This is a genomic window from Vibrio nomapromontoriensis (assembly GCF_050337205.1).
Classification (GTDB): Bacteria; Pseudomonadota; Gammaproteobacteria; order Enterobacterales; family Vibrionaceae; genus Vibrio; species Vibrio nomapromontoriensis.
In genome coordinates this window covers 1-230,686 of sequence record NZ_JAKJSS010000010.1, presented here as the reverse complement: position 1 = coordinate 230,686, position 230,686 = coordinate 1, and the positions used below count along the sequence as shown (strand labels likewise).

Annotated in this window: 189 protein-coding genes, 4 pseudogenes and 1 riboswitch; of the genes and pseudogenes, 102 read left to right on the top strand and 91 right to left on the bottom strand. The window is 44.3% G+C overall.

From position 1 onward, the window contains the following. Positions 1–105: 105 nt before the first annotated feature. Complete coding sequence (locus tag L4D05_RS14055) at positions 106–1,248, top strand: iron-containing alcohol dehydrogenase (RefSeq protein ID WP_428752232.1); 1,143 nt, start codon at positions 106–108, stop codon at positions 1,246–1,248. A gap of 156 nt (positions 1,249–1,404) precedes the next feature. Here the strand turns inward: L4D05_RS14055 and L4D05_RS14050 are convergent, their stop codons facing one another. The 11 genes from L4D05_RS14050 to L4D05_RS14000 all read right to left on the bottom strand — a co-directional run bounded on the left by L4D05_RS14050 (position 1,405) and on the right by L4D05_RS14000 (position 13,609). Beyond that, positions 1,405–2,406, bottom strand: a complete 1,002-nt coding sequence (locus L4D05_RS14050) for a substrate-binding domain-containing protein (RefSeq protein ID WP_428752231.1) — start codon at positions 2,404–2,406, stop codon at positions 1,405–1,407. Positions 2,407–2,424: 18 nt separating this feature from the next. Beyond that, positions 2,425–3,345 carry a ribokinase gene (rbsK, locus tag L4D05_RS14045; RefSeq protein WP_428794388.1) on the bottom strand — a complete coding sequence of 307 codons (921 nt, stop codon included), beginning with the start codon at positions 3,343–3,345 and terminating at the stop codon, positions 2,425–2,427. Between the two features lie 189 nt (positions 3,346–3,534). Beyond that, positions 3,535–4,413, bottom strand: a complete 879-nt coding sequence (gene rbsB, locus L4D05_RS14040; RefSeq protein WP_428752229.1) for a ribose ABC transporter substrate-binding protein RbsB — start codon at positions 4,411–4,413, stop codon at positions 3,535–3,537. A gap of 160 nt (positions 4,414–4,573) precedes the next feature. Then, complete coding sequence (rbsC, locus tag L4D05_RS14035) at positions 4,574–5,554, bottom strand: ribose ABC transporter permease (protein ID WP_428752228.1); 981 nt, start codon at positions 5,552–5,554, stop codon at positions 4,574–4,576. Beyond that, a complete protein-coding gene (gene rbsA / locus L4D05_RS14030) occupies positions 5,551–7,056 on the bottom strand; it encodes a ribose ABC transporter ATP-binding protein RbsA (protein WP_428752227.1) in 1,506 nt (501 codons plus the stop codon). The genes rbsC and rbsA overlap by 4 nt, the downstream gene beginning before the upstream one ends. A 32-nt stretch (positions 7,057–7,088) precedes the next feature. After that, positions 7,089–7,508 (bottom strand): D-ribose pyranase, encoded by a 420-nt coding sequence (rbsD, locus tag L4D05_RS14025; RefSeq protein ID WP_428752226.1) that lies wholly within the window; start codon positions 7,506–7,508, stop codon positions 7,089–7,091. Positions 7,509–7,741: 233 nt separating this feature from the next. Continuing rightward, positions 7,742–9,319, bottom strand: coding sequence for a putative bifunctional diguanylate cyclase/phosphodiesterase (locus L4D05_RS14020; RefSeq protein WP_428752225.1), 1,578 nt, complete (start codon positions 9,317–9,319; stop codon positions 7,742–7,744). A 260-nt stretch (positions 9,320–9,579) separates the two neighbouring features. Beyond that, positions 9,580–10,143, bottom strand: coding sequence for a sugar O-acetyltransferase (locus L4D05_RS14015; protein WP_428794387.1), 564 nt, complete (start codon positions 10,141–10,143; stop codon positions 9,580–9,582). Positions 10,144–10,378: 235 nt separating this feature from the next. Beyond that, entirely contained in the window at positions 10,379–11,059 is a 681-nt protein-coding gene (locus L4D05_RS14010; protein WP_428794386.1) for a type 1 glutamine amidotransferase domain-containing protein, read from the bottom strand. A gap of 110 nt (positions 11,060–11,169) precedes the next feature. Continuing rightward, entirely contained in the window at positions 11,170–12,396 is a 1,227-nt protein-coding gene (gene gltS / locus L4D05_RS14005; protein ID WP_428752222.1) for a sodium/glutamate symporter, read from the bottom strand. A 217-nt stretch (positions 12,397–12,613) separates the two neighbouring features. Beyond that, on the bottom strand, positions 12,614–13,609 hold the full coding sequence (locus L4D05_RS14000; protein WP_428794385.1) for a CobW family GTP-binding protein: 996 nt from the start codon (positions 13,607–13,609) through the stop codon (positions 12,614–12,616). 508 nt (positions 13,610–14,117) lie between these two features. On the opposite strand from L4D05_RS14000, the gene clcA reads away from it, so the two are divergent. The 3 genes from clcA (at position 14,118) to cqsA (ending at position 17,992) form a co-directional block, all read left to right on the top strand. Next, positions 14,118–15,518, top strand: a complete 1,401-nt coding sequence (gene clcA, locus L4D05_RS13995; RefSeq protein WP_428752220.1) for a H(+)/Cl(-) exchange transporter ClcA — start codon at positions 14,118–14,120, stop codon at positions 15,516–15,518. Between the two features lie 111 nt (positions 15,519–15,629). Then, on the top strand, positions 15,630–16,598 hold the full coding sequence (locus L4D05_RS13990) for a TDT family transporter (RefSeq protein WP_428794467.1): 969 nt from the start codon (positions 15,630–15,632) through the stop codon (positions 16,596–16,598). A gap of 212 nt (positions 16,599–16,810) precedes the next feature. Continuing rightward, on the top strand, positions 16,811–17,992 hold the full coding sequence (gene cqsA / locus L4D05_RS13985; protein ID WP_428794384.1) for an alpha-hydroxyketone-type quorum-sensing autoinducer synthase: 1,182 nt from the start codon (positions 16,811–16,813) through the stop codon (positions 17,990–17,992). 217 nt (positions 17,993–18,209) lie between these two features. Here the strand turns inward: cqsA and L4D05_RS13980 are convergent, their stop codons facing one another. Both L4D05_RS13980 and folE read right to left on the bottom strand, forming a co-directional pair. Continuing rightward, complete coding sequence (locus L4D05_RS13980; RefSeq protein WP_428794383.1) at positions 18,210–20,258, bottom strand: hybrid sensor histidine kinase/response regulator; 2,049 nt, start codon at positions 20,256–20,258, stop codon at positions 18,210–18,212. A 203-nt stretch (positions 20,259–20,461) separates the two neighbouring features. After that, complete coding sequence (folE, locus tag L4D05_RS13975) at positions 20,462–21,115, bottom strand: GTP cyclohydrolase I FolE (RefSeq protein ID WP_250616004.1); 654 nt, start codon at positions 21,113–21,115, stop codon at positions 20,462–20,464. A gap of 174 nt (positions 21,116–21,289) precedes the next feature. Between folE and moeA the strand changes: the two genes are divergently transcribed. From moeA to L4D05_RS13950, 5 genes are all read left to right on the top strand, one after another. Then, the gene (gene moeA, locus L4D05_RS13970) at positions 21,290–22,525 is read left to right on the top strand and encodes a molybdopterin molybdotransferase MoeA (RefSeq protein WP_428794382.1); all 1,236 of its coding nucleotides are present in this window, start codon (positions 21,290–21,292) and stop codon (positions 22,523–22,525) included. A gap of 10 nt (positions 22,526–22,535) precedes the next feature. Continuing rightward, a complete protein-coding gene (gene moeB / locus L4D05_RS13965; RefSeq protein ID WP_428794381.1) occupies positions 22,536–23,285 on the top strand; it encodes a molybdopterin-synthase adenylyltransferase MoeB in 750 nt (249 codons plus the stop codon). 167 nt (positions 23,286–23,452) lie between these two features. Then, the gene (locus L4D05_RS13960) at positions 23,453–23,761 is read left to right on the top strand and encodes a hypothetical protein (RefSeq protein ID WP_428752214.1); all 309 of its coding nucleotides are present in this window, start codon (positions 23,453–23,455) and stop codon (positions 23,759–23,761) included. 12 nt (positions 23,762–23,773) lie between these two features. Further along, the gene (locus L4D05_RS13955; protein WP_428752213.1) at positions 23,774–24,607 is read left to right on the top strand and encodes a sulfurtransferase; all 834 of its coding nucleotides are present in this window, start codon (positions 23,774–23,776) and stop codon (positions 24,605–24,607) included. 191 nt (positions 24,608–24,798) lie between these two features. Then, positions 24,799–25,689, top strand: coding sequence for a LysR family transcriptional regulator (locus tag L4D05_RS13950; protein WP_428794380.1), 891 nt, complete (start codon positions 24,799–24,801; stop codon positions 25,687–25,689). An 81-nt stretch (positions 25,690–25,770) separates the two neighbouring features. On the opposite strand, the gene L4D05_RS13945 is transcribed toward L4D05_RS13950, so the two are convergent. Then, positions 25,771–26,766, bottom strand: a complete 996-nt coding sequence (locus L4D05_RS13945; RefSeq protein WP_428752211.1) for a sugar-binding transcriptional regulator — start codon at positions 26,764–26,766, stop codon at positions 25,771–25,773. 420 nt (positions 26,767–27,186) lie between these two features. Between L4D05_RS13945 and tal the strand changes: the two genes are divergently transcribed. The 4 genes from tal to L4D05_RS13925 all read left to right on the top strand — a co-directional run bounded on the left by tal (position 27,187) and on the right by L4D05_RS13925 (position 32,073). Then, positions 27,187–28,137, top strand: a complete 951-nt coding sequence (gene tal / locus L4D05_RS13940) for a transaldolase (RefSeq protein ID WP_428752210.1) — start codon at positions 27,187–27,189, stop codon at positions 28,135–28,137. 67 nt (positions 28,138–28,204) lie between these two features. Continuing rightward, the gene (gene tkt, locus L4D05_RS13935) at positions 28,205–30,196 is read left to right on the top strand and encodes a transketolase (protein ID WP_428752209.1); all 1,992 of its coding nucleotides are present in this window, start codon (positions 28,205–28,207) and stop codon (positions 30,194–30,196) included. Positions 30,197–30,539: 343 nt separating this feature from the next. After that, the gene (locus L4D05_RS13930; protein ID WP_428752208.1) at positions 30,540–31,007 is read left to right on the top strand and encodes a putative pterin-binding protein; all 468 of its coding nucleotides are present in this window, start codon (positions 30,540–30,542) and stop codon (positions 31,005–31,007) included. A gap of 4 nt (positions 31,008–31,011) precedes the next feature. Continuing rightward, positions 31,012–32,073, top strand: a complete 1,062-nt coding sequence (locus L4D05_RS13925; RefSeq protein ID WP_428752207.1) for a diguanylate cyclase domain-containing protein — start codon at positions 31,012–31,014, stop codon at positions 32,071–32,073. Between the two features lie 22 nt (positions 32,074–32,095). Here L4D05_RS13925 and L4D05_RS13920 read toward each other — a convergent pair whose 3' ends face one another. The 6 genes from L4D05_RS13920 to L4D05_RS13895 form a co-directional block, all read right to left on the bottom strand. Next, complete coding sequence (locus L4D05_RS13920; RefSeq protein WP_428794379.1) at positions 32,096–34,384, bottom strand: EAL domain-containing protein; 2,289 nt, start codon at positions 34,382–34,384, stop codon at positions 32,096–32,098. 140 nt (positions 34,385–34,524) lie between these two features. Then, entirely contained in the window at positions 34,525–35,595 is a 1,071-nt protein-coding gene (locus tag L4D05_RS13915; RefSeq protein ID WP_428794378.1) for a polyamine ABC transporter substrate-binding protein, read from the bottom strand. Between the two features lie 72 nt (positions 35,596–35,667). Continuing rightward, positions 35,668–36,426, bottom strand: a complete 759-nt coding sequence (locus L4D05_RS13910) for a hypothetical protein (protein ID WP_428794377.1) — start codon at positions 36,424–36,426, stop codon at positions 35,668–35,670. A gap of 90 nt (positions 36,427–36,516) precedes the next feature. Then, a complete protein-coding gene (locus L4D05_RS13905; RefSeq protein ID WP_428752203.1) occupies positions 36,517–37,131 on the bottom strand; it encodes a LysE family translocator in 615 nt (204 codons plus the stop codon). A gap of 145 nt (positions 37,132–37,276) precedes the next feature. Further along, positions 37,277–38,677, bottom strand: a complete 1,401-nt coding sequence (locus L4D05_RS13900; protein ID WP_428794376.1) for a sensor domain-containing diguanylate cyclase — start codon at positions 38,675–38,677, stop codon at positions 37,277–37,279. 258 nt (positions 38,678–38,935) lie between these two features. Then, positions 38,936–39,631, bottom strand: coding sequence for an aspartate/glutamate racemase family protein (locus tag L4D05_RS13895; RefSeq protein WP_428794375.1), 696 nt, complete (start codon positions 39,629–39,631; stop codon positions 38,936–38,938). Positions 39,632–39,966: 335 nt separating this feature from the next. On the opposite strand from L4D05_RS13895, the gene L4D05_RS13890 reads away from it, so the two are divergent. Next, the gene (locus L4D05_RS13890; RefSeq protein WP_428794374.1) at positions 39,967–41,838 is read left to right on the top strand and encodes a methyl-accepting chemotaxis protein; all 1,872 of its coding nucleotides are present in this window, start codon (positions 39,967–39,969) and stop codon (positions 41,836–41,838) included. A 175-nt stretch (positions 41,839–42,013) separates the two neighbouring features. On the opposite strand, the gene L4D05_RS13885 is transcribed toward L4D05_RS13890, so the two are convergent. Together L4D05_RS13885 and narQ are read right to left on the bottom strand one after the other, a co-directional pair. Further along, positions 42,014–42,646 carry a response regulator gene (locus L4D05_RS13885; protein ID WP_428752199.1) on the bottom strand — a complete coding sequence of 211 codons (633 nt, stop codon included), beginning with the start codon at positions 42,644–42,646 and terminating at the stop codon, positions 42,014–42,016. Then, a complete protein-coding gene (narQ, locus tag L4D05_RS13880; RefSeq protein ID WP_428752198.1) occupies positions 42,639–44,357 on the bottom strand; it encodes a nitrate/nitrite two-component system sensor histidine kinase NarQ in 1,719 nt (572 codons plus the stop codon). The genes L4D05_RS13885 and narQ overlap by 8 nt, the downstream gene beginning before the upstream one ends. Positions 44,358–44,613: 256 nt before the next feature. On the opposite strand from narQ, the gene napF reads away from it, so the two are divergent. From napF to L4D05_RS13850, 6 genes are all read left to right on the top strand, one after another. Beyond that, complete coding sequence (gene napF, locus L4D05_RS13875; RefSeq protein ID WP_428752197.1) at positions 44,614–45,093, top strand: ferredoxin-type protein NapF; 480 nt, start codon at positions 44,614–44,616, stop codon at positions 45,091–45,093. 21 nt (positions 45,094–45,114) lie between these two features. Next, complete coding sequence (locus L4D05_RS13870) at positions 45,115–45,423, top strand: chaperone NapD (RefSeq protein WP_265677133.1); 309 nt, start codon at positions 45,115–45,117, stop codon at positions 45,421–45,423. Continuing rightward, positions 45,420–47,909, top strand: coding sequence for a periplasmic nitrate reductase subunit alpha (gene napA / locus L4D05_RS13865; protein WP_428752196.1), 2,490 nt, complete (start codon positions 45,420–45,422; stop codon positions 47,907–47,909). Before L4D05_RS13870 ends, napA begins: the two co-directional genes overlap by 4 nt. 83 nt (positions 47,910–47,992) lie before the next feature. Beyond that, entirely contained in the window at positions 47,993–48,454 is a 462-nt protein-coding gene (locus L4D05_RS13860) for a nitrate reductase cytochrome c-type subunit (protein WP_428752195.1), read from the top strand. A gap of 25 nt (positions 48,455–48,479) precedes the next feature. Next, complete coding sequence (locus L4D05_RS13855) at positions 48,480–49,058, top strand: NapC/NirT family cytochrome c (protein ID WP_428752194.1); 579 nt, start codon at positions 48,480–48,482, stop codon at positions 49,056–49,058. A gap of 10 nt (positions 49,059–49,068) precedes the next feature. Then, positions 49,069–49,203: a TIGR02808 family protein gene (locus tag L4D05_RS13850; RefSeq protein ID WP_428794373.1), complete on the top strand. Its 135-nt coding sequence runs from the start codon at positions 49,069–49,071 to the stop codon at positions 49,201–49,203. Between the two features lie 207 nt (positions 49,204–49,410). On the opposite strand, the gene L4D05_RS13845 is transcribed toward L4D05_RS13850, so the two are convergent. Further along, complete coding sequence (locus tag L4D05_RS13845) at positions 49,411–50,082, bottom strand: SH3 domain-containing protein (RefSeq protein WP_428794372.1); 672 nt, start codon at positions 50,080–50,082, stop codon at positions 49,411–49,413. Positions 50,083–50,636: 554 nt separating this feature from the next. Between L4D05_RS13845 and L4D05_RS13840 the strand changes: the two genes are divergently transcribed. Further along, a complete protein-coding gene (locus L4D05_RS13840) occupies positions 50,637–52,823 on the top strand; it encodes an EAL domain-containing protein (protein WP_428752191.1) in 2,187 nt (728 codons plus the stop codon). Between the two features lie 115 nt (positions 52,824–52,938). Beyond that, positions 52,939–53,802, top strand: a complete 864-nt coding sequence (locus tag L4D05_RS13835; RefSeq protein WP_428794371.1) for a zinc ABC transporter substrate-binding protein — start codon at positions 52,939–52,941, stop codon at positions 53,800–53,802. A gap of 91 nt (positions 53,803–53,893) precedes the next feature. On the opposite strand, the gene L4D05_RS13830 is transcribed toward L4D05_RS13835, so the two are convergent. Both L4D05_RS13830 and L4D05_RS13825 read right to left on the bottom strand, forming a co-directional pair. After that, positions 53,894–54,868, bottom strand: a complete 975-nt coding sequence (locus tag L4D05_RS13830; protein WP_428794466.1) for a GGGtGRT protein — start codon at positions 54,866–54,868, stop codon at positions 53,894–53,896. A 15-nt stretch (positions 54,869–54,883) separates the two neighbouring features. Beyond that, a complete protein-coding gene (locus tag L4D05_RS13825; RefSeq protein WP_428794370.1) occupies positions 54,884–55,576 on the bottom strand; it encodes an iron-sulfur cluster assembly scaffold protein in 693 nt (230 codons plus the stop codon). A 103-nt stretch (positions 55,577–55,679) separates the two neighbouring features. Further along, positions 55,680–55,743: riboswitch (Fluoride riboswitch) on the bottom strand. Positions 55,744–56,056: 313 nt separating this feature from the next. Here L4D05_RS13825 and L4D05_RS13820 point away from each other — a divergent pair. Next, on the top strand, positions 56,057–57,775 hold the full coding sequence (locus L4D05_RS13820) for an ArnT family glycosyltransferase (RefSeq protein ID WP_428794369.1): 1,719 nt from the start codon (positions 56,057–56,059) through the stop codon (positions 57,773–57,775). 449 nt (positions 57,776–58,224) lie between these two features. Next, complete coding sequence (locus tag L4D05_RS13815; protein WP_265677144.1) at positions 58,225–58,404, top strand: hypothetical protein; 180 nt, start codon at positions 58,225–58,227, stop codon at positions 58,402–58,404. Positions 58,405–58,620: 216 nt separating this feature from the next. Here the strand turns inward: L4D05_RS13815 and L4D05_RS13810 are convergent, their stop codons facing one another. Beyond that, complete coding sequence (locus tag L4D05_RS13810) at positions 58,621–58,863, bottom strand: hypothetical protein (protein WP_428752187.1); 243 nt, start codon at positions 58,861–58,863, stop codon at positions 58,621–58,623. A gap of 111 nt (positions 58,864–58,974) precedes the next feature. Further along, positions 58,975–59,943: a LysR family transcriptional regulator gene (locus L4D05_RS13805; protein ID WP_428752186.1), complete on the bottom strand. Its 969-nt coding sequence runs from the start codon at positions 59,941–59,943 to the stop codon at positions 58,975–58,977. 100 nt (positions 59,944–60,043) lie between these two features. Here L4D05_RS13805 and L4D05_RS13800 point away from each other — a divergent pair, with 100 nt between their 5' ends. Then, a complete protein-coding gene (locus L4D05_RS13800) occupies positions 60,044–61,390 on the top strand; it encodes an MATE family efflux transporter (protein ID WP_428794465.1) in 1,347 nt (448 codons plus the stop codon). 71 nt (positions 61,391–61,461) lie between these two features. Here the strand turns inward: L4D05_RS13800 and L4D05_RS13795 are convergent, their stop codons facing one another. Then, positions 61,462–62,142: a lipid-binding SYLF domain-containing protein gene (locus tag L4D05_RS13795; RefSeq protein WP_428794368.1), complete on the bottom strand. Its 681-nt coding sequence runs from the start codon at positions 62,140–62,142 to the stop codon at positions 61,462–61,464. A 165-nt stretch (positions 62,143–62,307) separates the two neighbouring features. Here L4D05_RS13795 and mtgA point away from each other — a divergent pair, with 165 nt between their 5' ends. Then, positions 62,308–62,973 (top strand): monofunctional biosynthetic peptidoglycan transglycosylase, encoded by a 666-nt coding sequence (gene mtgA, locus L4D05_RS13790; RefSeq protein ID WP_428794367.1) that lies wholly within the window; start codon positions 62,308–62,310, stop codon positions 62,971–62,973. A 10-nt stretch (positions 62,974–62,983) separates the two neighbouring features. On the opposite strand, the gene L4D05_RS13785 is transcribed toward mtgA, so the two are convergent. Beyond that, entirely contained in the window at positions 62,984–64,201 is a 1,218-nt protein-coding gene (locus L4D05_RS13785) for a multidrug effflux MFS transporter (protein WP_428752183.1), read from the bottom strand. A gap of 87 nt (positions 64,202–64,288) precedes the next feature. Here L4D05_RS13785 and L4D05_RS13780 point away from each other — a divergent pair, with 87 nt between their 5' ends. From L4D05_RS13780 to L4D05_RS13770, 3 genes are all read left to right on the top strand, one after another. Further along, positions 64,289–65,191: a LysR family transcriptional regulator gene (locus L4D05_RS13780; RefSeq protein WP_428752182.1), complete on the top strand. Its 903-nt coding sequence runs from the start codon at positions 64,289–64,291 to the stop codon at positions 65,189–65,191. Between the two features lie 177 nt (positions 65,192–65,368). Next, complete coding sequence (locus L4D05_RS13775; protein WP_428752181.1) at positions 65,369–65,716, top strand: hypothetical protein; 348 nt, start codon at positions 65,369–65,371, stop codon at positions 65,714–65,716. Between the two features lie 264 nt (positions 65,717–65,980). Continuing rightward, complete coding sequence (locus L4D05_RS13770) at positions 65,981–66,865, top strand: SDR family oxidoreductase (RefSeq protein ID WP_428794366.1); 885 nt, start codon at positions 65,981–65,983, stop codon at positions 66,863–66,865. A 116-nt stretch (positions 66,866–66,981) separates the two neighbouring features. Here L4D05_RS13770 and L4D05_RS13765 read toward each other — a convergent pair whose 3' ends face one another. After that, on the bottom strand, positions 66,982–68,028 hold the full coding sequence (locus tag L4D05_RS13765) for an FAD-binding oxidoreductase (protein WP_428794365.1): 1,047 nt from the start codon (positions 68,026–68,028) through the stop codon (positions 66,982–66,984). 90 nt (positions 68,029–68,118) lie between these two features. After that, positions 68,119–69,780 carry a hydroxylamine reductase gene (gene hcp / locus L4D05_RS13760; RefSeq protein ID WP_428752178.1) on the bottom strand — a complete coding sequence of 554 codons (1,662 nt, stop codon included), beginning with the start codon at positions 69,778–69,780 and terminating at the stop codon, positions 68,119–68,121. Between the two features lie 301 nt (positions 69,781–70,081). Here hcp and L4D05_RS13755 point away from each other — a divergent pair, with 301 nt between their 5' ends. From L4D05_RS13755 to L4D05_RS13740, 4 genes are all read left to right on the top strand, one after another. Beyond that, positions 70,082–70,804, top strand: a complete 723-nt coding sequence (locus L4D05_RS13755; protein WP_428752177.1) for an amino acid ABC transporter ATP-binding protein — start codon at positions 70,082–70,084, stop codon at positions 70,802–70,804. Continuing rightward, the gene (locus L4D05_RS13750; protein ID WP_428794364.1) at positions 70,804–71,628 is read left to right on the top strand and encodes an amino acid ABC transporter permease; all 825 of its coding nucleotides are present in this window, start codon (positions 70,804–70,806) and stop codon (positions 71,626–71,628) included. Before L4D05_RS13755 ends, L4D05_RS13750 begins: the two co-directional genes overlap by 1 nt. A 75-nt stretch (positions 71,629–71,703) precedes the next feature. Continuing rightward, positions 71,704–72,480: a transporter substrate-binding domain-containing protein gene (locus L4D05_RS13745; RefSeq protein WP_428752265.1), complete on the top strand. Its 777-nt coding sequence runs from the start codon at positions 71,704–71,706 to the stop codon at positions 72,478–72,480. A 3-nt stretch (positions 72,481–72,483) separates the two neighbouring features. After that, positions 72,484–73,392 carry an amino acid ABC transporter permease gene (locus L4D05_RS13740; protein ID WP_428794363.1) on the top strand — a complete coding sequence of 303 codons (909 nt, stop codon included), beginning with the start codon at positions 72,484–72,486 and terminating at the stop codon, positions 73,390–73,392. Between the two features lie 144 nt (positions 73,393–73,536). Here L4D05_RS13740 and L4D05_RS13735 read toward each other — a convergent pair whose 3' ends face one another. Continuing rightward, the gene (locus L4D05_RS13735; protein WP_428794362.1) at positions 73,537–74,784 is read right to left on the bottom strand and encodes a C45 family peptidase; all 1,248 of its coding nucleotides are present in this window, start codon (positions 74,782–74,784) and stop codon (positions 73,537–73,539) included. Between the two features lie 111 nt (positions 74,785–74,895). On the opposite strand from L4D05_RS13735, the gene L4D05_RS13730 reads away from it, so the two are divergent. Then, positions 74,896–75,813, top strand: a complete 918-nt coding sequence (locus L4D05_RS13730) for a LysR family transcriptional regulator (RefSeq protein ID WP_428794361.1) — start codon at positions 74,896–74,898, stop codon at positions 75,811–75,813. Positions 75,814–75,903: 90 nt separating this feature from the next. On the opposite strand, the gene cyoE is transcribed toward L4D05_RS13730, so the two are convergent. From cyoE to L4D05_RS13710, 4 genes are all read right to left on the bottom strand, one after another. Then, positions 75,904–76,857, bottom strand: coding sequence for a heme o synthase (gene cyoE / locus L4D05_RS13725; protein ID WP_428794360.1), 954 nt, complete (start codon positions 76,855–76,857; stop codon positions 75,904–75,906). Continuing rightward, entirely contained in the window at positions 76,854–78,056 is a 1,203-nt protein-coding gene (locus L4D05_RS13720; RefSeq protein WP_428794359.1) for a COX15/CtaA family protein, read from the bottom strand. The genes cyoE and L4D05_RS13720 overlap by 4 nt, the downstream gene beginning before the upstream one ends. Positions 78,057–78,146: 90 nt before the next feature. Continuing rightward, positions 78,147–78,767 carry a hypothetical protein gene (locus L4D05_RS13715; RefSeq protein ID WP_428794358.1) on the bottom strand — a complete coding sequence of 207 codons (621 nt, stop codon included), beginning with the start codon at positions 78,765–78,767 and terminating at the stop codon, positions 78,147–78,149. Continuing rightward, positions 78,764–79,552, bottom strand: a complete 789-nt coding sequence (locus L4D05_RS13710) for an SURF1 family protein (RefSeq protein ID WP_428752171.1) — start codon at positions 79,550–79,552, stop codon at positions 78,764–78,766. Before L4D05_RS13710 ends, L4D05_RS13715 begins: the two co-directional genes overlap by 4 nt. A 13-nt stretch (positions 79,553–79,565) precedes the next feature. Between L4D05_RS13710 and L4D05_RS13705 the strand changes: the two genes are divergently transcribed. Continuing rightward, the gene (locus tag L4D05_RS13705) at positions 79,566–79,790 is read left to right on the top strand and encodes a DUF2909 family protein (RefSeq protein ID WP_265677489.1); all 225 of its coding nucleotides are present in this window, start codon (positions 79,566–79,568) and stop codon (positions 79,788–79,790) included. A gap of 40 nt (positions 79,791–79,830) precedes the next feature. On the opposite strand, the gene L4D05_RS13700 is transcribed toward L4D05_RS13705, so the two are convergent. The 6 genes from L4D05_RS13700 to uvrB form a co-directional block, all read right to left on the bottom strand. After that, on the bottom strand, positions 79,831–80,712 hold the full coding sequence (locus tag L4D05_RS13700) for a cytochrome c oxidase subunit 3 (protein ID WP_428794357.1): 882 nt from the start codon (positions 80,710–80,712) through the stop codon (positions 79,831–79,833). Next, positions 80,705–81,382, bottom strand: coding sequence for a cytochrome c oxidase assembly protein (locus L4D05_RS13695; RefSeq protein ID WP_428794356.1), 678 nt, complete (start codon positions 81,380–81,382; stop codon positions 80,705–80,707). The genes L4D05_RS13700 and L4D05_RS13695 overlap by 8 nt, the downstream gene beginning before the upstream one ends. Positions 81,383–81,396: 14 nt before the next feature. Next, on the bottom strand, positions 81,397–83,064 hold the full coding sequence (ctaD, locus tag L4D05_RS13690) for a cytochrome c oxidase subunit I (protein WP_428752167.1): 1,668 nt from the start codon (positions 83,062–83,064) through the stop codon (positions 81,397–81,399). Then, positions 83,064–84,236 carry a cytochrome c oxidase subunit II gene (gene coxB / locus L4D05_RS13685; RefSeq protein ID WP_428752166.1) on the bottom strand — a complete coding sequence of 391 codons (1,173 nt, stop codon included), beginning with the start codon at positions 84,234–84,236 and terminating at the stop codon, positions 83,064–83,066. The genes ctaD and coxB overlap by 1 nt, the downstream gene beginning before the upstream one ends. Before the next feature lie 619 nt (positions 84,237–84,855). Continuing rightward, positions 84,856–85,449, bottom strand: coding sequence for a GNAT family N-acetyltransferase (locus L4D05_RS13680; RefSeq protein ID WP_428752165.1), 594 nt, complete (start codon positions 85,447–85,449; stop codon positions 84,856–84,858). A gap of 228 nt (positions 85,450–85,677) precedes the next feature. After that, entirely contained in the window at positions 85,678–87,648 is a 1,971-nt protein-coding gene (gene uvrB / locus L4D05_RS13675; RefSeq protein ID WP_428794355.1) for an excinuclease ABC subunit UvrB, read from the bottom strand. A gap of 158 nt (positions 87,649–87,806) precedes the next feature. Here uvrB and L4D05_RS13670 point away from each other — a divergent pair, with 158 nt between their 5' ends. The 3 genes from L4D05_RS13670 to L4D05_RS13660 all read left to right on the top strand — a co-directional run bounded on the left by L4D05_RS13670 (position 87,807) and on the right by L4D05_RS13660 (position 89,917). Next, on the top strand, positions 87,807–88,343 hold the full coding sequence (locus tag L4D05_RS13670) for a YqhA family protein (protein WP_428794354.1): 537 nt from the start codon (positions 87,807–87,809) through the stop codon (positions 88,341–88,343). An 8-nt stretch (positions 88,344–88,351) separates the two neighbouring features. Further along, positions 88,352–88,936, top strand: coding sequence for a GNAT family N-acetyltransferase (locus L4D05_RS13665; protein WP_265677473.1), 585 nt, complete (start codon positions 88,352–88,354; stop codon positions 88,934–88,936). 99 nt (positions 88,937–89,035) lie between these two features. Continuing rightward, positions 89,036–89,917: a DMT family transporter gene (locus L4D05_RS13660; RefSeq protein WP_428794353.1), complete on the top strand. Its 882-nt coding sequence runs from the start codon at positions 89,036–89,038 to the stop codon at positions 89,915–89,917. 43 nt (positions 89,918–89,960) lie between these two features. Here the strand turns inward: L4D05_RS13660 and L4D05_RS13655 are convergent, their stop codons facing one another. Together L4D05_RS13655 and L4D05_RS13650 are read right to left on the bottom strand one after the other, a co-directional pair. Next, entirely contained in the window at positions 89,961–90,227 is a 267-nt protein-coding gene (locus L4D05_RS13655) for a DUF5062 family protein (RefSeq protein ID WP_265677470.1), read from the bottom strand. A gap of 143 nt (positions 90,228–90,370) precedes the next feature. Continuing rightward, positions 90,371–90,985, bottom strand: coding sequence for a fumarylacetoacetate hydrolase family protein (locus L4D05_RS13650; RefSeq protein WP_428794464.1), 615 nt, complete (start codon positions 90,983–90,985; stop codon positions 90,371–90,373). A 310-nt stretch (positions 90,986–91,295) separates the two neighbouring features. Here L4D05_RS13650 and hutC point away from each other — a divergent pair, with 310 nt between their 5' ends. From hutC to L4D05_RS13620, 6 genes are all read left to right on the top strand, one after another. After that, the gene (gene hutC, locus L4D05_RS13645; protein ID WP_428794352.1) at positions 91,296–92,006 is read left to right on the top strand and encodes a histidine utilization transcriptional repressor HutC; all 711 of its coding nucleotides are present in this window, start codon (positions 91,296–91,298) and stop codon (positions 92,004–92,006) included. A 303-nt stretch (positions 92,007–92,309) separates the two neighbouring features. Continuing rightward, positions 92,310–93,530: an imidazolonepropionase gene (hutI, locus tag L4D05_RS13640; RefSeq protein WP_428794351.1), complete on the top strand. Its 1,221-nt coding sequence runs from the start codon at positions 92,310–92,312 to the stop codon at positions 93,528–93,530. Beyond that, positions 93,520–94,563 (top strand): formimidoylglutamase, encoded by a 1,044-nt coding sequence (hutG, locus tag L4D05_RS13635; RefSeq protein WP_428794350.1) that lies wholly within the window; start codon positions 93,520–93,522, stop codon positions 94,561–94,563. Before hutI ends, hutG begins: the two co-directional genes overlap by 11 nt. 158 nt (positions 94,564–94,721) lie before the next feature. Beyond that, positions 94,722–96,416, top strand: a complete 1,695-nt coding sequence (gene hutU, locus L4D05_RS13630) for a urocanate hydratase (RefSeq protein ID WP_428794349.1) — start codon at positions 94,722–94,724, stop codon at positions 96,414–96,416. 10 nt (positions 96,417–96,426) lie between these two features. Further along, entirely contained in the window at positions 96,427–97,959 is a 1,533-nt protein-coding gene (gene hutH / locus L4D05_RS13625; protein ID WP_428794348.1) for a histidine ammonia-lyase, read from the top strand. 222 nt (positions 97,960–98,181) lie between these two features. Beyond that, positions 98,182–98,817 (top strand): HAD-IA family hydrolase, encoded by a 636-nt coding sequence (locus L4D05_RS13620; RefSeq protein ID WP_265677459.1) that lies wholly within the window; start codon positions 98,182–98,184, stop codon positions 98,815–98,817. 30 nt (positions 98,818–98,847) lie between these two features. Here L4D05_RS13620 and L4D05_RS13615 read toward each other — a convergent pair whose 3' ends face one another. Both L4D05_RS13615 and L4D05_RS13610 read right to left on the bottom strand, forming a co-directional pair. Further along, positions 98,848–99,594: a sulfite exporter TauE/SafE family protein gene (locus L4D05_RS13615; protein ID WP_265677457.1), complete on the bottom strand. Its 747-nt coding sequence runs from the start codon at positions 99,592–99,594 to the stop codon at positions 98,848–98,850. A gap of 54 nt (positions 99,595–99,648) precedes the next feature. After that, complete coding sequence (locus tag L4D05_RS13610) at positions 99,649–100,539, bottom strand: TIM barrel protein (protein ID WP_428794347.1); 891 nt, start codon at positions 100,537–100,539, stop codon at positions 99,649–99,651. A gap of 224 nt (positions 100,540–100,763) precedes the next feature. Here L4D05_RS13610 and L4D05_RS13605 point away from each other — a divergent pair, with 224 nt between their 5' ends. From L4D05_RS13605 to L4D05_RS13595, 3 genes are all read left to right on the top strand, one after another. Continuing rightward, positions 100,764–101,975 carry an acetyl-CoA C-acetyltransferase gene (locus L4D05_RS13605; protein ID WP_428794346.1) on the top strand — a complete coding sequence of 404 codons (1,212 nt, stop codon included), beginning with the start codon at positions 100,764–100,766 and terminating at the stop codon, positions 101,973–101,975. A gap of 117 nt (positions 101,976–102,092) precedes the next feature. Next, the gene (locus L4D05_RS13600; RefSeq protein ID WP_265677454.1) at positions 102,093–102,749 is read left to right on the top strand and encodes a CoA transferase subunit A; all 657 of its coding nucleotides are present in this window, start codon (positions 102,093–102,095) and stop codon (positions 102,747–102,749) included. Beyond that, positions 102,749–103,477, top strand: coding sequence for a 3-oxoacid CoA-transferase subunit B (locus tag L4D05_RS13595; RefSeq protein WP_428794345.1), 729 nt, complete (start codon positions 102,749–102,751; stop codon positions 103,475–103,477). Before L4D05_RS13600 ends, L4D05_RS13595 begins: the two co-directional genes overlap by 1 nt. Positions 103,478–103,601: 124 nt before the next feature. Here the strand turns inward: L4D05_RS13595 and L4D05_RS13590 are convergent, their stop codons facing one another. Together L4D05_RS13590 and L4D05_RS13585 are read right to left on the bottom strand one after the other, a co-directional pair. Then, complete coding sequence (locus L4D05_RS13590; protein WP_428794344.1) at positions 103,602–106,775, bottom strand: HD domain-containing phosphohydrolase; 3,174 nt, start codon at positions 106,773–106,775, stop codon at positions 103,602–103,604. 236 nt (positions 106,776–107,011) lie between these two features. Further along, positions 107,012–108,013: a metal-dependent hydrolase gene (locus L4D05_RS13585; RefSeq protein WP_428794343.1), complete on the bottom strand. Its 1,002-nt coding sequence runs from the start codon at positions 108,011–108,013 to the stop codon at positions 107,012–107,014. Positions 108,014–108,736: 723 nt separating this feature from the next. Here L4D05_RS13585 and L4D05_RS13580 point away from each other — a divergent pair. From L4D05_RS13580 to L4D05_RS13555, 6 genes are all read left to right on the top strand, one after another. Continuing rightward, positions 108,737–109,450, top strand: coding sequence for a sugar isomerase domain-containing protein (locus tag L4D05_RS13580; protein WP_428794342.1), 714 nt, complete (start codon positions 108,737–108,739; stop codon positions 109,448–109,450). Between the two features lie 152 nt (positions 109,451–109,602). Then, positions 109,603–110,310, top strand: a complete 708-nt coding sequence (locus L4D05_RS13575; RefSeq protein ID WP_428794341.1) for a GntR family transcriptional regulator — start codon at positions 109,603–109,605, stop codon at positions 110,308–110,310. 352 nt (positions 110,311–110,662) lie between these two features. Continuing rightward, complete coding sequence (locus L4D05_RS13570; protein WP_428794340.1) at positions 110,663–111,679, top strand: nucleoside hydrolase; 1,017 nt, start codon at positions 110,663–110,665, stop codon at positions 111,677–111,679. A 38-nt stretch (positions 111,680–111,717) separates the two neighbouring features. Beyond that, positions 111,718–113,067, top strand: coding sequence for a hypothetical protein (locus L4D05_RS13565; protein WP_428794339.1), 1,350 nt, complete (start codon positions 111,718–111,720; stop codon positions 113,065–113,067). 3 nt (positions 113,068–113,070) lie between these two features. Beyond that, positions 113,071–114,522, top strand: coding sequence for a hypothetical protein (locus tag L4D05_RS13560; RefSeq protein WP_428752145.1), 1,452 nt, complete (start codon positions 113,071–113,073; stop codon positions 114,520–114,522). Further along, positions 114,506–115,750 carry a cysteine dioxygenase gene (locus L4D05_RS13555; RefSeq protein WP_428752144.1) on the top strand — a complete coding sequence of 415 codons (1,245 nt, stop codon included), beginning with the start codon at positions 114,506–114,508 and terminating at the stop codon, positions 115,748–115,750. Before L4D05_RS13560 ends, L4D05_RS13555 begins: the two co-directional genes overlap by 17 nt. A gap of 164 nt (positions 115,751–115,914) precedes the next feature. On the opposite strand, the gene L4D05_RS13550 is transcribed toward L4D05_RS13555, so the two are convergent. Next, complete coding sequence (locus L4D05_RS13550; protein WP_428752143.1) at positions 115,915–116,541, bottom strand: LysE family translocator; 627 nt, start codon at positions 116,539–116,541, stop codon at positions 115,915–115,917. Positions 116,542–116,762: 221 nt separating this feature from the next. Then, the gene (locus L4D05_RS13545) at positions 116,763–117,161 is read right to left on the bottom strand and encodes a VOC family protein (protein ID WP_428752142.1); all 399 of its coding nucleotides are present in this window, start codon (positions 117,159–117,161) and stop codon (positions 116,763–116,765) included. A gap of 510 nt (positions 117,162–117,671) precedes the next feature. Here L4D05_RS13545 and L4D05_RS13540 point away from each other — a divergent pair. Beyond that, positions 117,672–117,820: pseudogene (locus tag L4D05_RS13540) on the top strand (IS110 family transposase); the annotation flags it as partial. 21 nt (positions 117,821–117,841) lie between these two features. Here L4D05_RS13540 and L4D05_RS13535 read toward each other — a convergent pair. The 4 genes and pseudogenes from L4D05_RS13535 to L4D05_RS13520 form a co-directional block, all read right to left on the bottom strand. Then, positions 117,842–117,985, bottom strand: a complete 144-nt coding sequence (locus tag L4D05_RS13535; RefSeq protein ID WP_428794463.1) for a DUF1294 domain-containing protein — start codon at positions 117,983–117,985, stop codon at positions 117,842–117,844. Beyond that, positions 117,980–118,216, bottom strand: a pseudogene (locus L4D05_RS13530) (sodium-dependent transporter); the annotation flags it as partial. The gene L4D05_RS13535 and the pseudogene L4D05_RS13530, both read right to left, overlap by 6 nt. A gap of 340 nt (positions 118,217–118,556) precedes the next feature. Then, positions 118,557–120,077 (bottom strand): CoA-acylating methylmalonate-semialdehyde dehydrogenase, encoded by a 1,521-nt coding sequence (locus tag L4D05_RS13525; RefSeq protein WP_428794338.1) that lies wholly within the window; start codon positions 120,075–120,077, stop codon positions 118,557–118,559. 11 nt (positions 120,078–120,088) lie between these two features. Continuing rightward, positions 120,089–122,065, bottom strand: a complete 1,977-nt coding sequence (locus L4D05_RS13520) for a bifunctional 5-dehydro-2-deoxygluconokinase/5-dehydro-2-deoxyphosphogluconate aldolase (protein ID WP_428794337.1) — start codon at positions 122,063–122,065, stop codon at positions 120,089–120,091. A gap of 683 nt (positions 122,066–122,748) precedes the next feature. Here L4D05_RS13520 and L4D05_RS13515 point away from each other — a divergent pair. The 4 genes from L4D05_RS13515 (at position 122,749) to L4D05_RS13500 (ending at position 127,642) form a co-directional block, all read left to right on the top strand. Beyond that, positions 122,749–123,762, top strand: coding sequence for a sugar ABC transporter substrate-binding protein (locus L4D05_RS13515; RefSeq protein ID WP_428794336.1), 1,014 nt, complete (start codon positions 122,749–122,751; stop codon positions 123,760–123,762). Positions 123,763–123,847: 85 nt separating this feature from the next. After that, positions 123,848–125,341, top strand: coding sequence for a sugar ABC transporter ATP-binding protein (locus L4D05_RS13510; RefSeq protein WP_265676812.1), 1,494 nt, complete (start codon positions 123,848–123,850; stop codon positions 125,339–125,341). A 52-nt stretch (positions 125,342–125,393) separates the two neighbouring features. After that, positions 125,394–126,410, top strand: a complete 1,017-nt coding sequence (locus L4D05_RS13505) for an ABC transporter permease (RefSeq protein WP_265676813.1) — start codon at positions 125,394–125,396, stop codon at positions 126,408–126,410. A gap of 377 nt (positions 126,411–126,787) precedes the next feature. After that, complete coding sequence (locus L4D05_RS13500; protein WP_428794335.1) at positions 126,788–127,642, top strand: MurR/RpiR family transcriptional regulator; 855 nt, start codon at positions 126,788–126,790, stop codon at positions 127,640–127,642. Between the two features lie 3 nt (positions 127,643–127,645). Here the strand turns inward: L4D05_RS13500 and iolG are convergent, their stop codons facing one another. After that, positions 127,646–128,632, bottom strand: coding sequence for an inositol 2-dehydrogenase (gene iolG, locus L4D05_RS13495; RefSeq protein WP_265676815.1), 987 nt, complete (start codon positions 128,630–128,632; stop codon positions 127,646–127,648). A 393-nt stretch (positions 128,633–129,025) separates the two neighbouring features. Here iolG and L4D05_RS13490 point away from each other — a divergent pair, with 393 nt between their 5' ends. Next, positions 129,026–129,853 (top strand): sugar phosphate isomerase/epimerase family protein, encoded by an 828-nt coding sequence (locus L4D05_RS13490; RefSeq protein ID WP_428794334.1) that lies wholly within the window; start codon positions 129,026–129,028, stop codon positions 129,851–129,853. A 105-nt stretch (positions 129,854–129,958) separates the two neighbouring features. Here the strand turns inward: L4D05_RS13490 and L4D05_RS13485 are convergent, their stop codons facing one another. The 7 genes from L4D05_RS13485 to iolE all read right to left on the bottom strand — a co-directional run bounded on the left by L4D05_RS13485 (position 129,959) and on the right by iolE (position 137,905). After that, positions 129,959–130,804: a MurR/RpiR family transcriptional regulator gene (locus L4D05_RS13485; protein WP_265676817.1), complete on the bottom strand. Its 846-nt coding sequence runs from the start codon at positions 130,802–130,804 to the stop codon at positions 129,959–129,961. 76 nt (positions 130,805–130,880) lie between these two features. Then, the gene (locus L4D05_RS13480) at positions 130,881–131,708 is read right to left on the bottom strand and encodes a class II fructose-bisphosphate aldolase (protein ID WP_265676818.1); all 828 of its coding nucleotides are present in this window, start codon (positions 131,706–131,708) and stop codon (positions 130,881–130,883) included. A gap of 10 nt (positions 131,709–131,718) precedes the next feature. Continuing rightward, positions 131,719–132,591 carry a 5-deoxy-glucuronate isomerase gene (locus L4D05_RS13475; protein ID WP_265676819.1) on the bottom strand — a complete coding sequence of 291 codons (873 nt, stop codon included), beginning with the start codon at positions 132,589–132,591 and terminating at the stop codon, positions 131,719–131,721. A 180-nt stretch (positions 132,592–132,771) separates the two neighbouring features. Then, entirely contained in the window at positions 132,772–133,758 is a 987-nt protein-coding gene (gene iolC, locus L4D05_RS13470) for a 5-dehydro-2-deoxygluconokinase (protein ID WP_265676820.1), read from the bottom strand. A 12-nt stretch (positions 133,759–133,770) separates the two neighbouring features. Next, a complete protein-coding gene (locus L4D05_RS13465; RefSeq protein WP_265676821.1) occupies positions 133,771–134,946 on the bottom strand; it encodes a Gfo/Idh/MocA family protein in 1,176 nt (391 codons plus the stop codon). Positions 134,947–135,024: 78 nt separating this feature from the next. Continuing rightward, positions 135,025–136,896, bottom strand: coding sequence for a 3D-(3,5/4)-trihydroxycyclohexane-1,2-dione acylhydrolase (decyclizing) (gene iolD / locus L4D05_RS13460; RefSeq protein ID WP_428794333.1), 1,872 nt, complete (start codon positions 136,894–136,896; stop codon positions 135,025–135,027). 115 nt (positions 136,897–137,011) lie between these two features. After that, on the bottom strand, positions 137,012–137,905 hold the full coding sequence (gene iolE, locus L4D05_RS13455) for a myo-inosose-2 dehydratase (protein ID WP_265676823.1): 894 nt from the start codon (positions 137,903–137,905) through the stop codon (positions 137,012–137,014). Between the two features lie 563 nt (positions 137,906–138,468). Between iolE and L4D05_RS13450 the strand changes: the two genes are divergently transcribed. From L4D05_RS13450 to L4D05_RS13405, 10 genes are all read left to right on the top strand, one after another. Further along, complete coding sequence (locus L4D05_RS13450; RefSeq protein WP_265676824.1) at positions 138,469–139,911, top strand: sugar porter family MFS transporter; 1,443 nt, start codon at positions 138,469–138,471, stop codon at positions 139,909–139,911. Between the two features lie 78 nt (positions 139,912–139,989). Then, complete coding sequence (locus L4D05_RS13445) at positions 139,990–140,871, top strand: LysR family transcriptional regulator (RefSeq protein ID WP_428794332.1); 882 nt, start codon at positions 139,990–139,992, stop codon at positions 140,869–140,871. A 229-nt stretch (positions 140,872–141,100) separates the two neighbouring features. After that, positions 141,101–142,300: a tryptophan synthase subunit beta gene (gene trpB / locus L4D05_RS13440; RefSeq protein WP_428794462.1), complete on the top strand. Its 1,200-nt coding sequence runs from the start codon at positions 141,101–141,103 to the stop codon at positions 142,298–142,300. 338 nt (positions 142,301–142,638) lie between these two features. Next, positions 142,639–144,090, top strand: a complete 1,452-nt coding sequence (gene gbpA, locus L4D05_RS13435) for an N-acetylglucosamine-binding protein GbpA (protein WP_428794331.1) — start codon at positions 142,639–142,641, stop codon at positions 144,088–144,090. A 451-nt stretch (positions 144,091–144,541) separates the two neighbouring features. Further along, a complete protein-coding gene (gene codB, locus L4D05_RS13430; protein WP_265676828.1) occupies positions 144,542–145,789 on the top strand; it encodes a cytosine permease in 1,248 nt (415 codons plus the stop codon). Positions 145,790–145,805: 16 nt separating this feature from the next. Beyond that, positions 145,806–147,083, top strand: coding sequence for a cytosine deaminase (locus L4D05_RS13425; RefSeq protein WP_265676829.1), 1,278 nt, complete (start codon positions 145,806–145,808; stop codon positions 147,081–147,083). A gap of 309 nt (positions 147,084–147,392) precedes the next feature. Beyond that, positions 147,393–147,605: a transcription antiterminator/RNA stability regulator CspE gene (gene cspE / locus L4D05_RS13420; RefSeq protein ID WP_265676830.1), complete on the top strand. Its 213-nt coding sequence runs from the start codon at positions 147,393–147,395 to the stop codon at positions 147,603–147,605. 444 nt (positions 147,606–148,049) lie between these two features. Further along, the gene (gene speA / locus L4D05_RS13415; protein ID WP_428794330.1) at positions 148,050–149,960 is read left to right on the top strand and encodes an arginine decarboxylase; all 1,911 of its coding nucleotides are present in this window, start codon (positions 148,050–148,052) and stop codon (positions 149,958–149,960) included. Then, the gene (gene speB / locus L4D05_RS13410; RefSeq protein WP_428794329.1) at positions 149,961–150,893 is read left to right on the top strand and encodes an agmatinase; all 933 of its coding nucleotides are present in this window, start codon (positions 149,961–149,963) and stop codon (positions 150,891–150,893) included. Positions 150,894–151,259: 366 nt separating this feature from the next. Further along, positions 151,260–152,297: an SGNH/GDSL hydrolase family protein gene (locus L4D05_RS13405; RefSeq protein WP_428794328.1), complete on the top strand. Its 1,038-nt coding sequence runs from the start codon at positions 151,260–151,262 to the stop codon at positions 152,295–152,297. A 337-nt stretch (positions 152,298–152,634) separates the two neighbouring features. Here L4D05_RS13405 and L4D05_RS13400 read toward each other — a convergent pair whose 3' ends face one another. After that, a complete protein-coding gene (locus L4D05_RS13400) occupies positions 152,635–155,220 on the bottom strand; it encodes a glycoside hydrolase family 3 protein (RefSeq protein WP_428794327.1) in 2,586 nt (861 codons plus the stop codon). Positions 155,221–155,575: 355 nt separating this feature from the next. Beyond that, positions 155,576–156,583, bottom strand: coding sequence for a LacI family DNA-binding transcriptional regulator (locus L4D05_RS13395; RefSeq protein ID WP_428752134.1), 1,008 nt, complete (start codon positions 156,581–156,583; stop codon positions 155,576–155,578). Between the two features lie 296 nt (positions 156,584–156,879). On the opposite strand from L4D05_RS13395, the gene L4D05_RS13390 reads away from it, so the two are divergent. Then, positions 156,880–157,056: a hypothetical protein gene (locus L4D05_RS13390; RefSeq protein WP_250616083.1), complete on the top strand. Its 177-nt coding sequence runs from the start codon at positions 156,880–156,882 to the stop codon at positions 157,054–157,056. Positions 157,057–157,196: 140 nt separating this feature from the next. On the opposite strand, the gene cra is transcribed toward L4D05_RS13390, so the two are convergent. Next, the gene (cra, locus tag L4D05_RS13385) at positions 157,197–158,234 is read right to left on the bottom strand and encodes a catabolite repressor/activator (RefSeq protein WP_428794461.1); all 1,038 of its coding nucleotides are present in this window, start codon (positions 158,232–158,234) and stop codon (positions 157,197–157,199) included. 244 nt (positions 158,235–158,478) lie between these two features. Between cra and fruB the strand changes: the two genes are divergently transcribed. The 4 genes and pseudogenes from fruB to fruA form a co-directional block, all read left to right on the top strand. Next, a complete protein-coding gene (gene fruB / locus L4D05_RS13380; protein ID WP_428794326.1) occupies positions 158,479–159,612 on the top strand; it encodes a fused PTS fructose transporter subunit IIA/HPr protein in 1,134 nt (377 codons plus the stop codon). A 33-nt stretch (positions 159,613–159,645) separates the two neighbouring features. Next, complete coding sequence (gene pfkB / locus L4D05_RS13375) at positions 159,646–160,587, top strand: 1-phosphofructokinase (protein WP_428794460.1); 942 nt, start codon at positions 159,646–159,648, stop codon at positions 160,585–160,587. Positions 160,588–160,644: 57 nt separating this feature from the next. Then, positions 160,645–160,939, top strand: a pseudogene (locus L4D05_RS13370) (PTS fructose transporter subunit IIB); the annotation flags it as partial. Further along, a pseudogene (gene fruA / locus L4D05_RS13365) lies at positions 160,915–162,396 on the top strand (PTS fructose transporter subunit IIBC); the annotation flags it as partial. The pseudogenes L4D05_RS13370 and fruA, both read left to right, overlap by 25 nt. A gap of 113 nt (positions 162,397–162,509) precedes the next feature. Here the strand turns inward: fruA and L4D05_RS13360 are convergent. From L4D05_RS13360 to L4D05_RS13340, 5 genes are all read right to left on the bottom strand, one after another. Beyond that, positions 162,510–166,985 carry a beta strand repeat-containing protein gene (locus L4D05_RS13360; protein WP_428794325.1) on the bottom strand — a complete coding sequence of 1,492 codons (4,476 nt, stop codon included), beginning with the start codon at positions 166,983–166,985 and terminating at the stop codon, positions 162,510–162,512. A 239-nt stretch (positions 166,986–167,224) separates the two neighbouring features. Beyond that, complete coding sequence (locus L4D05_RS13355) at positions 167,225–168,295, bottom strand: S1 family peptidase (protein ID WP_428794324.1); 1,071 nt, start codon at positions 168,293–168,295, stop codon at positions 167,225–167,227. Between the two features lie 303 nt (positions 168,296–168,598). Next, positions 168,599–169,597, bottom strand: coding sequence for a S1 family peptidase (locus L4D05_RS13350; protein ID WP_428794323.1), 999 nt, complete (start codon positions 169,595–169,597; stop codon positions 168,599–168,601). A gap of 257 nt (positions 169,598–169,854) precedes the next feature. After that, complete coding sequence (gene gcvT / locus L4D05_RS13345) at positions 169,855–170,988, bottom strand: glycine cleavage system aminomethyltransferase GcvT (protein ID WP_428794322.1); 1,134 nt, start codon at positions 170,986–170,988, stop codon at positions 169,855–169,857. Positions 170,989–171,361: 373 nt separating this feature from the next. Continuing rightward, positions 171,362–171,985, bottom strand: coding sequence for a helix-turn-helix domain-containing protein (locus L4D05_RS13340; RefSeq protein WP_265676842.1), 624 nt, complete (start codon positions 171,983–171,985; stop codon positions 171,362–171,364). Between the two features lie 431 nt (positions 171,986–172,416). On the opposite strand from L4D05_RS13340, the gene L4D05_RS13335 reads away from it, so the two are divergent. The 5 genes from L4D05_RS13335 (at position 172,417) to L4D05_RS13315 (ending at position 179,150) form a co-directional block, all read left to right on the top strand. Then, the gene (locus L4D05_RS13335; RefSeq protein ID WP_428794321.1) at positions 172,417–173,724 is read left to right on the top strand and encodes a serine hydroxymethyltransferase; all 1,308 of its coding nucleotides are present in this window, start codon (positions 172,417–172,419) and stop codon (positions 173,722–173,724) included. Positions 173,725–173,759: 35 nt separating this feature from the next. Further along, positions 173,760–174,140, top strand: a complete 381-nt coding sequence (gene gcvH, locus L4D05_RS13330; RefSeq protein ID WP_428794320.1) for a glycine cleavage system protein GcvH — start codon at positions 173,760–173,762, stop codon at positions 174,138–174,140. An 86-nt stretch (positions 174,141–174,226) separates the two neighbouring features. Then, positions 174,227–177,091, top strand: coding sequence for an aminomethyl-transferring glycine dehydrogenase (gene gcvP / locus L4D05_RS13325; protein WP_428794319.1), 2,865 nt, complete (start codon positions 174,227–174,229; stop codon positions 177,089–177,091). A 422-nt stretch (positions 177,092–177,513) separates the two neighbouring features. Beyond that, positions 177,514–178,431: a LysR family transcriptional regulator gene (locus tag L4D05_RS13320; protein ID WP_428794318.1), complete on the top strand. Its 918-nt coding sequence runs from the start codon at positions 177,514–177,516 to the stop codon at positions 178,429–178,431. Between the two features lie 104 nt (positions 178,432–178,535). Further along, positions 178,536–179,150, top strand: a complete 615-nt coding sequence (locus L4D05_RS13315; RefSeq protein ID WP_428752126.1) for a LysE family translocator — start codon at positions 178,536–178,538, stop codon at positions 179,148–179,150. A 187-nt stretch (positions 179,151–179,337) separates the two neighbouring features. Here the strand turns inward: L4D05_RS13315 and L4D05_RS13310 are convergent, their stop codons facing one another. The 3 genes from L4D05_RS13310 to L4D05_RS13300 all read right to left on the bottom strand — a co-directional run bounded on the left by L4D05_RS13310 (position 179,338) and on the right by L4D05_RS13300 (position 182,399). After that, positions 179,338–179,646 (bottom strand): hypothetical protein, encoded by a 309-nt coding sequence (locus L4D05_RS13310; RefSeq protein WP_428794317.1) that lies wholly within the window; start codon positions 179,644–179,646, stop codon positions 179,338–179,340. Positions 179,647–180,689: 1,043 nt separating this feature from the next. Further along, entirely contained in the window at positions 180,690–180,956 is a 267-nt protein-coding gene (locus L4D05_RS13305; RefSeq protein WP_428794316.1) for a hypothetical protein, read from the bottom strand. 282 nt (positions 180,957–181,238) lie between these two features. Continuing rightward, positions 181,239–182,399, bottom strand: a complete 1,161-nt coding sequence (locus tag L4D05_RS13300; protein ID WP_428752123.1) for a porin — start codon at positions 182,397–182,399, stop codon at positions 181,239–181,241. A gap of 783 nt (positions 182,400–183,182) precedes the next feature. Between L4D05_RS13300 and emrD the strand changes: the two genes are divergently transcribed. Next, a complete protein-coding gene (emrD, locus tag L4D05_RS13295; protein WP_428752122.1) occupies positions 183,183–184,391 on the top strand; it encodes a multidrug efflux MFS transporter EmrD in 1,209 nt (402 codons plus the stop codon). Positions 184,392–184,484: 93 nt separating this feature from the next. Here the strand turns inward: emrD and L4D05_RS13290 are convergent, their stop codons facing one another. Next, positions 184,485–185,009 (bottom strand): cysteine dioxygenase, encoded by a 525-nt coding sequence (locus L4D05_RS13290; protein ID WP_428794459.1) that lies wholly within the window; start codon positions 185,007–185,009, stop codon positions 184,485–184,487. A gap of 341 nt (positions 185,010–185,350) precedes the next feature. Here L4D05_RS13290 and L4D05_RS13285 point away from each other — a divergent pair, with 341 nt between their 5' ends. Then, positions 185,351–187,258, top strand: a complete 1,908-nt coding sequence (locus tag L4D05_RS13285; RefSeq protein ID WP_428794315.1) for a bifunctional diguanylate cyclase/phosphodiesterase — start codon at positions 185,351–185,353, stop codon at positions 187,256–187,258. Positions 187,259–187,292: 34 nt separating this feature from the next. On the opposite strand, the gene L4D05_RS13280 is transcribed toward L4D05_RS13285, so the two are convergent. Together L4D05_RS13280 and L4D05_RS13275 are read right to left on the bottom strand one after the other, a co-directional pair. Then, positions 187,293–188,837, bottom strand: a complete 1,545-nt coding sequence (locus L4D05_RS13280; RefSeq protein WP_428794314.1) for a glutamate synthase-related protein — start codon at positions 188,835–188,837, stop codon at positions 187,293–187,295. Positions 188,838–189,145: 308 nt separating this feature from the next. Beyond that, positions 189,146–191,125: an alkyl/aryl-sulfatase gene (locus tag L4D05_RS13275; protein ID WP_428794313.1), complete on the bottom strand. Its 1,980-nt coding sequence runs from the start codon at positions 191,123–191,125 to the stop codon at positions 189,146–189,148. A gap of 186 nt (positions 191,126–191,311) precedes the next feature. On the opposite strand from L4D05_RS13275, the gene L4D05_RS13270 reads away from it, so the two are divergent. Then, positions 191,312–192,232 carry a LysR family transcriptional regulator gene (locus tag L4D05_RS13270; RefSeq protein ID WP_428754865.1) on the top strand — a complete coding sequence of 307 codons (921 nt, stop codon included), beginning with the start codon at positions 191,312–191,314 and terminating at the stop codon, positions 192,230–192,232. 62 nt (positions 192,233–192,294) lie between these two features. On the opposite strand, the gene L4D05_RS13265 is transcribed toward L4D05_RS13270, so the two are convergent. The 4 genes from L4D05_RS13265 to L4D05_RS13250 all read right to left on the bottom strand — a co-directional run bounded on the left by L4D05_RS13265 (position 192,295) and on the right by L4D05_RS13250 (position 198,357). Continuing rightward, entirely contained in the window at positions 192,295–192,627 is a 333-nt protein-coding gene (locus L4D05_RS13265) for a zinc ribbon domain-containing protein YjdM (protein ID WP_428754866.1), read from the bottom strand. A gap of 330 nt (positions 192,628–192,957) precedes the next feature. Then, entirely contained in the window at positions 192,958–194,700 is a 1,743-nt protein-coding gene (locus L4D05_RS13260) for an aspartate:alanine exchanger family transporter (RefSeq protein WP_428754867.1), read from the bottom strand. A gap of 110 nt (positions 194,701–194,810) precedes the next feature. Next, the gene (gad, locus tag L4D05_RS13255) at positions 194,811–196,205 is read right to left on the bottom strand and encodes a glutamate decarboxylase (protein ID WP_428754868.1); all 1,395 of its coding nucleotides are present in this window, start codon (positions 196,203–196,205) and stop codon (positions 194,811–194,813) included. 481 nt (positions 196,206–196,686) lie between these two features. Continuing rightward, the gene (locus tag L4D05_RS13250) at positions 196,687–198,357 is read right to left on the bottom strand and encodes an ABC-F family ATP-binding cassette domain-containing protein (protein WP_428794312.1); all 1,671 of its coding nucleotides are present in this window, start codon (positions 198,355–198,357) and stop codon (positions 196,687–196,689) included. A gap of 588 nt (positions 198,358–198,945) precedes the next feature. Here L4D05_RS13250 and L4D05_RS13245 point away from each other — a divergent pair. Further along, positions 198,946–199,365, top strand: a complete 420-nt coding sequence (locus L4D05_RS13245; RefSeq protein ID WP_428754870.1) for a universal stress protein — start codon at positions 198,946–198,948, stop codon at positions 199,363–199,365. A 115-nt stretch (positions 199,366–199,480) separates the two neighbouring features. Here the strand turns inward: L4D05_RS13245 and L4D05_RS13240 are convergent, their stop codons facing one another. Further along, positions 199,481–200,365, bottom strand: a complete 885-nt coding sequence (locus tag L4D05_RS13240) for a LysR family transcriptional regulator (protein WP_428794311.1) — start codon at positions 200,363–200,365, stop codon at positions 199,481–199,483. Positions 200,366–200,496: 131 nt separating this feature from the next. On the opposite strand from L4D05_RS13240, the gene L4D05_RS13235 reads away from it, so the two are divergent. Beyond that, positions 200,497–201,456, top strand: coding sequence for a nitrilase family protein (locus tag L4D05_RS13235; protein ID WP_428794310.1), 960 nt, complete (start codon positions 200,497–200,499; stop codon positions 201,454–201,456). A gap of 128 nt (positions 201,457–201,584) precedes the next feature. Here L4D05_RS13235 and L4D05_RS13230 read toward each other — a convergent pair whose 3' ends face one another. Further along, positions 201,585–202,157: a hypothetical protein gene (locus L4D05_RS13230; protein WP_428794309.1), complete on the bottom strand. Its 573-nt coding sequence runs from the start codon at positions 202,155–202,157 to the stop codon at positions 201,585–201,587. Positions 202,158–202,804: 647 nt separating this feature from the next. Between L4D05_RS13230 and L4D05_RS13225 the strand changes: the two genes are divergently transcribed. From L4D05_RS13225 to L4D05_RS13215, 3 genes are all read left to right on the top strand, one after another. Continuing rightward, complete coding sequence (locus tag L4D05_RS13225; protein WP_265674082.1) at positions 202,805–204,235, top strand: sodium-dependent transporter; 1,431 nt, start codon at positions 202,805–202,807, stop codon at positions 204,233–204,235. A gap of 150 nt (positions 204,236–204,385) precedes the next feature. Beyond that, positions 204,386–205,015, top strand: a complete 630-nt coding sequence (locus tag L4D05_RS13220) for a 3'-5' exonuclease (protein ID WP_428794308.1) — start codon at positions 204,386–204,388, stop codon at positions 205,013–205,015. A gap of 92 nt (positions 205,016–205,107) precedes the next feature. Then, positions 205,108–206,010, top strand: a complete 903-nt coding sequence (locus L4D05_RS13215) for a DMT family transporter (RefSeq protein ID WP_428754875.1) — start codon at positions 205,108–205,110, stop codon at positions 206,008–206,010. Positions 206,011–206,108: 98 nt separating this feature from the next. Here L4D05_RS13215 and L4D05_RS13210 read toward each other — a convergent pair whose 3' ends face one another. Further along, complete coding sequence (locus L4D05_RS13210) at positions 206,109–206,537, bottom strand: VOC family protein (protein ID WP_428754876.1); 429 nt, start codon at positions 206,535–206,537, stop codon at positions 206,109–206,111. Positions 206,538–206,777: 240 nt separating this feature from the next. On the opposite strand from L4D05_RS13210, the gene L4D05_RS13205 reads away from it, so the two are divergent. After that, the gene (locus tag L4D05_RS13205) at positions 206,778–207,158 is read left to right on the top strand and encodes an MmcQ/YjbR family DNA-binding protein (RefSeq protein WP_428794307.1); all 381 of its coding nucleotides are present in this window, start codon (positions 206,778–206,780) and stop codon (positions 207,156–207,158) included. 85 nt (positions 207,159–207,243) lie between these two features. On the opposite strand, the gene L4D05_RS13200 is transcribed toward L4D05_RS13205, so the two are convergent. Both L4D05_RS13200 and L4D05_RS13195 read right to left on the bottom strand, forming a co-directional pair. Continuing rightward, positions 207,244–207,831: an alpha-ketoglutarate-dependent dioxygenase AlkB family protein gene (locus L4D05_RS13200; RefSeq protein ID WP_428794306.1), complete on the bottom strand. Its 588-nt coding sequence runs from the start codon at positions 207,829–207,831 to the stop codon at positions 207,244–207,246. Positions 207,832–207,850: 19 nt separating this feature from the next. Then, positions 207,851–208,861, bottom strand: a complete 1,011-nt coding sequence (locus tag L4D05_RS13195; RefSeq protein WP_428794305.1) for a LacI family DNA-binding transcriptional regulator — start codon at positions 208,859–208,861, stop codon at positions 207,851–207,853. Between the two features lie 242 nt (positions 208,862–209,103). Here L4D05_RS13195 and L4D05_RS13190 point away from each other — a divergent pair, with 242 nt between their 5' ends. The 7 genes from L4D05_RS13190 (at position 209,104) to L4D05_RS13160 (ending at position 215,275) form a co-directional block, all read left to right on the top strand. Then, positions 209,104–210,864, top strand: a complete 1,761-nt coding sequence (locus L4D05_RS13190) for a class I mannose-6-phosphate isomerase (protein ID WP_428794304.1) — start codon at positions 209,104–209,106, stop codon at positions 210,862–210,864. 2 nt (positions 210,865–210,866) lie between these two features. Beyond that, positions 210,867–211,295 carry a PTS sugar transporter subunit IIA gene (locus tag L4D05_RS13185; protein WP_265674091.1) on the top strand — a complete coding sequence of 143 codons (429 nt, stop codon included), beginning with the start codon at positions 210,867–210,869 and terminating at the stop codon, positions 211,293–211,295. An 11-nt stretch (positions 211,296–211,306) separates the two neighbouring features. Next, positions 211,307–211,801: a PTS sugar transporter subunit IIB gene (locus L4D05_RS13180; protein WP_265674092.1), complete on the top strand. Its 495-nt coding sequence runs from the start codon at positions 211,307–211,309 to the stop codon at positions 211,799–211,801. An 81-nt stretch (positions 211,802–211,882) separates the two neighbouring features. Then, a complete protein-coding gene (locus L4D05_RS13175) occupies positions 211,883–212,683 on the top strand; it encodes a PTS mannose/fructose/sorbose/N-acetylgalactosamine transporter subunit IIC (RefSeq protein ID WP_265674093.1) in 801 nt (266 codons plus the stop codon). Further along, the gene (locus L4D05_RS13170) at positions 212,683–213,531 is read left to right on the top strand and encodes a PTS system mannose/fructose/sorbose family transporter subunit IID (protein WP_265674094.1); all 849 of its coding nucleotides are present in this window, start codon (positions 212,683–212,685) and stop codon (positions 213,529–213,531) included. The genes L4D05_RS13175 and L4D05_RS13170 overlap by 1 nt, the downstream gene beginning before the upstream one ends. Before the next feature lie 51 nt (positions 213,532–213,582). After that, positions 213,583–214,710, top strand: a complete 1,128-nt coding sequence (locus tag L4D05_RS13165; RefSeq protein WP_428794303.1) for an AGE family epimerase/isomerase — start codon at positions 213,583–213,585, stop codon at positions 214,708–214,710. Position 214,711: 1 nt separating this feature from the next. Beyond that, a complete protein-coding gene (locus L4D05_RS13160; RefSeq protein ID WP_428794302.1) occupies positions 214,712–215,275 on the top strand; it encodes a glucose-6-phosphate isomerase family protein in 564 nt (187 codons plus the stop codon). Positions 215,276–215,462: 187 nt separating this feature from the next. On the opposite strand, the gene L4D05_RS13155 is transcribed toward L4D05_RS13160, so the two are convergent. Next, entirely contained in the window at positions 215,463–216,251 is a 789-nt protein-coding gene (locus tag L4D05_RS13155) for an AraC family transcriptional regulator (RefSeq protein ID WP_428754884.1), read from the bottom strand. Between the two features lie 99 nt (positions 216,252–216,350). On the opposite strand from L4D05_RS13155, the gene L4D05_RS13150 reads away from it, so the two are divergent. From L4D05_RS13150 to L4D05_RS24085, 5 genes are all read left to right on the top strand, one after another. Next, on the top strand, positions 216,351–217,259 hold the full coding sequence (locus L4D05_RS13150; protein WP_428794301.1) for a DMT family transporter: 909 nt from the start codon (positions 216,351–216,353) through the stop codon (positions 217,257–217,259). 264 nt (positions 217,260–217,523) lie between these two features. Beyond that, positions 217,524–218,009 carry an acyl-CoA thioesterase gene (locus L4D05_RS13145; protein WP_265674099.1) on the top strand — a complete coding sequence of 162 codons (486 nt, stop codon included), beginning with the start codon at positions 217,524–217,526 and terminating at the stop codon, positions 218,007–218,009. Positions 218,010–218,285: 276 nt separating this feature from the next. Beyond that, on the top strand, positions 218,286–220,064 hold the full coding sequence (locus tag L4D05_RS13140; protein ID WP_428794300.1) for an alpha-amylase family protein: 1,779 nt from the start codon (positions 218,286–218,288) through the stop codon (positions 220,062–220,064). 209 nt (positions 220,065–220,273) lie between these two features. Next, positions 220,274–221,449 (top strand): maltose/maltodextrin ABC transporter substrate-binding protein MalE, encoded by a 1,176-nt coding sequence (gene malE, locus L4D05_RS13135; protein ID WP_428794299.1) that lies wholly within the window; start codon positions 220,274–220,276, stop codon positions 221,447–221,449. A gap of 427 nt (positions 221,450–221,876) precedes the next feature. Continuing rightward, positions 221,877–222,068 carry a hypothetical protein gene (locus L4D05_RS24085; protein WP_489686386.1) on the top strand — a complete coding sequence of 64 codons (192 nt, stop codon included), beginning with the start codon at positions 221,877–221,879 and terminating at the stop codon, positions 222,066–222,068. Positions 222,069–222,246: 178 nt separating this feature from the next. Here L4D05_RS24085 and L4D05_RS13130 read toward each other — a convergent pair whose 3' ends face one another. Beyond that, entirely contained in the window at positions 222,247–223,890 is a 1,644-nt protein-coding gene (locus L4D05_RS13130; RefSeq protein WP_428794298.1) for a glycoside hydrolase family 13 protein, read from the bottom strand. A gap of 132 nt (positions 223,891–224,022) precedes the next feature. Here L4D05_RS13130 and L4D05_RS13125 point away from each other — a divergent pair, with 132 nt between their 5' ends. Together L4D05_RS13125 and L4D05_RS13120 are read left to right on the top strand one after the other, a co-directional pair. Then, the gene (locus tag L4D05_RS13125; RefSeq protein ID WP_428794297.1) at positions 224,023–224,937 is read left to right on the top strand and encodes a LysR family transcriptional regulator; all 915 of its coding nucleotides are present in this window, start codon (positions 224,023–224,025) and stop codon (positions 224,935–224,937) included. An 88-nt stretch (positions 224,938–225,025) separates the two neighbouring features. After that, positions 225,026–225,289: a hypothetical protein gene (locus tag L4D05_RS13120; RefSeq protein ID WP_428754890.1), complete on the top strand. Its 264-nt coding sequence runs from the start codon at positions 225,026–225,028 to the stop codon at positions 225,287–225,289. On the opposite strand, the gene L4D05_RS13115 is transcribed toward L4D05_RS13120, so the two are convergent. The 4 genes from L4D05_RS13115 to malE (L4D05_RS13100) form a co-directional block, all read right to left on the bottom strand. Beyond that, entirely contained in the window at positions 225,267–226,190 is a 924-nt protein-coding gene (locus L4D05_RS13115; RefSeq protein ID WP_428754891.1) for a cation efflux transmembrane domain-containing protein, read from the bottom strand. The genes L4D05_RS13120 and L4D05_RS13115 overlap by 23 nt on opposite strands. Positions 226,191–226,631: 441 nt before the next feature. Continuing rightward, positions 226,632–227,522, bottom strand: coding sequence for a maltose ABC transporter permease MalG (gene malG, locus L4D05_RS13110; protein ID WP_265674107.1), 891 nt, complete (start codon positions 227,520–227,522; stop codon positions 226,632–226,634). Between the two features lie 11 nt (positions 227,523–227,533). Then, on the bottom strand, positions 227,534–229,105 hold the full coding sequence (gene malF / locus L4D05_RS13105; RefSeq protein ID WP_428794296.1) for a maltose ABC transporter permease MalF: 1,572 nt from the start codon (positions 229,103–229,105) through the stop codon (positions 227,534–227,536). Positions 229,106–229,205: 100 nt separating this feature from the next. Then, complete coding sequence (malE, locus tag L4D05_RS13100) at positions 229,206–230,387, bottom strand: maltose/maltodextrin ABC transporter substrate-binding protein MalE (RefSeq protein WP_428754893.1); 1,182 nt, start codon at positions 230,385–230,387, stop codon at positions 229,206–229,208. Positions 230,388–230,686 lie beyond the last annotated feature (299 nt).

Here is a 230,686-nt window from a genome sequence, read left to right as displayed (position 1 = left end):
ATGCATTAGCTGCGCTACGCATCAGCTTTCTGTGGGCATCAGCTTTCTCTAGGCATCAGACGTCGGTGTCTCGCATAGTACTTTGAGTCAAAAGAGGCAGTTTTCATGAAGTTTAGTTACGTTAATACCACGGTCATTCATTTTGGTGTTGGTCAAATCAGTACGCTTGCTAGCAATGTACCAGTCGATGCCAATGTGCTGGTTGTCTATGGCGGGGGATCCATCAAAAAGAATGGTGTTTATGATCAGGTGGTGGCTGCACTTAGCGATCATCAGTGGATCGAGTTTTCAGGTATTGAAGCTAATCCGACCAAAGAAACCTTAGACAAAGCGATTGCGATAGCTAAATCTGAATCGATTGACTTCATCCTCGCGGTTGGAGGTGGCTCTGTCATTGATGGTGCGAAGTACATTGCTGCAGCGGCACTGCATGATGGCGATAGCTGGGATTTAGTCACCCGTAAATACACCGTAGAGAGTGCGATCCCACTTGGCGCAATTTTAACGCTACCAGCAACAGGATCGGAATCCAATATGGGCGCGGTAGTAACGAAGAAATCCACCAATGAAAAGTTGGGATTCATGTCTCCAGCAGTGCGACCTGCATTTGCTGTTCTAGATCCGAGCGCAATGATAACTTTACCAGAAAAGCAACTTGTGAATGGTCTTGTTGACGCATGGGTTCACGTTTGCGAGCAGTACATCACCTACCCGACTGGCAACATGGTTCAAGATGGCTACGCTGAAGCCTTGTTAAAAAATCTCTTAACACTAGGGCATCAATTTGGACAACAAGACGACGCTTGGCGTGAAAACCTAATGTGGACAGCCAATCAATCACTCAACGGCCTTATTGGCGCAGGTATGCCTCAAGACTGGGCGACTCATATGATTGGACATGAATTAACAGCCTTGTGGCATGTTGACCATGCTCGTTCCCTTGCGATTGTTCAGCCCTCTTTGCTTCGTGCTCAAATTGAAGCGAAACGAGCGAAGCTAGAACAAATGGGACGAAATGTCTTTGGGTTAGCTGATAGCCCATCATTGGCAGAAGAGACCATCACGGCCATTGAGAGCTTCTACCAAGGATTAAACATCGATCTCGTCCTGTCGGAAGTACCGGGAGACAAACGCGACGCGATCGAGCAGATTATTGCTAAGCTGAAACAAAATGGTTACCTCGAAATGGGTGAAAATAACGGTATCACTCTTGATGTCACGCGTACCATCTTAGCAAACGCATTATAGTCTAAAGCGATGCCTATATTTGAGTGTTGATGTTTCAGCTTTAGGTACTAAAAAGGCGTTAAACAAAAGCTTGATAAGAGCCCAGTTTAGCGCCTTTTAATGACTATATCCGTCAGTTAAGCCGTGATGAAATAAAGCTATGACCTCTTCACCACGCTAACGTGATTTTACACTTTCACGCTCTACCAATGTTGGCTCTAGTTGAATGAGATCAGGCTGCTCAACGCGCTTCTCTATTTTATCGAGTAGCGTTTCAACCGCCGCTTTCCCCAAACGATATTTAGGTTGGTGGATCGTTGTTAACGACGGTGTCATAAATTTAGCAATGTGAATGTCATCGTAACCGATAATGGACAGTTCTTCAGGAATTTGGATATTCCGTCGGTCTGCGACATTAATAACACCCATCGCCATCATATCATTACAAACAAATAATGCCGTAGGTAAACGACCGCGCTCTACGAGTGTATTAAGCGCCTGCGCACCGCCTTCACACTCAAAGTCTGCTTCCACAACCCAGTCAGGGTTAAGCTCTAGGTGAGCTTCCTCAAGGGCTTTTTTGTAACCATCAAAACGCATTTGTGCTTGCTGTCTATTTAACGGCCCTGTGATACAACCTATCTCTTGATGACCAGATTCAATTAGGTGCTTGGTGGCAAGGTAACCACCAAAAAATGAATTATCTTGAATTTTATCACTTTCAAAATGAATGGGGCCCCAATCCATCACTACCACAGGAATCGTCGGATATTGCTGAAAAATATCGATTTTCTCCCCTTCTACGGTGGAACACATCAATATTAGGCCATCGACGCGTTTTTGCATCAGCGTATCAATGGATGCTCGCATTCGCTCGCTATCACCTTCAGTGTTGCAGAGGATCAAATTATAATTTTCTTGATAGCAACTACGCTCGACTCCTTTAACGACTTCACCAAAAAAAGGGTTTGTCGACGTGGTTACCAACATGCCAATCGTTCTTGTTCGATTCATTTTCAGACTTCGAGCAAGCGCAGATGGCGCATAGTTTAGTTCTTTTGCCACCTTGTTAACGCGTTCTGATATCTCTTCGCTAACAAATCGCGTTTTATTGATGACATGACTGACCGTTGAGGTTGAAACACCAGCATGCCTTGCAATATCCTTCATCGAAGCCATTTAGCCTACATCTCCGTTCTAGCTTTGCTGCGAAATAAACTCGTTCACTTCATCTAAGGTTGGAATCGACGTTTGCGCACCGAATCGTGTCACAGAAATCGCGGCTGCCGCATGGGCAAAAACAATTGCCTCTTCGATGGCCTCTCCGCGTAATAAGGCTGTGACAAGCGCACCGTTAAAGGTGTCACCCGCAGCGGTGGTATCCGTTGCTTCGACCCTAAAACCAGGGATACGGATGCCGCGTCCATTTTGGCTCAACCAAACCCCTTGTGAACCCAGCGTAATCATAACAATTTCAATGCCTTTATGATGCAATAAACTTGCTGCTCGTTGAGCTGATTCATCATCGGTAACCGTCACGCCCGTTAACACTTCGGCTTCGGTTTCGTTGGGTGTTATCACATCAATACACGATAGTATGCTATCGGGCAACTCACGTGCTGGTGCAGGATTTAGGATGACATTCGTTTTCGACTGCTTAGCAAGTGCGACCGCATACTCAATACCTTCTAACGGGGTTTCCAGTTGCGTCAGTAAGTAACTGGCACCATCGATCAACGTACGATGTTTTTCCACCTGTGTCTTAAGCAGTTTGGCGTTTGCTTCTGCAGAAATACAAATGCTGTTCTCACCGCTATCAGACACTTGAATCATCGCAATACCGGTTGGCGTTTCAGATTCCACCGATACCCCTTCAACGTTAATACCATCAACTTGAAAAGCATCGCGAATATTCACACCAAACGCGTCATCACCAACACACGCAATAAACCCAATATCCGCTCCTAGCCTTGCAGCAGCGACAGCTTGATTCGCCCCTTTTCCGCCAGGAATAACCTGGTAGCGGTGACCGTGTAACGTTTCACCAGGTCTTGGGAAAGAAGGCACCTGTAAAACGTGGTCCGCATTGACACTACCCAAAACAATGAGCTCATTCATATAGTGTTCCTTGTAACTAGGAATAAGAAAACTTTGGATTAACCAATTAGTCCAAAATACTCTCTATCAAAAATGCATTGCGTTATGGCTGCCCGCCTGACTAACGAAGAGAACAAATACCGCTTCTAATAAAGAACTGACTTCAATAGACGCCCTCATTGCAGGCGTCTATTGACCAATCAGTGCACGTTACTCGTTAATGATCTTAAGAGGAACCGGAATATACGCTTCTACCGTTTCACCTTTTAAGACTTTAACCGCAGTTTCCACACCCAGCGCACCAATCATATCTGGTTGCTGTGCAACGGTTGCCGCTAACTTGCCACGTTTTACCGCCGCAATTCCATCGTCAGTACCATCAAACCCAACGATCATAACGTCTTTTCCAGCAGCTTGTACTGCACGTAATGCACCCAGTGCCATTTCATCGTTTTGAGCAAATACCGCTTGAACATCTGGGTTTGCCGCGAGCAAGTTCTCCATAACGTTTAGACCTTTAGTACGGTCAAAGTCGGCTGGTTGGCTTGCCAATAGCTCCATATCAGAACCTTTGACTGCGTTCATGAAACCTTCTCCACGCTCACGCGCTGCAGACGTACCGGCAATACCTTCAAGCTGAATGACTTTTGCTTTTTCGCCCACTTTTTCCATAATGAAATGACCCGCCATTTCACCACCAACAACGTTATCAGATGCTATATGGCTTGCCACATCACCACGGCTTGCGCCACGATCGAGTGTCAGTACTGGGATATTTGAACGGTTAGCCATACGGATGGCATTCGATACCGCATCAGAATCTGTTGGATTGATTAGGATCGCTTTCACACCACGAACCGTTAAGTCTTCCACATTGGAAAGCTCTTTGCTTGGATCATTTTGTGAATCTAAAACGATAAGGTTATAGCCAAGTTCTTTGGCTTTTGCTTCCGCACCGTCTTTCATTGTTACGAAGAAAGGGTTATTCAGTGTCGAAACAACGATCGCCATTGTATCTTGTGCTGTTGCGGTCGCAGACATAGAAGCTGATAGTACAGCTGCTGAGATAAGCGTTGCCAATTTTTTCATGGTCTATTCCTTTATATATTGTATGTAGGGGGTGTTACTAATAAATGTAAAATGGTTCTAATAGTTCTGGGTACCTCATGACAAAGTACCATGTACCGTTGTGCTTGCCTTTTATAAGGAGCGAAACCAGCTTTCATCTCGCTCCTATATAATCGGTGTTCTACTTGTTTTTGTTATCAACCAAGACAGCCAGCAGAATAACAACCGCTTTTGCAATCATTTGGTAGTAAGACGAAACATCAAGTAAGTTCAGTGCGTTATTCAGGAAGCCAATAATCAACGCACCAATTAGTGTGCCCATAATTCGACCGCGCCCACCCATCAAGCTAGTTCCGCCTAATACCACCGCTGCGATGGCATCAAGTTCATAGCCCATTCCAGCAGTAGGTTGCGCTGACGAGAGACGTGAGGTGACAATAATGCCAGCCAATGCCGCCAACAATCCACAAATCGCATACACGCCGATTTTTACTTTATCGACATTAATACCAGACAAACGAGTTGCGGATTCATTGCCACCAAGTGCGTAGACATAACGGCCGAAGCGCGTGTGGTTTAACAAATACCAAACCGAAGCAAACACCAGCACCATTAACCAGACTGGTACTGGAATGCCCAAAGCATAACCCGTTCCAAACCAAGCAAAGGCATCTGCTGTCTCCGTAAAGCCTGTAGAAATTGGACGTCCGTCGGTGTACACCATGGTAACGCCACGTAATAACGTCATGGTTACCAAGGTTGCAATGAACGCTTGCACTTTACCTTTCGCTATAATAATCCCGCTAATCGCACCCAAAGCAGCGCCAGCAACGAGAGCGGTTGGCACAGCGATCATCACCGGGACTTCCAACCCAATTAAGCTTGCGGCAAACGCACCACACAGCGCCAATACTGATCCGACACTTAAGTCGATACCCGCCGTCAAAATCACCAACGTCATACCAACCGCAATAATGGCATTAACCGATGTTTGACGAAGAATGTTAAGAATATTGTCGACCGTGAAAAAATTGGGATTTAGAAAAGACACCACAACAATAAGAAAAATCAACGCAATCAGTGATTTTTGCTCAATTAGCCATTCCTTATTGAACAGCGTCGTTTTCTTTTCTGTTGCTACACTCATTGTTTTGTTGCTCATGCTGCTTCCTCGTTAACCTTTTTACCCACCGCGCACGCCAATAGTTTTTCTTGGTCGGCTTCATCTGCCATAAATTCGCCACTTACGCGGCCTTCATGCATGACCATTATTCGATCGCTCATCCCAAGAACTTCTGGCATTTCTGACGACACTAAAATGATGCTCATGCCATCTGCCTTAAACTTATTGATCAGCTGATAAATCTCTTTTTTCGCACCAACATCAACACCTCGAGTCGGCTCATCAAGGATTAGCACTTTAGGCTTAGTCATTAACCCTTTGGCAATCGCCACTTTTTGCTGATTACCTCCAGATAAGTTACCAATGATCTGATTTCTAGAAGGCGTTTTGATATTGAATAACTTAATGAAATCTTCCACAGCGATAACCTCATCACCATGTTGAAGCTGTAAGCCGTTCGACAATGTCTCTAACGTACAGAGCGACATATTCTCTTTAACTGATAAACCCAGCACTAAGCCGTCGCCTTTTCTGTCTTCAGAAATATAAGCGATACCGTTGGCTAAGCCTTCCTGAGGGCTATTGGGATTAATCGTTTTTCCATAAAGCGACACCTCACCGGATTCTCTTTTCAATGCACCGTAGACGATTTTCATTAATTCCGTTCGCCCAGCGCCCATTAAACCTGACACGCCTAAAATTTCGCCTTGATCAACATGGAAGCTCACATCACTGACACCAAGTCCAGAAACACCTTTGACTTCTAGGCTACGTTTACCGTGAACAGCATGAATACGTGGATATTGCTCATCCAGCTTACGGCCTACCATCATTTCAATTAAGGCGTCTTCATTCGTCTCTGCAACCACCGTTTGACCGATGAATTTGCCATCCCTTAACACGGTAATGTCATCACAAATTTCAAAAATCTCTTTCAATCGATGAGAAATATAAACAATGCCGCACCCTTGCTGACGCAATTCATTAATCACATTAAACAGTGACGCCGTTTCGGTATCCGTTAATGCATCCGTCGGCTCATCCATGATAATAACCTTCGACTTAAATGACAGTGCTTTAGCAATTTCGACCATCTGCTGCTCACCAAGGCTGAGCGCACCAAGCAATGTTTTTGAGCTATGTTTTACATTTAGACGTGATAGCAATGCGTCAGCGTCCGAATACATTTCATTCCATAGAATGCGACCAAACGCGTTGGTTTTTTCACGTCCAAGGTAAATGTTCTCAGCAATCGTGAGTTCCGGAATTAAATTTAACTCCTGATGAATAATGCTGATGCCAGCTTGTTGAGAATCTCTCGGACCTGCAAATGAAACTTCTTGGTCTTGATAACGTAATTCACCGGCATCTTTGGCATAAATTCCTGTCAGTACCTTCATCAGCGTCGATTTACCGGCACCATTCTCGCCAAGAAGTGCCATGACTTTACCTGGATACACGTTTAGGCTCGCCTTATCTAAGGCTTTAACACCCGGAAAGGCTTTTTCTATCTCACTAAGTTGTAGTATGGGTTGCAACATAGGGCTGTCCTGCTCGCACATAATTTTTTGGTCTAAAACACAACACCAGATTGAAATATCACGTTCGCGTAAGGTGTACATTCACCGGTTCGCACAATCGCCTTTGAATCTTGCGTTCTTACTTTGAATTCTTCATGAGAGACATACGTGACTGAAATCGTTTTTTGGGTTGCTTTTGCTTCACTGTCTATCAGATCCATCAATGCATCGTGAGCTTCTGGAGAGACACGTTTAAACTCTTCCGCCAGCAGCACACCTTCGATTTGAGCTTCAGCTAAGTAAACTTTGACCGTTTGCAGAAATGATGGCACTCCTAGTGTTAGTGCGAGATCAATTCGCTGTGTTTCTTCAGGGATAGGCAAACCCGCATCGCAAATAGTAACTTCATCGGTATGCCCGAGAGTGGCAACTAAATATGAAAGCTCAGAATTGATTAGTGCACTTTTTTTCATTTTTGTACCTGCTCGGTTCTTTAGATCGTTGATGAACGACTACAGTAGAATCATCACCATCGATACGTTTCGATGGCTGTAATCCTAGCGCGATTATCCAAAATTTCGAGTGAGCACTAGAGTAAATGTGATCACGATCACCACATCGAAACGTATCGATGCATTAAACGTGAATGGTTTCAAATTGTGAATATTAGGTGACTAGAGAGGTAACCAGAAACGGAATTGCGCCGTTAAGCGCTGTATTGCATAAGGGTGGAAATGTAATCACCAGAAGCAAAATGACAGCCAATCGCTTTCAACGATCGTAGCTGTTCTTCACTTTCGACGCCTTCCGCTATTGTGTCGATATTGAGCAAATTTGCGAGACCAACAATGGCCTTGGCCACTTGTTCAACTGATTCATCTTCGGCAATTTCTGTTGTGAGGAGTGCACTAATTTTAATTTTTTGAATCGGCAAATCACGAAGTTCTGAGATTGAGATATGACCCATACCAAAGTCCGCTACCGTGATTTGGCAACCATATTCTACAAGCTGATACAATTCGTCGACACTGCGCTTCTTGGATAAGGACTCTTCAAACACTTCCAAAATTAAACAATCAGCGGGTAACTGATAACGCTTAAGTATTTGAACAATTTCTTCAACAAATGATCCATGCCCAAAGTTTCGCGATGAAATTTTAACCGCCACCTTTCGTAACGCTCCAACAGACGCATATTTGCACGCTTGTTCAATGGTAAACAAATTGAGCTTTCGAATAAGTTGGCTCTCTTCCGCAATGGGAATAAATTCAAAACGATTGACTTCACCAAACACTTTGTCGTGCCACGCCAACCGGCTCTTAAAACTGACAACCTCATGGTTAGAAAGATCAATGACCGGCATAAAGCTCACTTCTAAACGATGCTGCTCTATCGCGTCAGACAGCCTTTGCGCCAACGCCTTCTTTCTTCCCCACTGCTCTCCCATTTCTTCGGTGTAACATAACCAATTAGCCTGACACTGCTTAGCTCGATACATTGCAAGATCAGCCTGCTTAAGCAGCAAGCTTGATTCTATGGTTCTTGACGACTTGGTCGTAATACCTATGGCTGCGGAGCCACGTTCATACTTATTACCAATTTCAATATAAGCAATAGAGTCAATAAGTCGCTGTGCATGCCTAGCGGCATCATCACAGTTGCACTCGGGGAGTAGCACAACAAACTCGTCACCTCCGAGTCTAGCCACGATACCCTGCTCGCCAATTACTGACTTGAAGCGCCTAGCAACCACCTGTAAGAACGAATCACCATAATCATGGCCTTTACTGTCGTTAATTGATTTAAATTCATTAAGATCAATTAGCAATAGCGAGTAAGCTTCTGATGAGTAAAGATTCGAACTTAGGAAACGCTGTAAGTGTTCAAAGAAAGAGGTGCGATTAGGTAAACGTGTTAGAGTGTCAAAGTAAGCCAGATCGCTTAATTTATCTGTGGTATCTTTTTCTAAGGTTATATCACGCTTAACCGCAATATAATACGTTTTACCTTCGTATGTAAAAGGGCTAATTTGGGCTTTTTCTATAAATAGATCGCCGTTCTTTTTGCGATTGATAAGCTCACCGTACCACGAATTTCCGCAGCCCAGTGCAGACCACATTTCGCGATAAGTCTCTGGGTTTGTTTTTCCCGATTTTAACAAGCTTGGGTTTCGGTTCGCGACTTCCTCAGCAGAATATCCGGTTAGCTGATAAAACTGGTCATTGGCATACTTGATGCTTGCGCTAGCATCAGTAATCACAATTGCCGCGGCGCAACTTTGCATTGCGTTCGCTATCAAGCCGAACGACAATTCAAGCGCTGAATTTGACGATATATGATCCACTAATGATAAGCCCAATAATAACAATCGCCCTATCATAAATATTTATGGAATTGACATCAAATAAAACGTCAAGAATTCGTTGATAAAACAACAATTTTTTGACGCTTTGTTTATCCTTATCAATTAACCGCAACACAATGACGCAATTAATCCAGTTATCATTAACGATCACTAATAAAATGCTATAAGTGACATTTGCGTTAGTCGTTATTAATCGCTTTGATCACTTTACACGGGTTCCCTACCGCTAGCACATTGCTTGGGATATCTTTCGTCACAACGCTGCCGGCACCAATAACCGTGTTATCTCCAATATTAACGCCAGGGCAAATGATTGCCCCACCACCAATCCATACATTATTACCAATTTTAATTGGCAATCCAAACTCAACCCCCTCATCCACACGTGCCTTTGCCTCCAGCGGATGCCCCGCTGTATATATTTGCACGTTTGGGGCCAAAAGAACGTTGTCGCCTATCTCAACGAGATTAACATCAAGGATTACGCAATTAAAATTCGCGTAAAAATTTTTCCCCACTTGAATATTACTGCCATAATCACACCTAAAGGGAGGCTCGAGATACAACCCTCCCCCATTTTGCTCTATCAATGTTTCTTTTGCTTCATTCCATTGTGGTGAATCAGGAATGCTGGCATTCAATTGTTTAAGAATCTCTCTGCATCTTATTCTTGCTTGATACAGCTCAGGATCCCAGGCGAGGTAAGGCTCTCCCGCAAGCATTTTTTGTTTTTCTGTTTTCATTATTTACCCAACACGTTAGACATCCACTTATGCAGAAATCCATTGCTAACAACAATCATTGGGAGGTTCTCCCCTCGGGCAGTTTGCCCAACATAATAGCGCTCGACTTGGTTTTGTCCCCAATATTTTATGTGCTATTGACTAACAAAGGAATATTGATTTGTTATGGGATATGTCAATGACTCAAAGACGCTCTATTTACTTAGAGCTGGCCTAAGCTATATTGAGAGGCATATTATTGATTAAGTGCGTTCACAAGTGCATCAATCGCAGATCGTACGCTAGCGGTATTCTGTCCGGTTATCAGCCAGCCATCGACCACCACATGCGGTTGACCATTATCGGCTTGAGTAAATATCGAGCCACATCGTACCAATTCATCTTCGACTGAAAACGGAATAGCATTCCCTCGGTTACCTGCTAGTTCTTCACTATTAGTGCAGCCTGTCACTTTTTTTCCAGTTAAAATCGGTGAGTCATCTTCTCTAGTTACATGAATTAACGTGCCTGACGCATGACCAAATGCACAAATATATTTGTCACTGCTATAAAAATTATCAAGCAGGGTGACCGAATCCGGATCACAGGTAAGATCCCACAACGCGCCATAGCCACCACACACGATGACGGCATCATAGTCCATTGGATTAACATGACTTATTCGCTTTGATGACGCCAACAACCCTAGTAAAGCGTCACGAGAAGCCGCTAGCTGACGATCCGTACCATCAATGTTATACAAAGGATCGATAGGTGGCATTCCTCCTTTAATGGAACAAGTCGTCACGTGAATGCCTTGGGCTTCAAGTACAGCGTGACAAATGGCAAACTGCACTAAATCGACACCTGTCGCTTCCTTAGTAAACCCTAAACGCGCATGAGAAGTGACCATCAACAGTACTTTATAAGACGACATTCTTTTCATTCCTTAATCCACATGACTTAATCCTAGTGAATCGGCACCGTTTTTCAAAAAAAAGAGAAGCCTGATGGCTTCTCAATATAATGAAAATATTATTCTTATCGCTACGCAAGCCAGCCCATAAAATAAGGAATGATTAGGGCGTTAGCTAAATCAATAAAGAATGCGCATACCAAAGGTACAACGATAAAGGCTTGATGAGAGTTCCCATATTTCTGTGCTACTGCTGACATATTCGCCATTGCTGTAGGGGTTGAACCAAGCGATATCCCGCCAAAACCCGAACAGATAACTGCAGCGTCGTAATTTTTACCCATTGCAGGAAAAATAATGAGTAGGTTAACTAAAATAGCAACAACAAATTGCGCACCTAATATCGCAAAAATAGGCCCAGCAAGATCAACCAGCGTCCAAAGCTGCATACTCATAAGCGACATCGCCAAAAACGCACCTAGAGAAATATCGGCTATCAGTGCAATGGAAGGTTTGTTGGCTGGCCATCTCGTCCCCGTAATTCGTGGGTAATTATGCGGAACCAGATTCGATAAAATAATACCAGCGAATAAACAAGTCACAAACAGTGGTAGCTGCAGCCCTAAATGTTCGACACCTTCATTTAGAAAAACACCAACAATAATACAAGTATGAATTGCAAGCATGGCATCAAGAAAGTCATAAGAGGTGATTTTTGTCTCTGAGGCAGAGTCTGCGACACCAACATCCATCGCTTCTTCTTGAGAAGGTTTAAGATCATAGCGCTTGATGAGGAACTTGGCGATTGGCCCGCCCATGATACTAGCTAAAATCAGACCAAATGTTGCACTGGCAATACCAATTTCCATTGCTGTATCGAGACCAAACTGTTCTTGTATTTTTGGCGCCCACGCTATCGCAGTTCCGTGACCACCAATCAAGGATACCGTCCCGCTTAGCAGTCCCGCAATAGGCTCAAGCCCAAAGGCTGTTGCAACAGTAATACCGGTTATATTCTGAATCAACATATAGCCAATGGTAATAATCAACAAGATAATGAGGGGCTTCCCGCCTTTCATTAAATCACCAAGGCTCGCATTAATACCAATAGTGGTAAAAAAGTAAACGAGTAAGACATCACGCGCCATTAAATCAAAGCTAACCTCAATGGACGTTACCATATGTAAAAGTGCAAAAAGTACCGAGAAAACAATACCGCCAGAAACGGGCTCTGGAATGCTAAATTCCTTTAAAAATCCGACGACTTGATTGAGCCGTCGACCAACAAAAAGGACAATAATCCCCATTGTGACTGCCATAAATGAGTCAATGTGAACCGCACCATTTTCAATAATCATCAATCTTACTTCCTGTTAGAAACATGTTACCGAATAGCATGCCTGTATTTTTTGTTCTATCCAACTCTTTTTATTCAATTTTTCCTCAGAATCTTCAGCGCAGAATACAAAAACGCCATGATACTTTTTAGAGTGTACATGGCGACTATACTGATAGTTTCGAATGATAGTTGAACCTCAGTCACTTATATTCCAAGCGACCTATAAGTTGAACGATTTAGGCTTTCAAACCACATAGAACCAATAAGATGGCCTCCAAATCAGTCCACGGGAGTAATTGACTGTCAATCACTTCAATTCTTGACTCATAGCCTTGTAATGAAATTTCGTTTACCGATACCACCTGATTCGACACATTAAAGGCATAGCAGCCCTTATTGGTATTCACTACGGCTTTCACGCGCTCAGCCGTTAAATCGCTGAGCATAGAAAACAATTGGTCAAAATCAAATAAGTGTTCCGCCCCGACTATCCAACCACAACTAAAATACCCTTGGCCTTTGTTTTCTCGGCGAATATATGACTGTTCTGGAGGCAACTCAAACACTGGCTCCATATCACTATGGTCATGCAATTGCTGCTCTCGCTCACTCTGAGTTGTCAAAGGTAAGGCTTCTCTTCGCTCAATATCAAGCAGCTCAATAGGTAAGTTACCTTGTTTAATCAATTGATGATAAATCACTGCAGGCTCTTGCACGCTCACCCAGTCATTAAAAGCATCAATATCTTCTGAGTGACATTCATCAACTTTATTGCCAATCACCACATCCGCGGCAGCGAGTTGATCATTAAAATTATTATTAGATAGGTACTTTGTATCAGATAAATTTCTTGGATCCACTAAGGTAATGGTCGCGCGTAAATCTACGTAATTTTGATACTGTTCCGATGTTAAAGTTTTTATCACTTGCTTGGGGTGACCAAGCCCTGTCGGTTCAATAATTAGACGATCTGGTTTTTGACGCAGCAACGCGTTAATTCCTACCGACATTGGAACACCAGCAGTACAGCACATGCAGCCACCCGGTACCTCTTTAATCATTGCCCCGCCATCGGCAAGCATCGCCCCATCAATACCCACTTCACCAAACTCATTCACCAGTACTGCCCAATGCTCATTGGCTGGTTTGTTTTGAAGTAAATTGAGAATCGTGGTTGTTTTTCCTACACCGAGAAAGCCGGTGATAATATTGGTAGGAACTTGACGTGACATACAAAATCCAATGAATTGAAATAATGCATTTAGTATAAACGGTTTTCTGCGCTATCACAGAGTGCGCTATTTGAAAATCTACTTCAAATGGTCAACAAAACACCAATTATATGTATACGTTAAAAAAGCGTGGATGATAAACGACAAAAGGCGCACTTTGCGTGCGCCTCGACCCTCGTTACTCAATCGTGAGTTTGCGAATCTCTAAGTCATACGAGATGCTGAGATCATTTACGAGGCAGTAGTATGTGTAACATTTCACATCCAAATTGTACGTAGGGGCTTCAAATCCTCCGTGCTTGTCGAATACATACCCTACGCTTTAACTATGGACCATAATCCTCTAATTACAAGTTTGCCACACGTTTATTTATGTCTAACTGGTCACAATTTCTAAGCGCACTAATATTGCAATACTACTTTGCAAACTTGTCACTGTTTGTCTATTTCAGAACTCGTATAATTTCGGTTCTAAATCCCCCGTCAAATAGAAAAGGCCCACACTTTTATGACCAAGAGAGAAAAATTTAAGCAGTCACTGCTCGTCAGAGTACCTAGAGAAACCATTAATCAGTTTCTGTCTAGGGATAAGACGCCGGTTTCTGTGCTTTTTCTTTCCTGTATTGTGGGTATATTAGCTGGATTTGTTGGCACATTGTTTGAGCTTGGTGTTCATTTCGTCACTGACACCCGTACTGAATGGTTAAAGGACGAAATCGGCTCAGTACTCCCTCTGTGGGCTTCTGCATTTATCATCAGCGCATTATTGGCATTCATCGGCTATTTCCTTGTCCACAAATTCGCACCAGAAGCCGCTGGTTCTGGCATTCCAGAAATCGAAGGCGCAATGGATAACATGCGACCAGTACGTTGGTGGAGAGTGCTGCCCGTTAAATTTTTTGGCGGCCTAGGTGCACTCGGCTCAGGCATGGTTTTAGGGCGGGAAGGACCGACAGTACAGATGGGCGGCAATATTGGTCGTATGGTCACCGACATATTTCGAGTAAAAGATGATGATAGCCGGCATACTCTACTCGCATCGGGTGCGGCAGGTGGCTTAGCTGCGGCCTTCAATGCGCCACTCGCGGGCATTATGTTTGTCGTTGAAGAAATGCGCCCTCACTTTCGTTACTCTTTAATATCAATTAAAGCGGTACTGATTTCTGCCGTTGCCGCCACTATTGTCTTTCGTTCTATCAATGGACAGGGCGCGGTAATCAGCATGCCGCAGTATGACTCACCAAGTATGCAAGTATTATGGTTGTTCCTAGTACTCGGTGCACTATTTGGGATTTTTGGTGTTGCCTTCAATCGACTCGTCACCCTATTTCAAGATTTGTTTGTTAAGCTGCATAAAAATGATCTAAAGCGTTTCCTATTAACAGGTTCTGTCATTGGCGGTATTTTTGGGCTTTTACTGCTCTACGTGCCTGAGTTAACAGGTGGTGGGATTGGCTTAATACCTGAAATCACCAATGGGGATTTTGGTGCAGGATTTCTGTTTATTCTCTTTATTGGCCGTGTATTTACCACGCTTATTTGCTTTGGTTCTGGCGCTCCGGGGGGCATTTTTGCTCCTATGCTTGCCTTAGGCACCTCCTTTGGTTATGCCTTTGGATTAATGGCACAACTTCTCTTTCCTGATCTACCTATTGAGCCCGGTGTTTTCGCTATTGCAGGAATGGGGGCGTTGTTCTCTGCCACGGTACGTGCCCCTATCACTGGTATTCTTTTGGTCATTGAAATGACCAATAACTATTACCTTATTCTTCCACTAATTATTACCGCTTTGGGAGCAACAATCATTGCTCAAATGCTTGGTGGTCAGCCAATTTATAGTCAGCTTCTTCACCGCACATTAAAGAATACTAAATTGAAACAAGAGGATCTGCCAAGTCGAGAAAACTAGGGCGCAATTTCAAATGAATTGAGATACAATCAGACGGCTAGACTTCTAGTGCTTAACTATCGGCGCTGGCAGTATTCACTTAAATAATCATAGGGAACTGATTAGGTGACGATGTATATAGCTGCTCTAAAACGACTGACTCAGTTTCACAATGTTCCAACCTCACAGGCCTCATTAGCCCTTGGTATTATAGGGCTTGGACATGCTTGGGCGTTGTACTTGCCAAATATAGGTAAACAAATACAACCGATTCTGGCGAGTATTGGTGCCCTGCTGCTGCTCCCGGTTTTATTAAAATACCTTTTAAATAAGCATATTTTTTCAGCGGATATAAAAAACTCAATTACTGGTAGCTTAATGGCTCCAATGAGTATGGCGTTACTTATTCTTTGTGATTATTTAGCATTAATATTGCCACTTATTGCATATCCTTTGTGGTTTGCAGCTTTAACCCTTCACCTCTCACTTGCCGTTTTATTTTTCTTCTACCAATTACGTAATTTTAAAATTGCAAATATTCTCCCAAGTTGGTTTCTATATCCAGTTGGCTTAATTAGTAGCTCACTCGCAGGCACTCAGTTTGGACATACTGTATATTCTGAGACCATTGCGAGTGTCTGTATTGGCATTTACTTTTTTATGCTACCGCTAGTTCTATATCGCCTAGTTTTTGAAGGCATGCTAAAGAAACGAGCAAGACCAACCATTGCAATTATGGCAGCGCCAATTAACCTCACATTAGCTGCCTATCTAGTAAACTTTGATGAGCCTGATCCGATCCTGACTGGAGCGCTTGCTGGCATCGCTATCACCATGACTCTAATGATATATTTATGTTACTTCCGACTTCTTAAACTCAAGTTTCAACCCTCCATCGCTGCGATTACTTTCCCCTCCGTTATTAGCTCGATCGCCATGCATAGACTCACTGCCTTTTTCGAGGTTGAGTACCCTCAATGGCACTGGCTTCATAAGTTTGGGTTTCTTGAACTCACCATCGCTACGTTTGCAGTTATTTGGGTGAGTGTTGGGTTTGTTACTATGTATTGGCCTGAGTTAAAATACTCGAACAAAAAATGATGCTTTTATCAGTAACAAGGCTTAAACGATAAGCCTCACTTTGCCTAGACCCCCAACAGGTATAAGCAAAATCAATATATTAATATAAGTTATAGTTCATTCTGCAGGTATCACCAAAGAATAAGTTTTTGGGTAGTGACAGTCATTCTATTATCGGCAATAAATAAGTGCATCGGCCGACATATAATTTCAATTACTCAGAGAATACTGTTATGCATTTAACTCAGATTAAAAAGGCTCTCCCTGACTTTATTACCCAAAAACATGATTTTTTCATAAAAGATCGTATTCATTCTAATGCCGATAAAAAACCGATTATCTGTGGGATGCAACCAAAGGCGGGTGATGTCGTCATGCAGACCAACGATTACCTGAGTCTCAATAGCAACGAAACCATTAAAAATGCACATATTCGTGCCATTCAAGAAAACGACGAAAGCCTGTTGATGTCGGGTGTTTTCTTGCTAGGCAGCGATAAGAAGCCGGCTTTTGAAACCAAACTCGCACAACTTACTGGATTTGAAAGTTGCTTGGTAGCACAATCAGGTTGGACAGCAAATGTGAATTTGCTGCAAGCGATTTGCAATAAAGACACCAATGTTTATATAGATTTTTTTGCCCACGCATCCCTTTGGGAGGGGGCGAGAATAGCAGGCGCAAAACTTCATCCATTTATGCATAACAATACTCGACACCTAGCAAGGCAAATTAAGCGTAATGGACCTGGCATCATCTTAGTCGATTCGATTTACAGTACCATTGGGACTATTGCGCCACTGGTTGACCTTGTTTCCATTTCTTATGAACATGAATGTGCTCTGGTCGTTGATGAATCGCATTCTCTTGGAACCCATGGTCCAAAAGGCGCAGGCCTAGTGGCTGAGCTTGGCCTCACCGCCCATGTCGATTTTATTACTGCTAGCTTGGCTAAAACGTTTTCTTACCGTGCAGGCGCAATACTTGCCAATCAGAAAACCGCGTACTGTATTCCTATGGTGGCCTACCCTGCTATTTTCAGTTCAGCTATGCTTCCTTATGAAATGAAGCGCTTGGAAACTACTCTTGATGTCATTGTAAAATCAGATGAGCGACGTGCGACGTTGCAGAGCAGCGCAGAATACTTAAATCGAGCATTGCGAAACATTGGTTTTGACATTCGTAGCGAATCTCAAATATTTGGTCTCGATACTGGTGATGCGCAGAACACACTTAAGATTCGTAACTTCTTTGAGAGTAACGGAATTTTCGGTTCAATATTCTGCCCACCAGCGACGCCTAACGGTAAGCATATATTGAGATTCTCGATTAATGCAGAGCACACTATAGATGAGTTAGACCGTGTTATTAATGTGTGTCAGCAAGCGTGGGACAACCCTGAATTCACCTTTGACTAACGGTCGCTTCATGACTTTAAAGTAAGCGCTATCCCACGTAAAGATACGATTGATAGCGACAAGTAATGAAAGATAAAGTAAGACTTGTAACCAACGGCCGGTGGTAAGCGAACGCCTAATCCGGCCTTCGAAACTCGCAGCGCCGTTAGTCAACGGTAGACTAACGGCGCAGTGAGTTTACAAATAGAATGCTGAAGCATCGATGATGAATGAATAACTAGATCCAAGACGCGACTTTATCAATTAACTCATCTTTTGGCGTAGGTTTAACAATATAATCGTTCATACCAAAGTCGTTGATTTTGATAACGGTTTCTTCGCTTTTATCTCCGGTGTAGCCCACGATCGGAATAGATGCATACTCTTCATTAGACTCTCTAATCATCCGCGTCGTCGTCAAGCCATCGAGTACTGGCATCTCAATATCCATCAATATTAGATCCACCGATTCTTGCTTTAACGTATCTAAAGCGACTTGGCCATTTTCAGCCTGCAAAACATGCAGCCCTTGCTTTTCTAGCATAATCGATGTGATAGAGCGAAGAGAGTGATTATCATCAACGATCATGACCGTTCTCTGAGTTGAGATCTCATTATACGACTGTACGTGATCAATCTGTTTTAGCTGATCAAACATCAGGTAGTCTAACGAGTCCGCCGTCTTATCAAAAAACTGTTGCCATTCGAACAACTCTATCGCGACATAACGTTGAAAATATAAATTACGGGTATCGGTAGGATCATGTAGAAATGCGATCCTTGCTTCAGTAAAAGACAATTTACCTTCTAATCGAGACATAAACGCCCAGCCTTGGCGATCAAGTCGGCCATCGATTACGATAAGGTTATACTCAAATTGATGCTCTTCGTACTCTGAAGCTTCTTCCATCGATACCGTTTTGAGTGTCAATTCAGTTTGGCTACTCACTTCACTCAGTTTTTCCTGAATCAAAGAATGCGCTTGGCCAATATAAAGTAGGGATTTTGATTTCATTAGCTCGCGCTTAATATGAGTGATTTTATTGGAGGTATAATACGGGAATTGAAGTTCAAACTCAGTCCATTTTCCTTGGGTAGAACGACACTTAATTTTCCCTCCAAACGATGTCATCACTTTTTTGCAAAATGATAACCCTAATCCAAATGTGCCATTTTTCCCTGTCGTATAAAAATCTTCAAAAATATTCTTAATCAATTCAGGTTCAATACCTAAGCCTGTATCTTTGAAAAACAAACTGTAGCCATCGCTAGTTTTCTTTGAACGTATAGAAATACTGAACTTACCGGTTCCACGGTGGCGAAACGCATTCTTTAACAAATTATAAACCACGTACTTTAATAGTGTGTCACTACCTAGATACTCAAAATCTTCATCGATCTCTAAATGAATCGCTCTACGCTCTGATTCATTTTTATAAGCGTAACTTTTCACCGCGTTTTCCAACACCACTTTCGCACGATGTTTGCAAAACGTCGACGTCGATACTCTGTTTTTATCGATCGATGTCAGCAGCAAATCAATGGTTTCATTACCCGCCCAAATAACCTTCATTGAATCATCAATAATGTCATTCATTGTCTGTATTTCTTGTGCATTAAGATGATAAGAGTGTCGATAAGAAGAATTGCTGTTGGGTACCACCGAACGCATCACCTCAAACGAGGATAGCAACGCACTCAATGGATTTCTCATTTCATGGGCAATACCAGCACCAAACGACTTAGCGATCGACACCTTAGCTTCATGTTCAGTTTGATTTCGAAAGTAAAACAGATTTCCGAAAATATAGGTGAAGCCAAAAATAGGGATGTAGCTAGCTTTATGTGCTAATTCAATAGCGCCATTAGAAGCAAAGTACGCCGTACCAGTCGCGAGTAACAGTGATATCACAACTTGTATAAACATCACACGTGTATCGTGAACCAGCAAAATATGAATAAAAATAGACGACATGAAGGATAGCACCCACACATCTGACCAATTATTCATCAACATCATATAAAAGAAGAAAAAGGGCAAACAAAGCCCGATGGCGAATAAGTAGTAATGGGGAAGGTATTTCTTAAAGTACCTAGGAAACGAATGACGAAACGCTAGTAACAGTGCAGACGCACTACAAAAAAGTCTTAGCCACACGTTCTCATACGGTTGAGGGAATAGAAACTCCCATACCCAGTAATACAGCGGGTAGCCTAACCCGCCCATTATTACCACTAAAAATAGGTTTGGCTCTGCATAATTGTAGATCTTTTGAAGTCTGCTCATCCACTCGTCCAGCGAGACTGAGGTTAGCGCAAGTGGTGAAAAAAACATCGCACCCATTGCTTAGAGAAATATGCCAACTCTGTCTTATAATTTCCTTCGATTATCAATAGTATGGCTGAAAACGGATACGAAATACAACAACGCCTTCAGATCTAGAAGGCGTTGTTGTAAAAATAGTCATTGGCTAGTGAATAAACATCACATTATCGCAGTCCATGTAAGAATTCATGACGCGTTGCAGGGATAGATTTGAAGATTCCGCCTAATGCCGTTGTGGTGGTTTCACTGGTTGCATCCATGACCCCTCGGGATTTAACGCAATAGTGCACTGCATCGATAGTTACGGCGACATCATCCGTTTCAAGTAGCGTTTGCAACGCCACTAAAATTTGTTGCGTCATTCGTTCCTGTACTTGAGGTCGTTGAGCAAAGAACCTTACAATACGATTGATTTTAGACAACCCGATAATTTTACCGCGTGGAATATACGCCACTGCGGCCTTACCATCTATGGTAACGAGATGATGCTCACAGGTACTCGTGACCGTAATATCTTTCACACGTACCATTTCACTGACATTCATTTTATTTTCAATGACGGTGATCTTAGGAAAACGCTCGTAGTCTAAGCCTGAAAAAATTTCATCTACGTACATTTTCGCGATACGTTGTGGCGTTTCCATTAAGCTATCATCAGCTAAATCGAGTTGCAGTAACGTAAGGATTTCCCGCATATGATGTTCAATGCGTTCTTTTTTTTCTTCTCGACTGACGGTGTTTGGCAACATTGGTGTCTCTAACCCGCGCTTCGAGAGAGCTTCCTTGACCAATTGTGCTGATTCGCTTAACTCTGACATTTGTATACCTCTTACTAGTCCCGCAAGGGACGACAGGATACTCGGAATCCATTTGAATTACACCCCCATTTTATCGTTAGTTTTGTCGTACAGCCCTGCTTTACTTAGGGGCTACAGGATAAAAATATGATAAAGTTAGCCTGATATTAGCAATGAATTAGGAAGACATATTTTATGGGTTGCTGCGACGCTCCGGGCTTAATGCCAATAGAAGAAGCATTATCAAAAATGCTCACACCAATCAAACCAATTACAGACATCATTGAACGCTCGCTTCCTGAAGCATTAGGGTTTGTCCTAGCCGAAGATCTACGCTCCCCAATGAATGTGCCACCATTTGACAACTCTGCAATGGACGGATACGCCGTTCGTATTGCCGATTTAGAACAAAGTACCACATTGCCGCTTGCTGGTAAGTCTTTTGCGGGCCAACCATTTGAAGGTGTATGGCCTGAGAAAAGCTGCATTCGAATTATGACTGGGGCAAAAATCCCTACCGGTTGCGATGCCGTGATCATGCAAGAAAATACGCAGGTTAACGGTAATGCCATTACTTTCAACCAAGACAACATCAAGCATAATATGAACATTCGTCCAACCGGCGATGACGTAGAGCAAGGTAATGTTGTACTGGCACAAGGCGCTCGCCTCACAGCTCGCGATATTCCAATGATTGCGACACTGGGTTTTAGCCACATCAAGGTATTCAGAAAACCAAAAGTGGCATTTTTCTCTACGGGTGATGAACTCAGACCGTTAGGTAGTAAGCTGCAAGATGGTCAGATATATGATAGCAATCGCTACGGTATCAAACCTCTCATTGATAACTTTGGCTGCGAAGCCATTGATCTTGGTATTATCCCAGATTGCCAAGAAACACTGCGTCACACCTTTATTAGCGCCCAACAAGAGGCTGACGTTGTCATTACCTCTGGCGGAGTTAGCGTTGGTGAAGCAGATTACACCAAAGACATCCTTGAAGAGTTAGGGCAAATCGGCTTTTGGAAGCTCGCTATCAAACCAGGCAAACCTTTTGCGTTTGGTGAGCTTGACCACGCGTGGTTCTGTGGACTCCCTGGCAACCCTGTTTCTGCAGTCTTAACCATGTATGTCTTAGTGCAGCCACTCATTGCAAAACTGGCTGGCCATACACAATGGAAAGCTCCCGAGTCCATCCCTGCAACCACTAAAACCGCGTTCAAAAAGGGGCCCGGTCGAACAGACTACCAACGTGGCATTTACTCCATTGTAGATGGCAAGTTTGAAGTAGAGTCAACAGGTAACCAAAGCTCCGGCGCGTTCCGTTCAATGAGTTTGGCAAACTGCTTTGTTGTTCTTGAGCAAGACCGAGGAAATGTGTCGGTTGGAGAGACAGTGCAAATCCAACTTCTCAATTCAACACTTTATTGAGGTGGACGTTGTGGATATTCTCTCCGACAAGGAAATGCTTCGCTACAACCGTCAAATCATCTTGAAGAACTTTGATTTTGAAGGGCAAGAGGCACTTAAACAGTCATCAATATTGATGATTGGTGCAGGCGGTTTAGGCTGCGCTGCCAGTCAATATTTGATTGCGGCTGGAGTTGGTCAATTAACTATCGTTGATGACGATCACGTTGAACTCTCTAATTTACAGCGTCAAATACTCCATACTGATGGGGATATCGGTACGGCAAAGGTCGAGTCAGCGAAGGCATCGCTACAAGCGCTAAACCCAAATGCTAAGATTATTGCTATTCAAGAACGTCTCGATGACTCCGCATTATCTGAATTAATACAACAGCATTCGCTTGTTCTGGATGCCACTGATAACGTTGATACTCGAAATCAACTCAATCGGCTTTGCTTTGAATCGAAAACACCTCTGGTTTGTGGTGCCGCAATTCGGATGGAAGGACAAATATCGGTATTTACCTATGACGATGAGCAGCTCCCTTGCTATCAGTGTTTAAGTGCGCTGTTTGGAGAAACGTCATTATCGTGTGTAGAGGCCGGTGTCATGTCACCCGTTGTTGGCATTATCGGTGCAATGCAAGCCTTAGAAGCGATTAAAGTCATTGCGAACTATGGTCAAGTTAAAAAAGGCAAACTATTGTTATTTGATGCATTGACCCTGACTTGGCGCGAACTGGGCTTACCTAAATCCCCAACCTGCCCTACTTGTCGCTAACGCTTTAAATGGATGAAAGCCTTCGGTTTAGCAAACTATTATCCGTATTGCTAAACCGACTTCAATGCTTAGGAGTTTAATGCTTTAAAACGTTAGGGTTTCGTGACGCTAAGGTTTAATGATGTTAAGACTTAGCGTTATTGTCTCAGACGCTTAAGGAGTACACTGTGAAATCATTGAAAGCCGCAATTATCCTACTCGGCGCAGGTCTTGGCCTGCTGGTCGCCCTTCTCTGGTTTCCTTTAACGCATTCGGTCGACACAATACAAGGTCAAGTAATCAGCCAAACTCTGACACAGTCTTTAGATGGCAACCGCTACTATTTAACCATTGAATTACCCGATAAATCGACGGTAAGAGTCAACACAGATCCTGCACGTCGTTGCCAAATCGGCACACTTGCTACGTTGGATCAGCTACAAAGCCCACTCTCTTCGACAAGCACCTATCAACTGGTTTCTTGTCAGCAGCAATAGAAGGAAAATGCTATGACATCGCCACTTGTCACACCCTCATGGTTATATGAAAAATTGGGTGAAGATGACTCACTAGTCATTTTAGATGCCAGTATTGAGTTTCAAATTCCAATGGAGCCAACAAAGGACACCAGTGGAGTAATTCCGCAATCTCAGCGCTTTGACTATGACAACGTCTTTTGTGACTCCAATAGTCCCCTGCCACATATGATGCCGTCAGAGTTAGTATTTAATCAACTAGCCTCACAACTTGGTATCACCCCAACATCGACGATAGTGGTGTATGACAACTCAGGTACATTCGCCTCCCCTCGCGCTTGGTGGATGCTAAAAGCACTAGGGTTAGAGCATGTCTATGTATTATCTGGCGGGCTCCCTGCATGGAAGGCACATCAGTATCCCGTTGATACAGCATTTGTTACCCCCCAACCGAGTACGCTTGAACAGACCATTGACCCAGAGCGCTTTCTTAACGCGGAGCAAGTATTAGCCATTGCCAACAAGCGATCGCGAACTATTATTGATGCTCGCGCACATGCCCGGTTTAACGGCGAAGTAAAAGAGCCTAGAGAAGGCTTGCGCAGTGGACACATCCCTTCCTCTGTTTGTCTGCCATTTTTGGAGCTCATGCGAAATGGTACATTAAAGCCCGTTAATGAACTTGAACCATTATTTTCTTCAATCAATGACGATAAACACACACCACTCGTGTTTAGTTGTGGCTCTGGTGTCACCGCTTGTATTTTGGCGCTTGGTGCTTCCATGTGCGGGTATCATAACCTTGCCGTTTATGATGGTTCTTGGACTGAGTGGGGACAGAGACACGACCTGCCAATCGAGTGCTAATCACTATTTGGCTTATTAATTAAGATCCCGTCCGATTAATTTAAATCACTATTATTTGCAGAGCTTCACTCAACATAAATCAGTGGTTGCGATAATGCAGCCACTGACTCATGAGATGAGATTCGAGTGTTTATAAAGCACTATTTTATCGTATACTGATTACATGATAACGTTTTGTTATGGAGAGATTCATGGTAAACGCGACTTGGCTACATACTTTTAGAACCCTCGTCGAAGTGGGTCACTTTACTCAAACGGCAGAAAAGTTATTCATGACTCAGCCAGGAGTCAGCCAGCACATTAAAAAATTAGAGCGAGATTTAGGCTCTGAGCTTATTCGCCGTGAAGGTAAAACATTCGAACTGACTGAGCAGGGGCATATCGTCTATCAATACGCGGTGAACCTTGCCAAGCATGAAGATTTGCTAAAAGAACAGCTCAGTTTCGATAACCCACATCAAGGTGCTTTTCACATTGCAGCACCCGGTGCTATTGCTACCGCTATCTACCCTGAGCTTATTAAGCTGCAAACCGAATACCGAGGACTATCTACGCACCTAGAGGCAGGCCCCAACAGAAAAATCATTCAAGATGTCCTTTCAGGAAGCGCTGATATAGGCATTGTTACCTACATGCCTAACCAGTCTGAACTCACATGTGAATCCATTGGGCATTTAGAAATCAGCCTCGTGATGCCCAAAAATCATCCTCCAAGCCCGAGTATTTTGAGTGATATTGAATCATTGGGTGTCGTGGCTCACCCAGATGCGCAACACTACTTTGAGAAGTTTTTTGAACACAGTGGTGACAAAGCGCTGCAAGATTTGGACTGGTCAAAATTGACTAAAGTGACTTATATCAACCAGTTGAGTCAAATTCTTCAACCGGTTGCTATGGGAGTTGGGTTAACCGTGCTACCTAAAATTGCCATCAATCACTCAGCGTATCAAAATCAAGTAAGCGTGACTCCTACCCCGAACGTCATCAGCGAGCCTCTTTATCTCATCAAAAAGAAACGAAGAGAACTACCAGCCCGTTATCAAACGCTATTAAGCATACTCAAAGGTTGGGACTTTTCTTGAACCGCTGATTGACAGTAAGTTTGCTGGACAACCCATTTAGAGAACCATACCTATCACTGACTCCGTGCTAGCCAGCACTCATCAAGTTGAAGGGGTTTGACTACTTTCTATATTTCTCATCTGTTCATCGAGGTTCAAGACCGTCAGTGCGTTACTTACGCTTGTTGCGATAACGTCAATAACGCCAGTTCTGAGTGCTCCAAGCAACGCCATAGGTTTACTATTTTCCGATGCAATAGCAATCACTTCAGAAATCATTCGGTACTCTTCCAAACCTAAACCGATAACGCGATCGCTCATAACGGTATTCGCAGCTTGACCATGGATATCAAAAAAATCATAACCTGCAAAATCACCGACAACGCCTTGGTGAAGCCGTGACTGAACCACTTCATCAGCCGTAAACCACCCTAAATCAACCATATAACTATTTTCGCTCATATCACCGACACCAACGAGTGCCATGTCGGCCTTACGCGCTAAATCCAGTGTTTGCTTGATAGTTGCATTTTGCATAAAGGCGAGCTTTTGCTCTTTATTCTCAGCATACGCGGGCGCATAGAGAGTTTCCGATGAGCCGCCATAGATCTTCGCTAACTGTCGGCATATATGGTCGGCATTAAAAAGACCACCTCTCGGGTGAATACCACCAATGCCACACACAAACTTACAGGCGCGCGGGCTGATCACTCCAGTATGATGAGCTACCGCAGATACATTACGACCCTGCCCAACCGTGACCACCATGCCCGTCTTCAATGTTTGCGCAAGATAGTTTGATACTAAACCCGCCACTTGATTACGTTGGGACTGCCCATCGGGCTGGTCTAAAGCAATCAACGCCCGCTTTACGCCAAAGCGCTCCATCAATCTCTGCTCTATTTTGGCACTGTATACTGGGTGATATTTTACTGTTATGTCGACAATCCCTTCATCTCTCGCTTGCTTGAGCAGTCGGCCAATTTTTGCACGAGAAACACCAAATTTTTTCGAGATTTCCTCTTGAGTCGCACCATCTTGATAATACGCGACTGCGATTTCAGTGAGTACGTCTGCACTTGTTTCTGAATTATCCATACACTTAACTCTATTTTCGAGCCTGCTTGACCACAAACAGGCATACATTAGTTCACACACTGAACATATGTATGAGCATACGACATTCGTGACATTTGCTCAATCACATTACAATATCTCAGCCTATTTTGTGAGCTAGTCGAGGATAACCACGCCTTTACTGGTGCTAACCAATCTACAAAAGTGCGCTACCGTTATCAAAAACCGAAAGTAATCGGATGAATGAGCAATTTACCAGGTATATTTTATTGACTTTCAGCCTACATGAGTTAAATATGAATCAACATTTACTCACGAGCCAAACACATGCTCACGCATGAATGCTCGCTGATTAGGATTCTGTGCAGTAGCCAACACAAGCGCTACTGATGTCGACCTTTTATTATGAGACGGCCTTGCCTCAACTATAGGAACGTACCGATGAGCAATAAATTAGCGCAACTACGCAAACTGACGACTGTCGTCGCCGATACTGGCGACATTGAAGCCATTCGTAAATACCAACCAGAAGATGCAACGACTAACCCTTCTCTCATTTTGAAAGCAGCACAAATCGCTGAGTACGCGCCTCTTATCGATCAAGCTATCGAGTATGCGAAAGGTCAGAGCCAAGACAAAAACCAACAGCTTCTAGATGCGGGCGATATGCTTGCCGTTAGCATTGGTAAAGAGATCCTGAGTACTATCCCTGGTCGTATCTCTACAGAAGTTGATGCTCGTCTTTCTTACGATACAGAAGGCAGCATTACTAAAGCTCGTAAGCTTATCAAGATGTATAACGATGCCGGTATTACCAATGACCGTATCCTAATTAAACTTGCATCAACGTGGGAAGGTATTCGCGCAGCTGAAGTACTAGAAAAAGAAGGCATCAACTGTAACCTAACGCTTCTTTTCTCATTCGCACAAGCTCGTGCATGTGCGGAAGCAGGCGTCTTCTTAATCTCGCCATTTGTTGGTCGTATTATGGACTGGTACAAAGCGAAAGAAGGTCGTGACTTCGACGCACAAGAAGATCCAGGCGTTGTATCAGTAACCTCTATCTACAACTACTATAAAGAGTATGGTTACAACACTGTTGTCATGGGTGCGAGCTTCCGTAATATCGGAGAAATCCTTGAGCTAGCTGGCTGTGATCGTCTAACCATTAGCCCTAACCTGCTGCAAGAACTAGAAGAAGCAGAAGGCGAAGTCGTAGAAAAACTGATCGATTCAAAAGGCGAAGCAGCACGTCCTGCGCCTATGACTCACGCTGAATTCCTTTGGGATCATAACCAAGACCCAATGGCGATTGAAAAACTAGCAGAAGGCATTCGCAACTTCGCTATCGACCAAGGTAAGCTTGAAGAAATGCTTGCAGCAAAACTATAACCCAATTCAAAAAGGCACTGATAACAGGTGCCTTTTTTATTACCCTTTATAAATTTTGGAAGACACCATGAATCGTAAACAACTCGCTAATGCTATTCGTGCTTTAAGCATGGACGGTGTACAACAAGCAAATTCTGGCCACCCAGGCGCCCCTATGGGTATGGCTGACATCGCTGAAGTGCTGTGGCGCTCGCACTTAAACCACAACCCATCTAACCCAGAGTGGGCTGACCGCGACCGCTTCATCTTATCTAACGGTCACGGCTCGATGTTAATTTACTCGCTGCTTCACCTGGCAGGTTACGAGCTTTCAATTGAAGACCTTAAGAACTTCCGCCAGTTACACTCTAAAACACCAGGCCACCCTGAGTACGGCTACGCACCAGGCATCGAGACAACAACTGGTCCTTTAGGACAAGGCATCACAAATGCTGTTGGTATGGCGATGGCTGAAAAAGCACTCGCGGCACAGTTTAACAAAGAAGGCCACGACATCGTAGATCACTTCACGTATGCCTTTATGGGTGATGGCTGTCTGATGGAAGGTATCTCTCACGAAGCTTGTTCTCTAGCGGGTACACTAGGTCTTGGTAAGTTGGTCGCTTTCTGGGATGACAACGGTATCTCAATTGATGGTGAAGTAGAAGGCTGGTTCTCTGACGATACACCAAAGCGTTTTGAAGCATACGGCTGGCACGTAATCCCAGCAGTAGATGGCCACAACGCTGATGCTATCAATGCGGCTATCATCGCTGCTAAAGCCGATCCTCGCCCTACTCTAATCTGCACTAAAACAGTGATTGGCTTTGGTTCTCCAAACAAATCTGGCACGCACGACTGTCACGGTGCACCACTAGGCGCTGACGAAATTGCAGCAACACGTAAAGCATTAGGTTGGGAGCATGGTCCTTTTGAAATTCCGTCGGAAATTTACTCAGAGTGGGATGCGAAAGAAGCAGGCGCAGCTAAGGAAGCAGCGTGGAATGAGAAATTTGCAGCTTATGAAGCAGCATACCCAGAGCTGGCAGCTGAATTCAAACGCCGCGTAAACGGCGAGCTTCCTGCACAATGGGAAGAAAAAGCATCGGCAATCATTGCCGATCTACAAGCTAATCCAGCAAACATCGCATCGCGTAAAGCGTCTCAAAATGCTTTAGAAGCATTTGGTCAAATGCTTCCTGAATTCATGGGCGGCTCTGCTGACCTTGCGCCTTCTAACCTAACCATGTGGTCTGGCTCTAAGTCGCTAACGGCAGAAGACTTCTCTGGTAACTACATCCACTACGGTGTGCGCGAATTCGGCATGACGGCTATCATGAACGGTATCGCTCTGCACGGTGGTTTCGTTCCTTACGGTGCGACATTCCTAATGTTCATGGAATACGCGCGTAACGCAATGCGCATGGCTGCTTTGATGAAGGTTCAAAACATCCAAGTTTACACGCATGACTCTATCGGTCTTGGAGAAGATGGGCCGACTCACCAACCAGTTGAGCAAATTGCTTCTCTACGTCTCACGCCAAACATGAGTACATGGCGCCCATGTGACCAAGTTGAATCGGCAGTCGCTTGGAAACTGGCTATTGAGCGTAAAGATGGTCCAACATCACTTATCTTCTCTCGTCAGAACCTAGCACAGCAAGAACGTGACGCTGAGCAAGTCGCAAACATCGCTAAGGGTGGTTACATCCTAAAAGATTGTGCTGGTAAGCCAGAATTAATTCTAATTGCTACTGGCTCTGAAGTTGAGCTAGCGGTTGAAGCGGCTGCGCAACTTACAGCGGAAGGTAAAGCGGTACGTGTGGTTTCAATGCCAGCAACTGACGCGTTTGATAAGCAAGATGCGCAGTACCGTGAATCTGTACTTCCATCTGACGTGACAGCTCGTATTGCAGTTGAAGCCGGTATCGCTGACTTCTGGTACAAATATGTTGGCTTTGGTGGCAAGATCATCGGTATGACAACATTTGGTGAGTCTGCACCCGCAGGTGAGCTATTCAAGATGTTTGGCTTTACCACAGAGAACGTTGTTGATACAGCGCGTGAGCTATTAAAGTAAGCGACGCTTTCTCCAAAATACATTAGCAATGTGATGTAACTTAAGCACAAAAAAATGTCGTTCTAATCTATTAAGTGCCATAGCGGGTTCCCGTTATGGCACTTCGTCTTTCCAATGACCGCACTCTATTCGCGACCTTTGGGTGACCGCTCCAACTGCCTATCCCTTTCTTCCTACCTATCCCTTTCACCCAATAACTCGCCCTAACGAACCGCAGCAATTAACACGAGTTGCATAATGATAACTGTCTCAAAAGTGAAACAGGATCGTGCTTGATACTCTTCATGTACTTCCTAGACTATCAATAAGGACACAAAATCGTTAAAGCGGAAGGAATCCGATTATGAGAACGTTGATCATGAAGACGCTGGGAATTGCTATAACCGTGTTTTTCAGCCAGTGGGTCTACTCAAGCCAGTTAACTATTATTGACACTAATAATGTTAAGTATGTCATTTCCGATAGTCAGCTTCTTGATATGCCACAAACTACCATCACCACAACGCTACCTTGGCTTGAAGAAGAAGCGACCTTTCGTGGCGTAACACTGCAAACCCTTTTCGAACAATCCAACCTTACCCTCCCTCAAAACCTGACCTTTATCGCTCTGAACAACTATCAAATCGATATACCTAAATCAGACATTGAAACTTATTCTCCAATTATCGCCATTCACAAAGATGACGCGCCCATGTCTATTCGCGATAAGGGACCATTTTGGGTAATATTTCCAATCGCCTCAAAGCCAGAGTTAGACACTACCGATTATCACGCTAAAATGATTTGGCAGCTCAAAAATATTCAAATGTAGCTCTATGATAAAATACCTAATCGAAACAATTCCTCTCAATATTATAAAACTATTTCTGGCGCTTTTAACAACCATAGCGTTGGCCGTCAATGTGATGACGATTGACAAAGTAAACACTATAAACGATAGCTTTTCTGAGCGTAAGAACGAAGCCACGTGGTTCGTTTTTCAATTAGTCAAAGAGTACTCTCAATTCGTAACTGAAATCCGGATTTCACCCATTGACCCCAAAAATTTGTGGCTGCATTTTGATTTAACATGGAGTCGATTTGATATAATCCTCAACAGCCGTGAGTCTTCAAACTTCATTAAAGACGCTAACTATTATTATTTCTTTTCAGAGCAGTTTGAGAAATTTAAAGAGTTAGAAAAATCTCTCCAACTCTATCAAGAAGGTAAAATCAAACAAGATGCCATTAAACATCGAGTTATCCTTAACTACAATGAAGTTATCACCTTTATTAACGCCAACTTTCGGCTACAAAGCCCATTGTATAAGAAAAATAGTCACGAGTTAGAGCGACTTTTATTTTTACAAAAGATAACTACTATTATCCTTGTTTCTTTATTTACCATTATCATACTTATCTTTTGGCTTGAATCTTTGATTAGAACATCCATTCACCGAAGAGACCCACTGACTCGGTTTATGAATCGCTCTGCGCTCACTTATGACCTTAAACTGCCATTCTCACAGCCTTATTACAGTATACTGTCTGTTCGGGTTTTAAACCTCGAAGAAGTCAATCATAAATATGGTATTGATTACGGCGATATTTTAATAAAATCTGCAGCTGAGAAAGTATCATCTTTAATCGATAGCCGCTTTAATTTGTATCGTTATAGCGGTTCAACTTTAATCGTACTAAGCAAATTCAGTCAAGCCTCTCAAACCGATAACACACTAAGAGCAATGCGAGAAAGTTTGGGCGAACCCATCCTTTTGGGTGATTTAGAGCTTATAATGGATATTTCTTTGATTCACGAAAAAAAAGTACACCGTTCTATGCTACTTGAACGCCTAACACTACTTTCCCGCAGAAAGGCTGCCGCACAGAACCTCTAATAACGCTGACTCACCCACCTAGTCACTCATTAATAGGCTTATTTTTGCTGCTAATCAATGATATTTCATTGATCTGTTTACGGTAGTATTCAGCGTCATAATTACTATAAAGAACACAGAATTCATCAAACGTTAGCGGCTTGCTAAACGCGTATCCTTGTAAAGTGTCACATCCAATATTGCTAAGGTAGTGGCTTTGATAGCTGTCTTCAACCCCTTCTCCAACGACACTTGCTCCACAAGTATGCGCCAAAGCGATAATGGACGTTAACATTTTTTCATTGCCATTATCTGATCCGATTAAATCCACAAAGCTCTTATCTATTTTTAATTCATCTACAGGGTAGTGTAACAGTTGATTAATAGAGGTAAAACCGGTACCGAAATCGTCAAGAGATACCTTAAACCCGAGTTCTCGTAATTTTTCCACCATACCTATGGTATCTTGAGTACTTTTCACATAACTCGTTTCCGTTATTTCTATGACCACTTTCCTTGGTGATACTTTATATTTTTCACTCACTTTAATAAGCAAATCAATAAATGCCAAATTATACAGTTCTAAGGCCGACACATTCACAGAAATACTCTGCTGATAATTACACTTCTGTCGCATGGCGTCATAAGCAGCGAAAGCATTTTCAATAACCCAATCATCAATAGCGGATATAATATTCGCCTGCTCAGCAATTTGAACAAACTCATCAGGACCAGTATGAAATTCACTTAGGCGTGGACATCTAATCAGCACTTCCATACCTTTAATAGCTAAGGATTTAGCGTCAATCAATGGCATAAACTTAAGCTGAAACTCGCCACTTTGGCTACACAGCAATAGTTTTCTTTCAATTTCATCACGACGTTCTAGTTGTCGGGCAAGGTGCCTATCAAAAATCACTAGTGCTTGACGTGTGCGAATTTGCTTTGCTTTATTAAATGCTTCTTCAAGGCCTTTTTGCCAAAGGTAAGTGTGCTCTGTCAATGACAGTGGGAATATCGCGATGGCCACATCCAAGTTGAAACTATAGCCATCCACCATGACACATTTGTTAAACTTTGCATCAAAACTTTCAAAAAAGTGTTCTACTTCACCCGTATGATAAATATCTATTACAGCCACGAAGCAATTCCCACCGTAGCGACTAATTGCATAATCACTGCACCCTACTCCAATACTAGTTTGGTAGGTTTGAATGAACTTTCTTAAATAGTCAGCGACCTTTACCAGGACATTGTCGCCAATTCTTGAACCATACAGATCATTTATCTTGCGAAAATCTTTAATATCCCAACCTATAATAAACGCATTGTCGTTTGAGTAACACTCAATCCTTTTATCAATATGTGATATAAATGTTCGACGGTTAGCTAAACGCGTTAAATAATCAAATTCAGCTTCAAACTTCACCTTACTTAGCGTATCAATATATGCGTTTTTTAAGACCGATATTTCATCATTTCCTTTCGAACGTTTGAAATAACGCAACTCCTGACCGCCGGCCTTAATATCATCAATGAGATGTGCAATAGGCTTTAGAATTCTTGTCCGCATAATCGTGATGATAACAAATAACAAGATGGCTTCAATCGCCACAATATACCCAAATACCTCTAACGCAATTATCTGTTTTTCACTATCATAATGGCTTTCCAAGATATGCAACGTTACCTTCATCTTCGTGCCTTCAAGGCATAATTCCGTTCTACCAGTGGTACTATCTGTAACGACCGTCGTTCTTACCTCACTTTTTAGGTCAAATTGTTCATCACCTCGAACTGAAAAATCAATACTCACATACGGCATCGGTTCTATTTCATTCAGCAAGGTCGTAAGGTGAATTAAAGGCGCGTCGGTAATTAAGAGAGTGCGCTCTTTTTGCACCTGAGCACGAGGGTCCTCTGGAAATAATTTGCTATCATAGGCACCAATGTATGAAAACCGAACTTGGCCACTCTCTGACTTATAAATTAACCCATCGCTCAGAAAAGGCTCGCCTAGCGATATTTTTACATAAGTATCAAATACACGCTGATAAATTTCATCGGGGAGCGCTGGAAAGTAGAATGGACCTCGCTTGATTGAAGTTGCGACAACTGAAAATAACTCATCAACAACAAATACCTGCGCCCCACCAAGCTCTTTTATCCTGCGCTTATCTACCAATTGACTTAAATACTTTTCGAGAAAACTACGTCTAGCGATATCACTAGTCTCTTGAGTTAAGCGAAGGAACTGTATCGTGCCCGCAATCTCATGAGCCAGTGCTGAAATACCATGTTGTTCATAATTTGTCGCGTCAAATGCACTCACAACTTTGTCACGCCACTTGATCACTTCGAGCGCTTTATATCCCTCTATTCGTTGATAGTAAATCGCAATCCCTGCCAATATCACCAAAAACGTTAGGATCGGAACCAACCATAAATGCAGCCGTTTGAGTAACGTCATGCCTACCTCAAATCTTCAACAATTCTTTGTCTAGTTAGTAATCCTAAGTCGGTAACTCGCCTATAGAGATAACTTTTTTCCAAAACGACTTGAGGAGGGTTCAATGACGGGTCGTTTAAGTAATCTTGACCGACAAATTCTAAAGCGAAGCGATGAGGAGTGGAAAACCAAGAATCTTCAGCGTTCAAAGCCGCTACTTGAGGTTCTGAAAGGAAGCGAATTGCAGTCACTAGCTCTGGAGAAATTGTCGTTCCCTGCGGAATAGCTAAACATTCTAACCAAATGGTTGTGCCCTCTTTTGGCAACACGTAAGCCCATAGTCCCTCCTGACCTTCTACCTCTTCATTGAGTACAAACTCATCGCCTGAAAACCCAAATGCAATATCGATATCATTTATTTTTTCCGGTGAATCAAGGAAATTAAGAATGTAGTCCGGTGTATATAAGGAAGGACGCTGTTCTTTCAGCAACTTATAAGCGCTTTCTAAATCTTGGCTGCTGCTGGAAAAAGGGTCTTTATTTTGGGACAGTAGCGCTGAAGCAACAGCGTCTACCGGATGGTAATACATAGCAACACGGTTCTTTAACGCAGCAGTAGGGACTAACAACTCCGACCAAGAGTTCACTGGAACATCAAAAGCCGATTTTCTATAAAGAATACCACTTGTGCCCCATGCATAAGGGACACCATAATCTCCACAGGCATCATTCCACTTACTATCAAAATATGAAGCAAGTTCAGTTTTGAGTTGAGGTGGTACTCTCGCTACAACCCCCTGTTCAGCGAGAAGGTGTAGCCTGACACTTTCTATCACCACAAGGTCAAACGCATGGCGACGCTCACTCAACATCACTTCGTCTCTGATGCCTTCGTCCGAGAAATACGTTTCTTCGATATAAACACCATGCTCTGTATTCAATTGATTTTTAACCGACTCTGCTAAAAACGCCTCCCAATTGTATAAAGAAATACTGTTATTTATTTCCGATGCAAAAGTTACAAAACACAGCCCACATAAGAATACACCTTGTAGCAGTCTAGTGGCCGTGTTTTTTATAATAAGTCCATTCATATTGTCTGACCTAAGCCTGTCCATTACTCATAGACTAGAACAACCAAATACCGAATTCGACTTAGTACTATCTTAATTTTGAGAAAGAGAGCCTTTAATGTCTCCACTTTTATTTGAAGTATCTGACGATTCTAGAGCTAAGCTACCGGTAATCATATCTATGGTAATACGATACTGATTATTAACATCGCCATAATGTTTAAATTGAAACTGATAAGAATGAACAGAATATAATAGAGGGACATCTATTACTTGTAGGAGGTCATAGCCATCTTGAACATAAATTTCTTGTATCTCGGCTAGTTGAAACGCCGCTTTTTCTTCTAACTGACGATCATATTTAGGTTGCAAAGATGGATTCTGAGGGTATGTCACCCCATCAAAGCTCATAATACGTAGTGAACCGTCACTCCACACATAAAAATCCTTCCAACCCTTTGAACGTCGCTCAGATATCAACACCGGCTCTTTCACCACGGTCATACGATTAAGTAGTTCACCTTTATCGTTAAAAAGGTAGGCTGTACAGCCTCCTGAGCCACAAAAATAAGGACTTTGCATTAACACCATGATTTCATCACGATCATCATGGTTAAGGTCTGCTACGCCGACTTTAAATTGATGACCCTTACCTGAAGTATCTAACTTTTCTGGCAATAAAATTTTTTGATTGACTAGAATATCGACATTATCAAGCCCAAACTTTTCCGGAAGGGGTTCTCGCATCATTTGAGGTTGGCAACCGACTAAAAATACGGCGGAGGCAATACTTACTGAAAATGCTAGTCTGGTTCGTAGTAGCCTGTTGGCAGGTAATTTGACTAATGACAATCGGTTCACCGTCTTCCAAAAGATTCTTTAGGTTAAGTGTATGAACAGATTGTCAATATCACAAGCTAAGAAGGGAGCTCCCAGAGCCGGTTACAGCGTAAATAAAACGCGAATAGCCAAAAGAATAAGAACCACTCCAGAAACCTGATCGATAATACGAGCTTTGGATTTCAAAAAATTCAGTAGGAAAGTCGAAGAAAGCATTATTGTAATGAACGTATACCAAAGCCCGTCAACAAGTAGCGGCGTCACTATAATAATGGCTTTATCGGACAGCTCACTTCCTACGGCGACAAACTGACTAAACAACGCGGTAAAAAAGAGTGCAATTTTAGGACTGAAAAGGGAAATAAATAACCCCTCTTTGGCAGAAGTCACCGCAGAGACTGGCTGCCCAGACTCCAATCGTTCAACAATTCCCCCTTTAGATCGCACCGCGTTATAGCCTAGCCAGGCTAAATATAACGCCCCAATCAATGAAAGAGACTTAAATATCATTGGAAATTGCTGTAACAGTACCGTTAAACCAAGTACGGTGACCAGAGCGTAAATTCCGATACCACAAGCATGCGCCCAAGCGGTAGCAAAACCGTTAATGCGGCCACCAGACAAGCTGTGTTTAGCGACAATAGCCAAGCTCGGCCCAGGCGACATGGCACCAAGCAAACAAATAGTAAAAAGTGAGAACCAAGTAGTTAATGTCATTTGTGCTCCTTAATGTCAGAGCAACTCTACACCAAGTTACCTTAAGTGAGAACACATTAACTTTCGATGAATCAATATAGTATCGCTAATCATCGATGCTTATTATCTATTATCTGATACTTGGCTATGTCAAACCATCTAAACACTAAGATACGGCAGTATAGCAATCTCTAGATGAAGGGATTAGGTCTGAAACTGCCTGGTTTTTACCCCGTTCTTTTGCTTGGTACATCAACTTATCCGCATCAGCCAATGTCATGCAGTCACTCGCCCGTCCATATACGGCACAACCAACACTAATAGTAATAGGCATAAAATCAATATCAGGGATCTCTATTTGCCGCACAAGCTGACAAATGAGGTTAGCCTGCTGCGCAGATTGCTCAAAATTTCGTTGTTGATAAGCAATGGCAAACTCTTCCCCACCTATTCGACCAAACACTTGTCCCTCAGCGACTGCGGGGTGAATGGCATTCGCCACTGCACGTATGACCACGTCCCCTTTAATATGCCCATATTCATCGTTCACCAATTTAAAGTTATCAATATCGATAATTATCACAGTGAGAGTAGACTGGTTTTTTCTGTACGCATCTAAGCACTGAAAGAATCGACGGCGATTTATCAATCCGGTTAACGCATCAGTCTCCGATAGTAATTTTAGGTCTTTATTAATCGCGGCGAGTTCGCCCGTTTTTTTCCGTACATTGTAGCGAAGTAATACCGCGTATCCCCCTAGACACAGGGAGAACAGAACTAATGCACTAGGTATTAAGTACTCCGGATAGACAGTTTTGATATGCATCCATCGACTGAATATACGCTGCTTTTCATCTGAATCAATGTTATGAAATTGTTCAGAAACCTGAGTCAGTAAGTCGGCGTTAGAAGGTGCGGAAGCGGCGTAGAGCATTCCACTGTATAAGTGCTTTACCGCGATAAAATCTTGGGTCCTTCCTTCACTGTATAGGTAATAATTGGCAACCTGTAAGTCAGCACTGAAAGCCAAAATATCGCCTCTGAGTGCGGCGTCAATCATCTCTTCGTTATTTATAAATGCTTTTAATGTCAAATTAGCGAAATGCTTTCGTAAATACGACTCTTCATAGCCACCACTAACGACCCCCACATGATGACTATGCGAACCAAGTAGAAACTCATCGATATCAAAACGCAATAACTGCTGGTGAAAATAGATCTGGTTGTCTATCTGCAACAAGTTAACACCAAACTCTAAGTACTGTTCACGCTCTTTTGAGCGTAGCAATCCAGCATGAATATCAACTTGTTTATCTCGAACTAAATCAATGGAGGGTTGCCAGTCGACCAATTTAAAAACAACATCAACGTTATTGGCTTGGCCATAACTTTTCCACAAATCGATAAGTATGCCAGCTGGCTCGTCATTATCGTCAAGATAAGAGTAGGGTTTCCAAGCTTTAGAATTGGAAATCGTCAATGTTTTGTGGGCGGCTTGAACATTTAACGTGCAACAAATCAGAGCAATCATCAAACAACGACGCAACACCGATTGAAGTGAATTCACAGTATTTCTCCAGCACTCATCACAGTAATTATAATTAGTCCCCTAGGTATAGACACTTTTTATGTGATGTGCTGCCAAAAAATCCAGCAAATACGACACGAATCGCATAATTAACTAATTAGTCATTAAGTATTGATTATCCCATCGGACCGTGCTCATAAGATGCCCAACGAAGACGGTCCAATTTAACAAAGCCCCCTATAACTCGCTGAAAATTAGATGCTCCCCTATTCGGTATTGATAACGACAAGCCTCTCGTTATGACTTGTTTAAGGCAAATCGAACGGCAGCCTGTGAATGAATCTTAGTTGTATCATACAACGGGATAGTCGTTACATTTTCATTAATTAGCATCGCTATTTCAGTACAGCCGAGAATAATCGCCTCTGCGCCCATCTCCCTAAGGTCAGCGATAACTTCTAAGTAGTCCTGACGCGAGCTAACTTGAATATCCCCCTGTACCAACTCTCGATAAATGATGTCATGGACTAACTTTCTTTGAACACCATTAGGAACGATGACTTTTATTCCATTAGCCTCAAGCCGTTCTTTATAGAAGCTTTGCTCCATAGTAAAGGCAGTGCCGAGTAGCCCTACAACACGACGATCATCTTTGTTTAGTTCGGCGGCTGTTGCATCGGCAATATGGATAAGCGGAATCGAAACACTACTCGCAACGTCGTCGGCGACCTTGTGCATGGTATTGGTACAAATTAATAAACAATCCGCCCCCGCTGACTCCACAGCATTCGCTGCTTGACTCAAAATAGTCGCGGCTTGCTGCCAATCACCACTGTGTTGTAACGCCGCAATTTCTGCAAAATCGACACTAAACATAGCAATTTTTGCAGAGTGGAACCCCCCTAGCTCAGCTTTAACACCTTCATTGATCGCCTTATAGTAATTGGTCGTTGATTCCCAACTCATACCACCGAGTAACCCTATCGTTTTCATGTATTAGCATCCCTCTTAAACCATCGTCTTAACTTAACTTATGCAATCCACCGCGACTCTTCAAGTTAGCCATGTTATTACTGCGAGTTAATGACGTCCTCAACGTAATTGATAGATTTCATCGCCATACTTTATCTATGTATTCAGAGAAGTGCGCTGACCAGTAAAAAAGTACGCGAATATATTAAAGTTCCTTAAATCCGCACCGATAATATATATTGATATACAAAACAATGTACTTAATAGCAAGTACACATTCAGTACAATAATAATAAGAAAACCACGACAGTTGTCGCTAACTCGTTGAAAATACCAAGTTAAATCTAAGGTAATGTATGAAATTTAGTCACAAAATAGTCTCTGCGTCAGCAGCCTTGCTGCTTGTCACTGTATCAACGCTCGGCATCACGCAATTGATGACGGTTCGAAGTGAATTACAAACTCATATCGACTCTAGCATCCACGAGCTCATATCCGGGGTAAAAAGCACCATTTCATATGATCTGAATGCCAAACGCGATTTAGCTAGCGCAGTGACCGAATCTATCGAGATCGCACCTAACGATCGTAACTACGTTACAAAGGTCATCACTACGCCAACGCTTAGAAACACCTTCCAAGCTGTTGGTATTGGTTATGACGATACTGGTACCTTAGTGAGTAATGATGGTTGGGTTCCTGATGCAAGCTACGATGCTCGTACGCGCCCATGGTATAGCGAGTCTAAGATGGCCCGTGACACTATCATTACTGACCCTTACGTCGACTCATCGACCAAAAACGTCATTATTTCTCTCGGTTCACCTCTCAATGACACTGATGGTCAATTTATCGGAAGTGTGGTGTTTGATGTTACATTGACCACACTGGCAGACATGGTTAACCAAACCGACCTCTTTGGTGCGGGCTATTTGTTTGTTGTGACAGACAAAGGCATGACGATTGCGCATCCAGATAGCAGCTTAAATGGCGAGCCTATCGGATCTTTCCTTCCTAATGTTGCACTTAAGGAAGGCGCTCAGCAGCTCAGCTTTGATGGAAAAGAGTATCAAGTTAACTTAGTTCTGGTACCTGAAGAAAATTGGTATGTTGGCGCAATCATTGATAAAGGCATCGCTTTTTCTGCGATTAGTGAACTGCGTAACCAATCTATCTTCTTCATAATTTCAGGCCTTATAGTAAGCGTCATTGTACTAACGCTGCTCATTCGTGTGTTAATGAAACCACTAAACGAACTCAATTCAGCCATCCAAGATGTTGCCAATGGTGACGGCGATCTAACCCACCGCCTTGATACAAATACCGATGAAGAATTTGCAGAGCTAGCGCGCGGTTTCAATACATTTACAGAAAACCTACAGCAACAAATTATTCAATCAAAAGTAATTTCCTCAAAAATCATGCAGTTAACTCAACAAACGACTGAAGGTTCTAAACAATCAGCCCACGCGATGACAACGCAACTGCAAGAGCTAGAACAGCTCGCGACGGCAATGAATGAAATGGCTAGTACATCGGCTGAAGTTGCAAATAATGCCCAAGGTGCGGCCAGTGCCGCTCAAGAAGCAGACAATGCAACTCAAGAAGGCTCCGCCGTCGTCATGGACACGACAGATGCAATCACAACACTTTCTGCAAGTATTGATGATGCCGTTCATGAAGTAGAAGGCTTAGAAACCGCCACTGACAACATTGAAACCATCTTAAAGGTCATTAACGATATTGCAGACCAAACGAATTTATTAGCTCTTAATGCGGCTATCGAAGCGGCGCGAGCTGGTGAGTCTGGTCGGGGATTTGCCGTTGTTGCTGACGAAGTTCGCACGCTGGCACAGCGCACTCAGCAATCGACGACAGAAATCCGCAGTATGATTGAGCAACTACAATCTGGTGCTCACCTTGTTTCCAATGCGATGACGCAAAGTAAAGGCAGCGCAGTTCAAGCGGTAGAACGTGCACAGCAAGCCAACGATGCACTTGAAAAAATCCGCCAGTCTATTGCACAAATATCTGATATGAACATGCAAATTGCGGCTGCCGCCGAAGAGCAAAGCCTAGTTGCAGAGGAAATCAACTCTAATACCATAAAAATTAAAGACTTAAGTGAACAAGTATCTAATTCAGCAAAAGGGGCGAACGAAGCAATGAAAGAGCAAACGTCGAATGTTCACCAACAAGAGCAGTTACTAGGAAGCTTCAAGGTTTAAGGTTTAAGGTTTAAGGTTTAAGGTTTAAGGTTTAAGGTTTAAGGTCATATACTAAAAGTGCCTTAATTAACTTATTAAAAAGGGTCAGCACTAAGTGCTGACCCTTTTTACTGACATTTGGTTTTAGAAACGAGAGAGCAAATGATATTTATACCAAAATCATACAAACCCAAAGCTACTTAAGCTCACCATAACGTTCTAGATACAAAATAGTCGCAGCCGTTCTTGACGGTACTTGTAACTTCCTCAACAAGCTTTTCATGTGGACCTTCACTGTCGATTCAGAGATAAACAAACGGTCAGCAATCTGCTTATTTCTAAACCCTTTCGCGACTTCTTGAAGAATTTGCGTTTCACGCTCGGTAAGCGAAGAAAAGACATCTTCAGCGCTACCACGTTCTTCAAGGTATTTTTCAATCACGCTACTGAATGCTTTTTCACCATCAGACAAACCGTTCAATCTATCAATAATCTCATCCGGTTCAGTATCTTTAAGCAAATAACCGTCTGCGCCTGCCTTAACGAGTGATTCAATGTCTGCGGGACTGTCTGAAACCGTTAAAATGACGATATATCCTTGAAAGTCATCTTCGCGTAAGGCTTTTAGTGTATCTAAGCCCGACATACCTTTCATATTCAAATCGAGCAAGATCAGGTCTGGATCATGCTCTTTGGCCATAGCAACAGCGTCTGCGCCATTGCTTGCTTCTGCAATAACATCAAACTCATCTTCAAAACTCAATAGCTGCCCGATACCACGTCTCATTAACGGGTGGTCATCGACTAATAGGACCTTACATTCACTCACTCTGTGGCTCCTTACTTCTTTGAAACATTAGCACCACTTCACATCCGACATTTAGCTCTGCATTCACCTTCAACTGCGCATTTAAACGCGCAGCGCGCTCTTGCATAATACTCATACCATAGTGATTTAGCTTTTCAGTATTTTGGTCGAACCCTACACCATCGTCTGTAATTTTAACAGTAACAAACCCATTATCCTCTTCGATACACGAAACCGTAATGGTAGTAGCGTAGGCATGTTTAATTGCATTAAGTACTGCTTCACGAATTAATTGCAGTAGATGCACTTGTTCGTTTGCTCCTAGTTCTAGCGACGATAATTGATTGTCGAGATTGATCTCCGCCTCAGTCCGCTCATCTAGTTGATGCAACATTTCAGAAATCGCCTCGCCAAACGTCCCTTCTTTAATTGACAATCGAAAGGTTGTGAGCAGCTCTCTAAGCTGCGTGTAGGCGCTATCTAAACCGGCTCGAATATCATTCAATACCACTAGGGAACGGCTTCGTTGAAGATCTGTCATTTCTTTCGACAATGAACGATTTAACAACGTTACCTGTATTTTCAAGTAAGACAGTGATTGTGCCAACGAATCATGTAATTCACGGGCAATAGTGGCACGCTCTTCCATTAAAATAATATGCTCACTTTGTCTCTGCGCTTTATTGTAGTAGACCGCTCGCGCGAGAATCAGCACAAAGTTATCAATCAAATTTTCATCTGGACACGGTAAACCCGGCTGATAACGAAGCGTCCCCAGTGTCTGTCCGTCGAGGTACAGCACTTTCGTGTGAATGGGTTGCCCGTTAAACGTGCCCTCCGTTGCAATCCATGGGCGACCTTCAACTTCATCGACTTTTAGTTCAACAGCGATTACCCCTTCAACACTGTAAATGTAAGTGAGTATGGCACGAAAATTTTCATGTGAAATTCTCGTCGCGGCTAATTCTTGTGAAGACTTATACAGAACTTGAAGTGACTGATGAGCATGTTGCAACTTATGCGTTTTTTCATTCACCGCAAACTCTAAACCTCGATACAGCTTCCCAAGGTCTTCAGCCATATTCTGAAACGCCCGTGACAAGATACCCAACTCATTATCGGAACGAATATCAACCGACACATCAAACGACCGATTTTGGATTTGTTCACTGGCCAAAATAAGCTGACCAAGTGGCCGTACAACCTGTTTTCTCACGAACAATACGACATAAACAGCGACAATCAAGATACCACCTAAACCAAAACCACCCGCCCAAGCCAAACGAATAAGTTTATTTTCAGAGTGCTCCTGTAAATTAAGGACAAAATGGTCGATTCGATCGACAAAATCAGCGACTAAAAGTAAGTACTCTGACCGATTGTCTCCATCGAGCACTTTTCTTAAGTCATGCCAACGATAAATCAGCTGATAGTATTCATGAGTAATATTTTCAGGCACATCCCATGCTTGTAGCGCAAGCATGGATGGCGAGTACAAAGACGCTTCAAATTGTTTAACATGGAGATAGTAAAGCGAGGAGTCCGATTGAATATCATGGGCAAGTCGATAACTTTGCATTCTCATCGAACCTGATACGTTCACGGCTTCTGCATCATTTAAACTTGACGCCAACGTGAGAATAGCAAAGTTCACTGTCACCACCGATAACAGCAAAATACAAATCATGGCTTTTGCTATTGTTCCAGTCAATGATTTGTTCGGTTTCTTCATATTTTGTTCATCTCATCTATAACTTTCTAAATGCGTCATATTTATCAGAATTTTAAGATCACACTATGTCTACCAAAGGCGCGTAATTTATTGATCCAAAACAATGATAGCCTATAATTACCTCCTAAGGGGTATTTATACAAATGTATCAAAACTTACAATTTATATGTTTATTAATTAAAGATTGTTAACAGATCATATCACTCCTAACTAGAGTATAAAAAGGTATGGAAAACAGTCTTTAGCGGTGGTGTGAATGGTTGATATTTCGAAGCGTCGTTTTTTTACTCGAAAAAAAATAGATAGCAAACAAATACGGTTACCTTGGGTTAAAGAGCTCCTTACTTTTACGGATTTATGCACTCGATGCGGACATTGCGTCGATGCATGCGAAACCAAAATCATCCAACATGGTGACGGCGGTTACCCTAGTATCAACTTCACAATTGACGAATGCACATTCTGTTATAAGTGTGCAGAAATTTGTCCAGAGCCTATATTTAATACCAAAGACAGCCAACCTTGGGACGCTAAAGCGAGCATCAATGACTCATGCTTAGCACATAAAAATGTCGAATGCCGAAGCTGCGGGGATGCCTGTGAAACAATGGCAATCCAGTTCAAGCTAAGATTAGGTGGCGTGGCTTTACCAAAAATCGAGTTGGGTGAATGTAATGGTTGTGGCGCATGCGTGTCTATCTGCCCTTCTTCATCAATCTCTGTGAGCAATTTATAAAAACAATGAGAAGAACTGTTTATGTCACTAAATGAAGTGCACATTTCAAGTTTAGTAGTTCACTGTCGGGCGGAATGCCTAACAGAAATCAAAGCGCAAATCGAAGCATTCGATAACGCTGAGATTTATGGTGAAAGTGAAGACGGCAAAATTATTGTCGTTTTAGAAACCGAAAACCAAGGTTACGTCACTGACACGATTGATGCTATCAACAACTTACCGAATGTCCTTAATACCGCTTTAGTCTATCACCAAATAGAGACTGGGTTGGAAGAGGATTCAAACGATAACACTGGAAGTAACCATTCCCAACTTGAGGGTGAAGTATGAAAATGACAAGACGAGCGTTCGTGAAAGCGAACGCAGCGGCATCAGCTGCCGCAGTGGCCGGTATAACGCTACCAGCTTCTGCGACGAATCTGATTGCTAGTTCAGATCAAACAAAAATCACATGGGATAAGGCGCCTTGTCGCTTTTGTGGTACTGGCTGTTCAGTATTAGTCGGAACACAAAATGGTAAAGTCGTCGCGACTCAAGGTGACCCTGAAGCACCAGTGAACAAAGGTCTAAACTGCATCAAAGGCTACTTCCTCTCAAAAATCATGTACGGTAACGACCGTTTACAGCAGCCTTTGCTGCGTATGACTGATGGCAAATACGACAAAGAAGGTGAGTTCACCCCTATTTCTTGGGACCAAGCATTCGATATTATGGCTGAGAAATGGAAAGCCTCATTGAAAGCGAAAGGCCCTACCAGTATCGGCATGTTTGGCTCTGGCCAATGGACGGTAATGGAAGGTTACGCCGCGGCGAAGATGATGAAGGCGGGTTTCCGTTCAAACAACATTGACCCGAACGCGCGTCACTGTATGGCGTCAGCGGTTGTAGGTTTCATGCGCGCATTTGGTATCGATGAACCAATGGGCTGTTACGACGACTTCGAAAATGCGGATGCGTTCGTACTTTGGGGCTCTAACATGGCAGAAATGCACCCAGTACTTTGGACTCGCATTACAGACCGTCGATTAAGCCACCCACACGTAAAAGTGAACGTCCTTTCTACTTATTATCATCGTTCATTTGAGCTTGCTGATGAAGGTTATATCTTTGAACCACAATCTGACCTAGCGATCGCAAACTTCATTGCAAACTACATCATTCAAAATGACGCAGTGAACTGGGACTTCGTTAACAAGCACACAAACTTCAAACAAGCTGACACAGATATCGGTTACGGCCTTCGAGATGATAATCCACTTCAAAAAGAAGCGGCGAATCCAAACTCAGGTAAGATGAGCTCTATTAACTTTGAACAGTACAAAGCCTCTGTTGCCCCTTATACTGTTGAAAAAGCGTCTGAAATTTCAGGTGTCTCAGAAGAAAAACTGATTCAGCTTGCGAAGCAATACGCAGATCCAAACATTAAAGTGATGTCACTATGGACAATGGGCATGAACCAACACACCCGTGGTGTTTGGATGAATGGTCTGGTTTATAACATCCACTTATTAACAGGTAAAATTGCGACTCCTGGTAACAGCCCATTCTCTCTAACGGGTCAACCGTCTGCGTGTGGTACTGCACGTGAAGTAGGTACGTTTGCTCACCGTCTACCAGCAGATATGGTCGTTGCTAACCCTAAACACCGTGCCATTGCCGAAAAAGAATGGAAATTACCAGAAGGTACAATTCCACCAAAACCAGGTTTCCACGCTGTACTACAAGACCGTATGCTTAACGACGGTGTACTAAACTGCTATTGGGTACAATGTAACAACAACATGCAAGCGGGCCCTAACATCAACGAAGAGCGTTTACCTGGTTATCGTAATCCAGAAAACTTCATCGTCGTTTCTGACCCATACCCAACCGCAACGGCACAAGCCGGTGACCTTATCCTTCCAACTGCAATGTGGATTGAAAAAGAAGGGGCATACGGCAATGCAGAACGTCGTACTCAAGCTTGGTATCAACAAGTTGGAACTGTCGGCGAAGCGAAATCTGACCTATGGCAAGTTATGGAGTTCTCTAAGCGCTTCATGATGGAAGATGTTTGGCCTGAAGAACTACTTGCAAAAGCACCAGAGTACCGTGGTAAAACCATGTACGACATGTTGTTTGCAAATGGTCAGGTAGATAAATTCCCTATCGAAGAATCTCGCGAACTGAACGATGATGCTCACCACTTTGGTTACTATGTTCAAAAAGGCTTATTTGAAGAATACGCTGCGTTTGGTCGTGGTCATGGTCACGATTTAGCCCCATATGATACCTATCACCAAGTTCGCGGCTTACGCTGGCCTGTTGTTGACGGTAAAGAAACGTTATGGCGTTACAAAGAAGGTTCTGACCCATACGCTAAGAAAGGCTCTGGCTGGGACTTCTACGGTAAGCCAGATGGAAAAGCTTGGATTATCTCTGCGCCATATGAAGCGCCACCAGAAGTACCAAACGAAGAGTTTGACCTTTGGTTATGTACTGGCCGTGTTCTTGAGCACTGGCATACAGGTACAATGACACGCCGTGTTCCTGAGCTGTATAAAGCTGTCCCGGATGCTGTATGTTACATCCACCCAGAAGATGCCAAGTCACGTGGTCTACGTCGTGGTGATGAAGTTGTGATGTCTAACAAACGTGGAGAAGTACGAGTTCGTGTCGAAACACGTGGTCGTAACCGCCCGCCTCAAGGATTGGTATTTGTACCATTCTTCGATGCACGAATCTTGATTAACAAATTGATCTTAGATGCTACCGACCCTCTGTCCAAACAGACAGACTTCAAGAAGTGTCCAGTGAAAATTACTAAAGTTGCGTAATTGGAATCAAGAACATGTTGTGAAGCTGTCCAACTTTGCTTGGACAGCCTTCGAAGAATTAGCCATTTGGCGGAGAATATAAAATGAAAAAACTGTTAGTCGCTGTTCTTTCTGTTGGTGCATTGCTTACTGGCCTAGCACAAGCAGAGCTGAATAATCCTGGTGGCATCGGTGGTGTTGAATCACTACGCGGTGTGTCTGAATTGGAAGACACTCGTCCTGCAGACAATTTCAAAAAGTACCCACGAGATCAAGTGATCGAAAGTGATTATGTATACCAACCACCATTGGTACCACATCAAATCCGTGGATATGAAGTGTCACTTAACGCAAATAAATGTTTAGCCTGTCATAGCTGGAAAAATGCGAAAGAAATGGGGGCAACTAAAATCAGTGTGACTCACTACATGAACCGTGAAGACGCTGTGCTTGCCGATGTTTCTCCTCGTCGTTATTTCTGTTTACAGTGCCACGTTCCTCAGGCAGATGCTAAGCCACTAATTGGTAACGATTTTGAACGCGTTGATTCACTGCGTGATAAATAGCCATAGACGTTAAGAGAGGCTATATATGAAACTTTTAAAAGCATTTTGGATGCGTTTAAAGTCCCCAAGTAAAGCCGCGGCAGGCATCATACTCTTTATGGGTTTTGCCGGCGGTCTATTATTCTGGGGGGCTTTCAACACAGGAATGGAAGCAACCAATACCGAAGAGTTCTGCTCTGGTTGTCACGCGCCTATCGTCGCTGAGATCCAAGAAACCATTCACTACTCTAACCGCTCTGGTGTCCGTGCAATCTGTTCAGACTGTCACGTTCCTCATGAATGGACAGACAAGATTGTACGTAAAGTTCAAGCATCAAAAGAGCTATTTGCTCATTTTGTTACTAAGACGATTGATACACCAGAAAAATTCCAAGCACGTCGAGCACACCTCGCTGAGCGGGAATGGGCTCGCTTTAAAAACAACGATTCTCTGGAGTGTCGTAACTGTCACGAGTTTGAATTTATGGATTTCTCAGAACAAGGCCCTCGTAGTGTTAAGCAGCACTCTACCGCTTTAGCATCTGGTGAAAAAACCTGTGTAGATTGTCACAAAGGCATCGCGCACAAACTACCAGACATGCATGGCGTTGAAGGTTGGCAATAAGGAGCACTAAATGAGTACATTAGAGTCGTTTATTTGGCACGCACTTGGCTATGCCGCCATGCCAGTTATTATACTTTCAGGCTTTGCTGTGGTTGCCGCGATATCACTTTGGTGCTTATCATTAGGCAAAGATAAAGAGTTATAATGCTGTCGTGTTATTAACTAAAAAAGCAGACGCCTAGCGTCTGCTTTTTTGTTTAGTTTGATACGAGGGAAGCGATATGTAGAATCTTAGTCGAGTCCTGTCCACTTCTTTACTTAAGAACAAGCGATAGTATCACCTGTATAGCTCTAACTTTTTATAATGGCAACAATATAAACTCTGGCCATACGAACAAACAGCTTCGTTGTACTAAAAAACAACACCCGTTGTCGTATTGAGATAGACTTTATTCATTACCTCAATTCCACCACAATAAGTAAAATAAACATTGTCAGGATGATTAACCGATTTAATCCACCCTCCCACCTGCTCAAAATCAAATAGACGACACTGTTTACTCTCTACCAATGCCGTGGATGCTTCAATAAATCGATCTTTATACTGATTGTAGTCATCACTATTAGATAAATAACCAGACAGAACTTCATGCCACCTCTCCCCCATTAAGGCTACTGGCTGTGTTGACAACCCCGCAATGCTTACCCATTGAGACACTTCTTCTTCACCTTCATCCAGTTGATAAATAGGGGCAATACGAATCCATTTCTCGGTATGGTCCATGACTTGTAGTTTTTCACCATAGTATGCCGTCCCATCCACTAGCGCATCTTTACTAGGCTGAACTCTAATAGGGGTGGAAGCTTCCGAAACGAAGTAATATTTAGGTAACTCAACCGTAAGTTCTTGGGTAGGCTCCTCTACCGCTGGAGTGTTCACTGCCATGGTAGGGGTTATCGACTTCTTTACCACAGCACTCTCCGCCGCTTCCTCATCGTCAGCTGCAAAGCCAAACCAATAAACAGAACCTGCAACACCGATAACAATGATGCCACCCAAAACGGCCCATAACTTTTTATTCACATTAGTCTCGCAAAAATACTATTAACGCATTGCTATATTACCGCTGAAATTAGGCGAAAGTTAATACGCAGATTAGAACTAAGGTCACAATCTCAACATGCCATTTTATAAGTTACTGCAATATTACCTTGAAAACCAATCGGAACAAATGATACAAACACACATAACTCTCATTGAGGCCCTGAGAGTCATGTTTTGCCCATGACATACTATCGTTTGATGCGTAACGCATTAAATTGCTTAACAATTGTATTTCTTTAGTTAGCCTTCAGTAAGGTTGCTTAAACCGCTACTTGTCCATTACTATGTGCTACACAACAATACTTATTTTCTCGCTACTGCGACAAAATCAACTAGTCTAACTTAGAGTTACATCTACAAGGAATATCGGTGCCGAATATCAATAACTGCACATCATTGTCACGCAAAGACGCGATAATTAAGTGGAGTAACCACTGTGAAGCGGCTCATTGGCCACCGTTGAACGATGTAATTGACAAGCTTATAAATATCCAATGTCACCCATTCACCGCGTTATTAGGCAAAGTGAATTAATGAGACTCAAATTTAGGCTTCAGGGCCAATATACATTCGTCACTTTTATGCTTGCTGTTACTTTGATACTGGTGAGTGGCTCTATCCATTTTTGGTTATCTGCGAAGCAATCAGAGCACCTTCGTAGTGAGCTGACCGCTCGTTATGAACTGGCGACTAAAAATCATTTAGCTCAAAATGCACAACAAGTTGCCGTCTACCTGTCCCGTGTTCTGGCTACCCCACTGCAGCAATCCAATATGGCGCTCGTAGAGCAACTGATCGCACCATTACAATCATTGCCTGATAATCAGACAATCTTACTTCTAAATAAAGAAGCTCAGTCTTTAACATCTGATAAAACGACACAAGTGACGCGGGATATGCCGGCACAAAACAAGGCGTCCGCTTTAGAAATGAAGCGGCTCAAACTGCATATTGAAAACGTTTTTTCTCAACACAAAGCAATCACAGAGTTCGACCAAGATACCTTTACTCGCCTTCAACCTATCATCGTCGACGGAAAAGTTATTGCTGCGCTTTACATCAACATGACAACAAATAGCATTCAAAGTCATGTTAATGCTGCAGATGCGGTCGTCACCACGATCAGTGACCAAGTAAATCAAGAACTCACTGTTATCCTATTAGCAGTGTCTGCCGTTATGCTAATTTTTTCTGCGGTTGCTGCCTCTATTATCTCCAAGCGCTGGAGTGACCCTATTACCAGCTTAACTCAACACACCAATGCCATTGGAAGAGGAGACTTTGGCTCGACAGAAAATATCGCTACTATTGAGCGCAACGACGAAATTGGAGAGCTGAGCACTGCAATTCGCGCGATGGCGGCAAAGCTAGAACAAAGAACACAGAAAATCACTCACCTTGCCTATCATGACGCGTTGACCGACTTACCCAACCGCACGAGGTTTATCCAGCATCTGCAAAATACCATTAAGTCTTACCCCGCAACTTCGTTTTCGGTACTTTTTTTAGATCTCGATGAATTTAAAGTCGTTAACGATAATTACGGACACGATAGTGGTGACTTCCTACTAATCCGGCTAGCAGAAAAACTCACCCTTTGCGCGAAAGAGCTGACCAATAACCATCCTCTGACTATGATTTCACGTATTGGGGGCGATGAGTTTTTAATGCTCATTCCACACCTAAAATCGATACAAGATGTAGATTCGGTCGTGAGAAAGATTTTTGTCGCGGTACGCTCTCCCATTCTCATGGAAAACGAAGAATTAGTCGTTGGCGGCAGTATTGGGGTGGCACGCTACCCTTATAATGGAAAATCAGCAGATGAACTGATAAAGCACGCCGACATTGCGATGTATCGTGCCAAGTCTGATGGTAAAAACACCCACAAACTGTTTACGCCAAAAATGTTCAAATCTGTTGTGCATAGAGCGAATATGGAGCGAGAACTGCGTCGTTCACTCGCGGACCTAAAACAATTCGAACTGTGGTTCCAGCCGCTTGTTTGCCTAAAAACTGGAAAAACCGTTGGTGCGGAGTCTCTTGTTCGCTGGAATCACCCAACAATCGGGCTCATTTCGCCATTAGACTTCATCTCCATTGCAGAAGAAACGGCAATGATTCTTCCGCTAGGCCAGTGGTTAATTGAAAACTTGTGTTTTCAAATCCAACAATGGATGCCCTATTTCGATAGCAACTTTCACGCATCGATTAATATTTCATCAAAGCAGCTATATAGACAGAACCTGGTCGAGATGTTCGCCTTCTATATGGAGAAGTATCAGGTTCCACCGCGTACCATTCGTATGGAAATAACAGAAAGTCTCTTATTGCAAGATGAAGACGAAGCAGAAAAGTCCCTCAAAGCCATTCGAGAAAGTGGTATAGAAGTGTGGCTAGATGACTTCGGTACGGGCTACTCTTCGTTAAGCTACTTACGTCGTTTTACCGTTGATGGTATTAAAATCGACCAATCTTTCATCAAAGAGATTACCACCGACGTTAAAGACCAGCAGTTAGTTCAAGCGATGATCGCCATGGCAAAGAACTTAGATTTATTAGTCGTAGCTGAGGGTATAGAAACACGTGAGCAAGCAAGAAAACTTGCCCAATTTGGCTGTCAAATCGGGCAAGGATATTACTATGACCGTCCAATCCCAGTCGATCAGTTCGTCAATCGATTAATCGACGAAAACGAATCCAACGTCATTAAGCTTTAACCTGTTTCGAGAACGCTTTCTAGCAAATTCGCCATGCTCGCGAATTTGCTACTAAACAGATGCCAGTTATAACGCTCTCACCACTCTTTCAACTTAAACGACAATGAAATACACCATGCTTTTGGCTCTATTTAGCCTATTCCTTTCCGCTAAATCTAATGCCGTCGAAATATTAAGCTCCATCAGACCATTCCAAATGATTGCACTTGAACTCACTCTGGATCAAGACAACGTCTCATCGCTACTTATTACCAATGCCTCCCCCCATGACTATGCACTCAAACCGTCTGATATTAAACGTATCCAAAGTGCCGATTTGGTTATCTGGTTTGGCCAAGATCTGGAAACCTTTTTAGCAAAGCCCATTTCACAAACAAAATCACACCTCGCACTGTCAGAAATCGCGGGGATCGCTTTGAATAAACAACAAGGTAAATGCGGCTGTGGACATCATCATGGCAGCTACGACCCACATGTTTGGCTAGGTCCTGATCAAGCAAGCGCTATTGCGACTGCCATTAGTAAGCACCTTATCAGTCTCAACCCTCAATTCACGGTTCAATACCAAGAAAAGTTAACCATCTTCCTGGACAACTTGCACCGCGCAACACAACAGATAGAGCATAAGTTAAACCACACACGGAACATCGGTTACTACGTGTTCCATGATGCCTATGCGTATTTTGAGACCTACTTTGACTTAAATAACCTAGGGCACTTCACTATCCACCCAGAACGAAAAACCGGTGCTAAAAAACTTATTGAGATCAGAACTGCATTGAATACTCACAACGTCAAATGTGTCTTCTCTGAGCCACAGTTCACACCAAGCATCATCCATAAAGTGGTACAAGGCACTAACGTCAAGATAGGTCAACTCGACCCTCTAGGCACTCACATCGATATTGGGCCTGGTAGTTACTTCCAATTTTTACACTCCATTGCCGATAGTCTAAATGACTGCTTGCTCAGTCACTAGCTTACTGCGCTATGCATCACAATCGGTAGCCCTACATTATCTGCGCTCAGAGCTCTGAGCGCATGATCTGGTTTAACTACCGCTAACAGCATTAACGATTGAGCCGCATATCGACTTCAACAGCGAGAGCAACCGATGCCCCCACCATTGGGTTGTTCCCCATACCAATGAAACCCATCATTGCAACATGTGCAGGTACTGATGAACTCCCTGCAAATTGTGCGTCTGCGTGCATTCGTCCCATGGTATCAGTCATACCGTAACTTGCAGGCCCAGCTGCGACATTGTCAGGGTGTAGTGTACGCCCCGTACCGCCGCCGGACGCAACTGAAAAATACGGTTGTCCTTGATTCAACCTTTCCGATTTATATATTCCCGCAACCGGGTGTTGAAATCGCGTTGGGTTGGTTGAGTTGCCGGTAATACTGACGTCTACACCTGCAGCATGCATGATAGCAACACCTTCACGCACATCGTCAGCCCCATAACACAAGATCTCTCCTCGCTCACCTTTTGAAAATCGCTTACGGCTCACTTCTGTTAGCTCACCGGAGGTGTAATTGAATTGAGTTCGTACGTAAGTAAATCCATTAATTCGGGCAATCAAGTACGCTGCATCTTTGCCTAGTCCATTAAGAATCACTCGTAATGGCGTTTGGCGAGACTTGTTTGCATTCAGTGCTATTTTGATGGCACCTTCCGCCGCCGCAAAGGACTCATGTCCAGCAAGAAAAGCAAAACATTGAGTGTCGTCACTCAGTAAACGAGCGGCTAATGCACCATGGCCTAATCCGACCAACCTTTGCTCCGCCACACTGCCTGCTTTACAAAAAGCTTGTAAGCCTTCGCCAATTATCTTCGCCGCGCTAGCGGCATTATCTGCCTGCCTATGAATGGCTAGCGCGGTGCCAAGCGCATAAGCATCACTGGCATCGTCAAAGGCTATTGGCTGTGTGTCTAATACCAATCTTTTGGGGTCAATCTGTTTTTCAAGGCAATACTGGTAAGCCTCTTCAATCGAGGTCAGATTCATTTCACTTAGTAACATTTGTTTGGTCGCGGTCATCATCGTGTCCTCAATTTAGTTTTGACGTGGGTTAACTATTGTCGTTGCTTCATCAAAGCGGCCATACGTCCCCTTGGCAGCGTTCATCGCTTGATCAGCACAGGAGCCGTTATTAACCTCGGCCATCATCTTTCCTAAATTAAGATATTCATAACCGATGATTTCACCATTTTCGTCTAGTGCAAGGGCCGTCACATAGCCTTCCGCCACTTCCATATATCGTGGGCCTTTGAGCAATGTTGAGTAGCTGGTACCGACTTGGCTGCGTTGCGTTTTACCTAAATCTTCTAACGCCGCGCCAATTTCTAGTCCATCCAAGGAAAACGCTGATTGCGTACGCCCATAAGCAAACTGTAAAAATATTTCCCTCATTGCGACGTTAATAGCGTCACAAACAAGGTCGGTATTCATCGCTTCAAGGAGAGTTTTACCGGTAAGAATTTCTGACGCCATTGCTGCGGAGTGTGTCATGCCAGAACAGCCTATTGTTTCAATAAGCACTTCTTGAATGATGCCTTTTTTCACGTTAAGGGTAAGCTTTGCCGCGCCTTGCTGTGGAGCACAGGACCCTACACCATGGCTAAGCCCAGAGATCGCGATAACATCTTTCGGATTTACCCAACGGCCTTCAACAGGAATCGGTGCTGACGCGTGAAGATCGCCCCTTTGGATCGGGCACATTGATTGGATTTCTTGAGCATATTGCATAGTGTTTTCCTTAATCAAGGAAAACAGGCGGTTAGGGAAAATGAAACGCCACTACAGTTCACAACCTAAAGCTAGATTGTCTAAACAGAACCACCTGTTTTCAAAAACTGTAGGAGTCATCAGCCGAACGGCGGTTAAGTAGGTGGAACCCCATCACCTGTGACAAATAGTAGATCGAAATCACACTTCTATGCAATACGCCTCTCAATAACCATTTCTCATATCAATAATCGCCTTAATACTCATTAAAGAATAAGTATCATGGTATCTTTCGTTACAAATTGCAGACATTAATAACATCAATGGTAAGATATAGTGATGTCAAGATATCGTCAGGAAGCGTTTTTTATTGCCATATTTCAGTAAGTAAGCGTTGCCGGGTTACCTATTGCTATTTAGAATCACCCCCCCTTTTAATTAAATTTGTTAACTGTTTAAAGTAGTCGCATTCTCACAAGACTACTTTGAAGGAGAAGAAAAGTGTCAATAACACCTTCGAGTCAGCAGACCAATGCCACCCATTGGAAAGTATGTTTGTTGCTTGCCATTGTCGCGGTCGTATTCAGTGGGCTATTTGACCACGACGTATGGACGCCCGATGAGCCGCGCGTGGCAGCGATCATTCACAGCATGTACTTAACCGGAGATTACATTATTCCACAGTTTGCTGGCATCGCTTTTGTTGAAAAACCCCCTGTGTTCTTCGTCATGTCAACGCTGCTTATGCAACTTACTGGGCTTGATGCCATCATGGCAGGTCGACTTGCACTCGCGCTTCTCTGTTTAGGCTCACTCGCGGCAACATATCGTATTGCATTTCTTTTCAAAGGTGAAAATTTTGCTTGGACGGCGCTTGCAGTCTTGGGTACGTTAGAAGGGTTTATTCTCAACTTTCACTGGCTACGCGTTGACGCTGCGCTTATGTTTACCACTATTGCTGCGGTATGGGCATTTTCTGAAGCTTACCTACGTCAAAAGCTTGGCTATTTAATTGTGGCCGGTGCGTTCACTGGCTTAGCGTTCTTAAGTAAAGGACCTGTCGCCATCGTATTGTGTATTGGCTTAGCTTGGGTTCCATTAGTCTTTAGAGCACTCTCGTTACGTAAACAGTTTCCTGATGAAGCGGCCTCCATGGGCCGATTCGTTGTTATGCATATTGTCGGTATTTCCGTCATGTGTCTTGTTGCCGCTAGTTGGATCTATCCGTTTTATAAAACAGCGTCACCGGAACTGTGGAAAGCCTGGTTTTGGGATAATCAAGTCGGTCGTTTAACCGGAAAAGCAACAGATACACTTGGCCATAATCACTCAGGGAAACCTTTCTATTATGTTAAAGGAGTAATGGAATACGGCGCACCATGGACACCGCTGCTTATTTTATGGCTTGGGCATTTCTTCTATAAGCTTCGTCAACCTAAACAGCTTAACTGGATTGATGGATTTTTAATCTTCTGGTTCACCTTAGCGATCTTCGTATTGTCTTACTCGGTGACAAAACGCTCTATGTATTTGGCACCTTTAATGCCTCTGTTCGCCCTTATGATTGCGGACGCACTGCAAACATTTGCTGGAAAATGGTTAGATTGGTATCGTCGTGGGTGGTTGGCACTGATGTCATTCGTGCTAATTGCATTTGCTGTTGTTCCACTATGGGCGGGCTTGCTTCCAGCACATAAAATTCCACCTGCGCTGATGGCGTGGCTAACCTCTTGGCACTGGGTAGCGTTAATCCCGCTGGCTGCAATCGCGCTAATGATTGTCGTTGAACGCAAACCATGGCCTCAATGGAGTAAATTTGCCATCATCACTGCGCTGTTCTTTTCAAGCGCCTTTACTTATCTATTCCCAGCTATAGATATCGCTAAAGATATGAAGCCAGACTTACAAACATTTGTGAATCAAATACCTGAAGAGAAAAGAGAGCGTACTGCTAGTCTGCGTTTCTCGGAAACAATGACATCTATCTTCTTCCTCTATCATGATTGGGCTGTACCTGAAGTAAGTCTAGCCCGAGCTCAAGATATCCTTGATGGCGTCGATCCAGATTATGATTACGTTCTTCTAGACCGTAGTAATTCAGTGACTGAAATTCGCGAATTTACCGGGCTACGAGGTGATACTCAATTCACGGTTCTTGCGAAGGGTACCCCAAGAAGTGATAAAGTCAAAGACGCTGTTTTTTGGCTATCTCCTGACTAATTCGTCACTTAATTGCGAGACACCTTAAACTTCAAATAAACGAGCGGTGACGCTCGTTTATTTTTCATACAAGGCCCACCCTTACTTAATATGAAACATATATTTGCGCTAAGGATCACACTATTAGGGGTTGAATAACTTATTATGCAACTTCGCAATTTGTAACGTTAAATTCCATTCGACACAGAAAAACATAAGTGATTGTTTTAAAGGGTAAAAATAACAACCGCTTACTCAACAATCCAAGTGAGTAATGCTCTCAGCCTATCTATATCATCTTTCCATTTGATTCGAAATTCGCAAACGACTACCATGCTCGGCGGTAAATTGGCTTACCCATAAAAACTATAACGATAAAATTCGTTGGTGTTTGAGTAGCATGCTATTTAATAAAGCAACGCTCATGTTTCCGACATTAATACAGACAACATCAAAGGCGGACTACTTACATGTTTGAAGAGAAAACGTTCCAATTGATGCAAAGTACGCTCATTGGAAAAGTTAAAAATATCGATATGATCCCTTGCTGTAGCAAAGAATCACTTATTGAAGCGCTAAATAGTGCCTCCTCTATCAATGATCTCATCGGCATTAACAAAGCGATTCTCAGGTTAATCAGCAAAGCTTAAATATCGATTCATTAAGCCGTGTCACGTCGAACTTACTGTCGCATAGTTCTAAGTACTACGGGGTTCTATGTATTACGTGGTTGTAAGAGTTACGCAGATTTTTCCACGAAAGAGATAAGTAAAGAAAAGGCGTTAACGATGATCATCGTTAACGCCTTCTTATATTCCGGTACTTCTATTTAATGGGTAACGGATCTTTCGACCTAAGCATGGTAATTATGAATCTTGGCTCCGACGCTGACTTTTAAATTTTCGCCCTAGATAGACGACACCAATCAACAACGCAATGTAGTAAAACCCTTCACTGACGTATTGCGCTAGTTCATCCTTACTTGGCAAGGTAACGTCATGCAAACTAAGCCCACTCAGTAATGACATCACCTGCTCAGACTTACCTGAATCAAATACCATCCAGACTGTAATAGCAATACACGCTAATAAAAACATCCCACTTCTCATGTACTTGAACCTATATTGCTTGGGTCTATGCTGTTAACCATATAATCAACAATTCCCTATCATCCCAAAATCTACTTGCAACCTACCAAGTCCGGTCAAAAAATTCAGTGATTAATCGCTAGTTTTTGGCAATAGCGAAGCAGGTAACCCCCAATTATGCCGTTGAGATAGACGAGCAAGCTGGTCTAATTCATGTTGTGTTTCCTGCTTGAGCCATTCTACTAACTCATCAACGATAGGTGAATCGGTACGTTTGTGACAGTAATAGCGCCATGCACTATAGTGAACGGGGGCTTCTTGGGGGCAAAAAAGATACTCTCGCTCAAGCTCCGGCAAAGCTAGCAACAGATCTGTCACGGCAACACCTTGACCAGATAAACAAGCGCTTAGCGTTAAATCAAGAGTATAAAACGTCGAATTTCTCACCGGTTCCTCATCGGTATGACCAATCTTCTTTAACCATACTCGCCAATCATGGTGATCGAGTGTTGGATGAAGTCTGGGTAACGATAATAAGGTATTCATATCCCCATGATTATTCATTAATGGCTTAGTACAAACTGGCGCCATGTATTCCTCGCGTAGAAATAGTATTTCTGGGTCATCTTCAAATTGCTTTCCATAACGAGTGGTAAAGACAAACAGATCATAATCTCCCGCTCTTAACCCCTCTTCTTCATCAATCACAGGAATAACTACAATTTCATTGTTCGGATAACGTTCACTGAGCTGTTGTATCTTGGGCAGTAGAGCACGAGTTGCAAAACTTAGCGCTGCTCGAATGACTATTTTTTGATTCGGCAGCATACGCCAAGAGTCCAATAATGACTGCAACGCTAAATAATTGCGACCAAGCACTTCATACAGTTCCTTGCCTTTCAGTGTTAACTGTATGCTGCGATGACCTCTTACAATTAAAGATGCGTTTAACTCATCCTCAAGCTGTTTGACCTGACGACTCACGGCGCTTTGAGTAACATGAAGCTCATTGGCTGCTAGCGTAAAGCTCATATGCCTTGCAACAACCTCAAATACTTTAAGGCTATTGTGCGAATAGGGAATACTTGAATATGGGTTCATATTTGTTCACATGATTATAAGTCATGCCAGAGTGACACAAATGTTGCTTGAACACCATCAGCACCAATATAAAATAGCCAAATCATTACCCGAGGCTATCATGAAGAAAATCCTGTCCCTTGCGACCCCACTTATTATTTCTCAACTTATATCCATGGCGCTAGTTCTCACCGATGTCTGGATGATGGCTAAACTTAGCGTAGCTGACCTCGCCGGTGGTGGATTAGGGGCGTCCGTTTACACCTTTGTTTTCTTAGTTGCTGGTAGTACGGTAGGGTGCGTCGCCAATTTGATCGCCATTGCCTACGGTCAAGCCGTGGCTAGACCTGAATTTGGACACAAACAAATTAGGCTAGCCATCAAGGGAGCCGTGATACTGTCCGTTGTCCTTAGTGTATTGTTAACACTACTCTTTGCTTTTGCGCCTCAATTCTTGGTTCTTGCCAAACAACCGGAAAGCACTATTGGTATTGCCATGGCGTATTTAGATACTCTCAAATGGGCAATGCTTCCTACCCTTTTACTATTAATTTTACGTGGACTCACCAGTAACTTTGGTGATGCGAAATCGGTAATGGTTATGTCTCTCGTTACGGTTCTGCTAAACGTACCACTTAGCTATTGGCTAGCATTTAGCTTCGGTATGGGAATCGCGGGCCTAGGGATTGGTACGGTTCTAGCCGCGTCTATCGTACTCATTGGTTATGGCATCTGGGTATTTAAACGTCCCGTCTATTATAAATATGCTCCTTGGTTACATCTTGAAGAGTATACCTGGAAACTAGTGCTGCCACTGATTTCAATGGGCTTGCCTATCGCTATTGCAGCAGCTCTTGAAATGGGGCTAATTTACGGAGGGACACTGATGTCAGGCATGATTGGAGTGGCCGCGTTAGCGCTCCATCAAATCCTGTTACAGTGTCTCAGTTTTACTTGGAATATTAACTTTGGGTTCTCACAAGCGGCGGCTATTTTAGTCGGTAAAGATTTCGGTAACGACAATTTAACGGGTATCAAAGCCACCGCGAAACGCAGCTTTACCCTCGTTACCATTCTCAGTGCCGTGTTGGCTGTTGTGTTTCTCGTTTGGCCTGATGCCATTGCAAACTTGTTCCAACTCGATGAGCAAGGTGATTCTCACCTAACACAAATGTTGTCATCGCTAATTTGGGTTGTGGCATTATGTTTCGTGGTAGACGCATGGCAACTGCTTGCTATGAATCTACTGCGCGGGATGAAGATTGTGATTGTTCCGACCATCATGAGTGGAATTGGATACTGGGTGTTTGGTCTTCCTTCAGCTTGGTATCTTATGCAACATTACCAAATGGCGGGAATTTGGGGCGGTATTTTAATTGGGCTTGCCGTAACTGGTATCATGCTTCTTATACATTTAGTCGCAAAACTAAAAACCAATATGCCTCTACAGCAGGCAACTAACCATTAGATTTTTCCAGTGATTTTTTATTTGCTAAATTGCCTCCAGGTTTCAACTTGGAGGCATTTTTTAATTCAGTGTCATTGGTTGTCGTAATTGTCATTGGGCGCAAAGGTAAATCCTTGCCCACCAATGGCAGCTTCATACATCAGACCACCTTTCGTCATAGTAAACACTGACATTCCATTAATGTAAGCCGCTTTACTTTGCTTATCACCAGCTTGTGCTCCAGCTCCCGTTGAGCCTGCTTGAGCACTGGCACCTAAAGTAATCGCGACGGCAGAAGCTTGCGCACCAAACTCAAAGCTGCCACTCGTAAACGCATAATAATCCGCTTTTGTTTCAAAAAATATGATCTCACTATACGCCTGCGCACCAAGCTGTAGACCGAAACTCAACTGAGCTAAGGTCGTTTCCCCAACGTGTACACCTTGACGAAATACCTGCCCCTCACCGTAAGAACCACCTAGCCCAAACCCGCCTTTTCCCACAGTCGGGAAAACAGCATATCCGTAGGCATTCTCGAAAAATGAGTGAGTAGCCGGAGCCTCTTTAAAGCGATTCATCGTCGCTTCAATCTTACTGCTCGGCGAATCTGAAACCATGTCATGACTTTCTGCTGGTGCCACTGCGCTTTCTTCAAGCGGCGATGTGTCAGTGACATCCCTTACGGGTGCTGACTCGGAGCTTTGTGCCAACACCAGCGGTGTCACTGTCAAACAAACAAGTAGCGTCGCCTGTCGCCCAAAGTTAACTAACATATTGTTCCTTAATAAATCTATTACTGATGATATAGACGGGTACGCCTCTGGATAGTTCAAATAAATACAAAAAAGCACAACAAATATGACAATTCAAGCTAGCCGTCGTTATAGGTTAGACTTACAATACCCTAAATACGATTGCTGAGTAACATTCTGAATTTTATGATAAAGAAGCTCTTAATCAATATAATACTCATTCTAGTCGGTGTACCAATCTTACTTGTTACGTCGCTGAAATTTATTAACCCCCCTGTATGGGGCTGGCAAATTAGCCGCACCTTTTTCCCGCCAGAAAGCTACCCAGACACTGTACTCCATAGCTGGGTGCCCATTGAAGGTATATCACCAGATATGGCATTAGCGGTCATCGCCTCAGAAGACCAGCAATTTACAAACCATTATGGTATCGATGTAAGCTCAACAATAAATGCCTTAACTGAAAATAACGGCTCTTCCATCCGCGGCGCTAGCACAATCACGCAGCAAACCGCAAAGAATGTCCTTCTTTTCCCTAGCCAAACATACGTTAGAAAAGCGTACGAGCTCTATATTGCCCTACTCATGGAGCTAATTTTAGGAAAACAGCGAATTATGGAGGTTTACCTCAATGTTATTGAATTCGGTCCTGGTATTTATGGTGTAGAAGCCGCTAGTCAATTCTATTTTGGCCGTTCAGCAAGCGAGTTATCGCAAGTGCAATGCGCACAACTCGCAGTTGTCCTACCCAACCCCTATCGCATTAGACCCATGCCGGCGACAACTTATGTTCAGCAACGAACCAACTGGGTGGTACAGCAGATGAACAACCTTGGATCTATCCCATTATAAAAATCGATGTCTATGCATTGCTATCTTCAATGACGGGCTGCGAAGAATATCGCCTAACTTGACTGAACAACAATACCAACGCCATCATTATTGATGAAGCGATGTAAAAGCTGCCTAAGCTCTTAGAGCCTATGATCCAATGCTCAACAAGATAAGCCCCCAACACACCAGCAATGACCATTTGAATAGAACCAGATAACGCCGACACAGCACCAGCCTGCGATTTATGCGGGCCCAATAGTAAACTAATTGAAATTGGAAATGACAAACCCTGCGCCACCGTGAGTAAGGTAAAGGCAAAAATCAGATTCGCCACCGACATCGGCGTCATCAATAACCACAAGCCAGCCAGCGCCATAATGCTTATCGAAAGCAGTAGCAACCATGCATTGGAGAAATAACGGTTGAGTATATTTAGCGACACGCTCCCCATCAATAAACCTGCCGATGGGATGATCATAATTGTGCCGTACTCAGCAACCGTCAAACCAAGTTCATCCTGCATTAAGAATGGAAAAATACTTAATGACACGACCGCCCCTAAGTAGCTGATCCAATTGTAGCTTGCGCTGCCTATCACTTGAGGGTTAACAATAAGCTTAGAATAGGTCTTCAAAATCCCCCTCACTTCAAAGCGCTTAGGGCTATACGGCAAGGTTTCTGGCAAAATAAGCCAACCAAGAAGGTAAATCGCCACCAGATAGACAAGAACACAAATAAAAACAGCATGCCAGCCTAATTGAAACGCCACCCAACCACCAAATACTGGTGCAATAATAGGCATAATTGAGGCCGTCATGGAGATATACGACAACGCTTTTGTCAGTTGCTTTCCATCATAACTATCTCGCAGCACACTGCGCCCCAGCACCGATGCACTTCCCGCACCAAGTCCTTGTAATAACCGGCCCGATTCCAACGCGATTAAGTGGTCAGCGAAAACAATACACAGTAGCGTTCCGAGTAGGTAAATCCCCTGCCCTAGCAAAAAGACCGGCCGCCGGCCAATCGAATCCGATAAAGGCCCATAAAACAACTGCGATAGACCAAAACCGACTAAAAACAGCGTGACTAACATTTGCGCATCAGCCTGCGTAAGTGATAACGACTCACTAATCAAAGGTAATGATGGTAAATAAATACTCACGCCGACCTGCCCAGTGGCAATGATCATCATCGCCAAAAGCATAGGAGTTTTATTAAATGATTTTGAGTTTTCTTTATTCATACACATATTCTATATTGCGTATTAGTTTATGATAATAGAGTATGATGGAAATAGATTATGTCTTAACAGGAAACAATAGGCGCACGTATGGATTGGATTCAAAGTATCAATAGCTATATCAAAGTCGTTGAGGAAGGCAGTTTCAATGGTGCCGCCAGACGCATGAACACCACCAACTCTGCGATTAGCAAGCGTATCCATTGGTTAGAAGAGATCATCGGAGTACAACTGCTTAAACGAACCACTCGCTCCGTGACACAAACTGAAGCTGGCGCACTGTTCTACCAACGAGCAAAGGATTCAATGGATCGATTTCAGTCTATTATCGACGAGACTCGCTCTGTCAACCAAACACCAGCAGGATTGTTAAAGATTGGCGCTACCATCGCGGTAGGGTCGAAGTTTCTTGTTCAGTACTTTAATGATTTCCTCACCCAATACCCTGAAATTCGTATTCAACTCACCACAACAGCACCTGGACAATTACCCGACTCTAATCTGGATGTATTCATTAGTCGTGAAATTGAGCAAATGAACTCTTTGAGCATGAAACAAACCAAACTATTTGAACAAAAAATAGGATTTTACGCCGCCCCTTCATACATAGAGAAGCATGGGGAACCAACATCTATCGAAGAGCTAAAGCAACACAATATTCTGATATGGGGAGAACGCCCACAAAGAGAGTACAAAATAAATAAGAATCAGAGATTGATGTTATCTGGCAACTTTGCCACTACTAATCCAGAAGCCCTCTTTTTCGCCGCTAAAAGTGGTATGGGCGTATTAATAAGTAACGATATTATGATCAAAGAGGATATTAAATCCGGAGCACTTACGCGAATTTTGCCCAAGATACAGGCTGAGGATTCCACCGTCTACGCCTATTACCCCGCACTGGATTATGAACATACCAGAACCAAGCTATTTCTTGATTACATCAAATCCCGACTGGCACAGTCGAATGAAAGCGAGCAAAGCGTGTCGTAAAGTCACAACAGGTCGTTCGCTTAAACATTATCGTTGGACCCTCGATAGGCCTAAGCGAAGCGCGATTTATCAATCAAATACAATGATATTTCCTCATACATTTTCTATACAATTCCACGCAATTACTGGCAAGACGATATGCAATAATCAGTAATCTGGTTCATTTGGAGTTTCGTCTTGATCGTTTTCTTTTTTTTCTGTTTGCTCAGCTACTTGTTGCTGGTTGGTTATGCAGGGCTCAAAGCACATCAAAATCAGCAACTCAAGCTAACAGATACCTTGCTTCCTGTTTGGGTCATTGCATGTTGGTCATCGCTCGCGACTCTGGGCTTTGGACAGCAAAGTCTAGCTAACCTCATTGAGCTTCCCCTGCTGCTCTTCATTGCCAGTCTGCTCTATAATGGTCATGTCTATCTCGTGCTTTCTAACCCAAACCAAGCATTCACAACACGGGTTGCTATGTATGCGTTAACTCTGCTCATCACTATCGCGACTCGCTTATTTTTTCCACTTATCACTGAATAATGCCACAGCACCACAACGAGCCGTGGTATCAATCACTGCCGATCGTGCCCTCATATAGCGACCTAGCCCTATAGCGGTATACCTATTACCAATCAGGCTACGCTTAGATAAAACATACTTGGTCGCGCTTAGTTCATCATTTCACGTTATCATCATCAGAATACCGTATAATCACGGAACAACCGTGCGGCAATAGTGACACAGCATAGTTAATAGTTAATCGGTAATAGTTAACCACTCGACTCCCAGAAAGGACCTGATTTAATGGCAACGACGAACGTACTGATTGCAGGTGCTACTGGCTACCTAGGTCAATATATTATTAGCGAAGTAGCAGCCCGTGGTATGAACTTAAAAGCGCTAGCTCGTAATCCAAGTAAGCTCCATGAACAACCGCTTCTGCCAGAACAAATTATCCAAGCAGAAGTCACTAAGCCAGAAACGTTACGCGGTGTCTGTGCCAATACCGACGTGGTTATTTCGACGGTTGGGATTACTCGCCAAACGGATAAATTGTCATATGAAGATGTCGACTACCAAGCCAATCTCAACTTGCTGCGTGAAGCAAAAGCGACTGGCGTCAAAAAATTCATTTATGTGTCGGTATTTCGAGGTGAGCAGCTACAAGAGGTAGCAATTTGCCGCGCAAAAGAAAAGTTTGTGGCGGAACTCAGATCATCAGGTCTCGAGTACTGCATTATCCGCCCCACTGGTTTTTTCGCCGACCTAAGTGAAATATTTCATATGGCACAAAAAAACAAAGCCTATTTATTTGGTAACGGTGAGTTTCGTAGTAACCCAATACATGGCGCCGATTTAGCCGCCATTTGTGTCGACGCTATCACAACCAATGTGGATGAAATTGCTGTTGGAGGACCCGAGGTTTTAAGCCACAAAGAGATGGTTGATATTGCTTTTGATGTGCTAGGCAAGCGCGCTCGGATTCGCTACATTCCTGAATGGATTCGAAAAAGTGCACTATGGTCTGCTCGTCACCTCACCCCCAAATACGCCAGTGGACCCCTCGAATTTTTTATGACGGTGATGGCAATGAATATGATTGCTCCAACCTACGGTACACGTACATTGCGCGCCCACTTTCAGAACTTGCATAACCCACACAACACTGAGTCTGATACTCACCGTTAAGGTTATCAGTGATAACCTCATTCCAATAAACAAAGGTGGCTGTATTCGCCACCTTTATTTTTACTAAGTACCAATTCAAGTGAAATACCTAGTAACGTGAAGTACGAAGGTCGATATCAATTTAGCGCAATTTCAACATCTGACTGTATTTGGCTAGAACACGCCAGTACAAAACCATTTTCTACGTCTTCTGCCGTTAATGTTTCCGTACTTGAAGACTGCACTTGCCCTACTTTCACCTTACATTTGCAAGAACCACAAATACCGCTACGACAGGCCGCGATAACGGGTACACCGCCTTTTTCTAATGCATCCAGCAATAAACTACCCGGCTTCGCGTCCAGCTCTACACCAAAGCTAGGAACCGTCACCTTAACGACAGCTTGATCTTGAGTAGTACCAGCGACGATGGAGGCAACAACAGGCTCTGATTCTGCTGGGGTAAAGCTCTCTTGATGGAATTGTGACATGTCAAAATCAGCATGTTCTAAAACAGACTTAACCACTTCCATAAACCCGGTAGGGCCACATAAATAAATGGTACGGTCACGAAAATCAGCCACGAGTTTTTGTAACCACTCTAAGCTAATTAAACCTTGTGGATAATCGGTGCCACGGTTGTCTTCTAACAACATATTAAGGTTAAAGTGATCAACCTGAAGATTCAGCTCATTAATTTTATTGAAGTAAATAGCATCTTGTTTACTTTTTGCTAAGTGTAAAAACTCAATATCAACAGGAACCTCATTGGCTAACCAATCATCTACCATGGACATCACTGGCGTAATACCACAACCAGCACTGATCATAAGCACCTTGGCTTGTGGTGCGCAGTCCACATTGTTGAACTGCCCTACAGGTGTCATTGCCTCAACCGATTGACCCACTTCCAGCTGCTCGACGACATGGTTTGAAACAAGGCCGTTGGGCACTCGTTTAACCGTAAAACGTAATCGACTGTCACCTGGCTTCGAGCTAATAGAATACGCGCGAAAATGTTTATTGCCTTCTATATCGAAGCCTAGTGATGAAAACTGACCGGGCTTAAACTGAAACGTTACCTCGTGACTATTTGGCGACAACTCAAATGTGACTGAATCTGGCGTTTCAAACCATTTTTTCGTGCACGTAAGCTCCACTGCCCCTGACTGAGACCATGCCATATTACTCTCCTAACCATCAGCAATGGTGCCCGAAGACACCATTACAATTTTACTTTACAACGTTGTGATTGAGTTTCATTCGCTGCTTAATTACGCCGCTAAAATGGTTTTAAGATCTTCTTCAGCCGTTGTAATACCACGCATATCAAACTTGTCTTGCATGATCTTCAGCAGATTATCCGTTAGGAACGCAGGAGCCGTTGGACCCGTGTAAATACCCTTAACGCCTAGCGCAAAAAGTGTCAGCAAAATAACAATCGCTTTTTGCTCAAACCAAGATAACACCAGTGTTAATGGCAATTCATTGATTCCACAATCAAACTCATCAGCAAGTGCTAACGCCAGTTGAATTGCCGAGTACGCATCATTACATTGGCCCACATCTAACAAACGGGGAATACCGTTAATGCTACCAAACTCATTCTTATTGAAACGGAATTTACCGCAAGCCAACGTCAAGATAACGCTGTCTTCCGGAGCTTGGGCCGTGAAGTCGGTATAGTAACTACGTTCAGACTTATCACCATCACAACCGCCAACTAAGAAGAAGTGCTTGATCGCGCCCGCTTTTACTTGCTCAACCACGGCAGGTGCCGCCTGCATCAGCGCATTACGTCCAAATCCAACCGTAATCATGTGTTCAATTTCGTTGTGCTTAAAGCCCTCTAATGCGAGTGCACAATCAATCACTTGACTGAAATCGTCACCTTCAAGGTGAGCCACACCCGGCCAGCCAACAATACTACGAGTGAATAGGCGATCGGCGTATTGCCCTACATCTGGGCTCAATAGACAATTAGATGTCATCACGATAGCGCCAGGGAAATTAGCAAACTCTTTTTGCTGGTTCTGCCAAGCACTACCGTAGTTACCAGCTAAATGAGGGTATTTTTTCAACTCAGGATAAGCATGGGCAGGTAGCATTTCACCGTTGGTGTATACATTAATACCCGTACCCTCTGTTTGCTGAAGGATTTTTTCTAAATCATGCAAATCATGCCCAGAGACCAAGATACATTTACCTTGGATGGTCTTAACATTGACTTGGCTTGGCTCTGGGTGGCCAAATGTATCGGTTTCACCTTTATCCAGCATTTCCATGATTTTGTAGTTCATCAAGCCAATTTGCATAGAGGTATTGAGCAACGCCTCTAGCTCCGTAGGATCTGTACCCAACCAAGACATGATCTGGTGGTATTCCGCATAGACGGTTTCATCGGTTTGCGACAACACGCGAGCGTGCTCTAGATAGGCTGCCGCACCTTTCAAGCCATAAAGACACAACAAACGAAGCCCAATAACATCTTCATGCAAGCTATCGTGACCACGGTTTACCGCGGCTGTGGGTGCAAACGCCAACAGCGCCTCTTTTGAAGTTGGTAGATCGAACAACGCCGCTGAAGACAAAGTATCAAGCTGAACGTCTTGTAGGATCGCAGCGGCAGTCACCTGCTCTTGCAATCGTTGTTTATAAGTTGCAGCTAGGTTCGCGAGTTCAATAATACGCTCAGGGTCGAAGTTTACATTGGTCAATGTAGAGAAGAATGCACGCGGAGCCCATTGATCAATTTCCTGATCAACAATGCCAAATTTTCGGCCTTGATCGGCCCAGAAAGAAACACCTTGTAGCGTATAGACCAACACGTCTTGTAAATCGGAAACATCCGACGTTTTTCCACACATGCCTTGAGAGTATGAACAGCCCTTAGAAACAGGGGTTTGGATAGTTTGTTCGCATTGAATACAGAACATATTAAGAACTCCAGTATTTTAAATTCCTTGCTTTGATGCATTGCCAAAGCCATTTATTCACTCTTGGGCTAATTGCACTAACCGTGCCAAAAATTAAAAATGACATAACCCACTAATAAAAAAGGGATTTAACAATAAAACCACACTTTCACTGTGTCATTTAGACCACACAAAGAACAACAACAAAAGACCCGATAGAGTTAAAATGACATATTGGTTCAATTATCAATAAGCGTTAAGTGATTGTGAGCCGTTACCGTTGTTGGTAAGGTATGAGAAAATATAAAGAAAATAGGCTCTAGTGAACGCAGTAGTATTTGACAATGTCGATAAATGGTTTGGTGAATTTCAAGCGCTCAACGCAATCAACCTAAACATTAATCAAGGCGAAATCGTCGTAATTTGCGGCCCATCTGGTTCTGGAAAATCAACGCTGATTCGTTGTGTTAACGGACTTGAGCAACACAATAGTGGTGCTATCACGGTACTTGGTCATCCAAATGACTCTAAAAGTATTGCCCCTGGCCAAGTTGGAATGGTATTCCAGCATTTCAATCTATTTCCGCACCTAACCGTTCTTGAAAACCTCACGTTAGCGCCGATACGAACACTCAAACTGTCAAAAGCCACCGCCAATAAGCGTGGGCTAGAGATGCTCGCTCGTGTCAAAATTGCTGAACAAGCCCATAAATATCCCTCTCAGCTGTCTGGCGGACAACAGCAACGCGTCGCAATAGCTCGCTCGCTGTGCATGAAACCAACCATATTGCTCTTTGATGAACCCACTTCAGCACTTGACCCAGAAATGATCAGTGAAGTACTGAACGTGATGATTGAACTTGCAGAAGAAGGAATGACCATGCTTTGTGTCACCCATGAGATGGGGTTTGCTAAGCGCGTTGCTGACAAGGTGGTGTTTATGGATGAAGGTCGTATTATCGAGTCAGCTTCACCTAACACGATCTTTGACGCCCCTGCTCACCCTCGTACCAAAGCATTTTTAGATAAGATCCTTAACCATTGATGACCTCGAAAGCCGCATCATCCAGTTCAACTCTGGTAAACATCATTAAACCCGTCGCATCAGCAATACTGCAAATAGCGATAATTATCTATGCCTTGGTTTGGCTGCTAGATAGCGGCGCACAAAACATGGGATATCGTTGGCAATGGGAACGAGTTCCTGACTACCTCACCTTTTATGAAGATGGAGCATGGTGGCCTGCGGAGCTACTTGAGGGCTTGTTAGTCACTATACAAATTAGTGCCGTGGCGCTTATTTTCACTCTCATCTTTGGTTTGGTTACTGCGCTACTTAAACGTTCAGGCTCAATTGTAGGACGAAGCATTGCTCACTGCTACGTAGAGACCATTCGAAATACACCGCTACTCGTACAAATTTACCTACTTTACTTCGTCTTTGGCCCAATCATAGGACTCGACCGTTTCTCTACCGCTGTACTGGCACTCGCACTATTTCAAGGCGCGTACACAGCAGAGATACTCCGAGCGGGATTAATGAGTATCCCCAAAGGACAAAGTGAAGCGTGTCGAAGCATCGGACTTTCACCATTTTTTACCTATTACGATGTGATATTACCTCAAGTCGTGCGCCGGACTCTGCCACCGCTAACCAATGAAGTCGTTTCACTAATTAAGAACTCTTCTATTGTCAGTGTTATGGCGATTTTTGACCTCACTACCGAAGGGCGAAATATCGTCGCTGAAACGGCAATGCCTTTTGAAATATGGTTTACCGTTGCGGCAATTTATCTCGTATTAACGCTCTCGCTATCAGCAATTTCAGCTTGGCTAGAGCATAGATTAAACACCGAAAAACACACCTAACCTCATTTGTACTCAAGGAGCCACACGATGAAAAGGACATTAACGACAATAACCAAGGCCGCGGCTATCCTGCTGATGGGACTAAGCGCATCCATAAGCGCTTATGCCAGCGATACACCGAACCTTGATAAAATTAATGAGCGAGGTACATTGCGCGTTGGTATGTCTACCTTCGTTCCATGGGCAATGCGTGATAAGCAAGGTGATCTCGTCGGTTTTGAAATTGATGTAGCAAAACGATTAGCAGCAGACTCCGGCTGGAAAGTGGAATTTGTTCCCACCGCATGGGACGGTATCATTCCAGCACTATTATCACAAAAGTTTGATGTCATCATTGGTGGGCTCTCCATTACACCTGAACGCTCTAAAAGCGTGCTTTTTACACAACCTTACTCACACTCTGGTGTTCAAATTGCAGCAAGCAAAAAGCTTGCAGCTGACTTCTCAACTGTTGAAGACTTTAACTCACGACGCATTAAAATAGCCGCTCGTCGAGGCGCTTATACTGTACAGGTTGCGCGCGAAACCTTCCCTAAAGCCAAAGTTCTTCAATTCGATGACGACGCTCAAGCGTTCCAAGAAGTGCTTAATGGCAACGCTCATGCGGTTATTGCCTCTAGCCCAAAACCAGAACATGAAGCAGTAAAAAACTCAAACGCGCTATTTATCCCATTTGACGACCGTCTATCAAAAGGCAACGAAGCCTTTGCCGTACGTTTAGGTGAAGACGACAAAACAGCTTTCTTCAATGAATGGATACAAGCTCGCACTGACGATGGGTGGCTAAAAGAGCGCTACGAGTACTGGTTCTCAACCCTTGATTGGCAAAATCAGGTAGCAAGCGGACAATAGCTCATGACCAAACCCAACGCGTTTACCACCAAGCCTGACCAACCTCGTTTTTTCCGTTGGCGCCCTAACACGCTCGACATTGCGCTATTAACTTTATTAGCGATGGTGGCAGTATGGCTTGGCTATCGTTCTTCTATTGGTATTCACTACCAATGGCGCTGGCACGATGCATTCGCGTTGGTTTTCACTCCAAGGGCTGATGGCAGCTTACCCTATTTTGTTCAAGGTATTATTTCAACACTGCGATTAAGTCTATGGGGAATGTTACTGGCACTATCACTGGGTACACTACTCGGACTCGCCAAACACTCAGCCATTAAGGCGATCGCGATCCCTGCGAACTTATTCATCCAATTGGTCAGAAACATACCGCCACTGGTATTCATCTTTATTTTTTACTTTTTTGTATCTAACCAACTGATTCCATTACTCGGGCTAACCGAAGTTCTAAGAGAACATTCAGGATCAATTAATGGTGTTCAGTCTTTTCTGTTTGGTCCTAGTAGGTTATGGGAAAACTTACTGTCTGGGGTTGTTTGCATTGGGTTGCTGTCATCAGCGTATGTGGCCGAAATTGTTCGCTCTGGATTGGCGGCAATACCAAAAGGACAATGGGAAGCAGGCAGAACATTGGGGCTATCGACTTGGAGCCAATATAAAGACGTTATTGCCCCGCAAGTCCTAACTCTGATAAGCCCAGCCCTCGCCGGGCAAGCGATTTCTTTGGTAAAAGACACATCAATCGTTTCTCTAATCTCGATCCAAGAAATGACATTTGTTGGCACAGAAATCGCTAACTCTTCCGGCCTCATTTTCGAAATATGGCTCATAGTAGGAATGTGTTACTTTCTATTGTGCTTTTCACTGTCACTGCTATTCAAACGAATGGAAAGCCGCAGTTATAAGTACTAAATATTGGTGTAAACTCACCTAACATTGCTCGATACCACACGCTCATTAAAGTGTTGAAATGCGTTTCAACACTTGACCTCGGGTCTTCATAACCAGCAAGTATGAAGACCTGTAGCCCTCATACTATATTAACGAACCTTGTCACTATTTTTCGTCAAAACAGACTTTAGTGTACTCTTGCATTGTTGGCAGCCATGTCGTTCCGTATGAACACCCCGCGGACAAGTCATGAATAATGGAATTCGTCGTAACAAAAGCATTCCCTTCATAAGGAGCTTTTAGTAGTGGCTTTTGCTTAAAAATATCTTTAAGCGCTGTCACTGATTTTTCTGGGCTGTATTTTGCGTGGCTTTCAGCCACTTCGTTTCTCCAGATCGTAGTCTTGACCGCGTAGTCAAAGAGGCTTGCGTTACCGTTCGCATAATGATCAATCAGTGCCTTTTCTTTACCTAGGGGGTGATTGGTATGTGTCACGTAACCTTTGACAGCCCCATTGATCACGTCATTGCTACCACGTTTATTTACAACCGTAATTATTTGCCCCTTTTTATCGGCAAAACTAGTCGCATACGCGGCATTAACTTCCAATCTATCTAGCGTTTCTTTCGCGGACATAACATTGTCGAACTTTGTTGCCATCGCTAATAGAACACCACTTATCGGAACACCCGCTTCTAATCCCCCCGCATAAAATGCATCCACAGTATTCACCGCCGTTGCGAGATCTCGCCCCATAACAATTGAGGTAAACAGCGGCTCCGGAGCATGCACAATTACACCGTTACTTTTCCATATCGCACCATATCCAGCCAACGATACAGGCATATCCTGATTTTGACCAAGGACGCCATTAGACCAACCAATGGTTGTGCAACCACGAGTTTTACCCGCTGCTTCTTGCAAGGCTAACAACCCGCTACTCGCCACATCCTGAATATTCATAGCAAAAAGACCATCCATCGCCCATACGGTCAGATAGACCTCATCCGTGGTAAAACCAGAAGCATCCGCCACACCTGAATAGAAATCTATCAATTCAGGAAACTCTTTCTCCATTTTGTTTTTATTACTCAGTATCTCTGCACGTTGAGCGGGTGATAGTTTTCCATCCATCTCCGTCAGCTTATCGCTGATAATATGACCAATCACATCTTTACCAAACGCGTTGATATAACCCTTAACAATATCTTTTCCGCCTTGCGCATTTAAACCAGAAAACTCCAGAACTGGCGTTGACTCTTGGATCATTTGAGATTCATTGGGTTGATAAAATGTGCCACTTAATTCCACTGACACACCATTGATCCCTGTATTTTCGGCATTTTGTGCAAGTAATTGGCTAGAAAAGCTAAAGGCACAAATAATAGCGGTGGTTAAAATTGACTTTTTCATGGTGATACCTCTTGGGTTAAACGTAAATTCGGTTTGCTCACCACAAACAATAGAGTTAAAGTTGGTTTAATCGAAGGATATAATGTCCCATATATGGAATGGTAGTATGTAATGCTAAATAAAGATCTTCCCCTCATCGAAACTCGATTACTGAATTGCTTTGTTGCCATCGCTGAAACAGGCAGTCTACATAAAGCCAGTATTCGAATAGGGAAATCTAAATCGACTCTTAGTCGATGGCTGGCTGAATTTGAAGATTTACTTGGGTATGAAGTCTTCGATAGAAAAAGTAGTGGCTTGGTTATCGAGATCAATAAACAAGGAGTAGCACTACTTCCCAATGCAAAAAGTGTGCTCGCTTCTGTGCATCGATTTTCAGCCCACGCCAGTTCAATAAACGTCGCAGACGTCCCTATTTCAATCAATCTTGCATTTAATCAGTTTATTGAACACGAGTGCATGGCAGAAATCATTGTCCATCTAAAAAAGAAATACCCCGAAACCGAGATTAATGTCGCAAGCGATCTGTCTAGCCAAGCACAACAGTTACTACAAGATGGCAGCATTGATTTTGTGCTCGTCCCCGTCCCAGAATTGGTTCATCCTGATATCGGCGGTATTGGTGTAGGTAGCGAACAAATGATGTTAGTCGCCGCTAACGAACATGCCTTAGCTTCAAGTATCAATGTTAACTTTCAGTCACTGCTTTCGCATACTGTACTTATCCCAAGCCACCTGCAAAACAACACCGATAAAAGGCATTTGTTGCCTTTAGACACAATATCAACGCCAAATTTCGACCTTTCTGTACACTGTGCAAGAAAAGGCGCTGGTATTGCCTATGTACCAGAATACACAGCACGACCACATTTACTAAATGGTGACATCTGCCAACTTAATACCAATTGGGAAGAGTTTTCGCAAGTCATACCTCTAATGCTCATGTTTCGGTTGAACTATCCCTATCAAGAAATCAAAAATGACTTAGTTCATATACTCCGCTCATGGTTTGGCTATCAAGAATCATAGTAACGTACTCTGATTTCAATCACTGTTGCCAAGTAACAAAGAGTCCGCCTGATAAGCGCCGACTCTTTGTTACTCTCGAGTCACTGTCAATTATATAGGAAGGTAATGATCTACTAATAAGACAACGAACAGTACCATTAAGTGTATGATCGAAAACTTAAATGTCTCTATCGCGGTTTTGTCATCTGCGGCAAATTTTAATTTCCAGGCATAATAGATAAAACCAGCACTTAATCCGGTTGAACCGACGAGATAGAGCAGCCCAGTCATTCCCACCAGCGCAGGCATTAAGCATACTAACGCCAATAAAATGGTATAGAGCAAAATAGAGGTTTTCGTATACTCCACTCCATGGGTTACAGGTAGCATTGGAATGTCTGCTTTAGCATAATCGTCCTTTCTATGGATCGCCAACGCCCAAAAATGAGGTGGTGTCCAAATAAAGATAATCATGACCAATAGCCATGCATTGGCATGAAGCTCACCAGTCACTGCTGTCCAGCCAAGTAGAGGCGGCATCGCGCCCGCGATACCCGCAATAACAATATTTTGTGGTGTCGCTCGTTTCAAATATAAGGTATATACCACCGCGTAACCCAGCAAACTTGCAAACGTAAGCCACGCTGTTAGCCAGTTTACGGTGGATGTTAAAATCACAAAACCCGCAACACCTATGCTTGATGCAAACACCGACACCTTAAATACGCTTAAATCTCCTGATGGTAACGGGCGCTTATGGGTGCGAGACATGATGCCATCAATTCGACGATCTATTAGGTGGTTAAATGCCGCCGCCGAACCCGCCATAAGTGCAATCCCAAGTAAGCCCATAATAGTTTGCTGTAACGGCAGTGCCCCCGGAACGGCAAGACACATCCCAACTAACGCTGTAAGAATCATCAACGCCACCACTTTAGGCTTAGTTAAAGTAAGATAAACTCTCCAGTCAGCTTGATGCTTTGCAGCACCCTTGGAAACAACGTTACTTTTACTAGAAGGAATGAGCGGCACACCACTCGTTGGTACTGTCGTCGTTTTATTCATAGAGATCTCTCCTTATCCCCAGACGCTTTAGCGGGCGAAATCGACTCGTAGGACTCGATAACACTAAACTTAGGCTTACTACGCGTCACCGCTCTCGCAGACCAGATAACGTAATTAGTTTTAATCAAAGTCAATAGAAGCAATGCAGCCCCCAAGTTATGCAGAACTGCAATGCCTAACGGCAAATGAAACAGTACATTGCAAACACCAAGTAACAGTTGCATCACTAGCATCATGGCTAGCCCTTTTCCGAGACGCTTAAACGCTTTGTGTTGCTGGCGCATTAATTGATAAATAAGCAAACAAACCACCACTGTGACTAACATTGCGCCTATACGATGCGTGACATGAATCGTCATACGTGCTGCATAATCTAAAACCCCAAACTCATAGCTTTCCACACCAAAATGCACGGGCGTAAAGGCCGTGATAAAGTCCAAAGATTCAAACCACTGCCCTTCACATATTGGCAAGCTTGTACACACCACTGCCGCGTAATTAGACGACGTCCATCCACCGAGCATGATTTGAATAATGGTTAGTACGAGCGCGACTGCAGCTAAATACTTAAGGGAATTAGGCAACTCAGATGCAGATATCTGTCTTGAAAATGGCTCTGTATCTATCCCTTGATTCGGTGTGACGACTTTAGGTTGAAAAGGCTGGCGTTGTGGTGATGTCGAAAGATCGTTGGCTCCTACTTGCTCTGCTCGTCTATCAATTATAACGCTGGGTCGTAACCGTAGATAACTAAAGAACAGCAGTGCAAACATGGTAAAGCCACCGAGTAAGTGCCCCATCACCACAATCGGCATGAGTTTCAGTGTCACCGTCCACATACCTAATGCCGCTTGAAAAACAATGATAACCGATAAGGATAACGGTAATAGCAAGCCCATTCGATGGCGTTCTTTGACAATGCCAATCACGGTAATCATAAACACCAGTAACCCTAAAGCACCCGCTAAGTAGCGATGTATCATTTCTAGCCAAGCCTTGTCTTGCTCCACAGCCCTTTCGGGATATAGCGTGTTAGCCACTTGCACTTCCACTTTATCCGTAGGCACGGTCAACTGTCCGTAACACCCTGGCCAGTCCGGACAACCAAGACCCGCATCCGCCAACCGAGTATAGGCCCCCATCGCAATGACAATCACAGTCAGTACTAAACTCAATCTGATTAGATGAATCAATTTCATAGCGACTCCTTGTTATCTCACTTTTTGCTTCCATGCGGCGAAACGTGATCTTTTTAGCAAATGAACCAACCATTAAGTCACATCAATGCTTTACCCCACACGTGACAATTTAAGTAGCTTACGTAAATCCGTTAGCACTCCTTTACTGTGTGATGCTTCATTCTCAGCAGTCGCCGCCTCAAAAGACATGACGAGCTGTCCTAATGTATCGACAATCACATACCCTTCCTTTGGAACTGCACTGACAAATTGATCAGTCACCTCTATCATCATCACCGAGTTAGGTAATTCAGGCACCGTTTGACCGGGTAATACATAAACAACTGGCGTCACTCGCTCTTGGTGGTGCCCCAATGCAATATAGGTTTGCCCTAACACGTATAAACGATTTTGACACGCGGCTTGGCAAACGCTTGGAAGCATATAACCAAGTTGCCAGCTTTCGTGTTGCAACGGATTATTTACGCCAAGATCTCCAAGGGTAACTCTTGGCTCAACAAGCACTCCGTGGTTGGTAACGCCAGATTGATACCAATGATTAGACAAAATCGTTTTGGCGAAAATAAAAGGCAGGGCAAAGAATAAAACAAGCACAAGTAGGGTCAGCCTACCTTTCCACTGAGCACGACGATTTGTCCCCGAGTCGTTGTGCTTTCTTAGCGAATGTGGCGTGTTTTTGTGTTGGTGCTGTAACGTGTTCTCTTCGCTCATGACGCCTCCTTGCGAGATGATTTGAACGATCTTCTGGCGACAGCAAGCATAATGAATGCAAACACCGCCGCCATAGAAAACCATTGCAATGAATAACCAAAGTGCTTGTTAGAATTCATTGATATCGGCTTCCAAGGATGCACATTACCCGTTGACCCGTCTGTGGGCTGGATGACCCAACCAAGTAAAGGTTGGGTCATCCACTCAGCCATGTCAGCTAAATTCAAGTTCTGAATTCTATAAGTTTTATATGTGCTCGCGTTAACCTCTTGCAACATCGGTAACGTTTCTAAATACAGCGCATTTCCTAATGGATTCGGTTGCTTCTGATATAGACGTCCCGTCACTTGCACATGGCCCGTAAAGGGAGAGATATAAGGCAGCGCATCTCGACTGCCCATCACTGGAGCGAAACCTAATTCAAGCATGATGCGACGACCGCTAGAATCTTGCATGAGTTGGTACACCAAATAGCCAACTTTGCCATCAACCGTTTGGTTATCGAGATAAAATAGAATCGGTTCAGGTTGCAACTTCGCCAATATGGGATAACCAAGAAAAGCACGATATTCATGTTGAGCGGCATCAACGTTAGCCATGCTAACCGCGGTGGGAATATCCTGTTCTGACAGTAATGTTGGTGGCTGCTGAGCTCGTTCTGCAAGCATGGATTCAATATCTTGTTTTTCTAACCCACGCTCCCATTGCCAGAAACCCAATTTGACCAATAACGAAAAGACGACCACAGTTAAAATCAACGCCGTCCAAAACCAAGCCGACAGCATACTAGGAGAGCTTATGTTGACCCCATTAGTATTTAAAGTTGTTTTAGTACTGCTACTACTTTTCATTATTTTTAACTTGGCCCTTGCTCTAATTCGAATGGTAAAAGACGACACAACTTCTGAGAAACCGATGAGCTACTACCTTGGACGACGCGTACTATTCTCCGCTATAGTGGTTATCTTGCTGATTATTGCCCTTAAGAGCGGTATTTTGGTGCCCAATATGAGGCCCTATTAGAACCTCAAGCCCAGCCCTTTCGACCTTGTAACGTGTTGTTCTACAACACATACACAAATACAAACAAACACAACCACACCACATCAACAAAATGCCAATACCAACTGCCCGCTTGAAACGCGAAATGGTTCTTGGGAGTAAAGTGATCCTTTGCAATTCGAAACAGTAATACGATTAAAAAGATAGTCCCCAAGCACACGTGAAAGCCATGAAACCCAGTGAGCATGAAGAAGGTATTACCGTACACACCAGACTGAAGTGTTAAACCCATATCCTGATAGGCGTGTGCGTATTCTATCGTTTGAAAATAGAGAAAGAACACCGCCAAAACGATAGTAATTTCTAACCAAACAATCAGTGCGGTACGTTTGTTTTTTTCTAAACTAACATGAGCCATATGTAAGGTGATGGAAGACAACAGCAGAAGAACGGTGTTTTTAAGCGGTAAGCCCTGCCACGGCATCGCTTCGGTTTCAGTCCCTCCGGGCGTCAGAGTCAATGGCCACATAGCTTCAAATGCTGGCCATAACACTTCATGCGTCATGACATTATTGTCTGCCCCACCGAGCCATGGCACAGAGATCATTCGCGCGTAAAACAGTGCACCGAAAAAAGCACCAAAGAACATGACTTCTGAAAAAATAAACCAACTCATTCCCTGCTTAAATGAGCGAGTAATTTGTTCAGAGTACAGTCCTGATAAAGACTCTGTCACGACGTTACTAAACCAACCAGACAACATATACAGCAAAATAATAAAGCCTAACGCCAAGATGACGTTACCAATGACGCTTCCGGCTCCCCCAACTTCTAAATTTTGCACTGTTAGACCAGCACCAACGGCCACTAAGAACAGAGCAATAGCGCCGATAATTGGCCAGCTACTTTGCGCTGGAACGTAATAAGATTGAGGTTTACTCATTGCTTAACTCCCTGTTAAGTGCGCTTTTACTGCCTGTACTGCTTTGACTAACATCAATGACATCCTGCGGGTTAACCCTATTAGAGTCACTATTACTGGCGCTATTGGTAATGTTGGTTGTGTTGGTTGTGTTGGTAATGTTGGTAATATTGAAAAGCGTGTATGACAAAGTCAGTGTGTGTATAGACTCTGGCACATCAGGCTCTATATAGAAAATAAGCGGCATTTCTGCCTGAGCGCTTGCTTCTAATGGCTGTTGATTAAAACAAAAGCACTCTATTTTATTAAAGTACGCCGCGCCCAATCCAGGAGAGACAGAAGGAACCGCTTGTCCTACTAAAGGCTGCGTCGCATTATTCGTCGCCATATAAGCGGTTTGGATCACCTGACCCGGATGCACATCCATAACGACCTGCTGAGGCGTAAACGCCCAAGGCATGTCTGGGTTAATGTGCGCCATAAACTCCACACGAATGGTTCTTGATGTATCGATCTGCATGCCAACCGGCTGAACTGCCGATACCGTATTCGTCTTACCGTTAATACCCAAGACGTCACACATCACGTCATATAAAGGGACAAGCGCAAACCCAAACCCAAACATACCGATCACCGCAGCGCATAGTATGGCTATCAGTTTTTTATTTGACGCTTGGGGTTTGCTTTCCATCAAAAGATCCGCCTTTAATCAACGCGTGGTGGCGTAGAAAATGTGTGATGCGGTGCAGGACTAGGTACCGTCCACTCAAGACCCTCTGCACGCTCCCATGGTTTCGCTTGTGCTTTTTCACCACCGCGAATGCACTTAATCACCAACCACAAAAAGATAAGTTGCGATAAGCCAAAGGCAAAACCACCAATTGATACTATCTGGTTCACATCGGCAAACTGAATCGCGTAATCAGGGATCCTTCTTGGCATTCCTGCTAACCCTAAGAAATGCATAGGGAAAAACAACACATTGACGGAAATCACTGAGCACCAAAAGTGCCACAAACTCAACTTATGGTCATACATATGTCCCGTCCACTTCGGCAACCAGTAATAAGCCGCCGCCATAATCGAGAAGACCGCGCCGGTTACCAGCACATAATGGAAGTGAGCCACCACAAAATAGGTATCGTGATACTGAAAATCCGCAGGTACAATCGCCAACATAAGTCCCGAAAAGCCACCAATGGTAAATAAGATAATAAAGGCGATGGCAAACAGCATGGGCGTTTCAAAGGTCAACGCCCCACGCCACATCGTTGCGACCCAGTTAAAGACTTTGACGCCTGTGGGTACGGCAATCAGCATAGTGCAATACATAAAGAACAGCTCAGCAAACACAGGCATTCCCGTGGTAAACATATGGTGTGCCCAAACCAAAAATGACAGCAAAGCAATACTGCATGTGGCATAAACCATCGAGTGGTAACCGAATAACTTCTTGCCACTGAACGCAGGAACAATCGCGGAAATGATGCCAAATGATGGCAAAATCATAATGTAAACTTCAGGGTGTCCAAAGAACCAGAATATATGCTGGAACATCACAGGGTCACCACCACCGGCAGCATCAAAAAAACTGGTACCGAAATATTTATCTGTCAATATCATGGTTACCGCACCCGCTAGTACGGGCATCACGGCAATCAACAAAAACGCCGTGATAAGCCATGTCCACACAAAAAGCGGCATTTTCATTAACTTCATACCCGGCGCTCGCATATTGAAAATGGTCACAATGACGTTAATGGCACCCATAATCGAACTGATACCCATGATGTGTACAGAAAAGACAAACAACGCGGTACTGTCAGGGCCATATGTGGTGGACAATGGTGCGTAGAATGTCCATCCAAAGTCTGGTCCACCACCGGGCATAAACAGCGAAGAGAGAAGAATAAGGAACGCAAAAGGCAGAATCCAAAAGCTTAGGTTATTCATACGAGGCAGCGCCATATCAGGCGCCCCGATCATCATAGGAATCATCCAGTTCGCCAACCCAGTAAAGGCTGGCATTACCGCACCAAACACCATCACTAAGCCATGAACTGTGGTCATCTGATTGAAAAAATGCGGATCAATCAACTGCAAACCGGGCTGAAATAACTCTGCACGGATGACCATGGCCATCGCGCCTCCCGTCAAAAACATGATGAAACTAAACCAAAGGTAAAGCGTACCTATATCTTTATGGTTGGTAGAATACACCCAACGCGCCCAACCGGTTGGGGTGGCATGGTGCTCATCATGTTCAGGCTCGTCTTGTAATATCCCCTCTGAGACTGCACCACTTTCTGCACGGCTCAATTCAGCATCTGTCGCAGCTGACGATTTTGTTGTTTCCATGGGATCCATCTTCATCACTGCTCCTCGGAGCTAACAGGCTCCATTCCTTGAGTTTTGTACGCATTTACGTCTGATGCCTGCACGGTATCACCCGTATCATTTCCCCAGGCATTTCGCTGATAGGTTACGACTGCCGCGATTTCTTTATCACTCAGCTGATTAGCAAAGGACTGCATCGCCGTACCATTCACACCATCAACAATTTTTGCAAGGTGCACCGATACCTCTCCGGTCGTTGCCACAGGACTACCCGCAATCGCAGGAAATGCGCCCGTAATTCCGCTCCCATTCGCTTGATGACACACGGCACAACGAGCGGTGTAAACCTCCTCTCCAAGAGCCATCAACGTTTCCATAGACAAGGTTGCATCCAACGATTTTGCGGCTTCTTCTTTCGCCAATGCCATTTCTTGTTTTTTCTCACTTAGCCACGCGTCGTAATCCTCTTGCGTCATCGCATGCACGACAATTGGCATGAAGCCATGTGCCTTACCACAGAGCTCTGCACATTGGCCTCGATAGACACCTGGCTGTTCTATTTTGGTCCATGCTTCATTAATGAAACCTGGGATGGTGTCTTTTTTGACGGCAAAGTCTGGTACCCACCATGAGTGAATCACATCATCCGACGTCATGAGAAAACGAATCTTCTGGTTGATTGGAAGTACCAAGGCATTATCAACCTCAAGCAAATAGTGAGCGCCTTTCTCTTCAATGCCATCTATTTGCTTTTGGCTGGTTGCAAGTAATGAATAAAAACCGACATCTTCGCCAAAATACTCGTAGTGCCATTTCCACTGTGAGCCAGTGATCTTAATGGTTAGATCCGATTGAGAAGTGTCTTCCATCGCAATTAACGTCTTGGTAGCGGGAATAGCCATAGCAACGAGGATGATAATGGGAATCACCGTCCATAACACTTCGACTTTGGTACTTTCGTGGAAATTGGCGGCGACAGCACCTTTCGATTTTCGATGTTTGATGATGGAATAGAACATCACACCAAAGACTAAAAATGCGATGGCACAGCATATGTAGAAGATAAGCATATGAAGGTCATAGACCTTATTGCTAATGTCCGTCACCCCACGGGTGAGGTTGTAGTTGTTTGATTCAGCGCTCACAGGCTGGCTGACGAGCATCGCCGTCATAGCCATCCATGAGCAAACGGGCAGCAATCTTTTCAAAAGATTTCTCCTTTGCCTAGCCACATCTCTCCTGATGCGGTTCCCCTTAAACATCAACCAAGCACGTCCAAACAGTGATCAAACTGATTAGGATGGTGATGCCGTAATCAAGCTCAGATTGCTTCATTCTTAGTCACAACACTCTAATCGCTATGTTGTAAATTCTAAAAAGGCAACTGAGCTTTAGCACGTTCCGCTACAAATTAGCGAAACAAGGTGAGCCAAAAGGCTCAAACAAACCCAACAGGTAAATGCTCAAAGCAAACAACGAACCACTTACTTATTAAGTTTAGTGTCAATAAATATAACGTAAGCACTTGTTATATTTTTGTTAATTAAATGCTAGTTAGAGAAGTCGAGTTCTGCAAGAAGAAAAATAAAAGGCTTGATTTTGTGATGACGCTTGGCTTGATTTTCGAAAGATTTTGACAAATTCCAAAACAAAAACTCTACTCGAAAGAGAGCGATGGGTCCCCCGAAACCATGCAGGTCCATCAGCAATTTCAAGCAAAAAAAACGCTAGACTGAATGTCTAGCGCTTCTATAGTTTGTATTAGCAATAGGACCAACCGGAGTCCTTCATACTAGTTACTCACTACTAGATACTTACTACTAATTATTAAGCTTGGACTGGTCGAAGCATGAACCAATAAGGGAAGTTCTCGCTTTTCGACAACACTGTGAAACCTCGACGTTCGAACGTCTTCACTACCGTCTCACTTGATGCCACGACATAAGTTGGCTTACCTGTTTCATCGGCTTGATCTGTTACTGTTTTAATCAAAGCACCCGCTAAACCTTTACCGCCAGCTTTAGGAGAAACACCTAATCCCCATAACCAGTAACAGTCTTGAAGAGGCGGTACTGCCAACATTTGCTCGCAAACCTCTTTTGCCAACTCAATTTTTGTCGAGCCCATCATGCGTGTCACAATCGCAAGTAATTCCATCTTCTGCATAATATCGGCTTCATGTTTACCCGGAGAGCGCATGATCACACAACCTTCATTGTCTGGTGTGGTGTACACTTCGCCGCCCCCTAAACCCCATTCGCCAAGAGCCCAACGCCAATATGAATCATGAGCAAAATCGGATGCTTCATCTTGTCGTAAAGCCGCCTGCATAGCTTCATTGTTTGCATATGCATCAATAAACATCTCACTCAATGCTGGCACGGCAGAGTAGTCCGCCTTTATAATCTTCAATTCAGACATGTTATTTCCTCAAACGGATCAAAATGACTAGGTCATAAACAGACGCCAGTTATGCTTGGCATCCTTGTTACCCAAATGGGTACTTACCAAAATATTTTTTATACCCAAACCTCAATAAAACAGGACTTGAGCAACTTGTCAATAGCAATCAGTTGCAAACGTTCGCATACCTAAGCTATTGAAGTTCCTCTTCAAAAGCCGTTTTGTCAGCATAATTCAGCTTCCGTATTAGATAAAAATAAACTGTCGATATAAGCTATCTAATTGCTGTCGAATGTCGTCAATAGCACCCCTGTCTCGCTCGGCAGATACAAGTAGCAATTGTCCCTCCAATGCCGTTATACGCTGACATAATTCCGTTAAATTGTGGCAAAAGCTTGTCTCGTAAACTGGCTGTATCGGCGTAGCTTCTGAAGATATTTTCCGTTTTGATGATGCAGGAGAAATACTATGTACCTGATTGTAGGAGATTTGCCTCTGTCGCCTGCTATTTGACTCTGCAATGGCTTGCTGCATCGCTGGTGTGACTTTGTCAGCATACAAAATCGCCAGTCCATTAACATTGCGAGCTGCCCGCCCAATAATTTGAATAAGCGCTTGTTTAGAGCGTAAAAAGCCAGCGTGGTCTGCATCAAAAATAGCAATCAGAGAGGCCTCTGGAATATCTAGTCCCTCTCTTAACAGGTTAATTCCAATTAGCACATCAATGTCACCACGCCGTAATGAGTCAATAATTTCTACTCGGTCTGAGGTTTTCACATCAGAGTGAATATAGCCAACCTTAATACCTAACGTCTTGAGGTGTTGCTCAAGAGATTCGGCACTTCGTTTGGTTAACGTCGTCACCAATACCCTTTCATCGACCTGAATTCTTTTCTGTATTTCGCCAATAAGATCGTCAACTTGAGTAGCAAGCGGCCTAATATCAATGACTGGGTCTAAGAGCCCTGTTGGCCGGATAATCTGTTCAACCACATGATTACCTGAGCGCTTTAACTCATAAGCTCCCGGTGTGGCTGATACAAAAATGGTCTGAGGTTTTAGCTTTTCAAATTCGCTAAACATGATGGGGCGATTGTGTTGTGCTGATGGCAAGCGAAAGCCATAGTCAATGAGTGTCTCTTTTCGACTTTGATCGCTTTTATACATTGCGGATATTTGAGGAATCATGACATGAGATTCATCGATAAACAGCAAGCCATCTTTCGGTAAATAATCCAAAAGTGTCGTTGGGGGCAATTCAATATCACGTTTATTTAAATAACTCGCGTAGTTTTCCATTCCAGAGCAATAACCAAAATCCCGCATCATGTCTAAATCATGCATGGTCCGCTCGAACAAGCGACTTGCCTCGGTTAAACGAGACTCGGCGGTAAGCACTTGTATCCTTTTTTCAAGCTCTAGCTGAATCGATTCTCGAGCAGCCAGTAACTGACTTCGTGAAGCCGCATAGAGCGTTTTCGGTGATACTCGGTAGTGCTGTATGTCCTCTAAGGCTTTCTCTAGAATCGGATCCATCCATTGTAAACGTTCGACAGTTTGATTGCCCAAAATCACCCGAATCGCTTTATACTCAGAATCTGCAGGGAAAATATCAACCACATTACCATCAACACGAAACGTAGCCCGCTCAATCGTTTTTTGGCATTGCGTATATTGCAACGCATACAGTCTCGATACTAACTCTTCTTTATCAACCATTGCGCCTACCGTTAACGGTATTTGAATGGCCCGATAATCCGCAGGATCGCCCAACCCATAAATGGCAGACACCGACGCAACCACTATCGTATCTCTGCGTTCCACAAGCGACTTCGTTGTCGATAAACGTAGGCGTTCCAATTGTTCGTTGATAGCGGAGTCTTTGCGAATGAAGCGATCGCTTCCAGGAATGTAGACCTCTGGCTGGTAATAGTCGTAATAGGAGACAAAATACTCAACGGCATTATTGGGGAAAAAAGCCTTCATTTCACTGTAGAGTTGCGACGCCAACGTTTTGTTATGAGCCAATATCAGAGTCGGTTTTTTTAATCGATGAATAATATTCGCCATGGTAAATGTTTTACCAGACCCGGTCACACCTTGTAATGTCTGATGCGTAGCCGCATTTTGAACGCCTTGAATGAGCCTAGCTATCGCTTCTGGTTGATCGCCCGATGGGGGATATTTTGAGTGTAATATAAAAGAGTCGTAGGCCATCACGTCATCCTCAGCATCAATATATCACTTGAGTATATACCCCACAAGATAATTCACATGACGATAGCGTTTCTCATTCGTTTACTTAGTGTGCCCTCTTTTGAACTATCTGTTACATGAACTATATTTGACAGACACTCAGCAGATTGAGGTCGATTTTGAAAAAAAAATTCATAAATAATTTTCGCTACGTAAGCTGGATTGCCATTATCAGCTCATTGTGTGGGTCTGCTTTACTCAGCTTAATCGGTGCGACCAAAGCTTACGCCGCTTTCTATGTCTATTTTATAGGTACAGAAAAAACCGCCAATATGTCGCATTTAGATACCGCTGATCTTGCAATAAATTATATGGTGAAATCTTTAGATACCTTTTTGGTTGCACTGGTGCTTTTTATCTTTGCGCACGGGGTGTTCACTTTATTTATTTGGGACAGTGAAAACGATAAACTCAAGTCGTTTAATGTCTTACATTGGATAAAAACACCCAATATCGGCCATCTAAAAAACATTCTTGCAGAAGTCATCATTGTCATTCTTTTTGTCAAATTCTTAGAGCTAGTTTTGGTTGATTTTAACAATCTGAGCTGGGAAACACTTATCTTACCTATCGCTATACTGATGTTAAGTTTAGGGCTAAAATTTCTCGGCTTAGCACACGATGAAAAACAACCGACCAACGATGATAAAGAGTAAGCATTGCAATGATCAATAGAGCTTTAAAAACCGTCACTGCGGCTGACATGCCGCAATTTAGCGCTTGTATGACGGCAGCGTTTTTAAGCGATCCTGCCGCGCGTTACATTTGGCCAAGCGCAGAACTTTTCATGCGAGTATTCCCAGACTACGCCAAGCTATATCAAGGGCCATCAATTATTGATGGTACCGCATGGGCGACAAAGGATTTTTCTGGCGTTATTACATGGCTCGCCCCCGACCGTCACCCCGATGAAGATAAGATAAAACAGCTCGCATTTACCACCTGCCCCACCGGAATCTTAAGTGAAGTACAACGTTTTTTTCATGAGCTTGAACAGTTTTACCCATCAGAGCCCTGCTGGTACTTACCTTTAATCGGTGTAGACCCTGCCTACATGGGACAAGGGATTGGTCATGATTTAATGGCAGCCACATTGCCGACGATTGACGCCAGTGGGAAACCCGCCTACTTAGAGTGCTCTAGCCCTAGAAATGTTGCCTTCTATCAGCGGTTTGGCTTTCAGCCTATTGGCGAAGTCTCACTCGGAGGAAGGCCGATATCCACTCCAATGATTCGCTTAGCAAAATAGCGTAAAGTAACATCCTGTTTAATATCGATTTTAGTTCTACTTCTCTTTATTCCAGTATATGATGCGCCACCTTTAAATGTGACGCATCACCACTACCATATGCCGTTAAGCAACGCGACCAATCAAGCGCTATTTCTTCTTATTTTTGCCAACCTATTAGCCTCTTTTTCAGATGTCTCTCTTAAAGTGCTCAATGGTGAAGTTCCGACTTTCCAGTATGTTTTCATTCGGCAATTATTCAGTGTCATTCTGCTGCTTCCCTTGTGGCTAAAGCTCCCTAAAGCAGTCCGAATGCAAGGAGGATATCGCATTAATTTTTTACGTGCACAGTTCATTCTCATGGGCAGTGGCTGCGCGATGATTGCGGTCACCCACTTAACTCTCGCAACTGCAAATGCGATGTTTTATGTCGGACCAATATTGATGCTGCCATTGTCAGTGATATTGCTCAAAGAAAAGCTAAACTCTACCAAAGTGATTGCGACATTAATTGGCTTTATAGGTGTAGTCATTGTCCTACGCCCTGAACAATTTCATTGGGCTGCCATCGCAGGGCTTGGCAGTGCGCTCTCTATGGGGGTTGGAAATGTGCTGATTAAGCGACTGCCCAATGATCAGCATATTGTTGCCACGCTATTTTGGACGGGAGTAATGACTCTGCCACTCGCGCTTGCGCTCGCAATACCGCAGTGGAGTACTATTGAATGGCACCATATTGGCTGGATTATGGTCATTAATCTATTGGTTCTGGGCTATCATGCGCTGGTTGTGGTTGCCTATAGAAAGGCGCCTGCTAATCAAATCGCGCTGGCTGAATATTCTGGACTTATCTTTGTTACGGCGTTTGGGGTGATGTGGTTTGATGAAATACCCGATATCCTCACCCTTATTGGTATTGCGCTAATCGTTATACCTATTATGCCCATTCGATGGACAAAGTGGCTACCCCGCTCACAGCAAAAACAAGTTGAGACGATCTAGCCAAGTCGATACGGCTCAACGATACATGCCACTTGATGGTTACCTATTTCAACGGATCATCATCAGGTAATGCGCTATGGATCCATAGCGCTAATCGCTTTCTAATATTTTTTCCATCGCATTTATCGGCGGGAAGGGGGGTTATCTGATTCACTTCTACTAAAAACAAGTAGATGGCTTTTGCCTTCATGGACGGAGTCGTCCCTTGGTTGGTGAGTGTGTAACCTTGCATTGCAGCAATTTTAGTACCGACTTCTAACGCCTTCTTGAACAACTTGTCTTCATTTTCTAACTTCGCTGTTTTCGACATTTATTCACCATCAATCTCAATAAATCTTGATGCAATTATATGAGAAAATACCAATTAGTGTTTTTAAGCCAGTAGCAAATCCGACATTTTATCAATGGAATACGCTAGCGACACATGCGCCTCGAAAGCACCACTTTCGCCCACTATATCGCGACCCACTCCACCTCTATCAATGTCACGTCAGCCTGCTTGATTCGCCCTAAGAAACGATCACCCGCCATGATTTCACCCACACCTTTTGGGGTTCCCGTCATGACAACATCGCCATCTTCTAAATCCGTGTATGACAATAACTCGGTTAAAATCACATCCGGCTTATAGATCATTTGCTTAGTACCACCAAGCTGCATTCGCATACTATTGATAAAAAGTTCAACTTCCAATTCATTGATATCAATACCATTAAGTGGCACAAAGCGGCTGAATTTAGCTGAATGATGGAACGCTTTTGCTCGCTCCCAAGGCAGTCCTTTCGACTTTAACTGTGACTGCAATGCTCGCTTGGTTAAATCTAAACCAAAACCAACCGCATAAAAGCACTGATTTTTGACTAGAAAACAGATCTCGGCTTCATAATGAAGTGGCTCATCGATATAAGAAAAGAGTTCTGACGCAATACTTGAATTAGGTTTATTAAAAACCACCATATTCTCTGGTACTTCATTACCAAGCTCTTCAATATGTTCAACATAATTGCGCCCAACGCACAGTATCTTAGATGGGGTGTACTGCGCATTATCGACTAAAACTGTTTTCATCATCCTTCCTTAGACATATAGGCAACTCATATCAAGAACTCATCGCGGTCGTAGCGGCTGCCACGTAATGACACACACTCACCGACGACGGTAGCCGAACATGATAACGGAAGATGAATGACAACTTGATGATTTTGTCACTATTTTTGTAAAGTTGAGGTGAAGATCGAGGTTTGTTGCTAACGATAAATCAACGTCACTGTTGGGCCATCGTCTTACTATCCGCCATGAATTCTCATTGAACCTTGCAATTTACGTCGTTTTACATAACCATTTGTATATTCAATTAAGTTAGCTAAGTAGCCAATGTATGCCATCTGAACCCCTTTACATCCAAATCAAACGTTTCATCGAAAATAATATCGAAAATGGTCATTGGGCTGTGGGTCATCAGATCACAACAGAAATGGAGTTGACCAAGCAATTTTCTGTCAGTCGAATGACCGTGAATAAAGCCATTCGAGATCTGGTTGGCGAAGGCAAACTTGAGCGAAAACCACGATTAGGTACCTTTGTAAAAGCGCCTTTGACAAAAGCAGAGTCCCCTTTGCTGGATACCCGAAATATTGCTGAAGAAGTGCAGCAGCGCGGCAAAACGTATTCCAGCCAAGTTATCCAACATGCGTCGATCAATGCTGATCAAGAGATCGCTATTAAGCTGGGCATCATGCTAGACAGTCCGGTCTTTTACAGTGAAATACTGCATAAAGAAGATGAGCAACCCATCCAACTCGAATGCCGCTGGGTAAACGCCAAATATGCTCCGAATTACCACCAGCAGGACTTCACAACCGTCACCCCTAATGAATACTTGAGTGCAAACTGCCCAATGAGTGCCGTTGAGCATACCGTCGAAGCCATCACATGTGATGCCAACCTCGCTTCTTTGCTCGCGATGAGCGCACATGAACCTTGCCTACTGCTTCACCGCAGAACATGGAGTGGTGATAAATTGATCAGCAGCGCCTTGCTATATCATCCTGGTAATCGATATCAACTAAGTTCAAAAATCACTCTCTAATGAACAGTGACTAGAACCCACCGCATCTATCTGTGTTCAAAACGACATCCCTAGCGATAACGATAATTCGTCATCAACCCTTAAATCACTCGCTGTTTTTCGGTACATTAACCACTAAAGACTGAGCTGGCAATAAGCCGCTCATCGCCGAAAATGCCCATCCAATAGAAGTAAAGTCGTACAGAGCATTTCGTAAACTCCCTGCTCAATAATTCCTCAACGATCACGTTTCTTTATCGATCTTCTTGATCAATTGTATAGATTAAACTAAATATTTGTATATACAATAATGAGCGGACTGATATGAATCTAATTCTAACCAATGCCAGACTGGTTTCCATGATAGAAGGCGCTAGCGGATATACGCCGTCCGAACCTTGTTCTGTCATCATTGAGAACGGCATAATTGCCCGTCTGTCGCCAGAACGCGACACGAGCGTTGATGCTCATCTCAGCTTCCCTCGCATAGATTGCAAAGGCGCGATTGTCACGCCGGGTTTTATCGACCCGCATACCCACCTTGTTTTCGCAGGTAGCCGCGCTGAAGAGTTTGAAGCAAGGCTGCAAGGCGAATCCTACGAGTCTATTGCACAACGAGGTGGCGGTATCAACAGTACCGTACTAGCGACGCGTGCAGCCAATGTCGAATCACTCATCGCCTTAGCCTTACCTCGCCTAGATAGCCTCATCAAAAGCGGTTGTACCAGCGTAGAAATCAAGTCAGGCTATGGTCTAACATTAGAAGATGAAGCCAAAATGCTCATTGCGGCCAAGTCATTAGAGCAGCATCGACGCATACGAATTACCACAACACTACTGGCAGCTCACGCGGTACCACTAGAATATCGTAACGATCCTGATGGCTACATTGAATATGTCGTCAGTACCATTATCCCTTATGTAGCCAAGCACAAACTCGCCGATGCCGTGGACGTTTTTTGTGAATCCATAGGCTTCAACTTACAGCAAACAGAGCGCGTATTTAAAGCCGCTGTAGAGCATGGTTTGGCGATTAAAGGCCATACCGAACAACTAAGTAATTTGGGGGGAACACAACTTGCCGCGCAATATCAGGCGCTTTCCGCTGATCATATTGAGTATCTAGATGAAGCTGGCGTGTTAGCTATCGCGCAAAGCGGTACGGTCGCCACTTTGTTACCCGGCGCTTTCTACTTTTTGCGTGAAACACAATTACCACCCATTCAAGCTCTCAGATTGCATAAAGTGCCAATGGCGCTGGGTTCTGATCTCAACCCCGGCACTTCACCTTTTGCCGATCTTCGCTTAACAATGAACATGGCTTGCACCCTATTTCGTCTTACCCCTGAAGAAGCACTACGTGGCGTAACTTGTCATGCTGCACAAGCGATCGGTCAACAAGACACGTTAGGAAAAATCGCCGTTGGTTATACGGCCGACCTGGCGATTTGGGACATCGCGCACCCAAGCGAATTGAGCTATCAACTTGGCATGGGTGAGCTCAAGCATAGAGTCGTTAATGGGGTAATTGAAGATGTCCATTAAATCAACACAAACTGAACATAGCTTCCTTTGGCAGGGACGAGATGACCAAGAAGACGGAGAAAATCGCTATCGCCTCCATCATCTTATCAAGCCAGTGGCAACCTTAGCCAATCAACAGTTCGACAAACAACCTCGTGTGGCATTGCTCGGCTTTGAAACGGATGAGGGCGTTCAACGAAACAAAGGCCGCATCGGTGCCAGTCAAGGCCCTGATAGTATTCGCCAAGCGCTCTGCAATCTGGCTTGGCATGAAACATCAATACTCTATGACTTAGGAAATGTCGCCACGGCACCGATGGCGCTAGAAGCAAACCAAACCCTTACTGCTGAAATAATTTCACGGGAGTTACAACACGCCCCTCTCGTGGTGCTGGGTGGTGGGCATGAAATTGCCTGGTCTTCTTTTCTAGGTCTTGCTCAGCACTTAGAAAAACAGAGCCCAACACCACGTATAGGCATCATCAACTTTGATGCGCATTTTGATTTGCGTGAATATCGAACTCACCAAAGTGATGGTAGTACTGCCAAGGCTTCAAGCGCAAAAGACCAAACGTTACAACCTAGCTCGGGGACACCCTTTTCTCAAATTGCTGATTATTGTCACTCCCATCACCTGCCATTTAATTACATGTGTATTGGCGTCAGCAAAGCCAGCAATACCAAGGCGCTATTTGAACGAGCCGAGCTACTCAATGTACAGACCTTGCTTGATGAAGAGATGCTGTATGACGTCACACCATCTCACCTTCAAGCGCTAGAGCGCTTCATAGATAACGTCGATCACCTCTATTTAACCATTGATCTTGACGTATTCAGTGCCGCTCATGCACCGGGGGTCAGTGCACCCGCCGCATTAGGTCTATCTCCAGAGATTTTTTACCCTTATTTCAAAACCATATTAAAGCATAAAGACAAACTTCGTCTCGCGGATATTGCCGAGTACAACCCAGACTTAGATATCGATGGTCGCACTGCCAAGCTGGCGGCTCGCCTCGTTTGGCAAATTATGACAGCGCTATCCCAGACGAAATAGTGCTCTATAAAAGATAAGACGAAAACAAACGTATTAATAACGATAAAACAGTTAACCCAATAACTCTAAACGCAGCCCAATAAAAAGACCGACGTCGTGACTTCCATGAAGGGACGGCGATAAAGGTCTTCTGGCTAGCCATCAAAAGGAAAGGAACCATGACACAGCCTTGTAACCCTCGCTTAGACACAGAGCGCACAATTCAAGCGCCACGCGGCACGACCCTAAATACCAAATCTTGGTTAACCGAAGCACCATTGCGTATGTTGATGAATAATCTCGATGCTGAGGTGGCAGAGCACCCACACGCCCTTGTTGTTTATGGTGGTATTGGACGTGCAGCAAGAGACTGGGACTGTTATGACAAAATCGTTGAAGTGCTGAAGCGCCTTGAAGAAGACCAAACGCTTCTCGTGCAATCCGGTAAGCCTGTCGGCGTGTTCCCAACTCATAAAGACGCCCCTCGCGTACTCATTGCCAATTCAAACCTTGTGCCCCATTGGGCAACGTGGGAGCACTTTAATGAGCTCGATAAAGAAGGGTTAATGATGTATGGCCAGATGACTGCTGGCTCATGGATCTATATTGGCTCTCAAGGCATTGTACAAGGAACCTACGAAACCTTTGTTGCTATGGCGAAACAGCACTTTTCTGGTGATCCAAGTAATAAGTGGATACTAACCGGCGGATTGGGCGGCATGGGAGGAGCACAACCTCTTGCAGCCACCATGGCCGGCTTCTCTATGATCGCTGTAGAGTGTGATGAATCACGCATTGATTACCGACTAAATACCGGCTACGTCGATACCAAAGCGCATTCTCTTAGCGAAGCCCTATCGATTATCGAGCAAAGTGATACACCAATTTCTGTTGGGTTACTGGGCAACGCTGCGGATGTTTACGCTGAAATGGTGGCGAAAAATATCACCCCTGATGTGGTCACTGACCAAACGTCTGCTCACGACCCATTAAACGGTTACTTGCCCCAAGGCTGGAGCATGGAGCACGCAAAACTCCAAAGAGAACAGCACCCAGAGGAAGTTGTGAAAGCGGCAAAAGCCTCAATGGCGGTGCAAGTTCGTGCCATTTTAGAGATGCAAAATAGAGGTGCTGTCGCCACCGATTATGGCAACAACATCCGCCAAATGGCGCTGGAAGAAGGCGTGAAGAATGCCTTTGATTTCCCAGGCTTCGTCCCAGCCTATATTCGACCGCTATTTTGTGAAGGCATCGGCCCCTTCCGTTGGGCTGCCCTGTCTGGCGACCCAGAAGACATCTATAAAACAGACCAAAAAGTGAAAGAGCTTATCTCCGACAACCCTCACCTTCACAATTGGCTAGACATGGCGAGAGAACGTATTCAGTTCCAAGGTTTGCCTGCCAGAATTTGCTGGGTTGGTTTGAAGGATCGTGAGCGTCTCGGGCAAGCATTCAACGAAATGGTGAAAACGGGTGAATTATCTGCACCAGTCGTCATTGGTAGAGATCACCTCGATTCAGGCTCTGTTGCCAGCCCTAACCGAGAAACGGAAGGCATGATAGATGGCTCTGATGCGGTTTCTGACTGGCCGTTGCTGAACGCCCTACTCAACACCGCCGGCGGCGCTACCTGGGTATCGCTTCATCACGGCGGCGGCGTCGGAATGGGATTCTCACAGCACAGTGGCATGGTAATTTGCTGCGATGGCAGTGAGGATGCTTCTCGCAGAATCGGTCGCGTTCTTCATAATGACCCCGCCACTGGCGTAATGCGTCATGCCGATGCCGGTTATGACATTGCCAAAGCATGCGCAACAGAGCAAGGGCTTGATTTGCCAATGCTCGACACTCGCTCTCAGCACAACAATGGTTAAGGAGCCTATCATGTTAAAACTCGTTCTAGAACCAGGTCAGTTATCGCTGAAACAATTGCGTCAAATCAGCCGTTCACCGGTTAACTTATCCCTTCATCCCGATGCGTTTGAAGGTATCGAAGCCAGTACTCGCGTTGTCGAGCAAGTTATTGCTGAAGACCGCACCGTTTATGGCATCAATACTGGCTTTGGCTTGCTTGCCAATACACGCATCGAACCGGAAGATCTCGAAGTACTACAAAAAAGCATCGTACTGTCTCACGCGGCGGGCATCGGTAAACTCATGAGCGACGAAACCGTACGCTTAATGATGGTACTAAAAATCAATAGCTTAGCCCGTGGCTACTCCGGTATTCGATTACACGTTATTCAAGCATTAATCGAGCTCGTGAATTCTCAGGTTTACCCTTGTGTACCGCAAAAAGGTTCAGTGGGCGCATCTGGAGATCTCGCACCACTGGCTCATATGAGTACCATTTTATTGGGTGAAGGCGAAGCAAGGCATAACGGGAAAATCATCAGTGGTCTTGAAGCGCTACAAATTGCCGGGCTGACACCAATCACCCTTGCACCGAAAGAAGGGCTCGCGTTACTTAATGGTACACAAGCTTCTACCGCCTTTGCGCTAGAAGGATTGTTTGTTGCTGAAGATCTCTTTGCTTCTGCAACGTTATGTGGCGCCATGTCCGTTGAAGCCGCACTGGGTAGCCGACGACCATTTGATCCTCGCATTCACCGTGTACGAGGACACCGAGCGCAAATGGACGCCGCCCTTGCCTATCGCCACCTGTTAGATACCACAAGTGAAATTGGCGAATCACACCAGTGTTGTGAAAAAGTACAAGACCCTTATTCACTGCGTTGCCAACCACAAGTCATGGGCGCGTGCTTGCAGCAAATACGCAATTCCGCTGACACTCTGCAAGTAGAAGCGAATGCAGTTTCTGACAATCCACTGGTTTTTGCTGAGGACGGCGACATTATTTCTGGCGGTAACTTCCATGCTGAACCCGTTGCTATGGCCGCTGACAACCTAGCCTTAGCCATTGCAGAAATTGGCAGTTTGTCAGAGCGTAGAATGGCCCTGCTGATTGATAGTGCACTAAGTAAACTGCCACCATTTTTAGTCGACAATGGCGGAGTAAACTCTGGATTCATGATCGCGCAAGTCACCTCAGCGGCGCTGGCAAGTGAGAACAAAACCCTCGCCCACCCAGCATCAATAGACAGCTTACCAACCTCGGCAAACCAAGAGGATCATGTGTCGATGGCTACCTTTGCTGCTCGACGGTTACGCTATATGGCAGAAAACACCCGTGGCATCCTTGCGGTTGAATACTTGGCTTCCGCTCAAGGGTTGGACTTCAGAGCGCCATTAACGTCATCACCGCGAATTGAACAAGGCAAGCAACAACTCAGAGAGTCCGTCGCGTTCTACGATAAAGATCGCTACTTTGCTCCGGATATTGCCAAGGCAAACGACATTATTAAGCTGGCGCTGCATCACCAGCTAATGCCGGAGAATATCTTACCGAGCGTTTAAGTTTTTCCTTCAAGAAAACACACAACCTTCAACCAACCGCTCATGGATAGTTTTTCATGAGCGGTTTATTTTCTTTTTAACAAAAAAAAATATCATCAGACACTAACACGCCAAATTCACAACAAATTGTCCTAAACGTGACGACGCTATAGGGTAGTAATTTTAATTAATTGTATGATACGTCGACATAAATTTCATGTAACGAAGAGACTTTATACGAGTATGGCATCTGAAATACAGCTTATTATTTTTGATTGTGACGGTACGTTAGTGGATAGTGAGCGTCTTTGTAATCTTGCCTTAGAGCGTCAACTGGCTGAAGTTGGGGTTCGCTATAGCGCAGAGCAGCTCATCGCCAACTACCGTGGCGTTAAATTCACTGAAATCCTATCCAGTATTCAATCTGAATGCCAACTGACGCTTCCCGACTCGTTTGAGACAGAATATCGCCTTAAGGTTCGTGATCTCTTCGATCAGCAATTAACCGCTAATGAAGGCGTTGCCGAAGTATTAAAGTCTCTCACAATCCCAGTTTGCATCGGCTCATCGGCACCTCGTGCCAAGATAGAGCATGCACTAAACGTCACCGGACTCGAAAAATACTTCGACAACGCAATATTTAGCGCCCATGAAGTGGGTTCTTGGAAACCAGAACCCGGATTATTTTTGCACGCGGCAAACACCATGGGGGTTGCCCCCGAGCATTGTTGTGTTGTAGAAGATAGTTTGGTGGGCTTACAAGCAACACATCGTGCAGGAATGACCAGTGTTTACTACGCCCCGCACTTAGAAGAGATTGACGTGTTTGGTTCTACTCATATCCAGCATATGTCCCAGTTGCTCAATGTTATTCGGTAATCTATTCCATCAAACGAGTAAGCAGTGAACCTATGCAAGCCCATCGATGGTAAGTTTTATTCCTGAGAGTAACAAAAATAGATAGCACAATCGGTATATCCATTGCTGGCTAACACGATGTAATAACCACACCCCTAACTTTACGCCAACCGGCGCAAGGGGCATCAAAATAAGCGCCGTGATTACGTTAACCCTGTCAAACTCACCAAGGACGGAATAAGGAACCAGTTTGACTAGGTTAACTAACCCAAATAACACCGCCATCGTCGCGACCAAGACCACTTTATCCAGTTTCAGTGGCAACATATAAATACTGGCAGGTCCGCCGCCCGCATGAATTGCGGTACTAGAAAAGCCACTCAATAAACTCCAGAACCACGCGCTCACTTTTCCCGCTGGTTTTTGCTTATTCTCGTCCACCAGCCAATATTGCCCACAGAATAGCAATGATAGGATGCCGATCAGCAACTTAAGGCCAGATTCCGGAGTGACACTCAAAAACAATCCAGCCAACATGACACCAAGAATCGCCCCTGGAAGCATCCGCTGAATTACTGAATAATCGGCATTTCGGTAATGATGTTTCACCGCAAACACATCCATCACACATAAAATCGGTAACAGAATCGCGGCAGCTTGTGTCGGTGCAATAGTCATCGCCATCAAGGGAACCGCGATAATACCCAATGCACCGCCTAACCCGCCTTTACCAATGCCATAAATTATCACGGCGGGAATCGCCGTGATATAAAACCATGGGTCAGTAACGAATAACACGAACCACTCCTTTACCAGCGATTACCTTTGCCTTTTTGATAAAGAGAAACGTCACTAGCCAAATCCTTTTTCAAGCAGATAATCACGGCTTTGTTTAATGTCGTTTAACGTCCCTGCAGAGTGTTTAGGATCTCGTTCTTGCTCAATAGTGATCCAGTCTGAATAACCGATCTGACTAAGCGCCGAATACACAGCAGCATAGTCGATTACCCCTTCGCCAATGGGACACATCACCCCTTGTGCGCAAGCTTGCCAAAAACCGACTTTATTTTGAATAATCTGGGCAAACACTGCCTGATTAATATCTTTGAAATGAACGTATTCCAAACGAGAAGCGTATTCAATTAAGCTTTGAGCCGGGTCCATACCAGCATAATGCAAATGCCCCGTATCCAAGCAAAGTCCTACCTCATGATGAGTAAGATCAGCCAGCATCCGGTCAATTTCATCACGGTATTCAATATAGCTACCAGCATGAGGATGAACAACAGGTCGAATACCATAGTGGGCGGCAATGATCGCAATTTCGCGAATGGTCTGCATCATTGTGCCCCAATGTTGGTCATCAAGCCTCGGCGCTTCATCACTTAACCCGGCGCACGCGCTGCGACGATCATTGACACAATCAATCACCACAACTTTTTTGCTGCCAATACGTTTTAGCATCGAGCATAAGTCATGAGCTCTAACCAATATACTTTCTTTATCTTCAATAGATGAAAGTGGCTCAAAAATGGTCCCCGCACAAATTGTTAAGCCACTTTCTAACATCGCGGTACTGACACCGTCACCTTCAAGAGGCATATAACCGTAGGGTCCTAACTCTAACCCTTGATACCCCGCTGATTTGCCTTCCGTTACGACGGTGGTCCAGAGCGGGTTGTTCACATTTGTTGCCGCTTCGACTCCCCAACAGCAGGGTGCACACGCGATAAAGTTATTCATGACTATCCTCCTTGTGATTGGTTGATACTACTATTTAATCAGCGCGTTATAATGGCGCTCACACCCTATCAATATACTCCAACTCCCTCTTCCTTAGTTTTGCATTTATGCAAACCGCGTTTCTGCCAATGGCTATAACACCTCTCTCACTGCGTCTTTTAGAATGGATTCATCACTCGCATTTAGTCGCTACTTTCGGCGTACATTGATTACAGGATATAACCATGGAACCTATCTATATTGTCGCAGCAAAACGAACGCCAATAGGCAGCTTTAACGGAGCCCTATCTCCGGTTTCTGCCCCGACATTGGGCGCAACTGCAATTAAAGGTGCCCTAAACCAATGTCATATTAACCCCACCCTGATTGACGAAGTGATCGTCGGAAATGTCCTTAGCGCAGGAATTGGCATGGGGCCCGGTCGTCAAGCGGCCATGCAAGCAGGTATTCCCGAAACGGTTCCGGCCTATACCCTCAATATGATTTGTGGCAGTGGAATGAAAACTGTCATGGATGCGGCCAGTCATATTAAAGCGGGGGATGCTGAAATTGTTGTGGCGTGTGGTATGGAAAGTATGTCACAAGCGCCATTTATACAGACTCATCAAGTCCGAGGCGGCGTTCGTATGGGCAGTATTTCTCTAGAAGATAGCATTATTACTGACGGCTTAACCGATGCCTTTAATCAATATCATATGGGCATGACTGCAGAAAACATCGCAGAGTCGCTATCTATCTCGCGTGAAGAGCAAGATGCGTTCGCATTAAGTAGCCAGCTGAAAGCCGCAAACGCATTGGAAACTCATGGTTTCAGAACCGAAATCGAACCAATAGAGGTCTCGGTACGTCGTCAGCAATATACCGTTGAAATGGATGAGTATCCAAAGGCGAACACCACATCAGACAGCCTAGCTCGCTTGCGTCCTGCGTTTAAAAAAGAGGGAACCGTGACTGCAGGCAACGCGTCTGGCATTAACGACGGCGCCGCTGCCATCATTCTGGCTTCAAAATCAGCCGTGGAACGATATCAGTTACAGCCAATAGCGGAAGTGGTTAGTTACGCTCAGGCAGGGTTGTCTCCCGACATGATGGGATTAGGACCGGTTCCGGCTATTGCTAATGCACTGGAAAAAACCACGTTATCACTGCAAGACATTGAAGTTTTTGAGCTCAATGAAGCCTTCGCCGCTCAAGCACTTGGTGTGGCTAAGCAATTAGCTGAACAGCACAATGTTGACCAAAACTGGCTCTTAGAACGCACCAACCATAATGGCGGAGCAATTGCTTTAGGTCACCCACTCGGTGCCTCCGGTATTCGGATTATTGTCAGCCTCGTTTATGAACTAGAACGTCAAAACAAAGATTATGGACTCGCATCCCTGTGTATTGGTGGAGGAATGGGGACAGCTGTCATCCTTAAGCGATGTGCGGCTTAGCCAAACGAAAACGTAAAGTAAAACTTAAAAAACAGAATCTAGAGTAGCCAAAAATAGTACTAACAACGTCTAGCACTAAGCCTCTTTATAAAGGCAAATGATGTATAAGGGTAAAGGATGAGAAAGAAAATCACAGGCAGCGATATTGCAGAAAAGCTACATGACGGCATGACTATCATGATTGGTGGTTTTATGGCGAATGGCGCACCAGAGGGTCTTATCGACTTGCTACTTGAGCACAATATTAAAGACATCACTCTTATCTCCACCGATACGGGTACGCAAACATCAGGGTCGGGTCGCTTAATTGCTGCCAAGCGTATTAAAAAACTCTTTGCCTCTCATATAGGGACAAACCCGGAAACAGGCAACCAAATGAACGCGGGCACATTAGACGTTGAACTCGTTCCTCAAGGGACGTTAGCGGAGCGTATTCGAGCTGGAGGCGCAGGATTAGGCGGAATCCTCACTCCTACTGGTTTGGGCACTATGGTTGCAGAAGGAAAGCAAGTCCTCAACATAGACGGCCAAGATTACTTGTTAGAAAAACCACTGCGTGCAGATCTCGCCTTTATTCGTGGTTCGCGTGTGGATGTAAAAGGCAACGTTTTCTACAACAAGACGACGCAAAATTTCAACCCGTTAATGGCAACCGCCGCTGATCTCGTTATTGTCGAAGCCGAATCTTTGGTGCCTCTTGGCGATATAGCACCGGAAAGTGTCCACACTCCAGGGCTTTATGTCGATTATGTTTATCACACGGAGGCAAAATAATGACAAATTTCCTCAAGACTCTGTCACTTTATCGTGATACTCCTATCGGCCAAAAAATTACCGATAAAGCCGCCATTCGCCGAAACATAGCCTGGCGTGTTGCACAAGAGTTGCACGATGGCGATGTGGTTAACCTAGGGATTGGTTTACCCTCGCTTGTCGCCAACGAAATTAGTAGCGATATTGAACTACTTCTTCAATCTGAGAATGGCTTATTGGGCATTGATGCTATTGCTAATGAACATAATCGCGACGCCGATTTAGTCAATGCCGGAGGTCAACCCATCACCGCGAGTATCGGTGCCAGTTATTTCGATAGTGCAGACTCTTTTACCATTATTCGTGGCGGGCATGTGGACGTCACCGTTTTGGGTGCGTTGCAGGTCGATGAGCAAGGGAACCTCGCTAACTGGATCATACCGGGAAAAATGGTCCCCGGTATGGGCGGCGCTATGGATTTAGTCGTCGGTGCAAAGAAAGTGATTGTGGCAATGGAGCACACCGCCAAAGGGAAGCATAAGCTACTACAAACCTGCTCCTTACCATTAACCGCACTCAACCAAGTCGATATGGTCGTCACGGAAATGGGCGTTATTGTTATCCACGATTCACAAATGATATTAACCGAAATAGCCCCCGGCTACACCCCAGAGGAAGTTCAGCAAGCTACAGAAGCCCCATTAGTGATCCCCAAACCACTAACCATTATGCCACAACCCATGCTGTAAATTATTACGCGACAAACTGTTATGACGCTCCACGTCAGTATTGCCCATACATCCTGTGTGACACAGCGAGATGTGTGGGCTTTTTTGTTTGAGTCTACTTAACTGGCACGCCTCTGCTATTTCCCTATTTTAAATCAGGGAAATACTTTGCGACATCGACCACATCAATCTGCTCCGGTTTCAGGTATTTCTGTGCATAGACGAGATAAGCATTACTGCTTAATAGCAGCTTGAATGTTTCTATATCGATATGCTCGTCCAGTGCCATTTTATACATGATATCAATCGCCACACTGATCGGCTTGGCGGTCTTATACGGGCGATCACTTGCTGTTAGGGCCTCGAATATATCGGAAACCACGAGTATTCGCTCTGGTATCGACAACTCTTCACCTTTTAGTTTTCTGGGATACCCTGTCCCCTTCATCGTTTCATGGTGGGTTGAGGCATAACGTGGTACGCGGCTAAGCTCTTGAGGGAAAGGGATACTCTCCAATATTTTAATGGTGCCTATCATATGCTCATTAATCTTGAATCGGTCTTCAGCGGTTAAGGTGCCACGTGTTATGGTTAAATTATACACTTCACCAAGGTTGTATAGATGCTCGGGGACTGTCATGTCTATCTGATGTTTAGGGTCAAACGAGATAGGCTGCTCACGTTTAATAATATGTTCTGGCTTATCAGACAGAAGCCTCTCTTCAAATGGAAGTGATGTACTCTCTCCCCTGTTGCTCGCCTCTGCCGGCGACAAACCCATCGTGTCATCAAAATGGCGAACCCAAACCGCTGACGCAATGTCCTTAATTCGCGCCACTTTTTCCTCGCTCATGAACTCGCCGCCGACGTTGGCATTAGCAACAAACTCGAAATCTTGCTTAAGTTTCTCGTGTGCTTGATACAACTCAGACTCAATTTGCTTTGTACTGTGTTCACCGTTTAGTCGCTGTTGTAACGATGCAATTTCCGCATCACGCCAGAGTACTTCGAAACGGGTACGAATCTCATGAATACGATTGTAGTTAGCTTCAAGCTTGCTGCCTTTATCGACAATATGTTCGGGAGTCGTTATTTTTCCGCAGTCATGCAGCCATGCCGCAATTCTAAACTCGCGCTTTTCATCATCGTTGTTAAACCTGAACTGAGCAAATTGTTCAAGTTGAGATTTCTCTGCCGCGTCCGCCAACATCATGCCTAATTCAGGTACGCGGTGGCAATGTCCTCCGGTGTATGGTGACTTATCATCAATAGCTTGCGCGATTAGCTTAATGAAAGATTCGACAAACTCTTCTTGCGTCTTTTCATGTTGCTTTAGCTCTTTGGCCATCTCTTTAATGGCAACCGATAAGTCCCACACTTCTTTTATCGGTGTTCTAACCACTGCCACCTCTTCATAACGCCTATCTTGTATCTTCTCAGCTTCAACAATCAACTGCTTGATAGGTCGTACAATGGGAGCCCCAAACACCCATGCGAGCGGTAGCGTTAAACACATTAACAACAAGGTAATAAATATTGAGGTAATCACTCGAGATCGAACGGTCTCAAAGATCTCTCGCTCAGGAATGACGACCGCAAAGTATTCAGAATAGTGCTTGCCCGTTTCGATCTCTTTTAGATAAACATGCTTCTCTTCTCCATTTAACGTCATCGCGATAATGTCATCGCTCAGCGTTGCAGACTGAACCATGTCATAAAGCTCGGTATACGGCACTGTATTGTCGCTTTTGTCACCCTGACTGTGGAACCATTTACCCGCAAGCGCTGAACGCTGCGCTGGAGTGATATTATTTATCGCTAGGTTGACTATAGGAACAAGATCAGCAAGTTCACGGCTTAATACTATGTGAAAATCCATCGAGTACATTTCACCCAAGTCGATCAGATTTGAGTTAACTTTTAGGTCTGAATAAAACAGTCTATCCAAACCAAATGAAAGTACCGGCTTTGAATCAAGCACTGCAAAACACGCACCGGTTTCGACCGAATCAAACGCTGCATTCAGAGTTTCAAATTCTACTAGCTCAACACCGGGAAAGTCTTTTCTTAACGTGGGAATTATCGACCAACCGGCGATAATAGCGACCTTCTTTCCTTCTAATTGCGCATAATTAGAGATAATTTCGGTATCCATTTTGGTCACAACTGAAAAAGGCAATTCGTAGATTGGCTGTGTGTATACACCTTTTGCGTAATCAACCACGCTTCCCTGCTGTTTCTGTGCTGATTGCAACGCATCTAAGTCACCTTGCACAAATTTATTAGCTAGCTCTTTCCAAGAGAACCCATTCACAAAATCAAATTCAAGGCCGGTGGTTTGTGAAATAAGTGCTATAACATCAACAGCATAACCATTGGGCTTACCCGCAACCGAATAATCCAAAGGCCCCCAATCATTTTGATTGGAGATCAAAACTGGACTCGCATTGGCGACAATCTCTTTTTGTCTATCAGTCAAGATAAGCTTAGGGCTTTCTGGAAACAGATCTTGCTCTGAGGGTGGTTTATTCGAAGCGATAATATTGCCTGATTTGGAGTAAACAAACGCTTCAACTTCGCTGTCTTCTCTTAACCCCAATGAAGAGGCAGAGATTTGGTCAGCTAACGAAGATAAAATGATATCAATACCAATTACCTTTTGGCTGTTATTACCGTTTTTTGAGTGGAATGCCAAAGAGTAAGTTTGTCCGGTAACCTGCAGATGATGAAATAAATATGGATCCGTTTTACTCACCGCATCGTACTTGGCTTCGATGTACCATGGTCGAGTGGTAGGATAATAGTTACTGCTCACGAGCGTTTCCGCTCTCAAATTGAAGGCCTCATCAAAATAAGCCGTTTTTCTCGTTCGTTTGCTGTCTATATCTCGCACTGTAATGACAACCCAACGATCACTTGCTTTTGCACCAAGCCTTTTCCTAACATCAGGCGAAGACTCTAGATTAATTATTTGGTAAAAGTCATCATTTTCTGAACCAACATAAATGCTGTAAAACAAGTCGTTATCTTTTACCGCCTCAGACAAAATCGCCCTCACCTCTTGTTCAGATAAATGATGACTGATTGAGCGACTAATTTTTGAGAGAAGTTGTATGGTATTGGTTGCGTCAGCGTCTACTTTGCCGATCACTTCATTCAATTGCTGAGAGACAATTGTAAGGTTAGACAACGTCTGTTCCGTCGCCATTTTTTTACTAAAATAATATTGCAAAGAAACCGCTACTATCGCGGTCAGGATTGTCGCAACGACAAACATTCCTACCACCGTGACCCGGAATGAAACCTTGGTATTATTCATTATTACTCTATCCTTGAGCCGCCTTCATTGATGGCACTGCCTGACAATCAGTTTTTGGAAACATCCTTATTTCCAAAATTACTTTTGAAGATTAGCAGGTTAGCGATAAATTGCTTTTGCAACGCAAACTAAACTTAAGTTTAACGACCTGTAAGCTATTTATTTATATGAAGTTGTGCGGTCCATCTCAAAACAGCGGTTTTACTGTTCGCAGAGATTTCTTAATAAGGGCGCGATTAAAGGCCAGTGAGCATATCAAAGAAGAGTTGTCTGGAGGACGGCGTATTGTCGCGATGAGTATCGTACTCAACGTGCTTATCTGCATGCGCTGACGGTGATAGTTTGATACTCCACAGCGCGTTAAGTTGATTGGGCACAATCGAATATCGGACATCGATGATACGCAACTCATCGGTGGGGTCTTGCGCTAAATAACCATTAGAAAACCATCGGAAGCGTTCAATGTCTATCGCTTGTTGCGAACTCAGATCGAGCCAAGGAAAGTCTTTATTAATATTGAGCTTGCTGATGGATTCACCGGGATAGATTTTGACTGATGCTCCTACCCTCACAGCATCAATATGGTAGTTGCCCTCGGCTTCATAAACCACTTTCCAAAGCAAGATGTTAGCGAAGCTCGGCTTAGCCTCCAGCTGAACGGGAAAATGTTGCCGTTCTTTCGCTAACTGCCATCCGGCGGCCTCAGCTCTTTCCCTTTGTATCATTCCTAACGTTGGATAGATAAGCGCCCATAGAAACGCAATACGAGCTAACCACGGCTGTCGCTTTAGGGTGGCAAATACCAGCAATATCAATATGGGCAGTGTGAATACGGGATCAATGACAGAGACTGTATTCCAAGCATAACGCTCATTGGTTAACGGCCAAAATAGCTGGGTGCCATAAGTGGTGCAAGCATCCAGCAACGCATGAGTGCTATAGCCTAAACCGCAATAAAGCCAACTCTGTTTGAACGACAGCCCGCGATTTTTTGCTATCAATTGATGCAAAAACAGCGCACAAATTAAACTTCCAATAGGGATAAAAAACAGTGAATGAGTAAATTGTCGATGAAATTCTAAAAACAATAAGGGATCATTCTGTGAGCGAATCAGCACATCTAAATCCGGCGCCATTCCGGCAAGTAGCCCTAACACCCCTGCAACGACGATGTGTTGTTTTTTACTCACCGACTGAGGCAAAGAGGCACCTAGTAAGCCTTGCGTTAATGGATCCATAGTTAACTCATTGATAGCATAAGACTGAATCGAACACGATACATTCAGCTATAGCACTAAACGACCTTTAACAATGAGATATTTGCCCAATTTTGCGTGTAAACACGTCATAAGCACACGGTAAAGTGATTTGAAAGCACCCGTTTGTTGCGCTTCCTGAATGACGTTCTTCAAATCATCTCGTAATAAGAAACCAGCTAAAAACCACTTTACTTGCGATTTTTACTGCCAATTACCATCTCATAGCCATTGCAACTGGATTATTTTGGAAGGTCAAGTTAGGTGTGTCCTTCTCAGGTTAGGTTTTTGCTTCCAAATAAACACAGACTGGTTCGAACCAATGAATTAGTAATCGCTATTTTAATAGCAATAGATGCTATACAGACGCTCAACCTTACCACAGCCTCAATATCACCATAAGAAATTATGCGACATAAGTCACAAAAACTGGCGAGCGTTATTTCATCAAACCAATAATAAACTTATCATTATCAACATTGGTACGTACCAATTGGTCTTTTTGACTAGCAATGTCGATTTGTAGGCTAGCTATGTTTACACATAGACTTTGTAAGAAATGAAAGTGCCGCCTGCAGGCTTTCTACAAATAGGGAAATTGATGACAAGACCAAAATGTAGCGGTGATTACTATCACGACTTACGAGAACATTGACATTAAGCTCAATAAAACAACATCTTAACTTAGTATAGAGACCCCATATTATGGAATATTTTGACAAACTACATAATCAACTATCTTTGCTAGAAGAAAAGAACAAAGCAGCGCTTACCAAAGCAATTGAACAGTTCTCTAAAGCTATTGTTAACGACAAAATGATTCAGGTGCTAGGTACTGGTCACTCACATATGGTCGGGCTAGAAGGCTTCATCCGTGCTGGCGGTCTAGGCAACATTAACGCCATACTAGATTCAACGGTACTAACGAGTGACGGAGCGCTTCGTGGCTCAGAACTTGAAAAACTTAGTGGCCTTGCGGATGTTTTATGGAATGACCAAAACATCGCGCCAGGTGATGTTGTTGTTGTTATCTCAAACTCGGGTCGAAACGCTTTGCCAATCGAGTTTGCTCAGCGAGCAAAAAAGGAAGGCCATACTGTTATCGCAATCACTTCACTTGAACAATCTTCACTTTACCCTAGCCGCCACCACTCTAAATTAAAGTTGATGGATATCGCGGATATCGTACTGGATAACCTTGTTCCAGCAGGAGATGGTTTGTGTCTTGTCAATAACAAAGTCACTGGCGCGTTCTCCAGCATCTCTGGTATGGCGTTGATGAACGTTATTTGTGTCGAGGCTCAGAAGCAAGCGCTTGAAGCAGGTGTCACACCACTCATCTTCACTAGTCAAAACGTCGATGGTTTTGATAATGATTATATTTATAACCATTTTGATGGAAGACTGAAGTGCAAATAGGCATGTTTATGGTATTGGTCTAATAAATACTCAACCCAATGTACAAACGATCTTTGAGAACGTTGAATGGCATCAGAGAACCACCTCATGACTTAAGTCTTATTGATCGTTAGTATATTGTTAGACAGCTTAACTTAGTGAAGGAACCAATAGTGTATCTTTATCAAACTATTGCCGAAAAAATCCATAAGATGATTCAGACTCGAGAAGCCAACATGAAGCTTCCCGATGAACGCACCTTAGCTGAACAGTTTTCTGTTAGTCGCTCCACTATACGTAAAGCCATTTTCGAACTTAAAGATCGAGGTTTGTTACGAGTGACTCAAGGAGATGGTATTTATGTAAAAGATGGCGACCTGGTCCAAGACTTAGGATCCGGTTTCTATAGCCTAACCAATGATATGAAAGACATAGGCAGAACAGTTGAAACCACTGTGATTGACAGACAAGAAGTGTCTGTTGCTGATATGCCGAGTTTAAGTGACTTTAGCAGCTCAAAGGTCTACAAGATTTTACGCACACGAACCATTGATGGGGATCGTGGGATCTACGAGTTAAACTATCTTGATTCAGACAAACTTCCAAACCTATTGGATAAGGTTTCTGATAATGAATCTTTATACAATATCATTAATCAAGATTATGGTATTTACTTTGATGAAGGCCACGAACTTCTATCTGTTGTCATCGGCAATGAGGTAGCAGAACAAATTCTCGCTTTACCTGCAAACTCTCCTCTCGTACGGGTTGAAAGATGTGTCTACTTAAAAAACCAGCTATTTGAAAAATCTATTTCTTACATCAAACCAAATTTTTTCTCTTGGCGATATGAACTTAAAGGTAAAAAACCTCTTTTTTAGTCCGACGCAAATAGTATCGTGGTTCATTGAATTTAGCCTCTCCTTTGGAGGCTTATTTTAAGTCACGCACTCAACTTTCCTTCGCTCAAACCGATTCTCACTAAGCGCGATCTCTTCTCTTCCAATAACCGAGCAAAAAAGCAAATACCTTAAAAAGCAATAAAGGATCGGGCTCATTTAATGCCTTTTGTGTCTGTCCTTTTACTCTGTTGTTGTCCTATTGACTCGCCACTCTTGCACTGCGCCCACTAGCAAACATACGTCATTATTCTTAGCCTGCGTGTTTTTTAACGAGACATTAACAAATACTCTCCTAGCATCTATATGCACACCAGTACATAAGGAGACTATTGTGAACGTGCTTATTGATACCGATGTTGATTTTGATGATTACATGGCAATGCTATACCTTCTGCACCATCCCGATATTTCTGTCGCAGGGATATCTATAACCGGTACTGGAGATGTTCATCTCACACGTGGCATAGACAACGTAAAAAATATGCTCACATTAACCGGAAACCCAGAACACTTAACTATTCCTGTTTGTCGTGGTTTCAACGCTCCACTACGATACAGCAACACTTTTCCTGGAGAAGAGAGAGAAGCCGCTGACAATCATTACGATAGTCCCTTCCCTTCATCAAACCCAAACAAGTCGGTGTACGAGGCTATTGAGTTTCTTACGGACTTTATGTTGGAAACACAGGAACCTGTAACGCTTCTTTGTATTGGAGGGGGCACTACTTGGGGTCACATGTTCGAAAAAGCAAAAAGCAACGCTGCCTTAGCTGACGCGTTAAAAACCAAACTAACACGAATCGTGATGATGGGAGGAAACTTAACCGATGAGTTCGTGGAGCCGGGCGCAACAGGTAATATCCAACCTACGTTAGGGGAGCACCCTTGTTATAGTAACAAAGTTGCTGAGTGGAATATCTTTATTGACCCCCTTGGCGCTCAAATTATCTTCGAAAGTGATATTGAGATTGTTCTGGTTGCTCTCAATGCCACGCAGCAGATTCCAATTACCCAGTCCTTCGTTAACGCACTGGCTTCAATAAAAAACCCGAGTGCACAATTTCTCACTAGTGTTTTATCTAGCCCTACGATTCAACCTGGTATTGGCCACTACCTCGACTTCTGGGATCCGCTCGCAGCCAGTGTCATTACCAATCCTGAACTCATCCACTCACGGACCTTCCCTATTCGCGTAGAACAATCACTAAACGAAGAAAATGATAATTCGGGTCAAATACTGGTTGATCACGACCAAGGCTCGCCGGTGAAAGTTGCACTTTCAGCCAACGCTATTCTGACCTATGAAAATTATCTAAAAATAATATCACGTGACACCATCACGATATAACTAGAAAAATAACAACGTCACATCACTAGGAAAGTAATATGAGATTTATCACGTCAACACTCAGATCGTTAGCACTAATCCTATCAGGATTTCTACTACTCTTGGCAACAGCGACCGCGGATACTCCGGCTTGGGACAACGCTGTCAACACTCCTCCCGCTGACTGGACGGGTCCTGTATTTGAACTTAGCGATCAATATCCAACGCAACTCCCAGCAAAGTGCACCAAACAGTCTTGTCCATGGCTATTTATAGATCTACCAATGAAAGCTAACCTCAATGCGACTAGCAGCCCTGACTGGTCACAGGATCCTGTTTATAACGAATATATCACTAGCATCTTAGATTACATCCGCCAAGGGCAAAGCGCTGATCTTAACAATAAACAAGGCCTTCAGGTCAACCTAGATGGTGAAACGAGGTGGTTTCATATCCCATGGATGGCCTATGCACAAAAAACTGGCCGTGAATTTGTTCACGGGCTTACCAATGAACGTACCGCTCACTTAAGTGATTTTTACGGTAATGTGAACAATGAAACAAACGACAAGCGAGGGTTTGAGACTTGGGCGGTGGGCATGTACAACGATATTGGTGCCTACACAGTCGGCCAAAGTTTTAATAACCAAGGTAAACCAGTTCTAGAAACTGTGAATGGCATCACCTCAACCAAAGGCATGCCATTTAAAGAAGGTACCGTTGTGGTTAAGTTTTTGTTTTCTACAGTAACGCCTAACGATGTACCCTATCTTAATAACTCACCTAAATGGCAAGCTAATCGCCATGTAGAAAGCAAAGGCGAGTTTCTCCAGTGCCAACGAAAAGTCCGCGACGTCTACCTAGTACAAGTTGATGTTGCTGTCGTTGACACTCGTTCACCTTCACGTTGGGTTTATGGCACGTTCGCATACATTGATGATGGTGGAAAAACCGTCTGGGACAACCTTAAACCCGTCGGTTTGCAATGGGGAATGGATCCTTGGACGTTTCCTGCCGTACCTAAATCAGAATCGATTCCCGCTCAGCAAAGTGTTTTGAACACTGAAATAAAACCCTATGAGCATTTTGGCTGCCAAAGCCGCCTTGCAGGACCGGTAGATAACAAACAAAGCTCGTGTTTATCCTGCCATGCTGGCGCGTACGCCAATCCGGATGATGCGAATCCAACAATGGGCGTCACCATTCCACCGATATTTGGCTTTGATGGTCTATGTGAACAATACAGCCAAGAAAACGTCAATTACTTTCAAACCACTCAATTTCCTCAAGCCTACAGTGGCGGTAATTATGTCAACTTGCTCAATCTAGACACCTCTCTTCAAATGCAGATAGCCGTACAGGAGCATGCTAAGTTTGCCGCAGACGCTCCACTCGAGTGTGAGGAGTAAAAAATGATTAAGTTTCAATATGGATTGGTGGCATTATTACTCTCATCCCACCAGCTAGAGGCGCAAACGCAAGAAGAGCTGTATGGACACTTAGAGCCCGAGCTTTCGGGCCACCTTCTGGCAGAAGTTCCTTCTCAACCATTTGCCGCGTCAGGCGTGGTTAAGCGTCCCTTTTTTGACTATTTCAATTGGCAAAACTTCATCGCGCTTATGTGGCCCTCTCATGTAAAAAGTCATGGTGAGGCTTTTGAGCCCGACAATCAAAAAGTGTTTGGACAATATAATGATGACCGCCTCCCGGTCTGGCTGGGTTGGAAGTCAGCATTTGATCTTTTCCCTCAAGATGGTTCAAAGCCCGTTGAATGGGTTGCCAACGGAACATCGGCAATCTGCAAAAACGATGGCTACAAAGGTAAGCCAGCGCTCGTTTCTGGTTCAAAGTTTAGTACGGTTGCAGACGAATTAGATCAAGCTTTTAGCGGACCATTGGTTGACCAAACCGGTCTATTTACTCGCTATGAGGTAAGAACAAATAGAGTCGAGTATGATTTTATTCGCGATAAGGGTTATTACAATCGCTCAAATTGGCCTGACGATGGTGTGATTACCCTTCCCAGTGGAAATGGCACTACAGAAGTTGGTGTCATTGAAGTAAAAGCCGCGTGGAGAGATTTAAGTAAAGTAGACCCTAAGTTTCACTCACGGTTTTTTAACTTAAAGAACGCTATTGTCTCAGTACCTGGTACGTGTGACGACAGCGAAAATGCCATGATGAAATGCGACTGCTCAACAACCACGGTTGGGTTAGTTGGATTTCACATTGCACAGAAAACACCAGACTTTCCTCAATGGGTGTGGGGCACTTTCGAACAAGTGGACAACCTTGGCGAAGACGCTTCAACACCATCAACAATGGTTCCTTCCTATTATGACCCTACGCTATATCAAAGAGAGTCAACCGTACTAAGGGCTAATCCCGCCAAGCACCCGGGGTCAAGCAGGGTACCAGAGCCTGGAGATTTCGCCGACACAACACCAATAAATGTGGTGCGTTTAAGCCAGATACCCGACACCCCGCAAAGAGAAAACCCAGAAGCACTGGGATACTCCACCACCGATATGAACCAGCGATATCGTGCCGCCTTAAAGGGTACTGTCTGGCAATACTATCAATTGATTGGGTCTCAATGGCCACAGTTGCCTTCTGCTTCACCGAAAAGCCCAACAGATGGCGACTTTGGGTGCGAAGATGGCACCGCTATGCAGGCTGGGGGAATGCCATTCCCAGAGTGCTTACTGGCTAACGTCACCATGGAAACCTACCACCAATATGATAGTTGTATGAACTGTCACCAAGGCGCGCAACGTGCTGGAGCGGACTTCAGTTGGATCTTAGCGACCCGCGCATACGATGATAGCAACGAGAAAGGAAAAGACAATGAAACAAAAAAATGATTCCACGCCGAATCCGCTGACACAAGCACAAGACTTTAAGTTTACTGAAAAAGTCATCGTCCCACTCAATATACATGGGCAAGGTGTGGTGCTCATATCGAAACAAAAAGACTGTGATCTGACTTATCTCGATCTTTGCTTAGGTTCAGAGCACCGCGCGGTAAAGCTCTCTATTACGAATCAGTCAACCACTCTATATGGCCTGACTGGACAAGGAGATTGGAGTCCGCTTGTATCCAGTGATGATTCCCTAGATCAAGATCCACTTTGCCAATATTGGTTGAGTATTGACAGTAACAATGCGGTGATTCGCTATGGGAAAGGCGAGATTCGTGGTAACACCGTTATTTTGGAGTACGGCTTGGAAAACCATCAACACTACTTAAAACCAGACGATGTAGGAAATGAAACGCAAAGCTGGCTAAAGCTCGTCCAGAGCGTCGATATTCTTGCCTCTGACAACCGGCTAGATTCAAGTGTACTCAATGATCCTGTGACGATTGACCCTCCATTATTTGTTGCTTCCATTGATACCATAAGTATGGACGACATCGCTTTTCATCAAAAAACCGTTATCGATAACCTCCCCCTCGCTTGTCAGCAACTTTACTCGAATATCGCAGGTAAGCAGTTTACGCTCAACACAGAGGCATTTCCTCAGTTTGAACAAGCGATTAACGAAAGTATTCTTGACAAAAATGGCTGGTGTTATAAGACATTACTGAATAAAATCGATGAGTTTGGTGATGATAACCCCAATGAAACCTACCTTCGAATCACAATGGGCGTCAATCAAGGGAACTCTCCAGGGATACCTTTTGTTATGGAGATCTGGCCCAGCGAACATGGCTCACCCATTCACAACCACGGTGACGCGAATGCCATCATTAGAGTGCTTTCAGGAGAGATCACCGTCAACTTATTTTCAATGCTATCGAAATTTCATAGTAAGCCATTCGCCACTCAGACTTTTAAAGAAGGGGAAATTACGTGGATATCTCCAGGCCTTAATCAAACCCATCAACTGAGAAATATCGCACCATCAGGGCAAGCGTGCATTACCATACAGTGCTATCAATACAGTACGGCTAACACTCAACACTATGAGTATTTTGATTATCTTGAACCAAATGGTGAAATCGAACAATTTACTCCCAATAGTGACATGGGATTTTTAGAGTTTAAGTCGTTAATGTGGCAAGAATGGCGACAACGACACGGCGCTTAACATACAATGTCAGTGATACATTAATGTGTCACTGACATCTTCGTGTAACTCAAAAAAAAACTAATAAGAGAACAGGTTAACTATACGGAAATGTGTACCCTGTAGTGGTCGAAATTACCTTGAAATTCTTTCACTGTACTACCAGCTAAGCAAACACCTCTTATTTAGTGCTGCTTCATAAACGCCACCGCTAAACCTGAAGAGATAAATGTTAATCCTGCCCCTACGTTTAGAGCTGATACCAATTTAGGTTTGCGCCTAAACCAATGAGATAACTGCGATGCGAAAACACCCATCAAGCTAAAACCAATCGCGGTAAGTAATGCGAACCAAACGCCATAACCAACCATTTGAACAGTGACCGAGCCTAACGCTGGATTGACGAACTGGGGGACAAAAGCGAGAACAAACATACCTGGTTTTGGGTTGAGGGCTGCTGATAAAAAGCCTGTCGAGAAAATCGCTTTTATTGATTGTTTTTTCGCCGGCTCCAAAGAGAATAAACTGCGGGTACGCAGTACCTTTATCCCTAACCAAATCAAATACGCTGCGCCCGCAATCTTAACGACATAGAACGCCAATTCTGAGGTTTGAATAAGTAAGGTAAGACCAAACGTTGCCGCAATAACATGAAAAAGGATCCCCGCGCCAGACGACAACCCCGAGACTATCGCCGCCACCCTACCTTGACTTAAACCCCGCCCAACGGCCAGCAAATTATCAGGCCCCGGTGAAATAACCAGCAAAAGACAAGCCACTGTATAGGGCAGAAAAACTTCAATTGGAAACATGTCACCTCCTTGTTACGTCTATTCAAGTGCTAACGTCGTATCCACACAACTCGAACTATCGGTATGCACATACTTCCCGTGAGCATCGATTGCTCTGTCACTATGACACTTGTGAAATCAGAGAGCTACCTGCTCCTTTTGTATTTGAGTACATACGCTTTACTTCACAGGAACTGTCATCATGTTTATGAAACAACCCATAAGTCACGGCTCTTTGGTTTTCATAAACAGCTAGAGTCCTTACCCTCCAGCTTCCAAGGAGGATTTAGTCTATTTTCGCCAGCCCAATATAGCTTAATTTTGTTGCCTGATGGGTCACTTAACGCCGCTTCTCTCCAAAGATAAGTCTGCATCGTTGGATCTTGAGAAAAATTGATACCCTTCGATTTTAGGTGCTCAACTAACTGATCAAGATCTTCATGCTCAAAATAAACGACACCACGACAATCTAAACCTTTCTTTTCAGTATCTAGATAGATTGAAAAAGTCGCATCACCATCTGGAAATGAAAAACGCGCGTAATAGTCGTTCCCAACAATTTGGGTCAACCCAAGTGTCGTATAGAATTTGACTGCCGACTCAATATCATGAACAGCCAAGGTTATTTGATTTAAGTTCATCTACTTTCCTTGTTTTCGCCTCTATTTCAGCGTAAATATCCAACCATGGAATATAAAATACCAACTATTGGCCGTTATTCTTAAATGCACTTTTTAACGCATTACCTATTACACTAGAACCAAGCCTTTTGACCTGTCACATAGGCTGCTACAAACTCTAAAATTGAACCTTTCATTTAGATTTCAGCAGTAATGCATTAATTACAAAGATTTACCATGAAGCACACAACCTAAAAACTGCTCCCCCACACTTTTGCGACACATTCAACGTTATGCATAAAATCTAGAATTAATCTAAAGCCTAAGTAAGCTGCCGCTAACCTGAGTAATCGAGTTGTATTGCATTTTCAATACGATTGCATTGAGATCTGTATAGGTTGAAGTATCTGTTTTAATCGCCGAGGCTTTGACATCACCTCGCAATAACCTTAGCTCCAAGTTCGCACGTTTTAATACTTTCTACTGTACTTTCGCTTCAAAATTACTCTTCTGAATTTCTGAATATTGCCAACTTATGAGCGATTACTTGCCGTCGGTAAACCTAAACAGTATCAAGAGTTGCCTGTATGAGAAAGATGGTTGTGATTCTCAATTCTATGCTTAGAGACGGTGTTATATGGGACGAAAACTGCGCCAAAAATCAACTATTGACGCCATAGTCTCTTGTTAGTCCACATCACTTAACGCGTAACTTGAGCTAATAATGCTCCAGGCCACCCCCCGGCCAAGGATAGGGTATATAGCGTATTTTCTGCCGTTCGCCAGCTGCCATTCTGTGCCGCCTGCTTATCCCAAGCAAACATAAAGTATGTAAAAGTACTCACCACGCTAATGACACCAGTAAATGTCCAACTCCGATCCGTTATTTTGAATGCACCAACGGCTGACTTTTGGGTATATCGACCAATAGCAAATTCCGTCAACATCACGCTAAATCCGATGAAAATAACAAAAGCAAAGTAGATAAGAACAAACGCCCCACCCCCACTTTCAGACGCGGTATACAGGAATTTCCAAATACTCCCAAGTCCGACCGCGGAACCGGCGGCGGCCATAACAAAGCCAAGCTTTGATCCCCATGTATCTCTTGATTGTGAAAGGTGACTTGCCACAACATCTCCGAAAGTAATGTTAAAAAATAGATGAATTTGATTGTGTTTCTGAGCAGTAATGAAAGCGACGCGTTGTGTGATCACGCGTCACTAGAAAAAGCGCTGCGTATAGTAGGAGGAGAGTGTGGCAAACGAAACCGTAGAATTACGGTATTAACATCAAAAAGTGCGAAAGGGACGCACTCATTCACTGCCAAGATATTTTCATCGCTCGGAAAACGGCAACTGCGGCTCAAAAAAAAGCAGTCGCCGGAGCGACTGCTTGATAACGACCAATTTAACGTTACATCGTAGGAAAATTGAAGCGACTAGCGTGCTCTTCCAAACGCACGCTGGCAGGCCATCGGCTTGTCACAGTTTTCATGCGTGTATAAAAACGAACACCGTCGCCACCGTGCATATTTAGCGGTCCAAAGATAGAGCGCTTCCATCCGCCAAAACTGTGAAACGCCATGGGTACGGGCAGTGGCACATTCACGCCAACCATCCCGGCAAGCACTTCTTCTTCAAACTGACGAGCGGTTTCACCGTCGCGAGTAAAAATCGCCGTGCCGTTACCGTACTCATGCTGATTAATCAATTCCAGTCCGGTGGCGTAATTGGGCACACGGACGATGGCGAGTACCGGACCAAAGATTTCTTCTTGGTAAATGGTCATCTCTGGCGTGACATGATCAAACAATGTCGGTCCCACAAAATAACCTTGCTCGTAGCCTGAGATTGTCAAATCTCTCCCATCAACTAACAAAGACGCGCCTTGCTCAACCCCATTTGTGACAAGGTCACAAATCTTTTGTTTATGCGGCGCAGAAATCACCGGCCCCATGTCATTTTCTTTACCTTCAACAATACCCGGCCCCACTTGCATCGTTGCTATTTGGGTTCGTAATTTATCAATTAAGCGATCCGCGGTTTCATCTCCCACCGCGACCACCACCGATAACGCCATACACCGTTCTCCCGCCGCGCCGTAAGCCGCGCCCATAATGGCATTAGAGGCCATATCTAAATCCGCATCGGGCATCACTAAGCAATGATTCTTAGCACCGCCTAATGCTTGGCATCGTTTGCCGTGCGCAGAAGCCGTTGCATAAATGTATTCTGCTATGGGCGTTGAGCCAACAAAACTCACCGCTTGAACACGTTCATCCGCCAGCAGAACATCCACTGCTTCCTTATCCCCTTGAACCACGTTGAATACACCGTCAGGTAAACCCGCTTGCTTAAGCAAGAGCGCTAGCTCGACTGCCAGAGAAGGATCCTTCTCTGACGGTTTTAATACAAACGTGTTACCCGTCGCCAACGCAATCGGAAACATCCACATTGGAACCATTGCCGGGAAATTAAACGGGGTAATACCAACGCAAACCCCTAAAGGTTGCATGAGTGAGTGGCTATCCACCCCTGTCCCCACATTAGAAGAGTGTTCGCCTTTTTGTAAATGCGGAATGCCACATGCAAACTCCACCACTTCAAGCCCACGCGCTAGCTCTCCAATGGCATCCGAATACACCTTTCCATGTTCACTAGAAATCAAACGAGCCAAGCGCTCTAGGTTCTCTTCCACTAACGCTTTAAAGGCAAATAATACTCGGGCCCGTTTTAGTGGCGAGGTTTTCGCCCAGTCGGCATAAGCATGTTGAGCGGCTGCAATCGCGTGTTGGGTTTGCGCCTCATCGCTCAGTCTAACCTGCTTAGTCTGCTGCCCTGTCGCGGGGTCAAAAATGGGAGAGATACGGTTAGACTGCGGTTCACCAACAGCATCATGAACTGCACCATTAATAAAGTTAAATACGGTTTCCATAACTGCGTTCCTTAATTTGATACCAATGTAGTGGATTCTGTTTGTAAAAGGCTCTGCACTGAATTTGAATTCGGCTCGTTCAATTGGCGCTCACGCCATGCAGTAATTAATCGTTGGTAGTTGGTTTTTACTTGAGCGACGAACTCATCATCCCCTATCTCATTCGACAACCATAAGCTAGACGGTAGACCAAAGAGAGTGCGCCCCACTGCAAAACCTTTAACAAGCGAGCAATCTGCCGCTGCGTTAAAACCCGCTTTTACCTCATCGATCGGCGCATCTAAACCGAGAATCAACACTCCTCGACAATAAGGATCATTTTCATGGACGATTCGTTCTACGCAACGCCACGAAGAAGGTGACAATGGTGGCAATTTCCACCAATCGGGTTTGACATCGATTGCATAGAATTGCTGCAATAACGCAACATAAAACCCATCATTTGCTTCACAGCCTTTCGGTAAGATAACTTCAAGAAGCAGTTCATGCCCAGACTGACAGCAAGCTTGGTACACCTCTTTAACCGTCTTTTCCTGTGCATGACGAAGCGTCGGCTCGTCATCTGGATGACAAAAGACCAGGCATTTCACCACATGTTCCAAGGGCCATGAAAGGAGTTGTGAACCAATATTCCCATGCTCAAGTTGCAGCGGTCGAGAGCCCGGAAGTTCAATGGGCCGACCTATCCACACCCCTGTTCCTGTCGCCGCATTCAGAACCGATTGACCGAATCGGCTGTCGCAAAGCACACCCGACTGCTCGGCTAGCCCTTCCTCAGCAGAGACCTCTTGTGACGCACGGTAGATCAACGCTTTTAGCGGGGCGATTTGAGACCGATCTGCCCCCGTATCTAGAACCATTTGTTCAAATTGACTGCGATGATCAAAAGCCAGAACACATAAATCGTCCCAGTGTTTTTTTCGAGTCGTGACACGATGTAAGTGGTTTAAATGCTGGTCTTGATCAGGACGCGGTACGCTTGATGCCCTGAGTAAGTAGTTGTCGAGCTCCTCTTTCGTTGGCATCGCTGGCGCGCAACCATGTCGTGATACCACCAAAGCGCCACAGGCATTGGCATAACGACAAGCTTGCTCCCAACCTTCATTATTGAGGTAGCCACGCAATAAACCAGACATAAACGCGTCGCCTGCGCCTAAAACATTAAGGACATCCACACGCACCCCTTCAATCGTGATGCCATCATCAAGGCTCTCTGGCACATCGCTTGTAAACACAGAGCACCCTAATGCACCTCGTTTACATACAAGATCAGCCTGACTCACACGCCGCACTGTACGCAGCGCCTCCACCGTGTCCGTTGATCCGCCCGCGATATGAAACTCTTCTTCCGTACCAACAATCACATCGAAAAGACCCAGCACGTGCTGCAACTGTTGTGTTACTTCATCGGATCCAATAAAGCGCGTTTCTCCGTCGCCTAATGCGGTTAAACCCCATAATACCGGACGATAATCAATATCGAGCACTGTCTTAACATCATGTTTTTTTGCATAGTTTAAGGCAAGCAGTACCGCATCACGCGTTCGTGGGTGGGATAAATGTGTCCCGGTAATGGCTAAACATCGTGCCGAGGCAATATAGGATTCAGAAATATCGTCCACACTGATCGCCATATCCGCACAGTTATCTCGATAAAACACCAACGGAAACGTCTCTTCGTCCTTAATCCCCAGCAACACTAATGCCGTTAACCGCTCTTTATCAGTAATTAGGTGGCTTGTATCAACGCCGACAGATTGCAATTCTTGGCGTACAAATCGTCCCATATGTTCATCACCCACTCGAGCGAGCATGGAAGACTTTAGCCCTTGCCTAGCCGTGCCAAACGCAACGTTGCCAGACGAACCACCTAAGTATTTTGCAAATGTACTCATTGATTCTAACGGCGAGCCTATTTGCTCCCCATACAGATCAACCGCGACTCTACCCAAACAAATTAAATCCAGCGTTTTATCTTCCAACTTCATATTTCTATTCCCTACGACTAAGCGTTCATTTCACTCACTGCGCTTTAGCGGTTCCAATAGCAACAACAGTGTGTGCTGTTTTACCAACTGAAAAGATGATCAATCAAACAAAATGAAATTAGGTTAATGAAGAGAACGATCATTCTGTTTTACTCTTTATATGAAATGTACATTCTAAAATCAAAGTAAAACGAAATATTTAATCCAAATGAGTGATCACGGTTACATTACCGGTTTGTTATTAGACTTTAGTCTTACGCTAAAAAATGAAAAAATAGAAAAAATTTTCCAACTCTTTTTTCATCGAATTATTTTTGTAACCCAAATTCTTTAGCCAATCTAAATCAATAACTTAGAGATAAAAACAGAAACAACCTTGATATTTTACCTTTATTTATCATCAAGTTATAAAACTGCGACATATCACAAAAATTAACACCTACAAGATCTATGTAACAATTATAACAATTGTGCTCACTATCTAATGGCAAAAATAATTTTCTATCTATATAGTTATCAGCGAAACAAATGAAAAATATTTATCATTTAAAATACACAATAAATATCACCCTTTAATGGAATAAAAAGACCCAATTTATAATGCCTATTCATTAATCGTCGACATTACATTGTGAAACGTCCCGTGATAGGCAGTAAAAGTGATAACAACAAGGAGACAGTCAATGTCATCAAAAATGAACACTCTTTTTCAATGTGTAACCCGCTTCTCGCATAAGATTGCTTGCTATCAAGAGACCACTAAACGAGTGGCAAAAACGGGTCTCGTTGCTATTGGTTTAATGAGCCTTGTCGCGTGTGGCGGAGAAGAGAGCAAAAGCGATGTTGTGACAATTGGCGTCGCCATTCCTAACTTTGACGATACTTTCTTAGTCAATATGAAAGACTCAATGACCGCCTATGCAGAGAAGCAAGACAATATTGAACTCATCTTTGTCGATGCTAAAGAAGATACGGTTAAGCAGCTCGGTCAGGTACAAAACTTCATCATCCAACAAGTCGACGGCATTATTTTAGTGCCGGTAAATACCGATGCAACGCAACCGATGACAGACAAAATATTGGATGCAGGGATCGAATTGGTTTACCTCAACCGACGCCCTTCTTACCTTCCAGAAGGAGTGGCTTACGTCGGCTCTGAAGAGCTGCAATTTGGTAAAGAACAAGCGAAGTACGTCGCCAATAAAAGTGATGGTGGCAACATCGGTATTTTGATGGGCATGATGACCATTGAAGCCGCGATCCTTCGAACTGAAGGTGTCGAAGATTATTTCCAAGACAAACCTGACTTCAACATCATTCGTAAGCAAACCGCGTTATGGCAGCGCTCGCAAGCCATGGTCGTGATGGAAAACTGGATCAATTCGGGCGACAAACTTGATGTCATCATTGCCAATAACGACGACATGGCGCTGGGTGCTATTCAGGCACTGCGTGCCGCAGGCAAACTTGATGACACTATTGTGGTTGGCGTGGATGCAACGCCAGATGGATTAATGGCGATTGAAAGCGGCGCACTGGATGCCACCGTGTTCCAAGACGGCGGTGGTCAGGCTCGCGGCGCGATCGACGCAGCACTCAATGGCATCAAAAAACAACCGCGTGAAAAAATCACATGGATACCTGCCGAGCTTGTCACCAAAGACAACCTTGCTGAGTTCAAAGCTAAACAAGGTTAACGTCACCTTTACTCATATGTTCTATGTGCTGTCTTACCGTTCAAGTAGAACCGGCGCATAGAACATTTCAAACGGAGCTGTAATTATGAGTCAAGCCCTCTTGGAAATGCGTGGTATTTCTAAATCCTTCCCTGGAGTTAAAGCCCTCGATAATGTGCAACTGACATTAAGAAAGGGGCGCGTCATGGCCTTAATGGGCGAAAATGGTGCCGGAAAATCCACCCTAATGAAAGTGCTTTTTGGGATATATCAACGAGACGATGGCACCATTCGCTATCAAGGAACTCCCGTCAACTTCACCGGCGCTAAAGATGCGCTTGAGTCTGGAATTTCGATGATTCATCAGGAGCTGTCCCCTATTCTTCACCGCAGCATTGCTGAAAACATTTGGTTGGGTAGAGAGCCCACTAAGGGGCCTTTCAATCTCATCGACCATAGCAAGATGTACCGTGATACCACCACGTTATTGGAAAAGCTGGATTTACACTTAGACCCTCGCACGCCCATGAGTGAACTTACCGTTGCCACCATGCAAATGATCGAGATTTCAAAAGCGATTTCCTATCACTCTAAGATCATCATTATGGATGAACCCACTTCTGCTTTAACGGGCAAAGAAGTTGACCATCTGTTCGAGATCATTGAATTACTCAAATCCCAAGGCGTCGCAGTGGTGTATATCAGCCACAAAATGGATGAGATTTTCCGTATTTGTGATGACATCACCGTCTTTCGAGATGGCAATTTCATTGGTGAACGTGAAGCGGCTTCCACTAACAACGACGAACTCGTTCACATGATGGTAGGACGCGATCTTGGTGACGTTTATCCGCCAATCACGGCTAAACCAGGCAAAGTGAGATTAGACGTACGAAACCTCTCTGTTGAGGGTCAGTTCAGTGATATCAGCTTCAAGCTTCATGAAGGCGAGATCCTTGGAATAGCCGGACTGGTGGGCTCTGGTCGCACCGAACTGATTGAAACGCTGTTTGGAGTGAGAAAAAAAGATGTCGGCGAAATTTGGATCAACGGTGACAATGTTGAAATCAAAACCCCTACCGACGCCATCAACCACAAGATGGCCTTTCTTACCGAGGATCGCCGCCATTCTGGTCTGTATTTGATGTTGGATATTTTTGCTAATACCTCCATTGCTCACCTTGACGCTTACCGCCATAAGGTCAGTAATTTACTTGATGTCAGAAAAATGCAGAAAGACTGCTCAACGCAATGCTCGTCACTCAAAGTGAAAACCCCTGGCATGTCTGAAGCCATTGATAATTTAAGCGGTGGCAACCAACAAAAAGTATTGCTGGCTCGTTGGATGCTAACCAAGCCAGACATTCTGTTTCTCGACGAGCCAACACGAGGTATCGACGTTGGTGCAAAATCCGAGATCTACAAACTGATGCGTCTGCTCACAGGCATGGGGAAAAGCCTGGTCATGATCTCATCAGAATTACCCGAGGTCATTGGTATGAGTGACCGAATTCTTGTTATGCATGATGGTCAATTCAAAGGCGAACTGGACGGTCACGAGGCCTCTCAGCAACAAGTCATGTCATTAGCGTTCAATTAATACGTGTTTAATTGGCACCGCAAGCTAGCCCAACCTATCAAGGAAAGTAGTTATGATAGCTAAACTTCTTCAAGCCACGTCGGATCAACCGAAAACTGGCAACAAAACTCGTTTTATTTCCAAATACGCCATCTATGTCGTCTTTGTTGCCATGTGCGTGGTCATGAGCATTTTATCTCCGGTTTTTCTCACCGTCGCTAACTTACTCAATGTAATGACACAGATGGCCAGTATCGGTCTACTTGCGTTAGGCGTCACCATCATCATCATCACCCGCGGGATAGACTTATCTTCAGGTTCGGTGTTAGCGGTAGCAGCCGTGGTATCAGCCAGTACCGCGCAAACCCTAGACTGGGGCATGAGAATGTACCCAAACTTGCCTGAACTGCCGGTTATTGTGCCTATTTTGGTCGCGCTCGGTGTGGGGGCTTTTTGTGGCTTAATTAACGGAGCACTGATCGCTTACACGGGCATCCCACCATTTATTGCTACCTTAGGCATGATGATCATCGCTCGTGGCGCTGCGCTTTTATATTCAGACGGCCGCCCTATCAGTAGCCTAATCGATTCCTACCAATGGATAGGTCAAGGTAGCATTGCGGGTATTCCAGTGCCTGTGGTGATATTCCTCGTCATGGCGCTATTTACTTATTTGTTACTCAATTACACCCGATTTGGCAAATACGCTTACGCCATCGGTGGTAACGAAACCGCCGCCTATGTGTCAGGGATTAACGTGACAAAATACAAAATCCTGGTCTATGTCTATGCAGGTTTCCTCGCCGGTATTGCAGCCTTAATTCTGACGGCTCGTATTAACTCCGGGCAACCTGGATTGGGTAACATGTACGAACTTGATGCGATTGCGGCAGCAACGGTAGGCGGCGTATCGCACGCTGGCGGAATTGGTACCATTCAAGGCACGATTGTCGGCACGATGATCATGGGTGTACTGCAAAATGGTCTCGACCTACTCAATGTTTCCGCTTACTGGCAACAAGTCGTCAAAGGCTTGGTGATTGTTGTCGCGGTTATCTTTGATATGAAGCGCCAGAAGAAAAGCAAATAGCCGTCATACAACTCACTCTAGATACACCGTTACCACAGAAGATTGAATGTAGGGACCTCCCCTGAGGTTTTCCGTGCCACGAAGTGTCCTGCTATCGTGGCTTTTTTTTATTACGGTATGGCAAGCTCACGTTGACGAATACGCGACACCTAAAGCGGTGACTGTGACTAAAGGGAGGCGTTGCCAAAAATGACGATGACGAAAGGTGACTGATGCTAAAAAGCCGAATTAATACAAAATCTAGAGTTAAAAATAATGAAGTAATGAAATAAGTGTTTCATTTCTGTTTTCGCTATTTCACATCGGTGAATAGCTCTGTACTATAGTCATTCACCAAGCCAGCTGCGTCTGGCGTAGACATTCTAAAGGTATTTATTATGGGTTCTGCAAGCAACCTTAGCGAACTTGAAAGCCAAATTCGTCAACAACACAGTAAGTTAAGCAAACGCTTGCAGCAAGTCGCCCACTACGTTCTGGAAAACCCCAACAGCATTGCCTTCGATACCGTCGCCGTTATTGCCAAAGCCGCCGATGTTCCCCCATCAACATTAATCCGTTTTGCGAATGCGTTTAATTACAGTGGCTTTAATGAACTGAAACAAATATTTCGTCAACACCTGGTCGATGAGACAACCAGCTACACACAGCGGGCAAAGTTAGTCAAAGCGCTCAGTGACGATCACCCTAGAGAAACACCCTTGGACATTTTACATGAGTTTGCTAACGAAAATTCTCAAGCCATGCTGCAGCTTGCTCAGCAAACATCGCCCGAAAAGCTTCAGCAAGCACTCGACATTTTGGCCAGCGCTGACAACATCTATCTCATTGGGCAACGCCGTTCTTTCAGTGTTGCTTCCTACTTTACTTATGCGCTGCGCCACTTAGAGTGCCGAGCATTTCTGATTGATGGATTAGGAGGTATGTATGAAGAACAACTTAGTATGGTTGGAGCAAACGACGCCGTGGTTTCAATCAGCTTTTCGCCCTACGCTCAGGAAACCGTCAATCTAAATAAATTAGCAAGTAAAGCTGGGGCGAAGCAAATCATGATTACCGACAGTCTAGTCAGTCCGTTGGCGGAGTACAGTGGCGTATGTTTTGTCGTGAAAGAGGCGAAGGTTGACGCTTTTCGCTCACAGTCCGCTTCGTTATGTTTAGTGCAGTCCATCGCGGTCGCGCTCGCATTTAAACAAGGCAGCACTCCTGAAGAATACGTGCTGCCAAATCGATAAGAATTAAAGAAGCACCGTTTTACCTGTTTGCATCGACTCTAAAGCCGCCTCGGCTAGTACCAAGGCGCGTTCGCCATCGTTGCCATCACAGATAGGCGTTGCTTTTCCTGCTAGAACATCGACAAAATGGGCCCACTCGGCAATGTAAGCTTGCTCATATCGCTCTAAAAAGAAGTATTGTGGTTTTGCACTAACACAACCACTTTCACCCCAGTGCTGAACGAGATCTTCTTTCATATTGCCCGCTTGTAGTAGCCCTTTCTCACCATGCAGTTCCATACGTTGATCATAACCATACCCAGAGCGACGACTGTTTGAAATAGTGGCGATAGCACCTGATGGAAAATTCATGACAATAACCGCAGTGTCAATATCCCCAGCCTCTCCGATTGCTTTGTCTACCATACAGCTTCCGTGAGCGGTAATAGCGATAGGATCCTCGCCTAGAATATAACGAGCCATATCAAGGTCATGAATACTCATATCACGAAACATACCACCCGAGGCTTTAGCATAGTTGGCAGGAGGGGGAGAGGGATCTCGCGAAGTAATCAGTAATGATTCTGCTTTTCCAATCACACCAGCGCCAAACTGCGACTTAAGCTTTTTGAATTGCGGATCAAATCGACGATTGAATCCAACTAGCATAGAAACCGGGGTTTTCGCCAGCACTGCCAAACAATCTCGCACACGGCTGAGCTCCAAATCTATCGGTTTTTCACACAAGATAGTTTTACCATTTTGTGCTGCAAGCTCAATAAAATTGGCATGAGTATCCGTTGCAGAGCCTATACACACCCCATGTACATCTGGGTCTAGCATTGCCTCCTCTATTGTTTGGATCTTTGCATTATATTGCAGAGCCAGTTGATTGGCTCCCTCAACATAAGGGTCTACTATCGAATACAGCTTGGTGTCAGGATGATTATGGATATTGACGGCGTGTACTTTACCAATACGGCCCGCACCAAATAAAGCAATGTTAAACATACTAATTTCCTTGCCATGTCACGTACGTCATTACTGAACGTAAGCGTTAAAAAGATAAATGCGAATACCGCATCCATGAAGCCTATTATTTCTCGTCTTCGCTCTTCAACCCTACGCTTACTAATAAACCGCAGTCCAAAAAATACGCATCAACAACGACAAGATGAAAAATAATTATCACACAAAGTTACCTTAAAACCCCCTAAAAACCTACCAAAAAACTCACACAATGCCTAGTTCAATGTAAATACTGATGTGTAGTCACATAAAGAGAAAAAGGAATTGGAAAATATTTATCACGCGATTGAAAATAGAGTTTACTCTGTTAAACGCCACCGACGAAATCGAACGTGGATAGCAAGATGACGGCTCATAACTATAGAAGGATAATTTATGCGTTACGCATTGCATGGAATGTGCTCATTGCACAACAATATTGTCAGCGATATTCGTCTAGCCAAAGAGACCGGCTATGACGGTCTAGAGATTCACACAGAGAAACTATGGCGTTACATCAACGCTGGCCTCACTAGCCAAGAGCTAAAAACTCGCCTACAAGATGCTAATATCGCTCCTTCCGCTATTGATATTATCGGGAGTGTCGAGAGCACAGGCAGCGCTGCGCAAAAGCAGCTTTTCAAAGACACCGAAATTCTATGTCAGTTTGCTAAAGATATTGGCGCACCAACCATCCAATTAAACGCATTCGAAGCGCTTACTGGACTATCCACTGAGGATAACATCCGAATTACCGCTCAAAATATTCGGAGCATCGCCGACATCGGTAAAGAACATGGCATTCGCTTTCAATATGAAGGCGCGGCATGGACGCCAATTGCAACATTGAAACACTACTTCCAGCTGCACGATGCGGTAAATCGCGATAATTTTGGTTTTGTTTTAGACACGTGGCATTTTTGGGCGTGTCGTGGCGCGACACCGGAAGAGATCGCGAAGATTGACGCATCTCTAATCTACAACGTCCATATATCGGATGGTCACCGCCCTGATATAGGCGCACCTTGGGTTGATGAAAAAGAACTGCGCAACTGCCTAATAGGACAAGGGGAGATCCCTCTACAAGAATGGACAGCGGCGATACAAAGCACGGGGTATGATGGGTTCTACTCTGGGGAATTTTTAAATGACCAGCTGTGGGAAGGCGACCATTACGACACGGCGACGAGTATGCTTTTCGGCATGAAACGTCTATTTAACTGATCTGAAAAAAGTGCGACCAGTCCTCAATAAATTGAAAGCATAAAAAAAGCCGATGAATCATCGGCTTTTTCATATTGAGGTGAGCGAAATATTGTCCCCCTCACGCTACTTAATTTCTCGGCACATTAAGCTAACGGCTAATGTCTGAGCAAGATACATTGAAGAGCTCAAAGAACGAAAGCCCATCACTTCGCCCTCCTCTACCTCAAAACATACGTCCATTTTACTGCCGTGCGCCATCATCTGATTATCCGCAATAGCAATAATAGGAACGCCTCTGTCGTGCGCGCATTCAATCACGTTACTCGTTTCCATCGCATACGGTGCGAACGTCACTGTAAAGAGCACATCTTTCTCATTCATGTTACGTATCATCGGCGTTAGCATGCCACCGTGATCATCTAACAGAACCACGTTATTATCCGATTTCATCAACGCATACCAAAGATAGAACGCCACCGGGTACGCTCGGCGCATCCCTTGGATATAAATGGTCTCAGCTTGGTCCATTAAGCTGACAGCACGTTCTAATTTATGAGGCGAGACTGATACTTGCAGTTTTTCTATCGCATCCACATTCGCCGCACAATAGTCATTGAAGATCGCGGTAGGTGATTCAGGTCGATATGTGTCTTGGTCTCTTGCCTTGCGCACTCGGTCTTTATAATCACGAGGTCTGTTTAGATACTGATCACGAAACAACGCCTGCATGTGGCTAAAACCGCTAAAGCCCATTGCATTGGAAAATCGACTGAGTGTCGATAACGGGACATTGGCTTGTTCCGCAATCGTTGCCATCGTTTCAACGGCGACCATCATTGGTTGAGCCAACACATAATCTGCCACTTGTTGTAACCGTTGGCTAAGCGTGTCGTAACGCTTTACGATCAGCTCTTTTAGCGAATCTAAATCAGCAGGCACTTGAAGAATTTCCGTAGTTTCAACTTCCATACCCTACATCTTTCCTGTTTTTCTGGTGTTATAAAATCAATAATACCCCAAGGCTCAGCACTCTGGGGTATTAATTCTAAGATAAAAGCTCAAAGTTTCGTATTGCTTCTTCTTTCACGTATGGCATTGCTTTTTGCATGAAGTAAATACGGTCAAATTTTTCAGGCTCATCATTCATATAACCACGTAAATTGTTGCCAAGTGCCTGCCTCAAGCAGGTACCGATATTGAACTTTGAAACCCTGCTGTGCTTGAGTTTTTCCATATCTTCATCACGAATTCCACTGGTTCCATGAATCACTAATGGAATAGGCACTTCAGCGGCGATCCGGTCAAGCAAACCAAAATCAATGGTGCATGTTGGCTCGGTCAAACGGTGGATATTTCCTACAGAGATAGCCACACAATCGGCACCACTTTCGCGGGCGAATCTCGCGGCGTCTTCCGGACTCGTATCAATCGTTTTAATATGATCTCTACCTTCATCATAAGGTACCGACCCTATTTCACCCTCTACCGATGCGCCAAGCGCATGCGCCACATCCGCGACCTTACGAGTGCGTGCAATATTCTCTTCTAAGCTAAGCTGAGAGCCGTCAAACATAACAGAACTAAAACCCGCTTTTAGCGCTCGAAACACGATGTCTTCTTCGTAAGTATGATCTAGATGCAAACACACTGGCACTGTGCTTTTGGTCGCGAGACCCAGAAACATCGCAGCCGCGGTTTCGACACCATAAAAATCCACCACGTCTTTATTACATGCCAAGATCACCGCTTTGTTCACTTCTTCCGCCGCTTCCACAACGGCGCGCGCATCCTCAAAGCCAAAAACGTTAAAACACGGTACCGAGTAATTAGACGCTGCAGCGTCAGGCAATAAATCGTTTAAATTAACCAGCATAACGTTCCCCTTATTTAAACTTGGCTATCATGTCCTTGATGCCCGGAATGGTCTCAACCTGATACTCATGGTGAGGGTCAAAGTGTTGAACTAAAGACTTCGAGGTTTTACCCACGATGATAGTGAAGTAGTACATTTCATAGCCAGGCGCCGCGACGCTAGGGTGATAACCCTTGTCTATCGCAATCACAGAGCCCGTTCGAACGTGGTACACCGGGCCAAAGTCGTCTTCATGTTCATAAAGGAACTGAGCGCCAAAACCAAAGTCAGGGTTGAAGCGGAATTGGTACACTTCCTCATACAGCGTTTCTTTGCTGCCATCTTCTTTGATGCGGTCTTCGTCATGTTTATGCGGTGGGAAACCCGACCAACCACCAGCGCCGACAGTAAACAACTCGCTTACGAGTAAACGTCCGCGTTTATCGGCATTACTTTGACCCAAAACGTGTTTGATTTTACGGTGTGTTTTTGTGTCATCAGAACCGTACTGAACCATTTCCACTTCGTCTGCTCGTACACAAAACGGTTCTAAAGAGGCATCAAATTTACCGCCTGCAATCATCACGTCCGCGTCCTCACTGACACAATCGATAGTTGCGGTATAGCCCAGAGGAACATAGACAGACTCTGGTTCACCATCCCAAACGGTTCGTCGTTTACCAATATTATCAAACACCTGTGGTTCATCGCTGCCATTACTCACCGTAATACAACATGTGCCACCCGCGAGAACAATCACAGATTCATAGCCCTCAACGGTATGGATATGTTGCTCGCTCTGGCTCAAACGTACTTGGTTAAAATAACAAAGCGGGGTGACGTCATCATTCACATCGACAATCGGCTGGTTTTGGTTGTTGAACGGGGGTATATGCTTACCCATATTTCTTTCTCCTCTATCGTTGAGTCGTCTTTGCCACTCAACATAATTTTTATTGTTTCACTTATTACGGACAAAAATGCCGGGTCGAGATGGTTGCAATCCATAGTGTCTTATTACTATAAAAATACCGACCCGGCTGACTTACACCCTCGTGATAAATGAAGGTTCAAGCCCAAAGCGTTATGCTCTACTCTCTACAAAGTCGAGCAACTGTTCTTTTGTTGGCATGGCTTCTGTACAACTGGTGCCACTCACGTTAATGGCCGCCGCCGCGGTTCCATGACGAACACCGTCCTCTAGTTCACCGCCGTTCACCAAGGTCCAAATCAGTCCACCTGCAAATGAATCACCAGAGCCAAACGGTTTGTTTGCTTTCACTCTAAAAATGCCTTGCTCAAATTTATAGCCATCTTTGCAATACACTTTAGAGCCCAGCTCACCCGCTTTGATCACAACAACCTGCGTGTTTTCACGTAAAAAACGCTGCGCGGTTTGGTCATCATCTTTGTTACCTGGAGCCAGGACGGTTTCCATCATGTCGAACTCTTCGCGATTACCAATCACGATGTCAGACAGACCTGCGGCAATGCCGTAATAAATCGACGCATCCACATCGGTGCGCCATGAATAAGGACGATAATCCACATCAAGAATCACCACCGTGCCGCTTCTGCGAGCATGTTCCATCGCGATAAGCGTGGCTTCTCGGCTTGGGCTTTCAGATAGCGCAGTACCCGTTACCACCAGTGTTTTTGAGCTGGCAATATAGTCCGCACTCACTTGCTCTGGCTTGATAGTGAGGTCAGAGGCGTTGTTGCGATAGATAAGAACCGTACAGTCACTGGGCTTCATTTCAGTAAACGCCACCGAGGTACGAGAACCCGAGTCATCCGTCATCATGCCGTCAAGGTTAATACCCTGCTCTTGCATGTAGCCTTTGACGTAGCCGCCAAACGCATCATTGGCAACACAGCCAATAAACCCGGTTTTACCGCCCAAGCGGCTAATCGCCACCGCAATGTTTGCTGCTGATCCGCCCACAAATTTGTTGAAACCGGTAATGTCGGCCATGTCGGTATTAAATTCACGCGCATAAAGGTCAACCCCAGCGCGACCTAACACGATGGCGTCGAGCTTGCGATCCTGAGGGAGTGCAATCTTAGTCATAGTGTTTCCCTATTAGTTGTATTCTACCCAAGCCGCATTTTGGTCTGCAGACTCCACACACTTCTCGCATAAACGAACCCCCTCGATACCAGCGTCAATGCCTGGGAACCAAATCTCAGACAAGGCATTTTGGTCATCACGATCAGCGGCATCAAAAGCCAGTGCAAAACGGTGATAAAGGTTCGCCCAAGACTCAAAATAGCCTTCTGCATGACCACCGCCAACGCGATTCGCTGCCACACCTGGTGCATCTTGGTGCAAGTAACCCATGCCACGCTCTAAGATGCGCGACGGCTCACCTTGGACTTCTAAGCGAAGTTGATTGGGCTGCTCATCCCACCATTCAATCGACGCTTTTGAGCCGACGATTCGGATTTTCTGTTGGTGCATAGAACCTGCATTCACCGCTGATGCCCAAAGTGTCCCGACCGCGCCGCCTTTAAATTCCATCATGACGTGCGCGTTATCTTCTAACGGCGTGCGTGACTTAATGAAGCTTTGACGCATGCAAGACAAACGGTCGACCTCTAAGCCTGTCATCACTTCACACAAGTAAAAGGCGTGGGTGCCAATATCACCTAACACATAAGTTGGGCCTGAAACTTCTGGGCTAACACGCCATTTCAAACCTGGATCGTTAAGTTCATATTCTTCATTGTGAAACCCGTGAGCAAATTGCATGTTGATGACGCGAATGTCACCTAAATCACCACGCTGTACCATTTCACGCGCTTGCTGAACCATAGGGAAACCGCTGTAGCCGTACATCACACCAATGACACGGTTGTTTTGAGCGGCGATGACTTTTAGCTCTTCTGCTTCTTCTGAAGTAAAAGTGATCGGTTTTTCACAGACCACATGAAGATTGGCTTCTAGAGCCGCTTTGCAGATTTCATAGTGCGTTGAGTTTGGTGTTGCGATAGACACCGCCTGAATGCCATCTTCACGCTGCGCTTCCGCAGCAAACATTTCTTTATAGTTGGCGTAGCAACGATCGCCAGCTAAGCCCAAGTTGGTCCCAAAGTCACGGCAGCGATCGGCGTCAAGATCAAACGCTCCAGCGACTAATTTGAACAAACCATCACGCTGCGCAGCATTGCGGTGGGAATAACCAATCTGACTACCACGTCCTCCACCAATCATTGCCCAGCGTAGAGGTTGTTCAAAGCGACGTTCTTCATTAAACATAATTTTGCTCCGTTACCTGATACATCCGATCACACGGATGTATCGTGGTTAAGTTATTGAGATTTTGTAATATTCTTTTTAAACACCGCGGCGCTGACTGACGCGACCTTCTTCCCAGTCGGCCACTTTCTTGGCGGTCTCTTCATTGCGAGTCACTTCAGGAAGCCCAACTTCCCACCAACAGTCACACTTAGACCAAGCAGCTGGAGAAACCGGGTCAATATCAACAACAATGACGTAAGTGCGGTCCGCTTCTTTTGCTCTTGCAAACGCGGCATCAAATTCAGTAATTGAGGTTAACTTTTCGCTTATCGCGCCTTGTGCTTCAGCGTGCTTGGCAAAATCGACGCGAGCCAACTCACCATCTGGTCGACGACAATCTTCTAGCAAGTTATTAAATGACTCGTTGCCCGTGTTGTTTTGTAGTTTGTTGATAACGGCGAAACCACCGTTGTCACACACTACGACAATCATTTTGTGCCCAGTTAGCACTGACGAGTAAATGTCCGAGTTTTGGATTAGGTATGAACCATCACCGACAAGAACCACGACATCATTATCAGGGTTGGCAATTTTAGCGCCCCAGCCACCCGCAATTTCGTAGCCCATGCAGGAATAACCAAAGTCGATATCAAATTTACCAATTTGGTAGTTTTGCCAGTTCATCGAGAGCTCGGCGGGTAAGCCACCAGCGGCAGTCAGAACGGTGTCACCCTCTTCCATACTGTGATTAAGTTTGCCAATTACCTCAGCATAAGAAGAGGTACCCGCCAGTAATTCACCGTCTTGTGGGTGAGTGCGGCGGTGAACCAACGCTTTCCACTCATCCGCTTCTGCTTTGGCTTTCGCAGCCCACTCGTCACTTGAGCGCCAGTCCGCCAACAGGCCTGAAAGCTTGTTCATACAGGTTTGTGCATCACCCAACACTGGGTGTGAACGGTGTTTAATCGCATCAAATTTAGCCACGTTGATGCTAATAAGTTGCATATCTGGGTTTTTAAATACGCTCCAAGAACCAGTGGTGAAGTCTTGTAAACGCGTACCAATGGCAACCACCACGTCGGCTTCATTCGCCATGTGGTTGGCAGAATTAGAACCTGTCACACCAATAGGCCCAGCATTCAACGGGTTGTCTTGCAGCATAGTGGCGCGACCAGCAATGGTTTCTACCACTGGAATATTGTGCTTAGCAGCAAATGCCGCAAGTTCATCGGTCGCCAATGAGTAATGCACCCCACCACCAGAAATAATCAGTGGTTTTTTCGCTTGAGTTAGAATCGCTTTCGCTTCTTCGAGCACAATCATTTCCGGCTCAGGGCGACGGATTCGGTGACATTTTTCAGCAAAAAAGACTTCTGGGAAATCATAAGCCATGCCTTGGACATCTTGAGGCAAGCCAAGGAAAACTGGACCACAAGTTGCTGGGTCAAGCATGGTATCTAGCGCTTGAGGTAGCGTATGCATCAGCTGTGAAGGCGACAACACACGATCCCAATAACGAGTAAGAGGTTTGAACGCGTCGTTAGAGGTGACCGATGGATCTTCAAAGTTTTCTGGTTGCTGAAGCACAGGGTCTGGTAGACGACTAACGTAAGCATCACCCGAAATAAGTAAGAGAGGCAGGCGGTTAGTATGAGCAATACCCGCTGCAGTGACCATGTTCGTTGCACCAGGTCCAATTGAGCTCGTCGCGATGCCAATACGTTGGCGTTTATTCGCTTTTGCATAAGCAATGGCCGCGGTCGCCATGGATTGCTCGTTTTGACCACGCCACGTCGGGATTTGTTCTTCGATATTCTTAAGCTGCTGACCAAAACATGTCACATTGCCGTGACCAAAAATGGCAAAGGCAGCACCAAACAGTTGCTCTTCTTTTCCATCGACTACAATTTTCTGCGCTGCAAGGTATTTCGCTAGGGCTTCAGCAACAGTTAGGCGTACAGTTTTCATCTTCTTCCTCGATATTTCTTACACGCAATTGGTACATTGCCGTGCCAATTGCGTATTCCATATATGTCGACTTTTTGGCTTATTGTTGGGTTCCCCTTCAATAAGCCATTTTTTATTACAAGCCGTATTTATTCGCGTAGCCTGTGATGTTCTCGTACGCGGTTTTTGCAAACGTTAGTGGATGTGCTTTAGCCGGATCTTGCTCGGCTTCGACTAATAACCAGCCTTCGTAGTTACGGGCTTTAAGCGCCGCAAACACGTCGTCATAATTCACATCGCCGGTACCTGGAACGGTAAACACGCCATCAAGCACTGCATTTAGGAATGATTTGTCTGCATCACGCGCCGCATTCATCACTTCAATACGCAGATCTTTAAAGTGCATATGACCAATACGGTGACCCCAGCGCTCAATAATATTGACTGGATTACCACCACCGTACGTGATGTGACCAGTATCCAAAGTGAGGTACACAGAATCACCCGTCAGTTCCATCAAGCGGTTGATGTCTTCTTCTGTCTCAACAATCGTGCCCACGTGGTGGTGGAAAGACAGTTTGATATCGTGCTTGTTTAATAGGTAGTCAGCGACCGTTGTCAATTTGTCCGCGTACGTTTTCCACTCGTCATCCGTTAAAATAACGCGAGATGACAATGGCTTAGTAATATCACCATGAACCGTATTGCTCACTTCACCGTAAACCATCGCTTTACAGCCAGCCGCTTTAAGTAGGAGGATGTGACCTTGCATTTCTGCAATTTCTTCTTCGGCGGTTAATGTCATTAAATTGCCACTGAACCAACCAGACGCCAGCACTAAATTGTGGTTTTTAAGCAGTGGAATAAGAACTTCTGGCTCTCTTGGGTATTTTGTCCCTAGCTCTGTGCCAGTAAAGCCAGATTCCGACATTTCACTCAAACATGTCTCCAACGGGATTTCGCCACCAAGCTCTGGCATATCATCGTTTGTCCAAGTTAAAGGACTAATTCCATATTGAACTTTGCTCATGTTCGTACTCCAAAAATGTTTTTATAAGTTAAATGTAATGAGGTCCGTTATTTTCTAAGCACTGCAAATGCGTATGTGGTAGAAAGGTTGACCGCACCAGTTTGCTTCACTGGGGACCAATATAATCTAAAAAACACAACATGAAAAATATTTTTCACTCAAAATAAATTAATGGGAAATTTAAATGAAAGTTGAAAAAAGCTAGGGTTTTCGCGGGCTAAAGGGGAAAAGCGGCACAGATCACACTTGCAATATATTAAATTAAATCAACAACTTAACACCATCATGACATTCGATAAATATTTTCCATATGTTGATCGAGTTAACATTATAAAACAATGGGTCATTTAATTTATAGCCCTATTTAGCCTGAGGCTTTATGATTTACCTCGTCGCCAATATGAAAAATATTTATCAAGCGTATTTACAATTATTATTATATTCGCTGGCGACGTATTGAATCCGATACGCTTACCCTACATTCATTGGTTGATCGGATAGCTGCCCACACTGCCTTATTTGATGGTTAAGTTAGTGCCGGGTCTCATACAAAGGAGCATGTAATGTCACCTAACTCTGAGACACAGTCTCATAAACACAATATCGCCTATATCGTTAGAATTTGTTGTATCGCCGCATTAGGAGGGATCTTGCTCGGCTACGATACCGCCGTAATATCAGGTGCTATTGGACCCATTAGAGATTATTTCGGCTTAACACCAGCGCAGACTGGCTGGGCCGTATCAAGTGTTGTTCTGGGCAGTATCATTGGCGCGGTATCAGCGGGGACCGTTGCTCTTAAATATGGACGTCGAAGCGCATTATTCTTATCAGCGGTACTATTCATTATATCCGCCATTGGTTCTGCCATTGCTCCCACTTTTACCATCTATGTATTATTAAGAATCGTGGGCGGCGTGGCAGTTGGCATCGCTTGTGTGGTTTCTCCAATGTATATGTCGGAAGTCGCGCCTAAAGATTTTCGAGGACGTGCGGTCAGTATGTTCCAACAATCCGCTGTGATTGGTCAAACCGGCGTCTTCTACGTTAACTACCTAATCGCCAAAGGCATGTCTGAAGCTTGGCTGGTTGATGTCGGTTGGCGCTGGATGTTGGCATCAGAGGTATTACCTGCAGCATTATTTGGTTGCTTACTGATCATGATTCCAGAATCGCCACGCTGGCTTGTATTGAAGGGCCAACTTGGTAAAGCAAAAGAAACCCTTTCCCGTATATCAAACCCTGAACATGCTGACCGTGTTATTCTTGATATTCAAAAATCATTAGTGCCAGCAAACGCATCAAAAAACAGCAAAATCAGCCTACGCTCACCGCTTCTATTTTCAATTTTAGTCATTGGTACCTTTGTTGCCGCCGCGCAACAACTGACTGGTATTAACGTCATCATGTACTATACACCTGAAATTCTAAAACCTATCGCGGGTGGTACTGAAAACGCGTTATTCCAAACAACGTTTGTCGGCATTGTTTTCATTCTTGGTAACGCGCTAGGTATGTACTTAATCGATAAAGTTGGTCGCTTACCACTAATGAAATACGGCACGCTTGGCTGTGCATTGGGCATGACGATTGTGGGCTATGTCCTCTACACCGGAACAGAAGGCTACGCTGCTTTATTTGCCTTGTGTTTGTATGTGGTGGCTTATGCGACGTCGTGGGGCTGCGCATGCTGGACCATGATTTCTGAAATATTCCCGAACAGCATTCGTTCACGAGCGATGGCTATCGCGGTTGGTGCTCAGTGGTTTACGGGATTCATCGTCACTCAAAGCTTCCCTATGCTCAATGAAAACCCGTATCTAAAAGAGAACTTCAATGGCGCCTTTGCTTTCTGGGTATTCGCAGCATTGTCACTGATTTGTATGGTGATTGTTGTTAAATATGTCCCTGAAACTAAAGGGGTTAGCCTGGAAGATATGGAAAAGGTCATGGCTAAAAAGTTAGGCAAAAAAGCACCAGTTAAGACAACTGAAGCAACTGTATAAATCACACAACCATCGTAATAACAGGCTATTTGAGTGAATAGCCTGTTTTCTTTTTCACTATAAGCCGCGGTAGAATCTATGTTAGATAAAATGGCGTTCTTTATTTATGTCGTACGCACAGGTTCGATCTCAGCGGCGGCCCGAAAACTGAATATCTCCGTTTCCGCAGGAAGCCGATGGTTACAAGAGCTGGAGCAAAAGTTTGGCTTGCCCCTATATCGACGTAATAACCGCCTGTTGAAACCCACACCCGCGGGTCAAAAACTCTTCGACGATTTTTCCATTATTGTCGATCGTTCGGAAGCCGTGGTGCGTAGCATGCAAGATTATCAACAGTACGATAAAGGTCATATCGATATTATCTGCACACCCGTCTTTGCTAACCATTTCTTAATGGAAAAAATAAGCCAATACTTAACGTCTAACCCGAACGTGACGTTCAATCTCAACATCACCCCTTGGGCGCTCGATCATGCTGCTGACAGTGATATCACCATCAGCGCCAATGCCTCCTATCAGGGTTACCGAGAGCGCGATCTGCATTTGGTACGCCGCGAAATCATGCAAAGTCCATTTGTCGTTGTCGCTTCACCGGACTACCTGACAAGACATATGACCCCTGCTGCTCCTTGTGAGTTAACCAACCACCAATGTCTATTTGCCACCACCCTGACCGGCAGCAATGACTGGGTGTTTCATCAAAATAATGAATGCCAGATAGTAAAGGTGCCTAAGTCACTCGAGGTCAACGATAGCGACCTATTGTTGCAGGCAACATTAAACGGGGCAGGTATTGCCTACTTGCCATTATTTTTGGTCGACGATTACATTAAGCGTGGCGAAATCATCCCCATTTTGGAGGATTTTGATACCAGTGTTTGGAGCTTAAATGTTTATTATCAGCCACCTGCTACGGCGTCAGCCGTCGCCATCCACTTTAAAGAGTTTCTGTTAGCGTAGCGGTTAAAAGCAACTCGTTTAACAAGGTCAATCAATACCTCGAGTGTCACCGAGCATATTAGCGACACCACATTTCTCAGCACATCGCCCTTCCTCGCTCGCGATTTTCTATTGTGAGTAATCACAAGTTTGCAATGAATCCATGTGTACATGCATTCATTTGCGTTATAACAAGCTAACGTTCACAACCGATGAGATAACGATCATGGAAAATACTTTTGAGCACAAAATGCCAAATAAAGACGGGTATTTCGGCGAATATGGGGGAAGTTTTATTCCACCTCAGCTTCAAGAAATTATGGATGAGATTAGTGCAGCCTACGATGAATGTCGCCAAGATCCGGCTTTCAAGGCCGAGTTGGCCCGCCTTTATAAGCATTTTGTTGGTCGCCCAAGTCCTATTTTCCATGCTCAAAATCTCTCACAGAAATACGGCGCTGATATTTACTTAAAGCGTGAAGATTTGAACCACACTGGCGCTCACAAGATCAACCATTGTTTAGGCGAAGCCTTAATTGCCAAAAAGCTGGGTAAGAAGAAACTGATTGCAGAAACAGGGGCTGGACAACATGGTGTTGCCTTGGCGACGGCAGCTGCATTAGTCGGACTTGAGTGTGATATGTATATGGGCGAAGTGGATATCGCTAAAGAGCACCCAAATGTGGTACGGATGCGTATTTTAGGAGCAAACGTCATCCCCGCCACTCATGGTCGTAAAACATTAAAAGAGGCGGTAGATGCCGCATTTGAAGCTTATTTATCAGATCCACACACTCAACTCTACGCAATTGGTTCCGTGGTTGGCCCCCACCCCTTCCCTGCGATGGTTCGCGATTTCCAATCCATTATTGGTAACGAGGCTCGTATCCAGTTTCAAGAGATGACCAATACCTTACCTAACAATCTTGTTGCCTGCGTTGGAGGTGGGTCTAACGCCATGGGACTCTTTAGCGCCTTCTTAGAAGACGACCAAGTCGCCATCTATGGTGTTGAACCATCCGGTCGCGATTTGCATTCCGTTGGTGAGCATGCGGCCACGCTGACACTCGGTGAGCCTGGAGTCATGCACGGTTTCAAGTCTTATATGCTGACGGACAAAAACGGCGAACCGCAAGAAGTTTACTCCGTTGCAAGTGGGTTAGATTATCCGTCGGTTGGGCCACAACATGCCTACCTAAAAGATTCTGGGCGAGTGAATTATGGCCACATCAACGATCAAGAAGCCATCGATGCATTCTTTGAACTATCTCGACTAGAAGGCATCATCCCAGCCATCGAGTCCGCTCATGCGGTGGCCTATGCTATTAAGCTAGCTCAACAAGGCGAAAAAGGATCGATATTGCTTAACTTGTCTGGCCGTGGTGACAAAGACATCGATTTTGTCGTTGAAAACTATGGCAGCGACTACGGTATAGAGACATTAGTTTAACGCCACACGCAGACTAAAACCCCTTTCACTGGCGATGCTAAGTTCTAGCTTCGCCAGCAGTACCTTTCTCAGCAAGTGATAATATCAACATTAATTCCATTCATAGTACAAATATTCAGAATAATCATCTTCTCAATGTGATTTTTTGGATATAAAAACGAAAATGTAGAAATTAATTCCATAAAACACGCAACCCATTCGCCTCACTTATTTTATGACGCTAAATTACAGCCTAACGTTTGCACGTGCGAACGTAACGAAAGTAAAAATCCGCGCAGCAGTACGTCCAAACCATTTACAAGAGATGTACCGTTAAAATTATAAGAGAAGGGAATAGTATGAAGAATTCAAAAGTTCTTTTACCAGTGGTTGCTATCGGGCTTGCAATGAGCCCACAGGTTTTTAGCCATGGCTATGTATCAGCGGTTGAAAATGGTATTGCGGAAGCCAGGGGGACATTATGTAAATTCCCCGCCAGCACGGGTGAAAAAAATACGGGTTGTGGTTCAGTACAGTGGGAACCACAAAGTATTGAAGGACCTGAAGGTTTTCCTCAAGGCGGGCCTGTAGATGGGCAAATTGCTAGCGCTGGGCTCACTCAATTTTCCCCACTCAACGAACAAACGGCTGACCGCTGGGTCAAACGCCCTATTACCTCTGGGATGCAAAATTTTGAATGGACGTTTACCGCAAACCACGTCACTAGGGACTGGAAATACTATATTACGAAGCCAGATTGGAACCCTAATCAAGCACTCACTCGTGACTCGTTGGATTTGACTCCTTTCTGTGTCGTTAACGGTAATATGGAAAAACCACCTAAACTGATGTCACACCAATGCCAAGTGCCGGAACGTAGTGGTTATCAAGTCATTCTTGCTGTCTGGGATGTGGGCGATACCGCTGCCGCTTTCTACAATGTTATTGATGTCGAGTTTAGTGGCGAAAACCCTGGTATTCCGGGTTGGACACCAGCTGGTAGCATCAACCCGACAATGGATCTTAATACTGGTGATTCTGTCTATACTCGTGTGTTTGATAACAATGGCGAGTTACCACACCTTTCCACCAGCATTACGATTGAAAGCGCTGACCAAGGCCAAGCTAATCAATGGGCTCATGCTCTTGCGACTAAAATCAATAGCGATCGCACCGATATTAAAGCGGGCTCCATGGACAGTCAGGGAAATGCCACGCCTATTTACGGAGCAAACCCTCTGTATGTCGCTGAAAATAGTGCTTTAGAGCGCGTGGAAATTGGCTATGACATCGTAACGCCTCCACCTGTGATTGGTGTCGACATTTCTGGACTACAACCAGAATATATTCTATCGGATTCCCCCGTAGAGCTCGCACTGGTCATCTCGGCAACGGGTAACGTTAAAGTTGAAATAGACGTCTACAATCACGGCCAAGAATCGCTTGCTAACCAGAAGGTTACACTAGCAGATGGTGAATCAAAAAATGTCAGCCTGCTATTGTCTAAATCCGAGCCGGGGCATCACATGCTTGTGACTCGCGTAAAAGATGAAAATGATAACCTGATTGATCAAACAACGCGTGATTTCATGTTAGTCGATGCAACTGAGCCTGGCGATTACGATTTCGTTTTCCCAAATAGCTTGTCTCAATACACAGAAGGGACGAAGGTATTAGCGACGGATGGTCAGATTTATCAATGTAAACCTTTCCCATATTCAGGCTACTGTATTCAGTGGTCACCCACTGCAACGCAGTATGAACCGGGTGTGGGCAGCCATTGGACATCAGCATGGACTAAGCTGAACTAATAATCGTCATTCGTATTATCAGGCACCTTATTGTTCCAACAAGGTGCCTTTTTTGTTACTAGGACAAATGACGTTAAGTTAGATCAGCGCGCTTGTTCAAACATATCAACATAGAAATCGCTCGCTAGATCAATCCTATCACACCTATGCCTCTACAAGCATAACAATAGAAATGACCATTCCACCACTCAATCTCACTAGCAATCCTTTGCTTTAGATAAAAACATCATAAAGTAAACAAATTGAATAGTTTTTTAATGACTCATGAGAATACTAATGAATTGTTTTAAATAACAAAAACATCATAAAGCCATATTTATTGTATTCTTCGCTCAAAAACTCTACTTGACTCTAAAAGTTACATCTCCATAATGCACGCCGTTTGCGCGAAATAAGCAGGCATTCCGTAAGGAATTTGACTTAAGTATTTTGATTTAACGAGAGGTAAAAAATGGCTGCGGATAATAACTACAGTCTTGGACCGGTTCCCACATCGGCTAGGAAAGGGGTAGCGTCACTCACTATGGTGATGCTGGGACTGACATTTTTTTCCGCAAGTATGTGGACAGGTGGTTCCCTCGGTACCGGACTCTCTTTTAATGACTTCTTCCTCGCGGTTCTCATCGGCAACTTAATCCTCGGCATCTATACTTCTTTTCTTGGTTACATCGGCTCTTCTACTGGCCTCTCTACACACCTTCTTGCTCGTTTCTCTTTTGGTTCTAAAGGCTCATGGCTTCCATCAATTTTACTTGGCGGCACTCAAGTAGGCTGGTTTGGTGTTGGCGTGGCGATGTTTGCTATTCCAGTACAAAAAGCCACAGGCATTGATACCAATACGCTAATTATCGTCAGTGGCCTACTAATGACGGCGACTGTTTACTTTGGCATTTCTGCCTTGATGGTACTTTCTACTATCGCGGTGCCTGCTATTGCTATACTCGGTGGTTACTCTGTATTCACAGCGGTTGATAGCGTTGGCGGTGTCGCCGAGCTACAAAAAATACAACCATCCGAACCCATAGACTTTTCAGTCGCACTTGCGATGGTCGTTGGTTCCTTTGTCAGCGCAGGTACGCTCACTGCCGATTTCGTTCGTTTTGGTAAGAAACCAAAAGGCGCGGTGTTTATTACCATGACGGCCTTTTTTATTGGTAACTCACTGATGTTTATCTTCGGCGCAGCTGGTGCGGCAGTAACGGGTCAATCTGATATTTCTGAAGTGATGATTGCACAGGGCTTACTACTGCCTGCTATCATTGTGCTTGGTTTGAACATTTGGACCACCAACGATAACGCGCTTTACGCGTCTGGTTTAGGTTTCTCCAATGTAACGGGATTGCCAAGCAAATACATCTCTATGGCTAACGGTGTCGTAGGCACACTCTGCGCACTGTGGTTATACAACAATTTTGTTGGTTGGTTGACGTTCCTATCCATTGCGATTCCTCCTATCGGCGGCGTTATCATTGCGGATTTCATTGCGAATCGTAAAAAGTATCAGCATTTTGAAACTACTCAATTCCAAACGGTGAACTGGGCAGGTATTATTGCGGTCGCGTTGGGTGTAGCGGCAGGACACTTCTTACCAGGTGTGGTTCCAGTGAATGCCGTACTCGGTGGTGCTTTGAGCTATCTTGTATTAAACCCAATGCTCAATAAAAACAGTGCAGCACTTGCTAGCGCTGATACTCAATAATTAGGAAGTGCCAGTTATGTCATCTCTACTCATTCAAAATACCGCGATTGATCAACGAGAAGGTCGCTTTGACATTCTTGTTGAAAACGGCGTGTTCACGGCAATCGAGGCCGCAGGCTCACAACCAATGCAGGCTGATCGCGTCATCAATGCTGACGGACACATGGCCGTCGCGCCATTTTGTGAACCTCATATCCATCTAGATACTACGCAAACGGCTGGAGAGCCGAGTTGGAACATTTCTGGAACACTATTTGAAGGCATTGAACGCTGGTCAGAGCGTAAAGCGTTATTGTCTATCGAAGACGTTAAAAAACGCGCTAAGCAGACGCTAAAATGGCAAATCGCCAATGGTGTCCAACATGTTCGTACCCACGTTGATGTCTCTGATCCAACACTCATTGCGCTTAAAGCTATGGTGGAAGTACGCGAAGAAATGAAACCGTGGGTCGACATTCAAATCGTTGCGTTCCCACAAGAAGGCATTTTGTCTTATCCCAACGGTAAAGCACTACTCGAACAAGCGGTTCAGCTTGGCGCAGATGTGATTGGTGCGATTCCACACTTCGAATTCACGCGCGAATACGGTATCGAATCACTGCACTACGTCTTTGAGCTTGCCAACAAGTACAATTGCTTGATTGACGTCCACTGTGATGAGATTGACGACGAGCAGTCACGCTTTGTTGAAACACTCGCGGCACTGGCACACAAATATGAAATGGGTGACAAGGTCACAGCCAGCCACACCACAGCCATGCATTCATACAATGGTGCGTATGCTTCACGCCTATTCCGTCTTTTAAAAATGTCGGGTATCAGCTTTGTTGCTAACCCGTTGGTGAACATTCACCTGCAAGGTCGTTTTGATGACTACCCGAAACGTCGTGGTGTCACACGCGTAAAAGAAATGCTTGCTGCTGATATTAACGTCTGCTTTGGTCATGATGATGTCTTTGACCCTTGGTATCCATTAGGTACAGCAAACATGCTACAAGTACTGCACATGGGCCTGCATGTCTGCCAAGTCATGGGTTATGATCAAATCAATCAATCGTTGGATTTGATCAGTACCAATTCAGCTAAGACCCTCAATATCCAGGCCACGCATGGATTAGACTTGGGTAAAGACGGAAGCTTATTGCTTCTGCCTGCCGACAATGGATTTGATGCCGTTCGACGCCAAGTACCGGTCAGTTACTCAATCCGCAAGGGTGAGATTATTGCCACAACGAAACCTGCACAAACGCAGATTCACTTAGATGCGGTTGAAGACGTCACATTTAAGCGCTAGCCCGAAGGACATCCCCCTTCATATCGGCTTCTACCCAGGGCAATAATTGTATAATTGTTGCCCTGTTTTGTGCTCGTCGTCATGAGAATTTCATTTAATCGCCCAATTGCTGTGCTAAACTAATTTTGCTCTGGTGTTCAGAGTTATTTAACGTAAGAGTAAAAAGAGTGCGAGTTGTATTGTCAGATAGTTCCATATGCGAGTATTTGTCATTCGTTTTATCCATTTACGCCTCGATTAAATAAACAGAACCACTAAGCAAGACAGCCGCAAGGCGAGCGTTTTAATCTGAAAGGTAAGGGACAAAAAATGTCTAACACAAGTACTGGCAAAGTAAAATGGTTCAATGAAGAAAAGGGTTACGGATTCATCGAGCAAGAAAATGGCGGAGCAGACGTATTCGTTCACTTCCGTGCTATTTCTGGTGACGGATTCAAAACTCTAAAAGAAGGCCAAGCGGTCACTTTCGAAGTTGAACAAGGTCAAAAAGGCCCACAAGCGACTAACGTTGTTCCTCAATAACAGCGCGCTAAAAATTTCTAGGCTTCGAGTAATCGAGGCCTTTTTTATACCCGCTCGTTAGCAAAACAACCACTAACCCATTAAAAACAAGTGGTTAGCCAATTACGCTCGTTTGCCCTCTCCAACTTCCATCGTTTGGAAGCCCCCCATATCAGACGTTCAAAGACCTCATCAACCAACGCATAATCAAGGACATACCAGCCCCCTCTCACGACAATAATTCTCTATCGAATCGATAAAAATCTTTCATTAGACTCAGGCGCCTTTTTATCCGTTAATGCGTCCGACTCTAGAGGGCGTTTTCTCCACAACTTTGCCCTGCTAAGAGGTGTTTCGTGACCATCAAGGACGACAATCACGGGGTGTAATTTTTCAGGTTAACGCTAATATTCATTATCCAATCGAGAAAGATTAGTAAAACCTATTGCTTTGGTAATATAAGCCGTGACTAACACTTCCAAACTTGACCATGTTCGTGCTAACTACAATGTGCAACATTGGAGCCAAAACTTCTTCGGTATCAATGATGATGGCGACGTTTACGTCTCACCACGTCAAGATGCTCAACATCATATTCCCTTAACTCGTATCGCTCAGGCTTTGGAAGATAAAGGTCTCACACTTCCGGCGTTGGTGCGCTTTCCGCAAATTATTCACCAACGTGTCCACGGTATCTGTGACGCTTTTAACCAAGCAATTAATGATTACGGTTATCAAAATGATTACTTGCTGGTTTACCCAATTAAAGTAAACCAACAAAAAGATGTGGTTGAGCAAATCCTAGCAAGCCAAGCTGAAGCAGAAACTAAGCAGCTCGGCCTAGAAGCCGGCAGCAAACCCGAACTACTTGCCGTGCTTGCAATGGCGCAACGTGCAAGCTCTGTCATCGTCTGTAACGGCTATAAAGACCGTGAGTACATTCGTTTGGCACTCATTGGTGAGAAGCTAGGGCACAAAGTCTTTATCGTGTTAGAAAAGCTGTCAGAGCTTGATACGGTATTAAGAGAGGCTCGTAGCCTCAATGTTAAGCCACGCATTGGCTTACGTATTCGCTTAGCGTCTCAAGGTGCAGGAAAATGGCAATCAAGTGGCGGTGATAAATCTAAATTTGGTTTGTCCGCTTCGCAAGTGCTACAAGTCGTTGAGCGCCTAAAGCAAGAAGATCAATTGGATATGCTGCAACTTGTGCATTTCCACTTGGGCTCGCAAATGGCGAATATTCGTGACGTACGTAATGGTGTGAACGAATCGGCTCGCTTTTACTGCGAGTTGCGTAAAATGTCTGTGCCGATTGCCTACTTTGATGTTGGGGGTGGCTTAGCGGTTGATTACGATGGTACTCGTAGCCAATCAAGCAGCTCTATGAACTACGGGCTGGCTGAATATGCTCGTAACATTGTTAGCACGGTAGGTGACGTCTGTGCGCTGTATGACGAAAAAGCGCCAGTGATCATTTCAGAATCTGGCCGTTCATTAACCGCGCATCACGCTGTGCTTATCACCAATGTTATTGGTACTGAAAGCTATGCCAGCGAGCAAGTGGAAGCGCCGTCTGAGGAAGCGCCGATTTTACTGCAAAACATGTGGCAGAACTGGCAAAACCTAAAATCGGGAACCGATGCTCGTGCGTTAATCGAAATTTATAACGATACGCAAAGCGATCTATCAGAAGCTCAAACCCTGTTCGCAACAGGTGTGGTGGATTTGCACCAAAGAGCATGGGTAGAGCAATTGAGCTTAACCATTTATGGCGAATTGCATCGTCAGATGGACAACAAAAACCGTTTCCACCGTCCAATTCTTGACGAATTGAACGAGCGATTAGCCGATAAGTTCTTTGTGAATTTCTCGCTGTTTCAATCATTACCCGATGCATGGGGTATTGAGCAAGTCTTCCCTGTTCTTCCATTATCTGGATTAGACAGAGAAGACCAAACTCGAGCCATTATGCTTGATATTACTTGTGATTCAGACGGTACCATTGAGCAGTATGTAGATGGGCAAGGTATTGAATCCACATTACCGGTTCCTGCATGGAACAAGGATCAACCCTATTTAATGGGCTTCTTCCTTGTCGGCGCTTACCAAGAAATATTGGGCGATATGCACAATTTATTTGGTGACACTCACAGCGCGGTGGTTAACGTCACTGATAATGGCGATATTGATTTTGCAACCATTGACCTTGGTGATACGGTTGAAGACATGATGCGCTATGTTCACATTGACGTTGATGCAATTCGTAGTAACTATAGAGAACTGGTTGAGCGTCATATTAATGCTGACGAGCAAGCACTTATTTTAGAAGAGTTAGAGTATGGCCTAACCGGTTATACCTATCTAGAGGATTTATAAATGAATGATTTGTTTACAAAAACTGATTATTCTCTGTATTCGAATGCGATGACATTTGTCCGCCGTCCTTACGTGAGAAACCCGATTGGAACCGACGCCGATGTTGTGGTTCTAGGTGTACCGCTAGACATGGCGACCTCTGGCCGTCCGGGTGCGCGTTTAGGCCCAGATGCTATCCGTCGTGCGTCTGTCAATCTTGCGTGGGAAGGCAAAAAATTCCCTTGGACATTCAACGTATTTGATAAACTCAAAGTCATCGACTCAGGTGATCTGGTTTTTGATTGTGGGGACGCTGAAGATTTTACTTATCGTTTAGAAGCCGCGACAAGCGACATTTTAAAAAATGGTAAAACCATGCTCGCACTTGGCGGTGATCACTTTATTACGCTGCCAATTTTGCGCGCCTACGCAAAACATCACGGTGAGATGGCATTAGTGCATTTTGATGCTCACACGGATACCTATGCGAATGGCAGTAGCTACGATCATGGGACGATGTTTTATCATGCGCCCAAAGAAGGGCTGATTTCTGCAAAGCACTCGGTGCAAGTCGGTATTCGCACCGAATATGACTACGACGATCATGGCTTTAATGTCATTAATGCTATGCAAGCCAATGATATGAGTGTCGACGAAATTGTTGCTCAAATCAAAGCAACAACAGGCGATAAACCTGTCTATATTACATTTGATATCGACTGCTTAGATCCAGCGTTTGCTCCAGGTACCGGTACCCCGGTTTGTGGCGGTCTTAACTCTGATAAAGTACTAAAAATCATCCGTGGTTTGGCAGGTATGAACGTGGTTGGTATGGATGTGGTTGAAGTATCGCCTCCGTATGACCAAAGCGATCTTACCGCATTGGCAGGCGCAACCATTGCTCTTGAATTATTGTATGTATTGGCGTCGAAGCCTAACGCGTTAGGTGTTTAGATAATACCTAGACCTGATGTCGTTTCATCTCATTAAAAATCAAACCCTAAAAGCGGATCGCTATGATCCGCTTTTGCACTTAGCTGTGCCCATCAAGTAAATCACATTATTATCAGTTTCATTAATTGTGAGACCTTAGCTCCTTTAAATGTAATTACATTCACATACCGTTATATTATACAAACGCCCTACATAATATTTATATATAATATTTAGACCGAATTATTTGCACCAAAAACAAATAATTGAATGGATTAAATACAATTAACCATGACAAGTTAATTATCATAAAAATACACAATAGGAATGTAAAACACCAGGTTATACAGATACCTATTAATCAATAATTACACATAGGTTTATTATATGGATATTAAATACCTAATCGCATCAACTATCACCGCCCTTACATTCAATGCCTACGCTGCCACCTCATATAATGAAGTGGTTGTGTTTGGCGACAGCCTATCGGATGTTGGCAACCTACATTTAATGAATTTTCCTGGCGGACCTGCTGAAGGGCAAACTTATGGCCCTAGGTTTTCTAACGGTCCACTTATTGCGGAATATGTCGCCAGCAAAGTACTTGATATCGATGTTGACCAACAACCTTTGCTCCCGTCTCTTCACCTAGTTAGCAACATCACTGGCAATAATTTTGCTGTTGCTGGTGCCAAGTCTCTAGATGATGACGGCTCTCCGCTCACACCAGACATCAACCTTCCTACTCAGATCAATGCCTACCTACAACATACTCAAAGTTCAGCAGATAAAGACGCATTGTATTTTATGTCAATTGGCGGCAATGATGTAAGAAGTGCAAGAGATCTCATCACCTCCAAGGACGGTAACCAACCATTCTTTAGCAGAAAGTTATCAGCATACACATATACATATAATTCAGCGGTATCAGCAAGTAATAGCTTAGAACTATTATTAAAGTCAGGCGCTAAAGACATTGTTGTTCTTGGTGTGCCTAATATTTCAATGACACCTGAAAATACGTTAATCACTGACCAACTAATATATAATGCAAATAACTTTTGGGAACAATTAAGTGCAATGGCTATCCCTAGAGTGGTCGGTAACTTATCTAAGTTCTATCAAGGCGCAATCAACAGTTCAATAGAACAACTAGAAAATGACTATCCGAGTGCCAATATTCATTATGTAGATCTTATGAGTATCGTCGATACCGTCAACCAAGATATTGAAAGCTATAGTTTCACCGACACTACACATGCGTGTAACTATCTTCTTAGCACGTCACCTGTAGGCCAACCAACAAGTGAATGCCTTGTCACCTCTGAGTATCTATACTTCGATGAACTTCACCCCACAACAGCGGCAAATATGATCGTTGCCGATAAAATTTTAGCGATGCTTGAATCAAAGGCTAAATAACAGTGTGCGAAAAGTCATGACAAGCCTACAACAACATATCACTTGGAATTTGACTCGACAGCGATTTTATTCTGATATGCAGAAACAAAGTAGCCAAGCAAATTTCTGTAAAGGGAGACGAAAAAAAGCATAACAGATCAACAGCATCCACAAGAAGAATCGAATAATTGAGAGTTTGAGGCGTAGCTATTAACCATAGCTACGCTTTTTATCGTCATTAAACACTGCACTTGCTGCCTCCACCAGCCGACAACAACCGACCAAATCCCTAATTGAAGAAGCAAGCTATGAAATACTCCCACCTAGATAGCTAAGAAATCGTTCATAAAGTCATGAGCTAAGGGGCGTCCCACCAACGAATATTCGCTAATACCATCGCTAGTCTAGCGTCTGTTAACAACACAAATGGCGTATCAAGTTGGCTTAAATCCACCCCGTTGTTAGTGAACTCTTCGCTTGAAACTGTGACGGTCACAAACTCATCAACCGTTTGCAGTTGCTCCGTAATATCAATTTTCACAACACTCGCAGCTAAGCTTTGTTCTTGTCGATCTTGCACTGCTACATACACGCTACCTGTTGGACACTCGGTCACCTTAACCTCAAAACTCAAACCGCCTTTTGGATGCGCAAAGCAGCTAAAGTCTTCCGTATCCCCATCCGTTGTTGCAATGCATACCGACGCGCCAGCCTCTTTAAATACCAAACTCACCGCGTCTTGCTGCTGTTGATAGTTATAGGGTTTAGTCTCAATCGATACAAAGTTCATTGCGTTATTCCGAGACACTTCAACTCGGTTTCCACCTTGCGCTTGGGCGACAAGTAACTGAAAATCACCAATCGTTGAACGAACACCATACAGCTCTATTGCCGGACGCACATTTCCCTCAATGAAATGGTCGCTGTCATCGCGATCAAGCTGATCCAGATCGCGCTGCTGCAATCGCGAGGAATAATTCAATCCGTATCCATACTCAAACAGCGGAGCATGCTCCCCATTAGGATCTTGTTCATACTGTGAAACTTGGTAATTAGGAATGTGCTGAGGGATACGATTCACGGTCGCACTCAGCTTTTTATTCGGCCAGCTATAAGACAGCTTGCCTTGGAAGTCATAACGTGGGCGTTTCTCTTCATCTCCCACTAATACATCGGTAATGCCCTCACCTTCACTGCCCGGAAGCCAAGCGGCAACAAATGCGTCAGACATGGCGATTTCTTCATTAAGATATAAAGGACGACCACTGTAAAACACGGTAATGATCTTGGCTCCCGCCGCATGCAAACGATGTATTTTCTCAACATCTCTACGATAACTGCGCTTCAACTGGGAAAATTCTAGCGTTTGCCAGGTTTTAATATCGCCCATCATTTCCGCATAGGGATCTTCGCCAATAACCACAATCGCGACATCACCCGGCTGCACATCTTCTTTCAGCTCTGGGTCAAAATTAACATTGCTCTCTCCAAGTTCAGCCACTAACGCCATTTTCAGTGTCGTCGCACCGGGAAAGTCCTCCAATGTATTTTCGTCACCTTGCCAAGTCAGATTCCAGCCACCCGATTGTTTTTGAAGATCATCGGCGGCACTGCCTGTTACTAGTACTTTCTGATTCTTGCTCAGCGGCAGTATTTGATTGTTGTTTTTTAATAACACTAACGATTTTCGTACCGCTTCACGAGCAACCTCACGGTGTGCCTGTGCACCCAACAAACTTTGATTACCAGCAAGAACTCGCTGAGTGGGTGCAGGCTTTGTCCATAATCCCGCTCTCATTTTTACGCGCAGAATTCGCGTTACTGCGTCATCAATACGTGCGATTGGGATAACACCAGAGTGAATATCCGCTAACGCAGTGCGATATACTTCAATCCAGTGTTCATGAACTGGTACCATTAAAATGTCATTACCAGCATTGATAGCATAAGTGGCATTACCATCGGTGCATTTGTTAATTTCAGCATGACCATGCCAGTCGGTCACAATCAACCCATCAAAGCCCATTTTGTCTTTGAGTACATCGTTTAAAAGATACTTACTGCCATGGATCTTATAGTTGTATCCGTTGCCCTCACCGGTGATATCACTCTGTGGCGAATGATCATAGTTGGCGGGATTTTCCCAAGTATTAAACGACGACATAACCACCTGCGCCCCTGCCTCTAAGCCACTGAAATAGCCCATGGCATGGATATTACGTAACTGATCTTCGCAATAGGCATTCACCCCACGATCAACGCCAGTCAGAGTTCCACCGTCCCCTACCCAGTGTTTAACATTGGAAATGACTTTATACTCACTTTTCAGCTCATTCTGGTCACCTTGCAAACCAATCACCATTTGCGACGCGTAAGCGTAAGTGATCTCGGGATCTTCAGAATACCCTTCATACACCCTCCCCCAACGAAGATCTCGCGGTGTCGCGACCGTCGGTGCAAATGTCCAGTCTAAGCCCGTCGCTGCGACTTCCAACGCGGTAATTTTTCCGATTCGACGAATGAGTTCAGGATCTCGCGCCGCTCCAAGCCCAATATTGTGGGGAAACACCGTCGCGCTATACACATTATTATGACCGTGCACGGCATCTGTTGCCCACATAAACGGAATACGAAATGGCCGATCTGCGAAGGCTTCTTCGGTTGCATGCCAAAACTCATCGGCTTTATCTGCCCAATGTTGTGCTAGCGAGCGCTTGTTCTCATTCGGCCACGCGCCACCACCGTTTAAGATAGAGCCAAGCTTATACTGTTTTGCTTCTTCAGGTGTGACGCCCCTTAGATCAGGCTGTATCATCTGGCCAAGCTTTTCTTCTACCGTCATCAAAGCAACAATACGAGCAACTTCCTGCTCAACGGCAGGATCTTTTTTAATCGAAGAGTTGATGCGAGGCCATTCTGGAAAATAAGGCGTGATTGTTGTCATCGGAATATCCTAAAGGTTTGCTACAGAGGTAGGAATAAGACGTCAGTACCCACTCTCGCAGAGGCGTTAGAGATGACTAAGTACTGAATTCATAACTTTCAGCGATGATATAAGCGAACGAGCGACTCATTCGTGACCTAAGTCACAAGGAATAATCCCCTCTAAGGGCAGGTAACAAAACTCGGAAACAATCCACAATACCGTCAGGCATCATGAAACTTATATAGAGACCTAGCATTATCTCATTTATTAACAATAAGTTACCGTGAAACTCACCATCAAACCTTTAAAAAGCACTTTCATACGGTTAACATTTACGCGCCAGCTTCCACAAGAAAATAAGCTTGGCGTACGTTCAACGAAGCGCAATATGACTGGTGCTATCTCTGACCACAATAGACACTGGCGGAATATCATAATCCGGCTCATTACCACTGATGAGATCCAATATAGTTCGAATGGCAATCTCCCCCATCTGCGCAAAAGGTTGACGCATGGTCGACAACCTGGGGATATAGAACTCCCCAATTGGCAGATCATCAAAGCCCACAACTGACACATCGTCGGGCACACGTAACCCCTTTCTATGCAAGGCTTGAATGACACCAAACGCCGACAAGTCATTCGCCGCAAACACCGCTGTAAACTCGGCGCCTGATTCAATTTTTTCCATTGTTCTCTGACACGCTTCATCTGCTTCAAAGTTAGCCGAAATCCAAGTAGGCTCACCGCTCGGTAGTCCGGCTGCAGTCATTGCTCTTTTAAATCCTGCCAATCGCTGCTCTGTTTCGATGTTTCCTCTCGCTCCCATGGCATGAAATATTTGAGTATGCCCGAGTTGTAACAAATGATTCGTAGCGAGATACGCGCCAATTTCATTATCAACATTAATCATAGGCAATAATCCCGAACCATTGCGGCACATCAAGAGTGCTGGCATGTCTCCGGTGATATGGGCAATTTCACTCTCGGCCAACTCACCACCAATAATGATCACACCGTCGACTGGACGATGAACCAAATCGTTAAGCTCATTGCGTTCCCTAGCGATATCCCAATTAGTCGTCTCGATAATAAGATCATAACTGTGGCTATGCATTTGTTCATCCATGCCACATAGAATTCGGCTGACATAAGGTGCATCAAACGACGGAGCAATCACTCCTATCGTCATATTCCTTTTCGTATCTGACTCATCTTTACGAGGTTTATGCTTGAAACCCGTTTCAAATATAGCCAACTCAATTGCATCTACTTTTTGTTTAGCGATGAATGTTGTGCGATTTAAATAACGTGAAACGGTGCTTGCCGATACGCCAGCGCGTTTGGCAACATCATAAATGGTGGCTTTTTGAGCTGACATGGAGGTTGTGGATTCTCATATTATTCTCAGTTACGTCACAACATAGCGAATTCTTTACCAATAGGAAAAGGGAAACGTTAAATTAGAGAGCAAGCCAACATGAAAAATAGCGCAAGGTTAAACAATTTTACCTTATCGGCTGGTATCGTTGTTGTGTGAAAATTCTGCCACCTTGTGATATCTACCCTAGAATTCAGCCAATTAATGAGCAATCGCAGCTTCTATATAATTAATCACTATAACCACCTAAACAAAGATGATAAGTTTATGTAAAAATAATTAACAAGGAGTTCGTTATGCGTTCTAAATTCGCAGTGGTATGTGCATTAGGGTTAGCAGCTATTTTAGCGGGATGTGCAGCACCCAATGAAAATCGAAATAACCAAGAAATTGGCAACAAAATGGAAGCTGATGCGCAACACGAAAAAGAAATTTGTACCGCTTTAGGTGACATTAACTGCGCTCAACAGTAATTGATGAAAAGTCATTGATTGAAAACAACGTAGCGGTTAATCACACCGCTACGCTTTACAGCTCCATCCTCTCTACCACATCTCTTCGTCTTCTTAGCTGCATCCTGCTAAATACATGAGTCGAGTTTAAAGAATCGCAACTAATCCTCAGTGTGGCGAATGGTCATATTTCTTGGAATCAATTCAATGCCAGGGTTGTATCGTTTAGCCGCGGCGTTTAACGCTAATTCCATCGCACTATCGCAAATGAGGTCAAATTGTTGAGGGGATGAATTAACCTTAAAGGGAAGGAAGTCCAACAGTCTGTTATCACCAAAGGTTGCTAGCTTCACTTTTCCCATCAGTTCAGGCTTTTCTAAGAAAACGTCTAAGACACCTTCTAACAAGGTATACGACATCGTCACAATGGAGTCTGGTAACTGGTCGGTATCAAGCCACAGCTCTAATAAGCGTTTACCCTCCTCTCGGTTAAAGTGCTCACCATAAACCACCATAGACTGCGTTGTGACTAACTTTGCTGCGGCCTCAAAGCCGAGTTGCCGCTCGCGTGAGATATTGAGCGAAGGCAAGGCCCCAATCAAACCAATACTCTTGGTCTCTTCATCTAATACCGAAGACGTCAAATTAAATGCCGCACCAAAATCCTCACTGATCACACAGCTAAAATGCTCATCATCCAACGAGCGGTCTATCGCGATAACTGGCGTCCCTCTTTGTTGGATAGGAAGGTAGTAATCGCTGGCATCCGTAATCGCACTGGCGACAAATAGCGCATCAATACGTCTCGAGATCAATGCCTCTGCTACGCGCTTTTCTGTTTCCGGATCGTCATCAGAGCAGCCGATTAAAATTTGAAATCCCGCCTTACGAGAGTTTTGTTCAAGGAGCTTGGCTATCCGAGCATAACTGGAGTTTTCCAGATCCGGAATAATAAGACCAAACGAGCGGCTATGCCCTGCCCGCAGCGACGATGCTGCGTGATCGGGGCGATAATTGTGAGCGTCGACCACCGCCATCACTTTTTTTTGGGTTTTTTCAGAAATTCGATATTTCTGTGCTTTACCGTTAATCACATAACTCGCCGTGGTCTTTGACACCCCAGCAAGCTTTGCTATTTCATCCAAAGTCATATCTCGATCCTTTCTGTGCGATGGATCATATAAATGAATTCCAACCATACTGACAAGTTGAATTATATGCTGAATCGGTTCAGTATAAAAGCTGAAAGGATTCAGCAAAGTTCACACTTTTGAAAACTGGCCTATATTTATAGTGATAGATCACCTATAGGACCTCGCTACAGCAAAGCCAATACACAAAAAATGGTTTGCTGAATTTTTTTAAAATTTTGCTGAATCGATTCAGTTTCACGTAGTGATTAACTTGGTCGGTTCAAAACAAGAATAACGTGGGTAAGCTAACATGCTTCAATTAAACAGCGACAACATTAAACTTAATCAATCGTCAGACGACAAACTCAGCGCCATTAAAGTGATCGCAGCAGACCTGACTGCAAAAGGGCTGGTTCAAGAAGGTTATGTCGACGGCATGCTTAATCGCGAAGGCCAAAACTCAACGTTTCTAGGCAATGGTATCGCGATTCCTCACGGCACTACCGATACCCGTGATCTTGTTCAAACCACCGGCGTGGCGATTCATCACTTTCCGAATGGTGTCGACTGGGGTAACGGTAATATCGCTTACGTCGCGATAGGTATCGCCGCTAAATCAGACGAACACTTAGGTATTTTAAAACAACTAACCAAAGTGCTTTCTGCTGATGGCGTTGAGAAAAAACTTAAGCAAGCGAAAACAGAACAAGAAATCATTGCGCTGTTGAATGGTGACGTTCAACTTGAAGCCGATTTCGATGCCTCTTTGATTCAACTCAACTTCCCAGCAAGTGACATGCTCCAAATGGCGGCTGTCGCGGGTGGTTTACTTAAAAACACAGGTGGTACTGGCGCCGAGTTCGTTGCAGATCTTGTGACAAAGTCCCCCACTCATCTCGGCAAAGGGCTATGGCTAGTCAGCAGCGACAAAGCCGTCACTCGTACGGGAATGGCCTTTGTCTCAACCATTAACCAGTGCGAGCTTGACGGTACACCTGTACAAGCGCTTATTGCATTCGCTGCATGTAACAACGCTCACGAAGCAATGCTCAATAAAGTTACTGACCTTGTGTTTAAGCAAGAGCAAAGCAAACTGCTGTCACTTTCTACCGAACAACTGCTCGCTTTCTTCACTGGTGAGCAAGCCCCGGTCGTTGTAAATGACAGTGGCAATGTTGCTGTATTCAAAATCAAAAACGCTCATGGCCTGCATGCTCGTCCTGGCGCCATGCTGGTGGCTGAAGCGAAAAAATTTGAAGCCACCATTCAAGTATCTAACCTAAACGGCGAAGGCAAGGCGGTTAACGCGAAGAGCCTAATGAAAGTCATTGCTCTTGGCGTGAAACACGGTCATGAATTGCAATTTAGCGCCGATGGCGTCGATGCCGAGCAAGCGCTAGACGCCATTGGTAAAGCTATCGCTTCTGGTCTTGGTGAAGGGTAAGGATTGATGATGACGACTCAATTAAATGCATCCGTGACGAATAAAGTCGTCACTATTACCCTCAATCCTGCTTTGGATCTTACCGGCAGCTTAGATAAGCTCAATCAAGGTTCGGTGAGCTTAGTCAATGCGGGTTCACTGCATGCGGCCGGCAAGGGCGTTAACGTTGCTAAAGTATTATCCGACTTAGGCGCAGAGGTGACGGTAACGGGCTTTCTAGGAACCGATAATCAAGAGCTTTTTTGCCAACTCTTTACTGAGTTAAACGCTAAAGACGAATTCATTCGAGTTTCTGGCTCGACGCGTATCAACGTCAAGCTGGTTGAAAATAGTGGCGAAGTCAGTGACATTAATTTCCCGGGTGTTGAGGTTGACGCGCAAGCCATCACTCAGTTTGAGGCAACACTCAAAAAACTCATGCATAGCCATGACTACTTCGTCTTTGCCGGTAGCTTACCACGCGGTATTAGCGCCAAGCAGTGTGCGCAATGGATTGAAAAACTACAAAGTAATGGCAAACGCGTTCTGTTTGATAGCAGCCGCGATGCGCTAACCCAAGGTTTAGATGCGAAGCCATGGTTAATAAAACCAAATGATGAGGAGCTTTCCCAATTCGTTGGGCGTGAACTCGGCACTCAAGAACAATGTTTGGAAGCGGCAGAAACGCTTTCTGATAAAGGCATAGATAACATTGTTGTCTCCATGGGTGCCGAAGGCGTTCTATGGTTACATGATAGCCAGTGGCTTCAAGCAAAACCGCCTAAAATGCATGTCGTTAGCACTGTGGGGGCTGGTGATACCTTAGTCGCAGGTCTGTGTTGGGGCCACATGCAATCAATGCCAAAACTAGAATTACTCTCTTTTGCTACTGCACTTTCCGCTTTGGCCGTTGGTCAGGTTGGCGTTGGCGTGCCAAGTAAAGAAGACGTTGTATCCCTACAAAAACAAATACAGTCACAAGCGCTAAATCGTTAAGCATCCGTATCGATGACTCTGATTTAACACGACAAAATGGACATAAAGGTCGAATCTATGAAAATTTCAATTATTACCGCCTGCCCTAGCGGGGTAGCAAACAGCATTATCGCCGCCGGATTACTTGATCAGGCAGCCAAGGCACTCGGCCATGATGCCCGCGTTGAATGCCACTCTAGTGTTGTTGAGACTCAAGTATTAACTGAGGCACAAATCGCAGAGTCTGACGCTATTATCATTGCAGCAAACGCGCCCGTCGATACACAGCGTCTAATTGGTAAACGTGTTTATCAAGCCAGTATTTCTGAGTGCACGAGTGACCCTAAAGCGTTTTTAAGCAAAGCGATCAGTGATGCTCAAACATTAAGCCAAGAAGCTGTACTCACCATCTCGTCTAACGAATCTGTGAATAACGACAGTCCGTCTACCACGAAAAAAATTGTCGCTATCACAGCGTGCCCGACTGGTGTCGCGCATACTTTTATGGCAGCAGAAGCACTGGAAAACGAAGCGAAACGCCTTGGTCATCAGATTAAAGTGGAAACTCGCGGTTCAGTGGGCGCTAAAAATCAACTTAGCGATCAAGATATCGCCGATGCTGATCTTGTTATCATCGCAGCCGACATCGAAGTTCCTCTGGATCGTTTTAACGGTAAAAACATGTACAAGACCAGCACAGGTCTTGCATTGAAAAAAACCGAACAAGAGATCAACAAGGCATTTTCTGAAGCCACTCCTTATGCTCACGCAGGTCGAAACAACCAAACACCAGCAACAGAAGAGAAAAAAGGCGTTTATAAGCACCTAATGACCGGTGTATCACACATGCTTCCTGTCGTGGTTGCTGGTGGTTTGATTATCGCTCTTTCGTTCGTATTTGGTATTGAAGCATTTAAAGAAGAAGGCACGTTGCCAGCAGCGCTTATGACCATAGGTGGTGGCAGTGCGTTTGCACTAATGATTCCTGTTCTTGCTGGTTTCATTGCCTTTTCCATTGCTGACCGTCCAGGTCTTGCACCCGGTCTAATTGGCGGCATGCTGGCAAGCTCGACTGGTGCTGGCTTCTTAGGTGGTATCGTGGCGGGTTTCCTAGCGGGTTATTCAGCCAAGCTTATTGCCGATAAAGTCCAGTTGCCACAATCAATGGAAGCGCTCAAACCAATTTTGATCATTCCGTTTATTGCCAGCTTGTTTACTGGTCTTGTAATGGTATACATCGTGGGCGGCCCTGTGGCAGGCATTATGTCTGCAATGACGGATTTCCTAAATAATATGGGGTCTGCGAATGCAGTTCTGCTAGGTGTTATTTTGGGCTGTATGATGTGTTTCGACCTCGGTGGTCCAGTCAACAAAGCGGCATATACGTTTGGTGTTGGTCTATTGGCTTCTCAAACTTATGCTCCAATGGCTGCTATCATGGCTGCGGGTATGGTTCCGGCACTGGGTATGGGTCTTGCGACTTTCCTTGCAAAAGATAAATTTGAGGCTGGTGAACGCGAAGCAGGCAAAGCGTCTTTCGTGCTAGGTATGTGCTTTATTTCTGAAGGCGCGATTCCATTTGCAGCAAAAGATCCAATGCGTGTTATCCCATCATGTATGGCTGGTGGCGCGCTAACGGGTGCACTATCTATGCTAGTAGGCGCAAAACTGATGGCACCACACGGTGGTCTGTTCGTACTACTTATTCCTGGTGCAATTTCTCCTGTACTGATGTATTTAGTTGCTATCGCCGCTGGTACGGCGGTAACAGGCTTTACCTACGCGTTCTTGAAGCGCCGCGCAGAAACGCCGCAAGTCGCTAACGCTTAATTAGCTTCGCTCCAGTTATTAACACCCTAGATAGAAAAGGCGCTGCATTTGCAGCGCCTTTTTACTATTTATACTTTCCAAATAAGTCCATTGCTAAGGCTTATGTTTCAAACCTATATGCTATTACATGTAATGGCGACACTATCAACCGTTACACCGTCTACTAGCACATCGAAGCTTTGCTCCCCATTGAAGCCATTGTCACACGTCACAGCCAGACTGTAGGTACCGTCCCCAATATCGCTAGACACCATACTAACAAGACCAAACTGAACGACTAACCCATCGACAGTTACCGTGTGGCCTCCATGCCCTACAACTGAGTTATCAGACTGCCTCAATGTTAATGTCAGATTTGATGTTTGACCTTCATCTTGACTGATCGAGTTACTCGATAATGAGGTTGCTGCACTGTCGACTTCGGTAAAGCTAACAGCTGCGGTATTAGTGATTGAAAGTGAATCAACTAACGCTGTAATAGTATAGCTTCCCGCGGTACTCCCCGTGACAGTTGCGGTATAGGTTCCATCACCATTATCAGTCTCATTCGAGAACGCCAATCCACTTGGTGCTGAGCTTAAAGTCAAGGACCCGCCACTCTGACCATAATCTTGACCATCCGCTTGTTTAAGCGTAACGGTCACTGTTGTGGATGTACCCGTTTTCATTGAATCACTTGCGACGCTAACCGTCGAATTTGATGCGCTTGGCCCAACGGCAACGAAGGTGATACCCAACGTCGCGATGTTTTGTGATTCAAACGATGCAGTCACATTTACCGTTCCTGCAGTACTAGAACTGATACTGCTTGTGAAGGTGCCGTTACCATCATGGCTCGTCGCCGGAACGGTCGCACTTCCAGAATATGCAAGAGCAACCGTTGCAGAACTTGGTACAAACAACGCGTTTGCATAGTCACGTAACACGATTGTTGCCACTGTGGTTGATGTACCATCTGCATCTACACTATTCGAACTCAAAGTAAATGTTGAATTAGACAAGCTAAACGCAGAAGTAAACGTCACAATTTGCGAGCCTAACGACGTTGACCCTAATAGCCCGGTTACCGTCACCGCTCCACCCGTTGTTGAGGTTAAGTTACTGGTATACACCCCTCCACCTTGAGACTGAACCGCTGAGCTCACCGCTGTACCTGATAGGCTCAAGGATACACTGCCTGATGAAGGCACATACGCATTACCAGCGTAGTCCTTAAGCGTCACCGTTACCACTGAGGCCGTTGTACCATCAGCAGAAACAGTGGCACTACTCACTGCCACCGTTGACTGGCTCACATCGAGATCGGCAACAAAAGTTACAACTTGCGAGCCTAATGACGTTGAACCTAGTAACCCAGTCACCGTCACAGCTCCACCTGATATTGAGGTTAAGTTACTGGTATACACCCCTCCTACTTGAGACTGAACCGCTGAGCTCACCGCTGTACCTGATAGGCTCAAGGAGACACTGTCTGATGAAGGCACATACGCATTACCAGCGTAGTCCTTAAGCGTCACCGTTACCACTGAGGCCGTTGTACCATCAGCAGCAACTGTGGCACTACTCACCACCACAGTTGACTGACTCACATCAAGATCGGCAACAAAGGTTACAACTTGCGAGCCTAATGACGTTGAACCTAATTGCCCGGTCACCGTCACAGCTCCACCTGATGTTGAGGTTAAGCTACTGGTATACACCCCTCCACCTTGAGACTGAACCGCTGAGCTCACCGCTGTACCTGATAGGTTCAAGGAGACACTGCCAGATGCGGGCACATACGCATTACCAGCGTAGTCCTTAAGCGTCACCGTTACCACTGAGGCCGTTGTACCATCAGCAGCAACTGTGGCACTACTCACTGCTACAGTTGACTGACTCACATCGAGATCCGCTTCAAAGGTAATGTCAACTGAGTTAGATATTGAAACACCGCCAATACTTGCACCTATTGAATAGCTTCCACTGATTGTGCTGGAAAACGTCCCGGTATACGTTCCATCTTGATTATCAACACTAGATACCTGCGTGACATTTTGAGGAATAATGAACGTAATATCACCTTCGGACTCAAGGTAATTATTACCATCAAGATCCTTAAGCTGCACGGTAAAAGTGACAACATCGGTGCCATTAGCAGGCAACGTCTGTGTGTTCGCATTTAACGAGGAAGAAGAAATATCAGCGACTGGAGTAAATAACACACTCGCTGTACCTCCCAAGGCATTTCCATCGATAGCGCCCGAAATAACCACCGCTTGAGCATTCACTGAAGTAATGTCTGCTGTATACGTACCGTCACCCACAGATTGAATGTTCGCGATAGAGACACCTTGAGAGGGCTCAGCAGAAAGCGTAAGTGTCCCTGTATTCGTATCCCTAGCAACACTAAACTGATCTCGCTCCTGAACCGTCAATGTAATTGAGGTTACACCATCAGCTCGGGCGCTTGACGTCTGTGCAACGACACTGGTTTTCGCATAGTCAATGGGAAGCGCTTCACTACAAAACTCATTACTCGAAGGTAAGGGAATATCAAAAACCATAGCTTGCGTCGAGCTGGCTGTCACCGTTCGCCTTTCACCCCAGTAATAGCGGTTTTCATAGCGAATATAAGCTGAGCCCTCATAGTCAATCGTATCTACTGCTCGCGCTTCTTGAGCTAGCCCGTCAGTATTCGTTTGTCCCCACAAATACTGAGAATAGTCTCGATTGTACATCCAATAATACGCTTCAGGGGCGGGCTTAAATCGCACAACATCTTGTTGATCATCTAAACAAATGAGGCGCGCACTAATATCCTGATCAATTTTCTCACATAATTTGAGCGACATAAGTTGAATCTCGGTCATCGACTCAACCGCAGTAAACTCAACCTGCCCCCATGTTTCACCACCATAATAATACAATCGATATAGACTGTTTTCGATAAGGTTGGTTAAACTAATCGTATTACCAGTCACCTCGCCAGAAGACTCATAAGAATAACCTGAATAAAGATAATATCGACCTGAATCAATAGCTTGCGAACGTGACGTGTCGATAGGGCAAACAAGGCTGAGTTCTGTATCTATATCAAAGCGTGGTGGATTAACAATATTCAATGTTGCTTTAAATGACTTGGTGTCATTATTGGATACACCAAAACAAAAGTCCTCTAGATCTAACCCTTCGTCACCACTTTGCACCTCAATAACTTGCCCATCAACCTCAATAGAGGCTAACAGACTGTTTCCTTGACTATCTAGAAGATCAAAGTGACCAGCAAATGCCGGTACATTATAGATATCGAGTTTCTCTGGGTTATCACCCCATCCACTTGGCTTATATGCCCAACCGCCTCCTGATTTAGCAAAGGACAAGCGCAGTTTTTGGTTATTTGCCACGCCATCCTTATCAACTACATCCACTTCCAACTTACACTTTTCCTGACCGTACCAATCCAAGTTGTAATAAGACAAATGGGTAATTGCCTTTGATACGGTAAAGGTTTCTGCATTTTCTTGTAAAATGGCTGCATTACCCTCATATTGCCACTTGCCCGTCGAGGAGGTGTAGCTCCAGATAGGTATTACTCCGTCCTGCAGAGACAGTGGTAGGCCAGTATTTGGGTTCGTTGTCGTTTTCGGTACATCAAACGTTAATGTGACTTGTCCGCCATCAAAGCTCGACACCCTTTGACCACTTTCATCACTAATCTCAATTGCGGCAAAGCCTGCTGATATAAAGGTTAAGCTATCTGGAGAGGTAACATCATCAGGCAGATCGCCTAATACCCCCTTAGGAGAAAGCCCTCCAGGAAATAGATATAACGGATTATTGCTCTCATCTGCAATACCATTTGGGTCGGCAGACAATAGCATTAATGACACCGTAACATCTCCAATGGGAACAAAAGCATTTCCTGATTTATCTAAAAAACTTGTACCCGCCGGGATCGTTAAAGCGGCAGTAGCACCATCAAGTATTTGACCACCTATCGTCGTTTCAGACTTGGGAGTCGTGGCCACATTGACCAAAGAGTTGGTCGTATTCCCTGACATAGCGATGATCTGTTCGATATATACCGCACCTAAGTCGTCACTATTCTTCTTTGGAACCACCTCAATCCACGGCTGGTTAGATAACGATGAATCTGAAAGATCATAGACTTGGGAGTTAGAAAAAAAATCATCTCCACTTACAACAATCGTCATCGTTGCATTCGTACTATTCCCAATAGTCAAATTGTTAACAGACAAAGATATGGGCACAATGCCAGCATCCGGAACCAATACCACATTTTGTTGATATGCGGCTCCATCAACATACCCAGCAACATCACGACCAGCAACATCGCGTATTTGTACAGAAAAATCAGGTGATGCATTGGTAACATCAAATACAAATGATAACTCTAAACTGGACAATGACGTCGTATCCGTTTGATTAGATATGTTAATTGGAATTTGCTGGGAGTGAGACACATTTTTGACCGACGTATCGGTCGTTTCAGATGTGTCAAAGCACCCGTTTAACATAAGAATAGCGACCAATACGACGTAAACTGACTGCTTTAAGTTTCCGTACCTAAAACTTTTTAATATCATTGTATGCCCTCTGAAATGACTTCTATCAAACAAGATCTATATTCAACTAGTATAAATACATACCGTTTCACAGAAATTAATTGCAAAGCATACTATTGCTCACAAAATACTTGAGAACCCTCGTTAGAAAATAAAAAAACCAAGCTCTCACGCTTGGTTTTATATAAAAATGGTTATCAACACCCTTCCATTAAATATCACTATTTTGCCCTACTCGTCATACAATCACGGTCAAATCCTCAACGTTTACTTGAAACCAAATCGTATTTTCGGTTAATACCAACGACTAATAGTAGCAAGATACCAAACCAACCCACAGTTCCACCATTACCAGAGCCCCCCTCAGAAGCAAACGTGCCCCCGGTATACACAACACTGCCATATTGAGCGATGTAATTTTGCCGAGAAATATCGTCAGACACATAGTAGGGAGACGCTAAACCATCAATCACATTGGTTATCCAGCTACGATAATCACTAATTTCTGTATAAACCGCAGTCACTGCCGAATTATTATCTCCGCAGGTAGACGGTCCAAAACTAGTGATGCCGACTTGAGTTTGAACACCCCCATCATCCCAATAAATAGGCCCGCCGGAGTCCCCTTGGCACGTCCCTGCTTTTAATCCAGTAGACTGGCTCGCGTCACCGGTAAAGCACACTTGCTTATCCGTTAAGTTGCGACCGTTTCTAAAATTTGCCGCACAAAGTGTATTATTTACCCACTGCAAATTCGTTTTCTGTAGAATTGTCGTCCCTTCAACATTTGAACGAATATTGCCATGCCCAACTGCGGTAAATGAGTAGCTTGATGAACGGTAACTTTCAGAAGATGCTAAGTGAGCGGCTACACCAGAAGAGGTTGATGTTTCCAGTTTCAGCACCGCAACATCATTCGGCAATAGTGCTGTGATGTTGTTTGAAAAATTAGGATGAATATAGACTTCAACCACCCGCCTTCTATCAGCATTAAGAAAGTTACTTTCGTCTTCTAACATGGGCAATACCGTGGTAAACAACCCTGCAGCAAGATCGCCTTCAATACAGTGAGCAGCGGTCAATACGTGCTCTGAATCTAGAAGCGTCCCTCCACAATACGCGCCACTTGAATATCGTCCGTCATATTCAGTAGAGTCAATATAGAGACCAACATAAGAGGGAAAGTCTGCCGCACTGGCATTCTCTCCATTCACGATCATTGGGGTGATATCTATATCAATGGCTTGAACGGGAAAAACGCAAAATACACAGGCAGATAGCAGCGCTTTTCGAAGTATCCCATGAGCGTGCTTTTTCAACATCCTTGCCATACAAAGCTCCTCAATATAATGAAGTACATCTCAAAAATAGACTTTTTTGATGCTCTCATTAACAGTATAGAAAGAAAATTGATGAAATGAATGAAGTAGGCGTTGTCTTAGCAAGTTTAGATAAACTTGCTATCATATTATCGTTTTTGAGAATCTATACTGCGTTGAACCGAATAGTGGAATCACGGTCTCGATACATGAGGAAATGGAAGGAATGGCAGCCCAAGAAATACCATCAACCCTGTAGCCCAAGGTGGTGCGGCTGACTACAGGGTTTAGGGAAGTGAGAACCACATATTAAATTTACGTTTGGCGGGCTCTGTTCCATCCAAGTAAAGCAAGCATGGTTAATAGAAGTAACGACATAGAGCCGCCTCCTGAACCACTACTAGAGGCACCATTGCTTGGGCGTATATCAAACCCCTGTCCGATCAAGTATGCCCTTCTCTCCGCATCGGTCGATACATAAGTTGGCGAGACCTGTCCATTCAAAACGCGGGTGATCCAATCAGAGTAATCGGCTAGTTCAGTAAACACTGCTGTGATATCCCTCGTCTTGTCTCCACATGGTACAGGACCAAAACTGGTGATGCCGACTTGAGTCTGCGTACCATTATTATCCCAATAAATCGGGCCACCGGAGTCGCCTTGGCAAGTACCTGCAAGCAAATCACTCGCAGCACTATAATCGCCCGTAAAACAAAGATGAAAGTTCTTTAGATAACTCCCGTCATCAAATGAACCCGCGCACACATCATTGTCAACCCAATTAAGATTAACTTTTTGCAACCGCTCAGTTGTATCGATGTGCGAGCTGGTATTGCCATGGCCAACAGCCGTAAATACATTACCTTCGCTACGATAACTTTCATCATTAGGCTGAACGATAGCAGTACCGGTACTCACCGCTGACTCTAACTTTAGTATCGCTATATCATTCGGTAACAGTTGGGAAATGCTGTCGTTGTAATCCGATGGGTGGTAGATTTCAACCACTCGTCTTTTTTCTACATTTAGATAGCTACTTTCATACTGTAAGCCCGGTACAACCATAGTAAAAAGTTGCGTCTCTACACTACCATAAACACAATGAGCAGCTGTGATCACATACTGATCATTAAGTAGCGTTCCTCCGCAATAAGGTGCTGCAGAATAAAGGTAGTTATATTCAATCGAGTCATAAAACAAACTAACAAATGAAGGATAGTCACTCACATTTGCATCCGTACCATTGACGATATAAGGTGAAATATCCAACGCTGGTTTTATAGGCTCATCAGCCAAAACATTCAACGTCAACATTGAAAGCGCCATAAAAGCTAAATGTGGTTTATTCAATAAGTGAATCACGAGATCGTTACTCCTTGTCTACCATCGCACAAATCATGTCAGTCACGTTGATATCATCCCAACATATAACATGCAAACCACATTGAGATCATCGCTGCCTCGCTCTCACTTTGTACGACGCTCCTCAAACTTTATGGATAAACACCCAGCATCAGAAACAAAAAAACACCGCCATGAGACGGTGTTTTTAAAAAATCGCTATTTACTAATTATCCGCGATAATAACGCTGAGGCACAAACGGCATTTTCTCAACTGTCATTGCCAGCTTTTTACCACGCACTTCTGCGAATACTTCTGTACCCACAGGCATAAACTCGGTTTTTACATAACCCATAGAAACCGGTTTACCTGCGGTCGGACCCGCAGTACCACTGGTGACAACACCAATTTCATTGTCATCTGCATCAAATAATACTGCGCCTTCACGAACGGGCGCTTTAGTTTGCCCAACCAAACCAACACGCTTACGGCTAACCGCTTTCGTTTCTATTTGCTCTAGAATGATATCCGCACCTGGGAAGCCACCAGCGCGCTCACCATCGGCGCGACGTACTTTTTGAATACCCCACAGTAAGCTAGCTTCTACTGGCGTCGTTGTCGTATCAAGATCATGACCATATAGACACAAGCCGCACTCAAGTCTCAGTGAATCACGAGCACCAAGACCAATCCACTCCACTTCCTCTTCTGCTGTAAGCTTACGAGCAAGGGCATCAGCTTGATTGGCTGGCACTGAAATTTCATAGCCATCTTCACCCGTGTAGCCACTACGAGAAACAATACAGTCTGTCCCTAATAAACTAACCGTTCTTACATCCATAAACAGCATATCGGCGACTTCTGGTGCTAAACGCGCTAAAACTTGCGCCGCTTTTGGTCCTTGAATCGCCAATAATGCACGGTCTTGAATCACTTCCATCTCCACGCCATTCGTAAGGTGTGCTTCGATATGAGTAATGTCTTGCTCTTTACATGCTGCATTCACAACAACAAACAGATGATCGCCGAGGTTCGCAACCATCAGGTCGTCCATGATGCCGCCTTGCTCGTTAGTAAAGAAAGCATAACGCTGCTTACCGACAGGCAAATCAATGATATCAACAGGAACTAATGACTCAAGAATCTTCGCGGCATTCTCACCGTGTAAACGCAATTGACCCATATGCGACACATCAAAAAGACCAGCAGCATCACGACAATGTAAATGCTCTTTTTTTACACCCAAAGGATACTGTACTGGCATATCGTAACCAGCGAATGGAACCATTTTAGCGCCAACTTCAACATGAAGAGCGTGTAAAGGTGTCGTCAGTAGATCTTGAGTCACTTGTTCTTGTGCCATTTTATTCTCCGTGAGCTGTAATCAGCCGTTGTTTAACTTTCACGTCATCTTTATTAGCTCTAACGCTTTCGTCGCTAGAGCCCATTAATTTGCTTTAGAGCGTTTCTCGCCGTGTATCATTAATAAACTCAATGATTAAAAATACACCTGCCAGAAACCTTGTTTCCTATAATAAACAAGAATGCGCCAATTTTTCATCATTAACAACATTCGAACAGACAGAAATGTGACATTTAACAATTTAATCACAAACCAAAAAGCGAACAAAGCCGCCTATTTCACGTGTTTTTTGCCCTATTTTATGGAATTTCTGTGCATTTAACCACAAGAGCAAACGTTTGCCTTTATTATAAGAAACCTACCTGTTTGCTGACTATTTCGCCGTTACCCACAAAATATGCGCATCGTCGTCGCTGACAGAAATCAGCATATGCCCCATATTTGCATCATAATACACGCTGTCACCCGCGTTCATTTCTACCGGTTCATAGAACTCAGAAAAGAAGCGTACGGTGCCTGAAAGGATAAGTAAAAACTCTTCTCCATCATGACGAACCCAATCACTATACTCTTCAAAAGCACGTGCTCTAACCGTACTTTTAAACGGCATCATTTTCTTGTTTGAAAGCTGCGTGGCAAGTAATTCATGCTCGTAGGTTGGAGTGGGGTGTGGTTTCCCCTCGCCTTGCTTAGTCAGGTCTCGGCGCCCAGTTGCTACTTTTTTCTTTGGTGGTTCAAAGAGTTGCGGCATATCTATTTGAAGGCCTGTCGCTAACTTCTGCATAGCCTGAAACGTTGGAGAGATCTGTTCATTTTCTATCTTGCTCAATGTAGAGCGTGCCAAGCCTGTTCGTTGACTGGCCTCTTCCAACGTCAACCCCATTTTTGCTCGAATATCTTTTAATCGTTCACCCAGTTTAAGGGGTTCAATATGTTCATCCGCTGCGTCTTTCGCTAGCGTCAAAGATGGGTACTCATCATAGATGTCTTCAGACATATTATCCCTCTAAATAGTCGCTTCCTTTGTCCTGTCCACATTGTTGCATGAAGCGACTTATTCATTAAAGGTCATGGTCAAAAATAAAGCGTGCTCTGGTTAACAAAACTGGAAACTGTGTTTCCTATAGGAAATTTTTGATTGATTGTTCACGCCACGCGAGGTATGTTACCGACTTGTTAGATGAAGAGATGCATTGACGCAATCAGTGAAGTGGCTCAATTCCACCTTAACTGAATGATTTAGTCCTAGTCATTGGGACCTATTCACGCTGCCTTTTTGAACAAGTTGTTTTGTTCACGCAGTACAAAGACAAGCGTTATTCAATCGTAAAAGAGCACCGCATTACGGGCTCTACATAACAGATATGTTTGAATGATCGTCATATTGAATAAACGTCATATTGAACAAACAACGGAAGGTAAACTGCCATGACTGCTCAGTTCCTAAAAAGCTACCAAAGCCACAGCTTAGAAAATTTTTTCTCGACCAATCTCTCAGCGACAGATGACGCCGTATTTACTGGCATCCAAGCCGAATTTACCCGTCAAAATGAACAAATTGAGCTTATTGCTTCTGAGAACATTGTTTCCAAAGCGGTCATGCAAGCCCAAGGGACTTGTCTAACAAATAAATACGCCGAAGGTTACCCAAATCGCCGATACTACGGTGGTTGTGAACACGTCGACACCGTTGAAGCCATTGCTATCGAGCGCGCAAAGTCACTTTTTAAATGTGAATACGCAAACGTTCAACCTCATTCTGGTGCACAAGCCAATGGCGCAGTAAAACTAGCGTTGCTGCAACCTGGCGATACCATTATGGGCATGTCGCTGGATGCTGGGGGTCACCTAACCCACGGAGCTCGCCCAGCCTTATCTGGTAAGTGGTTCAACGCCGTTCAATATGGTGTTGACAAAACCACGCTTGAAATTGATTACGACGCGGTTCGCGAACTGGCCATCGAGCACAAACCAAAAATGATCATCGCGGGCGGTTCTGCTATTCCACGCACCATTAATTTTGCTAAATTCCGCGCGATTGCCGATGAAGTAGATGCAATATTAATGGTCGATATGGCGCATATCGCCGGTCTCATTGCGACAGGCGCACACCCTAGCCCACTACCGCATGCGCATGTTGTCACCACCACAACTCATAAAACATTACGTGGCCCACGCGGTGGCATGATTCTTACCAACCACGAAGATATCATTAAAAAGATCAACTCTGCGGTTTTCCCTGGCTTACAAGGCGGCCCTCTTATGCACGTTATCGCAGCAAAAGCGGTCGCGTTTGGCGAGGCATTAGGCCCACAATTTAGTACTTATATTGATTCAGTGATCGCGAACGCAAAAGTTCTTGCTGAAGTATTGCAAACTCGCGGTTGCGACATCGTAACGGGCGGCACCGACACTCACCTGATGCTGGTTGACCTAAGACCAAAAGGCCTTAAAGGCAACAAAGCAGAAGAAGCGCTTGAGCGTGCTGGCATTACCTGTAATAAAAATGGCATCCCATTCGATACCGAAAAGCCTATGATTACTTCTGGTATTCGTTTAGGAACACCTGCTGGAACCACTCGTGGTTTCGGAACTGAAGAATTTAAACTCATCGGAGAGTGGATTGGTGACGTTCTTGATGGCTTGGTTGAATCCCCAGAGGGCAACCCAGATGTTGAGCAGCGCATCAAAAAAGAAGTGAAGGCCCTGTGTGCTCGCTTCCCACTGTACCAATAAAGAACAAACATCCTTAAATATTTGGAGATATAGCAATGGATAACACTTTGAAGTTTTCTGACAGCCATGAATGGGTTCGTGATAACGGTGACGGCACCGTGACTATCGGAATTTCAGAGCACGCTCAAGAAATGCTGGGCGATGTGGTATTTGTTGACTTACCAGAAGTCGAAGACGAAATTGAAGCCGGTGAGAGCTTTTCTCTCGTTGAGTCGGTAAAAGCGGCTTCTGATTTGTATGCACCTGTTACTGGTGAAATCGTTGAAATCAACGAAGAGCTAGAAGACAGTCCTGAGCTTATTAACGAAGAGTCTTATGACGGTGGCTGGATTGTTAAAGTGAAGATGTCTGATGCATCTGAACTAGACAACCTAAAGAGCGCTGAAGACTACCTTGCGTCTATCGAAGACGAGTAAGCCAAGCACGAATCAAAGCTGTCCAATTTTGGGCAGCTTGTTTTTTTAAGGGTCTCGCAGAAGATCTTTGAGAAGGTAAAGGAACCATGACTGAATTACTTAACACGCTAAGCACACAAAACGAGTTTGTTGCTCGCCATAACGGTCCAAATAAATCAGACCAACAAAAAATGCTGGATGCCATTAATGCACAAAACCTTGATGCATTAATTACTGAAACAGTTCCAGCCCAGATTCGTTTAGAACAACCAATGACACTGGCCGCGCCAATGAGCGAATCGGACATGTTAGTTGAAATGAAAAAGTTCGCGAATCTGAACCAAATCAAACGTTCATTTATCGGTCAAGGTTACTACAACACCTTTACTCCTAACGTTATTCTGCGAAATGTTCTTGAGAACCCAGGCTGGTATACGGCGTACACGCCCTATCAACCTGAGATCTCTCAAGGTCGCCTAGAAGCATTGCTTAATTACCAACAGATGGTCATGGACCTAACGGGTATGGAAATTGCCAACGCATCCCTACTCGACGAAGCAACAGCCGCGGCAGAAGCCATGACCCTTTGTAAGCGTGCTGGAAAAAGCAAAAGCAAAACCTTCTTTGTTGCTGACGATGTTCACCCACAAACGATTGAAGTCGTAAAAACTCGTGCTGAGTTCATCGGCTTCGAGGTTGTTGTTGGCACGCTAGATTCCCTACCAGAGCAAGATGTATTTGGCGCCTTAGTACAGTACCCAGGTACAACAGGTCAAGTTCATGACCTCACGGACATTATTGCAAGCGCGCAAGCAAATAAAACACTCGTGACTGTTGCCACTGATTTATTAGCGTCTACGCTTCTTAAGCCGGCTGGTGAAATGGGCGCAGACGTTGTGATTGGCTCGGCGCAACGCTTTGGCGTTCCAATGGGTTATGGCGGTCCACATGCCGCGTTCATGGCAACCAAAGAAAAACACAAGCGTACGATGCCAGGTCGTGTCATTGGCGTCTCCATTGACAGCAACGGCAACCAAGCACTTCGTATGGCAATGCAAACGCGTGAGCAACATATCCGTCGCGAAAAAGCCACGTCAAACATTTGTACTGCACAAGCGCTTCTTGCCAACATGGCGTCTTTCTATGCGGTTTATCACGGTGAGGAAGGTCTAAAAACCATCGCACGCCGTACTCACCACATGACGGCAATTTTGGCTGCTGGCCTAACTAAGTCAGGCTTTGAATTAGCAAATAATAGCTTTTTCGATACCATCACCATCAACACTGGTGACCAAACCGATGCACTATTTACTGCTGCACAAAATGCTGACCTTAACTTACGTAAGTTAGATGGCAAGCTGGGTATCAGTTGTGATGAAACCACCACGGTTGACGATATTAATGCTTTGTTTAACGTATTTGGCGTAAACGAATCCGTTAACGATCTTTCTACTGAAATCGCGGGTAACGAATTTGCTGCCATTCCAGAAAGCTGCCGCCGTAGCACTCGCTACTTAACGCACCCAGTATTTAACACGCATCACAGTGAAACTCAGATGATGCGCTACCTTAAACAGTTGGAAAACAAAGATTTCTCACTGACGCACGGCATGATTCCGCTGGGCAGCTGTACTATGAAGCTAAACGCGGCGGCGGAAATGATCCCTGTCACTTGGCCGGAATTTGGTTCCATCCACCCGTTCGCACCTTTAGAGCAAGCGGCTGGCTACACGGCTTTGGCACAAGATCTTAAAGAAAAGCTCTGTGAAATTACTGGCTACGATGACTTCTCATTACAACCAAACTCAGGCGCATCTGGTGAATACGCTGGTCTTATTGCGATTCAACGCTACCACCAAAGCCGCGACGAAGGTCACCGTAACGTTTGTCTGATCCCAAGCTCTGCGCACGGTACCAACCCAGCAACGGCTTCTATGGTTTCCATGAAAGTAGTTGTGGTGAAATGTGATGATGCTGGCAACATCGACATGGTCGATCTTGCTGCGAAAATCGAAAAACATCGCGAAAGCCTTTCCAGCATTATGATCACTTACCCTTCGACACACGGTGTGTATGAAGAGCAAGTGAAAGAAGTGTGTGAAATGGTTCATGAAGCTGGCGGTCAAGTTTACCTAGATGGCGCTAACATGAACGCTCAAGTAGGCCTTACGACTCCAGGTTTCATTGGCTCTGATGTTTCGCACCTTAACCTGCACAAAACCTTCTGTATTCCACACGGTGGCGGTGGTCCAGGTATGGGTCCTATTGGTGTGAAATCGCACCTAGCACCTTTCCTACCGGGTCACATTGAAAATGGCGTACAGGGCGAAGACTACGCTGTTTCCGCAGCAGACTTAGGTAGCGCATCTATCTTACCTATTTCATGGGCGTACATCGCAATGATGGGTGAACCGGGTCTAACTGAAGCCACTAAAGTCGCGATTCTTAATGCGAACTATGTAATGGAAAATCTGCTTCCACACTATCCGGTTCTTTACCGTGGAGCAAATGGCCGTGTTGCGCACGAGTGCATCATTGATATTCGTCCATTAAAAGAAGACACAGGCATCAGCGAAGAAGATATTGCGAAACGTCTCATGGACTATGGTTTCCACGCGCCAACAATGTCATTCCCAGTAGCTGGCACATTAATGGTAGAACCAACTGAATCAGAAGATTTGGAAGAACTAGACCGTTTCTGTGAAGCGATGATCGCCATTCGTAAAGAGATGACGCAAGTGAAGGACGGAGTCTGGCCACTAGACAACAACCCACTTGTTAATGCACCACATACTCAAGTGGATCTATCATCTGACTCTTGGGATCGCCCATACTCACGTGAGCTTGCTTGCTTCCCATCAAGACAGGCGAAAGCGTCTAAGTACTGGCCGACGGTAAACCGTGTCGATAACGTATACGGCGACAGAAATCTAGTTTGTAGCTGTCCAAGTATCGATAACTATATCGATTAGGTTTTTTGGTTGCTCACAGATAACCAAGTTGAAAACTAACTTGAATAACAAAAGGCGAACCGCTTGGTTCGCCTTTTTCATTCTAAACAGCGCAAATCCAGTCAACCATCGTCATATCAGCCCACTCAAAGATGGCGCAAGGTTTCTAGTTCGTAGTACTCGGTTTGTTTTTACAACTCGAACAAGCGTTAAACGAGACGAACCACAATGGCGAAACTAAGCTGTTGTATAGAAAGCATGACGAATAGCGTTGATTCATCGCGCTAAACCTTTATACGAGACGAATCGAGAACAAACATAAAATAGATTGCTGACAAAAACGGCTGTTTTACTGTTCTGGCTTAAATTGCTTGAACACATTAACTGTAATATTGTGATCTGAACATTAGTATCAAAAAATTGGCAACAGAAGTGAGTCGTGCGTGCTGAACAACATCAACCTAAACTTATTACGCTCTTTGCATGTTTTGCTCGAAGAGTGCCATGTCAGCAGAGCAGCAGAGCGATTGAATATTACACAATCGGCGGTCAGCCGTCAGTTAGCCCAACTGCGTGAATTGTGTGGTGATCCTCTTCTGGTGCGTCAAGGTAATACACTGATTCCAACGCCCAGAGCTCTGTTATTGAAAGAAAAATTGGAGGGGCTAATATCTGAGTTCAACCACTTGCTAGATGATAAACCGTTTGATCCCAAAGACTGGCAAGGCGAACTTGTTCTCGCATCAAGTGATTACGTTGCCCAATACGTTCTACCCGATATCGCCTCCCACCTTAGCCAACTCGCTCCTCAGTTGGACATGACGTATCAACTTTGGCATCCAGAAACCCTAGATAGACTCCATGAAACTGGTATTCATATCGCCTCTTCCATGTATCCAGAAAAACCAGAGGGGGTGTCGAGCATTCATATCGGCTCTGATATTTCAGTATGCTTGATGAAAGCGAGTCATCCACTGGCCAGCCAAGATACACTCAGTGTTGATGATTTGATTGGTTTTTCACATATCAAAGTTACTGGCGGTGGCGATAAAGATTCCAGCACAGACCTTGCTTTAAAAGAATTAGGACTATCACGCCATATCACATTAAAAGTGCCGTTCTTTTCCGCAGCCATCAATCGATTGGTGTCCAGCGAACATTTAATGATCGTACCTAAACACATAGCTGTAAACCTTGCTAAGTATTGGGATATCACGCATAAGCCGCTCCCTATTGATACCCTAGCACATAAATACTGGCTTATGTGGCACCCAAAGTACGACAGTGATTCTGCCCACAAATGGGTTAGAGAAGAGGTACGAGCGGTCATGCAATTATCTGAATTTTCAATACGCCATTAACAAAATGACAACACTATGATTTAAAATCATGCCTCCCATGACAAATAGTGATTTCAAATTATACCTATAATGTTGATAAATTATTGCCAAAGAGGAGAAAATATATGTCACTCACTGTTTGGTTATCACTGTTTACTGTTTGTTTATTAGGGGCGATGTCACCGGGCCCCAGCTTAGCTATTGTCGCAAAACATTCTCTGGCCGGAGGGCGAATTAATGGATTGGTGGCCGCGTGGGCTCATGCGATGGGAATCGGTGTCTATGCCTTCATCACTCTTATTGGTTTAGCGCTTGTATTACAACAAAGTCCTATGCTGTTTAAAGTGATCAGTCTAGGAGGAGCGGCATACCTGGCTTATCTGGGCGTTAATGCCTTGCGTTCAAAGGGTGGTGTAGCGGCAAAGTTGGAGTCAGGGGAACAAGCGACACTCATTCAATCGGCTCGTGAGGGCTTTCTCATCTCCATTTTAAACCCTAAAATCGCTCTATTCTTCATTGCTCTCTTTAGTCAATTTGTGGCTCTTGGTAACAGTGTTAGCAATCAAGCCATCATCATTGCGACACCATTAGTTCTGGACGGCTTATGGTACTCATTCATCACATTACTGCTCTCTAACCCTAGAGTGGTTGATACTCTTCGTTCTAAAGCGGTTCTGATCGATCGACTATCTGGAGTGGTGTTAATTCTGCTTTCGATTAGGGTTGTGTTAACGGTTTAGTTCAAACAGCGTTTGAATCGAGTAACTCTATTACTGTTCTTTAAGAACTATAAGATAACTTTCATTGATTTTGAATAACAAAAGGCGAACCGTGGGTTCGCCTTTTTGATTTACCATATATAAAATAGCTACGCCATGAAAACACAAGAATTAACGAGTTATAAAAATAGTTTCACACTGAATATAATTACTCATTTTCGCCAAGTGGTTGCCAATTTTTACTAAACTTTGATATGCAATAAAAATTACCATCATCGCCAATAACGTATATATTGTCATTTACCACCTTTTGTACTGTGTATTTTATTCCCTTAGTGAGAATGACCTCACTATGACAATTAAGTACATCAGCCATAACACTAATCTTATCACCTGCATTAATGCTTAGCTTAAGACTATGTACTTGCTGTTTTTTTGTGGCACATCTAGCTTTCTGTAAGGTACAGGTATCTACAAGAGTGCATACTACACAAATATCTACGCACTTATCTTCCATTTGAAACCTCTCAATGCTATCCCTCTACCCTTAAGTAGTCACAATTAGTTTTCCAAAAATAATTAAAACCTAAATACTATATGATAAGAACTCACATTTACCAATAAAATACGCATTCAACAGTTCCATTATTTTTCCGTCTTTTCCTTCATTCTGAAATTTTTGTATTATTTACATAAAAAATCACATCATAGAACAATGACACTTACCATTAGTATATAACTAATATAATTGCCATTGAGCATCTAAATTCAAGCCTTTTACTTTCTAATTCTATGTAAGCGCTATTATTAACCTTAGATGCCGACGACTTTACAGCACGATATTTCACATAACATTAACCTAAATCAATAAATGCAAAGTAACGTGACTTAAACAGCTTCGAACTGTTTTGATTGGATAAATAATAACCCACACCATTCAATTGGTTGCAATTAAAATAACGCCATTGGTTAGTAGCGACAAATATCCTCTACTATGAGTTTGCACACATAAATAATAGTCACAGGTCGTTAGGATTTTGAGGGAAGTTGAAGTTGAAGTTGAACGATAAGCAACTGATGTCACTTATGAGTAGCGAATATGTCACTTATGAGTAGCGAATTTAAGATACGAATCATTATGCTTCGAAGCCAAAGCACTGAAGTGTAGATAGGTTAAATAGTAATCGATGAAAATAATTTCAATCGGGATAAAGATAGGTTAAAGCTGTTCTGGTCTGCCGGAATATTGTGGAATTGTCGCCATAACCCTAGTCATATCATTTAAAATAACCAAGCAGAGGTTCAGTTTCAATGGTAAATTTACGCTGTATGAAGCGAACCAATATTTCGTTATAGACGACTTTTCCTTCCGGAGTCAGAATAAATTCCTCCCGTGTGCGTGAGAAGAAAATCAACTTCCTTTTAATAAGAGAGCGCATAGTTCTCGGTGAGTGCTTTCTGCATTTTGCACCGAGTTTTATAATGCCCCCATTACCCAACTCAGTAATCACCGCTTGCTGTAGAGTTGTGATGCTTCCCATGTGTATTACCTCAGAGATTCTACTTTAACGTTAGCTTCAATAGGTCTGATTGCACTTCTAGCCCTTCCCTAGCAAGCTCTTCGACAATCAAACGATAGACCATATTTATTTTATAATTATGTTGACCGTTATATTGCTTAGCCGATTGATTAACCATCATTCGTAACTGCTTTCTATAATCTAGATCTGGATTAGAGTCGAAATACCCATCTTCTGACTCACTCCCCTCCTCACCAGAAAGGCACTCAAATATCTCATGATGATTGCTTACTAACACCTCCATCATTTCAAAGCACTTTATTGTGCACGCTGAATTCTTATGCGCACGAATCAAAGCATCTATTCTTGAAGGCTCTGCTACAAAATTCACCATGGAATACCTCACATTCTAGTTTGTATTATTTCGTTGTTGCTAAACAAAAAGTTGCACGCAAAATTGTAGTCGAAGAATGGCTATATCTGGTATCACTAGTGCGTACTAGATTCAATAGAATATAGCCATATATTTACCTTTGTAACTAGCCTCTAAAATGAGTCTAGTTACAAAAATGAACTTAACGCGACACTCTTAGAATAGGTAACGTAGTCGAGCGTGGACGGCGCTATCATCTTTAAAAGCACCGGAATTACGTTGAGATGCTTGGTGCTTAATATTACGGTATTCCACACCGAACATCGTTTGACTATCAAAGTTGTACTTCGCACCCACCGCTACCATGTTACGTGTGCCATCAATATTGCCGCTAGTGGAGAGTGTTTTACCTTCATTGCCACTCATTTTCACAGTTGACCCGTAAAGGTACGGTTCAAACCCCATATCAAACTTGTACGATGCATAAGCATCGAATGCTTGAGACTTTTCAGACAACACTTTGCTCCCTGTAGCAGCATTGTTTGCTCCACCAGCAAAGCCATTCATGTGATAGTTTTTACCATCAACGTATGATGCTGCGAAATGGACGCCATGCGCCATATACTGAGCCATCAAGGTATTCGCTACAATGTCAAAGTCGCCGGTTTTACCAAATGTAGTTTGGTTCGCGCTTTGTTTCATTTTAGATGATGTATGAGCCGCACCAACTTTAATACCGTTATCAAATTCATAGCTTAGCGCTCCACCTACATTGCTATCACGCGATAGTGAATGAGATTGTGTATTAGTACCTGTACCACTTGAGTCTGAAATCGTATTTTGCATACCGTATTGAAGACCTAGCTTAAAGCCCCCCCATTTATTTTGGTATGTCAGACCTTTATCTAGACGGCCTGTACCAGAAGAACCACCATCACTAAACTGATAGATACCGCCGGCATCGTGGTCGGAAATGAAGAGTACATCCGTAGCACCCGTTACGTCATAAACTGCTGCCCATTGCTTACCCGCACGTAGTTGACCCCAACCCGTACCGTTATCGTTTAGGCCAACATAACCCAATCGGTTTCTAAATACGTCGGCACGCTGATCGTGGCCATTAATTAGATTGACTTGCCACTCCATGAAACCTTCAACTGCAACTGCATCGTTGATCGTTCTATCGAAGCCAAAGTTGATACGAGAAGAGCCAGTACTCATTTGAGCGCCTTCACCCGAGTTTTTCTCTTTTCCAATCGTCATATCAACACGACCGCCAACCGTCACTGTGTTTGTGCCGTCGTTATATACCTCTGCTGCAACCGCTGAACCCGATGCCACAAACGCGACAGCCATTGCAATAATCGTTTTTTTCACTTGTAATCCCCTTAATATTTCAATTTGTATATCGCCGAAGATAGACCCCGTCAATGGCGTGCACTTTATGAATTCAAGGCGTGGCTTTCAAAATAGGTTCCATTGGCTATTCGAATGAGTTTGACTGATTTTTTAACAACCACGCGTGTGCAAACGGTTTATGTAATTTTTTGGTTAAATTCATAACAAAAAATCCAACGTCTATACCCGGTACGGTGATTTTATTTAAGGGAACTAATGCCGAATAATTAAAACACCACCATTGTTAGGCAAGCTTGATTCGACGTCTTTGATGAATGAAGAGAGAATTTTTTGAATACTTACCACTTCTAAAAGTGATGACGGACATATCCTACTGTTGCGCTATCTTTGATTGGTGTTGTGGTTGTTTTGTGACAACTCAATAGATAACTAGACTATCGTAACAGGCGACCAATGCACCTCCTTCTCTACATAACTCGCAGCCTTGATTGTCTTTATTCTTTAAGTTCAAGTCGTACTTATATTCAAGCAACAGCAATTCATGTTGCCCTGCATAGAAACTTGCCCGCACTCCTTAGTAAAAAACAAGTAAAACACTAAGCCCACTACATTGAACAAAAAGCCAGTCTAGTCGCAGTTCGCATTATTTTTAGTAATGAATCACCTAAATATTTATCGTGATTAACATCACACTTTTTTATTGCTAGAACTTCTTTGAGACTCTACTATCTGCGCCTCAAAGCCTATAGGGCTTTCTATCACTCATTTAACCACCTGCTACCAAAACGAGAACCAAAAGAAATGGCACCCAAATACCCATTAGCTAAGCTGACCTTTCTTATTGCTATTTTAACTGCTGTAGGACAGATGACACAGACAATGTATGTGCCTTCCATTGGACAAATGGCGCAAGAATTTCGCGTCAACCCAGCGATGCTTCAGGCGGTAATGGCGTGCTACCTTATTCCTTATGGTCTCTCGCAATTTATCTATGGCCCTCTGTCTGACAAACTTGGCCGTAAACCGATTATTGTCGCTGGACTCGTGATCTATCTAGTCGGTGCTCTCATTAGCCTATTTGCACACTCATTTGAATTGTTTTTGCTCGGTAGCTTTATTCAAGGTGCCGGAATAGGCAGTGGCGGTGCAATGTCTAGAACGCTTTCTCGCGATTGTTTTTCTGGTGAAGAGCTACATCGAGCAAACAGTATCATTAGTATGTGCGTTATATTCTCGCCTCTCCTTGCCCCGGTGTTAGGCGGCGTGTTGACCGAGACGATGGGCTGGCGCTCAAGCTACCTATTTTTAACCCTGTTCGCCGTCGCTGTCGTGATCATTATGTCGTCAAAACTTGCAGAAACATTGCCAGAAGAACGAAGAAGCAAAACCTCAGCCATAGAAAACTATCGCTTTGTCTTATCTGACAAACGTTTCCAAGGCTATGTGGTCTGCCTAGTGGCTACCTTTGCGGGTGTCGCCGTGTTTGAAGCAGCGGCCGGGGTACTATTTGCTGGTGTTCTCAAGCTCTCTGCATTTACGGTTAGCATTTTGTTTGTATTGCCTATTCCCGGCTACTTGCTCGGCGCCGGATTCTCGTCGGTCATTGCAAAACGTTACGGTAATCGCGCGGCCTTTAAATTTGGCCTGATTGCCATAATGATTGGTTCTATTGTTGTATTAGTTCCAGGCTTGCAAGGCTCGACAGACGCTTGGACTTTGACCGCGGGCTCTACCATTTACTTTCTTGGCGCTGGCGTTCTTTTTCCTGCAGCTACAACGGGGGCGTTAACACCATTCCCTAATCACGCAGGAACAGGTGGAGCGGTGTTAGGTGGGATGCAAAACCTTGGTGCCGGACTGACAACATTAGGCGCGTCGCTCATACCAGCGACTAGCCAATTACCGCTCGGTATCATTATGTTGGTCATGGCGCTGCTCGCTATGTGGGGGCTGCATATTGCGAAGCGAGATAATGGCCCGAACAATGCTAGCGATACCGTCATGGTGTAACTGCATCTAGGTATCGATGTTCTAGGTATAGGTGTTCTAGGTATAGGTGTATCTAGGCATAAATATCATTAAGTGCAATCTACTCTGCTCGCTCTAAATCTCATAAAACCAAGTGTCCTCTTGGACATTCAATAATTCTGGGTCAGTGCCATCTAGCTGATAAAGATAAAAGGTTTTTAAGGGCGGAGAGTAGATATGTAGGGTGACCAATGCCTGGCTATCCGATTGTAAGTTGGATATTTGGTGGATATCTTGGTCACGGCTGACCGTCACTGTCTGCTCAGTATATAACGCGGATTGAGTGGCATAAATATGACCATTTGCCGCGACTTCGAATTCAGTCTCCGTCGCATCGCCCAATAATACTTTCACTCCGCAGGCCGTACCTCGATGGTCATGAATTTTACTGCGCTGCCCGCTAAGCCAACTCAAAATAAGAATTTCACAATGCTCATTACGAAACAGCCTCTTCCGGCTGTAATGATCCTGCTCAAAACTAGCCAACGATCGTATTTCTTTATGACTCAGCGCAACATTGTCGAGTAAAAAACGAATGACGGCTAATGAGAGTGGCCTTGTAGCTCCTTGTACTTGAGCGATAAGCTCGTTAAAACTCATCTGATGGTCATAGCCCAACAATGAGCCAATATCGCTGTTCGAGTTGTCTGAACTATCGGCAATATTTCGCACGTTCCCCCCTTGCTTTATGCTGTATTTGTATAGTTCTATTGCATCTATGAGCTGTAGTAACCATAGCTCATGGACCAAGAAGTCGACAACATACAAAGCATGACGACTTATGTAGTCAACTCCCTAATGATTATTAATTACCTCTATAGTAGGTAGCTTATTGATAAATTCCACTTTCTCGATTGTTGCAAACCTGTATAATTAGCGAACATTATTGTTTAATGTCTCATTTTTATCGTTAATATCATCGAGCCCGATGTGGATTTTATATGAATTTGTCCCAGTTTAATGCTCCACAGCTGCTCAAAAAGACGGTAAACCGCTCCATTACCATTGTAAAAAATGTTCGCATTAATTATCGGCGTATAAGCCGGCACAGCAGCCGAAGCTTTAATAAAAAGCACACTCAAATCCTAGAAATGATCGGTAAAGGAACTCCTGCTGCTGATATATATAACAAAATCGGCTTGCTTTATGAATCTCGTCATCCTGGGCTACGTTGCTCTATGTTGGAACTTCATGGTGACACTCTGATTCACGGTGGTGCACCTAGTATGCCCGAAGAATACTGCCGAGCCGTCAACGGTTTAAAGATAGGTCCGGATATCGGTTCTTGTGGCACGTCAACTTACACGGGTAAACGAGTCATCGTAGAAAACATCGAGACCGATCCAAGATGGAAAAATATCAGACAATTCGCCCTTCCTCATGGTATGCGTTGCTGCTGGTCTGAACCGATTAAAAGCTCAAGTGGCGAAGTACTTGGTGCATTTGGTATGTATTACGACTTCCCCGCGACACCAAACAAAGATGAATCTAAAAGCCTCGCCTCCGCTGCTATGTTGGCGAGTATTGTTATGGAGCGGGATCAAAACCAAAAACGTATTAAAGAATTAGCCTATACCGATGGGTTGACCGGCTTTTCAAGCCGAGCCTATTTTTACCTCAACCTTGAAAAGTTAATAAAACAATCTCAGCACAACAATCAGCGGTTCGGTGTCATATTTATTGACCTAGATAACTTCAAAAATATTAATGACAGCTTTGGACACGATGTAGGCGATCTTTACCTTCAAGATATCGCAAGCCGATTGACACCAATTATCAACGACTCGTATTTAATCTCCCGCCTTGGCGGAGACGAGTTTTGTATTATTGTTGAAGAGTCATCCGGTCAATGCAACAGCGAACAAATCGCGCAGCGCTGTCTTAATGAAATATCACAGACCTCAGAAATTTCAGGTCGCGAGTTTGTACAATCATGCAGTATCGGTATCGCTCATTATCCTGAACATGGTAGCGATGTCAGTACATTATTAAAGTCGGCTGACACGGCCCTATATCGCGCTAAAGATGCAGGGAAAAATCAATATGTTATCTATGATAAAGCATTTACAGTAGCGGCCGAATATCAATTCAATGTCGAGCAATTATTACGTACTGCGATAGACAACCAAGAAATTACCATCGTCTACCAACCGCAAATTGATTTAAATACTCAGCGAGTCATCACCGTTGAAGCGCTTTGTCGTTGGTATCACCCTGAACTCGGCCAAGTTTCTCCGAATGAGTTCATCAAAATCGCCGAGCGTACAGGGATGATAAAGTCACTCACTGAATTCGTCATCACCACCGCATGCAAACAAGCTGTGTTGTGGCGACTCGCGGGATACCCTCGAATTCGATTAGCGGTCAATATTTCGGCAGCGCACTTTTTAGACCCCGACTTTGTCCCATTGGTTGAACGAATACTCTACGAAACTAAGATGGAGCCTTCCGATCTTGAATTAGAAGTCACTGAAACGGTGATTCAAACTAAACCAACTCATCAACTCGTGTTTAAACGCCTAAAAGCACTGGGTATTAAACTCGCCATTGATGATTTTGGAACCGGCTATTCGTCCTTCGCCTCATTAAAACACTTAGATGTGGATGTACTAAAAATTGATAAGTACTTTATCGACGATATATTAGTCGATAGAAAATCACAGTATCTCGTGGAGTCAATGATAGGTATGGCTCACAACCTCGGGTACTACGTGGTTGCAGAAGGAGTGGAGAATCAAGAACAAGCTCAACTACTCAAACCTATGTCATGTGACGTTGCGCAGGGCTACCTGTTTAGTAAACCGACCCACCCGGAAAATATAGAAACACTTCTGCGCCAAGCCCACTAAAACAAACGTGAGCCCTAAAGTGTTGCTATTGGTGCTATAACGGCGTGACTCCTGAATAACGCACTCCAGACAACTGCGCCATCTCTCTATTCCAAGTAGCCAGATCATTTTGATTAAACTGGCTCAGGTTATTGTGTCCACAGGCCCTTGCCATCACCTGCATTAACTCTGTTGAAGCTTCAAAAAAGTTATTGAGTTGTTTAGAAGCTTTCTCAACATTCAGCCGTTGTCGGAGATCCGCCTTTTGTGTCGCAATACCCGCAGGACAATTGTTGGTGTTACACATTCTCGCCGCCACACAACCTATAGATTGCATGGCACTATTAGATATCGCGACACCATCGGCACCTAATGCCATAGCCTTCACAAAATCCATAGGCACTCGCAAACCACCTGTCACTATTAACGTTACCTTACCGCTGACGCCTTGCTTATCTAAATACGCTCGGGCACGTGCTAGGGCGGGTATTGTCGGCACACTAATGTGGTCTCTAAACATTGCTGGCGCAGCTCCGGTTCCTCCACCTCGCCCATCGAGAATGATGTAATCTGCACTGGCATCGAGCGCGAACTGAATGTCCTCCTCAATATGATTGGCACTGAGCTTGAAGCCTATCGGAATTCCCCCAGTAATTTCTCTAACTCGATCAGCAAAGCGCTTAAAATCCTCCGCGCTATGAAGATCTGTAAAAGTCGGCGGTGAAACCGCAGCAGTACCAGGTTCAATCCCACGAACCTGCGCAATTTTTCCTATATTTTTACTGCCCGGAAGATGGCCTCCTGTCCCTGTTTTTGCACCTTGCCCCCCTTTAAAGTGGAAGGCTTGAACGTTTTTTAACTTGGATTCCTCATAACCAAAACCCGCACTCGCTAGTTCATAGAAATAACGAGAGTTTGCCGCCTGCTCTTCCGGTAGCATGCCCCCTTCTCCAGAACAAATTCCGGTGCCAGCCAATTCAGCCCCAGTTGCAAGCGAAATTTTTGCTTCTTCAGACAAGGATCCAAAGCTCATATCGGAGACAAAGAGAGGAATTTTCAGTGAGAGTGGTTTTTTCGCCATAGGGCCAATGATTAATTCCGTTGCGACGGCTCTATCTTCAAGTAATGGCTTTGTCGCCATTTGCGCTACCATAATTTGTAGGTCATCCCAGTGTGGCAATAAATGTCGTGGGACGCCCATGGATGTCATTGGCCCATGGTGGCCGACTTTTTTCAAACCATCACGCGCTAACTGATGAATAAACTCAACGGTGGGCTCTTCTTTTGTCACGGTGGCAATTGGCATACTGTCAACAGATTGTATTTGCACGCCCGGTCCTTCTTGCCCAACTTGCTCCTGACTAAACTGTTTATGAGAGCCATCACAAAACGGTGGATTCTGAGTATGTTTACAGCGACATAAATAAGCATCGCCGCTTTCTGTCGCAACAAAACTCTTAGGCTTAAACTCTGTTCCTGCATGCGAGCCGTCACAGAAAGGCTGCTTAGATGACCGACCGCACGTGCAGTAGTAGTACTCTTGGTCTTTGGTGAGATCGGCTTTGATTGGTACATTGTTGGCGATAATCGGCTTGCTCATAGTTCATCCTTTGTTCCATGTATCATATGGTAAGGCGCTTTTAATTAGCGATAGTATTCTCAATTAAAGGTCGTATTCTCAATTAAAGATAGTGTTCTGAAGTAGAGAAGCAGTTACTAATTAACGGTTGATTATTCTAAGAGGCTTTGATGAGCTTAGTTGACAACTGACACAATTGCTTTGTTACCGCTTCCCGCCGTCTGTCGATTCTCCATGTTTTATTAAAGCCCATCTGGCCGGTAACACCATGATGCTAAAACCCCAGCACGTTGGCTGGGGCTTCAGATTCACACATGTGTCGGTTCTTGTTATTTAGGCATCGGAACAATATCAAAATCGGGCGTAAAGACTTCCACCGTCGATGTGAGTTTCATAAACGCGTCTTTATCTCCTGTTAACGAGGCATCTTGACGACTAAGAAGATCACTTAAAGATAGCTCCGTGACCAACATTTGTGACATGTCGCTCTTATTGATGATTAACCTTGTATCTGCCGCAATAGGTTTCTCGGTCTGCATCGCCGTCAAATTCCCGTTACTGATTTCAGCATAATAATGTTCACCAAGATCCGGGTGACTAATCGTTAGACTGAAATCGAGACCTAATTCAATCGCTTTTGGCCCATCAATTGAAACCGCGAGGAAATCTAAGAAACCTGAGGTAGGTGTGTTGGCAATAATATCAACGGACGACATTTTAATTGAATCGGCAACATGCCCTGTACGTAGTTCGTAAGCCCCCTGAAGGTAAGAGTTACGCCATGCCATCGTCTCAGACTGATAACCTTGCTGCTCAAACGAATCGGCTAACCATTGTCTGGCAACCTTGTTAGACGGGTTACATTGCAACACGTCATTAAGCAGTTGCGCGGCTTGTTGATATTGCCCGTTAGCATAATGGGCAATACCCGCTTTAACGAGTACCTTCTCTCCCGCGGCCTCGACATACACGCACGCCTTATCAACGGTTTGCAGTGGGTTAACATTAACTGGGTTTAAATCCAAATAGCCTAAATATAGATTTACTATTGCACGTGCATTGTGGCTATAGGACCCGTGATAACCATTGGTATGCCATGTATCCAATTGCGCTTGCGGCACAATCTTTTCAATTTCTCGACCAATGTCATTAACGGTCACGCCACGGTTTGCTAAGCGCATTGTCTGGTTGTGTAAAAAGCCATAGTTGTCGCGCTGCATCGTCAAATAATCGGCAATTTCACCGTTGCCATCATTCCAAACTGGAGCAGAGTGTGCCTGATGCAGTACCGTCGCTTCAGAGGCGAAACGCAACTTTAACTCATGTAAGTATTTAGACCAAATAAGGGCATCACGTGTTTTAGCACCACGAAATGTATAGATATTATGCTGACCATCATAAGTTAGCTCTGCACTATGAAGGGCTTTATATTTAGGGATCCAGTGAACATGTTCACTCGGAGCTTCCGCATCCGGCATATTGATAAACAAGATATCCAAACCATCCACGTTCACCCATTCTTCACGTTCATTGATCTCTTTATTGTGTGGGACTAGGGTGACGTCACCTTGGCTTGGCGCTAGACCTAATGCGTTGTCCACAATACCCTTAGTGGTCGTTGGAAGCGTCGTCCCATATTGATATTGCGATCGACGACTCATTGCATTGCCCCCAACCATCGCTTCAGCGGCGATCGATTCCATAAACTTATCCGGGGCAATAATTAAGCCTTCAAACGACTCGTCGATAATTCCGCGTGAACCACCAAAATGGTCTTGGTGAGAATGGGAGTAAATCACCGCTGTTATTTTATGTTCACCATTCACTTTTGGTAGATGGGCTTTAGCAAATTCCCACGCAGCACGACCTGCGGCCTCTGTTAATAATGGATCATGAATAATATAACCGTTATCAGAACGATAGATTGTCATATTGGTAATATCGGCACCACGAACCTGCCATACGCCTTCTGTGACTTCATACAAGCCATTTGCCGCGTAATTTAGCATTCCTTGTCGATAAAGAGATGGATTAACCGTCGCAGGTAGTTCATCAAGGTTCATTGTTGAGTAATGAGGGAAACGATCACGTACACTTGCCGCTTCGCCTTCAAGCTCTGCCACTAAGCCACGCTTGGTACGGTCAAAAGCCGTCACATCTTTCCAAGGTAGGTTTTTGGCGAACGCATTGTTTGCTTCAATCGTATGTTCTGTCGCCGGTTTTCCTTGATAACTATCAATCGAATCATAATCCGCTAATGCCACCGTTGGGGCGAGTCCAATCGCTAATGCCAATACACTTTTATTCATAACTGCTCCTCAAAAAATCACATGAATGTTCAATAATGTCGTATCCACTCACTAGCACTGCGAACCATCCCCACCGCAAGCTTAATCAGTGCACCGTTGAATCCACTCTAATACCTTGTTGAGGTAAACAAAATTAACTAAACTATAACTCTGAGATTAAACTTACTTACCACGAGTAATTACTCGATGAATTTTTCAAAGTTCGACCTAAATCTATTCAAAGTGTTTGTAAAAGTGATAGAAACTGGCAGCTATGCAGACGCGAGCGAGGCATTGGATGTCTCTCCTCCAGCCATCAGCTTATCCATGCGTAGATTGCAAACGCTACTGAACGAAGAGTTATTTACTCGAGGGAATGGTAAAGTACGGCCTACTTCTGCCGCCTTAGCATTATATGAGAACATTCATGGCGAATTGCTCACATTTGAAAGAGTGATCAATTCGTTTGATACGTTTAATCCGCAGTCTTCTACGAAGCAGTTTTTTATTTCGACTCCAGAAGAATTCCATACTCGATTACTGCAGGGTCTACCGAATAAAGCGAATGACAACATCACCTACTCATTACATGAGCAGGTTTATGATGAAGAACACGCCATTGCGAGTCTTCGAAATCGAAAGGTTGATGTGATTGTCGACAGCTTTTTGTTAGACGACAAAAGCCTTGAGCATGAACTGCTATATGAAGACGATATTGTACTCGTTGTCGCCAATACGCATCCCTGCAGTCAGAGTGGCATTGATCTCAATCACTACCAAACACTGCCACAATCCATTATGAGTTTGCGACGCAACAATAAGTTTGCGTTAAATTTATTTTTTGAAGAGCCTGTTACGATTAAGCGTCACATCGTCAATGAAGCGAGCTCCATGCTCGCGAACATGCTTGTCGTCAGTGAAACTCAACTGTTTTGTCATACAACAAGAAGCCTTGCCATACAGTATAAGGACATCCTGAACTTAAGCATTATTGAAACACCTATTCCCCTCAAGCGTATTCCATTCTACATGCAGTGGCACAAATCAAACTCTTCAGCTCCGACTCATCAATGGCTTCGCGAAAAAATTAGACATGTTATTAAGGGCGCGCAACAAACCTATGGGTAAATTAGCGGGTTACCTATCAACATACAATTAAGTCGACAATCGACTGAAGGTAACCACACTCACTAGGCTTTCTTGACATACTTCGCCGTAATTAATATTTCCCCACCCCCATCGACTTTGCAGTCAAGTTGATGATCCTTACCTTCAATGATTCGCTTTATCACCGCCTTTGTGCCTATCTTAACCACCATAGAGCTACCTCTTACTTTGAGATCTTTAATAGCTGTGATCTTATCCCCTTGTTCCAACAGTGCGCCATTTACATCATGGACAACAAATCGTTCGTCCAATAATTGTTGGGGGTTCCATTCATACGCACACTCAGGACATACGAGCTGATCTTGGTCTTGATAAACATATTCGGATTGGCACGCGAGGCAAGGGGGTAGTGACATACTGTGATACTTCTATTGATGGGTCTTCCCTGTATGGTAATGGGTCTTTCGCACCTTAGCGAGCAACTTTTCAAAACGACTAAGGTGATAAGCGGCAATATCTGGGAGAGGCACTCCTGCACCGCAGCAATGTCCAACGCCTTTACTACGATCTTCAACGCTAAAGCAGCGAATACACCCGTAGCGGCTTAGCATCGTTCAAGTATGGCTAATTTCTAACGTCGTTCTCGCACTAAAAAGCCCATAGACATTAACCTATGGGCCTATCCTATTGCCATTCGTAATGATTACGCGAGTCTGGCAAAAATTAAGTGAGCTAAATGACCATTACTAAATGACCATGGCTAAGTAACCAAATATCAACACTAACATAGACGTTAAGGCATAAGGAACTGGATAACCAACGGCTGGTATCGCGCTCTGACTCGCGTCTTGCGCCCCTTTCATCGCAGGTGTGCTATTTCGACCACCAGCACATGCCCCAGCTAAAATTGCAGGGTTCATCTTACGAATATAAAGCCCATACAACCAAGCAAGCAACGGCGGAAGTAGTGCCGCTATCAAGCCAAGCACCGCGATTTTAATCACCACAATACCCTGGAATGAGGCAAGTATTTTAGGTCCGACGGTCGCAGCAAGTACCGCTACAAAGAGGCTTAAACCAATGTCTTGCAAGAAGCTACGAGCCCCTTCGCTCATTGGTCCACCGAAGGTTGGATTTCTAGTACGTAGGAAGGAGAAAATAATCCCTGTTAGCATACAGCCAGCCGAGGTCCCCAAAGCAAAGGGAATACCTCCTAATGTCACACTAAAGTGACCACACACATAGCCCACCAACAATGCTATCGCAAGGTAGAACGTTTCCGTTATGGTACTTTCTACTATCGGTGTGCTATTCAATTTTTTAGCCGTTTGTTGAACACACCAGTCGGAACCAGCGACTCGAAGTACATCGCCCGTTTCTATCACGGTTTTAGCCAGTAGTGGCATTTGGTGACCTTGTCGAAATAAGGCCTTAATGTAGATACCAAAGCCGATTTCAGTACCGACTTGTTCTAATGTTTGGCCTATATATTTGGACTTACCCAGATGGAGATCGGCGACTTCAATATCAACATTTCTGGCACGAGGTTCGTCAACTTCAATTCCAACTTCACTATTGCCTCCAGCAATCAGTGCATGATAACTGCCTCTTACACCGATGATATCCCCAAGTTGAAGCGTTGGATTGTCAGATGCATCGAATACCTCTTCACCTCGCACCACTTTTAAAATTGCGGCATGTGGAAATTGATGGAAAAGCGCCTGTACATCTTGGCCAACTAACTCTTGATGCTGGACTTGGTAAGCGCGAATATCCAAAGGTAAGACGCCAAGGTTCGAGAAGCCACTCGTACTTGGGAGAGGCTCAGCATCTCCGCCTGCGCCAAACTCAGCTTCTGCTTCTTTCGCTGCTTTTACTGGATCGATTTTAAATAACGCTGGCAGGTATTTGATAAGGAGTATGATAAAAACGGTCGAGAGTACATAACTAATCGCATACCCTGCGGCAATATTCGCGCTCACCTGATCGAGTGTCATTCCTTCTGGCGCTTTAAATGCTCCGGAAGTAATCGCAGACTGAGCAACCCCCATTACGGCGGTCACTGTATAGCTTCCAGAAATGATCCCTGCAGCATAGCCGGGTGCTAAACCAAGAAGCTTAGAACCAAAATAGACAATGACAAAGTTGCTGCATACGACGATAAGCCCAATGACGACAAAATCGACACCACCTCGAGCGAGGCCAGAGAAAAATTGCGGTCCAACCTTCATACCAATGGCATACATGAACATCATCAAAAAGATGTCGGAAACGAGCCCTGGCTCATCGATATGCAGCCCATATACCGAATAAGCCGTTAGCGCAATGGCGATACCTACGATCAGTGTCCCAGCGGTCGAACCTAAGCTCACCCCTTTAATTGACACTTTTCCAAGTGGATAGCCAATACCTATCGACAAAAACAAAAACACAAATGGATTTTCAGCAATATAATGCATGACTGAAAATGGAAGCTCTGAAATACTCATACTCACCTTCCCGTAAAGCGAAACTGCATTACGACAGAGAGCGTAGCCCTAAAGCCGTGCTCTCTAAATATAGGTAAGAATCCGCTCTAAAGAGCGGGTTCTTAATCGGTTTAACCGTGGTTGAAACCTGCGGATTCTTCAGCGTCACTACCATGACTGATAGGATGGCTAGCAAAGAACTCTACACAGTGCTTAAGATCTGCCACTAACATATCGGCCTGATCTCTGCTGAAACCATGTCGAACCAAAATACGCATAATGACCAAATCTTCACGTTTCGGTGGCATGGCGTATGCCGCAATTTGCCACCCACGAGAACGAATGCGATCAGAAAGGTCAAATAGGTTGAAACCAGGATCAATACCCTCTTTCAACGACCAACTCATCGCCGGGATACCTCCGCGGCCATCATAGATAATGTCGAAGATACCGAGTTTCTCAATTTCAGACGATAGATAAACCGCGGTGTCATAGCACGCTTGATGGATTTTACGGTAGCCTTCTTTACCTAAGCGTAAGAAGTTGTAGTATTGGGAAACAATCTGTCCACCCGGTCTTGAGAAATTCAAGGCAAAGGTTGGCATGTTGCCACCGAGGTAATTAACATTAAAGATAAGATCTTCGTGTAGAGCACTAGCATCGCGCCAAACAATCCAACCCACACCCAATGGACTTAAACCAAATTTATGCCCAGACGCGTTTATGGATTTTACTCGTGGTAGACGGAAGTCCCACACCAAGTCAGGGTCACAGAATGGGGCTAAAAAGCCACCACTTGCGCCGTCGACATGCATAGGGATATCGAGACCGGTGTCTTGTTGAAGTTTATCAAGTGCATCATGTACTTCTTTTACTGGTTCATACTGACAAGTAAACGTCACACCAAGAGTTGGCACCACACCAATGGTATTCTCATCACAGCGTTTAATCACTTCTTCAGGAGACATGATTAAACGGTCGCCTTCCATTGGAATTTCACGTAGCTCAATATCCCAATAACGGGCAAATTTATGCCAACATACCTGTACTGGGCCACAGATTAAATTAGGCTTATCGGTCGGCTTACCCAATTTTTTCATTTTGTCTCGCCATGCCCATTTCAGAGCCATACCGCCTAACATTGCCGCTTCACTCGAACCAGTTGTTGAACAGCCCAGCGTATTCTCCGCATCTGGTGAATTCCACAAGTCTGCTAACATATGCACACAGCGCGCTTCAATCTCCGCCGTCTGCGGATATTCATCTTTATCGATCATGTTTTTATCGATACATTCATCCATTAATTGATGAATTTCATCTTCGAGCCATGTCTGACAAAAAGTGGCTAAATTTTGACGGGAGTTACCATCCATAAATAGCTCATCATGTACCACTTGATACGCATGTTGTGGGGCGTGTTCCTGCTCAGGTATTTTGTATTTAGGCATAGAGAGTGACAAGTCACGAGAAGAATAAACATCGTCTAATAGATCATTTCTTACTGAATCTTTGGCATGAAGAGGCATTATTTCGTTACTCCTAATAGTAAACATCTTTGATTTACTTGAATGACTTTATTAATGGTTCTTATATGGTGTAGACAAAAGATAGATCACCCCTATGAAGTCAGCAACATACACACGCCAAACATAACATCTCGTAAATGAGGCGATAGTGTAAGATTAGACTGACACTATCGCGTTATGGGAATCCGATAACAGTTAGAAATAACCATTACAAAATCACGATAACCAACTGATTAACTTGCCTTTATCGTAAAGTCCTGCTCAGCAATTAGCTAGTATTGAGATTGGCATAAAACCGATATTCCAGTGTTATATAGAGCTATATAATTACGACAAGTATTTTTTATCGTTACCACTTCTTATTTTAATCAATAAGGCTATGTCCTTTAGCCCACTGTTTATTTAAGGGTATATTCAAGCTGTCCGTCATATTATTTACCTAATTATCATTAAGGTTATTTTATTCAGCCTTTACCACTCATCATCGGCCTTTGTTCCATTGCGACTGTTCCATTGCAACGACGCTATTCACTCGCGCATCGGAAACAAAGTTCGAGTCGTGGCTCACTAATATAAATGCGCCTCGATAATCGTTAAGAGCGTTCGCCAGTAAGTTTTTTGATTCAATGTCTAAATGATTGTCGGGTTCATCTAGCAACAAAACCGACTCATCATCAACGTGCGTGACGATCAGCATCGATAACTTCATTTTCTCCCCACCGCTTAAATATCCTACTTTACGGTGAACCGTATCGCGACGAAATCCAATCCCGGCGAGGAGCGTTCTGGCCTCACTTTCAGTGATACCACTCGAGTGCATAAGTAAACTATCCAAAATAGACTGCTGTTCATTTAACAAACTAAAATGTTGGTCAAGATACACCGTTTCAACATGGCGAATAATATTGCCAGCAAAGTGATGATGTACTCCATGCATTGCCGTTAACAGCGTGGACTTACCGCTGCCATTTCGACCCTGCAAATGATAGCGATCACCTTGTTTGACAATAAATGAATGCTCACTACCACAACCATACTCTAACGCGCAGCTTTCAACGCTGAGTAACGTGCTTTGCTTAACGGACATACCTGACGAGAAATATAACGCTTGAGACTCAACGTTAACCCGCTTCGCTTTGAGGGAACGTAACTTATCCTCATTTTGTGCTTGCTGGTTTCGTTGCTGTTTGACGGCACTACTTTGACTTTGTGCTGCTTTGTCTTTCATGGCATCTAACAATATTTTCGGTTGACTGCCTGATCGTCTCACTCGGTTTCCTTTCGCGGCTCGCTGCTGAGCCTTTTCTTGGCTAAGCTGCGCCTGATGCTCGCACTTTTTTTGCTCAGACGCTAACTGGGCGATTTTTTTATTGAGCGCTGACGTCTTTAAGGTTGACTGCAACAAATAGGATTCGTAATTTCCTTTGAAGTAATCAAGCCCTAAATGCGTTAATTGTGCGATAGCATCAACCTGATTCAACAAGTTGCGATCATGGGTAACAACAAGTATCTGACCACAAAACTGATGGCATTGTTCAATCAACCACTGCTGGCCTTCCTCGTCGAGATGATTTGACGGCTCATCCAACAAAAGAACGTCAGCATCGGATTGGAAACACTGATACAGCTGTAACCGCGCTATTTGTCCACCACTCAATGAATGGCAATAAGCGTCTAAGTTTGGCTCTATCCGAAGCGATTTCAATACCTCACAGGCAACACTCTCACATAACCAGTCCTCACCGAGCGTATCGAAATAATGTTGTTCGCATCTCCCTTGGTTAATAGCATTTAACGCCTCCCGTTTTTTCGAAATACCCAAAAGCTCTGCAACACTAACCTCACTACTTAAAAGCGTGGAAGGCTGCTGAGAATAGTACGCAAACTGCCCATGCCGTATCACATGGCCTTCTGTCGGCACCATTTCTCCAAGTAGCAATGACATCAGTACCGATTTACCAACACCATTTCGTCCCACTAATCCAGTAAACCGATCCGTTAAGGATAAATTTATGTTTTGAAATAGCCATTCACCAGTATCAAGTTGAAATGACACTTGCTGTGTCGCCAATATCGGACGAGCGGATGAAGATAATGCTGGTGGCAAACATGGTGATTTTGCCGTTTTCTGAGTTGTATTTGGTGCAGGCATATACGCCTCCTTTTACTTATAATGCAAAAGGGGTTGCGCCATTCTTACTGAATGGCTAAACGTTACTTTGACCGCGTTATCACAAAATCCAAACTCGCATTTCCAACGCGTAAATAGCACAAAACCGAGGCGCCACTTAAGCACGAGGCATAGCTAAAAACACGAAGTACAACAAGAATGGATATGGCTAAAAAGCCAACGATAATACAATGATGCAAGATAGAGATGACGAAGTAACGCCCACTAACCCCGAGAGTCCATATGAATAGATATAAAATGGATGTCAGGATGTTAGTACTTCATTATGGCGTTAGCTCCACTTGAGATGATGGCAAAATTGTAAACCAAAATAGCACCAAAATACAACAGACCTAGAAAGCGTTGGCTCGCAAAACTATGACTACATACCATCTAAATGATTGAATCTGACTATTTTCAAACAATACAACGACCTTTTACTCATGAGGATGATTATCACTTGAATGTGCCAAATATGTGGTCATTTATTCGTTCTGCGACCGCTTAGACAGTATTTTCATCATTCCAAAACTATGCTTATAGTAAGAACAGAAACATGAGGGCATAGTGATGAAATATAAGCATATCTTAGTAGCGTTAGAGCTGTCAGATGACAGTCATGTACTCATTGATAAGGCGGTATCCTTTGCCAAGACTCTGGGTGCTGAAGTGTCATTTATTCACGTTGATGGTAGCCATGGCGAAATTTACCCTGACTTAGTGGACATCCAAGCAGAGCCAGAACGCCAACCGCTTAACGCCACTTCAAATGAAAAGCTCGTCGCCTTTCAGCAATACACTGACTTCCCTATCAAACGCTTCCTTGTTGGTACTGGAGATTTAGGCGACAAGCTGAAAGATACCATCTCAGAAAACGACGTTGACCTGTTAATCTGCGGTCATCACCACGATTTTTGGAGCCGAATTGTGTCTTACTCAAGGCACCTTATTCATAAATCGCCCATCGATATTCTAGTGGTGCCCATTTAGAGGGCCTAGATTCAGGTTTCGGAACCATCATAATTTAGAGGGAACTTAGGTTCTCCTCTAATCTCGCACCAACAGAGCTCAATACCTAACTCCATACCCAATATTAACCGCCGTCTTAGCGGTACTGATCACAGCCTCTCGATTGCGTAATAAACTTAATCAACTGATCCACTAAAGGGTTTTGACTACTTCCATTCCAAACCACCCCCACCTCCCAATTAGCAAGCTCACCAGTCAGTGGGATGGTACGAATACCAGTTTGTGATATTTTTTGGGCACTGGCAGGAACAATGGCAAACCCCAAACGTGCAGAGACCAATGCTATCAACGTGGAAATATCATCGGCCTCTTGTTCTGCTTCTAAATGCAAATCATGGTGAATCAAATAGCGCTCAATCTGACGGTTCAAGCCGCGCCCTCTCGAGGGGTTTAATTGTAAGTAGTTCAGTGTGGACAGCATTTCCCAAAGATTGGACTCGTCAATATTCTCTTGCTCATGAACCACAACAACCAATCTATCTGAAAACAACGTCATGCTTTTTAAAGGAAGCGCTACGGGTAACCGCATAAAACTCAGGTGTAAAGCACCACTCTCGATCAACTGCTGCTGTGTCTGTGAAGGGATATCGTTTAAGGCGATTTTGACTTTCGGATACTGATTCTTAAACCCCGCAATATACTTAGGTGCGTCAGAATAAGTGGAAATACCAAAACCAATGTTTAAGTAACCGCAAGTGCCTTCCGCAACGCTGCTAGAAAGCTCTTTAAAATGCTCATAGTTAGCCACCAGCCTCTTCGCATCAGGCAATAATGTGCTCCCCACTAAGGTAAGCGTGGCGCCTTGACGACCGCGTTCAAATAGCCGCGAGCCAATCTGCGCTTCCAAACGTTGTATTTTCTTAGTTAACGCCGATTGAGTCATGAATAGACGCTCCGATGCCAACCGATAGTTTTTGCATTCTGCGAGTACACAAAATGCTTGTACTTGATCCATATTCATTCCAAATGCTCATGATAATAGGAACAGAATTCATTATAAGGAATGAATGGTTTTTTTTACAATCCATTCAACACTGATGGTATTCAGACCTTTTGGCCGTAAAAATAGCTGTACTACTTAAAGGAGCAAAAATGAAAGATATTCGTGTCGCCTCTATTCAGTTCAATCACCGCCCCAATGACAAACGCTACAATCTGGGTGTGATTTCTCAGTTCGTCCAGCAAGCAAAAACTAACAATGTCGACTTAATGGTCTTCCCTGAAATGTGTATTTCTGGGTATTGGCACGTATCGAAACTGACCAAACCTGAAATAGAAAACCTAGCTGAGCTTGTACCCGAAGGTCCTTCTAGTCAAAAACTGCTCGCACTTTCTATGGACAGTGGCATTAGTATCGGCGCTGGACTCGTTGAACTTGGCAAAGATGGCAAGCTTTATAATACGTTCGTACTTGCTATGCCAAACGGCGAAGTGGCTAAACATCGAAAATTGCACACGTTTGTAAGTAAACATATGGATAGCGGTCATGACTATACGGTGGTTGAACTGCCATGTGGCTGGCGAGCAGGTATTCTTATTTGCTGGGATAACAACTTAGTCGAAAATGTTCGAATTACGGCATTGAAAGGCGCAGATATTCTCATTGCCCCTCATCAAACGGGAGGAACGAACTCTCGTAGCCCAAACGCTTTAGGAAGAATAGATCCACAATTATGGCATGATCGTCAAACCAACCCCGAACTCATTCGCGCCGAGATGCAAGGTAAAAAAGGCAAAGAATGGCTGATGAGATGGCTCCCTTCTCGCGCTCATGATAACGGCATGTATCTTATATTCAGTAACGGAGTTGGTGTGGATGTCGACGAAGTGAGGACTGGTAACGCGATGATTCTTAGTCCATATGGAGAAATCATAAGCGAAACCGATAGCGTAGAAGATGATATGGTCATCGCTACGCTGAGCGCTGAGCAACTCGACAAATGTACAGGACGCCGCTGGATACGCGGCCGAAGACCTGATCTTTATCACCCGTTAACTCAACCCCTAGGGCACGAACTCAGCCCTCATGAAGCGCGGTTTTCAACCAAATAGTTTCATCCCACCTTAACACCTGATAGCGGACGATATTCACCAGAAAAAATAAGCAGCGGTAAAGGTTACCGCTGCTATCTAATACCTTAATATTGGCTATCTAATATCTTATTATTGCTGTCCTGCCATTAATTTGCTTTTAACGTTTTCGCTAACTCTAACAAGTGCTTAATCGCAGTCACATGTTGCGGATAATCAGCAAACTTTGTCAATTGCTCATCATTCATCGCAAATAAATCGTCCCTCAACTCCCAATAAAGTGCAGAGGTGTGCAGCATCGCCCCCAAAGATTTGTAGACCTCTTGCTCATAGATCGTAAGGAGTTGATCGAGTTGCATCTCACGAGCGCTTTCATCAAAAGGTTGTTGCATGCCATTGACCAAAGTGCGATAGCGCTCACCGCTTATCATGCTTTCCATTAATGGTTTGTTGTCTTTTGCTAGTTCAGTCAAGGCTTCATGGATCAGACTTAACCAGTGCTCCTGAGTCAGTTCGCTATTCTCTACGTCTTGGAAATGCAAACGTATTTTTGACTCGATCGACTTTTGCGCTTTTTTTAACACCGCTCGGCAAGTTTGAAATGGCAGTTGATACTGTTTACACAACTCAACAATTAAAACATGAAAACCACCTTGAGGAAGGTGGAGGGCGGCTTTAAATGTGGCTAATGCGTCTTCTTGTTCTACGGTCAGTTGGCTCATTTCTTTGTTCTTCTTAAAATTTAAATATCACGCGGTACAATTGCTAGTGGTAAGCCTCGCGAGTTATCGCCAGTTTGTCAACGCGTTTCAAAGCACGTCAGCATCATTTAAAAAAACCTGACAACAAAACCTTACACAACGATCCTACCACCCATCCAGCCTTAGCCATTGACAATTAGCCAGAACAAAAAAATAGGCAGCTAAAATTAACAACCAACACATAACTTGCAACATCTTTGGGTCAAACATCATAAAAAGACCACTGTCACTAACAAGTCACTTCATAAAATAGGCAAGCAAGTTTCAATCGCTTTTCTATCAATTTCCCACCATCCATTCTTGTACGATATATTACCGCCCCAATGGATATGCATACTGTCGATTAACCTCCGACCACTTAAGGTTCTGCCAATCACTCCAGAAACAGTTACAGAGACAAAACAAGAGCAAAAAAACAGCAGTTAACAACATTTCCATGACAAATGTTAGAAAAATGCACTATTCACACTTCCATCTATAACCACAAACTGCTTTACTTGTCACGATTACAGCGCCTAGTAAAACTTTAGAAAGTGTATATAAAAAATTACATCACATTTTTCGGCGCCTAGTATAAACAAACACAACAGAAAAATTTTGGAGTTACCGTGGCAACGAGCAATACAAACACAGCGCCCCGTGATAATTGGGGTTCGAAGCTAGGCTTCGTTATGGCTGCAGCAGGTTCTGCTGTAGGTTTGGGGAACATTTGGAAATTCCCTTATACGGCAGGTGAAAACGGTGGTGGTGCTTTCATCGCAATCTACCTTGCCTTTGTTATTTTTATTGGCTTTAGCGTAATGCTAACGGAATTTGCGGTAGGTCGTAAGACTGGTCGTAGTGCCGTTGGTGCTTTTAAGTCAACAGATGGTCGTTGGACGTTCGTTGGGGTAATCGGTGTCCTAAGTGGCTTGTTAATCATGGGTTTCTACCCTGTGGTAGGTGGTTGGGCACTGGCTTACGTTCAGAAAGTGTCTACCGGTCTTCTAAGCACGCCAGAAGCGATTGGCGACAGCTTTGGTGGCTTCATCACTAACCCAATCCAACCACTTATGTGGATGGGCGGCTACTTATTGCTTAACGTGATTATCGTGAGTCGCGGTATCTCTGGCGGTATCGAGAAAGCAGGTAAGGTTCTAATGCCAATCCTGTTCCTGATTCTGATCATCGTATCAGTAAAAGGTTTGATGCTTCCTGGCGCAATGGCAGGTGTTGAGTTCCTATTTAGCCCTGACTTCTCGAAAGTAGACAGTGGTGTCGTACTCGCCGCTCTGGGTCAAGCCTTCTTCTCATTAAGCCTTGGCATGGGCTGTATGATTACTTACGGTAGTTACCTTAAGAAGAAAGAGAACCTAGTTCAAACAACAGCGATGGTTACTGCAATGGATACCGGTGTTGCTATCCTTGCTGGTATCGCGATGTTCCCTGCGATGTTTGCGCTTGGCATGGAACCTGCGGCAGGTCCTGGCCTAGTATTCGTTGTCGTACCTCAGCTGTTTGCTGAAATGGGCGGCGTCGGTGTGGTATTCGCACTACTCTTCTTCATTGGCTTGTCTGTAGCAGCGCTGACTTCTTCTGTTTCACTATTGGAAGTTGTGGTGTCTTACCTTATCGATGAGAAAGGCTTTAAACGTATCACTGCGGTACTTTCTGCAGCGGCGGTAATGGCTGTGCTATGTATCTTCGCTTCCCTATCACTAGGTGGTTTAGGTCCAACGCTATTCGATACAGGTGCATTTGATATCTTCGACCTTCTAACTGATAAAATCTTCCTAGCGGTTGGTGGTATGTTGGTATGTATCTTTGCAGGTTGGAGACTGACTCGCGAAGAACTCGAGAAAGAAATCACCAACGATGGTGAAGTAAAATTCCCACTATTCGGCCTTTGGTACAACTTGGTTAAATACGTTATCCCAGTAGCAGTAGCAATCGTTGCATTTGCTGGTATTTCAAGCGGATTTGACAGCGGTAAAGGCCCAATCATGTTAATGGGTATCGGTATCATTGCATTAACAGGTTTCCTTTCTAAGAAGCTATAAGCACTGAATCCTAAGATAAGCACGATATAACTATTAAAGAGGAATCGACTGATTCCTCTTTTTATTTTCAGATTTCCTGCAGAACATATTCCCCTCGTCCGCACTTCCAGTTAGACTTTGCGACCTTGCCAAATTATTTGAGATTTATTGATGTCTTCACCTGCTCATTCCGTTATTGTCCTCGATTTCGAAACTACTGGGTTGTCCCCAAATCAAGGTGATAGAGCCATAGAGATTGGTGCAGTGAAGCTAGAAAATGGTATCGCCGTTGATCGCTTTCAATCGTTGATGAATCCTGGCTTTCGGGTCAGTGGCTTCATCGAGAACTACACAGGAATTAGCAATAACATGTTGGCGAGTGCACCAAGCTGTGAAGAGGTCATGAGTGAATTTTCCGGCTGGATCAGAAATAGTAACCTGGTTGCACATAACGCATCGTTTGATCAACGCTTCTTAGACGCAGAGCTTGATCGAATTCAAGCAAACTACCACGGTACGTTCGCATGTTCGCTGCTTGCTTCACGCCGATTAACGCAAGATGCGCCATCACATAAACTGGGGGATCTAGTCCGTTACCATCATATTGAAAACGATGGGGTATTTCACCGTGCGTTAGCCGATGCTGAAGTGACCGCCTCTTTGTGGATGGTGTTACTTAATACGCTGCAACAGCAGCATAAAATCACAGCGCCGAGTTTTGAGTTAATACAGAAACTATCTAAAACACCTAAAGCGTCGGTTGACAATTTCTTACGTAAATACGCTGCAACGCAAGGGTGATTCACGTTACAGTGACAACCTAAGTTAACACGAATTATTTATCACACTGAATACGCCTCAACAAAGGCTGTATTTAACATTATGAGCGCCCTATGAACTCTCGTCTTGCTGAATTATTCCCCGTTGGTGTGCGCTTTATGCTGCTATCGGCGCTGGGCTTCGCCTTCATGTCAGCGTGCGTAAAATACGTTAGCACTTTTGGGCTTCCCGTGTTTGAGATTGTTGCTGCTAGGGCTCTGGTGTCATTGATCATTAGCTATTGTGATGTAAAACGTAAGAAAATCTCGGTATGGGGCAATAACAAAAAATTGCTTTTCGCGAGAGGGGCAGTCGGTACTATGGCGTTGATGTGCGTGTATTACTCCATTACTACACTGCCTCTAGCTGAAGCGACCATATTGCAATACACCTATCCCGTATTCACTGCTTTACTGGCTTTCATATTTTTGAAAGAGCGTGTTCAACTGTCTACCATCGCATGCATTTTGCTCTGTTTACTTGGCTTATACACCATGGTCTATCCAACCTTAGGCTCAAATGGCGTCGGTGAATTGCCGCTATTTAATGTTGGCATCGCGATTCTAGGCGCTTTTGGTAGTGCTATCTCGTACGTCATCGTAAAGAAGCTAAGTGTGACGGAAAACAGTTCCGTCATCATCTTTTATTTCCCTCTGGTCGCACTCCCTCTATCGCTCCTCCTAATTGGCGATGAGTTTGTGATGCCCGACTTAACACTTACCTTTTTACTCATTCTTGTGGGAGTCTTCACTCAAGTCGGGCAACTGGGTCTGACTAAAGCGATGCAAACCCAAGCCGCAGGTAAAGCCTCGGCGTATGCCTATGTGCAAATTGTCTTTTCCATCATTCTTGGCATTATGTTCTTTAACGAATCACCGTCAATGTACACCTACGCGGGTGGGGTATTAATTGTGGCGGGTGCACTTATTAATGTCTTTGGTAAAGGTCATTCTAAGGCTCGCATCGTCAAATCTTAATTCCGCACCTAAGCGTTAGGTCTCGCTATTTTTGCAAGACCTAACCATGAATAGAAAATGCCTAGTTGTTGAACAATATTCCGGTTGCTCTATACACCTTACAAGGTGTAATCGTTCTTCTCTGCTGGATTTTTTGACAAGTACTCTATAAATTCAAATTGCAGGTTATGATCTTCCATGTAATACGCATTCTTGCGATACGGGTGATCCGCGCCGCGGTGGTCTAGCAGATAACCCACTTCCTCTAATCGTTTCTCAAGTAAATCCAGATCTGGGACGGCGATCCCCACATGTTTCACCCCGGTATAGTTTGTTTGCCAGTCTGGCGCGTCCCCTTTCCCATTCGACGCTAGCGCAAGATAAGATTCTTCGGTACCGACATGAAACCATTCCACCAGCTTACCTGATGCATCTTTATACTCTCCCTGACCGCGTATATGCCATTCTGGAATTGCTGCCATTAGAAAACTAACGGTCTTCTTCGGGTCTATTACGGCTATATTGGCGTGCTCTACGTAACTGTTCATAATGTCATCCTTTTCTTTGTTAATAATCTCTACCCAACGCCTTCCATAAGCTTATTGTTGTCTCTTGGTTGGCTTTGATTACACTCTAATACCTCAAGTTAACTTGAGGTAAAGAGCTTTTTTCAATTATTTATTAAGACTGCTAAGATGGCATGATACGCATAGAAAGAGCGGTGGTGATTAAGTGCGAGATCCCGATAGACATGACCACAGCTATTCCACCTATTTTGGGAACCTGCTATGACCGACGAAGAATTCAATCAGTTTTGTAAAAGCCTACCAGCCACCACATATGTGGTTCAATGGAACAACTCTCACGTATGGAAGGTAGGAGGTAAGGTGTTTGCGATTGGTGGATTAGGGAAAAAACATAGCGTCAGCCATGCCACCCCATTATCTATTACTTTTAAAACGTCTGATCTCAATTTTGATTTTTTAAGCGATCAACCCGGTTATATCCCCGCCCCCTACTTCGCTTCTAGAGGAATGAAGTGGATTCAATGCGTAGAAAGTTGCGCCGAGTTGGATGAAGAAACCGCTTATTATCTCAAAGAGTCCTATCGTCTCGTTTCATTAGGACTCACCAAGAAAAAGCAACGCGAGCTGGGTCTGAATCAATAGTTAGAGCGATTACTGCCATCGGATTCATTTCTTACTTTTGGTGTGTGTCCTTCTAGTACTTTTCTAGCACTCGAAGAAAGTACTATTACGAATAGACGTACCTGTACGTTAAGTTGATCCGCGGCTCAACATGACGCGTTGTCTTCGGTACAGTGTGAAGCCAATGGCGTTGTATGTCACCCGCCATGATTAAAAGGCTTCCACTCGGCAAGTCTAAGGTGATTTTCTGCTTTGTTTGGCGGTGTTTAAGCGCAAATCGACGTGTGCCACCGAAACTCAACGAAGCAATGACCGGAGAAGGACCAAGTTCAGGTTCATTATCGCTGTGCCATCCATTCGAGTCTTGTCCGGTTCGATACAGATTCGCTAAAACAGAGTTAAACGATGTATTCGCGGCTTGTTCACATCGTTTTCTTAACTCTTCAAGTTGGGGGGTCCATGGCAAGGGTTCCAACGTCAAGTTGGAGTATTGATAGCTCGCATCGCCATACCACGCTTGCAATCGTGGAATGGAAACCCATTTACCAAACATCATGATTTTATCTTCTCGCCATTTGAGAACCTGTTGTAGTTCATCAAAAATAGATTGAGATTCTAACAAATCGATGAAGTCGGGTACCCATAATAACGCACCATTAGGAACGTCGTTCCATCGCCCTTCAACTAGATTCACTTTCCCACCTTAGCCTTGATTATTTACCTTCACCACATGAACTTCTAACCACCAGTTTTGGTGGAAAGACAACACTCTTACAAGGTTGCTTATCACCGTCCATTCGCGCAAGAATTATCTCTCCTGCCGCACGCCCTATTTCTCTTGCTGATACCGAAATTGACGTAAGAGCAGGATTGGTATCCGATGACTCCGCCACATCATCAAATCCAACGACAGCGATATCTTTACCTACGGTTTTCCCCTGATCTTTGATCGCTCGCATTACACCGAAAGCCACAATGTCCTGATAGCCAATGATCGCCGTAATTTCGGGGTGTTGGTCCAGTAACTCCTTGGTCACCTTCGCCCCTTCAGAGCGACTCGCCGAACAACTGCGAATGTATCGCTCATTAAATGGTATCCCGTGCTCCATCAACTTTGACATATAGCCTCCAAGACGATGGGAGCGAGTTTTCGAGATCTCCAATCCCCCTACAAACGCAATATGCTTGTGACCTTTCTTAATCAGATGTTCGGTCGCCAGTTGCAAGCCCATAAAGTTATTCGTACCCACGAAGTCAAACTGCTCTTCGCCAATAGGCCTTACCGCTAACACGATCGGAAATCCTCGGCTTTGCACCGTCTCCAAGAAGTCGAGATTCGTTTCCATCGCAGGGCACATCACAACACCACCAGCATTCTGGCTCAATAACGAGTCAATAAACTTACTTTGCCTTTCCACACTCTCTTCCGCGTTAGCAAGAAAAAGCAACGAGTCTTGCTCTTCGAGGTAATGACTCAGCCCTGCAATCATTTCAGAAAAGAACGGGTTGGTGATATCGGGTGTCACGAGTCCAACCAAGTTACTTCGTTTATGACGCAGATTTGCGGCGGCTTGATTATAAACATAACCCAGTTCTTTAACCGCCTCTAACACACGCTCTCGCGTGGTCACTGATATTCGCCCTTTATTGGTTAATACCATGGACACAGTAGCCGTGGAAACACCGCAATACTTAGCCACATCAGCAATGGTTGCCTTCGCCATGTTGAGCTCCAAAAAGTGAAATTAACATCAGTTATAACGACTTTCTCATCTGATTAAAACAAGGTTAATCGATTAACCTAAATAACCGGCATTTATCGTCATGATTATGTGATTAACTACAAAGTTGCCCGTTTATTTGGTGGTTAACAGATGCTAAATGCGTGGTTAACCGCGTTAACCCGCTTGTTGGTTGATTAACTGAGTGATTACACTGTAGTCAAATGATTAACTCAAGGTGATATATGAAGTACCTATCTGGTCGATCCAATTATGACAAGTTCCCCAATATAGAAGTGAAGGGCTTTGAACAAGACGCCGTTCGCGGTTGGGACAGTATCGTTGAAACTATTAAGCAACGTATTCAAGGCCAAGATAAACATGTTTTGGTGATCGACACCTATCACGGCGTCAATCATAACGAACTACTTGAGCAACTTATTGCGCCACTGTCTCCTGCTCTAGTGGTATCGACGGATGATGCCAAACATTCTGAAGAACATATCTTCGCCATGTTGGAGCGCAATATTACCGATGACCGAGTATTTGGTGTTATCGCGCCTCATAAATTGGACGAATTCTTTGATGCCGACAAGCTACAAGCTCTAAAGCAAACCGTCGCCGAAGCCAACTCTGGTCTGATTGTTGTTATAGGGCACGGTGCAAGATTGATCGCCGACGGCGATAGCTTTGTCTACGCCGATTTGGCTCGCTGGGAAATTCAACAGCGTTTTCGCCGAGGTGAACTCGGTAACTGGGGTGCTGAAAACTACAACGAAGATGTGCTTCGTAAGTACAAGCGTTCATTCTTTATCGAATGGCGTGTCTTCGACCGTTATAAAACGAAGCTACTGGCCGACATAGACTTTCTGTTGGATACCAACACCGCCTTTGATCCAAAGTTAGTCTCCGGTGAGGCCTTCAACGCAGGTCTTAAACAAGCCACGACGCAACCATTCAGGCTCGTTCCCTTCTTTGACCCAGGAGTTTGGGGAGGTCAATGGATGAAAGAAGTCTGCGACCTTGAACAAGATAAACCGAATTACGCCTGGTGTTTTGACTGCGTTCCAGAAGAGAACAGCTTATTACTCAAATACGGTGACATCGTCGTAGAAGTTCCCTCTCAAGATCTCGTATTAACTCAGCCTAGGGCACTATTGGGTGACAGCGTCCACGCACGATTTGGCGCAGAATTCCCGATTCGATTCGACTTCCTAGACACGATGGAAGGTCAACATTTGAGTCTTCAAGTGCACCCTCTGACTGAGTACATTCAGAACGAGTTTGGCATGCATTACACCCAAGATGAAAGCTACTACATGTTAGATGTGGGTGACAAAGCCAGTGTTTATCTTGGTACCAAGACTGATATCGACCCAGATGAAATGATGGATGACCTTTATGCCGCGCAGCGCGGTGAAAAATCCTTCGATGATGAACGCTTTATCAATCAGTTCCCAGCGAAAAAACATGATCATTTCTTAATTCCTGCGGGCACTATCCACTGTTCTGGCTCCGATTCTATGGTGCTAGAGATTAGTGCGACCCCGTACATTTTCACCTTCAAATTGTGGGACTGGGATCGTTTAGGGCTTGATGGTGTGCCACGTCCTGTCCATCTAGACCATGGGAAAGAAGTTATACAGTGGGATCGCAACACCGAATGGTGCCAAGAGCACTTAGTCAATGCTATCACACCGATCACTGAAGGCGATGGCTGGAGGGAAGAGAAAACAGGGCTACACGAACGCGAGTTCATTGAGACCCGACGCCACTGGTTCAGCAAGCCTGTTCTGCACAAAACTGAGGGTACGGTCAATGTTCTGAACTTAGTCGAAGGTAAAGAGGCAATAGTCTTGAGTCCAGACAATAAATTTGAGCCATTTGTTGTTCATTATGCGGAGACTTTCGTCATCCCAGCTCACGTAGACGCCTATGTCATCCAGCCATACGGCGAAAGCGAAGGTAACGAAATTGCCACTATTAAAGCATTCGTAAGAGGTTAACCATGCTCCATTTTATCATAGCCAGTCACGGTCCATTTGCTACTGCTCTTATCAGCAGTGCCAACATGGTGTTTGGCGAACTTAGCAACACCACGGCGGTGTGTCTCACAGAAGAAGGCGGCATCGAGCAATTTAAACAAGATTTTCACCGTGAAATCACCGCAATAGCACCCAATGTCGACGGCATTGTCGTGTTATGCGATTTGGAGTGCGGTACACCGTATAACGTTGCCTGCACCTATGCATTCAACCCAGATTTCAATCCAAAGGTTGAAGTGGTAACTGGGGTGAATTTCCCGACACTTTTAATGACGGCAGACTTTGTTGAAGACAAAGACGCTTCCATCGTTGCAAATACTTTGCAGCAGGAAGCGCTAAAAACGGTTGTCGTTGCCAAGCCAGTAGAGCTGGCACAAGAAGACGATTTTTAAGGAGAAACACTATGACTATTTCATTTGTGCGTATCGACGACCGCGTTATCCATGGACAGTTAATGACGCGCTGGGCTAAAGAGCTACCTTGTGATGGCATCGTCGCCATTGATGATGCTGTCGCGGCTGACCCTCTGCTGTCACAAGTCATGACCGGTGCCGTTACTGACGTTAAGGTTTGGCTATTTGATACCGCGACCGCCGTAAGCAAGCTGCCTAAGGTTATCGCGAGTGATAAGAAATATTTCGTCATCGCAAAATCCCCAGTCACGCTACGCCGAATTCGCGAAGCAGGGATAAGCCTTGAAAACCTCAATCAGAAAATCAACGTAGGGCCAATGAGCGCTCGTGAAGGCACTACGACCATTGGCGGCAATCAATGCGTCAACCAAGAAGAAATATCTGCATTCAATTACCTCTCTGAAGACGGTCATCATATCGACTTCAGGCTGGTACCTGATGCCAGCTCCTACACCTGGCAAGACGCACTACAAAAACTGAAATAACAACAAGACTACCCCAGCTTTTGGCACACTAATCAGAGTCAAAAGTAGGGGGAACCAATACGTGAGCTAAAGGATTACATTATGTTTATAGAAGCAGTATTTATCGGGATACTCTGCTATCTCGGTGCCCTGTCCACCCCCTGGTTACTAGGGTTAACCGGTGGTTGGTACACCATTACTCGACCACTCGTATCTGGTATGTTAGTCGGTATCATTTTAGGTGATATTCAAACTGGCATCATGGTAGGTGTGGCCGTACAAGCAGTCTATATCGCTATGGTTACGCCTGGCGGTTCTATGCCAGCCGACCTTAACTTTGTGGCCTACCCTGCGGTAGCGTTAGGCATCATGTCTGGACAGGGTGTGGAAGTAGCCGTTGCGATTGCTGCCACTATCGGTATCGCCGGCACCATTATTTTTAACTTTATGATGGTCATTAACTCTTACTGGAACCACAAAGCAGATTTGTCTATTCAAGCCGGTGACGAGAAAGGCGTGTACATGAACTCCGCCATCTACCCTCAGGTCACCAACTTCTTGATGCGCTTTATTCCTACCTTCATTGCCGTTTACTTCGGTAACCAATACATCGAAGGGTTTATGGCCAGTCTTCCGGATATGGTGCTCGATACCATGACCGTTCTGGGTGGCATTTTACCTGCTGTCGGTATCGCTATCCTATTAAAGCAAATCATCAAAGAATCAACGATGCTCATCTACTTCTTAGTGGGTTTTGTGGGCATCGTATTCCTAAACCTCAACATGGTGGGTTTGGTCATGATTGGCGCACTGTTCGCTCTACTTCATTACAACTACAAACCAGAACCACAAACGGCTAACGCTGCACCAGTTCAACAGGCTGATGATGAGGATGAATTCTAATGACGGTACAACACAACAAAATGGCGACTGAGATCGAACCCAAAGTCGCACTCGACAAAAAAGATCTAACGAAATGCTGGCGTGCATGGATGATGTACAACCTGTCATCAATGAGTTTTGAACGCTTGGAATCATTTGGTTTTTGCCTAGGTATGATGCCAGCTCTAAAAAAACTCTACCCTAATGCCGAAGACCGCAAAGAAGCGATGAAACGCCATGCCTCTTTCTACAACACTGAGCCACAGTTAGGCGCCATCATCAATGGTATGGCTGTGGGTATGGAAGAGAAAAAAGCGAATGGCGAGCCAATTGACGGTGAAACCATCAACACGCTGAAAGTAGGTTTAATGGGGCCAGTCGCGGGGATCGGGGATTCGATGATTCCGGGAATGTTAGTACCCATTCTACTCAGTATCGGTATGGCGCTTGCCGCTGGTGGTAGCGTGTTAGGCCCTATCTTCTACATTGTTGCCTTTAACGCTATTGCTATCATCGGCTCGTACCAGCTCTTTATGAAAGGCTACAAGATGGGCGCGGGCTCAGTCGAGATGCTCGTCAGCCACCGTTCAACGAAAATTCGTGAAGCACTGTCGTTATTGGGTGTATTTGTTATGGGTGGTGTCGCCGCCAGTTACGTCAACCTAGGCACAGGACTTGAGTTCGCGACCAAAGATGGCGTCGATATCAACGTACAAATGATGTTAGACGGCATTTTCCCTAAATTGCTACCACTGGTGGTTGTGTTAGGCACCTGGTTCGCCATGGCCAAAAAAGGCCTAAGCCCAGTGAAAGCGATGCTCTCTCTCGTCGTCCTATCATTTGTCGGTGTCGCTATCGGCCTCTTCTAACCACTCAATATCCAGGGCACTCATTGAGTGCCCTACTTTTTGGAGCAAACCATGGACTCCCTTACCTTTCAAATCGCTCGCTGCCAACATTGGCTCACTCAACATGCCCTACCTCGATGGATCAAAACGCAATCGAATCAAACGGGTATCTTCGCCGAAGGCTTACTTTCTGACGGACGAGAGTTTAATCACGATCTCCTTAGATTTCGCGTTCAACCTCGACAAGTCTACGTTTTTGCCCACGCTACCGAACTAGGATTTATCGACGGTCGAGAGCAAGTCTGCACCGCTATTGAAACTGGTTTTCCGAACTTTGGCTCAGAAGCACTAGGTTACCGTTTCTCTATTACCACCAATGATGACGAGTGTAGTAGATCGATTAACTTGTACGAACAAGCTTTCGCACTCCTAGGGTTTGCTTGGCATTATAAATTAACGGCTGATGAAGATTCTTTAACGTCTATGGAGGCCACCTATCAGCATTTAGCAACACAACTCTGGGATGCAGAACACGGCGGGTTCTTTCTCACTAAAGGTCACACCTTAAGCAAAGGGCAAAACCCACATATGCACCTGTTCGAAGCACTGATGGTCAGCTACGAACACACCGACAATTCAATTTGGTTAGAGCGAGCAACGCAAATCTATCAGCTCTTGTGCACTCGATTCCTTCAAGGCGATCATTTAGCGGAATTCTTTCAAGCAGACTTTTCCCTTGATCCTAAAACAGGCACGCATATTGACCCCGGTCATCATTACGAATGGATATGGCTACTCAACCACTATGAAAAGCTCACTGGCGTTAACGCAAACAATGCGATTAACACCTTGTTTAGCTTTACCCAGCAACACGGTCACAATACCAATGGCCTAGTAAGAGACGAAATATACGCAAGTGGTCAGCCTTTACGTCCCACGTCGCGCCTTTGGTGTCAAACCGAATACTTAAAAGCCTGCATTGCGCTATGGGAACGAGACCCTAGCGACGCGAATCGAGCGGCCATCAGTCAAGCCGTCGAACAGATCTTTATCCATTACTTAAATCCCGCCAAATCTGGCTTATGGGTCGACCAAGTGGATGAAATGGGGCACCCCATAAACGAAGACTCTCCGGCGAGCAGTTTTTATCATCTATTTTTAGCGTTCTCTGAATTACTCAGATTAGGCAACGAGGACTAACATGCATTTATCTATTCCCCCTACCGTCAATTACCTAACTGGTCATATTGATGCTGACAACGTCATCGCTAAAGAGACCACACTTGGCGCGCTTGAAGGTGTATTCGCTGACGAAGTGAAACGGGCTGAAAGCGCACAAGACAACATCATTTACCGAGTAGAAATGCTTCCTGCTCAACATGCAGAAGGTAAGCTGAACTTCGGGGTGTCACATATCGAACCGGGGTTGATCGGCGAAGAATTCCACATGACCAGAGGGCATATTCACCAACGTAAAGAACAAGCAGAGTTTTATTTCGGATCGCAAGGTGAAGGCTTACTACTCATGCAAACAGAGCAAGGAGAAGTATCCATTGAGAAAGTCTTTCCGGGCAGCGTGCATCATATTCCGGGGTTTGTCGCCCATCGACTAATCAATACGGGTAACACTCGATTATCTGCACTGGCGGTTTGGCCAGCTATCGCGGGTCATAATTACGACTTTCTCAAAGACGTAGGCTTCAATGTCCGTGTCTTAAAATCATCCACAGGTTATAAAATCGTGTCCAACGACGCCGTTGATTAGAACGTTTAAGATTCTAAAGAATAGTGCTGTAAGACTGTTGCTCATTACCTAAGACGGCTAATTAATACGCTCCCACTAGAACTAGGTTGTCGACTTCAAACAAGACGTCGGCAACCTAAATGTCTGAAAGACAAATCTTCGAAAAGCAATTATTCATCGCTTCCTGCGGTCAATATCAAACGATCACTCACAACAGTTTGCTCTTATATTGCTCGGGGGTTTGCCCGGCGTACTTTTTAAACATACTGATAAATGGGCTAGCTTGGTTATAACCCAAGGTAAATGCGACTTCTTTTACCGATTGACCACTTCGTAACAAATCCATTGAGTACAAGTAGCGAACTCGTAGTCGCCACTCCGTAAAGCTCATCCCTAATTCGCTCTGGCAATAGCGAGCGAGCGTTCGTTCGGTGGTGTGCACGCGCCCTGCCCAATCATTAAGAGAGATATCGTTAGTCGGGTCTTCCTCAATGGCGCTTAAAATTGGCGCCAAGTACTTATGATTACTACTTGGTAAAAAGTGATGCTGCTCTTCTTGTTCACTCAGTTGATCCAGTAACACCTGAACTAAGCGCCTATCTTTTTCTGAATCACCAATATTCACTTCCCGATGGCGAAAATCCTCAATGATCGCCGATACGATAGGTGTCACCTTAATCAAGCTGGTTTTTTGTGGGAAGGTGGCAGTGAGTTCATGGGCGATGTTCAAAGAGCAGTATTCTAATGGCCTGCGGTTATAACTGCAGTGCATCACGCCTGCGGGCACCCAAATAGCCAAATGAGGTGGCGCGAGAAAACGTGTACCTTGCGCTTCCATTTCTAAAATTCCACCGCTAATAAGCTGAACTTGTCCCCAAGGATGACAATGCACTCGCGTTTCTGTGTTCGATAAAAACGCATCAAAATTCATGAATACGTCCGACGGCATCTTCTCGATAGACAATGAAGGATGTAGATTTCTAGTATTTTTTTTCAAGTTGTCTTCCTATCGCGATTAATGTCCTAATGGAGATATTTATATTTATAACGACCTGTCACACTATACCTCAACACACATAATGCGACGAGGTTCACAGTGGTTTATTTACTTCCTTTTATTACCGTACTCATTTGGGGCGGGAATGCCATTATAAATAAACTGGCTGCAGAAACGATTGAACCAAGTGCAATGAGCTTTTACCGCTGGTTTCTTGCTGCCCTCATCATGACGCCATTTTGCTTGCCTAAGGTAAAACGTTACTGGCCTGAGATCCGCAAAAATAGCGGTAAGCTAGCATTCTTAGCCCTACTAGGCATGGTGCTTAACCAATCGCTTGGTTATTACGCTGCATTGACAACAACGGCGTCAAATATGGCGCTGATTACCTCATTGGTCCCACTCATTAGTGTGTTTATCTCTGTGCCGTTACTGCACAAGCGAATCTCAAGGCTGAGTGTTGTCGGTGGTGTTATTTCTCTCGCGGGCTTAGCCTTTATGCTTGGTCAAGGCGATCTGGCGTTCTTCATCAATCAGGGTATCACACAAGGCGATGGTTTGATGGCGATGGCTGCCGTCATTTACGCGACTTACTGCGTGCTGCTTAAACGATGGAAAATGAATCTATCCAGTTTGATGTTGATATACACTCAAGCCGTTTTCGCGGTCATCCTTTTGTTACCGCTGTTACTCAGCAGTGAACATATTATGCCAACTCAGGCATCGTTGCCTCTCATCGCTTATGCGGGATTATTTGCCTCGTTAATTGCACCGTTATGCTGGGTGAAAGCAATTGACTTAATTGGCGCCGAAAACAGTGCTATGTTTATGAACTTACTACCGGTAATTGCTGTCGCCCTCGCCGCTTCTTTACTAGGTGAGACGATTACAGAGTTCCACCTAATTGGTGGCTTAATGGTAATTTCTGGTGTCATCTTATCGCAGATAAAACGTCGTAAACCCGTTGCCACCATTGTGGATAGTGAGCTCACCATCGATAAGCAGTGATGTTTGCTCTAGCACCTAGCACCTAGCACCTAGCACCTAGCGTTTTATCACTCACAAACAAAGCCAACATCTCCATGTTGGCTTTTATGTATCTACCTTTCTATCGCTAACACCCAGCCACGGACTTAGCTCTCACTCATTTACGATTCCAACTCAGAAAAGATGCAATGCGCACTCATTAAATATTCGAGTCATATCTCGATAGCTTGTTGTTAACATTTTTGTCATACTCAATTTTTGCCCAATGATAACAAGGATTTTATAATGAGTAGTGGCAAACGAGAGATTACTCTGCGCTTTCTTGCTGAGCCCGGAGACGTCAACTTTGGCGGAAAAGTACACGGCGGCGCCGTAATGAAGTGGATTGATTTGGCTGCTTATGCCTGCTCGGCAGCGTGGAGTGGCAAATATTGTATTACCGCATATGCTGGCGGAATTCGCTTTGTCGCGCCAATTCACGTCGGTAACCTTGTCGAAGTCACGGCGCGGGTTATCTATACCGGCACATCATCCATGCATATTGCGATCGATGTACAAGCCAGCGATCCAAAAGAGCTAAACAACCGTCTAACGACACATTGTATCGTTATCATGGTCGCCGTAGATGAGCTCGGCAAACCGACCGCGGTTCGAGAGTGGATCCCAGAAACACAAGAAGACATTGAGCTAAGAGATTCCGCGATTAAACTGATGAACATGCGTAAACAAATTGGTGACGAGATGGAAGCGCACGTTAAATACTTAAAATAGCCTACCGCATTAGCGGCGTTTCATCCTCTTTATGCAGCTTCAGCTCTCCTACAAATTGAAGCTGCAACACGACCTTCCGTAAACAGCGAAATAGAGACCGTCTACGCCCTTACTTATCCAAAAAAGGATGATTTTCCCCACCGAATACTCAGCTACACTTTCCTTTAACTTATAGGTTTTAGCTATATCAATGCTTATTACAGCAGTATTAACCATCCCTAGTTTAGAAGCATCAACAACATCGCATTCAGACAACGGTTAAAGGAACTATGCCCTATGCATCACCATAATAAGATCCACCTTTACCAAATATTCACGCGATTATTTGGTAACACGAACACCACAAATCAACCGTGGGGCCGTATTGAAGAGAACGGAGTCGGTAAATTCAGCGATATCACCGACGTTGCCCTTGCCTCCATCCGAAATCTCGGCATGACTCATGTCTGGTATACCGGTATCCCCCACCACGCTGTCATCAATGATTATAGTGACTATGGAATTAGTCCCGATCATCCATCCGTGGTGAAAGGTCGTGCAGGATCCCCTTATGCGGTTAAAGATTACTATTCCGTAAACCCCGACCTCGCCGACAACCCCGCACAGCGAAATCAAGAATTCCAAGCGCTGATCCAGCGCACACATAAAGCGGGCCTCAAAGTCATCATCGATATCGTCCCCAATCATGTGGCTCGACAATACCAAGGAATGAATAACCCTCCAGGCGTTACCGACTTTGGTCACAACGATAATGACAGCCTAGAATATCAACGTGATAACAATTTCTACTATCTGCCCAATCAAGCCTTTGAGCTGCCTGATCTCCCAGAGATTATGCGCCCGCTCGGTGGCGAAGATCATCCTACTTTATCGAGACCATTTATCGAGTACCCGGCCAAATGGACAGGCAATGGATCTCGCCTGGCTAAGCCCAATGCCGATGATTGGTACGAAACGGTTAAAATCAATTACGGCATACGACCAGATGGAACAAAAGACTTCGCTACGCTGCCCGACTCTTACCGAAATAAAAGCGCTAGCGATCACCTTGCTTTCTGGAGCGATAAAGCCATTCCAGACTCTTGGGTAAAGTTTCGAGATATTGCGCTGTACTGGCTAGAGCAAAGGGTTGACGGCTTTCGTTACGATATGGCAGAAATGGTGCCTATTGAGTTTTGGAGCTATATGAATTCATCAATCAAAGCCAAAAATCCCGATGCGTTTTTGATTGCCGAGGTCTATCAACCACACCTCTATCGTGACTATATTCAACTGGGGAAAATGGATGCCCTTTATGACAAAGTTGATCTCTACGATACGCTCAAGAGCATCATGCAAGGTAAAGGACACACGAGAGAAATCACAAGAATTCAACGTGAACTGCAAGATATTCAATCCCATATGCTGCACTTTCTTGACAACCATGACGAGCAACGCATTGCCTCTCCAGAATTTGTTGGCGACCCAACTGTCGCCATCCCCGCGATGACCCTGTCTGCGACAATAAGCAATGCGCCAACCATGTTGTACTTCGGTCAAGAGGTAGGGGAAGCGGGAGCTGAACAGGCTGGGTTTGGTCAGCCTTCACGCACCTCAATTTTCGATTATGTCGGAGTACCTACTCATCAACGCTGGATGAACAATGGCGCATTTGATGGTGGTGCATCAACCGAGCAAGAACGACAACTTCGTACTTACTATCAGCGTCTTATGCAGGTAGTACTGCAACATAAAGCGTTTCAAGGAAGTACGACCTCGTTGGAAATTGAACGCGACGCACGGCATGGAGAACTGGCAGGTCAACTCTATGGCTACTTACGTCAATATCAGTGTGAAACGGTTATTTGCCTAATGAATTTCAGTCATGACAATGAAACCACGCAATACATCCAGTTGAGCCAACTGGCTTTTAGTAAGCTGGCACTAAAAGCGGGTCACTACCCGTTGAATGATTTACTTAATGACACACCTAACGTTGAACTCGTTGTCACAGAGCAAGGCGCGACCATCAATCTCACGCTGAAACCACTCTCTTCATACCTACTGAAAATATAGCCACTATAAGTCAAACTCAAAGCGATAGATTAGCTTGCTTCTATCGCTTTTTAACCCTCTCACATGACCCCCTTTATTTCATCTCGCACTCGTATCACACTCTCAAACATGAAATAGCTTTAATCTATAACATAATCGTTTTTCTCTATTTTCTTCCTGACGTGCTCTTCTCTACAATCAGTTTAACCGTCAATATTAGGGTAAAAATAATGAGAACACTAAAGACATCCTTGACCGCATTATCACTAACAACGTTACTGGCTTCTCCGGCTTACGCTATTTCTGAAGGTGAACTACTCATCTGGATTGGCAGCGATAAAGGCTATAATGGCCTTGCTGAGGTGGGACGACAATTTGAAGAAGACACGGGCGTGAAAGTCAGCGTGCAGTTTCCTGAATCTTTAGAATCGCGATTTCAGCAAGTCGCTGCCACGGGTGACGGCCCTGATATTATCTTCTGGGCACACGACCGCTTTGGAGGCTATGCTGAAGCAGGTCTGCTGAAAGAAATTAAACCAAGCCAAGATTTCAAAGACAAGTTGGTGTCCTTCAGCTGGGACGCAGTTACCTATGAAGGTAAACTCATTGGTTATCCAATGGCCATTGAATCTGTGTCACTCATTTATAATAAAGACCTACTACCAGAGCCGCCGACAGCTTGGGAGCAGCTACCAAAGATCCACGCCGATATGCAAAAGTTGGGTAAACAAACCATTATGTGGGATGTCAAAAATGCCTACTTCACTTGGCCGCTGGTTTCAGCTGGTAGTTACTCATTCAAAAAAACACCGTCGGGTCACGACGCTTCCGATCTAGGGGTGAATAATAAGCAAGCTCAACACAATTTAGCATTTCTACTGGATATGAAAAAACAAGGCATCGTTGATCCCGGAATGGACTACGCCAATGCAGAAACGGCTTTCGCTAAAGGCGATGTCGCCATGACGATTAACGGACCTTGGTCTTGGGGTAACCTAGACAAGACAGGGATTAATTATGGTGTTGCGCCTTTCCCAACACTGGATAAACAAAAATCAAACCCATTTGTTGGTATTCTTAGTGCAGGGATTAGCTCAGCAAGTCCCAATGAAGATCTTGCCGTTGAGTTCATTGAGAACTACCTGTTTACCAATGAGGCACTGCAAACCGTTAACCGTGATAAACCACTGGGTGCAGTAACGTTGAAATCCTACCAAAACGAACTCGAAGCCGATACTCGAATTAAATCGACAATGATCAATGCAGAAAATGGTGAGATCATGCCCGCTATTCCACAAATGATGACTTATTGGATTTCTGAAGGCGCAGCCATTGAGAATGCGCTCAACGAGAAACAAACCGTTCAGGAAGCGCTAGCATCTGCTGAAAAACAAATTCTCCGTTAACCCCGACCATATACGGCTTCACTAAGCCGCGACCAGCTGTCTTTCATTGACAGCTGGTCACTCAACGCATAGCACATCAATAAAGCCACTTTAAAAAAATAAATTCAATATAGTCAGCGAGTTAATTACAACTTCAGCTTTCCTACTTGCTCAATAATTCGATGGATTATGTCGCTAACAAATCGCGATAGTGACAATAAGATGTCATTTGAGGCAACCCATGACAATAATGCGATGTTGGGCTAATACGAGATTGTATTTATACGCAACTGATCACATCGTCGTACTTGCTTACAATCTGCCGTTTGATCTTTACGTTGATCTTTCCTATAAATTTAAGCGTTGTTCAAACAGTGCTGAGGTATCTCAAAACGGGATGAAAGCAAACGTTCGCGGTGACGTGAACTCTGTGAACAATACGCCCTAAATGGATGGATTAATGGAATATGAGAGGCCCAATATGGATCGTACTTGCCCAATGTGTAGCACACCAATGATCACGCGAGATGCCGAGGCAATTTGCCCAAGACATCAAATAGGTGATTGCTCATACGCCCCTAACCTTCATGAATTCGAAGCAGAAACCGAAATCGAGACTGATAAAGATTATCCATATTAGCGGACAAAATTACATTCAGAGGTCAACAAGCACTTATCCTAAGCAGGCTTAAAGACGTCAACAAAAAAGGAGTCATGTCTAACATGGCTCCTTTTCGTTTTGTGGCTAAGATTATTGGAGTGAGTGCTGTCGGTGCTAGCAGTATCGGTGCTAATAGCGTCGAGACTAATGTGGTTCGTTAATCCAACGTAATAGCAAAACAGTCGTAAGCGTTTAATGTCATCGTGCCCAACATGTTCAGGGAAACCGCGTGGTTATGGCTAAGTAGCACTCCTGGATTCAACCCTTGGAGTTTTGGCTCAGAAGACAAATCTAACGTCACTGATTCGGCAGAGAAATTCGCTACCACCAGTACTGTCTGGTCATCATTCTGGCGTAAGTAAGCAAACACATACTGATTATCGGCAAACAAAGGGATAAAATCGCCATACACGAACACCTCGTGGTCGCGACGCATCTTAATCAGCGTCTGGTAATGTCGGTAAATCGACACTTTACTGCTTCGATCAGACTCTACATTGATGTCACGATAGTTCGAGTTAACCTCAATCCATGGTGTACCTGTTGTAAATCCCGCCTGCGGGTTAGCGTTCCACTGCATTGGCGTTCGCGCATTATCACGGCTATTCTCGCCCAACGCCGTCATCATGTCTTGATGAGAGACTCCGGCATCAGTTTTCACTTTATAGAAGTTCAAAGACTCAATATCTTTATATTGCTCAAGGCGATCGAACTTGACGTTCGTCATGCCAATCTCTTCGCCCTGATACACATAAGGCGTCCCTTTAAGGCAATGAAGAACTGTGGCAAGCATTTGTGCCGATTTCACTCGATACTCACCATCATGACCGTATTTCGAGACGGCACGCGGCAAATCATGATTGTTCCAAAAAAGAGAGTTCCACCCCGTATCCCCAAGCTCTAATTGCCACTTGGTGAGCACTTGCTTGAATGCAGGAAGATCTAGAGGTAACGGCGACCATTTATCACCTTGATTCCAAGTCAGCGTGATATGTTCAAATTGGAACACCATCGAAAGTTCTTCACGTTGTTGATCACTATAAAGCTTGGCTATCTCTGGTGTGGCGTCCCAAGTTTCTCCCACGGTGAGCAAATCGTGACTGCCAAATGTTGCTTGATTCATCGCGTGTAGAAGTGGGTGTAACCTTGGGCCATTGCCCGTGATCCCTTTATCAATTTCCTTACCTATTAAATCAATGACATCGAGGCGAAAACCGCCAATCCCTTTGTCAATCCACCAGTTCATCATGTTATGCACTTCTTGATGAACTTGCGGGTTTTCCCAATTTAGATCGGGCTGTTTCTGGGAGAACATATGCAAATAATACTGTTGTGTTTCCTCATGCCATTGCCATGCACTGCCACCAAAAATCGACCCCATGTCACTAGGTGCGCTGCCATCTTCTTTTGCATCTCTCCACACGTAGTAATCACGATAAGCAGAGTCTTGCGACTCACAGGCTTTTTTAAACCACTCGTGTTCATCGGAAGTATGATTAACGACGAGATCCATCACGATTCTGATACCACGTGATTTCGCCTCACTCAAAAGCGCTTCCATATCTTCCATGCTGCCAAACTCTGGCGCTATCGCTTGATAGTCTGAAATATCGTAACCATTATCATCCATAGGAGACTGATAAACAGGTGAAAGCCAAATAACATCAATACCTAACTCTGCCAAGTAATCCAGTTTTGACCGAATGCCATTCAAGTCTCCAATACCGTCACCATTGGAGTCACAAAAGCTTCTTGGGTAAATTTGATACACCACCGAGTTATGCCACCACTTTTGTTCCATTACTAGCCCTTAATCATTACCTAAATTTTCCTTTACTGTAATCAGAGAACGCTGGGAAATAAAATAGAATCTACGTATAATCATATAGATTTTACATATATCACGAGTAAGTATTTCTTTATAGGTGACGCAATGGCGCTCAACAAATCAATCAAGTATTTTCTAGCAGTGGCAAAGCATGGCAACATCAAACGAGCTTCCGATGAGCTCTACCTAAGCCAGCCCTCTCTCACCTCTGCAATAAAGAAATTAGAATCAGAATTAGGGGCGCCACTTTTCAATCGGCTATCAAAAGGTGTTGAGCTAACTGCTTATGGTATCAAGTTTCGAGCCTATGCTCAGGAGCAACAAGAACAGTACTTTGCGCTAAAACATCAGTTCAACGACATGCAACAACGCCAATTTGGCAAAATCAAAATTGGCACCGGTGAGGTGTGGTGGGAAAATGTCGTTAAGCCAACCGTTATGGACTATCAACAGCAAAATCCCGCTAGCTCTTTCCATTTAGAATTTGGAAACAACCTGACTCTGCTCAATCATCTTGTTCAGGGTGATATAGATTTATTCGTAGGTCATGAAGTATTGGAACTATCCGAACATTGCCGTGTGTCATTCGAACCATTGTTCCAAGATTATGAATCAATATATGTGGGCGCTCAGCACCCTATCGTACAAACTGGCGTAGTACATAGTGAATCTAAAATCGATAACATTCACCAATACCCCCTACTTCGGGTTACGCCAAGTCATCCCCGACACCAATCAATATTGGCTCACGGCTTACCTCATGACAGAGCGTTGGAGGAGCGCATTATCTATGACGTTGACTCTGTTGCTGCGAGTATTGATATGTTAAAAATAACTCCGGCCGTCATGCCCTACAGCCACCATGCTCATGAATGGCTGGCATCTCAAGGCTTAGTGCAAATTAGCACGGACCGCAGTAAGGTGGGCAATATTGGGATTTATACTAAGATGGGCGAACCAAAAGCCAGTATTGAACGCTTTTGTGCAAGTTTAAGGCAACACGCTCAAAGCCTGCGCTAAATTGTCAGAACTTGGTAAGGTCACTAATCTGTCATTTTTCTTTCATTAAAGTTTGATGTAATCGCCATAGTTTTAATGTGTTAATTCAATGGAGACTGCCTTGACCCTAAATGAAATTACCCTAAGTGAGACCACGCTCAACGACTTAAAAGCTGTTGAATATCAATGGGTAAGAACAATGTATGTGGAAGGCTACCGTCGCGATGAAATCAACCACTATATTCAAACCTGTTTTGGTGGCGACGGTGTATTTGCCGATTTATTCCAAAAAGTTGCCTTAGAGCAAGAAAGCCTATATGTCTTGCTCCAATACGTTGGGTGTGCGCCTTCTAGCCGAGAACTGAATCTTTAGCCTCTATCGACGACGGAGATCGCCTGAGGATCACATCTACATCCGTTGTCGTATAAGGCTTATCAATTTTTTGCTTCACATCTTCGACAAAACGCTCATAACTCTTAAATGTCATCGATTCTCTTTTCGGATCAACATAAATACTCACCCACGTTTTTCGACCAAGCTTGGCGATAAATATATCGACTAGCTCAATTTCATATTCTTGCGCAAGGCCACGTAAACCACGATAAATAGGCTTAGTATGTTCTATTGGAGGCGTAGCCAGTGTTAGCTCGCGCATACCATTTTTAATCAGCTTAATAGGGTCGCCAATAAAGGCCAAGCTGAACAGCACAACCAAGATTTGATCAATATAACGATCGATAAAGCCCAGTGCCGTTCCTTGAAGCAGCAAGACCAGCACTAGTGCCACGCCAATTGCCCCTGATATGACCCCATTAATAAACCACGCGTTCTTTTCCGCTTTCAGTATGTCCGATCTCGACTGGTTATATCCAACGTGACACACCCAGTACATAAAGGCGCAAATCGCGACAGCAGGAAAGACATAAATCGCCATCAATGTTATCGCTGGCTCTCGCCCACCCGCAAGCAACACTGGGATATTGCTGCCCACTGCGAAAGCAATCAAAATCAAAATCGTAATTCCCTTTATCACTACAATGAGCGGCTCAAACGCGTAGTAGCCAATTGGATAATGTCGGGAAGTGCCTGACTGAGCGAGTTGCGCGATACGCAAAGAGGCAAAGGAAACAACCGCTGACAGTAAGTTAAAAGAAGCATCTAAGAGAATAGCGCTCGATCCAGAGACCAATGCCATTACTCCTCCCCAAAGCGCCAGCACACCCGCACCAATTGCCGAGCCGATTAACGCTTTGGATTCATCAATTTTAATCATCTGGTATTCCCTTTCACAGATAAACGTTGTTTATCCTTTATATTGTTAGATTATATAGGATTAACAAAGGATAAGTACTATCCAAACTTATAACACATGAAATTACAACTTCCTATGACAGCTCAAACTGTTTGCTGCTTTTCTCTACAACAATTATTAATAATAACAATAGCTCACAACATCGTAAGTCGTCGGTACCGTTAGATGGAAGAAAGTGTATACAAGGTAAATAGCAGGAAAGGACAAGGTCATCGTAAGATAGAAAAACGCCTGAGTAAGCTCAGGCGTTGGTTACAAAAACTGTTAATAGTGATAGTAAGGAATCCTGGTAACAGCCAGCTACGCGTAACACCAGTGTGCTTGCTTAACTAGTCGGCGGCCAAACCAATGTGACGTTAAGCAGAGCGAAAGGGGCAGCCTTGCGACCACCCTTTATCGTTATTATCCTTTAACACCACCGGAAGTAAGTCCCCCTACTAACCAGCGCTGTGCAAGCAAGAATACGATTGTGATAGGTAATGCTGACAATACCGCTGCTGCTGCAAAGTCGCCCCACAGATAGTTCTGAGGATACAAGTACTGCTGCATACCTACCGCTAATGTGTACGAGTTTACATCAGAAAGTAGTAATGACGCTACAGGTACTTCACCGACAACCCCGATAAATGACAGGATGAACACCACCGCGAGAATTGGCACAGACAATGGCAATAGTACCAGCTTAAACGCTTGCCAAGGTGTCGCACCATCCAGTGCAGCCGCTTCTTCTAGTGAGTTGTCTATGGTCTCGAAGTAACCTTTAATCGTCCATACATGCAATGCAATACCGCCCAAGTAAGAGAAGATTAAACCACCATGCGTGTTCAAGCCAAGGAACGGAATATACTGCCCCAACTTATCAAACAGAGCATAAAGCGCTACCAGTGCTAACACGGCAGGGAACATTTGGAAGATCATCATCGCTTTCAAGATGGTGTTCTTGCCAGAAAAACGCATACGAGCAAATGCGTAAGCCGATGTTGTCGACAGAGCAACAATCAAAATAGAGGTGATACCCGCGACTTTGATTGAGTTCCAAAGCCACAACAGCACTGGGAATGGCGGTGGTGTTACCGAACCATCGGCATTTTCAACCGCAATACCCAACGCCAGTTTCCAGTGCTCAAGCGACGGATTATCTGGAATCAAACTACCTGATGCAAAGTTACCTTCACGGAACGAAATTGCTATTACCATCAACAAAGGGAAGATAATCATGGACAGGAATACCCAAAGCGCAATATGCGTTGCCCATACACGGTATTTTAAAGACTTACCTTGTACCATTGCCATTGTTCTATTCCTTAGTCTTGAGACAATTTAGTGAAACGTAGGTTGAGTAGTGCTAATCCGCCAACCAGTAGGAAAATCAGTGTTGCAATCGCACTCGCCAGACCAAAGTCTTGACCACCTGAACCTTCAAACGCAATACGGTAGGTATAGCTCACTAATAGGTCGGTGTAACCTGCTGGCTCGGAGGTTCCGATCATATTCGGGCCACCTTGTGTTAACAATTGAATCATTACAAAGTTATTGAAGTTAAAAGCAAAACTTGCAATCAGTAGCGGCGTAAGCGGCTTAATCATCAAGGGGACGGTAATACGAGTAAAGTTATGTAAGAAACCCGCGCCATCAATGGCTGACGCTTCATAAAGATCCTCTGGAATAGCCTTTAGCAGCCCCATACACAGAATCATCATGTAAGGGAAGCCTAACCAGGTGTTCACTATCAGCACCATGGATTTCGCTAAAATAGGGTCTGAGAACCAATTCGGGCTAATACCGAATATAGACTCAAGCACCATGTTAATCTCACCAAAACTTTGGTTAAACAAACCCTTAAAAATCAGAATTGAGATAAACGCTGGTACTGCGTAAGGTAAAATCAGTAAGACTCGATAGATTGCACGGCCTTTTAGCTCTTCCCACTGCACAACACTCGCAAGAATAAGACCAATGATCAGTGTCAGCACCACTGTCAGTACCGAGAATACGACTGTCCATATAAAGATGCTGATGAATGGCTCTTTGATGCCATCGTCTTTCCAGACCCGTTCAAAGTTATGGGTACCAATATCAACCACGAAACCAGGCGACACTGTGCTGCCAGTAAACTCACCATTTGCATCGATAGGTTGATAAAAGCCGACTTCCATGTTGGCTCTAAAAATTTCGCCGGTTTTATTATTCAGAAGATCCGTGGAACCTTCGATATGAGAGTACAGTGGCTGAACAGAAGCAAACTTACGTAATCCACTCATACGAATGTCTTCGCCACTTGGCATATTCAAATCTAAGGTATTGAGTATGCCTCGGCTCTGAATAATCGCTTTAATCGCCTCTTTATCACCTGTTTTTCCTTCGGAAAGTGTCAGGTCGTACTCTGCGGCTGGCTTAGCCATATCAAATTCAGGCGTAGCCAATAGCTGCTCGCCATCTTTGACATAAATAATGTGCCCGTTCTCTGTCTTATGCAGGTCGAAAGAATAGCTATCACCACTTTGAAAGGTGCGCTGCGTTAATACGCTTTGTGTTCGTTCTAATGAAAGTTGGTTTTTGGCACTGTAGTTCGTGAAAGCGAGTCCAACGGTATACGCTAAAGGAAAAATAATGAACAAAATCATGCCCGCTATACCAGGATAGATATAACGATGTGCGTATGTTTTCTTACTGCCAAAGATGTAAAGTGCCAGAGCGGTGAGAATCACAGTAAGCAATGCAAAAGCAAGCTCTCCGCGCGAATACATGAGAATAGTGGCGTAACCATTAAGGATACCGATCGAACCCAGTGCACCCCATTTAAGGAATACTTTTTTACTGCTCGGCGTATCATTGGCTGGCGCTGACATGGCATCTGTACCTTGAACTGACTGCATAAAAGGACCTGCTAGCGATAAATCAAAAAATAGAAATGAAGGAGAGGTTGCCCCCTCCTTAAAAGGGTAGTACTAATTAACCATATAACCGTGAATTCAGTTACTTAGTCATTTGTTTTTCAGCGTCTACAACCGCTTCATTGACAGTCTGACGACCATCGACAACATTAACGATCGCGTTTTTAGCCGATGCCCAAAACGCACTCATTTGTGGCACGTTTGGCATGATTTCGCCGTTCATTGCGTTGTCCATTGTTGCCGCAATGCGCGCATCAGAATCAAGTTCCTTTTGGAAAGAAGTTAGAGCAACCGCACCTAGTGGCTTGTCGTTGTTCACTTCACGTAGACCATCGTTAGTTAGTAAGTAGTTTTCTAGGAACTCTACCGCTAAGTCGCGGTTAGGTGACGCCGTGCTAATACCAGCTGTCAATACGCCTACGAAAGGTTTTGATGCTTGACCGTTAAATTTAGGCAGTGTTGCTACACCATAGTTGATGCCTGACTTTTCAACGTTAGCCCAAGACCAAGGACCATTGATCGTCATTGCTGTCTGACCTTGGTTAAATGCTGACTCAGATACTGAGTAGTCCATATCCGCAGAAATCACACCTTTTTCGACCAATGATTTAACAAAAGTCAGCGCGTCTTTGACGCCGTCTTGTGCAATGCCTGCATCTTTAACATCATAGCCAGTACCTGTGTACTTAAACGCATAGCCGCCATCTGCAGCCATTAGTGGCCATGTGAAGTAGGGTTCTTTAAGGTTCCACATGATCGCTGACTTGCCTTCTTTAGCCAGCTTAGTATTTAGTGCTTCAACTTCTTCCCATGTTTTCGGAGGGTTAGGCACTAAGTCTTTGTTATAAATAAGAGACAGAGATTCAATCGCAATAGGATAACCAATCGTTTTTCCGTTATATTGAACCGCATCCCATGCAAAACCAACGATACCCTCTTTGGTTTCTTTAGAAGGTTTAACTTCTGCTAGAAGACCAGCATCCGCGTATTCACCGAAACGGTCGTGAGCCCAAAAAATGATGTCTGGACCATCACCAGTCGCGGCAACTTGTGGGAAACGACTCTCTAGACCGTCTGGGTGAGCAACTGTTACTTTGATACCCGTATCTTCTTCGAACTTTTTACCTACCTCTGCAAGTCCGTTATAGCCTTTATCACCATTAATCCAAATAGTGAGTTGTCCTTCTTCGATAGCAGCATTTGCACCAAAAGAACCAAGAGCAACCAGTGTGCCTAGTGCTACAGTACTAAGGGCTTTTTTCATGTGTATATCCTTTTTATAGTTTTGATAGCAGGGTTATCCAGAGGGTCGTCCAGAGGATTTCCTTAATTTCGACGAGTATCATCCGAAAAATACAGCAAGGTCTCATCATCCTAATCACTACGCCCTATCTAGTTGCAATGGTTTCCGTGATCTCTATCGGCCACGACTATAGATCAACATCACAAAACATTCTCCTTTTGCGACTCATTTCACTATTGTGACGACGATTTTTTTGAACTAGATCTCATCAAGAGAATCTCCTCCCCAGCCCCCTACTCCCCTACTACTCCCCCTATAAT

Bases quoted from the DNA above. Each gene is read 5' to 3' on its own strand.
- L4D05_RS14055 (WP_428752232.1), top strand. From the start codon at position 106: ATGAAGTTTAGTTACGTTAATACCACGGTCATTCATTTTGGTGTTGGT.
- L4D05_RS14050 (WP_428752231.1), bottom strand. From the start codon at position 2,406: ATGGCTTCGATGAAGGATATTGCAAGGCATGCTGGTGTTTCAACCTCA.
- rbsK (WP_428794388.1), bottom strand. From the start codon at position 3,345: ATGAATGAGCTCATTGTTTTGGGTAGTGTCAATGCGGACCACGTTTTA.
- rbsB (WP_428752229.1), bottom strand. From the start codon at position 4,413: ATGAAAAAATTGGCAACGCTTATCTCAGCAGCTGTACTATCAGCTTCT.
- rbsC (WP_428752228.1), bottom strand. From the start codon at position 5,554: ATGAGCAACAAAACAATGAGTGTAGCAACAGAAAAGAAAACGACGCTG.
- rbsA (WP_428752227.1), bottom strand. From the start codon at position 7,056: ATGTTGCAACCCATACTACAACTTAGTGAGATAGAAAAAGCCTTTCCG.
- rbsD (WP_428752226.1), bottom strand. From the start codon at position 7,508: ATGAAAAAAAGTGCACTAATCAATTCTGAGCTTTCATATTTAGTTGCC.
- L4D05_RS14020 (WP_428752225.1), bottom strand. From the start codon at position 9,319: ATGCAAAGTTGCGCCGCGGCAATTGTGATTACTGATGCTAGCGCAAGC.
- L4D05_RS14015 (WP_428794387.1), bottom strand. From the start codon at position 10,143: ATGAAAACAGAAAAACAAAAAATGCTTGCGGGAGAGCCTTACCTCGCC.
- L4D05_RS14010 (WP_428794386.1), bottom strand. From the start codon at position 11,059: ATGTCGTCTTATAAAGTACTGTTGATGGTCACTTCTCATGCGCGTTTA.
- gltS (WP_428752222.1), bottom strand. From the start codon at position 12,396: ATGATTATTGAAAATGGTGCGGTTCACATTGACTCATTTATGGCAGTC.
- L4D05_RS14000 (WP_428794385.1), bottom strand. From the start codon at position 13,609: ATGTCACGTCAAGTTCCTACCAATATTATCACCGGCTTTCTCGGTGTA.
- clcA (WP_428752220.1), top strand. From the start codon at position 14,118: ATGACCAAGAGAGAAAAATTTAAGCAGTCACTGCTCGTCAGAGTACCT.
- L4D05_RS13990 (WP_428794467.1), top strand. From the start codon at position 15,630: ATGTATATAGCTGCTCTAAAACGACTGACTCAGTTTCACAATGTTCCA.
- cqsA (WP_428794384.1), top strand. From the start codon at position 16,811: ATGCATTTAACTCAGATTAAAAAGGCTCTCCCTGACTTTATTACCCAA.
- L4D05_RS13980 (WP_428794383.1), bottom strand. From the start codon at position 20,258: ATGAGCAGACTTCAAAAGATCTACAATTATGCAGAGCCAAACCTATTT.
- folE (WP_250616004.1), bottom strand. From the start codon at position 21,115: ATGTCAGAGTTAAGCGAATCAGCACAATTGGTCAAGGAAGCTCTCTCG.
- moeA (WP_428794382.1), top strand. From the start codon at position 21,290: ATGGGTTGCTGCGACGCTCCGGGCTTAATGCCAATAGAAGAAGCATTA.
- L4D05_RS13955 (WP_428752213.1), top strand. From the start codon at position 23,774: ATGACATCGCCACTTGTCACACCCTCATGGTTATATGAAAAATTGGGT.
- L4D05_RS13950 (WP_428794380.1), top strand. From the start codon at position 24,799: ATGGTAAACGCGACTTGGCTACATACTTTTAGAACCCTCGTCGAAGTG.
- L4D05_RS13945 (WP_428752211.1), bottom strand. From the start codon at position 26,766: ATGGATAATTCAGAAACAAGTGCAGACGTACTCACTGAAATCGCAGTC.
- tal (WP_428752210.1), top strand. From the start codon at position 27,187: ATGAGCAATAAATTAGCGCAACTACGCAAACTGACGACTGTCGTCGCC.
- tkt (WP_428752209.1), top strand. From the start codon at position 28,205: ATGAATCGTAAACAACTCGCTAATGCTATTCGTGCTTTAAGCATGGAC.
- L4D05_RS13930 (WP_428752208.1), top strand. From the start codon at position 30,540: ATGAGAACGTTGATCATGAAGACGCTGGGAATTGCTATAACCGTGTTT.
- L4D05_RS13925 (WP_428752207.1), top strand. From the start codon at position 31,012: ATGATAAAATACCTAATCGAAACAATTCCTCTCAATATTATAAAACTA.
- L4D05_RS13915 (WP_428794378.1), bottom strand. From the start codon at position 35,595: ATGAATGGACTTATTATAAAAAACACGGCCACTAGACTGCTACAAGGT.
- L4D05_RS13905 (WP_428752203.1), bottom strand. From the start codon at position 37,131: ATGACATTAACTACTTGGTTCTCACTTTTTACTATTTGTTTGCTTGGT.
- L4D05_RS13895 (WP_428794375.1), bottom strand. From the start codon at position 39,631: ATGAAAACGATAGGGTTACTCGGTGGTATGAGTTGGGAATCAACGACC.
- L4D05_RS13890 (WP_428794374.1), top strand. From the start codon at position 39,967: ATGAAATTTAGTCACAAAATAGTCTCTGCGTCAGCAGCCTTGCTGCTT.
- narQ (WP_428752198.1), bottom strand. From the start codon at position 44,357: ATGAAGAAACCGAACAAATCATTGACTGGAACAATAGCAAAAGCCATG.
- napF (WP_428752197.1), top strand. From the start codon at position 44,614: ATGGTTGATATTTCGAAGCGTCGTTTTTTTACTCGAAAAAAAATAGAT.
- L4D05_RS13870 (WP_265677133.1), top strand. From the start codon at position 45,115: ATGTCACTAAATGAAGTGCACATTTCAAGTTTAGTAGTTCACTGTCGG.
- napA (WP_428752196.1), top strand. From the start codon at position 45,420: ATGAAAATGACAAGACGAGCGTTCGTGAAAGCGAACGCAGCGGCATCA.
- L4D05_RS13860 (WP_428752195.1), top strand. From the start codon at position 47,993: ATGAAAAAACTGTTAGTCGCTGTTCTTTCTGTTGGTGCATTGCTTACT.
- L4D05_RS13855 (WP_428752194.1), top strand. From the start codon at position 48,480: ATGAAACTTTTAAAAGCATTTTGGATGCGTTTAAAGTCCCCAAGTAAA.
- L4D05_RS13850 (WP_428794373.1), top strand. From the start codon at position 49,069: ATGAGTACATTAGAGTCGTTTATTTGGCACGCACTTGGCTATGCCGCC.
- L4D05_RS13840 (WP_428752191.1), top strand. From the start codon at position 50,637: ATGAGACTCAAATTTAGGCTTCAGGGCCAATATACATTCGTCACTTTT.
- L4D05_RS13835 (WP_428794371.1), top strand. From the start codon at position 52,939: ATGCTTTTGGCTCTATTTAGCCTATTCCTTTCCGCTAAATCTAATGCC.
- L4D05_RS13830 (WP_428794466.1), bottom strand. From the start codon at position 54,868: ATGACCGCGACCAAACAAATGTTACTAAGTGAAATGAATCTGACCTCG.
- L4D05_RS13825 (WP_428794370.1), bottom strand. From the start codon at position 55,576: ATGCAATATGCTCAAGAAATCCAATCAATGTGCCCGATCCAAAGGGGC.
- L4D05_RS13815 (WP_265677144.1), top strand. From the start codon at position 58,225: ATGTTTGAAGAGAAAACGTTCCAATTGATGCAAAGTACGCTCATTGGA.
- L4D05_RS13810 (WP_428752187.1), bottom strand. From the start codon at position 58,863: ATGAGAAGTGGGATGTTTTTATTAGCGTGTATTGCTATTACAGTCTGG.
- L4D05_RS13805 (WP_428752186.1), bottom strand. From the start codon at position 59,943: ATGAACCCATATTCAAGTATTCCCTATTCGCACAATAGCCTTAAAGTA.
- L4D05_RS13800 (WP_428794465.1), top strand. From the start codon at position 60,044: ATGAAGAAAATCCTGTCCCTTGCGACCCCACTTATTATTTCTCAACTT.
- L4D05_RS13795 (WP_428794368.1), bottom strand. From the start codon at position 62,142: ATGTTAGTTAACTTTGGGCGACAGGCGACGCTACTTGTTTGTTTGACA.
- mtgA (WP_428794367.1), top strand. From the start codon at position 62,308: ATGATAAAGAAGCTCTTAATCAATATAATACTCATTCTAGTCGGTGTA.
- L4D05_RS13785 (WP_428752183.1), bottom strand. From the start codon at position 64,201: ATGAATAAAGAAAACTCAAAATCATTTAATAAAACTCCTATGCTTTTG.
- L4D05_RS13780 (WP_428752182.1), top strand. From the start codon at position 64,289: ATGGATTGGATTCAAAGTATCAATAGCTATATCAAAGTCGTTGAGGAA.
- L4D05_RS13770 (WP_428794366.1), top strand. From the start codon at position 65,981: ATGGCAACGACGAACGTACTGATTGCAGGTGCTACTGGCTACCTAGGT.
- L4D05_RS13765 (WP_428794365.1), bottom strand. From the start codon at position 68,028: ATGGCATGGTCTCAGTCAGGGGCAGTGGAGCTTACGTGCACGAAAAAA.
- hcp (WP_428752178.1), bottom strand. From the start codon at position 69,780: ATGTTCTGTATTCAATGCGAACAAACTATCCAAACCCCTGTTTCTAAG.
- L4D05_RS13750 (WP_428794364.1), top strand. From the start codon at position 70,804: ATGACCTCGAAAGCCGCATCATCCAGTTCAACTCTGGTAAACATCATT.
- L4D05_RS13745 (WP_428752265.1), top strand. From the start codon at position 71,704: ATGGGACTAAGCGCATCCATAAGCGCTTATGCCAGCGATACACCGAAC.
- L4D05_RS13740 (WP_428794363.1), top strand. From the start codon at position 72,484: ATGACCAAACCCAACGCGTTTACCACCAAGCCTGACCAACCTCGTTTT.
- L4D05_RS13735 (WP_428794362.1), bottom strand. From the start codon at position 74,784: ATGAAAAAGTCAATTTTAACCACCGCTATTATTTGTGCCTTTAGCTTT.
- L4D05_RS13730 (WP_428794361.1), top strand. From the start codon at position 74,896: ATGCTAAATAAAGATCTTCCCCTCATCGAAACTCGATTACTGAATTGC.
- cyoE (WP_428794360.1), bottom strand. From the start codon at position 76,857: ATGAATAAAACGACGACAGTACCAACGAGTGGTGTGCCGCTCATTCCT.
- L4D05_RS13720 (WP_428794359.1), bottom strand. From the start codon at position 78,056: ATGAAATTGATTCATCTAATCAGATTGAGTTTAGTACTGACTGTGATT.
- L4D05_RS13715 (WP_428794358.1), bottom strand. From the start codon at position 78,767: ATGAGCGAAGAGAACACGTTACAGCACCAACACAAAAACACGCCACAT.
- L4D05_RS13710 (WP_428752171.1), bottom strand. From the start codon at position 79,552: ATGCTGTCGGCTTGGTTTTGGACGGCGTTGATTTTAACTGTGGTCGTC.
- L4D05_RS13705 (WP_265677489.1), top strand. From the start codon at position 79,566: ATGTTGACCCCATTAGTATTTAAAGTTGTTTTAGTACTGCTACTACTT.
- L4D05_RS13700 (WP_428794357.1), bottom strand. From the start codon at position 80,712: ATGAGTAAACCTCAATCTTATTACGTTCCAGCGCAAAGTAGCTGGCCA.
- L4D05_RS13695 (WP_428794356.1), bottom strand. From the start codon at position 81,382: ATGGAAAGCAAACCCCAAGCGTCAAATAAAAAACTGATAGCCATACTA.
- ctaD (WP_428752167.1), bottom strand. From the start codon at position 83,064: ATGAAGATGGATCCCATGGAAACAACAAAATCGTCAGCTGCGACAGAT.
- L4D05_RS13680 (WP_428752165.1), bottom strand. From the start codon at position 85,449: ATGTCTGAATTGAAGATTATAAAGGCGGACTACTCTGCCGTGCCAGCA.
- uvrB (WP_428794355.1), bottom strand. From the start codon at position 87,648: ATGGCCTACGACTCTTTTATATTACACTCAAAATATCCCCCATCGGGC.
- L4D05_RS13665 (WP_265677473.1), top strand. From the start codon at position 88,352: ATGATCAATAGAGCTTTAAAAACCGTCACTGCGGCTGACATGCCGCAA.
- L4D05_RS13660 (WP_428794353.1), top strand. From the start codon at position 89,036: ATGCCGTTAAGCAACGCGACCAATCAAGCGCTATTTCTTCTTATTTTT.
- L4D05_RS13655 (WP_265677470.1), bottom strand. From the start codon at position 90,227: ATGTCGAAAACAGCGAAGTTAGAAAATGAAGACAAGTTGTTCAAGAAG.
- L4D05_RS13650 (WP_428794464.1), bottom strand. From the start codon at position 90,985: ATGAAAACAGTTTTAGTCGATAATGCGCAGTACACCCCATCTAAGATA.
- hutC (WP_428794352.1), top strand. From the start codon at position 91,296: ATGCCATCTGAACCCCTTTACATCCAAATCAAACGTTTCATCGAAAAT.
- hutI (WP_428794351.1), top strand. From the start codon at position 92,310: ATGAATCTAATTCTAACCAATGCCAGACTGGTTTCCATGATAGAAGGC.
- hutG (WP_428794350.1), top strand. From the start codon at position 93,520: ATGTCCATTAAATCAACACAAACTGAACATAGCTTCCTTTGGCAGGGA.
- hutU (WP_428794349.1), top strand. From the start codon at position 94,722: ATGACACAGCCTTGTAACCCTCGCTTAGACACAGAGCGCACAATTCAA.
- hutH (WP_428794348.1), top strand. From the start codon at position 96,427: ATGTTAAAACTCGTTCTAGAACCAGGTCAGTTATCGCTGAAACAATTG.
- L4D05_RS13620 (WP_265677459.1), top strand. From the start codon at position 98,182: ATGGCATCTGAAATACAGCTTATTATTTTTGATTGTGACGGTACGTTA.
- L4D05_RS13610 (WP_428794347.1), bottom strand. From the start codon at position 100,539: ATGAATAACTTTATCGCGTGTGCACCCTGCTGTTGGGGAGTCGAAGCG.
- L4D05_RS13605 (WP_428794346.1), top strand. From the start codon at position 100,764: ATGGAACCTATCTATATTGTCGCAGCAAAACGAACGCCAATAGGCAGC.
- L4D05_RS13600 (WP_265677454.1), top strand. From the start codon at position 102,093: ATGAGAAAGAAAATCACAGGCAGCGATATTGCAGAAAAGCTACATGAC.
- L4D05_RS13595 (WP_428794345.1), top strand. From the start codon at position 102,749: ATGACAAATTTCCTCAAGACTCTGTCACTTTATCGTGATACTCCTATC.
- L4D05_RS13590 (WP_428794344.1), bottom strand. From the start codon at position 106,775: ATGAATAATACCAAGGTTTCATTCCGGGTCACGGTGGTAGGAATGTTT.
- L4D05_RS13585 (WP_428794343.1), bottom strand. From the start codon at position 108,013: ATGGATCCATTAACGCAAGGCTTACTAGGTGCCTCTTTGCCTCAGTCG.
- L4D05_RS13580 (WP_428794342.1), top strand. From the start codon at position 108,737: ATGGAATATTTTGACAAACTACATAATCAACTATCTTTGCTAGAAGAA.
- L4D05_RS13565 (WP_428794339.1), top strand. From the start codon at position 111,718: ATGAGATTTATCACGTCAACACTCAGATCGTTAGCACTAATCCTATCA.
- L4D05_RS13560 (WP_428752145.1), top strand. From the start codon at position 113,071: ATGATTAAGTTTCAATATGGATTGGTGGCATTATTACTCTCATCCCAC.
- L4D05_RS13555 (WP_428752144.1), top strand. From the start codon at position 114,506: ATGAAACAAAAAAATGATTCCACGCCGAATCCGCTGACACAAGCACAA.
- L4D05_RS13550 (WP_428752143.1), bottom strand. From the start codon at position 116,541: ATGTTTCCAATTGAAGTTTTTCTGCCCTATACAGTGGCTTGTCTTTTG.
- L4D05_RS13545 (WP_428752142.1), bottom strand. From the start codon at position 117,161: ATGAACTTAAATCAAATAACCTTGGCTGTTCATGATATTGAGTCGGCA.
- L4D05_RS13525 (WP_428794338.1), bottom strand. From the start codon at position 120,077: ATGGAAACCGTATTTAACTTTATTAATGGTGCAGTTCATGATGCTGTT.
- L4D05_RS13520 (WP_428794337.1), bottom strand. From the start codon at position 122,065: ATGAAGTTGGAAGATAAAACGCTGGATTTAATTTGTTTGGGTAGAGTC.
- L4D05_RS13515 (WP_428794336.1), top strand. From the start codon at position 122,749: ATGTCATCAAAAATGAACACTCTTTTTCAATGTGTAACCCGCTTCTCG.
- L4D05_RS13510 (WP_265676812.1), top strand. From the start codon at position 123,848: ATGAGTCAAGCCCTCTTGGAAATGCGTGGTATTTCTAAATCCTTCCCT.
- L4D05_RS13505 (WP_265676813.1), top strand. From the start codon at position 125,394: ATGATAGCTAAACTTCTTCAAGCCACGTCGGATCAACCGAAAACTGGC.
- L4D05_RS13500 (WP_428794335.1), top strand. From the start codon at position 126,788: ATGGGTTCTGCAAGCAACCTTAGCGAACTTGAAAGCCAAATTCGTCAA.
- iolG (WP_265676815.1), bottom strand. From the start codon at position 128,632: ATGTTTAACATTGCTTTATTTGGTGCGGGCCGTATTGGTAAAGTACAC.
- L4D05_RS13490 (WP_428794334.1), top strand. From the start codon at position 129,026: ATGCGTTACGCATTGCATGGAATGTGCTCATTGCACAACAATATTGTC.
- L4D05_RS13485 (WP_265676817.1), bottom strand. From the start codon at position 130,804: ATGGAAGTTGAAACTACGGAAATTCTTCAAGTGCCTGCTGATTTAGAT.
- L4D05_RS13480 (WP_265676818.1), bottom strand. From the start codon at position 131,708: ATGCTGGTTAATTTAAACGATTTATTGCCTGACGCTGCAGCGTCTAAT.
- L4D05_RS13475 (WP_265676819.1), bottom strand. From the start codon at position 132,591: ATGGGTAAGCATATACCCCCGTTCAACAACCAAAACCAGCCGATTGTC.
- iolC (WP_265676820.1), bottom strand. From the start codon at position 133,758: ATGACTAAGATTGCACTCCCTCAGGATCGCAAGCTCGACGCCATCGTG.
- L4D05_RS13465 (WP_265676821.1), bottom strand. From the start codon at position 134,946: ATGTTTAATGAAGAACGTCGCTTTGAACAACCTCTACGCTGGGCAATG.
- iolD (WP_428794333.1), bottom strand. From the start codon at position 136,896: ATGAAAACTGTACGCCTAACTGTTGCTGAAGCCCTAGCGAAATACCTT.
- iolE (WP_265676823.1), bottom strand. From the start codon at position 137,905: ATGAGCAAAGTTCAATATGGAATTAGTCCTTTAACTTGGACAAACGAT.
- L4D05_RS13450 (WP_265676824.1), top strand. From the start codon at position 138,469: ATGTCACCTAACTCTGAGACACAGTCTCATAAACACAATATCGCCTAT.
- L4D05_RS13445 (WP_428794332.1), top strand. From the start codon at position 139,990: ATGTTAGATAAAATGGCGTTCTTTATTTATGTCGTACGCACAGGTTCG.
- trpB (WP_428794462.1), top strand. From the start codon at position 141,101: ATGCCAAATAAAGACGGGTATTTCGGCGAATATGGGGGAAGTTTTATT.
- gbpA (WP_428794331.1), top strand. From the start codon at position 142,639: ATGAAGAATTCAAAAGTTCTTTTACCAGTGGTTGCTATCGGGCTTGCA.
- codB (WP_265676828.1), top strand. From the start codon at position 144,542: ATGGCTGCGGATAATAACTACAGTCTTGGACCGGTTCCCACATCGGCT.
- L4D05_RS13425 (WP_265676829.1), top strand. From the start codon at position 145,806: ATGTCATCTCTACTCATTCAAAATACCGCGATTGATCAACGAGAAGGT.
- cspE (WP_265676830.1), top strand. From the start codon at position 147,393: ATGTCTAACACAAGTACTGGCAAAGTAAAATGGTTCAATGAAGAAAAG.
- speB (WP_428794329.1), top strand. From the start codon at position 149,961: ATGAATGATTTGTTTACAAAAACTGATTATTCTCTGTATTCGAATGCG.
- L4D05_RS13405 (WP_428794328.1), top strand. From the start codon at position 151,260: ATGGATATTAAATACCTAATCGCATCAACTATCACCGCCCTTACATTC.
- L4D05_RS13400 (WP_428794327.1), bottom strand. From the start codon at position 155,220: ATGACAACAATCACGCCTTATTTTCCAGAATGGCCTCGCATCAACTCT.
- L4D05_RS13395 (WP_428752134.1), bottom strand. From the start codon at position 156,583: ATGTCAGCTCAAAAAGCCACCATTTATGATGTTGCCAAACGCGCTGGC.
- L4D05_RS13390 (WP_250616083.1), top strand. From the start codon at position 156,880: ATGCGTTCTAAATTCGCAGTGGTATGTGCATTAGGGTTAGCAGCTATT.
- cra (WP_428794461.1), bottom strand. From the start codon at position 158,234: ATGGTTGGAATTCATTTATATGATCCATCGCACAGAAAGGATCGAGAT.
- fruB (WP_428794326.1), top strand. From the start codon at position 158,479: ATGCTTCAATTAAACAGCGACAACATTAAACTTAATCAATCGTCAGAC.
- L4D05_RS13360 (WP_428794325.1), bottom strand. From the start codon at position 166,985: ATGATATTAAAAAGTTTTAGGTACGGAAACTTAAAGCAGTCAGTTTAC.
- L4D05_RS13355 (WP_428794324.1), bottom strand. From the start codon at position 168,295: ATGGCAAGGATGTTGAAAAAGCACGCTCATGGGATACTTCGAAAAGCG.
- L4D05_RS13350 (WP_428794323.1), bottom strand. From the start codon at position 169,597: ATGTTGACGTTGAATGTTTTGGCTGATGAGCCTATAAAACCAGCGTTG.
- gcvT (WP_428794322.1), bottom strand. From the start codon at position 170,988: ATGGCACAAGAACAAGTGACTCAAGATCTACTGACGACACCTTTACAC.
- L4D05_RS13340 (WP_265676842.1), bottom strand. From the start codon at position 171,985: ATGTCTGAAGACATCTATGATGAGTACCCATCTTTGACGCTAGCGAAA.
- L4D05_RS13335 (WP_428794321.1), top strand. From the start codon at position 172,417: ATGACTGCTCAGTTCCTAAAAAGCTACCAAAGCCACAGCTTAGAAAAT.
- gcvH (WP_428794320.1), top strand. From the start codon at position 173,760: ATGGATAACACTTTGAAGTTTTCTGACAGCCATGAATGGGTTCGTGAT.
- gcvP (WP_428794319.1), top strand. From the start codon at position 174,227: ATGACTGAATTACTTAACACGCTAAGCACACAAAACGAGTTTGTTGCT.
- L4D05_RS13315 (WP_428752126.1), top strand. From the start codon at position 178,536: ATGTCACTCACTGTTTGGTTATCACTGTTTACTGTTTGTTTATTAGGG.
- L4D05_RS13310 (WP_428794317.1), bottom strand. From the start codon at position 179,646: ATGGAAGATAAGTGCGTAGATATTTGTGTAGTATGCACTCTTGTAGAT.
- L4D05_RS13305 (WP_428794316.1), bottom strand. From the start codon at position 180,956: ATGATGGAGGTGTTAGTAAGCAATCATCATGAGATATTTGAGTGCCTT.
- emrD (WP_428752122.1), top strand. From the start codon at position 183,183: ATGGCACCCAAATACCCATTAGCTAAGCTGACCTTTCTTATTGCTATT.
- L4D05_RS13290 (WP_428794459.1), bottom strand. From the start codon at position 185,009: ATGAGTTTTAACGAGCTTATCGCTCAAGTACAAGGAGCTACAAGGCCA.
- L4D05_RS13285 (WP_428794315.1), top strand. From the start codon at position 185,351: ATGAATTTGTCCCAGTTTAATGCTCCACAGCTGCTCAAAAAGACGGTA.
- L4D05_RS13280 (WP_428794314.1), bottom strand. From the start codon at position 188,837: ATGAGCAAGCCGATTATCGCCAACAATGTACCAATCAAAGCCGATCTC.
- L4D05_RS13275 (WP_428794313.1), bottom strand. From the start codon at position 191,125: ATGAATAAAAGTGTATTGGCATTAGCGATTGGACTCGCCCCAACGGTG.
- L4D05_RS13270 (WP_428754865.1), top strand. From the start codon at position 191,312: ATGAATTTTTCAAAGTTCGACCTAAATCTATTCAAAGTGTTTGTAAAA.
- L4D05_RS13265 (WP_428754866.1), bottom strand. From the start codon at position 192,627: ATGTCACTACCCCCTTGCCTCGCGTGCCAATCCGAATATGTTTATCAA.
- L4D05_RS13260 (WP_428754867.1), bottom strand. From the start codon at position 194,700: ATGAGTATTTCAGAGCTTCCATTTTCAGTCATGCATTATATTGCTGAA.
- gad (WP_428754868.1), bottom strand. From the start codon at position 196,205: ATGCCTCTTCATGCCAAAGATTCAGTAAGAAATGATCTATTAGACGAT.
- L4D05_RS13250 (WP_428794312.1), bottom strand. From the start codon at position 198,357: ATGCCTGCACCAAATACAACTCAGAAAACGGCAAAATCACCATGTTTG.
- L4D05_RS13245 (WP_428754870.1), top strand. From the start codon at position 198,946: ATGAAATATAAGCATATCTTAGTAGCGTTAGAGCTGTCAGATGACAGT.
- L4D05_RS13240 (WP_428794311.1), bottom strand. From the start codon at position 200,365: ATGAATATGGATCAAGTACAAGCATTTTGTGTACTCGCAGAATGCAAA.
- L4D05_RS13235 (WP_428794310.1), top strand. From the start codon at position 200,497: ATGAAAGATATTCGTGTCGCCTCTATTCAGTTCAATCACCGCCCCAAT.
- L4D05_RS13230 (WP_428794309.1), bottom strand. From the start codon at position 202,157: ATGAGCCAACTGACCGTAGAACAAGAAGACGCATTAGCCACATTTAAA.
- L4D05_RS13220 (WP_428794308.1), top strand. From the start codon at position 204,386: ATGTCTTCACCTGCTCATTCCGTTATTGTCCTCGATTTCGAAACTACT.
- L4D05_RS13215 (WP_428754875.1), top strand. From the start codon at position 205,108: ATGAACTCTCGTCTTGCTGAATTATTCCCCGTTGGTGTGCGCTTTATG.
- L4D05_RS13210 (WP_428754876.1), bottom strand. From the start codon at position 206,537: ATGAACAGTTACGTAGAGCACGCCAATATAGCCGTAATAGACCCGAAG.
- L4D05_RS13205 (WP_428794307.1), top strand. From the start codon at position 206,778: ATGACCGACGAAGAATTCAATCAGTTTTGTAAAAGCCTACCAGCCACC.
- L4D05_RS13195 (WP_428794305.1), bottom strand. From the start codon at position 208,861: ATGGCGAAGGCAACCATTGCTGATGTGGCTAAGTATTGCGGTGTTTCC.
- L4D05_RS13190 (WP_428794304.1), top strand. From the start codon at position 209,104: ATGAAGTACCTATCTGGTCGATCCAATTATGACAAGTTCCCCAATATA.
- L4D05_RS13185 (WP_265674091.1), top strand. From the start codon at position 210,867: ATGCTCCATTTTATCATAGCCAGTCACGGTCCATTTGCTACTGCTCTT.
- L4D05_RS13180 (WP_265674092.1), top strand. From the start codon at position 211,307: ATGACTATTTCATTTGTGCGTATCGACGACCGCGTTATCCATGGACAG.
- L4D05_RS13175 (WP_265674093.1), top strand. From the start codon at position 211,883: ATGTTTATAGAAGCAGTATTTATCGGGATACTCTGCTATCTCGGTGCC.
- L4D05_RS13170 (WP_265674094.1), top strand. From the start codon at position 212,683: ATGACGGTACAACACAACAAAATGGCGACTGAGATCGAACCCAAAGTC.
- L4D05_RS13165 (WP_428794303.1), top strand. From the start codon at position 213,583: ATGGACTCCCTTACCTTTCAAATCGCTCGCTGCCAACATTGGCTCACT.
- L4D05_RS13160 (WP_428794302.1), top strand. From the start codon at position 214,712: ATGCATTTATCTATTCCCCCTACCGTCAATTACCTAACTGGTCATATT.
- L4D05_RS13145 (WP_265674099.1), top strand. From the start codon at position 217,524: ATGAGTAGTGGCAAACGAGAGATTACTCTGCGCTTTCTTGCTGAGCCC.
- L4D05_RS13140 (WP_428794300.1), top strand. From the start codon at position 218,286: ATGCATCACCATAATAAGATCCACCTTTACCAAATATTCACGCGATTA.
- malE (WP_428794299.1), top strand. From the start codon at position 220,274: ATGAGAACACTAAAGACATCCTTGACCGCATTATCACTAACAACGTTA.
- L4D05_RS24085 (WP_489686386.1), top strand. From the start codon at position 221,877: ATGGATGGATTAATGGAATATGAGAGGCCCAATATGGATCGTACTTGC.
- L4D05_RS13130 (WP_428794298.1), bottom strand. From the start codon at position 223,890: ATGGAACAAAAGTGGTGGCATAACTCGGTGGTGTATCAAATTTACCCA.
- L4D05_RS13125 (WP_428794297.1), top strand. From the start codon at position 224,023: ATGGCGCTCAACAAATCAATCAAGTATTTTCTAGCAGTGGCAAAGCAT.
- L4D05_RS13120 (WP_428754890.1), top strand. From the start codon at position 225,026: ATGGAGACTGCCTTGACCCTAAATGAAATTACCCTAAGTGAGACCACG.
- L4D05_RS13115 (WP_428754891.1), bottom strand. From the start codon at position 226,190: ATGATTAAAATTGATGAATCCAAAGCGTTAATCGGCTCGGCAATTGGT.
- malG (WP_265674107.1), bottom strand. From the start codon at position 227,522: ATGGCAATGGTACAAGGTAAGTCTTTAAAATACCGTGTATGGGCAACG.
- malF (WP_428794296.1), bottom strand. From the start codon at position 229,105: ATGCAGTCAGTTCAAGGTACAGATGCCATGTCAGCGCCAGCCAATGAT.
- malE (WP_428754893.1), bottom strand. From the start codon at position 230,387: ATGAAAAAAGCCCTTAGTACTGTAGCACTAGGCACACTGGTTGCTCTT.